The organism is Actinoplanes sp. M2I2 (genome assembly GCF_023544445.1).
Classification (GTDB): Bacteria; Actinomycetota; Actinomycetes; order Mycobacteriales; family Micromonosporaceae; genus Actinoplanes.
Genome location: NZ_JALPVJ010000020.1, coordinates 1 through 168,210, shown reverse-complemented (window position 1 = coordinate 168,210; position 168,210 = coordinate 1). Strand labels below are relative to the sequence as shown.

Genomic DNA, 168,210 nt, shown 5'->3' with positions numbered 1-168,210 from the left:
GCCGCCATCGGAGCCATACGCACCGCAGGAATCACCAACATCGCAGCCGCCAACCGCCACTACGCCCGTGACAGCAACCGCCCGCTGGCCCTACTCGGCATCATCTAACGACTTTGCCGGGGCCCTGGATGACCCACGGTCCGGCGCCGAGCCGCACAGAGCCGTCAATCCGTATCACCCACGACGACGCGGCCCGTCGACCATGAACGTCAATAATTCACTTCCGGCCCTCACCGCCCGTCTTGCCGATCGGAGTTTATGACATAAACTGTGCCGTCGGTCGACGTCGCGCATCACCCGGCGATGAGCTTCGCGAACACCGTGCCGCCGATTCCGGCACGCCTACGTCAGAGCGGTGTGATGTGAACAACTTCGAGCGGGACACGCGGTCACCACTCGCCGTCGAGGTGACCTCACGAGGTGACGGGACCCTGGGAGTCACCGTCGCCGGGGAGGTCGACATGGCCACCGCACCCCTTCTGCAGGGAACCGTCATAGACGCCATCGACCGGCACGCTCCCGCGCACGTGGTGCTCGACGCGGCCGGCATGCACTTTCTCGACGCGGCCGGCGTCACCGCGCTCATCACCATCTACCGGCACGCGGCTGCCCAGGACGCGGCTGTCCGCCTGATCAACGTACGGCCGCTGGTCGGCACCGTGCTGCACCTGGTCGATCTCGCCGATTTCCTGCGGGCCGAGCCGCGTGCGGCCGGCGCGATCCCGGAGCCGGGCCACCACTGATCAGGGGCGCGGGCCGGGGCCGGCCGTGGTGGCGACGTAGACGGTGTTGGTCGAGGTGCCACCGGTCAGCGGATTGGCGAAGGGCACCACGTGGGCGGCCACCGTCGCGAAGGACTGCCGCAGGACGGCCAGGAACGTGTCCTCGGGGGCGTCGTCGGACCACAGGCCGAAGGCGCCGCCGGGACGCAGTCGCCGGCCGAGCCGGGCCAGGCCGGCCGGGGTGTAGAGGTCGGCGTGGGCCGGGGCCAGCACGTTGACCGGGGAATGGTCGATGTCGACCAGGATCGCGTCGAAGCGGCGGCCGGGATCGGCCGGGTCGAAGCCGGCGCCGTCCCGCAACAGCGCGAAGAAATCACCCTCGAGCAGCGTGGTGCGGGGGTCGGCGGTGAGGCTGCGGGCCCCGGGGAGCAGATCCTGACGATGCCAGTCGATCACCGGGCCCAGCGCCTCGACCACGGTCATCGACCGGACCCGGTCGTCGGCCAGAGCCGCGCGGGCGGTGTAGCCGAGACCGAGACCGCCGACGACGACGTCCAGCGGGGCGCCGGGCAGGGTGGCCAGGGTGAGCCGGGCCAGTTCCTCCTCGGCCACCGTGAACAGGCTCGACATCAGGTACTCGTCGCCGAGCTTGACCTCGTACACCTCGGTCTCGGTGGTCGGGTCGAGCCGCCGCCGCAGGCTGATCTCCCCGATACCGGTGGGGGCCCAGGCCAGTTCGGCGAATCGTGGGTGCATCGGGTGTCCTCTCGGCGCGACGGGATCGCGCCGGCGGGAAGGGCCGGATGTTCTCGGACGCGACGAGTCCGACCATAGTCGCGCCGTCCGGTACCTCGACGGCGACGCGGCCGGTCCCTAGTATTTCCGCAGGGATCGGCCCACGTCTCGTGCGGCCGCCGGAAGGGGACCGTGAACATGGCTCAGCCGTCCGAGACCCAGCCGTCCGAGACCCAGCCGTCCGAGACCCAGCCGTCCGAGACCCAGCCGTTCGAAACCCAGCGAGACCTGCGCACCGATCGGCCGCACCCGGCCCGGGTCTACGACTACCTGCTCGGCGGCAAGGACAACTTCGCGGCTGACCGGGCCGCGGCCGAGAAGGGCCTGCAGGCCAACCCGGACAGCCGGATCCCCCCGCAACAGAACCGGCTGTTCCTGCGCCGGGCCGTCCGCTTCCTGGCCGAGCAGGGCATCGACCAGTTCCTCGACATCGGCACCGGCATACCGAGCGCGCCGAACGTGCACCACGTGGCCCAGAGCATCAACCCCCGCTCCCGGATCGTCTATGTGGACAACGACCCGATCGTGCTCGCACACGCCCGCGCGCTGCTGACCAGCCACCCGGACGGCCGTACCGACTATCTGGACGCCGACCTGCGCGACATCGACGCGATCCTCGACTCGGTGGCGTCGACCGACGCGCTCGACCTCGATCGCCCGGTGGGACTGCTGCTCATCGCGGTGCTGCATTTCGTCGGCGACGAGCACGACCCGTGGACGATCGTCGAGCGGCTCCTGGCCGCGCTGCCGGCGGGCAGCTATCTCGCGCTGTCCCACCTGACCGGCGACTTCCGCCCGGAGGCGTGGGAGCAGGTGGCCGAGGTCTACCGGCGCCAGGGCGTCACCATGAAGGTCCGGCCCCGGCCGCAGATCGAGCGGTTCTTCACCGGGCTCGACCTGGTCGACCCGGGCCTGCAGATCCTGCCCGCCTGGCGGCCCGACCTGGGCGACCCCACCGGTCAGCCGGCACCCTCGGACGACCAGGTTTCCGTCTACGGCGGGGTGGCCCGCAAGCCCTGACCCGTCAGCTCACGGTTTGCGGCCGACACCGCCGTACTGGTCGATCTCGCGCACCTCGGTGTCGGGCCGCCACCGGGTGACCGACACCAGACCCGGGTCGACGAGCTCGAGACCGTCGAAGAGCTGGGCCAGGCGGGCCGGGCTGCGCAGGTGGTACGGCAGGGCGGCCGACTCGTTCCAGATCCGGGCCGCGTCCACCACCTCGGGAGTGATGTCGGTGCCGTCGCACAGGACGAGATGACTGCCGGCCGGGACCGCGTCCATCGCCCGGCCCACCATGGTCTGCGCGACGGCGTCGTCCTCGACGTGACCGAGGACCCCCATGAACAGCACCGCCACCGGCTGCGAGAAGTCGAGCGTCCGGCCCGCCTCGCGCAGCACCAGCTCCATGTCGTGCATGTCGGCGTCGACGTAGCTCGTGGCGCCCTCGGGTCGGCTGGTGAGCAGCGCGCGGGCGTGCGTGAGGACCAGCGGGTCGTTGTCGACATAGACGATGCGGCTGTCGGGCGCCACGGACTGGGCCACCTGGTGGGTGTTGTCGGCCGTGGGCAAGCCGGTGCCGATGTCGAGGAACTGGCGGACGCCGGCCGCACCGGCCAGGTGGCGCACGGCGCGCCCATGGAAGTCGCGGCTGAGGCGGGCGTGCTCGGCCAGCTCGGGCTGGGCGGCGAGGATCTGGTCGGCGACCGCCCGGTCCACGGCGAAGTTGTCCTTGCCGCCGAGCAGGTAGTTCCAGATCCGCGCGGTCTGCGGGACGGAAGTGTCCACGTCCGGATACCGCTGTTCGTCGTTCGACACGCGCGTCCTCCCGGAAACCGATGAGGTCGTCAGCATAGGCCTTCCACTATGGACGCGCGGTCCCGAAGTGGGTTGCCCGGCCGAACAATGCGGCCAGCGCGGAATCCGACGCGGCCAGGGCGGCCCGGTCGAACGTGCTGCCCGCGGCGACCAGCTCGGCCGCCCCGGTGCGGTCGAGCAGCTCGGCCAGCCGGCTCTCGACCTGAGCGGGCGTGCCGGTGATCGCCGCCGCGACGGTCTGCTCCAGGTACTGCTGCTGGCGCGGGGTCCGGGCGGCGGCGCGGACCGCCTCCACCGGTTCCAGCGGCGGGAACACGCCGGCCGTACGGCTGCGGGCCATCGCCCAGGCCTCGGGCAGCAGCAGGTCGGCGGCCTCGGCGGCGGTGTCGGCGACCAGCACGTCGAGGCTGATCCCGACCCACGGCCCGGGCTGCCGCGGCGACGGCCGGAAGGCGCGCCGGTATTCGGCCAGCGCCGACAGCCCGGGTGCCGGGTCGCCGCCGACCCCGAGCAGCGGACCGCCCACGACGACCGGCAGCCCGAGCTCGGCCGCGACCCGCAGGCCGCTCCCGGTGGCCAGCGCGTACAGCGGGACCGCGCCCCGCGGCTGCGGGTGCACGCTGATCTCGGCCGTGCCGGTGAGGAAACCCAGCAACTCGGTCAGATCCGCGGTGAAGTCGGGCTCGGTCTGCCGCAACGCCCGGCGTACGGGGGCGGTGAAACCGGGCGAGCGCCCCACGCCCAGATCGACCCGGCCGGCCGCGAAAGCGGTCAGCGTGGCGAACTGCTCGGCGACGACGAGCGGCTGGTGGTGGGGCAGCATCACCCCGGCCGAGCCGATCCGGATGGTCGTCGTCGCGCCGGCGACGGCCGCGAGGAGCACCGCCGGGGCCGCGCCCGCGATCCCCGGAACCCCGTGGTGCTCGGCGACCCAGAACCGGTCGTAGCCCAGCCGTTCGGCGTTCGCCGCGCGGGTCACCGTGCTCCGGAGCGCCTCCCAGTCGGCCTCGCCGACGCGGGTACGGGAACGGTCGAGCAGAGACAATCGCGGTTCGGAGTCGATCACGAAGATTTCAGCATCGCCGGACCGGGCCTTGTTCCCCGGCCATGATCCGGGCCGGTACCCTTCGCCGGATCCCCGACCGGAAGGTGCCCCTTCGCCGTGCGCGCGTTGTTCGTGATCGTTCTCGCCGTGGTGGCCGGTTTCGCCGTCAGTCCGTTGCTCCGAGCCGACGCGGCCTGCCCACCCACCTCGGCGGCCGCATCGGCCCCGGGCGACTGGAGTGCCGAGCAACTGGCCCACGCGCGTCTCATCGTCACCATCGGCGCCCGGCGCCGGGTGCCGGTCGAGGGCCAGGTGATCGCGATCGCCACCGCCCTGCAGGAGTCCCGGCTGCGCAACCTGCGGAGCGGCGACCGGGACTCGATCGGCCTGTTCCAGCAGCGCCCGAGCCAGGGCTGGGGATCGCCCGAGCAGCTGTCCGACCCGGCGTACCAGACCGGCAAGTTCTACGACAAGCTGCTCACCGTCGACGGCTGGCAGCAGATGCGGATGACCGAGGCGGCCCAGGCCGTCCAGGTGTCGGCCTACCCGAGGGCGTACGCGAAGCACGTCCCCGCCGCCACCCGCCTCGTCGACACCCTGAGCCCGCCGGCCTCCTGCACGGCCGACGTCTGAGGCGCGATCAGGCCGCACCACTTGACGACAGGTTCCCACACCAGTAAACAAGCTTCATCATTCATCGTTGGATGTCGATGGAGGAACTCGTGGGAACTGTCGCCGCGGCCCTGGCCGCCCTGCTCGCCGTCCCGGCCCTCGCGGCGCCGCCCGCCTACTCGACCGCGGCGCCGCCCGCCTACTCGACCGCGGCGCCGCCCGCCCACTCGACCGCGGCGCCGCCCGCCTACTCGACCGCGGAGGCGGGCAATCCCTTCGTCGACGGCCGGTACGCCGACCCCGACGTGGCGATCTACAACGACCGGTACTGGGTCTTCCCGACCTCCTCGCGCAGCTACGCCGAGCAGACGTACCTGGACGCCTTCTCCTCGGCCGACCTCGTCAGCTGGACCAAGCACCCGAACGTGCTGACCACCGCGAACGTCTCCTGGGCGAAGGAGGCGGTCTGGGCGCCCGCGCCGATCCAGCGCAACGGCCGGTACTACCTGTACTTCGCGGCGAACGACATCCAGAGCGCCGCCGAGCTCGGTGGCATCGGCGTCGCGGTCGCGGACCGGCCCGAGGGTCCCTACGTGGACGCCATCGGCCGGCCGCTCATCGATCGTTTCTTCAACGGGGCACAGCCGATCGACCAGGACGTGTTCATCGACGACGACGGGCAGGCCTACATCTACTACGGCGGCCACGGGCACGCCAACGTCGCCCGGCTGAACAGCGACATGACGAGCCTCGGCACGTTCCCCGACGGCACCGTCCACAAGGAGATCACCCCGGCCGGCTACGTCGAGGGCCCGCAGATGCTCAAGCGCAACGGCACGTACTACCTGATGTGGTCCGAGGGCGGCTGGACCGGTCCCGATTACTCCGTCGCCTACGCCATGTCGGACTCCCCCATCGGGCCGTTCCGGCGTCTCGACAAGATCCTCGCGCAGGACGCCGCGGTGGCTCGGGGCGCGGGCCACAACGCGGTCCTGAACATCCCGGGCTCCGACACCTGGTACACGTTCTATCACCGCCGGCCGCTGGGCGAGACCGACGGCAACGCCCGGTTCCTGGCGTACGACCGGATGCAGTTCAACGCCGACGGCACCATCCAGCGGATCAAGATGCTGGTCAAGGACAACTTCGACGACAACAACGGGGTCGGCTGGAAGACGTACGGCGGGTCCTGGACAGCCACCGGCGGGCAGTACCGGGCCCAGCACTCCTACGGCGGCAAATCCCTGCTGACCGACAACCACACGAACGCGGTGTACGACGCCGACGTCACGGTCACCTCCACCGGGGGCGACGCCGGCCTGGTCTTCCGGGCCACCTCCCCCGCCGTCGGCACCGACAGCTACCGCGGCTACTACGCGGGCATCTCCCCGGCGGGCCAGGTCGTGCTGGGCAAGGCCGACAACAACTGGACCCGGCTGGGCGCCGCCTCCCTGTCCATCACCCCGGGGACGCGGTATCACCTGCGCGTCGAGGCGGTCGGCAGCTCCCTCAAGGTCTTCGTCGATGACCTGGCAAACCCGAGGATCACGGTCACGGACGGTACGTACGCCGCGGGCGCTTCGGGGGTGCGCGTCTACAACGCCGCAGCCGACTTCGACAACGTCGCGATCACCAACCGCTGAGACCCTCCGGAATTTGCCGTTTCCGCAAAGGTTGTTGGCCATCGTGCGAGGTGCGATGCACTGTCGGTCTCGACGCGGGGCATCCGGCACCGCGGCAGGAGGGGGCCGGCGTGACAACGCAGCAGGTAAGCGAGAAGTACGACGTGGTGATCGTGGGCGGCGGACCGGCCGGGCTGAGCGGGGCGGTGGCCCTGGCCCGCTCGCGGCGCAGCGTCCTGGTCATCGACGCCGGCGAGCCCCGCAACGCCACGGCGGGCCACGCCCACAACTACCTCGGGCGCGAGGGCGTGGCGCCGGCGCAGCTGCTGGCCGACGGACGCGCGGAGGCCATCGGCTACGGCGCCCACGTGCTCGACGGACGCGTCACCGCCCTGCGCCCGGCCCGGCCCCGGCAGCCGGGCACCGACTCGTCGCCGGAGGACGGGTTCCTCGTCGACGTGCAGGACGGCCCCACCGTCGCCGCGCGGCGGCTGCTGGTGACCACCGGCCTGTCCGACGAGCTGCCCTCGGTGCCCGGCCTGGCCGGGCGCTGGGGGCGCGACGTCCTGCACTGCCCGTACTGCCACGGCTGGGAGGTGCGCGACCAGGCGATCGGGGTCCTGGCCGGCGCGGCCGGCGGGCTGCACCAGGCGCAGATGTTCCGGCAGCTCAGCGACACGGTGACCCTGTTCACCCACACCGGCCCGAAGCCGGGCCCGGAGCAGGCCGAGCAACTGGCCGCCCGCGGCATCACCGTGGCCGAGGGGGAAGTGGTCGAGCTCGTCATCGACGACGACGACCGGTTGAGCGGAGTCCGGCTGAGTTCCGGCGAGACGGTTCCGCTGCAGGCGCTGGTCGTCGCCCCGTTCTTCGCGGCCAACGCCGCTCTGCTCAGCGACCTGGGGCTGCCGGTGGCCGAGATGCGGATGGGTGACGTCGTCGTCGCCACCCACGTGCCGGCCGACCCGAACGGCGCGACCGAGGTGCCCGGGGTCTGGGTCGCCGGCAACGTCGCCAACCCGATGGCCCAGGTCATCTCCTCGGCCGCCGCCGGTCTGATGGCCGGCGCGGTGATCAACGGCGACCTGATCGCCGAGGAGACCCGGACCGCCGTCGCGGCCCACCGGGCCACGCTCGGCGAACCCGTCCGAGGCTAGGGCTGGTTCGCCGACGGCGCCGGGGAGAGGAGACGTCGACGAAGATCGCTTGACCTTCATGGTTAACGGCTTTAACCTACAGCAAGCGCCGTTAACCAATTCTGTGGAGGTCGTCATGACCGAGTCGTTGAGCATCGCCGGCAACAACCTCGCCTATGAAGTGTCCGGGCGGGGCCCCCTCGTCGTCCTGGCGCACGGCATCGGCGACAGTCGGCACTCCTACCGTTTCCTCGCTCCGGCCCTGGCCGACGCCGGGTACCGGGTCGCCAACGTGGACCTCCGCGGCTGCGGCGACTCCGGCCTGGGCTGGGACGGCTACAGCCGCACCGACATCGCGGGCGACCTCGTCGCCGTCGTGCGCCACCTCGGCGGCCCCGCCGTGATCATCGGCCACTCGATCAGCGGCGGCGCGGCGACCATCGCGGCAGCCACCGCGCCCGACCTGATCAACGGCGTCATCGAGCTGGCGCCGTTCACCCGCGTACAGCCCTTCGACCTCGGCGGGCTGATGCGGGTGAAACGCTTCCGGACCGGTTACAGCCAGATGGCGCAGGTCATGGTCCTAGGAAGTCTGGCGAGCTGGAAGAAGTACCTCGACGTGGCGTATCCGGTCAAGCCGGCCGACTGGGACGCCGAACTGACGCGGATCGAAGCGAAGCTGAGTGAGCCCGGCCGGATGAAGGTCCTGCAGGCCATGTGCAAGACCAGCCCGAGCGACGCCGGCGCGCAGCTGGCCAAGGTCACCTGCCCGGTCCTGGTCGTCGAGGGCAGCCTCGACCCCGACTGGGCCGACCCCCGCGCCGAGGGTGACAAGATCATCGCTGACCTGCCCGCCGGTCTCGGTGAGCTCGCCGTCATCGAGGGCGCCGGCCATTACCTGCACGCCCAGACACCGGATCAGGTCCTCGCGCTGGCCCGGCCCTTCCTCGACAAGACGCTGGCCAATGCCTAGGGCCCGGCTCACCCCGCTGTCAGTCACCGAGGCCGGCGCCGCCCTGATCGACGAGATCGGCTTCGAGAACCTCAGCATGGGCCTGCTCGCCGAACGGCTCGGAGTCAAGACCCCCGCGCTCTACAAACACATCACCAGCCAGGCCGACCTGGTCCACCGCATCGCGGTCCGGGCCATGGCCCAGTTCGCTGACGCCATTCGCGACGCCATCCAGGGCCGGGCCGGCAGCGACGCCCTCGCCGCCGGCGCCCAGGCGATGCGGACCTACGTGCTCGAACACCCCGGCCAGTACGCGGCCGCCGATGCTGCTTCGTCCCGCCCGACCGGACCCGACGACCCGATCATCCCCGCCGTCGAACGGGTCGTCGCCTCCTGGGCGGCCATGCTGCGCGGCTACCACCTGGACTCCGGTCAGGAGATCCACGCTCTGCGGATGCTCCGCAGCGCCCTGCACGGGTTCTCGACCCAGGAAGCAGCTGGCGGGTTCCAGATCGACGCCTCCGTCGACGACAGCTTCACCTGGATGATCAGCTTTCTCGACCGCGGCCTGCAGAACATCACCGCCCAAACCTCCAGCAGCAGCAGCCTCGCGCGCTGACGGATCGTCGACGAAAAGCCCAGGCACCCCTTCGAGTCTGACCGACCAATCATTCTGGACCGGAACAGGACACATCGTGAACAGGACCCGCTTCCTCGCGGCTGCCGCCTTCCTGCTGGGCCCGGTGATCTACCTCGTCGCCGAAGCGATCGCCGCCGCGGCCTGGAAATCGCCTGACTACAGCTACGCCGACAACTGGATCAGCGACCTCGGATCCGCAACCGCCGGCGTCTTCCAAGGCCGACAGCTCGACTCACCCCTGCACGTGGTCATGAACACCGGATTCATCGTTCAGGGCATCCTCTTCGGGATCGCCACCGTCCTGCTGTCACGGACGCTCAACGGGCGGCCCCGAACCTTCACCGCCGTAACGGGCATCGTGACCATGATCGGCTACATCCTGGTCGGCACCTTCCACGGCTCCCTGCAAGCACAACAGAACGGCACGCTCCCCCTGCACTTCACCGGAGCAACGCTGGCCATCCTCGGCGGCAACGTGCTCGCCCTCGTCCTGGGCCTCCACTGGCGAAAAACCTCCCCGACACGACTGATCGGCCTCGTCAGCATCGTCCTCGGAACATTCGGCCTGATCTCCGTAACCGCCCTCTTCCTCACCTTCAACGCCGGCCTGCCCTCCGGCGCCATCGAACGCGGCTCGGTCTACACCATCGTCATCTGGCAACTCGCGGTCGCCGCCGCGCTGCTCCGCAGCCGGGCCGGCGCTCCTCGCGTTGCCACGACCAGCGCAACCACGAACACCGCACCCACAAGCAACTGACTCGCCGGCTTCGCGACCCCGACCGAGCCTCGAGGGCTCGGCCGGGACCGGCGCGGCAGGCCGGGGCGGAGCCAGAGGGGATAGGTCGGATACGTCCGGCTGCGCGGACGACGCCGCTGCCGGTGTGTGCGGGCACCGTCAGTTCGTGATCCACACCGCCGGTGAAGGCGTTGGTACGCTGCTCAGACTCGAGGGGCGTGCCAGGGGGCCGGTTTGCGCGACGACGACGAGGTGGAACTGTTCGGCCGCGCTCACGAGCATAGTCTGCTGCTGGAGATGCTGGAACGCGCCCGGTTGTCGAGCGGCTCGACCCTGGTGCTGCGCGGGGACGCCGGGATCGGCAAGTCGGCGCTCCTGCGCCTGGCCGGGGAGCAAGCCCGGGAACGGGGAATGTCCGTCCTCGCCGTGACCGCGGTCCCGACCGAGACGCGCCTGCCCTACACCGGCGTCGATCAGCTTCTGGGAAGCCTGCTGTCGAGCGGGCCGGCCGCGTGGCGAAGCCGGTGGGAGGCTGCTCTCGGCCGGGCGGGCGAACCCGACAGTCCGGCCGAGAGCTATCAATTGGCCCGGGCGGCCCTCACCGGCGTCACCACGTCCGCCGGTCCGGGACGGGTGCTGATCGTCGACGACGCGCAGTGGCTCGATCAGGAGAGCTGGGACATCCTCGCGTTCGTCGGTCGCCGCCTGGCCGATGACAAGGTCTGCCTGCTCCTGGGCATGCGGGACGGCGAGGAGTCCGCATCACGGCTGTCCGGCGCCGGCCTGCCCGAGCACCGGCTCGAGCCGCTGTCCGCCGAAGCAGCCCTCGCTCTGCTCCGGACGGTCGCGCCGGAATTGACGCCGGCCCTGACGCAACGCGTGCTCCGTGAGGCCGCCGGCAACCCCCTCGGCCTGTTCGAGCTCGGCTTCGCGGCCGGTCAGATGGGGGCCGGCGATCTCACGGTCCAGGACCTGCCGCTCACCGAACGTCTGGAACGCACGTACGCGCTCACCATCTCACGCCTGCCGATGGTGACCCGGTCCCTGATCCTGATCGCCGCCCTCGACGACGCGGTCGACCTGGGCGAGGTGCTCACCGTCGCGCACGGCCTCCATGGGCAGAACGTGACCGCGGAGGACCTCGCGCCGGCCGTCACCGCCGGGCTGCTCGTCGCCGACAAGGAGATGGTGCGATTCCGGCACCCGCTGATCCGGTGGTCCGTCGCCCGGTCGGCCTCGGCCCCGGTCCGGCTGGCCACGCACGCCGCCATCGCCGCGGTCCTGGACGGCCAGGAGGCCCGGCAGGTCTGGCATCTGGCCGCCGCGACCGTCGACACCGATGCCGGCGTGGCCGATCGCCTGGCCCGCCTGGCCGAGCGGGCCGACCAGGCCGGTTCGTCCGGCTCGGCCCAGCGGGCCTGGGAACGCTCGGCGCAGCTGTCACCGGACGGGCCGACGCGCGCGCGACGGCTCCTGCGGGCCGCGCACGCCGGGCTCAACTTCAGTCAGTTCGCCAAGGTGCGGAACACGCTCGAGAGCATCGACGAAGATCAGCTCGAGCCGGTCGAGCGGACCGAACTGGAGTGGCTGCGGCAGAATTCCATCGGCTTCCACTGGCCCTACGACCAGGCGCTCGCCCTGCTGACCGGTCTCGCGGTCGAGCTGCAGGCCCAGGGCCGCACGGAGCTCGCCCTGCACGGACTGGCCACGGTGAGCGCCGTCTGCTGGTGGGCCGATCTCGGCCGGCCCGTGCGGGAGCAGATCGTGCGGGTCGTCGAGGAGATGGGTCTGCCCGAATCGGACCCCCGCTTCATCAGCGTGATCGCCATGGTCTCCCCGATCGAGCACGGGCGGGTGTCGCTCGACCGCATCCGCCGGATGCTGCTGGCCCCCTCGCCGGACGTCGTCGCGGCGCAATACCTAGGCACGGCGGCCAGTGCCATCGGCGACCTGCGCTCGTCGCTCGCCTTCCTGAGGACCGGGATCGCGTCGATCCGGCGGCAGGGTCTGCTGGCCTTGCTGCCCCAGCTGCTGGGCTCCCAGGCCCTCGTCGCGGCCCTGCTCGGCGATGTGCACCTCACCCTGACCTCGGCCGAGGAGGTCCACCGGACGGCGCTCGAGACCAACCAGCCGACCTGGCAGATCGAGGGCCGGCTGCTGGTGGCGTTCGCCCAGGCGCTCAGCGGCGACGACAGCAGCGCCCTGGCGACGGCGGACGAGATCGAACGGCAGATGCTCGCCTTCGGCGCCCGCCTCATGGTGTGCCAGGTCGCGCTGGTCCGCGGGGTGGCCCACCTCGCCGCCGGGCGTCCCGCGGCGGCGCTCGACGAGCTCAGCACCCTGTTCGATCCGGCCGACCTGCACTATCACGAGTTCGCCCGGTTGTGGGCCGTGCCGCATCTGGCCGAGGCGGCCGCCCTCTCCGGAGGGTACGACCGGCTCCGCGCCGTCACCGCCGAGTGCGAGCCGATCGCGGCCAAGGCGGGCTGGCCCGTCCTGGAGGCGAGTCTCGCCTACGCCTCGGCGCTGCTGGCCCCGGACGACGAAGCCGACGCGGCCTTCGTCGCCGCGCTCCCCCGGATCTCCGCGGACTTCCCGTTCGAACGGGCCCGGCTGCAGCTGGCCTACGGCGCCTGGCTGCGCCGCCATCATCGGGTGACGGACTCCCGCGGGCAGCTCCGCGCGGCCCAGCAGGTCTTCCAGGCCCTGGGCACCGAGCCGTGGGCCGAACGGGCCCGCAAAGAGCTCCGGGCCTCGGGTGAGCACCCCCGCCGGACCCCGTCCGCGGCCCGGACGCTGACCCCGCAGGAGCTGCAGATCGCCCAGCTCGCGGCGTCCGGCCTGACCAACCCGGAGATCGCCGAGCAGCTGTTCCTGGCCGCGAGCACGGTCAGCACCCATCTGCACCGCGTCTACGCCAAGCTCGGAGTGACCGGCCGCAAACAACTCGCCCCCGTGCTGTCCGGCAGCTGACGGTGTTCGAATACACCACCTGATGTACGCGACACCGAAGACCGGGGTGCCACTGTAAGGACAGGTCCCGGCCGCGCCGCCAGTCGTCTTGTCCCTCCGGGTCCGGCGGAGCGTCAGCGCTCCGCCCGCCGACACGATCCGGAGAGGCTCATGACCAGCGCCCCGTCCGCGAGCAGACCTCCGACCGTCGTCCTCGTCCACGGCGCCTTCGCCGGCGCCGGCAGCTGGGCGCCGGTCCTCCGGCGGCTCCTCGCGGCCGGTGTACCGGTGCGGGCTGTCGTCAACCCGTTGCGCGGTCTCGCGGCCGACGCGGCCTACGTGGCCGCCGCCATCAGCCAGATCTCCGGTCCGGTGCTCGCCGTCGGCCACTGCTACGGCGGGGCCATCATCACCAACGCCGTCCCGTTCACCACGAACGTCGTCGGACTGGTCTATGTGGCCGCCTTCGCGCCGGACGAGGGCGAGTCGCTGACCGAGATCGTGGCGAGGTCGAACGACAGCCTCCTCACGACCGCGGTGCAACCCAGCCGGTATCCGAGCGGCCGGGACACCACGGCGACCGAGCTCATCATCGACCCGGCCCGCTTTCACGCCGTGTTCACCGCCGACCTGTCCCGGTCGGAGTCGGATGTCTACGCGGTGTCGCAGCGGCCCATAGCCGCGGCGGCGTTCGAGGAGAGCAGCGGACCGGCCGCGTGGCGGAGCCTGCCTGTCTGGGCCGTGGTCGGCACCGCCGACCACGTCGCCGGCAGCGACGTCGTCCGGCAGATGGCCCGGCGCGCCGGCGCCGCGATCACCGAGATCGACGGCTCCCACCTCGTGATGATCTCCCAGCCGGACGCGGTCACGGCCGTCGTCCTCCAAGCCCTCGAGGCCGTCACCAGCAGCCGGAGTTCCCCATGACTGACGATCACCACGAGCTGCGGCGCTCGCTGGCCGAGCAGGCGGCGTTGCGGCGGGTGGCGACGCTGATCGCTCACGGCGCCGCCCGTACGGACATCATCGAGGCGCTGCTGACCGAGGTCGGCCGGCTGATCCCGGTGACCGACGCGGCCCTGCTCCGATCGCCCGGCGAGGGGACGGTCACCGTGATCGGCCGATGGAACGAGCTGACCGGCCACCACCATGCCGAGCTCCGGCTCCCGTCCGGTTCCGGCGCACTCTCCCGGTCGATCCGGGAAACCAAGCGTCCGATCCGGATCAACGATGACGCGAACGCGTCCGGCCCGCCGGCCGATCTGGTCCGGGGCTGGGGCTGGGGACCGTCGGCCGGCGCCCCGGTGATCGTCGGCGCCCGGGTGTGGGGACTGGTCGTCGTCGGAACGACCGGCGGCGCGACACTTCCGCCCGATACCGAGGAACGCCTGACCGCGTTCACCGAGTTGCTGGCCGGTGCGATCGCCCACGCCCGGAGCCGCGAGGAGATCGACAGCATCGCCGCCGGGCTCGTCGCCGAGCAGGCCGCGCTGCGGCAGGTCGCCGAGCTGGTGGCCCACGACGCCCCGCCCGGCGACGTGCTGGAGTCGGTCGTCACCGAGGCGGCGAGTCTGGTCGGCGTCGCCTTCACGACGCTTCTGCGTTTCGACCCCGACGGGGCGACCGAGGTCGTCGCGGTCCACGACCCGCCGGCCGGCGTGGCGGTGGGCATGCGGGCGCCGGCCACGGGCGACGGCTCCACCCAGCGCGTCTGGCGGACCGGGCGGCCGGCCCGCACGGACCAGCTGAACGAGCTGTCGGGGGCGTGGGGACGGCTGGCCTCCAGCAATGGATTCCTGTCGAGCGCGGCCGCGCCGGTCGTGGCCGAGGACCGGTTGTGGGGAACCCTGGTCGCGGCCGGACGGCGGACCCTGCCGGCCCAGATCGAGGAGAAGCTCGCGCGCTTCGCGGAGCTGGCCGGCACCGCGATCGCCAGCTCCCAGGCGCGGGCCGACGCTCAGGCGCTGGCCGACGAACAATCGGCTCTGCTGCGCGTCGCGGAACAGGTCGCCCGGGGCGACGCCTCCGACGCGGTGTTCGCGGCCGTCGCCGCCGAGGCACGGCAGCTTCTGGACGGTCAGCCGGTCACCCTCGTCCGGTACGAGGAGGACGAGTCCCTGATCGTGGTCAGCCGGAGCGGTGGGCCGGCGCCACCCGGGACACGCATCCCCTACGAGCCCGGATCGCTGCCCGACCGGGTCCGGCGATCGGCGGTCGCGGTACGCGTGGACGACTACCGGACGGAGCCCAACGCCGCCCGGGCCCGCGAGTACGGTCTCGCGGCCGCGGTCGCCGCGCCCATCGAGGTGGAGAGCCGCGTCTGGGGAACGCTGACCGCGACGTCGGCCGACGGACCGGTGACCCGCGGCACCGAGGAGCGCCTCCAGCGGTTCGCCAATCTGGTCGCCACCGCGGTGAGCAACACGACGAGCCGCGCTCAGCTCATCGCCTCCCGGGCGCGAGTGCTGTCCACGGCCGACGAGACCCGCCGCCGGCTCCAGCGCGATGTCCACGACGGCGCCCAGCAACGTCTCGTCCACACCGTCATCACCCTCAAACTGGCCCGGCATTCCCTGGCTCACGGCGACCTGCCGACCACCTCCGACCACCTCGAGGAGGCGCTCAAGCACGCCCACCGGGCCACCGACGAACTACGGGAGATCATCAGCGGGATCCTCCCGGCCGCGTTGACCCGCAACGGCCTGCGCGGCGGCGTGGAGTCGCTGCTGGCCGACCAGTCGCTGCCCGTCGATGCCGTCGTCGACGTGCCGCGGATGGCCGTGGAGGTCGAGACCACCGCGTACTTCGTCATCGCCGAGGCGCTCACCAACGTCGTCAAGCACGCCCGGGCCGGTCGTGTCTGGGTCCGCGCCGGGCTGCGGGCCGACGCGTTGCGGATCGAGGTGGGGGACGACGGTGTGGGCGGCGCTCGCGCGGGCGCCGGCTCCGGGCTGACCGGCCTGTTCGACCGGGTCGAAGCGCGCGGCGGTCAGCTCCGGATCAGCAGCCCGCCGGGAAACGGCACGACGATCGAGGCGACGCTCCCCATCGGCCCTACACTGCACCTTCAGTACAGCAGCGGGGGCGGCGATGAGCACTGAGGACCGGATCCAGCTGGCCCGGGACGCCTATCGGCGAGCGGTCTACTCGGGAGACGCCGGCGCGCTCCCGGACGCCGAGAGAGCCCTCGACGCGGTCGAGGCCGATACAGCGCTGGCCCGGGGCAAGCTCCTGCACGCGCGGTTTCAGCACGCACCCGACGATGCCGTGACCGCGGAAGATCCCGCCGAGCTGCCCCTGTTCGAACGCGCCCTCGCGTTGTACCGGGCGCTGGGCGACACCCGCGGGGAGGCCGAGGCCCTGTTCTGGATCGGCTGTCTGCACCAGTTCATCCGGCGTGACAACGAGAGTGCAGTACCCCATCTGGACCGGGCCCACCGGCTGGCCGCCGAGGCCGGCGACAGGGGGACGCAGGCCGAGGCGTTGCGGCACCTGGGCATCGCCGCCCACGCCGCCGGCCGGCTCGACGAGGCTCGCGAGCAGCTGGAAGAGTCGTCCCGCCTGCGCCGGGAGATCGGTAATCTGCCGGGCGTCGCCTCCAACATGGTCGGGCTGGCCTACATCGCGGCCGCCCAGGGCCGCCGTACGGACGCGCTGGCGACGCTCGACGAGGCGCGGGCCATCGCCCGCGCCCATGGAGCCCACGCCATCGCCCGGAACATCGAGCAGGCGCGAACGGCGATCTGAGCACGCCGCCGCGGCGTCTCTTGCGGCCGGCGCCCGCACCTGGACGGTCGCCCGACCGGGTGAGCACTGCGCCCGGCACACGGACAAAGGCGACGTTCCTCCGTACGGTGATGATCTTGCCCCGCCCCGAGGAGTCACCGTGAGACGTCGTCACCTGGCGGTCGCCGTGGTCGCCGCGCTCAGCGCGATCGCCGGCCCGGTCCCCGTTGCCGGCCGGGCCGCCGCGACGACTCCCGACGCCTGGGGACAGGCCGCGGCCCACGCGACCGGCGACCGCTACAACCCGGGCGAGTCCCGGCTGACCCCGGCCGCCGCGGCCAAGCTCAGGCCGGGCTGGAACGTCCCGCTGACCACCGCGAAGTGCGCCGCCCCGGCCGCGTCCCTGGTCGGCGCGGGACGGCTGGTCACCGCCGCGTCGTACCGGATCAGTGGTCATGACGCGAGCACCGGCGCGCTGGTCTGGCGGACCCCGGCCACCAGCCGGAAGACCAGCATCACCCTGGCCGCCATCGTGGGCCCCCGGCTGGTGGTCCAGTCCCGGGACTGCCGCTCCGGCAAGACGTCCCTGGCCGCCCACGACGTCCGGACCGGCAAGATCCTCTACACCCGGCAGATCCCCGAGACCCTGTACGGCGTGCTCGTCGACAAGGGCATCGTCGTCGGGAGTGTCTGGGACGCGACCGTCAGCCGGTACGGGATCCGGGCGTACCGCGTCGCCGACGGCACACGGGTCTGGGCCCGGCAGGGGTCGTCGATCGCCGGCGAGACCATCGCCGCCGGCGGACGGATCCTGGTGGTCGGCGACGACCGGACCACTGCGGTCGACGTCACCACGGGCACGGCGGTGTGGCCGGCCGGCGCGGGCTGCTTCACCCCGATCGGCGCATCTCCCGACGGCGCGAGGTTCTACCTGCGATGCGGGCCGGACGAGCGTATCCGCACCGTCAGCGCGGCCACCGGAGCCGTCCTGCGGACCTTCCCGGGCCACGGCGGCACCTTCGGGTTCGCCACCGACGGCGAGCGCGTCTACCTGCACACCTACTCGAACGAGCTGATCGCCGTCGATGCCACCGACGGCCGCCGGCTCTGGACGGCCGCCTTCACCGGGAACGCCCCCGTCACGCTCTCGGTCGGCGGCGGCGTGTTGTACGGCTGGCGAGGCCACGGCCACCCGCTGGCGGCGCTCGACGCGCGTACCGGAAGCTCGATCGCCCTCCCCGCGAGCACCTCGGACCTCCGGGACGCGCCGATGGTGGCGAACGGCCGGCTGTACGGCACCACCCGGTCAGCGGTGACCACGTACGCCCCTGGTCCGGCCTGCTTGGCGACATCAGATGTTGGATGTATCGGAATGCCGGCGCTCGGGGCTGTCTGGAGCTCTGCCTCTCTCTAGCCCCATCCTCCGAAGCCACCGCCCTAGGCCATCAAGGGAACTGGTAGCTACACGTCGACCCGGACATGCAGGTCCGCGTCGTGCCAGAGCTCAGGCCAGAATGACGGTGAGATCCACCTGGAGATCTGTCGAGCAGCGCCTGCGGGACCTGTGGACCTCGTCGCAGACAGGCCCGGTCCCGAAAGCGCCCCGGTGGCGCTCACGGCAACCAGTACAGCCCCACCTCGGGGCCAAGCAGGTGCTCGTGCGGACCGTGTCCGGTCAACGAGGGCGCGAAGCACGTATGACCTGCGGCCTCGAGACGGGGGACGACGCGGTCCCAGACCTGCCCGGCGTGCCAGGCGTCGTGGACGAGAACGAACGTGGACATGGCGGATCTCCTCAGGGGCTGCGGGTGGGGTGGCCGACCACGGGGGGCCGACGCGCCGGCGGCGCTGCGCGGCGGCGTCAGCGCCCGGGGGTCAGGAGGTGTAGTAGCCGGCGGCGAGGTCCTCGAGCAGGGTGGGGCCGGTCGGCTTCCACCCGACGAGCTGCCGGGTCGCGTCGTTGGACGCGGGCTGGTCACCACCGAGCAGGGCGCCGAAGACGCCCAGCTGCTCCGGGTCGACGGCCGCGGCGCTCAGACCGGTCTGCTCGGCGATGACGTCGGCGACGTCGCGCATCGCCACGCCCTCCTCACCGACCGCGTGCAGGACGGAGCCGGCGGGTGCCTCCTCCAGGGCGAGGCGGAAGAGCCGACCGGCGTCGTTGATGTGGACGGCGGGCCAGCGGTTGGCGCCGTCGCCCACGTAGGCGGCCGTGCCGAGCTGGCGGTCCAGACCGACGAGCACCGCGATCAGCCCGTTGCGGTCGCCTTCGCCGTGCACGGAGCGCGGCATGCGCACCAGGCCCGAGCGGATGCCTCGCTCCGACAGCGCCAGGACCGCGGCCGCAGTCCGGGCCCGCGCACCGGCGGGACCCGCGGGGTCGAGCACGTCCTCCTCGGTGGCGACGTGGCCGAAGAGGATGGGAGTGCCGGAGGCCGCGATGAACGCCTTGCCCGTGCCCAGCAGGGCATCGCCGACCTTCGCGATGAGCTCGACCTCGTTGTCGACCGTCTCCTCGAACTCGGCGAAGTCGAGCGTGAAGGCCAGGTGCGCGACGGCGTCGGCCTCCCTCGCCTGGGCGACGATGAGGTCGTGGTCGGTCATGTCGCCGCGGACCGCGGTGCCGCCCAGCGCCCGGACCTTCTCGGCGGAGGCCTCGGACCGGGCGAGGCCGACGACCTCGTGCCCAGCGGCGACAAGCTCCTTCGTGAGGGCAGTGCCGATCCAGCCGGAGGCTCCAGTGATGAAGACGCGCACGGTGGTTCTCCGTTCAGGGGGTGAGCGTTCCGCACGGTCGTCCGTGGGTCCGCCTCGATGATGTGACTCGGTAACATCACCGTACACCCTGATGTGACCGAGTTGCATCATCTATGGTGGTGGTCATGGCGCGATGGGAACCCGACGCACGCGGCCGACTGCTGCGCACCGCCGTCGACCTCTTCTTCGAGCAGGGCTACGACGCCACCACGACCGCCCAGATCGCTGAACGTGCCGGTCTGACCAAGACGACGCTCTTCCGGCTCTTCCCCGACAAGCGCGAGATCCTGTTCCAGGGCCAGGGCACGCTCATCGACCTCGCCGTCGAAGCGGTCGCTCGAGCCGTGCCCGGCTCCCCGGCGATCGACGTCGTCGCCGCCGCAATCTCGGCGATGACGGACGCGCACGTCGCGGACCACAGCAGCAGCCAACGACTCGCCGGGCTCATCGCCGCCAGCCCGGAGCTCAGGGAGCGCGCTGCGTTCAAGCGGTCATCCATCGCCGGTGCCCTGCAAACCGCCCTTCTCGAACGGCTGGGCAGCGCTCGTCGCGCCGGCCTGCTGGCCGACGTCGGGGTGCGGGCCTACTACGACGGATTCGACAGGTGGATCGCCGCGGACGGCGATCGGTCCCTCACCGCGGTCGTGCTCGACGAACTGGCGGAGTGCGAAGCGGATCTGCGAGAGCTCGTACTGGGGACCAGAACACATCCGGTTCCCCAGCGCGCCTGACGTCGGCCAGCCGTCATCCTGGCGGGGACGCACGCCCTCGGCCGCGCCACCGTCGGTCAGGTGGGCGTACTCGGGTCGAAGAGGCCGGGCTACGGTGGGCCGGAGTCAGCACCCGCAATGATCAAGAGGGATCCAGACTTCGGTGCATCGCCCGCACGGCGCTCACCCGGAGGAAATCGAGCTTCTCCGCATCGGTTCCTCGATGCGACGTCGAGTAGATGACGACTTTGATGTCGGAGGCCGGGACGACGACGACGTCGCAGTCGAGCACGATGTCACCCACCAGCGGGTTGTGCACGGTCTTCACGATGCTCTGATGAGCGGCTGCCCGTCCCTCGTCCCACAGTGCGGCGAACCGAGGGCTGCGCGTTCGCAGGTCGGCGACGAACGCCCGGAACCGGGGATCGTCGCGGTAGTCGGCGGCGGAACGCCGCAGGTCGTAGACCAGTGCGCGCTCGAACGCGTCCGGGCCGCCATGGGCGGTCGCGACCCCGCTGATGCTGTCGTCAACGAACGCCTGGACGAGGAGGTTCTGGTTCGGGTCGGCCGCAACGGAAGGGGCCTGGAACAGTGCCTGCCACAGCGGCGTCGAGGCGAGCTGGGTCCAGTCGGCGGCGAACACTGCCAGCGGCAGGTCCGACATGCGGGTGAGCATCCGTTGCACTCCGGCCGGGATGTGATGCGAGACGGTTCCCGACGCTGGTGGAGTCAAGCCGGCGGCGCGGTGGAGCAGCGCCGTCTCGGTGCGGCTCAGCTGCAGGGCCCGGGCCAGCGCGGCAACTATCTGCTGGGAAGGGGTGCGGGCGCGTCCTTGCTCGAGCCGGGTTATGTAGTCGACGCTCACGCCGGCCAGCTGCGCGAGCTCCTCCCGCCGTAGCCCAGCCGTGCGACGCCGGCCGAAGGACTCCAGCCCGACATCGGCGGGCGTGAGGTGCTCGCGCCGACTGCGCAGCATCTCACCGAGAGAGAGCGGTGCGGAGGTCATTGCTCTCATTTTGCCCGTAGCGCACGAGTTCTGCCTGGTACGGGCCATCCCAGGCTGGGCCCGGATGGGTAGCACGGTCTTTACCTGGCTACGGATGCCGGCTGGCCCCAGGCTCGAAGCAGCACCGGGAAAGGAACCTCACCAATGACCGCAACGCCCAACGGCTACGTGACCGTGATCTGGCAGACCCGGGCGAATACCTCGACGCGCACCTCGGCGCCCCTCGCATGCAAGAACTCGTGCCGCAGATGCTCGAACTGATCGACGGTCCCATCGAGGACGGCATAACCCTGCTGCGCCCGTTCCGCCCCGCCCAATAGCGCCCCGGACCGCGCCACCATCGAAAGGAACCCATTCATATGACCACCACGCTCATCACCGGCGGCAACCGAAGCCTCGGCTACGAAATCGCACGCCGTCTCATCGAAGCCGGCCAGACCGTCTGGATCGGCGCCCGAGACGCCGAGCGGGGTCGGGCCGCCGCCGACCGGCTCGGCGCCCGATTCGTGCAGCTCGACGTGACCGACGACTCGTCGGTCGTCGCGGCCGCCGAGACGATCCGGGCCGAGGCCGGACACCTGGACATTCTGATAAACAACGCTGGAGTCCTCGGGGACGTCACGTCCCCTGAGGACATGACCGTCGAGCACATGCGGCCCGTCTACGAAACCAATGTCTTCGGCACCGTACGGGTCATCCGTGCGTTCCTGCCGCTGCTGCGGGCCGCCGGAGCACCGTCGGTCATCAACGTCACCAGCGGCGTCGGATCCTTCACGCTGATCCATGACCCGAACCGGGTCGAGTCCCAATACCCGCTGGCGGCCTACGGGTCGTCCAAGGTCGCGGTCACCATGCTCACCATGCAGTACGCCAAGACCATCCCGGACATCCGGTTCAACGCGGTCGACCCCGGACAATCAGCAACGGACTTCACCGGCGGAGTCGGCCACAGCGTGCAGGACGGAACGGACGCGGCCGTGCGGATCGCCACCCTCGGCGACAAGACGCCGACCGGTACGGCGACCGATCGAGACGGTGCCCTTCCCTGGTAGGCAGGACACCATCTCGAACAGGAGCTTCCGCTCGAACCTCAGATGTGTCACGTAGGAATGTCGCAGCGAATGTGGATCTCAACGAAATGAGCATCGACGATGTCCCCTGACCTGATCATCCACCCGTCCTCCGGGTACGAGCTCACCCGGGCGACGTGGCTGGCCGCCGAGAAGCCGCTGTTCAGCTCCTTCGACAACGTCCGGGTGCAGATCCTCGACCAGGTCCGCGAGGGTGACAAGGTGGCGACCCGCTGGGCCCTCACCGGCACCCAGAAGGCCGAGTTCTTCGGTGTCCCGTCGGCCGGCCGGACGGCCACGATGACCGGCACCACCTTCGACGTCGTCCGCGACGGGCGCATCGTCGAGCACTGGGCCGAGGTCGGAATCTCGCACTTCCTGCAGCAGCTGGCCGCCTGAGCGCCGGTCCCTCACGTACAGCTCGACTCCGGAGAGGGTCGAACGCAGCCGCCGGGACAGCCTCACCGCCACGGCCGCCTACCCGCCCGAACTCTTCCTGACGCGGCCGGTTGGAGCCGGCGAGGAAGCGATTTTCTTACGGCGCTCCCGGAGATGGTGGATCGGTATCGAGACCGCGGCGGCGAGGAAGACGAGCTGCATCAGGGTGCGCGGCACCAGAGCATCGCCCGTGGCGGTGGTCAGGCCCTGCTGTGCCGCGTAGACGTTCGCCGGGAACATGGCCACCAGCAGCAGGGCCAGGCCGGTGGCGGCCCACGGCGCCGTGCGGCGCAGCAGCAGCCCGGCGGCGCCGAGCAGCTCGAGCACACCGGTGATCGTGACGAGCAGGCCCGGGGACGGCAGGTCGGGCGGGACCATGCTGATCAGCTCGGCGCGCATGCCGACGAAATGGGCCACTCCCGTCACCAGGAACATGGCCGCCAACCCGCCGCGCACGGCGACCGGCCAGGGTTTCAGCCGTCGGACGCCGGCCTTTCCGGCCACGAGAATCGCCACGGTGGCCATGACGAGCACGATCAACGGTTCCATGAGTGTCTCCCCCATCGACATGGTGACGGCGATCTCCGAGAGACCTGCCGCCGACCAGCAATAACAACGTTATTGCTCGATAACAACGTTATAGCGGCGGCGTGAGACAGGTCAACGGGTTACTCGTGCGGTTGCGCCCCCGGCGAGGTCGCCCGCTCGTTCCTGATCTCGGCACCGCCGCGCTGACCAGCGAAGGCAGGGCAGCCGAGGCCGTGTCCACAATGCCCGGGTGCGCCGTGGTCGAGAAACCAGGCGCTCGAACCACCCACCTGCGGCCGAACACAGCGGGACGGTCCGCAATGGCCGGCGACGATATCGTCACTCCTCGTGGAACGAGCTCTTTCGATCTTGCTGTTCGTCCCCGTCGTCGTCGTGACGGTGCTGGCGTTCGCCGCGGTCATCCGGCGGCTGCTCGGCGTCCGGGTCGGCCTGGTCCGGGCCCTGCTGGCCGCCGTGCTGGCCATGCTCGTTACGGCGCCGATCCTGTCGGCGTTCGCGCCGCCCGATCCGGCCACGGTCGGCGGCGGCGAGGCCTTCCTGCTGGGTACGGCGTCGCTCGTCGTCGCCGCGCTGCTGGCCATGGCGGCGCTGGTCGTTCTCGAGGTGCTCCTGCCGACCGGTTCGCTGCCCGGCCCGGTCGAGGCCTGGCGGAGCATCCGGCGCCGGACCGAACGCGCCCGGCGCTACTCGACGATCGTCCGGATAGCGCTGCGGCACGGCCTCGGCCGGTTCCTGCGCGGCCGCCCGCAACCGGGCCCGACGTCGGCGGCGGCGCGGCGGCGGCTGGCCCGGTCGCTGCGGGCCACCCTCGACGAGGGCGGCGTGACCTTCGTCAAGATCGGTCAGCTGCTGTCCACCCGGCGCGACCTGCTGCCGGCCGAGTTCATCGACGAGCTGACCGCGTTGCAGGACAAGGCCGCCCCGGTGCCGTGGCCCGAGATCGACGCGCTGCTGACCGCCGAGCTGGGCCGGCCGGTCGACCAGGTCTTCGGCGAGATCGACCGGGAACCGCTGGCCGCCGCCTCGGTGGCCCAGGTGCACACGGCCCGGCTGCTCGACGGCACCGACGTCGTCGTCAAGGTGCAGCGGCCGGGGATCGCCCGGATCGTCGAGCGCGACCTGGACATCCTGCTCCGGCTGGGCGACATGCTCGAGGAGCGGACCGCCTGGGGCCGGGCCTTCGGCGTCCGCGGCCTGGCCACCGGGTTCGCCGCGGCCCTGCGCGAGGAACTCGACTTCACCGTCGAGCGCGACAACCTGCTGGCCATGGCCGCGGCCCTGGCCTCGTCGCCGGACCGGGGAGTACGGGTGCCGGCCCCGTACCCGGAGCTCAGCTCGGAACGGGTCCTGGTGATGGACCGTCTGCCCGGCACGCCGCTCGGCGCGGCCGCACCGGTCCTCGCCCGCCTCGACGGAGGGCGCCGGGCCGAGATCGCCTCCGGCCTGCTCGACAGCATGCTCGACCAGATCCTGGTCCACGGTCTCTTCCACGTCGACCTGCACCCGGGCAACCTGCTGCTGACCGGCGACGGGTCGCTGGGCCTGCTCGACCTGGGCTCGGTCGGCCGGATCGACGCGGTCACCCGGACCCTGATCGGACGGCTGCTGCTGGCGGTCAGCCGCGGCGACTCGGTGGCGGTGACCGACTCGCTGCTGCAGCTGCTCGACCGGCCCGAGGAGGTGGACGAACGGGAGCTGCAGCGCGTGGTCGGCGCGCTCCTCGTGCGGTACGCGGCACCGGGCAGCACGGTCGGCGTCGCGGCGGTCAGCGCGCTGCTGAAGACCTTCACCGCGCACGGTCTCGGGGTGCCGTCCTCGGTCGCGGCCGTGTTCCGGGCCGTCACCACGCTCGAGGGCACGCTCTCGCTGGTCCACTCCGATTTCGACCTGGTCGGCCAGGCCCGCGCGTCGGCCGGCCGCCGGATCACCGAAACGCTCACGCCGGCCAATCTGCGCGACGCTCTCGAGCAGGAGCTCAGCACCATCCTGCCGATGCTGCGCGGCCTCCCCCGCCGGATCGACCGGATCGGCGACGCGGTCGAGCACGGCCGGCTGCGGTTCAACGTCCGGCTGTTCGCCGACGACCAGGACCGGCGGCTGGTGACCGGCCTGCTCCACCAGGTGCTGCTCACGGTGATCGGGGCGACCGCGGGACTGATGGCCACGTTCCTGCTCGGCACCGGCGGCGGCCCGCGGGTCAGCGCCGGCGTCGCCCTGTTCCCGCTCCTGGGCTACGGCCTGCTGGTCGTTTCGGCCGTCCTCATCCTGCGCGTGCTCGTCACGGTCTTCCGCCCCGACTGACCGCCGGGCTTGACCCTGACGGTGGGTCAACCCTCCATGCTGACGCGCATGAGCCCAGCGACATCCGAACAAGTCAGCGAGCCGGCGATCACCGTACTCGGCCTCGAGAAATCCTTCGGGCCGGTGAAGGTGCTGCGCGGGGTGGACCTCGTCGTGGCCCGGGGCAGCATCGTGGCCCTGCTCGGCTCGAACGGGGCGGGGAAGACGACGGTGATCAGCATTCTGTCCACGCTGCTCAGACTCGACGCCGGCACGGCCCGGGTCAACGGCTTCGACGTGGCGACCCGGGCCGCCGACGTCCGCGAGTCGGTCAGCCTCACCGGTCAGTTCGCGGCCGTCGACGAGATCCTCACCGGACGCGAGAACCTGGTCCTGGTTGCCCGGCTGCGCCACCTCAGCAACGTCGGCACGATCGCGGACGACCTGCTGCGGCGGTTCGCGCTGACCGAGGCGGGCCGCCGCCGGGTCGGCACGTACTCCGGGGGCATGCGCCGCCGGCTCGACATCGCGATGAGCCTGATCGGGAACCCACCGGTCATCTTCCTCGACGAGCCGACCAGCGGGCTCGACCCGGAGGCGCGCCTCGAGGTGTGGCGGGCCGTCCGGGAACTCGTCGCCGGCGGCACGACCGTGCTGCTCACCACCCAGCACCTCGACGAGGCGGACCAGCTGGCCGACCGGGTCGCCATCCTGCACGAGGGCCGGATCGTCGTCAGCGGCACCCCGGAGGAGCTCAAGCAGCTCCTCCCGCCGGCCAAGGTCGAGTACGTCGAGAAGAAGCCCACGCTCGAGGACGTCTTCCTGACCCTGGTCGGACCGGCCGCGAACGGAGAACGGCGATGAACCGGCTTGCCGGCGACACAGCCGTCCTGCTGGGCCGTTCGCTGCGCCACGTCGTCCGCAGTCCCGACACCGTCATCACCACGGTGCTCACGCCGATCGCCATGCTGCTGTTGTTCGTCTACGTCCTCGGCGGCGCCATCCGGACCGGGGCCGGCTCGTACGTGAACTACCTGCTGCCCGGCATCCTGATCATCACCATCGCCTCCAGTATCTCGTACACCGCGTACCGGTTGTTCTCCGATCTGCAGGGCGGCATCTTCGACCGGTTCCGATCCATGCCGATCGCCCGCGCCGCCGTCCTGTGGGCGCACGTCCTGACCTCGCTGGTGGCCAACCTGATCTCGCTCGTGGTGGTCCTGCTGGTCGCCCTGATGATCGGCTTCCGGTCGGGAGCGGGCGGGTCGGCGTGGCTGGCCGCCGCCGGCATCCTGGTCCTGTTCACCCTGGCGCTGACCTGGCTCGCGGTGATCCCGGGGCTGACGGCGAGCTCCGTGGACGGCGCGAGCGCGTTCGCCTATCCGCTGATCTTCCTGCCGTTCGTCAGCTCGGCGTTCGTGCCCACCGCGTCGATGCCGGGGCCGGTGCGCGCCTTCGCCGAGAACCAGCCGGTGACCTCCATCGTGAACACGCTCCGGGCGCTGTTCGCCGGGCAGCCGGTCGGCCCGGACATCTGGACCGCCCTCGCCTGGTGCGCCGGCTTGCTGGTCGTGGCCATCGCTCTCGCCGCCGTCATCTATCGCCGCCGCATCAACTGAGCCAGGATCGGGCCATGCTCACCATCGGGCAACTCGCCGCGTACGCCGGTGTCACGGTGCGGGCGGTCCGGCACTACCACCAGATCGGGCTGTTGCCCGAGCCGGAGCGGGACGCCTCGGGCTACCGCCGGTACGGTGCGCCGGCCGTGGTCTCGCTGATCAAGATTCGTACCCTGGCCGACGCGGGCGTCCCGCTGGCCCGGATCGGCCCGATGCTCGAGGCCGGCCCCGACGCCCTCGCCGAGACCGTGCAGCGGATCGACACCCACCTGCTCGGCGAGATCTACCGGCTGCAGGACAGCCGCCGGCAGATCGCGCAGCTCACCGCCGGGGACAGTCTCGTGCTCCCCCCGGACGTGGTCGCCTATCTCGACCGGCTCCGCGAGATCGGGACGTCCGAGCGGATGATCGCGGGTGAGCGGGACGGGTGGATCCTGATGGTCGCCCGCTGGCCCGGCGAGGTCGTCGAGTGGCTGCCGGACAAGGTGGCGCAGCTCGACGACCCGCAGGTCGTCCGGCTCTATCAGGTGCTGTCGCGGCTGATGGACACCGCCCGGGCCGACGACCCGCTCCTGGCCGAGGCCGTCGACATCATGGTCGGGCTGGCGGAGCAGGCGGAGGCGGCCGGCGAGCTCGGCTACGACGAGGGGGCGAGCGACGACACGTTCTTCGCCCTGCTCGACGATCTCGCCGACGCCGCCGACAACCGGGCCGAGCGGATGCGCGAGATGTTGCGCGAGCGGGGCTGGGACGGCTGGACCCGGATGCAGCGGCTGTGAGCCGCCGCCCACGGGTCAGGGCTGGAAGCCGTAGCCCATGCCGGGTTCGGTCATCAGGTGCCGGGGGTGGCGACCGAGCGGGCGGCGAGGTCGATGCGGTGCCGGCCGATGGTCGCCACGGGCGGCGGCTCGCCGGCCGGCTGGGCGCGGCGGGTGACGGCCCGGATGCGGGCCAGGAGTTCGTCCACGCCGAACGGCTTGGTGACGTAGTCGTCGGCGCCGGCGTCGAGGGCGCCGACCTTGTCGCGGCTGTCGGCCCGGCCGGAGAGCACGATGATGGGGATGGCCGTCCAGCCGCGCAGGCCGCGGATGACGTCGGCGCCCTCCAGGTCGGGCAGGCCGAGGTCGAGGACGACCAGATCCGGGTGGTGGTGGGCGGCGGAGCGCAGAGCCGAGAGGCCGTCGGGCGCGGTGTCGACGTCGTAGTCGCGGGCGGCCAGGTTGATGCGCAGCGCCCGGACGATCTGCGGTTCGTCGTCGACGACGAGGACGCGGGTCATGTCCCGCTCACGGCGGGCAGGGCCAGGATCATGGTGAGGCCTCCTCCAGGGGTGTCCTCGGGGGTCAGGGTGCCGCCCATCGCCTCGGTGAGTCCCCGCGACAGGGCCAGCCCGAGGCCGACGCCGGTGTGGTTGTCCCGGTCGCCGAGCCGCTGGAACGGGAGGAACACGTCGTTCCAGCGGTCCTCGGGGATGCCGGGGCCATGGTCGATGACGCGCAGCTCGACGGTGTTCCCGAGCACGCTCGCGGTGATCACCGGATGGTGCTCGGGCGGGCTGTAGCGCAGGGCGTTGGCGGCCAGGTTGACGACGATCCGCTCGAGCAGCCCGGGGTCGGCGTGCACCAGCGGGATGTCGTCGGGGATGTGGACGGTGACGTCCCGGCCGCCGGGTCCGAGGTCGTCGAGGGCGCGGGGGACGATGTCCTCGACGCCCACGCTGATGCGGGTGACGCCGAGCGCGCCGGCCTGCAGCCGGCTCATGTCGAGCAGGTTGGCGACCAGCCGGTCGAGGCGGTCCAGGGACTCGTCGGCGGTGGCCAGCAGTTCGCCGCGGTCGTGGTCGTCGAAGTGGATCTCGTCGCTGCGCAGGCTGGCGACGGCGGCCTTGGCCGAGGCGAGCGGCGTACGCAGGTCGTGGCTGACCGCGGCGAGCAACGCGGTGCGCATCCGGTCGGTCTCGGCGAGGGGCTTGGCCGCGGCGGCCTCGGCGCTGAGACGTTCCTGGCGCAGGGCGACCGCGGCCTGCGCGGCGAACGCCTCGACGATGCGCCGGGCCGACGCCTCCAGCGGACGGCCGCGGAGCAGCATCTTCAGGTGGTCGTCGACCTTGACCTCGGCGTCGGCCTCACCGGCGACCGTGCACGCCCGGTCGCCGACGGTGGCGACGACGACGCCGTCCTCGAGCAGGGTCACCGACTGCAGGGCGAAGGTCTCCCGCAGACGGTCGAGCAGCGCGATGAGCGGGCGCTCGCCGCGCAGGACCCCGCCCGCGACGGTGGCCAGGGTCTGTGCGTCCGCCCCGGCCTGTGCGGCCTGCCGGGTCTTGCGGGCCGCGGTGTCCACCACCCAGCTCACCGCGAGCGCCACCACGACGAAGATCGCCAGGGCGAGCAGATTGTCGCCCTCGGCGATGGTGAACCGGCCGATCGGCGGGGTGAAGAAGTAGTTGAGCAGCAGCGATCCGGCCACGGCGGCGAGCAGGGCCGGCCACAGTCCGCCGAGCAGCGACACGCCGACCACGGCGGCCAGGAACAGCAGGATGTCGTTGGTCAGCGACAGCGACGGGCCCACGTGCAGCACCGCGGTCAGGGCGGGCAGGCCGGCCACGGTGGCCGCGAAGCCGGCGATCCGGCGGCGGCGGGACAGCGCGGCCGGCAGGCGCTGGGCCCGGCGCCCCTGCGCGGCGCGCTCGTGGGTGACCAGGTGGACGTCGATGGAGCCGGACATCGAGGTGGTGGTGACGCCGACCCCGGCCGAGAACAGCTGGGCCAGTTTGCCCCGGCTGCTGACGCCCAGCACGATCTGGGTGGCGTTGACGGCCCGGGCGAAGTCGAGCAGGGCTCTCGGCACGTCGGCCCCGACGACCTGGTGATAGGTGCCGCCCAGGCTTTCCACCAGGACGCGCTGGCGGGAGAGGGTGGCCGGGTCGGCGCCGGCCAGGCCGTCGTTGCGGGTGACGTGGACGGCCATCAGGTCGGCGCCCTTGTCGCGGGCGGCGATCCGGGCGGCGCGGCGGATCAGGGTGTCGCCCTCGCGGCCACCGGTCAGGGCCACGACCACCCGTTCCCGGGTCTCCCAGGTGGCGTTGATGCCGTGGTCGGCGCGGTACTTGTCGAGCTGGTCCTCGACCTGGTCGGCCAGCCAGAGCAGGGCCAGCTCGCGCAGCGCGGTCAGGTTGCCGGCGCGGAAGTAGTTGCCCAGGGCGGCGTCGATCTTCTCCGGCCGGTAGATGTTGCCGTGGGCCATCCGCCGGCGCAGCGCCTCCGGGGTCATGTCGACCAGTTCGACCTGCTCGGCGGCGCGGACGACGGCGTCCGGCACGGTCTCGCGCTGTTCCACGCCGGTGATCCGGGCCACGACGTCGTTGAGCGACTCCAGGTGCTGCACGTTGACGGTGGTCAGCACGTCGATGCCGGCGTCGAGCAACTCCTGGACGTCCTGCCACCGCTTGGCGTTGCGCGAGCCGGGCACGTTGGTGTGCGCGAACTCGTCCACGACGGCGATCTCGGGCTTGCGGGCCAGGACGGCGTCGAGGTCCATCTCGGTGAACTCGGCGCCGCGGTACCCGACCGTGCGCCGCGGCAGGATGTCCAGGTCGCCCAGCATGGCCTGGGTGTGTTTGCGGCCGTGGGTCTCGACGAAGGCGACGGCCACGTCGGTGCCGCGCTCGGCGCGGCGGTGCGCCTCCTCGAGCATCGTGTAGGTCTTGCCGACGCCGGGAGCGGCGCCGAGATAGATGCGTAGTTCTCCGCGAGCCATGGTCGGCGCCGCTCCTCCCGTCCGTCTCTACTTGCCGTCGAGGGCGAGGTTGAGCTCCAGGACGTTGACGCCGGGCTCGCCCAGGAAGCCCAGAGCCCGGCCGTCGGTGTGCTCCTCGACCAGCGACTCGACCTCGGCGCGGGACAGACCACGCTCGCGCGCGATCCGGGCCACCTGGAGCTCCGCGTACGCGGGGCTGATGTGCGGGTCGAGGCCGCTGGCGCTGGCGGTGACGGCGTCGGCGGGCACGACCGGGTGGGCCGGGGCGTCACCGCGGATCGCGGTGATGACGCCGCCCATCGCCCGGTAGTCCTCGCCGTTGCGGGCCGACTCCACGGCCACGCCCTCATAGGTGGCGACGAACGGCGTGCCGGTCTGGTTGACCGACACCACGCGGGTGACCGGGCCGGTGAAGCCGTCGCGGTGGAAGACGGCCAGGACGGCGCCGACCCCGTCGGCGGTGCAGTAGGGCCGGCTGCCGTCGACGCCCTCGAGCTCGCCGACGGCCAGGCTGCGCGCGCAGACCTCGGTGAGCAGGCTCGCCGAGGCGGCCTCGGGGTCGTCGGAGAGGGTGTCCACGACGCTTTCCGGGCCGAGGTTGCTGGCCGAGGTGGACGTCGGGTCGTAACCGTCACCCGCGGCCGACGGCCGGCTCTGGAAGTAGCGCGGCACGGGGTTGCCGTCCGCGTCGGTGAACGCCTGACCGATCAGCCGGCTGCCGACGGTGGTGTCGGCCACGGTGACCAGCGAGCCGCCGGTGCGGTTGTCGAGGCCCGGCAGCCGGCCGACCGCGACCATGAGCAGCGGGTAGGCGATGCCGAGCAGAACGGTGAAGACCAGCAGGGCGCGCAGCGCGGCGAGGTGCTGGGCGAGCCAGGTGGGAAGACGCATGGTGATCAGATCCCGGGGATGAACTGGATGAGCAGGTCGATGATCTTGATGCCGATGAACGGGGCGATGACGCCGCCCAGTCCGTAGACGAGCAGGTTGCGGCGCAGCAGCGCGCTCGCGCTGGACGGGGTGTACCGCACGCCGCGCAGCGCCAGCGGGATCAGCGCGATGATGACCAGCGCGTTGAAGATGACCGCGGACAGGATCGCCGAGCCCGGCGAGTGCAGCCGCATCACGTTCAGCGTGTCGAGGCCCGGGTACACGCCGGCGAACATGGCCGGGATGATGGCGAAGTACTTGGCGATGTCGTTGGTGATCGAGAAGGTGGTCAGCGCGCCCCGCGTGATCAGCAACTGCTTGCCGATCTCGACGATCTCGATGAGTTTGGTCGGGTCGGAGTCGAGGTCGACCATGTTGCCGGCCTCCTTGGCGGCCGACGTGCCGGTGTTCATTGCCACGCCGACGTCCGCCTGGGCCAGGGCCGGCGCGTCGTTGGTGCCGTCGCCGGTCATGGCGACCAGCCGCCCGCCCTCCTGCTCCTTCTTGATGTACGCGAGCTTGTCCTCCGGGGTGGCCTCGGCCAGGAAGTCGTCGACGCCGGCCTCGTCGGCGATCGCCTTCGCGGTCCGCGGGTTGTCGCCGGTGATCATGACGGTACGGATGCCCATCGTGCGCATCTCGTCGAACCGCTCCCGCATGCCCGACTTGACGACGTCCTTGAGGTGGATGACCCCGAGGGCCTGCGCCGGCTGCCCGGCGACGCGCTCGGCGACCACCAGGGGCGTGCCGCCGGTGCCGCTGACCATGTCGACGATCTCGCCGACCTGCTCGGTCGGGTGCCCGCCGTTCTCACGGACCCACTTCATCACGGCCGCGGCGGCGCCCTTGCGCACCTCGCGAGCGGGCTGATCGCCGTCGCCGGCCAGGTCGACGCCGCTCATCCGGGTCTGGGCGGTGAAGGGTACGAACGTCGCGTGGGTCATCAGGCCGGGCTCCCGCTCGCGCAGACCGAACTCGGTCTTGGCCAGCACGACCACCGACCGTCCCTCGGGCGTCTCGTCGGCCAGGCTGGACAGCTGCGCGGCGTCGGCCAGGGTCGCGGCGGTGACCCCGTCGACGGCGACGAACTCGGCCGCCTGCCGGTTGCCCAGGGTGATCGTGCCGGTCTTGTCGAGCAGCAACGTGTTGACGTCGCCGGCCGCCTCGACCGCCCGGCCCGACATGGCCAGCACGTTGCGCTGCACCAGCCGGTCCATGCCGGCGATGCCGATCGCCGACAGCAGCGCCCCGATGGTCGTCGGGATGAGACACACGATCAAGGACACCATGACGATGCCGGTGACCCCGTCGCCGTTGATGGCGGCGGTGTCCGGCGCGGCCGCCTGGAACGCCTTGGAGAAGATGGCCAGCGGCTGCAGGGTGACCACCGACAGCAGGAAGATGATGGTGAGCGCGGCGAGCAGGATGTTGAGCGCGATCTCGTTCGGCGTCTTCTGCCGGTTGGCCCCCTCGACCAGCGCGATCATCCGGTCGACGAAGCTCTCCCCCGGCTTCTGCGTGATCCGCACGACGATCCGGTCGGAGAGCACCTTGGTGCCGCCGGTGACCGCGGACCGGTCGCCGCCGGACTCCCGGATCACCGGCGCCGACTCACCGGTGATCGCCGACTCGTCGACGCTGGCGATGCCCTCGACGACGTCGCCGTCCCCGGGGATGATCTCGCCGGCCTCGACCACGACGGTGTCGCCCTGCTTGAGCTCGGGCGCCGGCACCTGCTCCTCGCGGCCGTCCGGGCCGAGCCGGCGGGCGACGGTGTCCTTCTTGGTCTGACGCAACGCGGCCGCCTGAGCCTTGCCGCGCCCCTCGGCCACGGCCTCGGCCAGGTTGGCGAAGACGACGGTCAGCCACAGCCAGACGGTGATGGACCAGGCCAGCACGCTCGGGTCGGTGATCGCCAGGATGGTGGTGAACAGCGCGCCGGCCTCGACGATGAGCATGACCGGGTTGTGCCACAGCGTGCGCGGGTCGAGCTTGGCCAGCGCGGCCGGCAGCGACCGCACCAGCTGGGCCGGGTCGAGCAGGCCGCCACCGAGCCGGCGGCCGGCGCCCGCGGCCGGCTTCTGACCGGTGGGAGGTTTCTCGAGAGTGGGGGTGGTGGTCATGAGAGGCCCTCCGCGATGGGTCCGAGAGCGAGAGCGGGCAGGAAGGTCAGCGCGACCAGCACGACGGTGACGCCGACGACCATCCCGACGAACAGGGGCTGGTGGGTGGGCAGGGTGCCCTCGGACTCGGGGGTGGCCTTCTGCCGGGCCAGCGAGCCGGCCAGCGCCAGGACCAGCACGATCGGCAGGAATCGGCCGAGCAGCATCGCCAGCCCCAGCGCGGTGTCCCACCAGGGCGTGTTCACCGTGATGCCACCGAACGCCGAGCCGTTGTTGTTGCCGGCGCTGGTGAAGGCGTACAGGACCTCCGACAGGCCGTGCGGCCCGACGTTCAGGGCCGTGGAGTTGTTGCCGGTGGCGAACGCCGCGGCCGTGCCGGCCAGCACGATCGTCGGGGTGACCAGGAAGTACAGGGAGGCGAGTTTCATCTCCCGGGCGCCGATCTTCTTGCCCAGGTACTCCGGCGTGCGCCCGACCATGAGCCCGGCGACGAAGACCGTGATGATCGCCAGGATGAGCAGCCCGTAGAGGCCGGCGCCGACGCCACCGGGGGCGACCTCGCCGAGCATCATGTTGATCATCGGCATCATGCCGCCGAAGGACGTGTACGAGTCGTGGAACGAGTTGACCGCGCCGGTCGAGGTCAGCGTCGTGACCGCGGCGTAGGCGGCGGAGTTGGGCACGCCGAAGCGGGTCTCCTTGCCTTCCATCGCGGCGCCGACCGCTTGCGGCACGGTTCCCGCGCCGTGCACCTCGAAGCCGATGGTGAGCGCGATGCTGGCGATGGCCAGCACAGCCATCACGGCGGCGATCGCGTAGCCCTGACGGTTCTGCCCGACCATCCGCCCGAACACGCGCGGCAGGCTGAACGGGATCAGCAGGATGAGGAACAGCTGAAGCCAGTTCGTCCAGCTGGTGGGGTTCTCGAACGGGTGCGCCGAGTTGACGTTGTAGAAACCGCCGCCGTTGGTGCCCAGCTCCTTGATGGCCTCCTGGGAGGCGACCGGGCCGCCGGTGACGTGCTGGGTGGCGCCGGTCAGGGTGGTGACGTCGGTGCCCCCGGACAGGTTCTGCACCATGCCCGCGACCATGAAGACGATCGTCGCCAGCACACAGATCGGCAGCAGGATCCGCAGGACGATCCGGGTCAGGTCGACCCAGAAGTTGCCCAGCGTCGCGCCGCCGCGGGCGGCGAACCCGCGGACCAGCGCGACCGCCACCGCGATGCCGACCGAGGCGGAGACGAAGTTCTGCACCGCCAGGCCGGCCATCTGCACCAGGTGGCCCATGGTCGACTCGCCCGAGTAGGCCTGCCAGTTCGTGTTGGTCACGAAGCTGACCGCGGTGTTCCAGGCGACGTGGGTGGTGACCGGGTCGAAGCCCAGCGACAACCACAGTTTGTCCTGCACACGCAGGAACAGGTAGAGGAACAGGATCGAGACCGCCGAGAACGCGAGCACGCTGCGGGCGTACACGCCCCAGGTCTGCTCGGCCGCCGGGTTCACCCCGACGAGCCGGTAGACGCCGCGCTCCGCGACGTTGCTGCGGGTACCGGTCACGACCCGGTACATGTAGTCACCGAACGGGCGGTACACCGCGACGAGCGCGACGAGCAGGGTGATGACGAACAGCCAGCCGGCCATCAGAACTTCTCCGGGAACAGCAGGGCGGCGACCATGAAGGCGCCGAGCAGGACGGCCACGATCAGGCCGATCAGGTTGACGGCGCTCACCAGCGTTCGACCGCCCGGATCAGCACGGCCAGCGCTGCGAACAGCGCCACCGTGATCACGACGAACAACAGATCAGCCACGAGAGGACTCCTAGACGAGGGGTACTTGACCTTCGACCGAAGTGAAGCGCGGAACCGGCGGCCCGACGCCGGTGTTGACGCGATGACTACGAGCCCCCCGGCTTTTTTGACGCGTTCTTGACGCCGCCGGCTGGGCGGCCCGCCGGGGACGGACTTGTCGACGGAGCTTTGACACGGGCCGGGGTGGGTAGCCTCGACGGGTGACTGTGACCCCGCTGTCCGCCGTCGTCCTGGACAATCGTTTCGCCCGTGAGCTGCCGGAGATGGCGATCGCCCGGCCGGCCGAGCCCGCACCGGACCCTCGGCTGCTCGTGCTCGACGAGGCGCTGGCCGCCGAGCTGGGCCTGGACGCCGCCTGGCTGCGCAGCCCCGAAGGCCTGGGACTGCTGGTCGGCACCACTGTCCCGGCCGGCGCCACCCCGGTGGCCCAGGCCTACTCCGGTCATCAGTTCGGCGGGTTCAGCCCGCGGCTCGGTGACGGGCGCGCGCTGCTGCTCGGCGAGCTGGTCGACGCCGACGGCCACGTCCGCGACCTGCACCTCAAGGGCTCCGGGCGCACGCCCTTCGCCCGGGGCGGCGACGGGCTGGCCGCGGTCGGCCCGATGCTGCGCGAGTACATCGTCAGCAACGCGATGCACGCCCTCGGCATCCCCACCACACGGTCGCTGGCTGTGGTGGCGACCGGACGCACGGTGTACCGCGAGACCGCCCTGCCCGGAGCGGTGCTGGCCCGGGTCGCCGCGAGCCATCTTCGCGTCGGCAGCTTCCAGTACGCCCGGGTCACGGGCGACGCCGACCTGCTGCGCCGCCTGGCCGACCACGCGATCGCCCGGCACCACCCGCAGGCCGCGCCGGCCGACCAGCCGTACCTGGCCCTGCTCGAGGCGGTGATCGCCGCCCAGGCGTCGCTGATCGCCCGGTGGATGCTCGTCGGTTTCGTGCACGGGGTGATGAACACCGACAACATGACGATCTCGGGCGAGACCATCGACTACGGGCCGTGCGCGTTCCTGGAGGCCTTCGACCCGGCGACGGTCTACAGCTCGATCGACCACGGCGGACGCTATGCCTACGGCAACCAGCCGGTGGTGGCCGAGTGGAACCTGGCCCGGCTGGCCGAGGCCATGCTGCCCCTGCTGCACGACGACGAGGACGAGGCCGTCGCGCTCGCCTCGCGGGCTCTGGGCGGGTTCCGCCCGCAATACCAGGCGGCCTGGTCGGCCGGCATGCGAGCCAAGCTCGGCCTGCCCGACGGCGCCGACCAGGCGGTCGTCGCGCCGCTGGTCGACGAGTTGCTCGCCCTGCTGCAAGCCGGCCACGTCGACCACACCTCGTTCTTCCGTACGCTCGCCGACGCCGGGCGCGGCGACCCGGGGCCCGTGCGCCGCCTGTTCGCCGACCCCGCGGCGATCGACGAGTGGGTGGCGCGCTGGCGGCCCCTGGAGCCCGACGCCGACGCGATGGACCGGGTCAACCCGCTCTACATCCCGCGCAACCACCTCGTCGAGGAGGCCCTGTCGGCCGCCACCGACGGCGACCTCGCCCCGCTCGAAGAGCTGCTGCGGGCCGTGACCGAGCCGTACGAGGAGCGGCCCGGCCTCGAGCGGTACGCCGCCGCGGCGCCACCCGACTTCGGCGCCTACCGGACCTTCTGCGGCACCTGAGCCGCCGGTTCCCGCGCGTTGTCACCACCCCGGGGCGGTCCCCCGCAGGCGGCACGACGAGGATGTACCCAGCGGCGCGGAGATCCGCCCGCTCACCCGCGGCCGGGGCGACGCCCGCCACGATCGGCGCCACCATCCAGCGGCTACGCTGTGTCATCGGCTGTGTCATCAGCTGTGGAGGGAACGAGTTACAGATGATCACCGTGCAGGAGTTCGCCCGTCGGCTCAGCACCCTCGGGGCCGAGACGTACACCGACAGCGACGTCGTCGATCTGGCCACGGACGCCGACGTACGCCTGAATTCCGACCTCGGGGTCGATGCCGGTCTGGCCCAGCGCCTGCTGGATCACCTCGCGCCCGCGTCGCCGGTCACCGGGCCGGAGATCGTGGCCACGGAGTGGCCACCGCCGACCTCCAGCCACCCGGCGGCGCCGCCCGTGGTGTTCTCCAGCCCCGGCGCCGTCGACAACAACGAGGACCCGCCGGGCCGGCCGCGCAGCGCCGGGCGGGGGCGCCCCGGTCGCCGGCCCGACTCCCGGCGGTCCGGGCGGTAGAACGGAAGCGGCTGCGGCGCCCGCCCTGCTATCGTCCGCGCGACTGCTTGTGAAGTGCAACCGCTCGGGAGGCTGACGGTGCCGGACACCACCTGCCACATGTCGATCTCGCTGGACGGTTTCGCCGCCGGGCCGGATCAGAGCCGGGACGAGCCGCTCGGCCTGCGGGGCCGCGAGGTGCACGGCTGGCACATCGGCGACCCGCGAGCCACCGAGGCCGACAAGGTCGCGGCCGGGTGGCTCATGCGCCCGCGCGGGGCGTATGTGATGGGCCGCAACATGTTCGGCCCGATCCGCGGGGAGTGGGACGAGGACTGGACCGGGTGGTGGGGTCCCGAGCCGCCGTACCACGCGCCGGTGTTCGTGCTGACCCATCACGCCCACGACCCGATCCCGATGGAGGGCGGCACGACCTTCCACTTCGTCACCGGCGGCTTCGACGCGGCCTACGCCGCGGCTCGCCAGGCCGCCGGGGACCAGGGCGTGGACATCGCCGGTGGGGCCTCGACCGTCCGGCAGGCGCTGGTCGCCGACGTGATCGACGAGCTCACCCTCGACATCGCACCGGTGCTGCTCGGCTCGGGTGAGCGCCTCTTCGACGGGGTCGCGTCCTTCGGCTTCGAACCGGTCGAGGTGCTGCACTCCCCGCTGGCCACCCACATCCGCTACCGCCGCGCCGGCTGACGCCGGCCGCCGGCGGTGGGCTCAGATGGTGGCGCCGGTCAGCCGGGCGCACAGCGCGAGCAGCGCGTCCTGCCGGGCCGGGTCCTTCTCGGCCGGGCCCGGTCGCCAGGCGCGCTCGGTGTCGTAGGAGTCCGGCGGCACGGCGTCCGCGGTCGCCAGCCGGGCCAGGCGCTCGCCCGCGTGGGCCGGACCCAGCGGCGCGCTGTCGCCGTTGCGCAGGGTCATCTGGGTCGCCACCCAGCCCGGGTCGTAGGCCAGACTGTCCACCCCCGGCCGGCGGCGGCCCACACCCAGGGCCAGCAGGATCAGATGCAACTTCGTGTTCTGGTACGCCTGCCAGCCGTTGAACGGCTGCCGGTCGTAATTCGGGTCGTCGACGTCCAGCACCCCGGTGCCGGCCAGCGCCGACGACACGAAGACCAGCCGCCGGGCATCGGGCAGCAGGGCCGTCACCAGGTACGCCGAGAGGGTGTTGACCTGGAACATGAGCTCGTTGCCGTCGACCGTGAGCTGCCGCTCCGTGTCGTGTTTGAGGCCGAGGCCGGCGTTGAGCACGACCGTGTCGTACGGGCCGAACTTCTGGGCCTCCGCCGCCATCTCCCGGGTCTCCGAAAGGGAGGCGAGGTCGGCGATCACCACGCCCGCCGCTCGGGGCGCCGCCGCGAGCGCGTCGGCGGCCCGCTGCTCGTTACGCGCGTGCAGCACCACCTCGTGGCCCTGCTCCCCCAGAGCGACCGCCGCGGCCAGCCCGATGCCCGTGGACGAGCCGGTGATCAGTACCTTGGCCATGGACCTGCCTCTCTCGAAATCCGGTCACACCCTAGCGCCTGTCTCGTGGTGGGCGGCCGAGCCCTCAGCGATCGGCGTCACTGCTCGCGATCACGACGACTGCGCGGAACCGTCCAGGGCCGCGAGCTGCTTGTCCAGGTGGGTGGCGTAGTCCTCGATGCCCGCGGCGACGTCGGTGGTGTCGCGGAAGACGTCGTACAGCCCGTAGTTCTCGAGAAGGGTGTAGCCGACGAATTTGTAGTTGGTGCTGACACTCAGCAACAGGTCGTCCACGCTCTTGCCCTCGAACAGCACGCTGTCGCCGTTGCTGAAGGTGCTCGCGGGCGCGGTCCAGGTGGCCGCGGTGAAAAAGCCCCGGCCGTGCATGTGGCCGCCCGTACCGTACTGACGGGCCGGGTCCGAGCGGGTGCGCCCGTCGTTGTCGAGCAGCTTCTTGCTGTGCAGGCCGGCGTTGAACACCTCGTCGACGTAACGCTTGTAGATCCACGGGGGCCCGAACCAGTTGATCGGGGTCTGCAGGATCACCAGCTTGGCCTCGAGGTGCCGCCGGACCTCGAGCTCCGGGTCGTAGGAGTCCTCGATCTTGGTGACGGTGACCTCGTGCCCGCGGTCGGCGAGATGGGAGACGGCCTTCTCGGCCATCGCTTTGTTGAGGGTGCCTTCCGACCAGTTGGGGTAGGTCAGATGCGCGTTCAGGAGATGGACTTTCATGGGGCTCGTGCCCTCCGTACCGAGGAAGATGCTCGCTGGCCCACCCCACTGTTCGCGCGCGCCGCGGTGTCAGGGAGTCCCGGGCTACAGGGTCACTGCCGGTACCCCTCTCCCGGGCCGGCGCCGCCGTACATTCGAGAGCATGGACAGCAAGAACGAGATCCGCGAGTTCCTGGTCTCGCGCCGCGGACGCCTCACGCCGCAGCAGGCCGGCCTGCCCGATTTCGGCGGCCGCCGCCGGGTGGCCGGGCTGCGCCGCGAGGAGGTCGCGCTGCTCGCCGGGATCAGCGTGGAGTACTACGTTCGTCTCGAGCGCGGCAACGCGACCGGGGTCTCCGAGGCGATCCTCGAGGGCATCGGCCGGGCCCTGCGGCTGGACGACGCGGAACTCGCCCACCTCTTCGACCTGGTCCGGGTGGCCAACGACGGGGCCCGCCCCCGCCGCCGGCGGGGTCCGGACCGCTCCGAGACGGTCCGGCCCATCGTGCGGCAGCTCCTCGACGGCATGCGCGACGTGCCGGCCTTCGTCCAGAACGGCCGCCTCGACATCGTCGCCACCAACCGTCTCGCGGCGGCCGTGCTGTCACCGGTGTACGAGCAGCCGCAACGACCGGCGAACTTCGCGCGGTTCGTGTTCCTCGACCCCCGGGCGGAGACGTTCTACCGGAACTGGGCGGAGGTCGCCGCGCAGATCGTCGCGCTGTTGCGCGCCGAGGCCGGACGAGCCCCGTACGACCGTCTCCTGACCGGCCTCGTCGGTGAGCTCTCCACCCGCAGCGAGGACTTCCGGCAGCTCTGGGCCGCCCACGACGTCCGCGACCATCGCGCCGACATCCGGAGCGTGCGCCACCCCGTCGTCGGCGATCTCGAGCTCGGCTGCGAGGGCATGGAGCTCACCAACGACCGCGGCCTCATCCTGGTCGCCTACGCGGCCGCCGACCAGCCTTCCGAGGACGGCTTGCGCCTGCTCGCGAGCTGGTCGGCCGCGGGCGCCGCGACCCCGCAGGTCAATCCTGCTCGGTGACGGCCTGGTCGGGGGTGGTGGCGTCGTCGTCGGTGCCCTCGTTGTTCTCCTGCTCGTCCTCGGAGCCCGCGGCCAGCGCGGGATCGTTGCGCACGAGGTCGGCAGCCTGGTCGTGGGAAAGGGCGTCATGGTCGGTCATGCCTGGTAGCTACCCCGCCCATAGCGATCGGAACCCGGGCCGCCGGCGCCACTCCTGATCAAGCCACCGGAACCCCGGGCGCCGGGAGGGTGGTGGACGCGCCGGGCCGCCACCAGTTCCAGCGGCCCAGCAGCGACATCGTGGCCGGGAGGAGCAGGCCCCGCACCACCGTGACGTCGAGCAGGACGGCCACGGCCATCCCGACGCCGATCTCCTTCACCGCGACCAGCTCGCCGAGGACGAAGCCGAGGAAGACCACGCCGATCGCCAGGGCGGCCGTGGTGACCACCGGGCCGGTGGCGGTGATCCCGGCCAGCACCGCACGGTCGCCGGCGGCGCGGTCGGTGACCGTACGGCGGTCCCACTCCTCCTTGATCCGGGCCAGCAGGAAGACCTCGTAGTCCATCGAGAGGCCGAAGGCGAAGACAAACAGCAGCAGCGGGGTGGTCAGGTCGAGCGCGCCCCACGGTTCGAAGCCCAGCACACTCGCGCCCCAGCCCCACTGGAAGATCGCGACCAGCACCCCCAGGGTGGCGGCCAGCGTCAGCAGGTTCAGGGCGATGGCCTTGACCGGTACGACGACGGACCGCGTGAGGGCGAACAGCAGCGCCCCGGTGGCCACGACGATGATGAGCAGGGCGAGAGGCAGGCGATCGGCCACCGAGCGTTTCGCGTCGAGGAGTTCCGCCGCGGGCCCGGCCACCAGCACGGGGGCGGGCGCGTCGAGGGCCCGCAGGCTCGCCACCAGACGCTGGGCCTGCTCACCGTCGGCGGCCCCGCTCGGCACCACGTCGGCGACGCTCACCCCGGGCGGCAGGTCGGTGCGGGCGTACAGGTCGGACACTCCCGGCAGGCGTCGTACGGTGTCGAACAGCTCCTGGACGACGGGGCCGGCCGGGTCGGCCTCGACCACGATGGTCACCGGCTGTTTCGGGGGGTCGGCGAACTCGTTCTGCACCACCTCGTACGTCTGCCGGGCCTCGCTGGACCGGGGCAGCGCGCGGACGTCGGAGTTGGCGAACTCCACGAAGAACAGCGGAGCGCTCAGCACCAGCAGTCCGGCGGTCGCCGTCAGCGCCACCAGGCCCGGCCGGCGTTGAGCGAACGCGGCCAGACGGGCCAGGACGCCCGGGCCTCGCTCCCGGGCCGGGCCCCGCCCCGGCCGGCGCCACCCGCCGGTCGCCGGGATGCGGCGGTGGGCGATCGCGATCAACGCCGGGACCAGGGTCAGGCCGGTCGCCGTGGTCAGGGCGACGACCAGCGCGCCGCCCATCGCCATCGCGGACAGCAGCGGGTCCCCGAAGGCGAACAGGCCCACCAGGGCGGCGGTGACCGCCGAGCCGGACACCAGCACCGCGCGACCGGCGGTGGCCACCGTCCGGGACAGGAGCTCGGCCAGCGGCGCGCGCGGGTCGGCGGTCCGCTCCTCCCGGAACCGGGCGATCATCAGAAGGCTGTAGTCGACCGCCAGCCCGATGCCGAGCAGGGTGACCACGTTGACCGCGTAGTCGCTGACCGGCAGGAAGCGGGCCAGCCCGGTCAGCGCCAGCAGCGTGGCGGTGACCGCGCCCAGGGCGGCCGCCAGCGGCAGCAGCCCGGCCACCAGACCGCCCAGCACCAGGATCAGCAGGATTCCCACACAGACCAGGGCGACGGACTCACCGACGGCCGCGTCCCGGACGGCCTGGTCGCCGAACTCCCGCTCGGCGATCAGCTCCCCGCCGATCAGGATCTCGGGGGCGTCGATGCGCCGCAGGGCCGCGCCGACCCGGTCGGCGACCCGCAGCGCCTCGTCGTCGCTCAGGCCCGGCTTGAGCTCGACCGTGACCAGCGAGCTGCGGTTGTCCCGGGAGATCGTCCGCGACCCCGTGGTGTAGGAGTCCTCGACCTCGGCCACCCCGGGCAGGTCGCGGATCTCGAAGGCGATCCGGGTGACGCTGGTGACCAGGTCGGTGGCTCCGACATCGCGTCCGGAGATGACGGCGACCAGTCGCTCGCCCTCGGGCGACAGCGCGTCCAGACGGTCCTGCGCGACGGTGGCCGGCGCTCCGGCGGGCAGGGTGTCGATCACCTGCGTACGGTCGTAGACGCTGCCACCGAACACGGCGCCGGCCAACGCGACCAGCACCCACCCGGCAACGACGATGAGACGCCGGACGTAAACCGTACGACCTAGCGCAGCGAGCATGACGGCCTCCCGACCGGCGCCGGAGAGACAGCCGCGGCACATGCAATCACCGCGGGCGACGTCACGCAACTCCCGGCCGGTGCCCGCTCACCCCGGTATCAGGCCGGCCGGATAACGGCCCAGAGCGCCGTCGAGCCGCCGCCCTCGTCGCTGGGCGGCGACGCAGTGCTCATCGAGGAGGTCGGCCATGGCAACCACCGTCCGGGTGCCGTGGCCATCGGCAACCGCCGACTCCCCCAGCGCCGGCGACACGGCGATGCCCTGATCGGCCCGCAGGGCCAGCACGTCGTCACGCCAGCCGGGCCAGAGCAGACCCTCGTAGAAGCGCGGGAGATCGCCGGACACGCACCAGGCCAGCCACTCGCTGTGCGACATCCGCATCCTCGTCCAGCTCACCGTGGCCGGGTCGAAATAGATCACCTCACCCGGTACGCCCGGCCGGCCCGCCCCCGGCCGCAGACCGTTGAGCAGGTACACGCCCCCGAGCACGTCGTGGGCCACGATGAGCCCCTGCGTCGGCGTCCAGGTGCGATCGAGGGGAACCGGGAAGCCGTTGACCTGCCCGATGCTGGGCAGGGCCAGAGCCGGGCACGGCGAACCACCGAAGATGCGGAGCCAGCCGTCGTACAGCAGGATCCCTCCGCTGTTCAGTGCGATGGCGCCCAGCGGCGATCGGGCCCCGACCTGAAGCTGGAGCAGGCTGGCCAGCGACGTCTCGTGGTCGGCGGGAAGGATCCGCGGCGCGGCGAAACTCCGCGACAGGGCGTCGGCCAGAGCCGGCCAGGTTCCGTCGTCCTCGACGAGCTCCAGATCATGCACCGGCGTACTCGTCCGGCGCAGCCCCGCGATCGCGGTCGCCTCGACCTCCGACGTGCGCCCGACAGCCGAAATCGCGTGTCCCATACCCGACCTGACGGCGCCCGGTACGGCAAAGTTCACTGTCCGTCGCGTGCTCGTACGGCTCAGCCGGAGATGACGCTGACCGCGATACCGATGGTCACGGTGTTGTAGATGAACGACAGGATCGAGTGCGAGAGGATCTGCCGGCGAATACCGGAGCCCTGCGTCTCCACGTCGGACACCGAGAAGGTGGTGCCCAGCGTGAACGAGAAGTAACTGAATTCGACGAACGTCGGCTCCTCCGCGCCGCGCCGCACGCTCTTGTGATCGAGCGAATTTCCGGGAACAATTCCCGGAAGGACATGAGCGCCGCCACAAAAGCATGTTCCATCGCCGGGGAATCGAATCCACATCGGCGTCACTAGCGATTAAGTAGGATTACACACCTACCCCTTTACGCTTTTTCCGAAGCTGCCGGAAATTGCTACGGGGATGAGTTCGATGACCACCGCGACCAGCGTGATAGACCGCCACACCGCCGCATCCGAGCGGACCGCCTTCGGCGAGAAGTCCCGGGCCTGCCGGGCCGAGAAGCAGATGCGGGAGATCCACCACAACAACGGCGGGGCGCTGCTGCACTTCCTGCGCAGCCTGGTCTCCTCGAGCGCCGCACACACCGCCGAGGATCTCGTCCAGGAAACCATGCTCCGCGCCTGGCGCAACCTCGACGCCGTACCCCTGGAACCGGAGTCCCAGCGGCGCTGGCTGTTCACCGTCGCCCGCCGCCTGGCCATCGACGCCTACCGCAAACGACAGTCGCGGCCCACCGAGGTCAGCCTCATCGACACCGAACCCGCCGCCCACGACGGCCAGGCCGCCGAGACGGTCATCGCCAAGCTCACCCTGCGACACGCCGTCGGCGAACTCAGCCCCGCCCACCGCTCGGTCCTGCAGGAGCTCTACGTCGAAGGCCACACCCTCGACGAGACCGCCACCCGCCTCGGCGTCCCCGTCGGCACCGTCAAGTCCCGGGCCCACTACGCCATGCGGCAACTGCGCAACGCCCTGCTGGGCAGCTGAGAACCGCCACACCCAGCCAAGGCGCGATCGGCCTACCCGGGCGTCTCGTCGTTCCCCTCGAGGTCGAACACCTCGGTCAGGCTCAGCCAGTTGTCCCGGGCCGCGGCCGACGCGCCCTCCCCATCGCCCGCCTCGCACAAGGTGATGATCCGGTCGTGCAACGCCACCGACGCACGACCGTTGAGCGACGAGAAACGCAGCCGCTCCAACCGCCGCAACACCGGCGTGTACTGCTCGATCACCGCACGCAACACAGGATTGGCCGACGCCCGCACCGCGACACCATGAAAATCGTCGTCCGAGGCGATCGCCGCATCGACGTCATCAGCCCGCAGAGCCGCCGCGAAACGGGCGTTGGCCTCCCGCATGGCGTCCAGCTCGACCACCGACAAGTGCGGCACAGCCTCCCGCACAGCCAGCTCGTGCATCGCGGCCGTCACGGTCTGGGCCGATCGCGCGACGCGGGCGTCCAGCGGGCTGACGATCGTGTAGCGGCCGGGTTTGGTCTGCACCAGCCCGGACTCCTCCAGGCGGGTCAGCGCCTCCCGGACGGGAGTGCGGCTCACGCCCAGCCACTGCGCCAGCTCGGCGTCGTTGAGCCTCTCCCCCGGCGCCAGGGTGCCGTCGACGATGGCATCCCGGATCGACCGGTAGGCGTTCTCCCGCAGGAGAGATCGGGAGATGACTCCTACACGCTCGGGGATCGGCATGCAACATATTACACACCGCATCGCGACCAGACGTCAAACGAGACAAGCCGCACCCGCCCGCGACCGGTGCGGCGAGCTCGACGTCTCACGGCCGGGTCAGCAGGTCCTTGTGGTTGGCGCGGAAGATCTCCTTGGCGAAGTGCCGGAACACGACCCGGCGGACCACGGCCGGCAGGTGCCGGGCGCGGTCCCGCCGGTGATTCTGGTCGAGCACGAAGCGCAGGCGATCGGCCCGGCGCAGGCGGTAGGCCGCCAGTGAGGCCGGAACATCGGCCCGGTGGCGCGCGCCGGCCAGCTTGTCGGCCAGCACGATCGCGTCCTCGACGGCCATCGCACTGCCCTGGGACATGCTCGGGGAGCAGGCATGCCCCGCGTCACCGATCAGGGCGACGTGCGGATGCGCGCCCTCGAAGGCATCCACTTCGAAGAACGGGGCGAAGTGCGCGTCGTCGGCGTACGCAAGCAGGTCGGACGCCGGCGACCCGAAGCCGGCGAACATCGCCCGCCAGTCCCCGGCCGGTCGCCGGGGATCGGCGCTGTCCATGGCGGCGGAGCAGTACGCCAGCCCGCGCCCGACCGGCACGGACAGGAAGGTCCGGCCCTTGTCGCCCAGCATCACCGTCCAGGTGTCCGCGGCCAGAGATGCCGAGGGGGCCAGGAACCGCCAGCACACCTGGCCCAGGAACCGCGGCTGGGCTTCCGGGAACGCCTGGTTCCGGACCGCCGAGTGCAGGCCGTCGGCCCCGATCACCACGTCGTAGCGGGTCGACGTGCCGTCGCCGAACGTCACTGTGCCGTCCTGGGTCACCTCCCGGACGCCGGTCGCGAACCTGACCTGCGACTCCCCGACGGCGTCCAGCAGCAGGCTGTGCAGATCCGTGCGGCGCATCGCGACACAGTGGCCGGCCTCACCCCAGATCGTGCTGACCGGGAACTCGGCCAGCAGACGGCCACGCTCATCCTTGAGCTGCTGCCGGAGAACCGGCTGGGAACGCTCGGCGAGCCGGCCGGACAGACCCAGGTCACGCAGCGCCCGCACCGCGTTGCCGGGCAGATAGAGGCCGGCCCCGGTGATTCTGGGGGCCGGATCCCGCTCGACCAGGTCGGCGTCGATGCCGCGCAGGCTCAGGGCCCGCTTGGCAGCCAGTCCGGCGATCCCGGCGCCGGCGATGAGAACTCTCAGTGCTGTCATCAGTCTCTCCCCTGCCGTGGCGTCCGCCCGGCTCAGGGAGATCGACGGACGCCCGGCCGGCGGGTTCGAGAGACCGGCGATGTTGTGGCGCAGCCCGCACCGCTGCACCGTCAACGTTTCGTCGGCGGACTGTGGGCGCCCGGATGGTGATCTGGGGTCATGACCGAAACCATGAACGACGTTCTGCCCGAGGCGAGCCTGCTCGACCGCGCGGCCATCGCCGACACCCTGCACCGCTACGCCGCGGGACTCGACCTCGGCGACGACGAACTCCTGGCCTCCTCGCTCACCGAGGACGCCGTGGTCGACCTCGGTCCGGCCATGCGCCGCATCGGCTACGACTTCCCGCCGCTGAGCCCGCGGGAGACGGCCGTCACCGTCCTGATCGGCGCGGTCGGCCCGCTGGACAGCAGCCACTCGATCACCAACATCCGGATCGCGCTCGACGGCGATGACGCCACCGTGTACGCGTACGCCCAGGCGCAGCACTACAAGCCGGGCGTGGGTTCGGATCCGGCGGTGACCCGGCACGCGCTGATGATGAACCGCTACACCGCCGAGATGGTGCGTGACGGTCGGCAATGGCGCATCCGGCACCTCGACATCAGCAACGCCTGGTTCGAAGGGGATGCCACCATGCTGCTCGGCGAGTGACGTGGCGCATTGTTCTTAAGCTGGTTGCCCCCCATGAGTTTGTCGCGCCTTGTCCTGCTCGGATCCACCGTGGCCGCCGCCACCGTCGCCGCGGGCGGGGTGTCGCTCACGGCCTTCGCCGGGACCGGGACGACCGCTGCCGCCGCCGAGTTCAGTGAGCCGGGTGACGTCGTCGGCAAGGTGACCGTCGGCTGTCAGGGATGGTTCACCGCGGCCGGCGACGGCGGGCCGCTGAAGGGTTGGTGGCACTACGGTCAGGGCAACGCGGCCGAGCCGGTCGTCGGCATCTGGGGGTTCGGCTTCAACGACGCCAACCACCCGTGGACCGTGGCCGCCTGCCTCGACGTGATCACCTGGTTCCAGGCTCAGGGCGTCTATGTCATGTTCGCGATCGTCGACGCGGGCGGCGGCCTCGTGGCCCTCCGGTCCACCCGCACCGGCAAGTACGTCTGCGCGGAACAGGCCGGGGCGGCGCCGCTGACCGCCGACCACGACACGGTCGGCGGCTGGGACGTCCTCAGCGCCGGTCAGTCCCGTACGGTCACCGGCCGCCGGGAGGGGGCGAGCATCAACGCGACACTGGCGATGGTGACGACGGCGAACAACCCGACCAGCGCCTGCAGAGCCGCGGGCACGTCGACGAAGAAGGCCGGCAGCGCGGTGACCACGGAGATGATCCGGGCGCCGGCCGCGACCCGGACAGCGCCGCGGCGGCCGGTGCGCCAGGCCATCACCACGGCGATCACCGTGATCACACCGAGCACCGCGTCGATCAGCAGGATGGCGTACGGCGGGCCGTCCTGGCCGTCCGGGGTCGGCTGGAACGGTGCGCTGACATCGAGCAGTCCGAGCAGGAAGGCGATGATCAGTCCGGCCTTGTTGAGCCTGGTGAGCTGCATGGGTGACACTCCCGAGTCGGACGAGCACCGCTGATCGGCGCCGGTGGGTCGAGTCTGCGGGCGGGTCGCCTCCCGCCGAATCGGTCCACCGACCTGCCGGGCCGGGACTCCTCCCGGCCCCACCCGGGAAGATAGTCCTGGGCCGGCGCCGGGTGCAGCCCTCATCATGGACGCATGACGCCGCCGGACGGTCCGATCACCGTGGTCCTCGTGGACGACCACCCGGTGGTCCGCGGCGGCCTGCGGGCGCTGATCGAGTCGTTCGAGGGCTTCGCGGTGGTGGGCGAGGCCGCCGACGGCGAGCAGGCCGTCCGCGAGGTGCTCCTGCACCGGCCGGATGCGGTGATCATGGATGTGATGATGCCGCGGGTGGACGGTGTGGAGGCCACCCGGCGCATCGTCCGGGCCTGCCCCACGGCGGCCGTCCTGGTGCTGTCCATGGCCGAGGACGACGACGTGGTGTTCAGCGCCATGCAGGCCGGCGCCCGCGGTTACCTGCTCAAGGGGGCCGCGCAGGAGGAGATCGACCGGGCCCTGAAGGCGGTCGTGGCCGGTGAGGCGATCTTCGGTCCCGGCGTGGCGGCCCGGGTCCTGGGCGTGTTCTCCCGCGGGACGGCCGACCGCACGGAGCCGTTCCCCGAGCTCACCCCGCGCGAGCGCGACGTGCTCGAACTGGTGGCGCAGGGCCGGCGGAACGCGGCCGTCGGGCAATCGCTCGGGCTCGCCCCCAAGACCGTGGCCAACCATCTGTCGTCGATCTTCGCCAAGCTGCAGGTCACCGATCGTTCGGCGGCCATCGTCCGGGCCCGCGACGGCGGCCTGGGCCGGGGCCGCCCGGCATGACCCGGGTGGTGTGGACCGGGTGGCTTCCGCTCGGTGCCGGTCTGGCCCTGCTCGCCGGCGCGGTCCTGGTCCTGTTCACGGTCCGGCGCCGGGTCTGGCCGGCCCACGCCGTCCCGGTACGGCAGCTGAGCCTGCTGCTGGCCGCCGGGCTGGCCGGTCTGCTGTCCGTCCTGCTGCGACTCACGACGGGCCCCGGCGCCGGGCCGGACCGGTTGTGGGCGCTGAGCCTCGTCGTGCTTCTCCCGCTGGCGCTCGTGCTCTACCCCGATGACCGGCCGCCCGCCGGGCTCGGCTGGACAGCGGTGGCCGTGGTGGGCCTGTCCGGTGGCCTGGCGCTCGTCTACCCGGAGATGTTCGCCCGGAGCGGGCTGAGCGAGCTGGTGGCGTACCTGCTGCTGCTGGCCGCGCAGTGGTGGCGCTACGAGCACACCGGCAGCCGCGAACGGCGGGCCCTGCAATGGCTGGCGCTCGGCACGGTTCCGGGGCCGCTGCTCGCCGTCATCGCGAGCTTCGCCATCCCGTACGAGCCCCTGGCCGTTCTCTGTCTCGTCGTCTGGATCGTTGCGCTCGGGTGCCTCGGCATCGGCCTGGCCGCGCCGGACGTGCGCGATGTCCGCTCCATCATGCTCAACGTCAGCGTCCACTCGATCACCGTGCTTCTCGTGGTCAGCGTTTTCGCGGCTGTGCTGGCGCTGACCGAGACGGTCGCCGGGAGACCGGTCACGCTGGCGCCGGGCACGCTCGGGCTCGTCGCGGCCGCGTGCGCCCTGGGATATGCGCCCTTCGCCCGGCTCTTCCGGCAGGTCATCGAGCTCCTGCTGTTCGGCGCCCGCAGCGATCCGATGCGGGCCGCGTCCCGCATCGGGGAACGGCTCGGCGACGACCCGGTGCCCGCCCTGCGCTCTCTGCGCGAGTCGCTGGCTCTGCCGTACGCGGCCCTGCTCGACGAGTGCGGCCGGCCGGTCGCGGTCAGCGGGCGCCCGCCGGAGTCGGTCGTGCGGTGTGACCTGGTCGCCGGGGACGACACGCTGGGTGCACTCGAGATCGGGCTGCGACCGGATCAGGCGCTGCGACCCGGCGACCACCAGGTCGTGGCCGTCCTGGCGCCGGCTCTCACCCAGCTCATGCAGGCGCGCCGGCTGCGCACCGAGCTGCAGGCGTCCCGCGCCGTCGTGGTCTCGGCGATCGAGGAGGAGCGCCGGCGGCTGCGCCGCGACCTGCACGACGGCATCGGCCCCCGGCTGACCGGGGTGGCCTACGCCGCCGACGCCGCCCGCAACCTCGTGCACCGGGATCCCGCGCGCGCCGCCGAGCTGCTCTCGGGCGTACGGGCCGAGGCCGGGGAGGCGATCGTCGAGGTGCGCCGGTTGGTCGAGGGCCTGCGGCCACCCAGCCTCGACCAGGTCGGGCTGGAACGGACCATCCGTCAGCAGGCCCAGCATCTGCTCGACTCGGACGGCCACCCGATGACCGTCGACGTGCGGGTCACGGCGCCGCTGCCCGGGTTGCCGGCCGCGGTGGAAGTGACGGCGTACCGCATCGTCGTCGAAGCGTTGACCAACGCCGCCCGGCACTCCCGCGGCCGGCAGGCGACGGTCACCCTGGGACTGCAGGAGTCGGCCCTCGCCGTCGAGGTCCGGGACGACGGGCCGGGCAACGGGCCGGGCACCGGGCCGTGGATCCCCGGGTGCGGGCTGACGTCGATGCGCGAGCGGGCGGAGATGCTCGGCGGCACCCTCACCGCCGACCCCGGCGACGCCGGCGGAGTGGTCAGTGCCCGGCTGCCGCTGACCGCCTGACCCCCGGCCCGAGAGCGGATGGAGCCACCGCGCCGCGGCTACACTCGCCAGGTGAGCTCCCCCGACCGTGGCGTCGCGATCCATTCCGCCAGCGGGTGGGACGAGATGTTCAAAGACCTGCACGGCGCGAGCCGGATCCGGACGGACGCCCCGGACAACCGGTTTACGGGCCGGCTGAGCTGGCACCGCTCCACCGGTTACAGCCTGGCGCACTGCTCGGACGGCGCCCAGCAGGTCGATCGGCAGCGCGGTCACATCCGCCGGGACCCCCGGGGCGCCTTCGAGCTCGTCGTCCCGCTCAGCGGGAGCGCGTGGGTACAGCAGGGATCCGCAGCCAGTGAGATCCAGCCCGGCCAGATGGCCCTGTGCGACGTCGACCAGCCGTACGCCTTCGCGCACCGGGCCGACTTCACGTCGATCGCGTTCATCATGCCGGAGGACGGCCTCGTCGGCGGGACCGGCTGGTCGCGCGAGCCCCGCGTCTTCGACGGCACGACCGGGCTCGGCCGCCTCATCCGGCAGGCCGTGACCACGGTGCAGGAGGAGAAGGACCACTTCTCCGATGCGATGTTCGCCGCCACGGGCGAGCGGCTGGTCGATCTGATCCGGCTGGCGTCCGAGGGCGAGACGTCGGCGGCGCCGCCCGAGCGCCGGGCCCTGGTCGAGGCCGACATCCGGCGGTACGTCCGGCGTCACGCGGGTGACCGGGATCTCGGGGTGGCGACCATCGCCCGCGAGCTGGGCTGGTCGGCCCGCTACGTGCAGCAGGTGTTGCAGGCGTCCGGCACGACACCCCGTGACCTCATCCGCGAGGAGCGGCTGCGTCTGGCCCGGGTCCGGCTGAGCAGCGTCGACTGGGCGCCGTACTCGATCGGGCAGATCGCCGGCTCGTGCGGTTTCGGCAGCCACGCCGCGTTCAGCACCGCCTTCCGCCAGGAGTTCACGATCACCCCCCGGGAAGCGCGCCAGGGCGTGCCCGGCAGCTGAGCCCGGCGTCCCGGCCACCGCGACGGGAAGTCCCGGTGGCCGAGCGCGAGCGCATCAGGCGTTCCAGCCGCCGTCGACGGTGATGTCGACTCCGGTGACGTAGGAGGCCTCCGGGCCGGCCAGGAAGGCCACGGCCGCCGCCACCTCGGCGGGCTTGGCGTACCGGTGGAGCGGGGCGAGACCGAGCAGCCGCCGGCCGAGATCGCTGTCCTCGGGAATGCCCATGTCCGTCTCGGCGAAGGCGGACACGACCGTGTTGACGGTGATCCTCCGCGGGGCGAGCTCGTGCGCCCACGACCGGCCGTAGATGCTCAGCGCCGCCTTGGTGGCGGCGTAGTCGCCGAAGCCGGCCATGAACGCCCGCTGCGCCGCGATGGTGCCCATGCTGATGACGCGGCCACCGTCGGGCATGTGGGCCACCGCCTCCGTGGTGGTCGCCACCACTCCGTGCACATTCACCGCCCAGAGCCGGTCGTTCTGTTCCGGCGTCAATGAGCCCATCGGACCGCCCAGGAAGATCCCGGCGCTGTTGACCAGAATGTCGATGCGGCCGAATTGCCCGACCACCTGCGCGACCAGATTCTTCACGTCGTTCCGGTTCCCCTGGTCGGCGCGGACAGCCATCGCGGAAACGCCGAGACCCTCCAATTCCCGGACGACTTCTTTCGCCCTGTCGGCGGACTTCTCGTACGCGATGGCGACGTCCGCTCCGGCCTCGGCCAGGCGCCGGGCCGACGCCGCCCCGAGCCCGCGGCTCCCCCCGGTGACCAGCGCGACCTTGCCCTGCAGATTCTCCACAGCCATGAAGTGCTCCTCCCACAATTGCCGGCTTGACGTCGCCAACAATGCCGCCGCGGCCCGGCCCGGCCTTTCGGGTGGACGCACAAGGTTTGTCCGTAGGCGCACCCGGGTGAGTGCGCCCTGGAGCAACAACTCTGCGCCGGCGCGAAAGCCGGACGGCCGGTGGCGAACGAGCATGGACACCACGGGGTGACCCGTTGCGGACAACAGTGATGCGGACGAAAGAACAGGGTGCAGCGATGACACGATCCGATACGGCGCCATCCGGTTTCCTCGCGCGATGGGGCACCGAGCAGACCGGAACAGCCCGGATGAGCGTCCGGAACAGCGAGCAGCTGCGCCGGCTGGTCGAGAGCGTGGAGCTCGATGCTTCTTTCGCCGGCGCGCTGTGCGAGGTCGACCTGCTGGCCGAGCGGCCGACCTCCGGGCTCCCGCTGATGGTGCAGTTCCTGGTCGGCCATCCCACCGTCTCCTACGTCATCGTTCACGACGACGGAGTCGCTCACATCGCACGCCTGAAGGACGACGACGCGGTCGAGGTGACGCTGCGCTACGAGCGTACGAGTGGGGTCCGGACGTTCGGCCCGGAGACGTCGACCGTGCCGGCCGCTCTGGTCGTCGAGATCGTGCAGGCCCTCTGTCGCACCGGGAAGGGCCCCGACTATGTGCGCTGGGAGGAGCTGCCGATGGATTGACCGGCGGGTCGTACCCTCAGATCTGCGGGTGACCGAACAGGCCGGGCAGCCCTCCGCTGTGCAGGAACACCACCCGATCGCCGTGCGTGAAGGTGCCTTCCAGCAGCGCCGCCATCGCCCGGCCGGTGTAGGTCGGGTCCAGGAAGACCCCTTCGTCGCGGGCCGTCGTCGTCAGCGCCGCCCGCACCGCCTCGGTGAGGGTGCTGTAGCCCGCGCCGACCTGCGAACCGTCGATACGCAACGCGGCCGGGTCGGCGTCGTCGCCGAGCAGCCCGGCGACAGTCGCACGAGGGTCGGGCACGGCGCCGCAGTCCACCCCGATCACCCGCGCCGGTCCCAGCTCACGGACCAGCCCGGCCATCGTCCCGCCGGACCCGAGGGCCACCACCACGTCGACGTCGCCGACGCCCGGCACCTGGGCACGGAGCTCCCGGCCGCACTCGACATAACCCTGGATCGAAACGGGTGAGGAGCCGCCGAAGGGGATGACGTAGGCCGAGCGCTTCTCCGCCTCGGCGGCCACCACGGCCTCGAGCGGGCTGTCGCCGGCCCAGACGATCTCCGCACCGGCCAGCTCGTCGAGCACCAGGTTCCCCCGCCGCTCAGGCACCGGCCGGCCTCCCAGCACCAGCACACACGCGAGCCCGAGCCGGGCCGCCGCGGCGGCGGTCAGCCGGGCGTGGTTGCTCTGCGGAGCCCCCGAGGTGACCACCGTGGCCGCTCCCGAAGCGAGGGCCTGGGCACAGGTGTATCGCAGCTTGCGGATCTTGTTGCCGCCACCGCCGAGCCCGAGCAGGTCGTCGCGCTTGAACCACAGCTGGGCCAGCCCCAGGCGGGCGGCGAGCCGGGGGGCCTCCTCCAGCGGGGTGGGCCAGGTGCCGAGGTCCACCGGATCGATCATGGGCGGGCGAGTCATGCGGTCCCCTGGTGAGAAGCGGTGGGCCTGGTCTGGATCACCGTAGACGGCGTCGTTCCCGAAGGCGCCATCGCTCTCGTCAGCAGGGTGTGCAGGCGGCGCTGTTCGGCGGGGGTGAGCCCGGCCAGGGGTGTACGGGTGGTGGCCGCGTCCACCAGCCGGTCGCGGGCCTCGCGACCCTGATCGGTCAGCTCGAGCACCTTGGTGCGCCGATCGCCGGGGGCCGCGGTGCGTTTCGCGTACGACAGCTGTTGCAACCGGTCGGCCAGGAACGTCACGGTCGACGGGTCGCAGCGCAGCCGGACGGCCATCTGCCGCATCGACGGGGCGGGGGCGGCCGGATCGAGCTGCCACAGCGCGTCGGCCAGCGCGTGAGTCAGTTTGAGCTCGGTCAGCACGTCCGCGATGGCGGCGTTGGTCGCGCCGTCCATGGCGTGCACCAGCCGCAGCAGCTGATAGGTCAACGACTCGCCGTCCATCCGCTCACCATACTTGGACACTCCAAAACTTGACGACTCCAACCTTCTGCTCCCACACTGTCGATACTTGGACACTCCAAGCAAGTGAACGGAGGCGGCAGACTGTGCGACACCTCAGGATGCGCGACCGGGTGCGCAGGCGGGTACTGACGACTGCGCTGAAGCGGTTCGACAATGGCGAGAACATCCGCCGGGCCGCCACCCTCGATCCGCACCAGGCCACGGCCGGCCAGGGAAATGGGCCGTATCACGTGCCCGGCTCCCCGATGCGGCGGGACATCCGGGAAGGCCGCCCCGGAGCCCCCCTCCTGCTCCGCCTCCGCGTCGTCGAAGCCGGCACGCTGTCCGCGCTGACCGGGGCAACCGTCGAGGTCTGGCACTGCGACGCCGACGGCATCTACTCCGGCTACCAGCGCTACGGCGCCGACAAGTTCCCGGCTCTGGTGTCCTTGAGCCTGCGGCGCTTCCGGCCCACCGACGCCGCGATGTTTCTGCGCGGACAGCAGGTCACCGACCCGGCCGGGTTCGTCGAGTTCCAGACCATCGTGCCGGGCTGGTACACCCCGCGCACCATCCACATCCACGTCCGGGTCAGCCTGGGCGCGACGTCCCTGCTCGGTACGGAACTGTATTTCCCCGACGACTTCACCGCGCGGATCCAGTCGGCGCCGCCGTATGCCGGACGCGGCCGGAGCCCGTTCGTGAATGCCCACGACATCGAGATCCGCCTGGCCAAGGGATCCCCCGGCAGCTGGCCGGTCATCCGGCCGGCCACGGAAGGCCACCGGGCCGACGTCACCCTCCAAGTCCGGCGCCGAGATGGGGTACAGCCATGAGCAGGAGAACCGCGGTCATCACCGGTGCGGCCGGGGGCCTGGGCCAGGCCATCGCTCGACGGCTCCTGGCCGACGGATTCGACATCGTTGCGGTGACGCGCAACGCGCGCAGCGCCGCGGCCACCAGGGAAACCCTCGTGGCCGGGGCGCACGGCCATGCGGTGCACGCCCTGCATGCCGACCTCGTCGATCGCGACGCCGTCCGGGCCCTCGCCGCACAGTTGCGCGACACCGTCGGGCAGGTCGACGTGCTCGTCAACAACGCCGGCGCCGCCTTCGCCGGCTACGGCGAGACCACCGACGGGATGGAGCTGACCCACGCCCTCAACCACCTGACGCCGTTCCACCTCACCCACCTGGCGCTGGACAACGGTCTTCTCGCGCCGGACGCGCGGATCATCAACATATCGAGTGGTCTCATGGCCCGGGGACGGCTCGACCGCGGCGAACCGGACGTCACCGGCATCTCCTGGCGGCATCGTTACTCGCAGATCACCGTGTACGGCACGGCCAAGCTCGCCAACCTGCTGGCCACCACAGCTCTGGCCGACCGGCTTCCCGGGGGCATGAGCGCCTACAGCGCCGATCCGGGCGTCATCAGAACGGGGTTCCACACCAAGGCCGGCGGCCTGGTCAAGCTGGCCTCCTCGCTCGGCGCCATCATGGCCCAGCCGCCCGCCAAGGCGGCCCACACCCCGGCCCTTCTCGCCATGGCCGGGACGTCACCCACGCCGAACGGTGGCTACTTCGCCAAGGGCGCGGCCACAACACCGCCGAAGACCGCCCTCGATGCCGACCTGGCCACTCTCGTCTACGAACGAACGGCCCGCGCGCTCGGCCTAGCCGCCCGCCCGGCGACCGCTCCGCGCCGGTAACCCCGGAACGCCCGGCGTCCACTCCGCGCGCCGCCGACCGAGGCCGGTGACCCGCGGAGCGGACGTCGGGCGGTGCCGTCAGCGGCCGTACGCCTCCAGCAGGCGCAGCCAGACCTCGCTGACCGTGGGGAAGGAGGGCACGGCGTGCCACAGCCGGTCCAGCGGGACTTCGCCGACGACCGCGATCGTCGCCGCGTGGAGCAGCTCCCCCACGTCCGGGCCGACCAGCGTGAAGCCGACGACGACCCGCCGATCCTCGTCGACCACCATCCGCGCCTGGCCCTGGAAGCCCTCGGCGTGCAGCACGGACCCCGACACCGCGCCCAGGTCGTGGTCGACCACCCGCGTCCGCAACCCGGCCGCCTGCGCCGCGGCCGCGGTCAGGCCCACCGACGCGACCTCCGGGTCGGTGAACACCACCTGCGGCACGGCGGACCCGTCGGCCGTCGCCGCGTGCCGGCCCCACCGGCCGTCCTCCACCTTTTCGCCCTTGGCCCGGGCCACGATCACGTCGCCCACCGCGCGCGCCTGGTACTTGCCCTGATGCGTCAGCAGCGCCCGCCGGTTCACGTCGCCCGCGGCGTACAGCCAGTCGTGCCCGCCGTCGACGACGCGCAACGTCTCGTCGACCGTCAGCCAGCCGCCCACCGGCAGACCGATGCTGTCCAGGCCGATGTCCCGGGTGTTCGGCGTACGGCCGATCGCGACCAGGACCTCGTCGGCCTCGACCTGCTCGCCGTCGGCCAGCGCGATCCGCACGGTCCCGGTGTCGTCGCGCCGCACCGAGGTGGTCCGGGCGTCCAGGCGTACCGAGACACCGGCTTTCCGCAACGACTCGGCGACCAGCTCCCCGGCGAACGGCTCGGCCTCAGCCAGCAGGCCGCGCCGGGCCAGCACCGTCACCTCGGACCCCAGAGCGGAATACGCGGTCGCCATCTCGGTCGCCACCACACCGCCGCCGATGATCGCCAGCCGGCCCGGGACCGACGGGGCCGCCGCCGCCTCACGGCTCGTCCACGGCGACGCCTCGCGCAGACCCGCGATGTCCGGGAGCAACGCGCTGCTGCCGGTGGCCACGACCACGGCGTGCCGGGCCGTCACCGTCACGGTCGCCCCGTCGTCACCGGTCACCTCGACGACCCGGTCGGCGGCGATCCGCCCCTGACCCCGGTGCAGGGCGATCCCGGCCGACTCGAGCCAGGACACCTGCCCGTCGTCCTTCCACTGCGACGCGAAGGAATCCCGCCGCGCCAGCACCGCCGCCACGTCCAGCCCGCCGGTCACCGCCTCCCGGGCGCCGGGCACCTGACGAGCCGCCCGCAACGCCGACGCGCTGCGCAGCAACGCCTTGGTCGGCATGCACGCCCAGTACGAGCACTCCCCGCCGACCAGTTCCCGCTCGACGACCGCGACCGTCAGGCCGCCCCGCACGACCCGGTCGGCCACGTTCTCTCCCACCGGACCGGCGCCGATCACCACAACGTCGTATGTCAGGTCGCTCATGTCAGTTGCCCTTCGCGCTACGGCCGAGACGGAACGCCGCGATGAGGAAGAAGATGGCGCCGGGGATGGCGTAGCCGGCCGCGTTGGTCAGCGCCGGGTTGTCCGCGCCGGCGGCGGCGATGAACGAACCACCGGCGAGCACGGAGATGCCACCACTGATGATCATCGGCCATTGGCCGCCCATCGTGCGGCGGGTGACGCCGACGATCAGCTGGACCAGACCGGCGACGATCGCCCAGGCGCCCCACACCCGCAGCATCGCCGGGATGCCCGACGCGGCCGCGGCCCCCAGCCCGATGGCCGCGAGCAGGCTGACGGCGATGTTCACGTACAGCAGGGTGGGCGACCCGGCGGACCGCGACGAGCGCAGGTCGTAGATCGCCGCCCCCACGTCGAACAGCGGATACAGCACGAACAGGACCACCGTGAGCGGGCCGATCTCCTTCGCGGTGGCGATCGTCACCAGCGCCCACACGATGGCGAACGCCGCTCGGACGAAGTACAACCGCCGCAGCGCGGACGCGGTCTGGGAGATGCCGGGCGAGACAGCAACAGTGGTCACGGTGAACCCTTCAGGAATTTGGTAGATGGAACGTTCTGTTGCTAGCCAGCATGGCGACCGGCCCTCGCTCTTGTCAATACCGAACGTTCTATCCGCTAGGGCGTGACCATGGAAAGCGACGACGCGAGCCGCTGGCCGCCGATGGTTCTCGGACACCGTGAGGGACCTTCTGACCCGCATCCGGGCCACCCGGGCCGACCCCGCCACCCAGCACTTCGTGATGATGCGCGACGGCGCCATGGCCGCCGGCTGCCTGTTCGACCCGGCCCTGGTCCGCGAGACCTTCCCGCACGGAGTCGACGATCTGCTGCGCGCCCACGCCGACCCGGGCCCCACCCACGCCTGGCCTTGACCCCAGACTTGGTATACGTGACGACGGGCTCAGGGCCGGCTGGTGGCATGGAGGGCGCCCAGCAGAATGAGCGCGTCGGCACTCCGGCTCCCGCTGTCGGCCTGATAGATCACCAGGATCTGACCCGGCGCTCCGCGTACGTCGAAGGACTGGGAGACGAGCGCGAGCGGCCCGACATCCGGGTGGAGGAGCTCGGTGGCCTCCTGGGTCTTGCCGTAGACGGCGTGCGACGACCACAACGCGGCAAAGGCGTCGCTCTCCTCACTCAGCGAACGCACCAGCTCCCGCAGCCGGGGATACTCCGGGTCGAGGCCGTGAGCATGGCGGAGCCCGGCCACGACCGACTCGGCGAAGCGCTCCCAGCGAACGAAGAACCGCCGGGCCGCCAAGTCCAGGAACGTCATCCGGGCCAGGTTGTCCACCGCCCCGAAGGGAGAGAACAACGCCTCGGCCAGAGCGTTGAGCCCGACGAAATCCTTGGCCGGGTTGAGGACGAACGCCGGGGCGCCCGCATGCTCCAGTCGGGCGTAATAGTCGCTGTTCATGCCGGCCAGCACGGCGACCTCCTCGCGCCGCAACCCGGTCACCCGCCGCCGGTCGTACGAGGGCAGGCCGACGTCACCGGGACGCAGCCGGGAACGGTGCGCCCGGAGGAACTCGCCCAGGTCGTTGCCGGTCATCACGTCAGGCTAGGCCGGGCCCGGCCTGGCCCGGATGCCTGGGTACGCCATGCCCAGGAAACAGGCGTCCTGGTGACGGCCGACCCTCGGCTCGCACGCTTGGCCCATGACAGACACCGCCCGAATCTTCCTGATCACCGGAGTCAGCAGCGGCCTCGGCCGTGCGGTCGCCGTCGCCGCCCTGGAGGCCGGCCACACGGTCATCGGCACTGTCCGCAAGGACGCCGACGCCAGTTCCTTCACCGCCCTGCACCCGGAGCGCGCCCACGCGCGCCTCCTCGACGTCACCGACGACGACGCCGTCTTCGCGATGGTGTACGAAGTCGAGAGGACCGTCGGCCCCATCGACACTCTGATCGCCAACGCCGGGTACGGCCTGGAAGGCACCTTTGAGGAGACCCCGCTGTCCGCCCTGCGCGCCCAGTTCGAGGTCAACGTCTTCGGCGCGGCCGCCGCCATCCAAGCCGTCCTGCCCTTCCTGCGCGAACGGCGCTGCGGCCACGTCCTGGCCGTCACCTCCATGGGCGGCCTCGCCGGCTTCCCGGGCGTCTCCGCCTACTGCGGCAGCAAGTACGCGCTGGAAGGCATCCTCGAGTCCCTGGCCCAGGAGGTCAGCGCTTTCGGGATCCACGTCACCGCGGTGGCGCCCGGGTCGTTCCGCACCGACTGGGCCGGCCGCTCGATGACCCGCGCCCCTCGCTCGATCGCCGACTACGACGCCTTGTTCGATCCCATCCGGGAGGCCCGCCGGAACGCCAGCGGCCGGCAACCCGGCGACCCCGCCCGCGCGGCGGCTGCCATCCTGCGCGTCATCGACCTGCCGGAACCACCGCGCCACCTCGTCCTGGGCTCCGACGCCCTGCGCGTCATCCGGGCCGGTCGCGACGCCGTCGACCACGACATCGCCGCCTGGGAAGCCCTCTCCCGCTCGACCGATTCCCGCTGAGGACCGGCCGCCGGCGGCATCCGCGTCCGGCGGCACGCAGCGTTACAGACCGAACGTTCTATTCGCTAGAATGGGCCGCATGACGCGCGGCGACCTCGAAGTCCGGCCCTCCGAAGCCCGGCCCTCCGAAGCCCGGCCCTCCGAAGCCCGGACCCGGCTCCTCAACACGGCAATCAAGATCTTCTACGCCGAGGGCATCCACTCCGTCGGCGTCGACCGGATCATTGCCGAGGCCAAGGTGACCCGGGCGACCTTCTACCGGCACTTCCCCGGCAAGGAGGACCTGATCGTGGCCTATCTGCGGGAGGTCCACCAGATGGATCGCAGCCGGGTCGAGGCGGCCATCACCGCCGACGCCTCGCCGGTCGAACCGCTGCTGGCCATCGCCGGCTCCATCGCCGAGAACATCCAGTCGCCCGGCTTCCGCGGATGCGCCTTCCTGAACGCCGCGGCCGAGTACCCCGAGACCGGCCACCCCGTCCACCGGGAGATCATCGCCCACCGGCAGTGGTTCCTGGACACGCTCACCACGCTGATGGCGCAGGTCCACGAGGGAACGGCCGGCCCCGCCGCGCGCCACTTCGTCATGCTGCGCGACGGCGCCATGGCCGCCGGGTGCCTCTTCGACCCCGCGCTGGTGTCCGACACCTTCCTCAGCGGCATCGAGGGACTCCTCCGGGTCAACACCGAGCGGCAGTCCGCGGAGTCCGCGCGACGCTAGATCTCCACCCGACCCGCCTCCCAGGCCGGGGGCCTTGCCCGCACCCTCTATATTGAGATCATCTTTATATGGAGGTACGAGCCCTATGCGTGAGCCCACGTTCTGGATCCTCACCGCCCTGGCCCCGGAGTCCCGCCACGGTTACGCGTTGATCCAGGAGGCCGAGAGGCTGTCCGGTGGCCGGGTCCGGCTGCAGGCCGGCACGCTCTATGCCGCGCTCGACCGGCTGGTCGACGAGGGCCTGGTCCAGCCCGACCGGGAGGAGATCGTCCGCGGGCGGGCCCGGCGCTACTACCGCCTCACCGACGACGGCGCGGCCGCCCTGGACGCCGAGGCCGCCCGGCTGCAGGCCAGTGTGGACGCGGCGAACGGCCAGCTCTCCGCCCGGCGGCGCTTCGGGCTCGGGCCGGCCACCGCGGGCCTGGTGATTTCCTGATGGCCGACCAGGCCCCGGGCCCGGATGGCCTCGAGCGGCAGCTCCGCCGGTTGCTCCTGGCCTATCCGCCCGGCCCGAGACGCGACGAGTTGCTCGACACGATCCTCGAGGGCGAGGAGGAGGGCACCCGGCGGCGGCCGGCGGCCCGGCAGGCGCTGAACCTGATGCGGCACGGCATGCGGGCCCGGCTCGGTCATCCGCGCAGCCGGGCCGTCGTGGTGATCGCCACCCTGGTGACCGTGCTGGCGGGAGTGTTCGGCGCCGCGGCCGCCGCCTCGCCGGGCTGGGCGCTGGCGCCGTCGCTGCCCCAGGGCGTCACGTCGGACGAGCTGAAACGTGAGGTGTTCCCCGGCCTGACCGTGTGGGGCGGCGGCGACGCGGCCCGCTGGGTGAGGACCGGCGACGGCGAAGGCTGGCAGTACGGGTTCGCCGACCACTGGGTGCGGCACACCGCCGAGACCCGGGATGTGGTGGCTTACGCGACACAGGTGCGCGACCGGTTGGCGGCGAACGGCTGGACGATCCGTGGCGGGGTGGAGTTCACCGGCCCCGAACCGGACGACGTTCCGCCGGCTTCGCGGTCCGCGACCTTCTGGGCGACCCGGGACGGCTTGACCCTCCACTTCGACGACACCGTCGTCGACAAGAAAGCCTCCTGGGACTCCGAGGGCAGTGTCACGTTCGCCCTTTCCCGATCGGCCCCGGCGGTGTTGTGGCTCATCGCCCTGGCCGGCGGCCTGGTCGCCGCCCTTCTGGGTTGGCTGATGACGGGATGGGTGGCCCGCAGGGTCGAGGGGCGCCGCCTGCTGCGAGCGATCACCGTCCTGTCGGCCACGATCGGCCTGACGTTGCTGCTGCCGCTGGCCGCTTTCGTCGCGCTCTATGCGACCGGCGGCGACGACACCCCGGGGCCGGCCGATGAGCTCTTCTTCCTGGGATTGAGAGGAATCCTGCACGGCCTGTGGCAGCCCGCCCTGGTCTTCGCGTGCGTGATGCTGCTGCTCGCGGCGACGCCTCGCCGGAGCGAGCGGTCCCAGCCGGCCCGCATCGCGGCGTTCGGCCTGGCCGCGGCGGCCCTGGTCGCGGCCGGGTTCGCCGACCGGGCGCCGCGCCTGGCCGACAGCGCTTCGGCCGCCGGCCGGGCCTGCGTGCTGGCCACCCCCGCCTGGAAAGCACCGAGCACCGACCGGCTCGCCTATGGGGCTCGGGTCTTCATCCGTCCGGAGACGACGGCGGAGCGACGCAACCTCATCGAGGCGGCGATCTTCCGCGTACCCGGCGCCTGGGGGTCGAGCTTCGCCTACGACCCGGCGTCCCTGGCGTATCGGGAGGCCTACTGCGACGGCGCGCCGCTCCCGGCCGGGGCCGGCCCGGAGCTCCCGTACTTCTGGGACGTGGACTTGAGCAGTCCCGGAGTGCTTCCCGGCCTCGCCGCCGAGGTCGGCGCCCTGCCCGGCGTTCTCGCAGTCGAGCCGGCCACGACCAAGAGGTAGAACGTTCGGTCTTGACGCGGGTTCGGCCGGCGCCTACCGTTGCTCGTGACAGAACGATCGTTCCACCGGCGAGGCCGCACGGCTCCTCGCTCGGTCAACCGCAAGGAGACGGCCATGCCCACCAAGATCACGCTGATCATCGACAACCCCGCGGACCCCGAGGCGTTCGAGGGGGTCTACGAGGACGTGAAGCGGGCCGCCGAAAAGTTCCCGAACCTGCAGCGGCTCGAGTCGGCCCGGGTGTGGCCCAAGGAGGACGGCACGCCGACCCCCGCGTACCGGACCCTCGACCTCTACTTCGCCAGCTACGAGGACGCCTCCGCGGCCGTAGCCACCCCGGCCGCCGGCGATCTCTTCGGCGGGCTGGTGGGCACCCAGGTGCCGTTCAAGGGCCTGTTCTCCGACATCGAGGCCTGACGGCTCGGCCGACCGACGAGAGGCCTCCGCCCGGGCGCCCCAGGACGGAGGCCTCTCGAACGCCCGGCCACCCGCGGCCGCTTCGAGCACGTCCTGTCGAGGCGGCCCGGCCCGGCCGCAGAGCGATCTAATCCCTGTCGAGCAGTGCCACCAGCGGAATCCGGCGGGTCGTCCGCGTCTGGTATTCGGCGAAGTTGGGCATCGCCGCCGTCACCCGGGCCCACGTCTGCTCGTAGTCGTCGCCGGTGATCTCCACGGCCCGGACAGCGCGGGTCTCGGTGCCCACCTCGATCGTCGTGTCGGGATGGGCTTTGAGGTTGTGGAACCAGTTCGGGTTCTGCGGCGCGCCGGCTCGTGAGGCCACGATCACCAGCCGGTCACCGTCCTCGAGACGGGCGAGCGGGGAGACCCGCTCGACCCCGGTCCGGGCGCCGGTGTGATGCAGCAGCAGGAGCGCGTCGCCGAACTGGCCGACGCCCTTGCCGCCCTTCGCCCGGAACTCGTCGATCACTTTCGCGTTCCAGTCGTTGTAGTCGGTCATGCCGCTGAGGCTACCGATGACCTTTCCCAGCCGCGGGGTGGCGCGTCGCCGGCCGCCGCGATCGACCACATCCGGGTCCGGACCCGCCGCGCGGCCTGAAGATCGGATCAGCCCGATCGGTCGAGAACCGGTTCGTGGCGGGTCTCGTACTCGGCGAAGTGCTCCTTGAGCAGGCGGTGAGTGAAGGTGTAGGTCCCGAACCGTTCCTCGACCAGCCCGTACCGGGTCGCCTCGAACAAGAATTGCATCGGGTCGCACGGCAGGCCGGCCGCACGCTGCAGCCACCGTCCCCAGAAGACCGTCAGGATCTGGTTGAACGCCGTCAGTACGCCGTTGGCGAGGCAGACGGTCACGGCCACGATGAGCGCCACCGTCGGCACCCACCACACGCCGGGGTACAGGCTGCCGAGAGGAGCCTCGCTCCATCCGGACTCCAGCCGCAGGAAGATCCGCGACATGCCGGCTGCGGGATGGTCCGGCATGACCGCCACGGCCCTGGCGCGATCGAAGAGGAAACCCGATGCGGCGATGGTGGCGGCGGCGAGCCCCGAAAGGCCGGCGGACAGCAGCATCGTGCGCGGCGGTGGCCGCATCATCTGACGCAGGACCGGCTTGAGGCCGGTCTCGACCGGGGATGGCAGGACGGCGGAAGCGGGACCATCGTGGAGTCCGGCGTACACGAAGGTGAAGGGGACGGCCAGAAGCAGCATGCCCATCACGGACAACAGCACCGGCTCCCAGTCGATGGAGAACGGGCTCCGCCACACCGCCGCCACTGAGATCAGCCCACAGACCATGGCCAGCGCGATCACCACGAGGAGCTTTCGGACCCACCGCCACAACAGCGCCGGGAAATGGCGGGCGGCATGCTGAACGGACCAGGTTTGTTCGGTGTCGTCGTCCCCATCGATGAAGCCGTAGGGCATCCGGAAACTCACGTACAGATCGATGGCGAGCACGGACGCCGCGATCAGCCCGCCGATGGCAGCGGCCCCGGCCGGCTTCAGCAGAGTCGCCAAGGCGCCTGCGACCACGCCGCCCACGACTGCCGCGTCGCCCACAGCGATCAGTGCCTGTACCCCGATCTCCGGCGACTTCTGTCGGCCGTACCACCGTGGCGGGGGATGGCTGGTGAAGCGCTGCCGTTCCCCGGTCAGCAGTTCGACGGCGATCCAGGAGAGCCCCTCGCGCAGACGGGTCGCCGCCGCCGCCGGCCGGCCCATGAACGTGCTGCTGTCCTTGGCGAGCGTCAGATGGTCGACGTATCGGTCCAGGATCCGCTGCCGCCAGCTGCCGCCGTGGACCGTGTCCTCGACCGGCGATTCCCGGTAGACAGCGGCCGCGGCGTTGAGGATGAAGAGGTTGGTCAGGGCCTCGAGCAGATCAGCGTTTCCCTGCGCGCTGCTGCGAAGCGCGGTGAGCCGGTTCGCCGCGAGCACCCCGAGCACAGAGGCCTTCGACAGCGCCGAGAGTTCGACGTGCCGCCACTGCTGCGTGGCCGGCAGCCGTTCGTACTCGGTGGTCCGGCAGGTGATCGCGATCGTGATCGGGCCGACGCGTTCCTGGAGTCGCTCGATCTCCTCCAGTCGCGACTGTCGCAGCTGGGCGCTGTCCAGCTCATCGAGTCCGTCCAGCAGCAGCACCACTCGAGACGCCTCGATCATGCCGGCGGCGATGTCTTTCGACATGCCGCCGGCGGAGATGTCCTTCGAGAGGCCGACCAGGTCGTCCAGGGCCCGGATGAGCCAGTCCTCGACGGTCATGTCGGCTTCCCAGTCCCTGAACCGGGCATAGACCGGCAGTCTCGTGGCCGGGGCGTCGGGTCCGGCGCTTCGAGCCGCCTCCGCCGTGCGGTACGCCAGGCGCTGCAACAGGTGACTCTTCCCGGTGCCGGTCTCCCCGGTGATCAGGAGACTGCCGCTGAGCGTGGTCAGGAACACCTTGTGCAGGGCTGAAGTCGTCGTCGTATAGCCGGGTTGTCGTGTCTCGAGCCGGCCGCGGGGCAGGGATTCGTGGACGACGACCTCCACGTCGACCGGTTGGGACAGATGGGTGACCTGGTGCCGCACGAGTTCCCGGATGCCGTCCGACAGCGGCTCGGCCCACCGGCCCGCCGACGGATCGGCGTATTCGGACGACGACGACCGTGACGACACGATCAGCCCGACGATCGAGACCACCAGGCCCGAGATCCCGATGAACAGCCCGAGGATGCTGGCCCACTGATCGGACTTCTCCCGGCCCTCGCGGATGAGGAACAGCAGAAACGCTCCGAGCGCGCTGGAGAAGACGGCACTGCCGAGAAGGAGATAGGACCATCCTGTACGCGAGATTCCCGTGCGCTGCCGACGCGGTGGCATCCGCGCACCCTACTGGCCCGGACCAGGCACATCCGTCACGCCGGGCGCGACCGTCGCCCGATGTCACCCGCGCGGTGTGCCGCCACGGCCCGGCTTCGGCTGACGACCGTGGTCAGACGAGGGGCCGGCCGGTCAGTTCGGGGTGGGCGGCCACGAACCGGGGCAGCTTCTCCTCGCGTACCGCCCGGAACAGGTCGAAGGCGGCCGGCTCGAGGACCTCACCGAGATAGTTGCCGGCGGCGTCGTGCCGGCCGTGGCCGGGGGTGCGCAGCATGGTGACCCGGTCGGGGTTGATGCCGCGCAGGGCGAAGACCAGGTCGAGCGGCTCGGCCGGCCCGGTGGTCACGGTCATCGCGTTCCCGGCCGCGCGCAGCAGGGCGTCCAGCCGTACCGGGTTGGCCGCCAGATTCTGCCGTTTCACCTCGGCCGCGATCGACGTGATGAACTGCTGCTGGTGCTGCTGACGGCCGTAGTCGCTGCCCTTGACCTTCTTGCGCTGGCGCAGATAGTCGATGGCCTCCTCGCCGCTCATCCGGCGGCAGCCGGCCCGGAACAACCGCTTGGTGTGGATCGAACGCACGTCGGCGTCGACGCAGACCTTCATGCCGCCGAGCGCCTTCACCACGTCGGAGAAGCCGTAGAAGTCGATGAGGATCGCGGCGTCGAGGCCCGGCAGCCCGGTGAGCTTCTGGACGGTCGCGGCCAGCAGGCGGCCTCCCTGGGCCCGATTCTGGTCCAGCCCCGCGCCGTACGCGAAGGAGCTGTTGAGCCGGTCGCGGCCGCCCTGGAAACCGGCGGCGGGCAGCGCCGGGATGTCGACGATGGTGTCGCGGGGCAACGAGAACAGGTACGCCCGGTCCTTGGTCTTCGGCACGTGCAGGATCATCACGGTGTCCGAGCGGATCATGCCGGTCTGCCCCTTGCGCCAGTCCACGCCGATCAGCAGCACGTTGAGGGCGCGGTCGAGGCTCCAGCCCTGCGGCGCGAGGTGATAGGACGCGGTCACGCCGAGCAGGTCGTCGCGCGCCACGGCGCCGGCGTAGCGGCCGGTGACCATCGTGCCGCCGGCCCAGACGCCCGCGCTGATCAGCATCAGCGCCAGGCCGGCCCGGAAGCTGTACCGAGCCCACCGGGGGTCGCGATAGAGCCCGAGCCGGATCTGCCGGACGAGCCGCTGGGTGCGCGCCGCCTTCGGGTCGGATGTCGCCGCGGACGCGTCGAGCGCGGCCGCCCGGCCGGTGCGGCTGGACACGTGCCAGCGCAGCCCGCCACCGGCCAGCGCGGTGACCGCGGACTGGATGGTGACCAGATAGATGAGCTGGCGGTAGCCGATCTGCAGCAGCGGCAGCGACCACAGCGGCCCGCCGGGTTCCTTGTCGAGGCGGAACGCGTACGCGGCGACGGCGAACTGGGCGAGGTGCAGGCCCAGCCAGAGCACCGCGGCCAGACCGGACGGCTGGAACAGCAGGGAATAGAGCAAGTAGACGTCGACGATGGGGCCGAGCAGCGGCTGCAGGATCTGGAAGGCCGCCACATAACCGAGCCCCCGGCGGCCGAAGCGGCCGGCCGGGCCGCGTTCGGTCAGGGCCTTCCGGTGCTTCCACATCGCCTGCATGGTCCCGTAACACCAGCGGTAGCGCTGTCGCCAGAGGGCCTGCCAGGTGCCCGGCGCCTCGGTCCAGGCGCAGGCCAGGTCGTCGTAGACGACCCGCCAGCCGGCCCGCACGATCGCCATCGTCAGGTCGGTGTCCTCGGCCAGGGTGTCGCTGCGGACCCCGCCGGCCGCCTCGAGCGCGGCGCGACGGAACCCGCCGAGCGCGCCCGGCACGGTCGTCATGCAGTCGGCCATCTCGAACACGCGCCGGTCGAGATTGAAGGCCACCACGTATTCCAGGTGCTGCCAGCGACCGATCACGCCACGCCGGTTGGCCACCTTGGCGTTGCCGGCCACCGCACCCACCGCCGGGTCGGCGAACGAGCGGACCAGCATGTCGATCGTGTCCGGCTCGACGATCGTGTCGCCGTCGATCATCACCAGCAGGTCGTGCCGGGCCTCGGCGATCCCGGTGCGCAGCGCGGCCGCCTTGCCGGCGTTGGGCCGGCGCAACACTCGGACGCCGGGCTCGCCGAGGGCCTCGACCAGGTCGGCCGTGCCGTCGGTGGAGCCGTCGTCGACCACCAGGATCTCCAGGTCGGCCCGGTGGTTGGCCAGCAGCGACCGGACCGTCGCGACGATGTTGGCCGCCTCGTTGAACGCGGGCACGATGACCGAGACCGGCGCCTCGTACGGCCCGAGCGGGTTCTTCCGCCGCCGCCGGGCGTGCCACCACGCACAGCTCACCTGGATGAGCATCCGGGTGCCGGCCAGCGCGGTGGCGAAGACCATCAACCAGAACAGTCCCGTACGGGTCCAGCCCGCCCCGCGCTGCGCGACCGCGAACCCGCCACCCTGGGCCTTGGCCCGCCACGGGGCCGCGGTCGCGGGCGGCGTGCCGGGCAGCGCGGCGGAGATGGTCACGGCGCGGTGCCCCTGCGCGGCCAGCCTCGGCAGGACGACGTCGAGCGCCTCGACGGTGTTCGAGCGGTCCCCACCGCCGTCGTGCATCAGCACGACGGCGCCCGCGGAGCCGCCCGGCACGGCCAGCCCGGCGATGGTCTTCACGCTGGGCCGGCGCCAGTCGGTGGTGTCGCGGTCGGCCAGCACCGTCGTGTACCCGTCCCGGCCCGCCGCGGTGATCAGGGCGAGCGCCGCCCGGTCGACCTTGGCCGGGGAGGCCAGATAGGGCGGCCGGAACAGCCGGACGTCCTGGCCGGTGGCGTGCGCGACGGCGTTGCGGGTCAGTTCGAACTCGAGGCGCCGGCGCGGCTCCGACATGGTCGTGAGGTCGCGGTGGGTGAACGAGTGCAGGCCGAGCTGGTGGCCCTCGGCGACGATCCGGCGTACCAGCTCCGGATGTTCGTTGACCTGCGCGCCGACCACGAAGAAGGTGGCGGTCGCCCCGTGCCGGCGCAGCGCGTCGAGGATGCGCGGCGTCCAGACCGGGTCGGGCCCGTCGTCGAAGGTCAGCGCGACCGTGCGCGACGGCAGCCGCTCGGCCACCACCCGGCCGTCCGCCACATGGATGACCGGACCGGAGACGGCCGATCCGCGTTCCACGATCTCGGTCTGGCCCGGCGGGACGGTGCCTCCACCGGTCTCCTGCGCGAAATCGTCGAGGAACAGCGTGGCGACCAGGGCGGCGACGGCCAGCACGAAGATCGCCCAGTGCGCCCGCGGGCGCCCGGCGTCGCGGTGCCGGGGCACGGGGTCAGCCGCTCCCCGACATCGCCAGGACGACGCCGGCGACGATGAGCACGAGCCAACCGGCCAGCGCCACCCCCACCGTGACGCCGACGGCGGTGACGGCCCGCCGGCGCCGGCCGTGCCAGTCCACGAATACCGGTTTCTGCGGCAGCCGCAGACGCCGGGTGTCCTTCAGGTCGTTCATGATCCCCCATGGTCGCGGCGATCATAACCATCCGTATCAGCCGATGGCCGAGCCGCCCGCCGGGGCGGTGACCTGCTCCTGCTGGACAACCGGGCTCCGGGACGCGTTGACTGCGTCCATGGCGAAGATCGACCTCCGCGTCCGCATCCTCGGTCGCGTCCTGCGCCGCAACTCGATCGTCGGGCAGAGCACCGAGCAGATCCTGCGCAACCAGCGGGCCAAGGTCAGCCACAACCCGGTGACCGACCTGCTGCTCGGCGCCGTCGCCCCGGGCGTGACCCTCACCGACTCGTACGCCGCGGGTGAGGCCGGCCGGCTCCGCATCCGCAGCTACCGGCCCGCCGCGCCGGGTCGAGGCCCACTGCCCCTGATCGTGAACTTCCACGGCGGCGGCTGGGTCGTCGGCTCCCTCGACACGGCCGACTGGCTGTGCAGCAACGTCGCCGCCGCGGCCGGCGCGGTCGTGGTGTCGGTCGACTACCGGCTCGCCCCGACCCACCGCTTCCCGGCCGCCGCCGAGGACTGCTACGCCGCCCTGGTCGACCTGGCCGCCCGGGCCGGGGAGTTCGGCGCCGACCCGGCCCGGCTCGCCGTCATGGGTGACAGCGCCGGCGGCAACCTGGCCGCGGTCACCACCCTGATGGCCCGGGACCGCTCGGGCCCGGCCATCGCGTTCCAGGCCCTGATCTATCCGGCCACGGACCTCACCGGCTCCAGCCCCTCGGTCGACGAGAACGCCGACGCCCCGATCCTGACCAAGGGCGACGTCATCGCCTACCGCGACCACTACCTGGGCGGCGCCGACCCCGAGCAGCCGTACGCATCACCGCTGTTCGCCGCGGACCACCGGGGCCTGCCCCGCGCCCTGATCCAGGTGGCCGAGCACGACCCGATCCGGGACGACGGTCTGCGCTACGCCCGGGCCCTGGAGACGGCCGGCGTGCCCGTGCGCACCACCACGTACGCCGGCATGCCGCACGGGTTTCTGGCCTTTCCGAAGCTCTGCCGCAGCGCGCCCCAGGCGCTGGCCGAACTCGGCGCGGAGCTGCGGTCGGCCCTGGCTCCCGCACCGGACTGACGAGCCGGATCGGGGCCGGCGAGGACAGGACGTGCCATCACCGGAAGCGACGCGGGCAGGGCGGCGAACGACCGGCGTACCGTCATGAAGATCTCCATAGTCGACGAAATCCGTGATTCCGGACGCCGCGCCCGGTGAGGCGCGAGGCGCCGCGCGGGCCGACCACCGTGGACGCTCCTGGGGACGCGGGCGGTTTTCGTCGCGGTCTAGGATGGCGAAATCGCATCGACGGACAACGGAGACGGTGATGGGCAGCGACCAGGGCAGAGATCAGCGCAGCGGACCAGATCTCGACCCCACCCGACCGCATCCGGCGCGACGGTACAACTACTGGCTCGGCGGTAAGGACAACTTCCAGGCCGACCGGGACGCCGGGGACGCCATCGCCGGCGTGTTCCCGCACATCCGCACCGCCGCCCGGGAGAACCGCGCGTTCATGCAGCGGGCGGTGCGCCACCTCGCCGGCGAGGCCGGCATCCGGCAGTTCCTCGACATCGGCACCGGGCTGCCCACCGCGGACAACGTGCACGACGTGGCCCAGGGCATCGCGCCCGAGTCGCGGATCGTCTACGTCGACAACGACCCGCTCGTGCTCAGCCACGCCCGGGCGTTGCTGACCAGTTCGGACGAGGGCGCCACGGCCTACATCGACGCCGACGTGCGCGACCCGGAAAAGATCCTCGCCGACCCGGCGGTGCGCAGCACCCTGGACTGGACCCGGCCCATCGCGCTGCAGCTGGTGGCGATCATGCACTTCGTCGAGGACCACGAGGATCCCTACGGCATCGTGAACAGGCTGGTCGCCGCCCTGCCGGCCGGCAGCTACCTGATGCTGTCGCACGCGACGTTCGACCCGCTCGACCCCGAGACGATCGCCGCCATGAACGCGATCAACGAGAACATCAAGCCCCGCTTCTCCCCGCGAACGCTCGCCGAGGTCACCACGTTCTTCGACGACCTGGAGCTGCTGGAGCCGGGCATCGTCTCGGTGTCCGACTGGCGCCCCGGGCCCGGCCCCCGGCCGACCGCCGCCGAGGCCACCGGCTACGGCGCCGTCGCCCGGATCCCGTAGGGGCGACACCCACGCGCGGTCGTCATGACCGGGAGAGGTCCACGGCGATCGGGGCGAGATCGGTGGTGATCCGGGCCCGACCGGCGTGCTTGCCGGCGGCTTCCGCGAGAGTCCGGGCCGGCAGCAGGAGGCCGAACTCCTCGTCGCCGTACCGGGCCAGCAGGCCACCGTCGCGGAGGTTCGCGCGCCAGGCCGTCGCCGCGGCGGCGAGCAGCTCGTCGCCGGCCTGGTGGCCGTGGAGGTCGTTGTAGGCCTTGCTCGCGAGCCACGCGGCGAGGCCGGCGATGAACGTGTACCAGGTCGAGGATTGTTGCGGCCGATACCGGCGGACGGCGTGGACCACGACGGCGACGGACACCGTACCGATCAGGCCGTAGACGACGGCCTGCCCGACCGCACCCGGAGGCAGCACAGCCCGTAGCCGGCGGTCGCGGCTGCTCCCACGGTCAGGCAGGCTCCCCAGTGCGGCATCCGACGGGACCTGCCGATCGGCACGTTCTCCCATCGGCACCTGGGGCCCGCTCTTGAGCGATCGCGGCCGACCGGCTCGGCCTGGCGCCAGGTGAGCGCGCTAGACGCGCGATGCGGCGGTGTGTTCGACCTCGCGGGCGAGGGCTCGCAGGGTGGCGGCGAAGCCGAGCCGGCCGGCGATCGACAACAGCGGACCGGCGAACCGGGTGAGCCGGCGCGGGGAGACGGTGACGTCCTCGAACCAGACCACGCGGCTGCGCGAGCCCGGCAACGGCGTCACCGAGAACCAGGCCCGCCCGTGCACGACCCGGCCCGTCTTCATCACTTCACACCTGCCGGCCCGATCGCCCGGGGAGTCACCTTCCGGGGCCGTCCAGGAGGTCACGGTCATCGGATCGTCGAAGGCCAACCGGCCCAGACCCGTACGGCCGACGAACCGGGCGCCGACGCCGTCGGGACGCTCGGTCAGGGTCCGCACCTCGGTCAGGGGCGCCCACCGGCCGTGCCGCGGCCAGTCCACCAGCGCCGCCCACACCTCGGTAGCGGCCGCGCCGACCTCCTGGACGACAGTGAACTGAGCCATGACCAACTCCCCGGACGGCGGCGGGCGGAAGTGCCCTCCACCGGCAACGATAGATCGCTCGCGGCGGGTCGCCGGGGATCAGACCGGAACCGGCGCCCGGTGGCCGGCCTCGACGCGCTGGCCGTAGTAGGTGCCGCCGAGGACCAGCGCGATCCCGGCGACGGCCACCGCGGTCAGGTGTTCGCCGGCGATGCCGACCCCGATCAGCACCGCCCACACCGGTTCGGTGCCCAGCAGCAGGCTCGCGCGGGCCGCCGACGTCCGGCGGATCGCCCACAGCTGCACCAGGAACGCGAACACGCTGCAGCCGAGCGCCAGATACAGCACGCCGAGCCACTGCCCCGGCCCGAAGGCCCGCACCGCCGAGGGCAGGGCGGGCGCCGCGGCCAGCGCGAACAGGACCGCGCCGACCACCATCTGCAGCCAGGTGAGCGTCACCGTGTCGTACCGCCGGCCGTCGGTCAGGCGGCCGGACAGCGTGACGTGGACCGTGCGGACGACGGCCGCGGCGAGCATCAGCGCGTCGCCCGCGGTCGGTGCGCGCAGGCCCGGGCCGGCGACGAGCAGGACCACCCCGGCGACCGCCACCGCCGCGGCGCCGAAGAACCGGGGCGGCAGCCACCGCCGGCGCACGGCCCCCTCGAGCACGGGCGTGAGCAGGATCGTCAGGCTGATCAGGACCCCGGCGTTGGTCGCGCTGGTCAGCGACACCCCGTACGTCTCCAGCACCAGCACCGTCGCCTGGGTGAGGCCGAGCAGCGCCCCGACCCGGAGCTCGGGCCGGCCGGGCCGTCGCACGATCATCGCCGGCGCCAGCGCGATCGCCGAGATCACGAAGCGCAGCGCCAGCACGGCCAGCACCCCACCGGCCAGGACGAGGGTCTGGGCGGCCAGATAGCTGCTCCCCCACACCATCGCCACGGCCAGCAACAACAGATCGCTGCGACGTATCGACATGGTCGCAGCCTGGAGCCGGACTATCGTGAAGACAAGGTGCCAACCCCTCAACCAATGGTGTAGTGAAGCCTTATGGATCTGCACCACCTGCGCCTGCTCAGGGAACTCGGCGACCGGGGCAGCGTCGCCGCCGTCGCCCGGGCGATGCACATCACGCCGTCGGCGGTCTCCCAGCAGCTGCGGTCGCTGCAACGGTCGGCTCGGGTGCCGCTGACCGAGCGCCGCGGCCGCCGTCTCGTGCTGACCGAGGCGGGCCGGGCCCTCGCCGTCGCGGCGATCGAGGTCTCCACCGCGCTCGACCGGGCCGGCCGGGCTGTGCAGGCCTACCTCGACGACCCGGCCGCACCCGTCACGGTGGCCGCCTTCCACAGCGCCGGGCTGACCTGGTTCGGCCCGTTGCTCAGCCGGGCCGGACTGCCGCCGGTGCGGTGCTCGGACGAGGACGTGGCCCAGGCCGGCTTCCCGGCGCTGGCCGCCGACTACGACCTGGTGCTGGCGCACCGGCTGGCGCACAGCCCGCCCTGGCCGGCCGACCGGCTCACGGTCGTGCCGCTGCTCCACGAGCCGCTGTACGTCGCGATGCCCGCGGGCCACCGGCTGGCCTCGAAGTCCTCGCTGACCGCGGCCGACGTCAGCACCGAGCCCTGGGTCTGCGTGCGCGAGGGGTTCCCGCTGGAGGGTGTGCTGACGGCGATCGCGGCGGCCGCCGGCCGGCCGCTGGACATCGTCCACCGGGTCAACGAGTTCACCGTCGTGGCCGCGATCGTGGCGGCCGGCGGCGGGCTCGCGCTCCTGCCCGGCCACACCGGCCGGCCCGGTCCCGGCGTCGTGCTGCGGCCGCTGGCCGACCTGCCGGCCGAGCGGCACATCGACGTTCTCGCCCGCCCCGAGAGCCTGCACCGGGTCGCGGTGCGCACGGTCCTGGACGCGCTGCGCGAGCTGGCGGCCGAGCCTCCTCCCTGACCGGCGGTGCGGGTCAGGCCACGACCAGGCTCAGGGCGCCGACCGACTTGGACTTCTTGGCTTCGTACATGGCCTGGTCGGCCCGGTTGATCAGGTCGTCGGTGGTGTCGGCCGGGCGGCGCCGGGCCACGCCGACGCTGACGCCGATGAGCACCTGCTCGCCGGCCGCGGTGAACGGGCGCCGGGTCAGGCCGGCGATGCGGTCGGCGACCACGCCGACCGCGTCCGGGCCCCGGCAGATCAGGACGAACTCGTCGCCCCCGAAACGGCTGACCAGATCGCTGTCGCGGACGCAGGTGCTCAGACGGTCGGCCACCGCGATCAGCAGTTCGTCACCGGCGGCGTGGCCCAGGCGGTCGTTCACGGGCTTGAAGCCGTCGAGGTCGCAGAACAGCACGGCCAGGTCGGCCCCTTCCTCGAGCGACGTGGCCAGGTGGTCCAGGCAGGCGCCCCGGTTGGCCAGGCCGGTCAGCCCGTCCCGGGTGGCCAGCCGGTGCAGGGCCCGTTCGGCGGCCCGGCGCTGGGCGGCGAGCCGGGCGACGCGCACCATGACCAGCGGCACCAGCGCGGCCGAGGACAGCGCGATGAGGATGCCGTCCGTGGGCAGGCCCAGCACGGCGCGGCCGCCGCCGACCAGCGGGGTGAGCGCCAGCATCACCCCGAGGAAGGTCAGCCGGGCGCCGCTCAGGTCGTCTTTCGGCGCGCGGCCGGGCGAGGTCACCAGGGCCACCGACGGGTGAACCGCGGCGCCGCCGAGAACGGCGTACGCGGCCAGAAAGACCAGGTTGGTCCAGTCGGGACGGACGCCGTGGGCGTCGACCGTCAGCGCGGCGGCCACCGTGCCCGCGAGAGTCAGCGCCACACCGGCCGTGAAGAGCCGGACCGACGCCGTACGCCCGGCCGGGGAGACCAGGGAGACCCGCAGCATCGCGCCGAGCGTGCCGGTGATCATGAGGATGGTGACGAAGAGGGAGACCTGCCGGCCCACGGGGACGTCCTGCCGGGTGAGCGCGGGCAGGAGGACAGCGTCCCAGAGCACCCCGCCGAGCGCCACGGCGGTGATCACCGAGTCGATGACACCGCCGACGTCGCCGCGGCCCTGGAGCCGCACCACAGCGATCGACGCGCCCAGAACGAGGACACCGCCGGCCGCGTAGAACAGGTCGGCGATGCCGCCGTCCCCGGTGATCCGGCCGCCGACGGTGGTCACCAGGATCCAGGCGATGTTGCCGAGGTCGTAGAACGTCAGCGAGGCCAGCATCAGCCACCACGGCACCCGGGCCCCGGCCGGTGCGCGGCGCAGACCCAGCACCACGGCCGGGACGGCGGCCCCCAGGGTCACCGCCAGGAACGGCCATTGCCGCAATTCGTAGGGCCACGCCAGGTACGTCGCGACCAGGATCCCGGTGAACGCGGCGTAGCAGCGCAGCAACATGGGCCTCGCATCGGCCGCCCCGGGCCATCCCTGAGGGCTTCGCCCGCCCGTTCTCTCCCCGGGCCGGCGATCCGGTTCGCTTCGGCCGAGCCGATGCGACCTCCAGGGGCCTTGCGGGGGATACTCCCGGATTCGTGCCACCTCGCCCACCTTTAACCGGGCCTTATGGCCATCTGATCAACGTGTCTCTCGTGAACTTCACGAAAGGGAGCCACGTGAGCGTCGATCTCCTGCCGGGACTGTCGGTAGTCGTGCCCGTCTTCAACGAGGAGGATGTGCTGCCGCTGTTCGCCGAGCGGCTGCGTCCCGTCCTCGACGGTCTGGGTGAGTCGTACGAGGTGCTGACCGTCGACGACGGCAGCCGGGACGCCACGGCGGCCGTGCTGGAACGGATGCGCCGCGACTGGCCGCAGCTGCGGGTCGTGCGGCTGCGGCGCAACGCCGGGCACCAGAACGCGCTCACCGCCGGCCTGCAGCGTGCCCGGGGCCGGTACGTGGTCAGCATCGACGTCGACCTCCAGGACCCGCCCGAGGTCATCGCCGACATGCTGGTCCTGGCCGAGACCGAGCAGCTCGACGTCGTGCACGGCGTGCGGACCGATCGCAGCACCGACAGCCCGTTCAAGCGCTGGACGGCCGGCCTGTACTACCGGCTGATCCGGCGGGTGGTCGGCGCCTCGGTGCCGGACAACGCCGGGGACTTCCGCCTGCTGAGCCGGACCGCGGTGGACGCGCTGACCGAGCTGCCGGAGCACCTGCCGGTCTACCGGCTGCTCGTCCCCTGGCTGGGCCTGCCGAGCGGCGAGGTGCCGTACGCCCGTGAGAGGCGCGCCGCCGGCCGCTCCAAGTACCCGCTGGCCAAGATGATCCGGCTGGCCCTGGACAGCATCACCGGGTTCTCGGCCGCGCCGCTGCGGGTCGCGACCTGGCTGGGCTCGGCCGGCATCGTCCTGTGCCTCGTGCTGGGCGTGGCGGTCTCGGCGGCGTACCTATGGGGCACCGTCGTGCCCGGATGGACGTCGATGTTCGTGGCGCTCGTGTTCCTCGGCGCGCTGCAACTGCTGTGCCTGGGACTGCTCGGCGAGTACGTGGCCCGCATCTTCACCTCGCTCCAGGGCCGCCCGGCCTACGTGGTGACCTTCGACTCCGCGGTGACCGCCCGCCGCCCGGCCGGGGCCTCGTCATGACGGCACCCGCCGTGATCGCGCCCGCCCGGACCGCCGAGCCCGATCCCGGCCGCATCGCCGGGCCGGTCTTCGTGGCGCCGGTCCGTCGTCCGTGGCGCTCGGCGTTGCTGGTGGCCCTCGCGGTGTGGTCGTCCTCGCTGGTCGTCCATGTGCTGGTGGGCGCGCTCGCCTGGCTGGCCGACCGGGGAGACGCTTCCGCACCCGGTCTGTCGTCGATCGCCCTGGGCTGGAACGGGTGGGACGCCGCCCACTACGTGACGATCGCCGAGGCCGGGTATCACGTCGGCCCGGGCTACCCGGCGTTCTTCCCGCTGTACCCGATGCTGATCCACGCCGCCGACCCGGTGCTCCCGGGCGGCGGGCTGGTCGCCGCGCTGGTGATCGCCAACGCGGCGGCGTACGGCGTCCTGGCCGTGCTGTACCGGCTGGCCGACCACGAGTTCGGGCCGCGGGTGGCCCGCCGGGCGGCCTGGTACCTGGCCGCCTTCCCGATGGCCTTCTTCCTGTTCATCGGCTACAACGAGTCGCTGTTCCTGCTGCTGGCGATCGGCGCTCTGTACGCCGGGCGCCGCGGGCACTGGTGGCTGGCCGGGACGCTGGGCGCGCTGTCGTCGGCCACCCGGCTGTTCGGGCTCCTGCTGATCGTGCCGCTGGCCGTCGAGTACCTGCGCCAGGTCGGCTGGCGGCCGAGCCGGATCCGCCCGGACGTGCTCGGGCCGGCCCTGGTGCCGCTGGGCGTCGCCGGATACAGCCTCTACTGCCTGGTCGAGCTGGGCAGCCCGATCCAGTTCAGCATCGCCCAGGACCAGTGGGGACGGCGGTACACGTTTCCCGGCGAGGCCTGGCTGATCTCGGTCCGGCAGATCGCCGGGCACGGGCCGCTCGACAAGCCCACCATCGGCGCGATCCTGGACGCCGGCACGATCCTGATCGCGGTGGTGTTGCTCGTTCTGTGCGTGAAGGGCCCGTTCAAGTTCCGGCGCGATCAGGTCTACCTCGTGGTGCAGGCCGGGATCACCCTGCTCATGCTGATGTCGACCGAGGTCGGTGGCCGGTCGATGCAGTCGGCCGCGCGCTACGCGATGGAGGCGGTGGCGGTCTTCCTGGTGCTGGCCCGGATGGGCGCCAGCGAGACGGTCGACCGCGCGGTGCTGATGGTCGGCGTCGCCCTGCAGTCGGTCTTCCTGGTGATCTTCATGGCCGGCACGTTCCTCGTCGCCTGACCGACGGCCGCGGGGGTCATGACTCGGCCGCGGCCCGGTCGAGCGCTTCGACGAAGGCCTCGGCCGACTGCGCTCCGGAGATCCCATCGCTGGCGGCCCACGACACCCACTTGTCAAAGAAGGGGGTTCGACCGGCGCCGGGGCCGGTCGCGGAAGCCCCGGCTGACCAGCGCCTCGCCCAGCGCCTTGAGGCTGTAGAAGGTGCGGGAGCGCACAGTGCCCTCCGGCACCTCATGGAGGTCGGCGACCTCGCTCACCGAGAGATCGAGGTAGTAGATCTCGAGCAACGTCCGCCGCCGCCGTTCGGGCAGGGCGGCCAGGGCGTCACGGACCAGGGCGGCGTCCTGCAGACGTTCGATCACGTCGTCCGCGACGGCGCGCTCGTCCAGGTCCTCATCGGACAGTTCGAGGGGCCGTGCCTGGTTCGCGCGGGTCTGATCGATGACCAGGCGCCGGGCGACGGTGAAGACCCACGCTCGGCTCCACCGGCCGTCGGCGTCCCGGGCCTGCGGGTTGAGCCAGGCCCGCAGCAGGACCTCCTGCACGAGATCCTCCGCCCGATGCCGGTCGCCGCCGGTCAGCCGGGTCAGGTAGCTCAGCAGGACCGGACCGTGCTCCCGCTGGAGGTGCTGCAGCGCCTCGGCCGGGTCGGCGGGGCCGACCGGCTCGACAACCGTCGCGGCGCTCGCCGGGGGTGGTACGAGCGCCGCGACGGCGGCATCGGGGCGAGCCAGGATCGCGCCTGGGGCAACGAGGGAGGGCAAGAGAACTCCATGCATCGATTCGCGGCATCGGCGAGACTGGGATGCAGGAAGCGTAGGAACGCGCCGGGAAAGTCCGGTTGGATCACAGCGCCAGATCGGTGGCGGGAATGTGCAACGACAGCAGACCCTGATGCCCTCGGCCGGGGCGAGGGGCCGAGCCCGCCGCCCGGCCCACCGGTCCCGGTCAGCGCAGGCGGATCGACTTCGTGTCGAAGTCGGCCAGGTTGGCGACGCCTTCGTCGCCGAACTGCCGCCGCTGACCCTTGCAGCCCTTCTTGTCCCAGACGAAGAACCGGCCGTCGGCGCTGATCGACTTCACCGAGAGCGCGACGTCCTGACATTCGCCACCCTTGACGCCCTGGGTGGCCGCGGTGTCGCTGAAGTCGGGCTGGGAGAACAGGAACGCCGACTTGGCCGGCGCGACGTCGTCCGCCTGCTGCCCGTTGCCCTGGTTGCCCTGCTCGGCCGGCTGCTCGCCGCCGGCCAGCTTCTCGCCCGTCGGGGAGACCGCGAACCAGGTGCCGCCCACGCCCTGGCCCTTGGTCTGACCCGCCTTGGCGTCCTGGGCGAAGCGATAGACCGGCCAACCGCCCACTGTGGCCTGAATCCGGCCGTCGTCGCGCCGGATGAACGTCACAGCCGACTTCTTGAGGCCGGCCAGGAACGCCCGGCCGTCCTCGTCGACCGTGACCGGCGGCCAGGTCTTCGCGCAGTCGTCATTGCAGGTGCTGCGGGACGGGTCGGCCGAATCCTTGTCGAAGCGGTAAAGCGTCAGACCGGCGCCGTTCGTGACACCGCGCCCCAGGTCGCCGACCTTGCCGGCGGTGAGCTGGACCCAGCGCTCGGACACCGTGATCTGGTCGCCGACCGGCGCGCCGCCGTTCATCAGCGCCCAGTCACCGGTGCCGGCAGCCGCTTCGTTGGTCTTCGCGGTGCCGGTCACCAGCTCGAAAGAGTTGCTCGCGCCCGAAGCCGGGGCGGAAGCCGGAGCCGACGGAGCCGGCGCAGCGGCCGGAGCATCGCTCGCCGGCTCGGTGTCACCACAGGCGGCGAGCAGGGCCACCGCCATCACCAGGGCGGCCGACGGCCGCCAAAACATCCTTCTCATGATCTCCCGATCCGTCAGACGTTCACGATTCGGTCGCGGAAACGAAGAATCCGGCGCTTCGTTCACGGCGGGACGCGGAAAGTGGTTTCCCTCACCGGGATCCGGTTCGTCGGCCACACCGAGAACGCGACCGGCGGATGAGCCGTAGTCCCCGGTGTGGCGGTGGGATCACCGTCTTTTCCCGTACGAGAGGACAGCTCATGCCTGGCCAGATGATCCTGGACCCGGAAGAGGTCAAGGCCTTCGCCCAGTACCTCCTGCAGCAGCGGGAGAACCTGCAGAGCGCCCTGCAGGAGGCGGACACCCGGATGGCCGAGACGGTCGAGGCCTCCTACAACACCCCCGGCTCGGAGTCGAAGTTCAAGCCGTTCTGGGAGGAGTACATCACCGGCACCAAGCAGGCGATCGACGGTATCGAGGGCGTCAGCCAGTTCCTCGACCAGACCCTGCAGAAGTTCGTCGAGACCGACGACGCGACCGCCGGAGCCATCGGCTGATCTCGCTCGTTCCGCGTGGCCGGGCCGTTCGTGGGGGGACCACGTGCGGCCCGGCCACGAGTCGTACGCCGGCAGTGAGAGGAGAACGGCATGGCCAGGATTCGCATCCCCGGTGACGAGCTCACCGAAGTCATCACGGTCCTCGCCCGGATCCGGGACCGCCTCGAGCGGGTGGCCAACCTGGAGTCCGTCGGCACCGAGGACGACGTCGGCGATCGGGCGCTGGTCGGCGGTGTCCGCTCGTTCGACGGCGCCTGGCGGGACGGTCACGAACGCGTGCGGGAGAACACCGACACCTTCCGCGAGATGGTCGAAGGCATCCTGGAGAACTTCCGCAAGGCGGACGAGGAAACCGTCGCGGCCCTCGAGCCCGAGTGAATGAGGTCGAGCAACAGATGAAGCAACGCACAGCGGGGGCTTACCGTTTCACGATTTCCTATCCGACCTCGTGGTGGAGTGTGGACCTGCATCCCCGGGTCCGCGACGCGGAGGTTCGCCGGCGGCTCCTGGCCGGGATGACCGACGGCGACCGGGTGGAGCACGCCGATCTCATCCGCGACACCGTCCGCTCGGCCAAGAAGTGGGCCGCCGCCTGCTACGAACAGGGCGCCCTGCAGTTCTACGGTTTCTTCGATGTCGTCGAGCAGGTGCCGCTGACGGCCATCACCATGGTTCTGCGTCACGACGTTCCCGACGATGTCGAGCTGGACCTGTCCGACTTGATGATCGCCTTCGCTCTCCGCAACGCCGGACTGCCTCTGGGCAAGGGAACCGCGGCCAACCGCACCGAGATCGTGGATCTGGCGAAGGCCGGCCCGGCCGGCCGGAGCACCTCCATCGAGGAGATCGAGCTCGAGGACCTGCCACCCGGACGGATCTCGGTGATGAACACTCTCGTTCCGCTGCCGGGCACCAGGGAGCTCCTCATCATCACCAGCCTGACCCCCAACGTGCAGTACACCGACCAGTTCCTCCCGTTGTTCGAGCGGATCGCCGACAGCCTGGTGCTGGAGAAGGTGACCGTCGATGCCTAGGCCGGACGCCGCCGACTGGGCGGTCCTCGACCTCTCCGACGACCCGACACCCGGGGACGCGGACATCCTCGAGCGGCTGGCGACCGAGTACACCGCCGTCGCCGACGACGCGGAGGACGCGGCGTCGCTCATCAGCCGGCTCCAGTCGGCCGACCTGGGCGAGGGCAAGGCCCTCGACAAGCTGCGCGACAGCCTCGACGAGCTGCCCGGCCAGATCGGCCAGCTGCGCGACTCGTACCGGGGCGCGGCCGACGCGATCGCGCAGTACGCGCCCCGCCTGCGGACCCATCAGGACACGGCCGACCGGGCCCGCCAAATGGCCGAGGACGCGCAGAGCCGGCTGGCCGCCGCGAGCGCCGAACTCGGGGGCCTCGAGAGTTCACTCGCCGCCGCCCAGGCCGCCGCGGCGGAGGCCGATGCCGGGGCCGACGAGCAAGCGAGGGCGTCCACGCGCGACTCGGTCGATCAGCTGTCCGGCGCCCGGGCCGGCGCTCAGGCCCGCAACGACGAGGCCGCCACCGAGCTCAGCGTGGCCCAGCGACTCGCGGCGGACGCGCAGGACATGCGCGAAGCCGACGCGCGGACGGCCGTCGGCTCCCTGGGCGAGGCGGAGGACAACGCCGTCAAGCAGAAGAGCTTCTTCGAGCGGATCGCCGACGCCCTCGGCATGGTGCTGGGCGTCATCGGGCTGGTGCTCGGCGTCGCCGGCATGATCCTCACCGGGCCGATCGGGCTGATCGCCACCGTCGTGAGTCTCGCCGTCGGCATCGCCAGTCTGGCCGTGACCGCCGCCAAGATATCCATCGTCGGGCTCGGCAAGTTCGGCATCGCCGAGCTCATCCTGGGCAGCCTCGGGGTGGTCATCGGCCTGGGCGGGCTGGGGCTCGCCATCGCCGGCAGCGTCAAGGCGCTGGGCGGCATCTCGACGCAGGTCATCAACAACTTCAACCGGACCGTTCCGAAGGTCATCGACAACGTCCCGCTCGTGCCGGTCAAGCCCCCGGCGCCGGTCAAGCCGCCGGCGTCGCCGGGCACCCGGGCGCCTGACCCGACACCGCCGGCGCCACCCGCGGCACCTGCGGCGCCGAAGCCCACCACCACGACGACACCCGACCCCGCGGCCGGTCCCGGGCCGGCGCCCGCCACACCCGCTCCCCCAGCACCCCGCCCCACCACCACGCCAGACCCCGCCGCACCGGCTCCGGCCCCAGCCCCGGCCACACCCGCTCCCCCAGCACCCCGCCCCACCACCACGCCAGACCCAGCCACGCCGGCCCCGGCCCAGGCCCCACCCGCGCCCCCGGCACCCCGTCCCACCACGACACCAGACCCAGCCGCACCGGGCCCGGCGGGCCCGGGACCCGCAAACCCCGCAACACCCAGCCCCGCAACGCCCGGCCCGGCGAGTCCGGCAGCACCCGGACCGGTCCAGGGCCCGGCCAACCAGACCCTCCTGCAAGCGGCCGGCAACACCACCCTGATCAACCCCCTGACCACCCTGACGACGGCTCCGGTCGAATTCTTCGGCGGTCTGTTCGGCGTCGGCAGCGGCCTGGTCGGCATCGGCTTCGGCATCGACGGCTTCGTCGAGGCGGCCCAGGAGAACAAGGAGGCTCCGGCCCAGGGCTGAGCCCGGGCCGGCCGGACAACACAAAGGGGCTCCCCACCTCGGTGGGGAGCCCCTTCGTCGTGCGAGCCCTTCCTACAGGCCGGTCTCCGGGATCTGGACCGTGAACAACCGTCCGCTGCCGTCGCTGAGGAAGGCCCGGCCCGCCTTGTCCCCGCCGAGCCGGCTGCGCGCCACCTTGCCGCCGATCAGCTCGCCGTCGCCGGGTGCCTGCGGGCTGATCAGCAGGCCCTGGCGGTTGCGCCGCAGCTCCGGGATCCAGCCGGAGAAGCCGGACAGCAGCCGGTCGGTCTGGCCGGCCGCGATCAGCCCGCGCCGCCTCTCGGCCCCGGTGCGCGCCACCTCGGTGAACAGCGCGTCGGAGGCCGACTTGGCCAGGTTGTCGGCGTCGTCGACGACGATCACGACCGGCTCCTCGGTGGCCCGCAGGATCTCCGACAGCTGGTCCTTGGGTACGTCGTCACCGGCGAACACCTCCAGCACCCCGGCCCGGCCGGCCAGGTCGCGCAGCGGTGACCGGCGGGGCGCGGCCACGACCAGACGGATGTCACCGTCCAGCAGGGACAGGGCCATGGTGAGCAGCGCGGTGCTGCGTCCCGACCGCGGCGGCCCACCGATCACGAAGGTCGGGTTGACCCCCAGGTCGGGTCCCATCGCGACCAGCTCGTCCCCGCCGACGCCGGCGAGGGCCCACATCGGGCCGGGTCGCGGCGACGGGACGAACTTGGCCGCCTCCGACAGCGTGAGCCGGTCGGGGAGCTGGTCGACCCGGAACGGCCGGGTCCCGGCGGGCAGGTCGGCGTCGCGGGCCACGCACTCCGCCGCGATCGCCTCCAGCGCCGCCGCCTGCGCCTGGCCGCTCGCTTCGCCGGGGAGCAGGGCGATCTGCGCCTCCGCCTTGTCGTCGGCGCGGATGACCCGCCCGGGCGCGATGTCGTCGGGCACCGACCGCTGCGGGACGCCGATCATCATGTACTCGGATTTGTCGTTCAGCCGCAGCACCAGCTTGTCCTCGGTGGTGGCCGACAACCGGCTGGAGAACAGCGACCGGTCCCCGGCGATGACGAGGTGCACGCCGACGCTCGCGCCCTCGCGCAGCAGCGTCAGCACACCGGTGAGCAGCGCGCCTCCGTCGTACTCGGTCAGCGTCTTGTCGAAGACCTCCCAGCGGTCGAAGAGCACCACGATGTGCGGCGGACGCTGCTCCGGCGGCCGCGCCCGGCGTAGTTCGGGCAGGTCGGCCGCTCCGCCCGCGGCCAGCAGCTGCTGGCGCCGGGCGACCTCGCCGACGAGCCGGGCGACCAGCCGGGCCATCCGGTCGGGCTGCGTGCGCTGGACCACCGCGCCGGTGTGCGGGAGGCTTTCCAGGGCCAGCAGCGCGCCGTTCCCGCAGTCGATGCCGTAGAGGTGCACGTCGCTGCTGCGGTAGGTGCGGGCGATGGCGCCGGCGATGGTGCGCAGGGTCTGCGACCGGCCCGACCGTGGCGAGCCGATGACGTGCAGGTGCCCGAAGGTGGTCGGGTCCAGAGCCAGCGGCCGGCGGGCCTGCTCGGCGGGCAGGTCGACCAAGCCGTATCCCACGGGCGGAAGGTCGTAGCCGGACGACATCGGCGACGGCAGGTCGGCCAGGCCCACGTTCTCCGAGAGGGCCGGCAGCCACGGGCTGTGCTGCTCGGGGATGCCGAGATCGGCGGTGGCGGCCCGGATCGCCTCGACCAGGTCGGCCAGGTCGGTGACGATCTCCGTGGCCGCCGCGGGGGGCGCCGCCGGGCGGGGGCGCGGGGGCACCGGCTCACCGAGGGTCTGCCAGAACACGGGCCGGATCCACGGCTCGTCGGCGATCGCCGGGCCGGCGCCCGGCCGGCGGCCACCGACCCGGGCGGCCTGGAAGGGGATGAGCGTGTTCTGCCCCAGCCGCACGTACGCGCGGCCGGGGGCGCTCTTGGCGATCGACGCCGCCTCGGGCGAGTTGATCACGTCGGTGCTCTCGCTCTTGTCCGTCATCCGCAGGGCGATGCGCAGGTTGGTGTTGGCCCGGATCTCGGGTGAGACCACGCCGCCCGGGCGCTGGGTGGCCAGGATCAGGTGGATCCCCAGCGACCGGCCGCGCTGGGCGATGTTGACCAGGCCCTTGACGAAGTCGGGCAGTTCGCGGGCGAGCGAGGCGAACTCGTCGATCACGATCAGCAGGCGCGGCAACGCTGCCAGGCCGGGCCGGCGGGCCATGAGGTCGAGATAGTCCTCGATGTCCTTGGCGCCGGCCGCGGCCAGGATGTGCTCACGGCGTCGCAGTTCGGCGCCGAGCGAGACCAGCGCCCGTTCCACGAGGTGAGTGTCCAGGTCGGTGACCATGCCGACCGTGTGCGGCAGCGCCACGCATTCCTTGAAGGCCGAGCCACCCTTGTAGTCGACCAGGACGAAGGTCATGGCGTCCGGCCGGTTGCCGGCGGCCAGCGAGGCCACGAGGGTCTGCAGCAGCTCGGACTTGCCGGCGCCGGTGGTGCCGGCGACCAGGCCGTGCGGGCCGTCGCGACGGATGTCCAGCAAGAACGCGCCGTCCAGCGAGACGCCCATGACGGCCGACGTGGTCCGCCCGCCGGCCCGCCAGCGGGCGGAGACGGCCTCCGGGGTGGGTCCGTCCATCGAGATCACGTCGAGCAGCCGTACGGAACCGGGTAGGACCGAGTCCTCGGTGTCGCCGCTTCCCGGGTCGCGCAACGCGCCCAGCTCCCGGCCGATGGCCCGGCTCCAGTCCGGCGTGACCGCGTCGACCCGTACGCCGGTGAGGGTCTTCTCTCCGGACCGGCCCACCTTGACCCGGCCGTCGCGCTGCTCGGCCACGACGGCCAGGCACTCCTCGGGCAGCAGCCGCTCCTCGGCGTCCAGGCAGATCGCGTGCACCCCGACGGCCGGCCCCTCCCGCAGGATCTGCACCACGCCGGGCAGCGACCGCAGCCGCCGGGCGCCGTCGAAGACGACCAGGACCGTCTCGCGGTATCTCTGAGCCCCGGCCGCGACGCGGGCCTGGATCAGGGCGGTCAGCTCGGCGACGCGGGTGGCCACCGTGCCGGTGTCGGTGCCGATGGTCACCGTGGTGTCCTGACCCGGCTCCGGGCGTACGTGGGGCAGGAAGCGCACCCACGACCAGGCCGCCTCGCCGCTCGCCCCGGTCAGCACATAGAGCTTGAGCTCACGCGGGCTGTGCAGCACCGCCGCCTGCGCGATCACCGACCGGGTCACCGCGGCGGCGGCCGGCCCGGTGCCGGCGATGCCGAGCACGCGCATCCGGATCAGGTCGACCGTGACCGGCACGTCGTAGGCGTCCTCGGTGATCCGGCGCTTGTGCACATCGACGGTCGGGTCCTCGAGCAGCACGGCGGAGGGCTGGTCGGCCACGCCCACCCGGAAGGTGAGGAAGTCGGCGTCGGTGCGGCGGCGCTCCCACAGGCGCCGGCGCGGACCGACCGCGGTCAGCAGCAGCTCGGCCGGGTCGGGGAAGGCGTCCCGGCGCATCCGCCGCTCGTCCACGACGGCCTCGTGCGCCTCCTCGGTGATCCGTGTCCTGGTCTCCTCGTACCGCTTGACCCGCTCCTTGTGGCTCACCTTCCCGCTGCGCTTGGTGCTCAGGTAGTTGCCGAGGATCACCAGCGGGGAGAGCAGACCGAACAGCAGCGCGGAGAGGCGGTTGAAGATGAACACGGCGGCCACCGCGAACACCAGCGGTGCGATCGCCGCGATGTAGGGCAGCGGGCGTTTGTCCGGCTCACCGGGCGGCGAGGGCAGCTTGAACTCGGTCGGCGGCGTCGGGGGGATCAGCCGGGGCGGCCGGTTGTAGTCCAGCCCGGCGCCGTCCTCCGACGGTTGCAGGGCAGCGTCCGGTGGCTCCGGCCGCGCCGTCTCGAGCAGCGCGCCGCCGATCTCGAGCGAGGCGCCGATCCGCCACTCGGTCGACTCGGTCAGCTCGGCCCGGTCCAGGCGCACCGGTGACGGCGGGCCGGGCGGCGGCGTGAGCAGGCACCGCCCGCCGGGCTCCACGCGCAGGCGCAGCGCCCGGCCGCCCGGCGGAAACCGTCCGATCAGGACACCGCCGGGCGCGGCGCTCACGTGGTAGTCGCCGATGTCGAGCCGCCGCACGGCACCCGCGCCGACGCCGGACACCGTACGGATCTCGATCACCCCGCGCGGCTCGGTGCTCGGCGCGGTGGTGCCGGGGGCGGTCCCGACCAGGACGGCGTCGCACAGCGGGGAGTCGTACAGAGTCGAGTCGGGCGGTACCAGTCCTCCGCCCACATAGAGGGCGGGCACGGCCAGGGCACCGGCGATCGCCCCGGCTCGGGTGTCCGGGTCGGCCTCCAGGTGGAGATCCCGGGTTTCGCCGTCGTCGTCGACGACGGTGAGGAACAGTCGCACGGTGCACATCTCCAGATTCGGGAACTCGCGGCCGTCTACCTCTACGGCCGGTGCCCGGATTTCGTTCTCCGGACCGAGAACGCGACGACCGCCGGGTCCGTAGGAACGTACGAGGACGCGCGCCGGGCCCGTCCGTCCGGCCGCGAGGAGTTCTGAATGTCCGCACCCGTCGTCATCGCCGTGGTGCTCGCCGTGTTGCTGCTGATCGCCTCGGTCCTGCTGGTCCTCGAGCTGCTCCGGAAACCGGCCGACCGGTCGCGGGTGGCCGCGCCGCCGGTGGTGACCGGCCCGGCGGCGACCGACGAGGTCGATCGCGCGCTGCGGGTCCTGGTCACCGCCTGCGATCGCGCGGGACGAGACTTCCCCGACGTGTACGCCGTCGAGGTCGCCGCGGACCGGGTCGTGTTGCGCCTGACCACGTTCGAGCCCGAGGCGCCGGAACCCTGGGTCAGCCGGGGGGACGGCACCGAGTGGACGCTCGGGCGGGCCGGCCGGCAGACCGGAGCGCAGGTGGCCGCCGAGTCACACCCGTACCCCCTGGTCGTTTCCCTGGGTCTGCGCGAGGACCGCCGGGTCCTGGTCAATCTGGCCCGCGCGGCCGGACCGGTCTCGCTGACCGGGCAACCGGAGTCGGTCGGGCCCGTCGTCCGGCAGATGCTGACCGAGTTGCTCACCGGCCCGGTCGGCCGGGACGCCGAGGTCGTCCTGACCGGCCGCACCGCGACCGAGCTGGCCGGCCAGCTCGCCGGCGCCCGTCCGGGCCGGCTGCGGACCGCGCCGACGCTGGCCGAGGCCCGGCACAGCGGCCTGGAGCAACCCGCCGGCCGAGCCGCCGCCACCTCGGTGTTCCAGCAGCTGGACGACGGCCGCGCCGCGGCGGAACCGGACCAGCCCCGGCGCCTCGTCGTCATCGACGCGGAACAGTTCCGGGCCGAGTCGGCCGGACGGCCCGCGACCGGCGGGGCCGTGCTCGTGCTCGGCGAGGTCGATCACGCGGCGTGGCGGTTCGAGGTACGCCCGGACGGCAGCGTCGACACCGGCGCGCTTGGCCTGACCGTCCACACCGTCCGGCTGGGCTGACCACCACCACCGGGCTGACCCCCAACGTTCGACAGGAGAGTACGCAGTGAACCGCAAGCAGGTGTTGATCGCCGTGGTGAGCGTGCTCGGCGTGGCTTTGGCGACGGTGCTGACCGGCATCGTCACCGGCTTTCTGCCCACCGCCCGCGCCGAGGACCCGCCCCGGGCGGCGCCGGCCGCCGCAGCCGCCGCGGCCCAGGCCGCCGGCCCGGAACAGGCCCGGTACGTCGGCCGCAGCCAGGACGGCGCCTTCACCGTCGCTGTCCACGTCTGGCAGAACAGCGCCATCGCGCACGTGACCGACGGGGTGAGTCGGGAGGCCTGGGTGAAGGGCACCGCGGGCGGCGACCGGCTGTTGCTCGCAGGGGCCGGTGGCGAGGTGCTGGAGGCCCGGCTGACCGACGGCACAGCGGCCGGCTCGGCCGAGTTCAACGGTGGGAAGGTCGCCTTCTCGCTCCCGCAGGTCTCCGCCCCGGCCGGGGTCTACCGGGCCACCGGTGGGAACGACGGCCGCCCGGTCCGGGTCGATGTCATCGTGCTCCCGGACCGGCGGGCGAGCGGGATCGAATGGGTCGACGGCCGGCCGAGCACCGTGCAGGCGGCCGACCTGACCGGTCAGACCGTCCGGGTCGGCGACGACGAGCTGCGGCTGGAGGCGATCCGGCCGGGCGACGTCTGAGCCACCGCGCGCGGTGCTTTTCCCTCGGTCGCGAGCACCGCGCGCAGCTCGTGCAACGCCTTGCTGCTGCGCGACTTCACCGTACCGGCCGGGATGCTCAGCTGGGCTGCCGTCTCTTCGACGCTCAGGTCGAGCAGGTAACGGTGCACCAGGACATTGCGGTGATCCGGCTTGAGAGTCAGCAGGGCGTCGCGCACGACATGCCGGTCGAGGGTGCCTTCGGTGCCGTCCGGCGCCGGCCTGGTCAGCAGCTCCTCGTCGTTGTCCGGGGCGGCCGGACGGGCCAGCCGGGACCGGTAGCTGTCGATGGCCAGCCGGCGGACGACGGTGAACAGCCACGGCCGCAGCTCCTCCGGCGTGGAGTGCAACCGGTCCGCGTTCCGCCACACACGCAGCAACGTCTCCTGCACGATGTCCTCGGCCGCGTGCGGATCGCCCGGCGTGAGCGTCCGGGCGAAGCGCAACAGCGCCGGGCCGTGCATGCGGAACACCTCACCGGCGAAGGCGTGCCCGCTCATCGGGCCTCTCCCCGGCGCCGGCCACGGGGCCCGGAACCGTTCCGCCACCCGCCGTGACCGTGACAGCGCCTTTCAGTGGGAATTCGGCGCGCGGATTCCCGTGCGCACGAACAGCGGCGCCCCGCTGATTCCATGGTGGCCACAGATACTGCTCCCTACCGTCGAGGACGGTCGAAAACTACTGGCCTGGAGCGCTGTGGCTGTTGTATGACAGCGACAGTTGTCCGGCGCCGATGGCGCGCGCGTCCAATAACAGGGGAAAGCAATGCCGAATACACAGGAAGCGACGGATTAATTGGATTCCACGGCCACGCGATGATGCGTATGTCACGCCGGATTCCCAAACTGAAGAAGCGTTAAGCGGCGACGCTGCCGGTGCGTGACCGCTCGGGCTTTCGTTCCCCAGTCTTGGTTCGAGAGCGAACTACGACGCCCGGCCGACCGTCTCGGTTGTCGCGGAGTAGCCATTCACACCTGAGCCGCCGGACGGTTGAGTCGAGCGGCGGCGCGGACGGGACCCGCTATTCGCACCGGCGTCGGCGGACGTATCCATCGGCGAGCCCTTTGCTGACGACGCGACCGGAAACCGGGTCACGACGCCCGCCGGCGGCGTCACCCGCGGGCGGCGATAGCGTCGGCGAGGGCCTGGGCCAGCCATTTCTCGTATTCCTCGGGCGACCAGCCTCGATCACCCACGAGCAGTTCGTAGACCTCGGGCGCGATCAAGGTCCAGACGATGTCGCGGGCCCGGTCCGGATCGATGCCGGTTCGCAGGCCGCCGGTGGCCGCGAGGTGGCGTACGACGGCGCCGGCGCCGATCATGCGCTCCTGGTTGGTGGTCTCGCGGAACCGCGCCAGGTCGGGGTCTCCCCCACGCGCGCCGGCCAGCAACTTGGCCAGCAGCGGGCCGGTCCGTTCGGCGATCCGGCGCGCGGCGTGGGCGTACCGGGCGAGTTTGTCCTCGGGGCCGGTAGCGGCGAACACCGCCTGGATCTCGGGCCGGTCGATCATCGCGACGGGCTCGTCGTCGCCGGCCAGCGTGACGTCGTACACGGCTTTGATCAGGGCGGTCTTGGTGCCGAACGTCTTGTAGAGCGTCTCGGCGGAAACTCCGGCGCGCCCGGCCACGTCGCGCATGGTGACCGCCGCCGGACCTCGCTCGACCAGCAACTCCCGGGCCGCGTCGAGCATGCGACGGCGGTTCAGGTGCGCCTGCTCGGCCCGGCGGCTGTTGTCGTATGCGCGACGCGTCATTGAATACCGTTCACTAGTATCGAATACTTCTCCACTGTATCCGATTGTTCAGTGGAGGCATCATGCACACCATCGACACCGACTCCTGCATCCGCTCCATGACGGTCATGGCCTCGGGCGACCTCGCCGAGCTGGCTCGATGCGTACACCCGCAGGCGACCAACCGGGAGGCCAAGGACGAGCCGCCGGCCTGCCGGGGACGAGGCCCGGCCGCGTTCGAAGCCACCGCCCACTGGCTGCGCGCCGCGTTCGCGGATCTCAGGTTCGACATCCACGACGCGGTCGCCGACGGCGAGTTGGTCGTCGTGCACTGCACGATGTCGGGACGCCAGGTCGGGCCGTTCGTGTCCTACGACGAGCGCGGCCAGGTCGCCCAGGCGTTCCCGCCGACCGGGCGCCCGTTCGCCATCACGCAGACGCATTGGTTCCGGATGAAGGACGGCCTGGTCGTGGAGCACTGGGCCAATCGCGACGATCTCGGCCTGGCCGCCCAGCTCGGCTGGGTCCCGCCCACCCCGGCGTTCCTGTGGCGGATGGCCCGGGCCCGGCGCCAGGCCCGCCGCGAGGCGACGAAGCCGCCGGTGTCGTAGCGCGCGCCACGGCCTCGACGCCTCGACCGTCCGCCACGAAGCCACCGTGACCATCGCGGTCGTCAGCCAGTGGCTTCGAGCGTCAGGAAACGCTGCCCAGAGCGCTCGGACGCGCCGTGACGAGGGCGCCGAGCGCCAGGGCCGCCCAGACCGCGGTGGCGACGACGGCCGCGACCGTCACGCTCCACGCCTCGATCAGGACGGCGGCGCCCATGATGCCGAGCGCGGGCGCCACTGTGAGCAGGGCGTTCTGCGTGCCCAGGACGCGACCGCGCAGGCCGTCGGGGATCCGTTCGAGGGACAGGACGCCGATCAGGCCGCCGACCAGGCCGCTGCCCAAGCCGACGAGCACGCCGCCGATCAGGATCACCGGGGTCGAGTGCAGGGTGGCGATGACGGCGAAGCCGGCGCCCGTGCCGATCAGGCCGGTGTGCAGCCAGGCCGCCCGGTGACTGCCGCGCTTGGCGAAGACGGTGTAGATGGCGCTGCCGATCAGCAGTCCGACCGCGATGGCGCTGAGCACCAGGCCGAGCAGCGACGCCTGGCCCGTAGCGGTGAAGTGCACCGGCAGGATCAGGCCCTGGAAGGCGGCCAGCACCAGCCCGGCGACCAGGCTGATCGTGGTCAGCAGGAGCAGGATCGGGCTGCCGAGCAGCGTCGACCAGCCCTCGCGGAGCTGCCGGGCCACGACCCGGGGACGGGCCGGGCCGGCGGGGGCGGCCACCGCCCCGACACGACGCGGGATCAGCAGGGTGACCAGGGCCGCGGCGAACGACGTGCCGGCGGTCACCCACAGCACACCGGCGCCTTCGAGGACGCCGATCAGCACGCCGGCGATGGCCGGGCCGATCACGATGACCGCTGCGCTGATCGTCTCGCGCAGGCCGATCAGGCGCTCCGCGGACAGGCCGCTCTCCCGCACGACCGCGGGCAGCAGCGCCTCCCGCGCGGTCAGGCCGGGGATGTCGCCCAGCGAGCCGATCACACCGAACAGCACGAACAGCCCGACGTTCAGATCGGTGAACAGGTCCAGCAACGGCAGCGCGGCGACCGAGGCGGCCGAGATCAGGTCGGTCGCCACCGACGAGGAGCGGCGGTTGACCCGGTCGATCACGACGCCCATCAGCAGGCCGGCGAGCAGCGCGGGCACGGCGGTCGCGGCGGCCACCGCGCCCGCGCCGAGCGTGCTGCCGGTGGTCTGCAGCACGACCAGCGGCAGGGCGATCGCGGCGATCGAATTGCCGAGCAGGGAGAGCACGTACGAGCCGAGATAGGCCACGGGGACGAATCGCATGACTCGAGGAAAAACTATGACGTTACGAGAAGGTCAAGGAGCGGCGCGGCGGAGGACGTCGAGCTGAGCGGAGGTGAACGCCTCGGCGCTGTACTGGTCGAGGAGGTCCGCCACCGTACGGTCGAAGAGCTCCGGCACGTCGGGCAGCAGGTCACGCAGCTCTCGGGCGATCCGCTCCCGCTCGGCCTCCGGGGTGGCGTCGGTGACCGCGACGAGATCCCGGCTGAGCTGCGCGAGGCGGTGCGCGCCGGCCGGCGTCCAGGCCTTCGCCACATGCTCGTGCAGCCGCGTCCGAGTTGCCTCGTCCGCCGTGGCGATCAGCAGCGTGAGGTCGGCCTCGATCCGCCGCAGGTCACCGGCGCCCAGCGCGGCGCGGGCCTCCTCGGCCGCCTCGCCGTACGGGTCCGTCCCGCCGAAGCCGGCCGACGCCTCGGGCAGCACGGACGCGCGGGCGGCCACCACGACGTCGAGCTGCCGGGTCAGCTCCCCGATCTGCCGCCGGATGGCGTGCTCCAGGCCGGCCAGCTCCGCCGCTACGCCGCCGTCGACCGGGTCGAGCAGAGGCGGGATCCGGTCGAGCGGCAGGCCGAGCGCGACCAGGTGGCGTATGCGGAGGAGCTTGGTGAGATCGAGGACGGTGTACTCGCGGTAGCCGTTCGAGCGGCGCTCCGGCTCGGGCAGCAGACCGATCTGGTGGTAATGCCGCACGGTCCGCGACGTCACGCGGGCGAGGGCGGCGAGCCGGCCGATGCGCATGACCGACCCTAACGGACGCCGAGGTCGTCAGCTTCCCGGCTGCGTTGCGCGCGACCCTCCCCGATCAGCCGAGGCGCCGGCACTCTCCCGCACGTCCGGGGCAGGCGCGAGGCGAACACCCCCGTCGACACCGTCGGCCACGCCCCGTGACGTGCGACGGCGGCGGAAGCCCCCGAGGAAGACGAGGAGGGCGACGACGTTCGCCGCGGCCCCGGCGAAGGGGATGAGCACCGCGCTTCCGATGTCGAGCATCACGGCGCCCAGCACGGGGCCCAGAGCGATGCCACCGAACATGGCTGTCGTGTACCAGCTCAGCGCGATGGGCGCGGTGGGCGGGTCGATCGAGGACAGGCGATGCTGGATCGGAAGGGAGGCGCCGAACGATGCGACTCCCCAGACGGCGAAGATCACCGCTGTGACGAAGAACGACTGCGCACCCAGCACCATGCCGGACAGGACCACCGCTGTCCCGGCGAGGAAGGCGACCCCGATCGTACGGCTGCCGAATCGATCCGTGAGGCGTCCCGACACCAGCGTGCCCAGCACGCCGGTGACGCCGAAGACGAACAGCAGGACGGCCAGCAGCGTTCCCGACCCGTCGGTCACATCCTCGGTGACAGCCGACGAGAAGGTGTAGAGCACGTTGAAGCCGATGAACACGAAGACCGTCGCCAGCAGGGTCAGCATCACCCGTACGTCCTTGAGCGGGGTCAGGCGTTCCGCGAACCTCGTCGGCGGGCTGATCGGGATGCCCCGCAGGAAGATCGCCTGAGCGAGGGAGAGCACCAGCGCGAGTCCGGCCACCAGCAACATCGGGAGCCGCCATCCGCCCACGTCTCCCAGCACCGTCCCGAGCGGCGCTCCGACTGCCGTGGCCGCGGTGAAGCCCAGGGCGACGAAGGCGATGGCTCGGCCCCGGTTCTCCGGCGGGGCAATGGCAGCGGCGGCCGCCGTGGCCGCCGGGACGATGGCTCCGCCGCCGATTCCCGCGATGATCCGGCCCGCGATGAAGAGCCCGATGTTCGGCGCGACCCCCGAGAGCACGGTGCCGACGCCGATGAACAGGAGGCCGAGAGACATGAGAGTCGTCCGGGACATCCGGGCGGCCGAGATGGAGATCACCGGCGCGGCGACCGCGGCGACGAGGGAGAGATAGGTGATCGAGTAGGACACGTCGCTTTCCCCGACACCCAGATCCTGGGCGATCTCGGGTAGCAGGCCGGCGATCACAAAGGCTTGGGTGCCGACGAGGAACAGGCCGGTGGTGAGGAGGGTGAGCCGTGGATAGAGCTTCGGCCGGGCTGAACGGGGCTGTTCGGACATGCCCTCACCCTCAGCCGCAAGGACGGGGCACGACCCCGGGTAAATCCCGGGAGGTCCCCCGTGTCATCTCCCCGGTGCGGCGGGGCGAGCGGGCCGCAGCTACCCGGCCGATCGGGGAAGCGCATCCCGAAGGGCCCGCCGGGAGGTGATGCCGAGTTTGGCGAAGATCTTCGACATGTGCCATTCCGCGGTGCGGGGACTGATGAACAGACGGGTTCCGATCTCGGGGTTCGTGTAACCGTCGCGTGCCAGCGTGGCCACCTGCAGTTCCTGCAAGGTGAGATTTTGCGCCGGATTGCTCGCCGGTCCGCGCGCGACGCCGTCCGCGGCCTCCAGCTCACGGGCCGCTCGTTCGGCGAAGCCTTCGACGCCCATCGCCGTGAACAGGGCGTGGGCGGTCTGCAGGTGCTCGCGGGCCGACCGCCGCCGGTCCTCGCGGCGCAACCACTCCCCGTAGAGCAGGTGGGCGCGCGCGAGATCGACTTTCATCCGGGTACGCCCGAGCCGGTCGATCGCCTCCGCGAACAGCGTCTCGGCCTCCGTACCCGAGCTGAGCAGCGCCCGGGACCGGGCTTCCACGCCCAGGGCCCAGTCGGTGCCGCTGGCCCGCGTGATCTCGCTGAGCCGCCGCAGGGCCTCGACGGCGGCGGGACGAGATCCGCCACGTACCCCCGCCTCGACCGCTTCCGGCAGAGCCCAGTTGACCGCCGCGAGGTCCGCCGGATGGTCGCCGGTGACGCGCAGCGCCGCGTCCAGCGCTTCCGCATGACGTCCGGTGCCGTTGCCCAGCACGGCACTCGTCACCGGTACCACGGCGAGACCGTTTCCCTGTCCTCGGAACCGTTCGCCGGCGGCCGCCGTGTCGATCAGACGACGAGCATGGACGTAGCGCCCTTGGAGCGCGGCATAGTGACACTCGGGATAGGGACTGAACTCTGTCCGCATCGCGTCGGTAGCGGCTCCGGCCTCGGCGAGCAGGGACTCGGCCTCGGCGAGCTCACCGGTCACGACGTGCAGGTAGATCCGCACCATGAGCGCGATCGGCAGCATACTGAGCACCCCCGATTCACGGACGAAGCGAAGCTCGCGTTCGGCCAGCTCGTGCCAGCTCTCGTCGTCCCAGAGGTCGATCGCGGCCCAGACGGCCAGATCGATCCAGCGGAGATCCTGCTCCAGGTCCGGCTGGATGTCGCGGTGGGCCCGGAGCGCTTGCTTGAGGATCGGGGCCGCGGCCACATAACCGTCGATCAGGTACGTCGCCAGGCCTTCCAGCAGGAGCCCCAGCCCGGGCGGACGATCCGCTGCCCGGACGGCGTCGAGGGCGGCCATCGCCACTTCGCGTTGTACGTCGTCCGCCCCGAGCCGCCCGGTGAAAAGACCGGCGAAAAGGGCGGCCGACAACGTCTCCAGATGGGTCTTGCGGGCCGGCGGAGAGTCCAGCCGTTCGAGGGTTCTCGCGGCTTTCAACAGCAACTGGGGGGCGTCCCGGGCACGGCCCCAGGCGAACGCGATCTGGCCCCGGAGCACCTCCGCGCGCGCGTGGTCGAGCTCGCTCAACGGGCCCAGCTCGGCCGCGCGGAGCAGACTCAGCGCCTCCTCGGGGGCACCCGCCAGATTCTTTGCCCGCGCCGCCGCCAACGCCCGCTGAGCCCGGCGTGCCGGATCAGGCGTCAACGCGCTGGCCTGGTCCAGGAACGCGGCGGCCGCGGCCAGACCACCTCGCGCCTGGGCACGGTCCGCAGATCTCTCCAAGTCGGCGGCGACGTCCTCTTCGGGAGCCGTCGCGGCCTGCGCCCGGTGCCAGGCGCGCCGGTCGGGGTCGTCGGAGGCGTCAGTCACCTCCGCCAGAGTCCGATGCACTGTTCGCCGCTCGTCCGCGCCGGCCTCGCGATAGACGACCGACCGCAGAAGCGGATGAGCGAATCGCACCCGCGCGCCGATCTCCACCAGGCCGTCGGCGACAGCGGGCGCCGCGGCATCCACACCGATCCCCAGCCGGGCTGCGGCACGCCACAACAGAGGCACCTGCCCGACCGGCTCGGCCGAGGCCAGCAGAAGCAGCAGCCGGGTGTCCGCGGGCAACTGCCCCAGCCGCCGCTGATAACTCTGCTCGATCCGGCCGACCACCGCACCCGCCCCCGGCGTACGGAACCCGCCCGCCAGCTCGGCCTGGCTGAGCCCTCGGGGGAGCTCCAGCAGCGCCAGCGGCATCCCCCGGCTCTCGGCAACGATCTGATCCCGTACCTGCTGGTCGATCCGTCCCGGGATCGCGGCCGTCAGCAACGCCAGCGCGTCCTTGTCGTCCAGACCATCGACCTGCAGCGCCGGCAGCCCCTCCAGCTCCACCTGGCTCGTCTCGTCCCGAATGCCGAACACCAACGCGACCGGCTCGGCCTGCAACCGCCGGGCCACGAAGGCCAGCGTCCCGACGGATGCCCGGTCCAACCACTGAGCATCGTCGACCACACACAGCAACGGCCGGGTCTCGGCCGCGGCAGCCATCAGGCTCAGCACCGCCAGACCGACCAGGAAACGATCCGGCGCGACACCCGGCGCCAGACCGAGGGCGACCTGCAAGGCATCCCGCTGCGGACCCGGCAACTGACCCACCAGCGACACCATCGGAGCACAGATCATCTGCAGACCGGCATAAGCCAGCTCCCGCTCGGGCTCAGCCCCCGAGGCGCGCGTCACGACACAGCCTGAAGCGCTCTCTTCCAGGTAGGCCAGCAGACGGGTCTTGCCCACACCGATCGGGCCTCGGACGACCAGGGTCGCCCCCTGACCCGTCCGCACCGTGTCCAGCACGGACTCAAGCACTCGACACTCACGATCGCGACCCAGAAGCTGAACTGCGTCGCCCCCGCCACCCCCGGCAACCTGCATGATTCACTACATCCCACGGGAGGGTCTTCCGGCAAGACGTCGTTACCGACGTACAGGCAGCCCACAGCTGTCTACTAGGCCGGCAGAACGAGGCCCGGCCGATGCTCGTGTCTACTCCCGGGCCGGACAGACCATGAGCCGCGGCGGCGCCGGTATCTGGGCCGCCGGGGAGCAGTCGAACTGCTCGTCGATCAGCGCCCGCACGTCGGGGGCCGACTTGGGCAGATTGAACCAGTTGGTCTGCACGATCAGATATCGGGCGTCGCGGTTCTCGGTCAGGCAGCGCAGGTTGTCGGCGTAGCTGGGCCGGGTCCGGATCCGCGGCAGCACGGCCCCGCGCTGCAACCACAGCGGCGACGGATACCGGCAACTCGTCGGGTTGCCCACGGCGTGGTTGACGGTGCCGTACGTGAGGTACAGCACCGGAGTGTCCGGGCCGAGCCGCCGGCCCAGCTCGACCTGGGCGGCGTCGGGCGACCGGCCGTTGCGGGCGTTGTAGTTGTAGGTGCTGAAGGCGTACGGGGCACCCTGCAGCACGGGCGGCACCAGGGTGAAGCAGATCGCGACCACGCCGACGGGCCACGGCAGAGACAGCTTCACCCGGCCGGCGAGGAACCACGCGGCACAGGCCAGGGCGAGACCGGCGAGCTCGTACGCCCAGATCACCGGCCGGTCGTGCGCCAGCCGCCAGGGGATGGGCTGACGCACCAGCACGAGGCTGACGACGGTGACGACGACCGCGGAGGCCACGAGCGGCACCCGGAACCCCGGGCAGAGGGCGAAGGCCGCGCCGCACACCCCCGCGGCGAGCACGACGCTGGACGCGAAGTGGTACATGTAGAACTCGCCCTGCCCGTACGCGGGAGCCAGCGTCATGGCGAAACCGGCCACCGCGACCGCGAGGCCCACCCATTGCCGGCGGCCGGTCTCGCGCCGGACCAGAGCCACCGCGGCGGCCGGCGCCAGCACCAGGATCGGGCTGAGCACCGCCGCGTCGCCGATCGCGACGCGCAGCCGGTGCAGGTCCTCGCGGTAGATGCCCTGCGGTTTGCTGTGCACGAGGTTGGCCAGATCCTGCAGCCAGATCCATTCCCAGGGCTGGAACTGCCGGACCAGCACATACCAGACAGCGACCCAGATCACCGTGGACAGCGCCGCCCAGGCGGCGCGGCGCCGGTCGAGAACCGCGATGACGAGCAGGGCCACCAGGGCGACGGGGAACGTGGAAGCCTTGACCGCCACGACGAGCATCGCGGCCGCACCGGCGAGCAGCGCGCCCAGCCACAGCCGCCGGGGTGCGCACGCGGCGCCGACCGCCAGCGCGGCGGCGACCGCGGCGACCCAGTCGGGCGAGAGGAAGTGCCAGGGCGGCGCGACGATCAGGGCCAGGCCGGTCGCGCCCGCAGCCCCGGCCGCCAACGGCAGTCCGGCCACGCGCCGGACACCCACGAACAGCAGCGCGACCACGGCGACGACCACGACGTACGTCTCGAGCCGCATCACCAGGTGGGTCGCGTCCGACGAGGATTCCCCGACGAACGGAAGGCGGCCCTTGTCGAGCCCGGCCATCAGCAGTTTGTAGGCGAGTGGCCGCGAGACGAAGATGTCCCAGAAGTTGACCCCGCCCTGGCCCGACGTCTCGAGGCCGCCGAGAGCGTATCGCACGTCGCCGTTCAGATTCGACAGACTGGCCACCACGATCGCCGCCAGCGCGGCGAGCGCGGCCGTCACCGCACCGACCGTCCGCGCCGTTCCCCCGTGCACCCTGTTCATCCAACGCTTTCGGTCGTGTTGTCACGCCGTGCACCAGTTGCGTCGCAGACCCGGAGAACCGGTCATGAAGCATGGATCGGGCGAGAATCTCCTTCAGGTTTGTCGACCGCTTCAGACTAGGGCCGAAGCGGGCCGGCGACTACCCGTCTGTGAACTCGACGGCCGACGGCCCGGGCTCACAGCAACGCGCGGACCGCCGTCGCCCGCCATGTCGGGCAGCCGGGCGGAGCGCCCGGTCGGCCGGGTTGGCCACATTGTGGTCGACCTGTCCGCCCCTGCGCTGCCGCGCCCATCGATGCTGACCAACCGATGGAGCCGCCGCAAGGATTCCGCAAGCGAGGTGTGCGAGCTTGGCGTGAGTGGTCCGAAGACGGTACGGCGGGCCGCCGAGGCAGCTCCGCTGTTGTCTCGACATCCATGACATGGGGAGAGTTATGCGACTCGCAAGAAAGCTGGCGTCATTGGCTATCGCCACATTGGCGATCACCGCCGGATCGCTGGTGGCGACCACCGTTCCGGCCAGTGCTGCGGGTACATGCCGCACCGTGTACAGCACTGCGGCTTGGAGAGTTCAGCCCTGCGTCTACGGGTACTACTACTCCGCTGCGCACGGCTACGCCTTGACGGGAGCTAACGCGAAGGTCGAACGCAAGCCTGCCGGCTGTGCGACCTACCGCGTCTACTTGGTGGACGCGAACAATGTCCAACGATTCAGCACAAGCGCCCGGCCGTGCGTGGTCGGACTGTCCAAGCCCGTGGAAGTCTGGAACGGCGAGTTCGGCGGCGGTAACGTCATGGCGCGTTTCATCGCCTACAACAGCAGTGGCGCCACGATTCTGACCCTCGATACGCCGTATATCCACACGACATACTAAGAGAACTATCGATGTATGTGAGCGGTCGAGTACTTGGTCAAGAAAGCTGACGAAATCGTGCGGAAGAGCTGACCGGGTCAGTGGCGGACGCCCAGACGGTCCACCAGCGTCTGGGCGTCCGGGTGGCCGAGCTCGTCGAGGATGTCGTAGGCCTCGGTCCAGGCGGCGTGGGCGGCGCCCGGGTCGCCGGCATCGCGGTGACTGTCGCCGAGGTGGATCCAGGACTCCGACTCGGCGTACCGGTCGCCGAGCTCGCGGAACAGGGCGATCGCCTGTCCGAAGCACTCGGCCGCCTCCGCCGACCGGCCGAGCTGATGATGGACGAACCCGATGCTGTCCCAGGTGTCGGCCTGCCCCGCCCGTTCGTTCATCTCCTGCTGCAGGCCCAGCGCCTCCCGGCACGACTCGAGCGCCTCGGCGTGCTCGCCGAGCTGCGCCCGGTACCAGCCGATCTGGTTGAGCACATTGGCCAGCCCGGCGCGGTGGCCGGTGTGCTCGTGGTGCGACCGGGCCCGGCCCGCGTGGGCGAGCGCCCTGCGGTACTCGTGCCGCCGGCCCCACAACCCGGCCAGCAGATATTCCACCGCGCCCTGGCCGCGGCGGTTGCCGTCGGCGACGTAGAGCTCGAGCGCCCGGGTGAAATGGGCGTCGGCCTCGGCATACCGGCCGAGCTGCAGGCTGACATGGGCGACACCGCAGTGCGACCCGGCGAGGGCGACCGGGTCGTCCGTTCCCTCGGCCGCGGTGAGCGCGGCCCGCCAGACCGCCGACCGTTCCAGCCACTGCCCGCGCCGGTGCAGGCAGTGGTCGAGCAGCCAGGCCAGCTGGTAGGCGTACCGGCCGTGACCGGCCACGGCGGTGTGCACGACCGCGACCAGGACGGCGCTCTCGGCGTCGAGCCAGGCGGTGGCCTCGGCGGCGCCGCTGATCGGCTCGGGTCGCACGTGCGCGGCGGGCGGGCCCAGCGGCACGTCGAGAGCGGGCCGCAGCGGCTGCAGGAGCCGGTCGACCCGCTGCGCGGTGTACGCGTAGTGGTCGAGCATCCGCACGGTGACGGCGTCGCGCTCGGCGGGGGCGTCGCTGTCGCGGTGCAGGCGGGCGGCGTAGGCGCGCAGCAGATCGTGGAAGGCGTACCGGCCGGGGTGGGGTTCGGCCAGCATGCCGGCCCGCACCAGCTCGGCGAGCACCCGCCGGGCGGCGATCACCTCGAGCGCCCCGAGACCGGCCGCCGCCTCGGCCGAGAGGTCCGGGCCGGGATGGCGGCTGAGCTGCCGGAAGAGCCGCTGGGCCGAGGCGCTGATCGCGACGTACGACGTGGCGAAGACACCGCGGAGGCGGCCGGACGGGTCGCCGAGCTCGAAGGTCTCCAGCGGATCGCCGGGGCGCCGCAGCTCGGCGGCCAGGCTGCGCAGCGGGAAGCCGGTCCGCGCGGCCCGGGCGGCGGTGATCGCCAGCGCGAGCGGGAGCCGGGCGCACGACTCGATGATGCGGTCGACGGCGTGCACCTCGGCGTCGACGCGGGCCGCCCCGATGCGGCGCCGCAGCAACTCGCGGGCCTCGCCGTCGGGCAGCAGGCCCAGGTCGACCGGCTCGGCGGCGTGGCTGATGACCAGGTCGGTGAGCTGGTCACGGCTGGTGACGACGACCATCGTGCCGGGCGCGGCGGGCAGCAGGGGACGAACCTGCCCGGCGTCGCGGGCGTTGTCGAGCACCACCAGCAGTCGCCGGCCGGCCGTGACACCGCGCAGCAGCGCCGACTGGGCGTCCAGTCCGGCGGGCCGGTCGCCGGCGCGGACGCCGAGCGTCTCGAGCAGGCCGGCCAGCGCCTCGGCGGCCGCCACGGGGCCCGACTCGTCGTAGCCGCGCAGGTTGACGTACAGCTGGCCGTCCGGGAAGTGCCGGACGGCCGTGTGGGCCCAGTGCACGGCCAGGGTCGTCTTGCCGACGCCCGGGGTTCCGGAGACCACCGCGATCGTCGCCGACGCGCCGGCGGCGGCCCCGGCGAGCACGGCATCGAGGCGGGCGAGCGCTGCGGTGCGCCCGGCGAAACCGGCCACGTCGGTGGGCAGCTGGGCCGGGGCCGCGGACGCCGGCGAGAGGACCGCGACGGGCCGCTGTCCCGCACCGCGCAGGATCGCCCGGTGCAGGTCCTGCAGCTCACGGCTCGGGTCCACGCCGAGCTCCCCGGCCAGCCGCTGACGGATGTCGTCGTAGTGGTGGAGCGCGTCGGCCGGCCGGTGGGCCGCGGCCAGGGCCCGCATCCGGATCGCGGCCAGCGGCTCGACCAGCGGATGCTCGCCGGCCAGCCGCTCCGCCGTCGCGAGGGCCGCTTCCGGCCGGTCGAGACGCAGCTCGGCCTGCGCGAGGGCGACCACGGCGCTGATCAGGTGCCGGTCCATCTCGCTGCGGACCTGTTCGACCCACTCGCCGCCGAGGCCGCCGAGCGGGGTGCCGCGCCACAGGGCGACGGCCCGCCGCAGCAGCGCCACCCGCTGGTCGTCGTGACCGGCGGCGCGGGCCCGCTCGGCCAGATCGCGGAAGACGTGCAGGTCGACCCGGCCGGCGTCGAGGGTCAGCCGGTAGGAACCCGACTCGAAGACGATCGTCCCGGCGCCGGCGCCGGTGAGCACCCGCCGCAGCCGGGTGATGTGGGCGTGCAGGGACTGGCGCGCTCCGGCCGGGGGCTCGTGACCCCAGACCCGGTCGATCAGGGTGGGCAACGACACCGGCCGCCCGGCGTCGACCCCGAGCCCGGCCAGCACCGCGCGCTGCCGGGGCTGGCCGGCGTCGAAACGCGTCTGCCCGGCCCGCACCTCGACCGCGCCCAGCAGTCGCAGTTCGGTCACCGAGGCCCTCCCGTTCTACCCCCGCGCGCGGCCATCCATCGAAGCACAAGGATTTCACAAGCGTCCCGGCCAGCGACCGGGCCCACGGTGGCTGTGCCCTTCCCACCGCCAGAAAGGCCCGTCCTGCCCATGAAGACCCTTCCGCGTCAGCTCGCCGCCGCGCTCACCACCGGCGTCGTCACACTCACCGCCATCACCCTGACCGGCGTGCCCGCTCAGGCCGCCTTCGACTCCGAGCGGGGTGGCCCGATCACCCGGGCCGAAGTGATCGAACGAGCCAGGTACTGGGTGATCAACCAGCCCGGCGGGTACGAGGACGCACCGGCGCCCGGCCCCGGCGGCGACACCAGGCGCTACCGCCTGGACTGCTCGGGCTACGTCAACATGGTGTGGCACACCAGCTGGGACCCGCAGTACAACACCGCCGCCCTGCCCAACCACACCACCGCCATCGCGAAGGCCGATCTGAAGCCGGGCGACATCCTGAACTACCCGGCCGCGCACACCGTCATCTTCGAGTCGTGGGCCAACAAGGCGCACACCCGCATCAACTACTACTCGTTCGGTTCCACGCCGGTGAAGAGGAGGGCCAACGTGTCCCTCTACTCCGGACTGATCGACAGCCACGCCGCCGGCAACTACGACGCCCTGCGCTATCCCAAGATCGTCGACGCGCCCGCGGAGCCGGTCAAGCCGCAGCTGGCCGACGTCACCGGGGACGGCTACACCGACCTGCTCACGATCTCGGCCGGCGGCGTCCTGAGCCTGTACGCCAACAACATCGAGCGCGACGGCACGCCGTACGGCACCGCGAAGCCGGCCGGGCAGGGCTGGAACACCCTTGCGAAGGTCATCCCGGCCGACGTCACCGGGGACGGCTACCGCGACCTGATCGGGGTCACGGCGAGCGGGCAGATGACGCTCTACGCCAACAACATCGAACGGGACAACGGCACGCCGTACGGGTCGTCGGTGCCGATCGGTCAGGGCTGGAACGCGTACGAGCAGATCATCCCGGCCGATGTGACCGGTGACGGCTACACCGACCTGATCGGCAAGAAGTCCGACGGCACCCTGCACCTCTACGGCAACAACCTCGCGCGCGACGGCAAGGCGTACGACAAGTCGGTGCCGATCGGTCAGGGCTGGAACGCGTACGAGCGGATCATCCCGGCCGACGTCACCGGCGACGGCTACACCGACCTGGTCGCGGTCACGGCCGGCGGCGTGATGACCCTCTTCGCCAACAACATCGAGCGCGACGGCAAACCGTACGACAAGTCGACCTCTCTCGGCCAGGGCTGGAACACCACGGAGAAGATCATCCCGGCCGACGTCACCGGCGACGGCTACACCGACCTGATCGGCCAGAAGTCCGACGGCACCCTGCACCTCTACGGCAACAACCTGGCCCGCGACGGCAAGGCGTACGACAAGTCGGTCCCGATCGGCCAGGGCTGGAACGGCTACACCGAGATTCTCTGATCCGGCCCGGACCGGTCGGCGACAGACAGCCGAGGCCGCCCGACCGGGGGCGGCCCGGCATCTGACGACGCGAACCGCCGGATCAGGCCTGGATGACGCGGACCCCCGCCTGCTCGATCAGGGTCACTTCCTCGGGCGGGGCGCCGGCGTCGGTCACGACGACCTGGATCGCCTCGACGGCGCAGATCCGGGCGAAGGCGTGCCGGCCCAGCTTGGACCCGTCGGCGACGACGATCACCTGGGCGGCCTGCTCGGCCAGGAGCCGGTTGATGTCGGCCTCGCCCTCGTGATGACAGGTGGCCCCGTGCCCGGCGTCGAGCCCGCTGACGCCGAGCACCGCGGTGTCGATGGTGATGCGCCGGAAGATGTCGGTGGCCAGCGGCCCGATCAGCTCGAAGGACTGGGTGCGGGCCACCCCGCCGGTGGAGACGACCTTGACGTGCGGGCGGACCACCAGCTCGTTGGCGATGTTGAGCGCGTTGGTCACCACGGTGAAGCCCGGGCCGCCCGACGGGCCGTCCAGGTCGGCCTGGGTGGCCAGCGCCCGGGCCACCTCGGTCGTGGTCGTGCCGCCGTTGAGCCCGACGGTGGCGCCCGGCTCGATCAGGGCCGCCGCGGCGGCGGCGATGCGCTGCTTCTCGCCCGCGTTGCGCGCGACCTTGTATCGCAGCGGCAGTTCGTAGGCGACGGTGTGGGCGACGACGCCCCCTCGGGTGCGGGTGACCATCTGCTGCTGGGCGAGCTCGTCGAAGTCGCGCCGGATCGTCGCGGCGGACACGTCCAGCTCCTGCGCGGCGTCCTCGATGCTCAGCCGTTTCCGGTCGGACACCAGCTCCAGCAGGGTGCTCCAGCGCTCGTGCTTGCTCACGCGGCCAGCATCTCAGCTCTCGCGTCAGATGCAAATCAGTGATCTAATCTGCAACATCAGGGTCTTTTTCTTGCGACAAGTTGCAGGAGGCATCATGGCCGGGTCCCACACCGAACGCGAGATCGCCAGTCAGCCGGACTGCTGGCGTCGTGTGACCTCCGACGCCGGCGCGGCCGGGCTGCCGCAACCCGGGGAACGGGTCGCGGTGGCCGGTTGCGGCACGTCGTGGTTCATGGCCCAGGCGTACGCGTCCCTGCGCGAGACGACCGGCCAGGGCCCGACCGACGCGTACGCGGCCTCGGAGTTCCCGGCCACCCGCGACCACGACCGGGTGCTCGTGCTGAGCCGCTCCGGCACCACGACCGAAGTCCTCGACCTGCTGGCCCGGCTGCGCGGCCGGACGCCGACCACCGTCGTCACGGCCGACGGGACCAGCCCCGTCACGCGGGCCGCCGACAGCGTGATCGTGCTCGGGTACGCCGATGAGGCCTCCGTCGTCCAGACCCGGTTCGCCACCACCCAGCTCATCCTGCTCCGCGCCGCCCTGGGCCTGGACACCGCGGCCGCCGTGGCCGACGCGGAGCGGGCGCTGACCGAGCCGCTCGGCGACGAGGTGGTGGCGGCCGAGCAGGTCACCTTCCTGGGCAGCGGCTGGACGTACGGGCTGGCCCAGGAGGCGGCGCTGAAGATGCGCGAGGCGGCCGGCGCGTGGACCGAGGCGTACCCGGCGATGGAGTACCGGCACGGGCCGATCAGCATCGCCGCGCCCGGCCGGGTGGTGTGGATGTTCGGCCCGGCCCCGGCCGGCCTGGCCGAGCAGGTCCGCGCGACCGGGGCCACGTTCGTCACCAGCGACCTCGACCCGCTGGCCGATCTGATCCGGGCACAACGGCTCGCGGTGGCCGTGGCGCTCCGGCGCGGACTGGATCCGGACCAGCCACGTCACCTGACCCGCTCGGTCATCCTGCCGGACTGACCGTGATCGTCACCGTCACGCTCAACGCGGCGCTCGACATCACGTACGGGGTGACCCGTCTCGACCTGGGCGACACCAACCGGGTCGGTCAGGTGCACGAGCACCCGGGCGGCAAGGGCCTCAACGTGGCCCGCGTGCTGCACGCGCTGGGCGAACCGGTCCTGGGGTGCGGGCTGCTCGGCGGCCGCACCGGTGACATCGTCCGGAGTCGGTTGCGGCGCACCGGGATCAACGTCGCCTTCACTCCCATCGGTGGCGAGTCGCGGCGGACGGTGACCCTGGCCGAGGGCGGCCGCACGACCCTGCTCAACGAGCCGGGGCCCCAGATCACCGCGGCCGAGTGGCGAAGGTTCCGCAGCGACTTCGAGGACCTGCTGGACCGTACGGGGGCGAGCGTCGCCGTGCTGTCCGGGAGCCTGCCGCCCGGCGTGCCGCCCGACGCGTACCGGATCCTGGCCGACGCCTGCCACAGCGGCGGAACCCGGGTCATCCTGGACGCCGACGGCGAAGCTCTCGGTCACGGGCTGGCCGGGCGGCCCGACATCGTCAAACCCAACGCCGGTGAGCTGGCCCGGCTCGGGCGCACGGCGGCCGAGGTCCGCGCGGCCGGTCCGGGCGCCGTCGTGCTGTCCCGCGGCGCGGACGACCTGCTGGCGCTGACCCCCGACGGCGACTGGACCGCCACCCCACCGCGGATCAGCGGCAACCCGACCGGCGCCGGCGACGCCCTGGTGGCCGCCCTGGCCCGCGGGCTGGCGCACGGCTGGAGCTGGCCGGCCCGGCTGCGGCACGGCGTCGCGCTGTCCGCCGCGGCGGTGCGGTCCGAGGTCGCCGGCGCGTTCGAGCCCGACACGTACCGCTCGCTGCTCCCCCACATCCGGCTGCGACCCCTGTGAAGGACTGTCATGCCCCTGGTGCGCATCGCTGACATCGTCACGCCCGCGGCCGCCGATCGCCGTCCGGTCGGCGCCTTCAACGTCGTGCAGCTCGAACACGCCGAGGCCATCGTCGCCGGCGCGGAACAGGCCGGGGCCCCGGTCGTCCTGCAGATCAGCGAGAACTGCGCCCGCTACCACGGCGCGCTGGCCCCGATCGGCGCGGCCGCCCTGGCCGTGGCGCGGGCGGCCGCCGTGCCGGTCGCCGTCCACCTCGACCACGCCACCACGGCCGAGCTGGTCCGCGAGGCGGTCGAGCTGGGTTTCGGCTCGGTCATGTACGACGCGTCCGCCCTCGGCCACGACGACAACGTGGCCGCCACCCGTCAGGTCGCCGGCTGGTGCCACGACCGCGGCGTCTGGGTGGAGGCCGAGCTGGGCGAGATCGGCGGCAAGGACGGCGTGCACGCGCCGGGCGCCCGCACCCGCCCCGACGAGGCAGCCGCCTATGTGGAGTCCACCGCCGTGGACGCGCTGGCCGTGGCGGTCGGCAGCTCCCACGCCATGCTGACCCGCGACGCCGTCCTCGACCTGGAGCTCATCGCCGACCTGCACGCCGTGGTCCCGGTTCCGCTGGTGCTGCACGGTTCGTCGGGTGTCCCCGATGCCACGCTCACCGCGGCGGCCCGGCGGGGCATGACCAAAATCAACCTGGCGACACACCTGAACCGGGTCTTCACCGAGGCAGTGCGCGACCATCTGACCCGCGAGCGACACACAGCCGACCCGCGAAAGTACGGGGCGACCGGCCGGACGGCGCTGGGCCGCGAGGTGACCCGGCTGCTGACCGACGTGCTGGTCTGAGCTTGCCGTTCAACCTCGAACGCGGGTAGGAGCGTAGGCGAGCCCGGCTCCCGTCCGCATCGTCGGTCGCGCGATGCCGGCCCAGGATTAGGGCGTTGTCCGCAGGCTGAGCGGATGGAGGTTACGGTCGCGCGGACCGTACGTGCTTCCGTGAGCGCCTTCGGTGAACCGTCGCGATCATGATGGCGAGTGCCACGACTCCGGGGACGCAATGAACAGCAAGGACACCGGCCAGACTCGGACCGCCCCAGTCCTTGGCGTAGCTGGCTGGGTCAGACGGATCGATGACGAACGGTTCGACCGCTGCTCGTACGACGAAGTAGAGGCCGATGACGAAGCCGATGATCCACAGAGCCTTCTTCACGCCCAGAGTTCCCCATCTATGTCGCCGATTGATGCACCGACCGTACGGGTTTGCTGCAACTTCCAGGCAGGGCGGGCCGAGGCGCGCAGGATCGGTTCGACCTCACGAGATGAGCGGTCAAGGGCGCGGTGCCGTCTCCTCAGGGGTGACCGGCGCACGGCCGCCGGCCTTGCGCAACAGTGTCACCGGATCCCAGCCGAGCGTGCTGACAGCCGATTGCCAGTCGGTACCGAAGAGCAGCCCCTGCAGATGGTGCGCGGCCGGTGCCGTCAGCCATGGCTGCATTCCCAGGGCGTCGGCGACGTCGAGACCGTGGACGGCCAGCTCGACCACGCGGGTGGTGAGGAAGTCCGTCAGCAGCATGGCGTCGCCGTGCCGGGTCTGCACGATCCGGCCGGCGCGTTCGGAGCGGCAGACGGTGTTCACAGTCGTCGCCGTCTCCGCCAGGTACTGCACGACCGTGGCGCCGTCGAGCCCGGCCGCGCGGCCGCGTGCCGTTTCGACCCGGCGCCGTCACAACCGCGAGACTGCCGCCCGGAGGAAGTCGTCGCGCCGTTGCGCCGCCTGCGGGTTGTAGGAGCCGGTGGGTGTGTTGAGCGCGGCCACCGCGTCCCAGTAGGCGACGGCGCCGGCCCTCGTGCCGGTGGCCCGCTCCCAGCCGTCGAGCACGTGGGCCGGGGCGTCCGGGCTGTAGATCATTGCGACCTGCTTGCGCAGCTCGCCGAGGTCCACGCCGGGATCGCCGACGCCGGCGGTTTTCCAGTCGATCAGCGCGTGCACCCGGTCGCCGCCGGCCATCGTGTTGCCGGGCCACACATCGCCGTGGACCAGGACGGCCGGACCGGTGGGCGGCGTGATCGCCTGGACCCGCTCGTCGGCACGGCGGAGCAGATCGGTGGTCGGCATCGCCCCGATCCGGCGCTCCCGGGCGAAGTCGTCCACCGCGATGGGCCGCGCCCGCATCGGCAGCCCCGGTCGCGGTCCCAGGCCGACCGCGTGCACCCGGGCGATCGCGGCCCCGGCGCTGCGCAGAAAGGCGGCCGACGGCGCGGCGGGCCAGCTGCTCGATCCGGGGACGACCGACTCCAGGCCGGCCGGCACCCCTGATCCGGTCGCCCAGTCGCGCCGCCAGCCACGCCGGCAGCGACCTCTCATCTTTCCCGCACCGCACGACTCTGCACCGGCCCCGGGTACCGGTCAACCGAGCTTTGCCGGGGCGGGTGCTGCATCCCGGTGGCGGTCAGGTCCCGCTGTCCCGCCAGGCCGTGTGCAGCTCGGCGAACCGGCCCCGATTGTTGATGAGCTCGCCGGGCGGGCCGTCTTCGACGATGCGCCCACCGGCCATCATCAGGACCCGGTCCGCGATGGACACCGTGGACAGACGGTGTGCGACGACCAGGGCGGTTCGTCCCCGCAGCACGGTCCTCATCGCCTGCCGGACCAGTCTCTCGCCGGGGAGGTCCAGGGAAGGGGTGGCCTCATCGAGAATCACCACGGCCGGGTCGGCCGGCAGGACGCGGGCCAGCGCCACCAACTGCCGCTGTCCGGCGGAGATCCGGTGCCCACCGGCCTGGATCCGGGTGTCGTACCCGTCGGGCAGCCGGCTGATGAACTCGTGCGCACCGACGGTTCGAGCCGCCTGCTCGACCTCCGCGCGGCCGGCGCCGGGCCGGCCCAGCGCGATGTTCTCGGCGATGGTGCCGGAGAACAGGAAGGCCTCCTGCGTGACCATCACCACGGCGCGCCGCAGATCGGCCGTGGCGAGGTGGCGCAGGTCGACGCCGTCGAGGAGAACCCGGCCGTGGGTGGGGTCGTGGAAGCGGGCCAGCAGCTTGGCGAGGGTGGTCTTGCCCGCGCCGGTGGCGCCGACGACGGCTACGGTCTGTCCGGAGACCAGGGTCAGGTCGAATCGTGGCAGGACTTCGACGCCGGTGGGGTACGCGAAGGCGACCTGCTCGAAGACGACGGTCCGGCCCGGATGCCGGGCGGTGCCGGCCGGCAGCGGCCGGGGCCGGTCTGGTTCACCGACGGTGGACCGCTGGGCCAGCAGAGCCGCGATCTTCTCCAGGGACGCGAGGGCCGACTGGTAGGCGTCCAGGACGCCGCCCAGTTTCAGGGGGTCGTCGTACAGGCGGCGCAGGTAGAGCACGACGGCGGCGAACACGCCCAGCTCCAGGCCGTCGGCGGCGACCCGGAAGGCGCCCCACGTGACCAGTACGGCGATGCCGAGGTTGGCCACCAGCCGCGACGAGGTCACATACCGCGCCATCACCAGCTCGGCGTCACCGTTGACGCGGGCGTGCCGCTGGTCGAGCCGGACGAAGGACCGGTCGTTGGACGTCTCCAGCCGGAACGACTGCACGGCACGGATGCCGGCGAACGTCTCCGCGTACTTCGCCGTGACGGCGGCCGTCGCGCTCGACCGCTCGCTGTAGACCCGGTACGCCCGGCGCCGGAACGCGCGGACGGTCAGGTACAGGGGCCCGCCGACCGCGATGGCCGCCAACCCCAGCGGCCAGTCCAGGTAGAGCAGGATGGCGGAGATGTACACGGTGGTCAGGAACGCTCCGACGATGTCCTGCAGGCCGTTGGCGAGCAGGTTGCGCAACGCCTGAACGTCGCTGGTGGCTCGGGAGGTCAACCGGCCCGAGGTGTACCGCTCGTGGAAGTCGACGCTCAGAGCCTGCGCATGGGTGAAGATCCGGACGGTCAGATCGGCGATCACGTCTTGGCCGACCCGGGCCGAGGCGCGGACGAAGGAGTACTGCAGCCCTCCTGAGGCCACCGCGAACAGCAGGTACCCGAGGCAGACCGCCAGGAGCGGGCCACGGTCGTGCACCCGAAGGGCTGGAACCGCCCGATCGATCGCGAAGGCGACCAGCAGGGGGCCGCTTTGCGAGATCGCACGCTGGAGGAACAACAGCAGACCGGTCGCCACCACCCGGCGGCGGTGCGGCCGCACGAGAGAGGCCAGCAGAGCACGTGACGCGTTCCCGCGTACGGGTGGCAGCTCCGTCACGAGGCCGGTGCTCCCTCGCCGGCCCCGCCCCGCCGCGGCGGGGGCTCGATCCCCGACATGAGCCGGGCGTATTCGGAGTCGGTGCTGAGCAGCTGCTGGTGAGTGCCCACAGCGACGACACGTCCGTCGCGGAGCAGGGCGACCCGGTCGGCCAGACGGGCCGTCGACGGCCGGTGGGCCACGATCAGCGCCGTCGTGGTGGCGAGCACGTGGCGCAACGCGTTCTCCACCGCGGCCTCGGTGTGGATGTCCAGCGCCGAGAGGGGATCGTCGAGAACCAGCAGACGCGGGCGGCCGGCGACAGCCCGGGCCAGGGCGAGCCGCTGGCGTTCCCCACCGGAGAGGGTCGAACCCCGCTCGCCGAGCTGCGTTCGCGCCCCCGAGGGCAGCCGGCCGACGAAACCGTCGGCCTGCGCGATTCGCAAGGCTCGGGCCCCGTCCGCCTCGGTGGCGGCCTCCCCACCCATCAGGATGTTCTCCAGGACCGACCCGGAGAAGAGCGTGGGGTCCTCGAAGGCGACGGCAACCATGGATCGCAGCCGCGACCGCGTCAGGCCGGCGATGTCCTGGCCGTCGAGCGTGATGCGTCCTCCCGTCGGCTCGTACAACCGGGGCACCAGGCCGGCGAGGGTGGTCTTGCCGCTGCCCGTGGCGCCGACCAGGGCCATCGTCTCGCCGGCTTCGATCCTCAGATCGACGCCCCGCAGCACCTCCGGATCGCCCGGCGACGTACCCGGATAGCGAAAGCGCACGTTCTCGAAAGCGAGCGCCGCCGGACCCGATGGTGGCCCGGGATCGGCGGCGGGTGGGCGCTCCTGGGTCGGCCGGGGCTCGTCCATGATCTCGTGGTAGCGGTCGGCCGCGGTCGCCGCGTGGTTGCTCATCGCCAGCAGCGCTCCGGTCGATTCCACCACCGGGAGCAGGACCAGCGCGGTCGTCAGGAAGGCCAGCAACGTCCCGGCGGACAGCGTCCCGTCGGCAACCTGCACCACACCCGACGCCAGCGTCGCCCCGACCGCGAGCTCCGGAAGCAGGACGAACATCCCGGACAGGATCGCGACCAGACGTGCCTTCCTCAGCTCGACGCCGCGGGTTTCGGACACCAGTTTCCGGAAGGCACTGATCTGACTGTCGTGCCGGCCGAAGCCCTTGATCACCCGGATGCCCAGAATCGACTCGCCGATCAGCGTCGTCAGGTCCCCGCTCAGGTCCTGTGCGCGGCGCGAGGCCGGCGCATGCCGTGTCTGGAACCACGAGGACAGCAGGATCAGCGGCACGACCGGCGCCAGCAGTAGCAGCCCCAGCATCCATTGCTGCGCCAGCAGGACGGCGCACGCGGCTACGAACGTCACGGCGTTGACCGCCAGGAACGGGAGCGGAAACGACAGCCAGCCCCGCACCAGGCCGAGATCCGCGATGCCCCGGGAGAGGAGCTGGCCCGACGACCAGCGATCGTGGAAGGCGATCGGCAGCCGCTGAAGTCGCCGGTACAGCGCTTCCCGCATCGACGCCTCGACCTGGGCGAGCGGCCGCGCGGTCAGCCGGCGGCGGAGACCGAAGATCCCCGCCTCGACGGCGCCCAGCAACGCCAGGACCGCTCCACCGAGCCAGATACCGGACGGATCACCGTCGGTGAGGGGACCATCCACCAGCCACTTCAGGACCAGCGGCATGACCAGTGCCGCACACGAGGCGAGGATGGCCAGGACGCCGGCCAGGACCAGCCGGACCCGGACCGGCCGCACGTGCGGCCACAACCGCAGGAGCGACCGTGCAGCAGAACGTCGGCCGGCCACGCCGCAGACCGTACGTCGACGGGCTGAGCGACGGCCACCGACTTTCGCTCAGCTGATCGAACCCGGAAAACCCCGCCAGGCGGTCACCGGCTCAGGAGCCGGTCGGCGTTGGTCGCGTACACCTGGGTCAGGACCTCCGGCGGCAGACCGATCGCGGAGATGTCCCAGCGGCCCTGCGGCGGCACGGGCGAGCCGGGGGCGTAGGCGAAGCACTCGTCCTCGGTCTCCAGGAAGCGCCAGTAGACCTCGTACGCCTCCCGCGTGGCCGGGAAGGCGTCCGAGCCGAACAGCACCCGGTCCGGGTGGTCGAGGATCAGCCGGCGGGTGGCCCGCGGGCGGCGACCCAGCTCGGCCAGCCGCCCGCCCAGGTCGATGTGGAAGTTGGGATACCGCCGGAGCATGCCGTCGACCCACCCGAGGTCCTCGGCCGCGCAGCCGACGTGCGCGCCGATGAACGTGGTGCCCGGCGCGCCGGCCACGACGCCTTCCAGGGCCCGCATCAGCCGGTCGAACGAGGGGTGGCCGGGCGCGCCGAACCACCAGTCCGGGTGCTGCGCCAGCTCCTCGAGACGCTCGTTGCGCACGTCCAGCGGCGCGAAGAACGCCAGCGGGTCGGCCGTGTGGATGAGCACCGGCAGCCCGAGCTCGCCGGCCGCGGCGAAGACGTCGGCCAGCCGGGGGTCGTCGGGCAGGACCCGCACGCCGTCGGCGTCGGTGACGCCCAGGCCGAGGTCCTTCCACACCTTGACACCGCGGGCGCCGGCGTCCCGGGCCCGCCCGAGCTGGGCGATCAGCGCGCCGGTCGGGTCGGGGCGGTGCAGCGCCGTCCAGTCGAGGTGGCAGAACGTCACGAAGCGGCCGGGGTACGCCCGGTCGTAGCGGGCGAGGTTGGCGTCCAGCTCGGCGTCCCAGCGTCCGTCGAGGTTGACCACGGTGGCCACACCGACCGCGTCCAGGAGATCCAGGAGCGCGGGCACGTCGGGGATGAGCCAGTCGCCGTCGCCGAGCCACCGGCCCAGATGGTTGTGGACGTCGACAGCCGGCACCGACGCGCGGGCGACGTGGGTCTGCGGGCGCCGGACCGACGGGACGGGTGTGTAGGCGCGCAGCGGCAGGTCGTCGAGGTTCATGCGCGGGCCTCGGCGAGGGTGGGCTGTGCCGCCGTGCCGCCGGCCGCGCGCGTGGACAGTGCCCCGCAGGCGGCCGCGAGCCGCAGGCTGCCGGCCAGATCGAGACCGCCGAGACGTCCGGCCAGGAAGCCCGCGTTGAAGCTGTCCCCCGCGCCGACCGTGTCGACCGGGGTGACGGGGTGGGCGGCCACGGTGACCGGGCCGTCGCCGGTCCACGCGAGGGCGCCGGCGGCTCCGCGTTTCACCACGACCAGCCCGGCCGACGCGGCCAGCTTCTCCGCGGCCGCGCCGACGTCGTCCGTGCCGGTCAGGGCGAGGGCCTCGGCCTCGTTGGGCAGGAAGACGTCGGTCCGGGCGATCGCGGCGGTCACCGGGGAGTCCCAGGCGCCGGACGGGTCGTCGTTGGTGTCCAGCGACGTGGTGGCTCCGGCCGCCCGCAGCCCGGCGAACCAGGCCGGCAGGGCGGCGGCGAGGCGGGGTTGCAGGAAGTACGAGCTGACGTGCACGTGCCGGGCCGCCGCGACCAGGCCGGGGTCGAGATCGTCCGGGCGGTGGAACGGCAGGCAGCCGGGTGCGGTCAGCATGGCCCGGTCGCCGCCGCTCGCGAGCACCACGGTCAGCGCGGTCGGCCGGTCGGGGTCGATGACGCAGCCCGTGACGTCGACACCGCGTTCGCGCAGCGCGTCGAGGCAGAAGCGGCCGGCCGGGTCGTCGCCGACCCGGCCCGCGAAGGCGGTGCGCAGGCCGAGCCGGGCGGCGCCGCACGCGGTGATCGCCGCCGAGCCGCCGAGGGTGAGGGCCCCGGCGTCGACGAGCCGTTCCCGGTGTCCCCAGGGCGGATCGGCCGGGGCGCCGGAGACCACGACGTCGGGGTTGGCGTCACCGACGACCAGCAGATCCCAGGTGGCGCTCATCCGCGCAGCGCCTCGGGCAGCAGGTCGCCGTGCGCGGCGGTGAGCGCGTCGCACAGCTCGTGGATGGCGTCGACGGTCAGGGTGGCGGCCGTGTTCGGGTCGACCAGGGCGGCGTGGCGGACCGACCGGGGGTCTCCGGTCACGGCGGCCGCGACGGTCAGCTCGCCGACGCTGACGTACGGGCGGTTGACCGCGGCCAGCTGCGGTGGCAGGGCGCCCATCGGCTGCGGCCGGACCCCGGCGCCGTCGACGTCCGCGGGGACCTCGACCGCGAACCCCTCGGGCAGGTTGTCGATCAGCCCGGCGTTGGCCACGTTCACCACGATGCGCCGTGGGGTGCCGGTCACCAGGCTGTGGATGACCTGCGGGGCGTACTCGGTGCTGTCGTCGTCCACCTCGTCGGTGCCGCCCTGGGCCAGGATCCGCAGGTACTCCCCCACCGGGATGCGCAGTCGTTCGATCTCCCGGTCGGAATGCAGATACCAGGGCACGTACTCGGCGGAGTGCTCGCTGGTCTCGGTCGGGTAGAAGCCGAGCCGGCGGTACATGTCGACCCGGACGCGGCGGCGCAATTGCCCGTCGGCGGCGATCGCGGCGTCCAGGGCCGGATGGAGGTCTCCCCGTGGAGCTGCCAGCGCAGGATCCACGCCTGGTGGTTGACGCCCGCGCTGTCGAACTCGACCTCCTCGAACGGCACCTTGACGAGATCGCAGAGCCCGCGCACCGTCCAGTACACCGAGTGGCACAGGCCGAGGACCTTCAGCGCCGGCGCCACCTGGGACAGGTAGGTGACGTTCATGGCCATCGGGTTGGTGTAGTTGAGCAACCAGGCGTCCGGGCACAGCTCGGCCATGTCGGCGGCGATGCCGGCCAGCACCGGGAACGTGCGCAGGCCGCGGAAGATGCCGCCGACGCCGATGGTGTCGCCGATGGTCTGGCGCAGCCCGAACCGGGCCGGGACGTCGAAGTCGGTGCGGGTGGCCGGATAGCCGCCGACCGCGATGGCGTTGATGACGAAGTCGGCGCCGTCCAGGGCGGCGCGGCGGTCGAGCGTGGCCACGATGGCCGGCCGGGCGCCGCGGGCGTCGGCGATCCGCTCGGCGTGGGCCCGGGCGGTGGCCAGGCGGTCGGGGTCGATGTCGTGCAGGACGAGGCGGGCGCCGGTCAGTTCGGGAAAGCCGAGGATGTCGGTGAGCAGCTGGCGGGTGAACACGACGCTGCCCGCGCCGAGGAACACGATGGTCGTCATGGCCGTCTTCCGGTCGGGTCCGCCCGGCCCCTCGCGGGGCCGGGCGGGATCAGCTAATGGCGGCGGGTCACGGTGCCGAGGGTGAGCCAGCCGGTACGGGTGTCCTGGCTGGTGTTGGCGAAGCGCAACGGCAGGCCGCCGCGCATCGGGTTGGGCACCCGCAGCACGATGTCGTACTTGCCCTCGCGCAGGCCGCCGGTGTCGATCCGGGCCGAGAGCCGCGCGGGGTCCTGGCCGGGCTGGATGCCGGCGACCGTCCACGGTGTCTTCCAGCGCCGCACGACGCGGCCGGTGCGGTCGAGGGCGGCCAGTTCGGCCGGCCAGTCGTAGTAGAAGGGCGCGGTGCCCCGGTTGGCGATGCGGACCGAGACCCGGTCGCGGCCGACGGCGGCCTGGGTCACGGTCAGCTCGTAACCCAGCGACCGGGCCGCGGTGAGCGCGCGGTCGTACTCCGCTCCCGTGTAGCCGGCACCGGCGAACGCGGCCTGGTTGATCAGCCAGGAGGCGTGGGTCCCGGCCACCGACTGGTCGTAGTCCTCGTACTGGGGACAGCTGACCGGCTGGTCGAACAGGCAGGTCTGGATCTCCGGGCGCAGTTCGCCGCCGACCGGCTCGCGCTGCCATTTGCCGGTGACGCCCTCGTCGATGAGGCGCCGCACGAAGTGCCAGGACTGGTTGGGCAGGGTCTCGAAGGCGAACGAGTCGTCGTGGTAGCCGATGTTCAGGTCCCTGTTCTGCGGGCTGGGATAGCGGGCCAGCAGCCGGGTGGTGTCGAACGCGGCGTCGTAGCGGTTGAGGATGCGAGTGAGGTTCTCGGTGCTCGGCATCCAGTTCTCGGGCTGGGTGGTGCCGTCGTAGGGCCAGGTGTGCCACTCGCCCCAGAAACCGATCAGGCCGAGCGTGAGGAAGCCGATCCGGGGGTCGCCGTCGTAGCGGCGGCCGAGCGCGGTGATGAAGTTCTCGAGGGCGCTGATCAGGCGAGGGTCGTTCCAGTCGGGGGCGACGCTGACGCCGTTGTTGCCGAAGTCCGGGTACGGGCGGGTGACCAGCCCCTGGTCGAGCAGGTACTGCGGGATGCCGGTGGGCCGGCCCGGATAGTCCAGGTAGACGCGGAACGCGCTCTGGTGCCCGCGGGCCGCGATCGCGTCGAGCTGCTGGTCGACGGCGTCCCAGCGGAACTGCTGGGGGCCGGTCATGATGTCGCTCAGCGGCAGATAGAACCACTCCATGCTGTGCGGGAAGGTCTGGTAGTCGCCGGCGAACGGCAGGAAACCCTTGAGCGGGTTGTCGGCCGGCGCGGCGGTGTAGGACAACGACTTCCAGGACGGGCCGGGACCGGCCACGGCGGGACTGCCCATGGCCAGGACCAGGGCGAGGGCGAGGACGAGCGCTCTGCGCATGGTGGGATTCCTCAGCTGACGGTGACGCGGTCGAGGTCGGGGGCCCAGCCGCCGGGATTGGCCACCGTGATCGTGGTCGTGCCGGCGGGCAGGGTGAGGGTGACGGCGGTGGTGCCGACGGTGTCCCAGCTGCCGGTGGCCGGGAAGGTGACGCTCTGCCCGTTGACGGTGGCGGTGCGGGTCTCGGCGGTCAGGTAGTGGAAGGTGACGGTCCGGGGGCCGCCGCCGGTGACGCCGGTGAAGGTGAGGGTGGCGCCGTTGCCGAGCCAGCCGACCTTCTGACCGCCGGAGCAGGCGGCGCAGGCGGACACGGCGGCGCCTCCGGTGCGGGTGCCGGCTTCGGCCTCGTAACCGGCCGGGCCGCCGCCGGTGCCGGTGCCGACGGTGACCGGGCCCAGGCCGAGCCAGCCGTCGGCCTGCTGGGTGGCGTTGGCGAACCGCAGCTTCTTGGCGCCGGCGCTGACGGCTTCGAGCGGGTTCTTGACCCGCAGCACCCACTGGTACGAGCCGTTGGCCAGCCCGGACAGGTCGGCGGTGTGCTGGAAGTACTGGCGGTAGCCGAAGTCGCGGTAGTCGGCGCCGGCGTTCCAGTCCGGGAAGGTCCGGATCGTCAGCGGCTGCACCTTGCGCAGGTCCCATGAGGTGTCCCAGGTACGCACGACGCTGCCACTGCTGTTCTTCAGGCCCAGCGTGACCGTCCACGGGTAGGAGAACGGGGCCACGCCGGTGTTGGCGATCCGGACGCCGACGTTGGTGGCGCCGCTCGCGGTGTCGCGGTAGTAGGCGTTGTCGACGCTGAGGTTGTAGCCCATGGAGCGGACCGCGGCGCCGACGTTGGCGTCACCCGCCGCGTACCCGCCGCTCTGCTCGTTGATCAGCCAGGTCGCGTGGGACAGCTCGATGCAGGCCTTGAGGTTGTCGACCGCCCCGGAGCCGTCGGGCCAGCTCTGGAAGGCGCTCGACTGGATCTCCGGGCGCAGTTCGCCCCCGATCGAGCTGGTGATCCACTTGTTCTCGGTGCCGGTGGCCAGGTTGCGTTGCAGGTGGGCGTAGGACGCGCCGCCCATCGACTGGGGCAGGGTGACGCCCTGCAACGGCGAGCCTTCGCGGAAGCAGAACGAGTCGTCGTGGTAGCCGATGTCGCGGCTGTTCGCGGCGCCGCCGGCCGCGTCCGGGTACCGGATCTCGACCTTGGTCCGGTTGAACGCCGTGTCGAAGGCGGCCACGAGCTGGGCGCCGTTGGCGTCGCTGGGCATGTAGTTCGGCCGGCCGTCGGCGGTGTCGGTGTCGTACGGCCAGGTGTGCCACTCACCCCAGAGCCCGACCAGGCCCAGGTGGATGAACCCGAGCCGGGGATCGCCGTCGTAGCGGGCGCCGAAGGCGGCGATGAAGTTCTTCATCGCGGTGAGCAGGAACGGGCTGTCGTAGTCGGGGTGGGTGACGTTCCAGTACGTGTCGGCGCGGGTCGCGACGTTGCCGTTGAAGCAGGGCGGGATGGCGTTGGCCGGGTGGCTGCCGGTGCCTCCGGGATAGGTCAGGTAGATGCGGATCGCGGCCTGGTTCCCGTACGTGGCCGTCTCGGCCAGCATGCTGTCCACGATCGACCAGTTGTAGCTGCCGCAGCTCGAGGCGTTGGTCATGATCTCCGACAGACCGAAGTAGCCCCAGGTCAGCGCGTGCGGGTAGCCGACGTTCTGGTTGCCGCCGGGTGAGTAGAACTTCGCGAAGCCCTTGAGCGGGTTGTCGATCGGGCCGGGGGCGGCGGCCAGCGGATGGGCGGTCAGAGCGGGGTCGGGGGCCGGGGACGCCGCCGGCCGGGGCGGGGGTCCGGCCGGAGCGGCCTGAGCCACGGTCATCGGGGTGAGGGCGAGGAGGACGCCGAGGACGACGGCGCCGAGGGATCTTCTCATTGTCGGTCTCCGAGGGGAGTTTGTTGCCCGGGGATTACGAAGAGGTATTGACAAAATATCGAAGGTCTACATCATTATTCGACATCGGGTCAGCTGGCAAGAGCCAACTCGGAGACGAATCAGAGGCGAGGATGAGCTCGACGAAAAGGCGCGACGACCGTCGCGCGGCGTGGTGGTTCCTGGCGCCGGTGCTGGCCGGGTTCACCGTGTTCTACGGCTACCCGGCCATCCGCGGCGCCTGGTACTCGGTCACCGACTACTCCATGCTCAACACACCCACGTTCGTGGGCGCGGCCAACTACGACAAGCTGGTGCACGACAGCCAGTTCTGGCGGTCGTTGCTGGTCACGCTCTGGTACGTGGTCCTCAACATCGGGTCGCAGACCGTGCTGGCCCTGATCGTGGCCGCGCTCATGCACCGGCTGACCCGCTCGGTCGTGCTGCGGGCCACGCTGCTGCTGCCCTGGCTGGTCCCGAACGTCACGGTCGGTCTGCTGTGGATGTGGCTGCTCGACACCAACTTGGGGTTCGTCAACCACCTGCTGACGTCGATCGGGGTGGGCCCGGTCGGCTTCCTCACCGACGCGGCGCTGGCCATGCCGTCCATCGCCGCCATCAACACCTGGGCCTACACCGGCTACACGGCGCTGCTGCTCTACGCCGGGATGCTGCAGATCCCGCAGTACCTGTACGAGGGCGCCTCGATCGACGGGGCCGGCGAATGGCGGATGTTCCGCGCCATCACCCTGCCGCTGCTGCGACCCGTTCTGGCCCTGGTCCTGGTGGTCTCGCTGATCGGCTCGTTCCAGATCTTCGACACCATCGCCGTCACCACCCAGGGCGACCCGGCCGGAGCCACCCGGGTCCTCTACTACTTCATCTACCAGCAGGCCTTCTCGTACTTCCAGATGGGCTACGCGTCGGCCGCCGCGGTCTTCCTGGCGCTCATCCTCGGCGTGCTCACCGCGATCCAGATGCGCCTGCTGCGGGCGTCCCGCTCGGACCTGGCCTGAGGACGGAACCCATGCGCAAATTCTTCGGCTGGGCGGTCATGGCCGTGATCGTCGTGGCCACCCTCTTCCCGTTCTGGTGGATGATCCGGACGGCCCTCACCCCGGCCGGCGACCTGCTCAGCGACAACGCCGGGCTGCTGCCCCGCGACCCCACCCTGGTCAACTTCGCCCGGGTGCTCGGCCTGACCAGCGAGGCCGAGGCCCGGGCGGCCGGCGGCTCCGGCGCCCACATCGACTTCGCCCGCTACATCCTCAACTCGGTCATCTACTGCACGCTGATCGCGGCGTTCCAGACCCTGTTCTGCGCCATGGCCGGGTACGCCTTCGCCCGGCTGCGGTTCCCCGGACGCGACCTGATCTTCGCGATCCTGATCAGCGCCCTGATGGTCCCGCCGATCTTCACGCTGCTGCCCAACTTCGTGCTGGTCAAGGATCTCGGCCTGATCAACACGATGGCCGGCATGGTCGCACCGAGCATCCTGATGACCCCGTTCGCGGTGTTCTTCCTGCGCCAGTTCTTCCTGTCGCTGCCGCGCGACGTCGAGGAGGCCGCCATCCTCGACGGCAACGGCCCCTGGGGCATCTTCTGGCGGATCTCGCTGCCGATGAGCCGGGGCCCGCTGCTCACCATCGGCATCACCACCACCGTCTGGGCCTGGAAGGACTTCCTGTGGCCGCTGCTGGTCGGCCGGGGCGAGGAGAACCGCCTGGTCACCGTCGCCCTCGGCGTGTTCCTCCAGCAGTCACCCAACACCCAGCCGGACTGGACCGGCCTGATGGCCGCGTCGACGTTGTCGGTCATCCCGGTCGCGCTCCTGCTGGTCTTCGTGGGCAAGCGCCTCGTCCAGTCCCTGAACTTCACCGGCAGCAAATAACCCCTCCCGAAGAAATGAGAGTCAGATGACCCGCAGAACACGAGCCGCGGCCGCCCTGCTGTCGCTCGCCGTCCTCACCGGACTGACCGCCTGCTCGTCCGGCGACGGCGACAAGAGCGGCGGCGACGCCGTCACCCTCGACTACTGGCTCTGGGACGACAACCAGAAGGCGTCCTACCAGGCCTGCGCCGACGCGTTCACCGCGGCCAACCCGAGCATCAAGGTGCAGATCACCCAGTCCGCGTGGGACCAGTACTGGCAGAACCTCACCACCCAGCTCGCCTCGGGCGACGCGCCGGACGTCTGGACCAACCAGGGCTCGTACTACCCGCAGTTCGTCACCTCCGGCCAGATCCTCGACATCCAGCCGTACGTCAGTGCCGACAAGGTCGACCTCGCCCAGTACCAGGCCGGGCTGGCCGACCTGTTCACCAAGGACGGCAAGCGCTACGGCCTGCCCAAGGACTGGGACACGATGGCCCTGGTCTACAACGTCGACCACCTCACCAAGCAGGGCGTCAAGGCCGCCGACCTGGCCGACCTGAGCTGGAACCCGGCCGACGGCGGCACCTTCGAGAACCTCATCGCCAAGGCCACCGTGGACGCCAACGGCAAGAACGGGCTCGACCCGGCCTTCGACAAGAGCAAGGTCAAGGTGTACGGGTACCTGCCCGAGTGGGCCGACGGCTCGCAGGGCCAGAACGGCTGGGGCAACCTGGCCGCCAGCAACGGCTTCACCTACCTCGACAAGAACCCGTGGGGCACGCAGTACAAGTACGACGACCCGGCCCTCGCGGCCACCATCGACTGGTACAAGTCGCTGATCGCCAAGGGCTACAGCCCCGCGCTCGACAAGAACTCCACGCTCAGCCGCGACACCCTGATGGGCGCGGGCAAGGGCGCGATCAGCTACGCCGGATCCTGGACGATCAACACGTACCTCGGCGCCGACGCCAAGGCGAAGTTCGCGTTCGCCCCGGTCCCGGCCGGCCCGCAGGGCCGCAAGACGGCGATCAACGGCCTGTCCGACGCGATCTGGGCCGGCACGGAGCACAAGGACGAGGCCTGGAAGTGGGTCAAGTTCCTGGGCTCGGCCGACTGCCAGAACATCGTCGGCGGCAACGGCGTCGTCTTCCCCGCCATCAAGCAGGCCGGCGAGAAGGCTCTGGCCGCGCACAAGGCCAAGAACCGTGACGTGCAGGTCTTCGTCGACGAGGCCCAGGCGCCGAACGGCACCTTCTTCCTGCCCATCACCGAGCACGGCAACGAGGTCAGCCAGACCGTGCAGGACGCCATCCAGTCGGCGGTGCTCGGCCAGAGCGACTCGGCCACCGCCCTCAAGAAGGCCAACGACCAGGTCAACGCCCTCTTCAAGTAAGCCCTCCCACCGCACCTCACCAAGGAGAACCATGGCATCGCTCATCGAGCTCGGCGGCCGCGTCCTCGCCATCGAGCACGAGGGATCCGGCCGCCCCGAGGCAGCCGACGGAGGCCTGATCCTGCCGCCGGGGCGCGTCGCGCTGCTGCACGGACTGGGCGATGCCCTGTTCTACCGGCACGGGCAGAACTCGTGGAGCCCGTGCGGATGGCGCCGGCTGTCCGGCCCGCCGCTGCGCATCGCCGATCCGCGGCGGCGGGTCACCGCCGACGACGACCTCTGGGACGACCCGGCCCGGCACCACTCCTCCGCGGTGGCCGCGCTCGACGCCGGCGACGGCAACGTCCTGCTGCTGGGCGCGCTCGGCCTCGGTTCGCCGCGCCTGCAGGCCGACCGGGACACCCTGGCCGGCTGGTACGAGCACGGCGCCGCGCCCTGGTTCGCCGCCTACGGCCCCGAGGGCGAGGTGTTCGCGGCCTACACCCGGCAGCTGGCGCAGCGCTTCGGCAGCCGGGACCGTCGCGCCGGCAACGTCTGGTGCTCCTGGTACGCGTACTACGAAGGCATCACCGAACAGCAGCTCGGCGAGGATCTGAAGGACCTGACCGGTCTGCCGTTCGAGGTCGCGCAGATCGACGACGGCTGGGAACAGATGGTCGGCGACTGGCAGCCCAACGACAAGTTCCCGTCCGGCATGGCCGCCCTGGCCGACCGGATCCGGGACGCCGGCCTGGTCCCCGGGTTGTGGCTGGCCCCGTTCATCGCCCTGCCCGGCTCGCGGTTCGCCCGGGAGCACCCCGACCTGCTGTTACGCGACGCGAACGGCGCTCCCGTCATCGCCGGGCACAACTGGGGAACCGGCTACCACGCCCTCGACCTGTCCCGCCCGGCCGCCCTCGAGCACGTCCGCGAGCTCGTCCACCGGGTCGTCCACGAATGGGGGTTCACCTACCTCAAGCTCGACTTCATCAACGCGGGCGCCGTCCCGGGCATCCGGGCCGGCGACGCCGAACGCGAGCAGACCTACCGCGAGGCCCTGACGCAGATCCGCCAGGTCGCCGGCGACGACGTCTACCTGCTCGGCAGCGGCGCCATCCTGCTGCCCTCGCTCGGGTTGCTCGACGGCCTGCGCAGCGGCCCCGACGTCGCACCGATGTGGCAGAACTACGCCAGCGACGACCCGTCCGACGCGATGGCCCGCAACGCCGTGGTCAACGCCCTGCACCGGCTCTGGCACCAGCCGCTGACCGAGGTCGACCCGGACGTCGTCTACTTCCGCAGCCGGCTCAACCTGCTCACCGACCAGCAGCTCGGCTGGCTGCGCGACCTGGCCGACATCTGCCGGTTCCGCGCCGTGTCCGACCCGCCGAGCTGGCTCACCCCGACCGAGCTCGACGCCCTGACCACGTACCTGACGGCCCGGCCGACCATCCGGCAGCTCGACCGGTACCGGTTCAGCATCGACGGCCGGGAAGCCGACTTCACCCCGGCGATCTCGCCGGCCGCCCAGGCCTACCCGATCTCCTGAGCGGGCCGGCCTCCGCGTACCGGATTTCGTGAGCGGGCCGGCCTCCGCGTACCGGATTTCGTGAGCGGGCCGGTCCCTCCCGGGGACCGGCTTGCCATCGCCCCAGTAATTTGTAAAGCTCAAAGCATATTAGGCGGCCCGGGCCGCGTAGCAGAGGGAACAAACGTGACCGAGGTGACGACGACCGGGGCGGACCTGCCGCGTCTGCGCGAGCTCAACAGCCTGAGCATCGTGCGTGCTCTGCGCGACCATCCGCCGTCCACCGTCACCGAGTTGTCCCAGCGCACCGGCCTGTCCCGGCCCGCCGTGGACGTGATCGCGCAGGGACTGGTCACCGACGGCTGGGCCAGCGTCCTCGAGCCCGGCGCCAGCAGCGCTGTCGGCCGCCCGGCCCGCCGCTACCAGTTCCGCGCCGGCGCCGGCCACGTGCTCGGCGTCGACGTGGGCGTGCACAAGATATTGGCCCTGCTGGCCGACCTCGACGGCAACATCGTGCACAGCGTCCGCCACGCCGTCGACGCCGAGGCCGGCCCGGCCGCCCGCCTGGCCGAGCTCGACGAGGTCGTCACCGCATGCCTGGAGCAGGCCGGCAAGACACCCTCCGACATCTGGGCGGTCACCGTCGCCGTCACCGGCGCGGTCGACCCGGCCGGACGGACCAGCTTCTTCACCCCGCTGCCGGGCTGGAAGAGCGTCGACCTCACCGCACATCTGGCCACCCACTTCTCCTGCCCGATCGTCATCGAGAACGACTGCAAGCTGGCCGCCCTCGGCGAGCAGTGGAAGGGCGCGGCCACCGACGCCGACGACATCGTCTATCTGCTGGCCGGCCTGCGCACCGGCGCCGGCCTGATCATCGACGGCGTGCTGCGCCGCGGCTTCGGCGGCGCGGCCGGCGAGATCGGCGCCCTCAAACAGGTCCGCTGGCTCAACGCCCCCGAACACCTGCAGAACTGTCCCGGCGTGCCCAGCACCATAGGCCCGGACGACGCCGCCGCCTGGGTCTTCAACGCCGCCCGCGAAGGCCACAAGGCCGCCCGGACGGCGGTCAACCGCTACGTCAAGGACCTCGCGGTCGGCGCGGCCGCGCTGGTGCTCACGCTCGACCCTCAGGTCGTCGTGTTCGGCGGCGGCTTCTCCCGCTCGGCCGACCTCGTCCTCGACCCGCTGCGCCGGGAACTGCAGCGGCTCTGCCTGCGCACCCCCGAGGTCCGGGCCTCGACGCTGGGCGCGGACTCGGTGGCCTTGGGCGCCCTGAAGCTGTCGCTCAACGAGGTGGACCAGCGCCTGTTCGGAGGCGGGCTCTCAGCGCCGGTCGCACCCCGCCGCTGACCTGGCTCAGCTGTCGGAGCACTTCTTGACCTTTGCGGTGATCACCGAGCCGGCGGCGACCTTGGAGCCCGCCGTCAGCTTGTCGCTCAACCGCCCGGCTGAGGATTCCGCGTCGCTGGCGGCATTCATGGCCGCGATCGATCCGGTCCTACGGATGGCGGAGGAAAGCGATGGGTTCGTCTGGCGATACGCCGACGGGCCCGGCCGCACCGTCACTGTCAGGCCTGACGGAGCCGACACGATGGTGGTGAACCTGTCGGTCTGGACGTCTTATGAGGCGTTGCATGCTTTCACCTACCGCAGCACCCATGGAGCCTTCATCCGGCAACGAGGAAACTGGTTCGTCCCGACTCCGCAACCATCGACAGCCCTGTGGTGGGTCACTGCGGGAACACGCCCGACTTCGGACGGGGCCCTCCGGCGTTTGACGGCTCTGCGCCGTGACGGCCCATCACCCCGAGCCTTCAGCGTCCGACGACGCTACCAGCCGGACGGCACACCGCTGCGACCATCGCGCCGCTTATCGCGCCGTCTTTCGTCCGAAGCCGGCGCAGGCGACCAGGTGCGGACCGGTCGTGAGACCTCAGGCGACGCCACGCGCGCGGACAGCGGCAGAAGAGTACGTTCGCCTCAGCCGCCGGAGCACTCTGATCTGCGCACCCGAGGCCTGATCTGCGCACCCGAGGCCGAAGCCGTCCGCTCAGCTTCTACTCAGTCGCCATGGTGACGATGAGCGATATGAGGCAGACAATTCCAGCGCCCCGGTGGACAGTGTGGACGGCATGGCTGGTTCCGATTCTGGTAGTGCCTTCAGCGGTGTGGCGTGCTGCTACGGCGTTCGACTATGGCACCAGTCCCGGCGAGGGGGCCTGGTACCCGCTACTTTTGTCGGCGTTGTCCCTTGGGTTGGCGACGCTCACCCTCGGGCTGGTTCACCGCTGGGGCGAACGGTTCCCGGCCTGGGTGCCGGCGGTCGGAGGCAGGTCTTTGCCGGTGCGGGCGGTGTACCGAGCGGCGGCCATCGGCGCCCTTCTGCTTATCGCACTGAGCGCATACTTCCTTCTCAACCAAGCCTTCGGATTCGTCAAGAGCGGGCCGGTGTGGATCGGCGAGAATGCACCACAGCGCCCAGTCCCCGGTTCGGACGTGATGGCACTGTACGCACCGCTGCTGTTGTGGGGTCCGCTCCTGCTGGCCATCGCGACGAACTATCGGCGTCGAGTCGTTAACGACGGGTAGCCGCCGTTGGGACAGGCCACCCGTTTCACTGGTCATTTCGACCACGGAACCGCACTCTACAATCGGTGGTCGCGGCACACAGCCAGGCCACACGTCTGCTCGGTTCCACCCCGAAGGACTCCCTCACCTTCGTGTTCGTGACGATCGACAACCGGTGCCGCGAGGTCGACGACGAAGGCCTGATCGACAACGACGAAGGCAAGCTCGACAAGAACTACCGGTAGAAACCCGCGAGAGGGATCGAGCCGCTCACTCCGGCATCATCAGCGCCGCGACCCACGCTGCCGGGGCATCACGCCCGGCGCTGCCAGTACAGCCTTTCCGCCCGGTCCGGGTCGTCGACGATCCGGCACCGGGCGTCGATCCACATCGTGGAGCGGTCTGTCGGCGTGTAGGCGGGCCAGCGCGGCACGCGGGACGCGCCAGGGCGGCCGGTGTGGGCGAAGCCGGCCCACAGCGCGCTCATGTTCCGGGCGGTCGCCCGCTGCCCCGGCAACGCGTCGTCGCCGAGGGTGGCGAACTTGAGCGGGATGTCGGACGCGTGCGGCGAGCCGAGGGGGAAGTCGGTGCCCGGCACCACCGTCGGGTCGGGGTAGGCCAGCTGGTACATGTACACCGGAGCCGCGTGCTGGGCCGCCTTGGCCTCGGCTATTTTGATCGCGTCGCGCCAGATGGGCGAGGTCGTGATGGCGAAGTAGAGGTGGGCCGGGGTCGCGCCGGGACGCGAGGCGCGGAAGGTGCCGATGATCCGTTCGAGTTCGGCGCCCGGGTAGGTGCCGCTCAGCCGGCTGCGCAGGCCGGCCGCGTCGATGCGGAAGACGTCGGGCGGCCCGAAGAGGCTGAAGAACACCGTCTCGTCCCGGCAGGTGCCGACCATCAGCGGCTTGCCGGCCGAGAACGGCGCGGCGCCGTCGGCGAACGGGTGCCGCGGAATGACCTGGCCGTCGACGAAGGCGCCGAAGCCCGGCAGCACGGGGTCGGGCTCGCCCCAGGGCGCGACGCCGTTCGCGGCCTCGGACTGCTGGACCTCGAGCAGCCGGGCGGCCGGGATGTCGTACAGCTGGGGAATGTCCTTTCTGGTCAGACCTAGGAGCTCGAGGGTGCGCCCGGCGCGGGCAGTGGCGCCGTCGCGGGTCGGGAAGCGCAGGGGTGCGGCGCTCTCGATGGAAGCCTTGTGGAACAGTCGCGCGGCTTTCGGCATGGTGTAGACGGCGGCGGTCTTGGCGCCGCCGCCGCTCTCGCCCCAGACCATGATGTTGTCCGGGTCGCCGCCGAAGTTCTCGATGTTCTCGCCGGTCCAGCGCAGGGCGGCGAGGATGTCGAGCATCCCCTGGTTGGCGGCGTGGTCGCCGGGCGCGAGGTCGCCCAGGAACAGGTAGCCCAGCAGGCCGAGCCGGTGGTTGGACTCCACGACCACCACGTCGTGGCGCTGCGCCAGGTGGGTGCCGTCCTGCCCGGTGGCCGAGCCGGAGCCGATCATGTAGCCGCCGCCGTGGTTGTAGAACATCACCGGCCGTCGCTTGCGGTCGGCGGCGGGGGTCCAGATGTTGAGGTAGAGGCAGTCCTCCGACGGCGCCGGCATCCGGCCGTTGCCGGTCGGGCCCATCTCCGCGCCCACCGCCTGGAAGGCCGGGTGCGGAAAGTCCACGGTGTCGCGCACGCCGGACCACCGCGCGGGCGGTTTCGGCGCCCGGAACCGCAGGCGGCCCAGCGGCGGCGTCGCGTACGGCACGCCGAGGAACTTGACGATGCCGTCCTCGCGCCGTCCGCGCACCCGGCCGTACCGGGTCGCGGCCTCGTCGCGCCCGTGGCCGCCGTGGGCCTGGGCCGGCGCCGGGAGGCTCATCCCGGCGGCCACGGCAAGGGACCCGCCGAGCAGCGTCCTGCGGTTCATCCCCGAGTTGTCCATGGGTCTCCTTGGAAAGGTGCGGGGTGGGGGGGGGGGGGGGCGCGCCCCCCCCCCCCCCCCCCGGGGGGGGGGGGGGGGGGGTTGGGGGGGGGGGGGGGGGGGGGGCCCCCCCCCCCCCCCCCCCCCCCCGACCGGTCACGGCTTGCTGGGTGCGCTGAAGGTGTGCGATCCGGAGGGCACGGTGAAGACGGCGTAGGCCCCGTCGATGCGCTGGAACGTGGCCCGGCCGGACGGGTGGACGTCCCGCCGGCTGTTCGCCGGGACCCACACCTCGGCCGTCGTGGTGGCCGGGACGGTGACCGACAGGGTGAACCGGCCGTCCTTGCGGGTCCAGCTGCTGCCCGCGGTACCCTGCCGGGTCTCGTAGGTGGCGGCCGCCCGGGTCAGGTCGCCCACCGGCTTGGGCTTGAAGACCAGTCCCTCGGCGGTCACGCCGAGGCCGGCGAGGCCGGCGTGGAACCACTCCTCGATCTGGGCGAGGATCATGTGGTTCTTGGAGTCGCCGCGGTTCCAGCGCTCACCGATGGTGGTCATGCCGCCGGGGTTGGCCGGGGTGGAGGCCAGGAAGTACCCGTAGCTGGGCTGGTCGTTCTGCTGGAGCGTCTCCCAGAGGACGTCGTCGCGGTCGCCGTTCATCAGGGCCCGGACGATCGGGCCCATCCCGATGGTGCCACCGCTCAGATGCGGGCCGGTTCCGTTCGGGTGGTACGCGTACACCAGCTCGACCAGCGCGTTCAGGACCTTGCCACGCTCGTCCTCGGGGGCCAGGCCGGCGTCGAGGGCGAGCGCCTGCGCGGTCTGGGTGGCCCCGTCCGTGCCGGCGTTGCCGGTCGCCGTGTAGCGGCCCAGCGCCTCGTTGTAGAAGGCCGCGTTGAACGCCGTCCTGATGTCGGCGGCCAGCGACGCGTACTTCGCCGCGTCGGCGGTGTGGCCGGTGACGGTGGCCGCGCGGGCCATGGCCTGAGCCGTCAGGTAGTAACCCCAGGTGCCGGTGATGCGGCCGGAGGTGGGCTCGTCACCGACCCAGTCACCGAGCGCCGCGTCCACGATGAACCCCTGGGCCTTCTGCCGCTGGATGTAGTCGACGAAGCGCACCATCCGGTCGTAGTAGGCGTTCATCAGTGCCGTGTCGCCGTACAGGTCGTCGAGGATGGCCGGGACCAGGACGATGGCATTACCCCAGTTGATCTCGTCGCCGAAGCGGCCCGAGTAGCCCCAGTCGTACACCGGGGTCTTGAGGGCGACGTTGCCGGCCATCGGCGTGTCGGCCAGGGACTGTCCCTCGACCAGGTGCCGCATGGTCGTGCGCAGGTAGGCGTTCAGCTCGAAGTTCCGCTGGATCGCGCCCATCGGCATCGTGTAGTCCGCCGGGTACGACAGCTTCTCCCGGCCGGGACAGTCGGTGAAGACACTCATGATGTTGCTCGCGAACGAGTAGCGCGACATCGTGTGGACCCGGTTCACCCGGGCGTTCGACGACGTGAAGGTCCCGGCGACCGGGGTGCCGGCCTGCAGGCGTACGCCGGTGATCAGGTCCTTGGCCGGCGCGAAGCCGGACGGCAGGCCGGTGACCTGGACCCACTGCATGCCGAAGTAGTTGAAGTCGGGGTGCCACTTCTCGCCGCCGCGGACGCCGGCGGTGGTGTAGGTGTTGAACAGGTCCACGCCCCGCGACCCGCCGCCGCCCATCAGCGACGCCTGGTTGACCGTGCCGTCCGGGTTGAGCGACTCGGCGGGCGCCATCTTGACCGTGGTGCCGGCCGGCAGCCGCGAAGCGTCCAGCCGGGGCCAGCCGACGATGTTCTGGCCGAAGTCGAACACCCACGTGCCCGCGACCGGGTTGGTGACCGAGACCGGCCGGAACTCCTCCTGCACGGTGACCGGCTCGGCGGCGCGGGCGACCAGGTTCGTGGCCAGGTTGGGCGGCGGGGCGATGCCGGCGCTGATCCAGCCGGTCGGCGTGCCGTCCCGGCGGGTCGCCGACGGGCCGAGGTCGGCGCCGGGGAGGTTCCAGCCGGGCTGCTCACGGCGGGCGTCGTAGTCGGAGCCGGAGTACCAGGCGTCGGTGACCAGCGGCCCGAGCGCCGCCCGCCACGACCGGTCGGTGACGATCGTGTCCTTGCTGCCGTCGCGATAGGTGATCTCGAGCCGGCCGATGAACCTCGGCGTGACGGCGGCGCCGGCGCTGGCATCGCTGGCGGCGATGTTGTTACCCGAGCCGGTCACCTTGGCGCCGGCCTCGTGCGCGCCGGTCAGCGCCGGGCTGAACGCGATGGTCCCGGCGGAGAGGGCGGTGATGACCCGTGACTCGAGGCGGTCCCCTCCCCCACCGGTGTCGACGTTGACCGTGCCGCCGACGTGGTAGCCGGCGGTGTCGCCGACCGTGATGCTCGTATCCCCGGCGGACGCGGCCGCGGTCAGCGTCCCGTTGCCCTTGAGCTGGCTCTGCCACCACGAGTACGGCGAGGTGCGCCCGACCGCCGGGTTGGTGACACTGCGGCGGACGTAGGCCGGGCCGTTGCCGAGCTCGACGCCGAGGGTGTTGGCGCCCGAGCGCACCGCCCGGGTCAGGTCGTAGGTCCGGTACTCGCTGGACAGCTGATAGTTCGCGTTGCCCGGCGCCAGCACCTCGTCGGTGATCTCGCGGCCGTTGAGGGTCGCGTGGTGCAGGCCCACCCCGGAGAGGTGGAGCCGCGCGTCGGCGACCTTCTTCCGGGTGGCGAACGGACGGGCGAACAAAGGCATCGGCTGGTTCTCGGCCCGGTCGGGATAGTCGATCCAGCGGGCGTCGCCCCAGTCGCCGGGGTTCAGCAGGCCCATCGACCACGTCGACGGCTTCGACCAGTCGGACGCGTTGCGGTTGGCATCCCAGACGCGGACCCGCCACGCGACGGTGTCCCGGCTGGAGAGCTGCCGCCCGAACGTGGCCTGCTGCCGGCCGCCGTCGACGCGACCGCTGCGCCACAACAGACGGCCGGCCTTCAGCTCGCCCTCGGTGGCGGCGGCTTGGATCTCGTACGCGGTCTGGCGGTCACCGGGACAGACACGTACGCCGGGACGGCAGCGGATCTGGTCCAGCTGCCAGGCGAGCGTGGGGCGGGGGTTGTCGAGGCCGAGCGGGGAGTCGTAGCGGCCGTCGACACTGAGCTTGACGACCCGGACGTCGCCGGAGGAGGGCGGGCCGGCGACGGCCGGGGCGGCCACGCCGAGCGTCATCAGCAGGGCGGTGGCGAGGATTGCCGGTCTTCTGATCGGGGCCATCAGATTTCCTTGTCTGTCGGTGGACGGGACAGTGGGGTCAGGGGCATCGGGTCAGGGGGTGCCGAGAGCGTCGAGCCGGCCGGTCCGGGCGACGCGGGCGAACGCGTGGGCGCTCGGCTTGGGCAGCCGGGCGAAGTCGTCGTCGTGGTCGACGGCGATCAGGCCGAAGCGGGGCCGGTAGCCCTCGCTCCACTCGAAGTTGTCGAAGGCCGACCAGTGCAGATATCCCCGCACGTCGACCCCCTCGGATCGGGCCTGGGCCAGGGCAGCGAGGTGAACGCGGAGGTACTCGACCCGCTCGGTATCGTCGCCGGTCGCGATGCCGTTCTCCGTGACGTAGAGCGGCAGGCCGGTGCGGGCCGCGTGGTGCAGCATCAGGCGCAGGCCGTCGGGATGGACCGCCCAGCCCATCTGGGTCAGCTGCGTACCGGGCGGCGGAGCGGCGAAATACGTCGGTGAGGCCGGGTCGACCCACTGCTTGCGGTAGTACTGCAGGCCGAGCCAGTCGCCGGCGTCCGGGCCGGTGAGGTTGTCGAGGTAGCGGTCGACGATCTCGTACTGCATCAGCTCGTACAGGCCGCGGCAGGCGTCGTCGTCGCGGGCCGGAGCGAGCAGGGGCACCTGCACAGCCAGACCCGTACGGCTGTCCGCTTCCGCCCGCACAGCCCGCACGCAACCGAAGTGGGCGTCGAGCAACGCCTCGCCGGCCCGCCGCCACAGCACCGGGTTGGTGTACCCGGGCGGGTGGTAGCCCTCGAGATAGCCGTGCAGGGCGATCATCTGAGGTTCGTTGATGGTGCACACGTACGGCATGAGATCGCCCAGGCCGGCGGCGACGCGGCCGGCGTAACGGGCGAAGGTGTCCGCGGCGTCCGGGGCCAGCCAGCCGCCGCGGGCGGCGAACCAGCGCGGCAGCGTGAAGTGGTGCAGGGTGACGAAGGCGGTCATCCCCGCGTCGCGCAGCGCGGTCAGCACCCGGCGGTAGTGGCCCAGGGCCGCGCGGCTGAACTCGCCCGGCGCCGGCTCGATGCGCGACCACTCCACCGACAGCCGGTGCGCGTTGTGGCCGAGCGAGGACAACAGGGCGAAGTCCTCGACGTAGCGGTGGTAGTGATCGATGCCGTCGCCGGAGGACTCCCGCGCCGCGGTGGACGGGTTGTGCTCGAAGTCCCACCAGTCGTTGTTGGTGTTGCCGCCTTCGACCTGGTGGGCGGCGGTGGCACTGCCCCACAGGAAGTCGCCGGGGAAGTCGTTCACGAGGGGTCCTCTCGACACCAGCCGTGCGGCCTCCGCGCTGGGGGGCGCGGAGGCCGGGCGGTGGTTAGGCGCCCTTCTTGTATTCGGCGTCCATCTGCTGGAGGACGTCGGCCGGCGTGGCCTGGTTGCTGAAGACCTCCTGCAGGCCGCTGAGCATGGTCTGCTGCACCTTCGCGTTGGGCCACAGCTGGTCCATGAACGGCACGGTGCGGTTGTCCTTGACGAAGGTGGTGAGCTCGGCGAGGCCGGGGTCCACAGTGGTGCCGGCGCTCGACAGCGTCGGAAGGCTGCCCTGCTTCTCGTTGAACAGCTTCATGCCCTCGGGCGACATGATGAAGGTGATGAACTTGAGCGCGAGGTCTTTGTTCTTGGCCTTGGCGTTCACGCCGTAGCCGGCGCCCGCGGCGGCGGGCATGAGGAACGTGGCCGGGTCGTCGGTCGCGGGCAGCGCCGTCATCGTGAACTTCCCGTTCGGGTTCTTGCCCTTGAGTAGGCCGATGATCCAGTTGCCCTGGACGATGCCGAGGGTCTTGCCGGTGGCGGCGAGCGTCTGGCTGGCCTCGTAGCTGGTGCCCAGCGGGTTCTTCTGGAAGCATCCGGCCTTCTGCATGTCCTGGTACTTGCCCATGGCCGCGGTCCACTGCGAGTCGGAGAACGTGGCCTGGCCGCTCTGCAGCTTGGCGTCGAACTCCTTGTCGGCGCCGAACACCGTGGTGGCGGCCAGCGCGTACAGCACCAGCTGGGTCACCCAGTTGTCCTGGATGCCGAGGGCGAACGCCGGGGTGCCCTTGGCCGCCGCGTCACCGCAGAACGTGAGCAGCTCCGTCCAGGTCTTGGGAGCGGTCAGACCGGACTTCTTCAGGGCGTCGTCGTTGTAGACCGCGCCGATGCCGTTGAGCCCGAACAGCGCGTTGTACGTCTTGCCCTCGTACTGCGCGACCTGCTTGAACGAGTCCGGCAGCTGAGCCGCCCACGGCTGGTCCGACAGATCCAGCAGGTAACCGGGCTTGGACAGCACGTACGTGGCGCCCGGGTTGCCGTTGCCCGGCCACACCGTCATCACGTCCGGCGCGGTGCCCGAGGACAGCTGCGTCCGGATCTGGGCCTGGTACTGGTCGGCGCCGCTGGTCGTGAAGGTGACCTTCACTCCGGGGTTCGCGGCCTCGAACGCCTTGATGACCTCTTCGATGGAACCCTGGTCGACCGAGGCGAGGGTGAGCGTGGTGCCGCCGCCACCGTCCGATCCGGAGTTGGCGTTGGTGCCACTGCTGCAGGCCGCGGCCAGGGTGACCGCCGTCAGGGCGGAGACGAGGGCCGCATATCTACGTGTCTTCATGATCGCTCCTGCGTTGGAGATCGATAACTGGTGGCGGTGAACGTGTACCGGCCGGAGATCAGCCGGACGGTGGCCCCGCCGGCGGACGGCGTGGCCGTGACGGGAGCGTCGTCGTGACGGACGCTTCCCGGGTCGGAGGTGGGAATCTCGAGGACGGCGGTGCAGCCGGGCGGCACCGCGACCACGACGGTGAGCTGGTCGCCGTCGAGGTCCCAGCCGCAGGAGACCAGGCCGCGGGCGGTCTCCTGCTCGGCACGGGCCCAGGTGAGCGTCCCGCCGGGGGTGGGCCGCAGCAGCAACTCCCGGTAGCCGATCGAACCCGGCGCCTGATCGATGCCTGCGACCCGGCCGTACAGCCAGTCGCCGACGCTGCCCAGGCTGTAGTGGTTGAAGGAGTTCATCGCGGCGGACTGGAAGCCGCCGTGCTCGGTCCAGCCGTCCCAGCGCTCCCAGATCGTGGTGGCGCCGTGCCGGATGGAGTAGTTCCAGGACGGGAACTCGTCCTGGTGCAGCAGGGCGTAGGCCAGGTCGGCCCGGCCGTGGTCGGTCAGCACCGGGCACAGCAGGGACACCCCGACGAAGCCGGTGGTGAGCCGGTTGCCGCGCCGCTCGAGGTCGGCGGCCAGGTGCCCCACGGCTGCACCGACGAGGTCGGCCGGCATCAGGTCAAAGCCCAGAGCCAGCAGGTACGCGGTCTGGGTTCCGCCTTCGACGCTGCCGTCGTCCTTGACGTACGCCTCGACGAAGGCATCGCGGATCCGCGTCTTCAGCGCGCGGTAGTGCGCAGCGCGATCACCGAGACCGAGCACGTCCGCGGCGTCGGCGACGATCTGCGTGCTGTGGGCGAAGTAGGCGGTGGACAACAGATCCCGCGGGGTCTCGGCGTCGACCTGCAGCCAGTCGCCGTACGAATTGCCGGTGCGGTGCCGCCAGAGCAGGTCGGGGTTGTGCCGGTGGATGTGCTCGACCCAGGCCGCCATCGCGTCGAAGCTGCGCTCGAGCGTCCGCCGGTCGCCGTACGTGCGCCAGAGCAGCCACGGGATGATGACACCAGCATCGCCCCAGGCCGGGGCCCCCTCGCGGTCGAGGACCAGGATCGGCGCGACATCCCGGAAGGCGCCGTCAGCGTCCTGGCCGTCCACCACGTCGCGCATCCAGCGAGCGAAGAAGGCCGACACGTCGGCGTTGCGGGTGGCCGTGGGCCCGAACACCTGAGCGTCGGCCAGCCAGCCCAGCCGCTCGTCGCGCTGCGGGCAGTCGGTGGGCACGCCCAGGAAGTTGCCGCGCTGGCCCCACACGATGTTGGCGTACAGCTGGTCGACCGTGGCGTCGGAACACTCGAAGCGTCCCGTGAAGGGGGTGTCGTTGTGCACGACGCGGGCCACGACATCGTCCTCGGTGAGCTCGCCGGGATGTCCGGTCACCTCGGCGTAGCGGAAGCCGTGGAAGGTGAACTGGGGCTCGAACGTCTCGGTCGGGCTCCCCGCGGCGACGTACGTGTCGGTGGCCTGTGCCCGGCGCAGGTTGGCCAGGTAGAGGTGGCCGTCGTCGTCGAGGACCTCGGCGTGCCGCAGCACGACCCGGTGGCCGGCCGCCGCGCCGCGAACGGTCAGGGCGACCCGGCCGACGAGGTTCTGCCCGAAGTCGACGAGCCAGCGGCCGGGGTCGCGTTGCCACACCCTGGTCGCGCGGACGTCCTCGGTGATGCGGATCGGGTGGTCGGGCTCGGCGACCAGGGGGCCGGGCTCGGTGTCGAGGACGGTGGCCGGCCGGAACGAGGCGCCGCCCTCGGCGGTGTCCCAACCGGGCAGCTCGCGGCGGCCGTCGACGAACTGACCCATCAGCAGGTCGGCCGCGCGGATCGCGCCGTCGCGCTCGGCCCAGCCGTCGCCGGTGGCGATGACCTGCCGGGACCCGTCGGCGAAGTCGAGCACCAGCTGGGCCAGGTAGGCCGGTGCGAGGCCGTAGTGCCGGGCGGGGCGGCTCGGGTCGAAGCCGACGTGTCCGCTCCACCAGCCGTCGGCCACGACTGCGGCGACGACATTGGCGCCGGCCCGCACCTGATCGGTGACGTCGTAGGTCTGGTATTGCAGCCGCCGGTGGTACTCGGTCCAGCCCGGGGCCAGCTCGAGGTCGCCGACCCGCTCGCCGTTGAGCCGCGGCTCGTAGACGCCGCGGGCCGTGGCGTACAGCCGTGCCCGCACGGGCCGCCGGGTCAGCTCGAACGCCCGGCGCAGGTACAGCGGCGCCGCGGCCGGCTCGGGGAACGATCGCTCCTCGTCGGTGGGCGGATCGACCATCGGCAGGGCCACCGGGTCGCGGCCGATCCACTGCGCGGTCCAGTCGCCGGCGTGCAGCAGGCCGGTCTCGAACCAGCTATGGGCGGTTGACGCGGCGCCGGTCTCGTCCCACACCTGGACGCGCCAGTGATAGTGGGTGGCCGACTGCAGGGCTGGGCCGTCCCATGCGATCAGCAGCGTCTCGTCGCTCTCCCGGCGGCCGCTGTCCCACAGCAGCCGGCCGGGATCGTCCAGGTCCGCCCGGCTTGCGGCGGCGGTGATCCGGTACGCGGTCTGGGCCGCGCCGCGGCGGTCGGCCCGCAGTTTCCAGGACAGGCGGGGACGGAGCTCACCCAGACCGAGCGGTTCGCTGAGTTGTTCGGTCGTCAGGCCGTACGGTGTCATCCTTTGAGCCCTCCGGCGAAGCCGTTGATGATGGAGCGCTGCAGCGCCAGATAGACCGCCAGGACCGGGATGATGCTGATCAGCAGGGCGGCGAAGATGAGATTCCAGTCGGAGACGAACTGCCCGACGAAGCCGGCCACGGCCACCGGCACGGTCTGCTGGTCGCTGCCGCTCAGGTAGAGCAGCGGGGTGAAGAAGTCGTTCCAGACCGCGACGGCGTTGAGCACCAGCGCGGTGACGGTGATGGGCTTCAGCATGGGCAGCACGACGTAGCGGAAGGTGGCCAGCTGGCTCGCTCCGTCGATCGACGCGGCGTCCTCGAAGTCGCGGGGCAGCGCCCGCAGGAATCCCACGTACAGGAAGGTCGTGAACGGCACCTGTAGACCGGCGTAGAACAGCACCAGCGACCACACCGAACCGAGCAGCCCCAGATCGCGGACCGTCTGATAGAGCGGCAGCGAGGCGAGCTGGAACGGCAGGATCAAGCCGAGCATGATGAGCAGGAACGTGCCCCGCGACCAGCGGGCAGTCGAGCGGGCCAGCGGATAGGCCGCGAGCGCGGAGACCGCCAGCACGATGAAGACGCTGACGACGGTCACCAGCACGCTGTTGATCAGGGCGCCGCCGAGCCCGGCCTCGCGCCACGCCCCGGTGAAGTTGCCAAGGGTCGGTGACGTGGTCGGCCTGATCGGCGACGAGGTGTCGGAGGGTTGCCGGACGGCCAGGTTGACCAGCACGTAGACCGGGAAGGCGAAGACGATGCCGACCGCGATCATGAGCATCTCGAGCGCGAGGGTGCGCTTGGTGTACCGGTTCACGAGGCCGCCTTCTCGTTGCGACTCAGCACGCTGTATTGGCCGGCGGACACGATCGCCACGATGATCGTCAGCACGACGGCCAGGGCGATGCTGTAGCCGAACTCGCCGAGGGTGAAGGCGTCCTTGTAGATGAGGGTGGAGATGGTGTCGGTCGCGTGGCCGGGGCCGCCGCCGGTCAGCGCGTACACCTGGTCGAAGAGCTTGATGCCGCCGATGATCGAGAGCATCAGGTTGATGGTGATGGCCGGGGCGAGCAGCGGCCGGACGATCGACCAGAACCGCCGCAGCGCGCCGGTGCCGTCGATGGCCGCGGCCTCGTAGATCTCGCGCGGGATCGACTGCAGACCGGCCAGGAAGATGACCATCGAGTAACCGGCGAACTGCCAGACCACGACCAGCACGATCATCCACAACGCCAGGTCCGGGTCGCCCAGCCAGTCCTGGCGCCACGAGTCCAGGCCGACCGCGCCCAGGAGGCTGTTCACGGCCCCGTCCGGGCCCAGCAGGTTGCGCCACAGATAAGCCGTCACGATCGGCGTGATGACTGCCGGCGCGAACAACAGCACGCGCAGGAAGTTCCGCGTCTTGATCAGCGAGTTGACGCCGAGCGCCAGGAGCAGGCCGATGCCGTTCTGGATCACCGTGATGGCGACCGCGATGAGCAGCGTGTGCCAGACGGCCTGCAGCGCGTCGCCGTCGTCGAGCATGTCGGTGAAATTGCGCAGGCCGATGACGGCGAAGTCCGGGTCGAGCCCGTCCCAGTCGGTGAAGGCGTAGTACACACCGCGCGCGCTCGGCACCAGCACGACGAAGGTGAACAGCAGCAACGCCGGCAGGATGAACCACCACGGCGGAGTGATCCGCCGCCGGCGCGTACGAGGTGCGGAGGCAGTACGGCCGGGCGGCCGGACCTGGAGATCAGCTGTCACAGGAGCCCACTTACTTTGAATCGTTTCATCGATCTCGCGGGGATCGGGGCCTGCACGAAGACGGGGAGTGGTGGAGCCCGGCGCCCAAGGCATCCGGACCGGCGTGGGTAACGTTCTCCAAATGTTTCGCCGACACTACGAGCCGGTACCAGGCTCGTCAAGAGGCTCGAGAATCTCGCCGGCTTCGATGTGCGCCGAAGGTTGACCACCTCGGGCGCCGAGGCGCAAGATCTCCCTGAGAAGACCCATGTCCGCAGGTGGGTAACGTTTTCCGTGCAAGGAGCCTGAGTGCCGCGACAGTCGCACCCCGATCGACGCGTGACCATCGTCGACGTGGCCCGGCATGCCGGCGTGTCCACCACAGCGGTGTCCAAGGTGCTCCGCAACGCCTACGGCGCCAGCCCGCAGATGCAGACCAGGGTTCGTACGGCCATCGAGGAACTGGGCTATCGGCCGTCAGCCGCCGCCCGGGGCATGCGCGGTCAGACGTACACCATCGGCGTGTTGCTGCCCGAGATCCGCAACCCGTTCTTCGCCGACGTCCTCGACGGCGTGACCGACCGTCTGAACGGCAGCGACTACCAGCTCCTGATGGCGCAGTGCTGCAACGACGAGGCCGGCGAGGCCCGGCTGACCGATGCCATGATCGACCGCAGCATGGACGGCCTCATCCTGATCGCGCCGATCTCGTCGCGCCGGCGCCTGCAGACCGTCGCCCGCACGGTGCCGACGGTCGTGGTCGGCCGCCACGGCAACTCCCCCGACTACGACACCGTCACGGACGACGACTTCGCCGGCGCCGGCCTGGTCGTCGCCCATCTGGCCGAGCTCGGGCACCGTCACATCGCGCACATCGAGCACTTGGAGAGAGATCCGGTACGACTGGTGGAGATGCCCAACGCTCAACGCGCCGACGGCTATCGCCACGCCATGAACGCCCACGGCCTGGCCGACGGCATCGACGTGGTGTCGACGACCTACACCCAGGAGGGCGGCTACCTCGGCGCCCGGCAGTTGCTGGCCCGCGACGTACGACCCACGGCCATCTTCGCCGGCGCCGACATCGTGGCCATGGGCGTACTCGACGCCCTGACCGAAGCCGGTCTCTCGGCCCCGCGGGACATCTCCCTGGCCGGGTACGACAACACCACCTTCGCCGCCTTCGGACCCATCTCGCTGACGACCGTCGACCAGGCCGGCCGCCAGATGGGTGTCAACGCCGCCCGGCTGTTGCTCGACCGCATCGCCGACCGCGCCCGGCCCACCGCCCAGGTGAAACTCTCCCCCGCCCTCGTCGCCCGGCGCACGACCGCAGCCCCGGCCGGGCGCTGACCGCTCATCCACCTTGGAGCCCCCGGCATGCCCATCACGACCAAGGACAGGACCATCGACGGCCCGTACGGCACCGTTGCCGTACGCGTCTACACGCCGGACACCAGCGCCCGCGCCGGCCTCGTCTGGGCCCACGGCGGCGCCTTCTACGGCGGGGACCTCGACATGCCGGAAAGCGACTGGGTCGCCCGCCGGCTCGCCGAGCGCGGTATCGCGGTCGTCGCCGTGGATTATGCGCTCGCTCCCGTCCCAGCCTGGAGCGGAGAAGCGCCGATCGACCGCGGCCGACGCAGCCACTACCCGGTCGCTTCCGAGGAGGTCACCGCGGCGTTCCTCTGGGCGACGACCTCGGACGTCCAAGCCCCGGCCTGGGCCATCGGCGGCGCCAGCGCCGGCGCGGCGCTCACCGCGGGAGTGACCCTGCGGCTCCGGGACAGTGGCCGGCCACTCCCGTACGCCGTCGTGCTGGTCTACCCCGTCGTCCACGCCGAGCTGCCACCGATGACCGCCGAGCTCGCCGCCAAGGTCGGGACCCTGCCGGACGCGGATGCGATCGGCGCCGAGGCGGTCAGCCGGATGAACCTCCACTATGTGCGGGATCCCGCTGCCCTCGCCGAGCCGTACGCCTTTCCGGGCGGGCACGACCTGCAGGGCCTGCCGCCCACGTTCATCCTCAACTCCGACATCGACTCCCTGCGGGCCTCCGGACAGCAGTACGGCGCCGAACTCGCCACCGCCGGAGTCGACATCGTCATGGTTCGCGAGGTCGGCGTGCGGCACGGGCACCTCAATGAGCCGGACAACCCGGGAGCGAGCCGCAGCATCGACCGGATCGCGGATTGGCTGTTGTCGACGACCCCGATCGGTGCTGCCCCTGAGCGGCGACCCGGATCGCTGCAGTCGGCTCCGCCGGAGGACTGAGGGCACCGCGGTCCGCTGCCGTCAGCCGGCCGGGACGTCGACGGTCGCGGTGACGGCGCCGTCCAGGCCGGCGATCCGGCCGGCGGCGTCACCGTCGAGGCGACCGATGATCACGATGCCGGAATGGTACGACTGATCGCCGTAGTAGAGGACGAAATCGCTGCCGGGCGCGTAGTACCCGACATCGCCGACCTCGGGGGCGGCGCCGTCCGGCTGACCGGCCGTGGACAGCGGCGCCGGCAGCGGGCCGGTCTTCTCCACCGATCCGTGATCGGTCAGGTCGATGGTCAGCGGCAGCTGGTCGACGAGGTCGTGGCCGGCGGCGCTGTCGAAGATCGTGGCCGTGAAGCGCTGATCGCCGATGACGATGCGAATTTTCATCTGCTCCCCTGGTATCGCGGTCGGTGCATCGCCGGACGACACGGGTGAACCCACCCGGGTTTCACCGGATCGACCGTTGCCACCACACCCGGCAACGGTCAGCCCGACGACCGTCAGCAACGCAGCGCCGACGGCCGCGCGTGAGACTGACATGGCCTCTCCCTCTGTCGCGGTGGCCGAGGCCACGGGGCTTACGGGAATCGTCCACCTGGTCGTCGGACATCTGGAAGACGCCCAGGCCGAGCCGGGGCATGTCGACACCGTTGTTGAGACGGACGTATTCCATGACGATTCCTGTCCTCAGGGGTGTTTCAGCACGGTCAGAACGGGCTGAGGCCGTTCAGACTGCGGGGGAAGCCGGCGTTCCGGCGCGCTCGTCGTCATCGGCCACGGGCCCGTGGTACTGCCCGTCGGACACGTGCTCCATCCAGCTGACGTTCTGCTCGTCACGCACGCCGGTCAGGGCCAGGTGGGTCATGGCGCTGTCCGGCGCCGCGCCGTGCCAGTGCTTGATTCCCGGCGGGCACCACACGACATCGCCGGCCCGGATCTGCCGCACCGGTCCGCCCCATTGCTGGGTGCGGCCGACGCCCTCGGTCACGACCAACCGCTGCCCCGCGGGATGCGTGTGCCAGGCCGACCGCGCCCCGGGCTGGAACGTCACGTAAGCCCCCGAGTACGGAGCCGTCGCATCGGCGGGGAACAGTGTGTCGACGCGTACGTCGCCGGTGAAGGTCTCCGGCGGCCCCGCCGTGGACGTCTGATCCTGGCTACGGGTAATCATCTGCTTCTTCCTCCGGTCGTTCTTGTCCGCGGTGGCCGTGGGAGCGCCGGCCAAGTCAGGTGCGGCAGCGTGTTCTTCTTGTGCCCCCATGGCCACTTCACGTCGACAGGTTTCTGGTGAAGAACTCGTCGAGCCGGTCGAAGGGGATGAGCTCCTTGCGGTCGTACAGGTCGACATGGTCGGCCCCGGGGACGATCACCAGGTCGACGGTGTCGGGGGCCTTGGCCCGGACGTCCTCGGAGTAGTAGCGGGAGTGCGCGGCGGCGCCGGCGACGAGCAGGGTCTTGCGGGGTGCCGCGCGTAGGCGCCGTTCTCGGCGTCGATCCAGCGCTGCCGGCTGAGGTGGTCCACGACCTTCCGGCGTTGCTCACGGGTGTAGTAGTCCTGGTGGCCGCGGGACATGCTGCGCGACATGTCGTACATCGAGGCCGTGGCGACCGCCTTGATCCGGCTGTCGGCGGCCGCCGCGGTGAGCGCCATCCCGCTCAGACCGCAGATGGCTCGCGCGCCGATCCGCTCGCGGTCGATGAACGTGAACCTGACCTTTCGCGGGGTAGGGAGGATTCAGAGGCCGACGGTCTGGCCGCCGTCGACGACGAGGGCGTGGCCGACGGCGAACGCGCCGAGGTCGGAGCACAACCACAGCACCGCGGAGGCGATCTCCTCGGGCCGGCCCATCCGGCCGACGGGTTCCTGGGCGATCACCCGTTGCCGGCCCTCTTCGGTGCCGCCGGAGAAGCGGTCCATCATCGGGGTCTCGATGATGCCGGGGCAGACCGCGTTGATCCGCACCCCCGCCGCCGCGTAGTCCAGGGCAGCGGCTTTGGTCAGCCCGATGACCGCGTGCTTGGAGGCGGCGTAGGCGCTCTGCCCGGCGATGCCGATCACGCCCGCGCCGGAGGAGGTGTTGACGATCGCGCCCCCGCCGGTGGCGAGCAGGGCCGGAATCTGGTGCTTCATGCCGTAGAAGACGCCCCGCAGGTTGATGTCGATGATGCGGTCCCACTGGTCGTCGCTGATCTCGTGCAGCGGGGCGACCGGTTGTTCGATGCCGGCGTTGTTGAACGCGAAGTCCAGCCGCCCGAACTGGCGGACCGTGGCGGCCACCGCGGCTGCGACGTCGTCGCTCCGGGTCACGTCGCACAGCAACGGCAGCGCCTGACCGCCTTGGTCCTCGATGAGGCGGGCCGTCTCGTGCACGTCCTTCTCGGCGTTGCCGGACACCGCGACGGCGGCGCCCTGCGCGGCGAAGGCCAGCGCCGTGGCACGGCCGATGCCGCTGCCCGCGCCGGTGATGAAAGCTACCCGGCCGGTGAAATCGCCGGTCATGGTTGTCCTCTCCGTTGTCGAAGCGGCAGCCCGGCTACGGGCGCAGCAGGGTCTTGACGGCGCGGCGCTCGTCCATCGCCTGATAGCCCTCGGCCGCCCGGTCGAGGGGCAGGTCGAGGTCGAAGACCCGGCCCGGGTCGATGGTGCGGTCCCCGATCAGCTCCATCAGGTCGGGCAGGAACCGGCGCACCGGGGCCGGGCCGCCGTGCAGGTGCACCAGCGCGCCGAACAACCCCAGGCCGGGCAGGGCCACATCGTGGGTGACGCCAACGAAGCCGACGTGCCCGCCGTGACGGGCCGAGTTGATGGCCTGCATCATCGACTCCTGGGTACCGACGGCCTCCACGACCGAGTGAGCGCCGAGGCCCCCGGTCATCTCCCTGATCCGTTCGATGCCCTCCTCGCCGCGTTCGGTGACGATGTCGGTGGCGCCGAACTCGCGGGCCAGCTTCTGCCGCGACTCGTGCCGGCTCATCGCGATGACCCGCTCGGCGCCGAGTTGCCGGGCGGCGAGCACAGCGAGCAGGCCGACAGCGCCGTCACCGACGACCGCGACCGTCTTGCCCGGGCCGGCCTCGGCGGCGACCGCGGCGAACCAGCCGGTGCCCAGCACGTCCGAGGCGGCCAGATAGCCGGGGATCAGATCGGCCGGCGGCACCTCGGGCGTGGCGACCAGCGTGCCGTCGGCGAGGGGGATCCTCGCGTACTGGGCCTGGGTGCCGATGGTGCCCATCAGGACCCGGTGCACACAGCCGGACTGGTAGCCGGCCCGGCAGATCTCACACGTGTTGTCGGAGGCCCAGAACGAGCCGACGACGAACTGCCCGGGCTTGAGGGTGGTGACCTCGCTGCCGACCTCCTCGACGACGCCGACGTATTCGTGACCCATCGGCGTCGCGGCTTCGAGCTTCTCGATGCCCCGGTACGGCCACAGGTCGGATCCGCACACGCAGGCCGCCGACACCTTGATGATCGCGTCGGTGGGCTGCTCGATCCGCGGGTCGGGGCGGTCCTCGACGCGGACGTCCCCCGGGGCGTGCATGACAACACCACGCATGACGTTTCTCCTCACTGGTCGTTCTCGCAGTTCCAGAGAACCGCACCGGCCGAGGATGGAGAAGTTTCTGGTGATGGGTGTACCGACAGGGCACCCATCACCAGCCCGTCAGCTCGCGATCGCGTCCAGCCAGGAGTTGTAGCGCAGGCGCAGCGCCCGCTCCGTGCTGCCCACCACGGCGCTGATGGTGAGCACGGCGGCGAACCAGCCCGGCACGTCGACGGGCGACTCGAAGACACCGAAACGCTCGGCCAGCGGCGGGAATCGGGAGACCGCCTCGGCGGTCTGCGCGAGGGCGAAAACGAACGGGACGCCGACCAGGACGACGGCGATCGCGCCGATCCATCGGCTGAGCGCCGGGCGCTCGCGATCGAGGCGTGCGCGGCGGCCCTCGGCGGAGCGCGGGTCCGGTACGAGCTGCTGTTCGGCTCCGTTGTCGGTGACGAAGTGACACCGCCGGACGCCGAAGGCCGACGTCGCCACCTCGATCGCACCGCCCTCGACCGGGAAGACGGCGGGGAGCCGGACCCGGGCCTGGAACCGGCCGTCGCGGTAGAGGTGGGCCTCGGTGTCGCCGTTGTCGTTGCTCCTCAGGTGGTTCACGTCGATGGCATAAGCCGCCGGCCGGCCGGCGCGGCTGTCCGCCGGAAGGGAGAACAGTGACCGGGACAGCGTCTGCCACCAGCGAAAACGCTTCAGGGCACGCCCGTCACCGGGCTTGATGCGCTGGACGGCCCGACGCCGTCGCCAATCGTCGAACATCAGCGGCCCCGTCCTGCGCGTTCCGGAGGGGACATCTCCCGGCGAGCCGCCCGCTCGCGAAGCCCGACGAAGGTGAGCACGCAGACGTTCACGGCGGCGAGAACGATCAGCGCGGGACCGCCGCCCGCCCCTTCGCCACGCTCGACGACGAGAGAGCCACCTCCGGCGAGGAGCACATTGACGGTCGTCGTGACCACGTTGTTGGCGACGTGGAAGGCGATCGCGGCTTCGAGACCGCGGGTGATCCAGCCCATCAGGGCCGTACAAGCCGAGAGGAACACGTAGTAGCCGAGGAGCCAGGGATCGCTCGCCCCGTGCACGACGGCGAACAGGAGGCTCGAGACCACGAGCCCGGCGATGAAGGCCGGCCGCACCGCCCGGAACCACGACGCGGCGGCCGGGAGAACCGCGCCCCGGAACATGATCTCCTCACCGGCCGACTGCACCGGAGTGGAGAGGACCACCACGGCCAGCAACGCCACGGTCGTGCCGCTGACCCCGAAGCCGACCCAGCCCGCGGCGTCGGGCGCGACGGCCGCCACGACCGCGGTGCCGGCCCCGACGAGCACCACCGAGCCCGCGAAGAAGACCGCCAGGCGCCGGAGGTCGAAGCGTCGCGGCGAGCTGAAGACCGTGCGCCACGGCACCTTCGCGAACCGCGAGACGAGCACCACGGCCAGCAACGCCGTCAGGCCGGTGCTGAGATTGGCCGCGAGCAGCTTGAGCGGGGTGAGCGTCGACTCGAGCGGGTCGCCGCCCTCGGCCAGACCAGCCAGCAGGTAGAGCCCCAGCTGCAGCAGGAGCAACGTCACCGGCAGCGCGGCGATGACGATCAGCGACTTCCACCAGGCCATCCGGAGGTGCGTACCGAAGGGACGCGTGTCGTCGAGCGAGAGGGAGGCCGGCCGGGGGTCGGGCGCGGCTCCCGGCGCGACCACGCCGGCAGGAGGACGAGGGTTCATGGGGCCAGTCGAAACCATGTGGTCACGACACGGTCAAGCCCCGGCTGAACCACGGGTCCGCACAACCGTCGGCACAGGTGTGTCGTCCGAAGCGGCAACGCCCAGGGTCGATTCCGCGGCCGACCGGCCGTGTCACATCAGGACCGACAAGAGGAGGAACCTCATGACCGTAGTGCCCATCCGCACCGTCGGCGACGAGGTGCTGCGTCAGCCGGCCGAGCCCGTCGGCACGTTCGATCGGGAGCTCGGCAAGCTCGTCCGCGACCTCAGCCAGACTCTGGCCCGGTCGCGGGGCGCCGGCCTGGCCGCTCCGCAGATCGGCGTGAGCCTGCGTGTCTTCGCCGTCAACCCGGACCTTCCGGGTAACAGTCACCGTCTCGACCACCTGGTCAATCCCGTCCTGGAGTTCCCCGACGAAGAGGAACAGGACGGTCCGGAGGGCTGCCTGTCCATTCCCGGCATCTACCTCGACACCAAGCGCCGCATGAACGTCGAGGCCAAGGGTTACACCAAGACCGGTGACCCGGTGCAGGTCGTCGGCACCGGTCTGCTGGCCCGTTGCCTCCAGCACGAGACCGACCACCTCGACGGGGTCCTCTTCATCGACCACCAGGACGAGGTACGCCGGGAGCGACTGCTGTCCACGCTGCGGGAGGCCGCCTGGTTCGACGCCCCGGTCAAGATCAGCCCGCACTGACGCGGCCCGCCCGCGCTCCTCGAACCCTCAGCGGCAGGCGGGCGGCGGAAAGCGCCCCAGGGCGCCGTCGAGCCGTCGCCCGTGCCGCTGGGCGGCGTCGAACTGGAGGGCGAGAACCTCGGCCATGGAGGCGACGGTCCGGGTCACGTCGCCTCCCGCGGCCGCGGTCTCCCCGGTCCAGAGGGACGGCGAGACGACGATGCCCTGGTCGGCCCGGAGCGCCATCACGTCGTCGCGCCATCTCGGCCAGAGCAGACCGTCGTAGAAGTGCGGGAGATCGCCGGAGACACACCAGGCCAGCCACTCGCTGTGGGACATCCTCATCCGCGTCCAGTTCAGCGTCGAGGGGTCGAAGTAGATCACTTCCCCCGGCACGCCGGGCCGGCCGGCGCCCGGCCGCAGACCGTTGAGGAGGAAGATGCCGCCCAGCACGTCATGCGCGACGATCAGCCCCTCCGTCGGCGTCCACATCCGGTCCATGGGCACCGGGAAGTTGTTGATCTGCCCGATGCTGGGAAGACCCTCCTCCGGGCACGGCGAACCGCCGAAGATGCGGAGCCAGCCGTCGTACAGCAGGATGCCCCCGCTGTTCAGGGCTATGGCACCCAGCGGCGAGGTGGCGGTGACCTGGAGTTGACGCAGGCTGGCCAGCGCCTTCTCATGGTCGGCGGGCAGAATCCGCGGCGCGGCGAAACTCCGCGAGAGAACATCCGTCAACGCCAGCCACGATGCTTGATCGTCCTCGACGACGTCCGGATTGATTCCGCCATCCGCAGGCGCGTGTCCCATATCCGACACGACGGAGCGCGGACCAGCAAGTTCAGCGTGTGCCGTAGGCCCGTACGGCCCTGGGCGCCTCGAGGCGGGTGAGACGCTCCTCGATCTCGGCCACCAGGGGAAGATGCCGGTGGCTGAGCAGCTCGAGGGCCTGTCGCCAGGCTGCGCGAGCCTGGGCCGGGTCGCCCAGGGCCAGTGCGGTGTCGCCCTGGTGGGTCAGCGCTTCGGTCTGGTTCATCCGCCACCCCATCTGCCGGTAGATCTCGTTCGCCTGTTTCCAGGCGGTCAGCGCGGCCGACAGGTCCCCGTCGGCCTCGAGGCTCAGCGCCAGCGCCTCGTGGGACAGCCCGAGCCCTTCCGGGTCTCCCAGCGCTTCGGCGATCGACAACGCACGGTGGGCCAGCGTCATGCCGGTGTCCGGCCGGCCGAGGTGAACCTGCGCGTCGGCCAGGCAGTACAGGACGATGACCTGGGCCGGCCGATCGTCCAGGGACTCGAACAGGCGCAGAGCGTGCTCGTAATTGTCGACGGCGTCGAGATGATCGGCCTGCGCGGCCCGCAGCTGGCCGAGGTTGCGATACACCAGCGCCTGCTCCTCCGGGTTGCCCAGCCTGGTGAACAGGTCGAGCGAGAGACGCAGCAGCCGTGCCGCGGAGTCGGGATCGCCCAGGGAGAGTTCGGCGCCGGCCAGACTCCGGGACATGTGGGCGCGGCCGAGGTCGTCCCCGGCGACGGTGGCCGCCTGCAGACAGGCCCGGGCGATCGCCGCCCAGTCGTGCCACCAGCCTTCGCGATGGCTGAAACGCTGCAGGGTCAGGGCCAACCGCCAGGCCGACCCGGGATGGCCGTCCTCGAGCCGGCGCTGGACCAGGGCCTTGAGGACGTGCCGCTCCTGGTTGAACCAGTCGACGGCCTCCGCCGCGTCGCCCAGGTGGGCGATGACGGTGTCCCCCGGCGCCTCGGGCCGGTTCAGCACGACGGTGGGGCCCAGAAGGAGGTCCGCGTTGTAGGCGCTCAGCCGGTAGTGGTGCACGAGCCGGTCGAACGCGTCCGCCCGGGCCTGGTCGTCGTCGTGCAGACCGACCAGTTCCTGCGCGTACGCGCGGATCAGATCATGTGTGGTGTACCGGCCCACCGTGTGCTCGGCCACCAAACCCGTCCGTACGAGCTCACCGACCAGCACCCGGGCCTCACCCAACGGCACACCAGCCAGGCTCGCCATCGCCGCGACAGCGATATCCGGGCCCGGATGCAACGACAACAACCGGAACAACCTGGCCGCCCGGGCACCGAGCATCCGGTACGACCACGAGAAGATCGCCCGGATGTCGTTGCCCATGTCGTCATGGGAAAACCCGTCCAGGCTGCCCTGCGCGTCACGGAGTTCCCCGGCGATGTCGGCCAGCCGGTGATCCGGATGCGTCAACGCCCGGGCCGCGACCACCGCCAGCGCCAACGGCAACCGCCCGCACCGCGCCACGATCTCGGCCACCGCCGCCGGGTCCGCCCCCGTACGAGCCGGCCCGATCCGCGACACCAGGAAGTCCCGGGCGTCCTCGGCCGACAACACATCCAGCGTCATCAGATGCGCGCCGTGCGCGGTCGCCAGCCCGGTCAACCGTTTACGACTGGTCACCAGCACCAGGCACCCCGGCGCCCCCGGCAACAACGGACGGACCTGCTCCACGCTGTGCGCGTTGTCCAGCACCACCAGAACCCGCCGACCGGCCAGCACACTGCGATACAGACCCGACCGGGCGTGATGACTCGCCGGGATGTCGGCATCCGGCACTCCCAGCGCGTTCAGGAAACCCTGCAGCGCCTCCGCCGGATGCAGCACGGACTGTTCGGGGTCGAAACCCTGCAGATCGACGTACAGCTGCCCGTCCGGATAGGCATCGGCCAGCTGATGAGCCAGATGAATGGCCAGACTGGTCTTGCCGATACCCGGAATCCCGTCGATGGCCAGCACCGGCATCGACACCTGCGTCAGCACGTGACCGTTGACCAGACCCAACGTCCGGCGCTGCGCCTCGTCACGACCCGTGAAATACGGCAGATCAGCCGGCAATTGCGCCGGGAGCACGGTGGAGACAGCCGAGGCTCGGCTGATGGTCATCCCGCCCGGCGTCCGCGAGGCTGACGGCTCAGCCGCGTTCTGCCCCAGGACGAGGTGATACGCCTCGCGGAGCTCCTCACCCGGATCCACACCCAGTTCCTCGGCCAACCGGCGGCGAATGTCGTGATAGAGGGTGATCGCCTCGGCCTGCTGCCCGTCGGCCGACAAGGTCAGCAAGAGCTGAGCCTGCAGAGCCTCGTCCAGCGGACGGTGTTCGGCCATCCGCCGCAGCACGGGAAGAATCGATCGGGACCGCTCCAGGCGCAACGCCAGGGCGGCCGCCTCCCGGGCCAGGTCGGCACACTCGTGGTCGACAACGCTGAAGGTCAGGTTGTCGTTGGCGCCGAGTTCGGCCACGCCGCCGCACGGTCCGCGCCACAGGGCAAGAGCCTGCTCGAAGGCCGACATCGCCTCCGGCAACCGCCCGGCCGAGGCGTCCGCCCTGGCCTGTTCGGCCAGCTCCCGCAACCGCAGCAGGTCGAGGTTGTCCGCGTCGACCCGCATCCGATAGCCGGCCGCATCACCGAGCAACCACCGCCCGGCCGACCGGGCCGCCAGGCCCGGCTCGAACAACCGCCGCAACGCACCCACATAACGGTGCACGACGTTCACCGCACTCTGCGGCGGCCGCTGATCCCACAACACCTCGACGATGTCCGCGAGACCGACCGGCTGCCCCGCGTTGGCCAGCAACAAGGCCAGGATCAGACGCTGCTGCCGGGCACCGAGGTCCACTTCCGTTCCCTGCCGCCGGACGTGCACCGGTCCGAGCACGCCGAAACACCACGATGTCTCGTCGCCGTTGGTCGAAGGCACGGAACTATCCCCCCTACGTGCACTAGGAACTGTGTTGACTGCGAGCTCGTCAACACTCCTTGCTTACGTGCGGCACTGTCTCTGCTCCTGAACGGTGTTTGCTGAATGACGGTAGGTAACTCCTGAACGTTCCTTAAAGATCGTTTTGGGGTGCCTTTCGCTACGACGGGTGCGAACGGCCACAGTTCAACGGTCGTCGGTCATTCGCGGCTGCGTGCTCGGAGGCGACCCGGCAGGACGCGGAAGCTCAAACCAGGAGCCTGCCGGGCGCGCCCTGCGGTGGTCAGCGGGTGGTGGCTCGGGCCGCCTCGACGATCAGGTCGGCGACCGCGTCGGGTTCGGACACCGTGACCGCGTGCGAAGCGTCGATCTCGACCGTGCGGGACTTGGCCCGCTTGGCCATGAACCGCATCGAGTCCGCCGGAATCGCCAGATCCTGCCGGGTGATCAGGAACCACGACCGGATCGACTTCCACGCCGTCCTGGTCGCCTTCTCGTCCAGCGCCGCACTCGTGATCGGCCGCTGTGTCGCCGCCATGAGCGCCGCCTCCCGCCGCGGCACATCCGCGGCGAACACCCGCCGGAACTGATCCTGCTTGATGTACAGATCCGTCCCCGCCCCCGCGCCGGGCACCGTCACCGGCACCTCGTTCAGGGCCTCGCCCAACTGCCCGCCCGGGAACTTCGCCGCCAGCGCGGACGTGCTCTCCCCCTTGTCGGGGGCGAAGCTGGCGATGTACACCAGCGCCTTGACGTCCTTGTCCCCATCGGCGGCCTCACTCATCACCGACCCGCCATAGGAATGCCCAGCCAGCACGATCGGCCCCTTCACCCCGGCCAGCACACTGCGCAGGTACTGGGCATCCGAGTGCAGCCCCCGCAGCGGGTTCGCCGCGGCCACCACCGGATAGCCGTCACCGAGCAGCTCGGTGACCACACCGTTCCAGCTCGACGAATCCGCGAACGCACCGTGCACCAGCACCACCGTCGGCTTGGCCGAGGGCCGCGACTGCGCCGTCGCACCGGCCGACCCGGCCACCAGCGCGGCCACCGCCACACCCGCGGTCATCACCGTCCGCACAGCGACCCGACGACCGGGCACACGCGACAATTGAACCTTCATGAGAACTTGTCCTTTCGAGAACTGAGTGGATCCGTCAATCACTTCGCGGCGCCGGGCCCGGCAGGTCGACCATCGGGCCAGGGTCGATTCAGACGGCCGCGGCGGCCCGGAGGATGAACTCGGCCACCACCTGCGGCTGCGAAACGGCCAGAGCGTGCGACGCGCCGGGCACCTCGACCGCTTCGCGGGCGTTGGCCCGTCCGGCCATGAACCGGAACGTCTCCAGCGGGATCGCCCGGTCCTGCTCGGGCGAGATGAACCACGACGGGATCGTCTTCCACGCCGGCTCACCCGACGCCTCGTTGAGCGCCACCGAGTTGAACGGCCGCTGCGTAGCCGCATCCAGCGCGGCCTGTCCGGCCGGCACGTCAGCACAGAAATGCTCGTGGTAGTGCTCGGCGGCGACATAGACGTCGGCGGTGCCATCGCTCAGCGGCACCTCGTACAGGTGCTCCCCCAGCGTCGCCCCCGGGAACATCCCGAGCAGATCAGGAGTGGTCTCACCCTTGTCCGGGGCCAGCGCGGCCACATAAACCAGCGCCTTGACGTTGTCGTTGCCGACCGCGGCATTCGACGCGACAGCCCCACCATAGGAATGGCCCACCAGGACCACCGGTCCCTCGATGGTGGCCAGCAGATCAGACACCGAAGCGGCATCGCCCGACAGACTCCGCAACGGATTGCCGGCGGCGACAGTGCGATGACCGGCAGCCTGCAACCGGCTGATCACACCATTCCAGCTCGCCGACTCCGCAAAGGCGCCATGCACCAGAACAACCGTGGGCTTCATGAAGAACTCCTCCGAGACGAACGAGACGAACGACGCGCCCTGAACAGCGGGCCGTTGTGAGAACCACCCTCCGCTCGCGGCCCGTCCCCCGAATCAGTCATTCGCCTGCCCGCCCCCGTACCGGTGCGACGATCCGCATTGCCGGGATCGCGCCTTTTGCAGGGCAATGGCGGGCTGACGCCCATCTCCGCCGATGTGATGGCGCCCACGCGAACAGCCGACCTCCGCACGGCTCGGTTAAGTCATGCGACAGATGCCGGCGTCGACCACCATCGGAGCGCGGTGAACAGTCCGCTCCGCCCTGCGTACAAGAAGACGACGTCTGTGCAACCTGGATGGAGAACTCATGATGGTCCGTTCCCACCGCCGGCCGGTGCTCCCCCTGCCCGATAGCGACGAAGGCGGCGCCGCGCCGGCAGGTGAGCGATGAAGGAGCTGACCGCGTTCTACGGCATCCTGGCCGGGATCAACTTCACTCTGCTCGGCCTGTGGTGGGTGACCGTGCAGGAACGACCGCATCTGCGCAGCACCGGCGCGGGCAGCGGGCGGGCGGCGTACATCATCTCTCTTCAGTTCCTCGTGCCCGGCGCGGCGGCGCTGGTGAGTCAGGTGGCCCCGGAGGCGACGGCGGTCTGGCGGACCGCCTTCGTGATCGCCGGCGTCGCCGGGGCGGTGGGGATCCTGTCGTCCGCCCCGGGGATCGCGAGGTCGGGCGGCCGGACGGCGGCCCGGTTGCTGGTCCGGGTCGCCACCCCGGTGTACGGGCTCATCGTCGTGGTGGCTGTGCTCCCTCAGCTCGGACGCGCGCCGGGCGCCGGGCTCACCGGACCCCAGTGGGAGGGCATCCTGTTCTGCCTGCTCGTGCTCGTGGGCGCGCAGACGGCGTGGACCGCGGCCATGGCGCCCTCGGAGTAACCGCGACACCCTTGACGACGCCCGCGGAGGTCCGGACGCTGCCGCGTCCGGACCGCACGCCGCACCCGGCGCACCGGCCCGGGACGATGGTCAGGAGTACGTGAACAGCCGGTACTCGGCGACCGGCCGCAGACCGAGACGCTCGTACACCGGCCGGCCCATCGCAGTGGCCTGCAACGAAGCCAGGGGAAGACCGCGACGGCGCCCCTCGGCGACAGCGGCCGCGGTGAGGGCCGCGCCGATGCCACGGCGACGATACGACTCCTGCGTCGCCACCACGTAGATCCCGGCCACGCCGTCGTTGTCGAGCAGAGCCGACGTCGCGACGACGCGCCCGTCCACGCGCCCGGCGAAGCGGATCAGGTGCTGCGGAGCCTCCCGATGCCCCGCCTCCATGAGCACCGCCGCACTCCGCTGATCCGGCTCCACACCCAGGGGGGTTGCGTAAGCGTCCACCCAGGCCTCCAGCGAGCCGGACGCCGGGACCTGTTCGATCGTCAAGCCGGGCGGGACGTCGACGTCGGTCACCTCGTCGATGGGCGCCGCCATCACCGGCAACCTTCCGACCTCGACCGCACCGGCGCCGAGCAGATCGCCGGCCAGACCGGGATAGCTGTCCGGACCGACCCACCAGATCCAGGGCAGCGCGCCGAAGCTCTCGGACGGGGCGAGCGCTTCGGGAAACCGTCCGGCGGTGACCCGCAGAATGCCGTTCAACTGCCCGTGCCGTACGCCGCTGCGGTACAGGGACACCTTGCCGTCAGCCCGATTGTCGCTGTCGTAGCCGAGCCAGTAACGCCTGCAGTTCCGAAGTTGTGACGCCATACTCGGCGCCAGGTCGAGAGAAGTCATACCCGCTACGACGGCCGGGGCGGCTGTTGTCTCAACCGGCGGCCCGGCTTCCTGAATTCGTTGAACCAGCCGGGCCGGAGTACGTCGTGTCGCAGTGTGCGCCGTTGTCGGCGGCCGACCGATACCCGTCCCGCGGAGGACCCATGCCGAGGAAATTCCTGACCACGCTGTACGTCCTGGTCTCCGGGGCGCTGATTCTCGGAGGCGCAGCGATCGTCAACACCGGCGCAAGTTCGGCCTCGCCGCGTGCCGGCGCCGGTCCGGTCTGGCGAGACTGCCCTGAGCACCCGGCCGACCCGCGGGTGCGATGCGCGTCGCTCACCCTTCCCGTCGACTGGGCCCGGCCGGACGGCCCCACCTTCGAGCTCGCCCTGGCCAAACGGTCGGCCGCGAACCCCGCCGACCGGATCGGCACCCTGATGTTCCACCCGGGCGGGCCAGGCCGGTCCGGTGTGGACGCTGTGTTCGACGAACGCTACTTCAACCCCGAGGTGCTTCGCCGCTTCGACGTCGTCGGTTTCGACCCGCGGGGTGTCGGCCGCAGCAATCCCGTCCTCTGCTCGGCCGACCTGCTGGCGCGACGGCCGCACCCGGTGCCGGCGACCAGGGCCGCCTACGACAGCCTCGTGTCGTACAACCGGGCGCTGTATGAGGACTGCCGGAAGCACACCGGGCCGCTGGCCGGACATCTCGACTCGGTGAGCGTCGCCCACGACGTGGACGCCGTCCGGGCCGCGCTGGGGGAAGAGACGATCAGCTTCTACGGTGTCTCCTACGGCACGCTGACGGGCCAGGCCTACGCCGAGAACTACCCGCACCGGGTTCGCGCGATGGTGCTCGACAGCCCGATGGACCACAGCCAGTCCGCGCGGTCGTTCTTCGTCACCCACGCCGCAGCCGCCGAGGACCTGTTCCAGCAGTTCGCGTCCTGGTGCGGCCGGACGACGACGTGCGCTCTGCACGGCCGTGATGTGCCGGCGCTGTTCGCCTCGCTGAGCGACCGGGCGGACCGGGGCGACCTCGGCAGCTACACCCGCTACGGCCTCACCACGGAGTTCCAGTTCACGTCCTGGCTTCCCGCCGCCTGGCCCGGACTCGCCGAACGGCTCGCCGCCCTCGACAGCGGGCCGGCGCCGGCGCCCGGGCGAGCAGCCACCACGGCCGAGGTCCGGCCCCTCCCCGACCTGGCGTTCTGTCAGGATTGGAACCTCGGCATCCGGGGTTTCGCGGACTTCTCCCGCCTGATCGAGCGCGCCGAAGGGGTCGCTCCTCACCTGCGGGTCGGCGCGGCCGGTGCGGAGTCGTTCAGCTTCTGTGTCGGCCATCCCGGGAAGGTCGGCAACCCGCAGCATCGCCTGGACGCCGCCCTGCGCCGTCCCGCCCTGGTCGTCGCCGCCCAGCACGACCCGGCCACCCCGCGGCACTGGGCGGCCACCGTGACCGAGCAGATCGGCCACGCGCGGCTGTTCACCTACCAGGGGTGGGGCCACGGGGTCTACCGCCAGCACCTGCCGTGCCCCAACGGGGTGGTCGACCGCTACCTGATCGAGGGGCGGCTTCCGGCGCGGGGCGCGACCTGCGCCGCGGTGGACCCGCGCCCCTGATCCGGGCGCTGACGGAACCGGCGTCGCGGCCGGCTGCCGGGTGGGAAGCACCGGCAGCCGGCCGAGCCGCGGCTCCTACGGTTCGATCACGAGCCGGGTGATCCGGTCGCCGTCGAGGGTGAACCGGTAGTGCAGATCGACCGATCCGCCCGGGAAGGTGCCTTCCAGATGCTGAATCACGTCCCACCCCGTCCCGCCGTCCCGGGAGGCGCCGGCGAACGCGGTGGTGAACGTGTACTCGCCGGCCGACTTGGTCAGCCAGCCCCGGATCTGGTCGTGGCCGTGGTAGGTCTGCCCCTCGTCGGTCACCACGGCGTCGACGGCGAACGACCCGAGCGCCGTCGTCGTGTCGTGCTTCTCGTGCGCGGGCAGATACGTGGTGATGGCGGCCGGCAGCTCGTCCCAGGAGAGGTCGGCTCGGCTTGATGTGGTGTCCATACCTCAACGGTGCGGTCTCCCCCAGGGAGAGGGTCAAGGCGACCGAGACGATGGGCGGGCGTGGCCGAACCTGAGCGCCCTCCCCGCCGGCGAGCAGGCCGGCGGACCTGACCGCCTCAGTTCTTGTCGGTCAGCAGCCGCGCCAGCTCAGCCGGATGCTCCAGGTGCGGCAGATGGCTGCCGGGCAGCACCGTGATGACGGTCGTCGGCAGCGTCGCCGTCATCCAGTCGACATAGGGGGCCGGCGGTTGCGCGGCGGTGACCCAGCGATAGCCGATGCCCCGTTCGCCGATCCCGCGCAGTTCCGCCTCGCGGTCGGCCCGGATCTGCTGGTCGGTGCCGCGCAGGATCTCGGCCCAGTAGCCCAGCAGGAGGTCGGGCCGGGGATCGGTGGCGGTCTCGGCGATCTGCCGCGCCTCACCCTGCAGCGCATCGATGCCCATGCCGGCCAGCATGCGGTCCCACACCGCCCGCCAGCCCGGACCGCGAAGCTCCGGCTCGGCCGCACGGACGATGCCGCCGAAGGGGCCGGGCAGCAGGATCTGGTCCAGGTTGACGACCTCGTGGGCCGGGTAGCGGGCGGCGTAGACAGTGGCGATCACCGCGCCCACGGAGTGGCCCACCACAGTGGGCGGCTCGGGCAGGGCAGCCGCCGTGATCTGGCTGTGCAGGACCTCGACGATCTCTTCCAGACCGTACGAGGCCCGCACCGGGGCGTCGCCGTGGCCCGGCAGGTCCAGCGCGAGGACCGTACGGTCGGGGTCCACGACCGCCAGCTCCCGGCGCAGCGGCTCCCAGTGCCGCCGGTCGAAGGTGAGTCCATGAAGAAGAACGAGGGGAGACGACATACCCCACAGGCGTAACCGGGCCTGGAACAAGTCGTTCGTGGCCTCGATCACACCTGCCAGCGCGCCGGTCCGCCGTCGGCCGGCTCGTACCGGAACGAGCTGCCGGTGCGCACCGAGGCGCGCAGGTGGGCCGCGGCGACGGGGGTGAGCGACTCGAGCCGGGTGAGCACCGCCCGGATGGCCCGCGTCGCGTTGACCCGCGCGCGTTCCGCCTCGGCGTTGTGCCGGCGGTCCCGGCCGCCGAGCCCGGCGGCCCGCCGCAGCTCACTCACCAGCGCCTGCCGCTCGGTGGCGAGCTTCGTGGCCCGCCCGACGTCCCCGGCGCGGTCGGCGGCATCCAGCTGCCCGGCCAGGTCCGCGAGCCGTTTGCGGTACGCGGCGCGGGCCGTGGCGTCGAGCAGGGGGTCCGGCGGGGAGGTCACCAGCCCGGCGCCGCCCGCCACGAGATCCAGGGCGGCGATCTCCCGGCCGGGATGGGCCAGCAGGGTGCGCAGATGCCGCAGCCCTCGCACATCGCGCAGTCGGGCCTGCTCGGGGCCCGCGTCGATCAGCCAGTCGTCGCCGTCGCGCCGGAGTCGCCACACCTCGGCGCCCCGGCCGCCGTCCGGACCGGGCCGTCCCCCGGCCGCCGGAAGGCCGAGCTCCTCGGCGATCGCCGTGGCCCGGCCCTGGTCGCCCCGGGCCGCGAGGGTGGCCGCCAGCCACGGCAGAGCACCGAGCCGCTCCTCCTGGGCCACCGCCCGATCGAAATGGGCGCCGGCCACGTCGGTGCGGCCCAGCCGGGAGGCGAGCCGGCCGAGATAGTCGTCGACCGGACCGGTGATCGTGTTCGCCCCGCCCCAGACGACCAGCCGGCCGGCGTAGGGCAGCAGAGCGTCGTAGAGAGCCTGAGCGGCCGCCGGAGACGCACCGAGCGACGCCACCAGGGCCAGATCGGCCACGGCGCCGATCCAGCGCGGACCGGCCCCGGCCAGCACCGCCGGCAACAGCCGGTTCACCTCGAGCAACGCCGGCGCGACCTGACCCGACTCGGCCAGGGCCCGGGCCGCGGTCACCTCGAAAAAGTGTCCGGGCAGCCGCCGGGCGAGCGCCCGCAACGGCTCGACCTGAGGTGCCGCGTCACCGCGCAGCAGGGCCAGCCGGCCGAGGAGCGACGCGGTCAGCCGTTCGGTGTCGGCCAGCCCGACCCGTCGCCCGAACTCGGCCACCTCGGCGGCCAGCGTCTCGGCGAGTTCCAGGCGGCCCCGGACCAGCGCCAGGACGGCCTGCCGGGACAGGGTGACGACCGCCGCTTGCGGATCGCCGTCGCGCTCCCCCGCCCGTGCGTAGGCCACAAGGGCGGCTTCCGCCGCGTCCAGGTCGCCGAGCTCGGCCAGCGCGACGAACCGCCAGAACAGCCCGCGCCGCTCGAGTCCCGCGGCCCCGGCCCGGCGGGCCAGGTCGACGATCTGGGACGCGGTGGACAGCCGTTCATCGGCCGCCGCCGGATCCCACAACGCGTGCAGGCGCCCGTCGAGCACCTCGGCCACAGTGCCGGGGTCCTCGGTGGTCCGGGCCAGGCGGACCGCCTCGTCGACCAGTTCCCGCCGCCTGCTCGCGGCCGACGGGTCGCCCAGCAGCTCACCGGCCAGCCGCACCAGGACGCGGGCGCGGGTGGCCGGCGGGAGCGGCCGGGACGCGACCTCCTCCAGCAGCCGGATCAGGGCCATGTCGAGGGTGAGGAACTCGCCCCGGGAGGGCGAGGCGAGGGCGAGTTCCACCACGGCGTCCGCGCCGGAGCCGGGCGGCACGGCGGCCGCGAGATCGAGAGCCGGACCGGGCCAGCCGGCGGTGAGCAACCACACCGCGTGCACGGTTTCGGCCGGCCGTCCGGGCAGCAGGGCCGCCAGTTCCGTCTCGGTCAGCGGGGTGAGATAAAGGTGGCGGCCGGATTCCCGGGCCTGAGTCGCCGTGATCAGCACGGCCGCGCCACCGAGGACCAGCCGATCGACATCCACCGTCCCGGCGGTTGGCGGTTCTTCCACGATCACCAGCCGGGGGCCCGTCGCGTCCGCCGCGGTGCCCCGGGCCACCGGCAGCCCGCGTTCCCGGGCCAGCTCCGCCGCGACGCCGGCCAGCACCGTCTTACCGGATCCGGCCGGACCCACGACAGTCAGGCAGGCGCCCGCGTCGACGACCGCCTGGTCCAGCCACCGTTGCAGGACGGCCAGCTCTCGACGGCGTCCGATCATGCGTCGAGCGTAGGCGGCACCGCCGAGCCCACCCCGGTTCGCCCGGCCGGGAGGACGGGTCGCGGCGGTCAGGCCGGGGTCACCCGGAACACCGGCCAGCCGATCTCGGTACGCCATCGCCCGGCTTCCGCGCCGTCCCGGGGACCGACCAGGTACGTCTCGTTGACCGGACCGTCGATGCCGAGCGCGTGCGAGACCACCCACGCGCCCAGGCGCCCGTAGGTGATGTCGATGTCGTCGTGCGGGCCGGCGTGAACGGTCACGGCGAGATCGGCCGCCGGCAGGTGGAGGACCTCGATCCGGCCGGCGGCGCCCGGCCGGAGCACCGGCCGGAAGACGGTCATGGCGCCGACGCCTTCGGTGAACAGCTCGTTGGTGTAGAGCCCGCCGGGCGCTCCGGTCCGCTCGGCGGCGGGGAAGGCGGCGTCCAGCTCGTCCATCGCTGTGTCGAACCAGCTGAGCGCGTCCTCGGCCCGGACGACCGGCGCGCTGATGGCCGCGACCGACCGGGCGGGCACCGACCGCAGCTCGACCTCGAGCTCGGCCGCGTCCGGGCGCAGCAGCTGACGCAGCGACACGACCGCGGCCCGGGTGCGGTCCAGCTCGGCCTCCAGCCGGTGCAGGTGACCGGTGATGAAGGCGGCCCGCTTCTCCGGGTCATCGGTGGCGAGGATCGACCTGACCTCGGCCAGGGGCATGTCGAGCTGCCGCAGCCGGTGGATGACCTGCGCCGTCCCGATCTGGCCGGGCTCGTAGTACCGGTAGTTCGTGAACGGGTCCACCGTCGCCGGCTCCAGCAGCCCGGCCTCGTGATAGCGGCGCAGGGTCCGCACGCTCAGATGGCTGAGCGTGGCGAACTCGCCGATGGTCAAGCCGTCTCGCATCGTGTCAGTGTCCGTCCTCCGGCCTCCCGTCGCGGGGAGGCCGGCATCACGCCCGATCGCCCGGCCCGGAGTACGGGCGGCGGCCGGCGGCGGTCAGGAGTGCGCGGATCGGATCAGGTCGGCCGCCTTCTCACCGATCATGATCGTTGCGGGGTTGGTGTTGACGCTGACGATGCGGGGCATGACCGACGCGTCGGCCACGCGGAGCCCGTCTACGCCGTGCACTCGCAGGTCGGGGCCGACCACCGCGTCGGCCTCACTGCCCATCGCGCAGGTGCCGACCGGGTGGTAGTAGGTGCCGGTGCCCCAGCGCAGGTATTCGCGGAGCCCGGCGTACTGCCGGACGTTCGCGCCGGGCAGGACCTCGCGGCCGCGCCAGCCGTCGAACGGCGCGGCGGCGGCGATCGGCCGCGCCATCTCCAGGCCGTGGATCAGGCGCTTGGCGTCGCTCTCCTCCGCGAGGTAGTTCGGGTCGATCAGCGGCGGGACCGTCGGATCGGCCGAGGCCAGGCGTACCGTTCCCCGGGAGTCGGGCACTGCCGCGACGCCGAAGGTGAAGCTGTTCGGCGGGGCCTGCAGCGCAGGCCGGTGGAACGGCACGTGGATGAACATCAGTTGCAGGTCCGGGCCCGGCAGGCCGGGATCGCTGCGCCACAGCATCGACGTCTCGGCGTGGTTGGTCAGGGCCGCCGGGATCGGCCGGTCCGCCTCGAAGACCAGGCTGGCCAGCGGATGGTCGTGCAGGTTCCGGCCGACTCCCGGCAGGTGCTGCGCCACCGGGATGTCCAGACAGCCGAGATCCGTGGCGTCACCGATCCCCGAATACATCAGCAGCCGGGGCGAGTCGACCGCGCCGGCGCTGACCACGACCTCGTAGTCCGCGTACGCGGAGACGAGCTCGCCGTCGCGCGCGAAGGTCACGCCGACGCAGCGTCCCCGCTGGATGATCAGCTGGTGCGCGCGGGCGCCGGTCAGCACCGTGAGGTTCGGCCGCCGGCCGGCCACCGGGTGCAGATAGGCGGCCGCGGTGCTCTGCCGGAGTCCTCCGGTGATGGACAGGTCGTGCCAGCCCACGCCCTCGGGGCTCGCGCCGTTGAAGTCGTCGGTCCGCGGATATCCGGCCGCGACGGCCGCGTCCACGAAGACCTGGGACACCGGGTTGGGGTCGGCCGCGATCGCCGGCCGCATCGGGCCGTTGTCGCCGCGGAAGGCCGGATCACCGCCCACGACCGTCTCCATCCGCCGGAAGTACGGCAGGACGGAGGCGTAGTCCCAGCCGTCGGCGCCCTGCTTGGCCCAGCCGTCGAAGTCGGCCGGGTGGCCGCGGAGGTAGACCATGGCGTTGATGCTGCTGGAGCCGCCGAGGGTGTGCCCGCGGGGCCAGGCGTGCTCGGCGTTTCCGGTGCCGGTCTGCGGGACGGTGACATAGGAGTAGTCGACGGCGCTGCCCCACAGAGCGGGCCACGCCGGCGGGGCCGCGATCTCCGGGAGGGTGTCGGCCGGGCCGGATTCGAGCAACAGCACCCGTACGCGCGGGTCCTCGGACAGTCGGGCGGCGACGACGGCGCCGGCCGACCCCGCACCGACCACGATGAAGTCATAGCTATCTGGCATGCGACCCACGGTGTCCCGGCCCGGCCGCACCCGGTTGACCTTTTCCGCCTGGGGCTTTGACCAGCGGCGACTGAACTTCCGCCGGTCGGGCACGTCGAGTCTGACGTGACTTCTTCAGCTGTTGAGGCGTGGCGGCAGTCCGGGGTCCGGACCGGCGCCGGCCGCGTCGCCGATCCCGCGGACGGGCCGATCGGCACGGTGTCCGGCGCGACCCTCGGCCCGCTGATCGCCTTCCGGGTCAGCGGAAAGCCACAGACCCTGCGCCGTACGCCACCGGCCGCGCGAGGGCAGCGAGCCGCTCGCCTCAAGCTCTGCCTGCAGCTCGACGGGGCCGCGACCGTCAGCCAGAACGGTCACCAGGTGCGCATCGCGCCCGGCCTGATGGCGCTCTACGACGCCGGCCGCCCCTACGAGCTGCGGCTGGAGGGACGATGGTCGTGCATCGTGCTGGCCTTCCCGCGCGAGGCGCTGTCGTTGCCGGACAACGTCGTTCGCCAGGCGATGCGGCATCCGCACCCGTTCGGTACGGGTCCGGGCGCCGTCCTGGCCGACTTCACCGCCGCCGCCCTGAAACAGCGGACGTCGATCGGCACCTCCGCCGGACGCCTGGGCGAGGCCGCCTGTCACCTCATCGCCGGCGCGCTCGACCGGAGCGAACCGGCCGGCGACGAAGCGGTGGCGGACCTCCAGCGTCTTCAAGTTCTCCGGTACGCCCGTGAGCACCTGTCGGAGCCCGGCCTGACCCACGACGGGATCGCCGCCGTCCACCTGATGGCCCCCCGCAGCCTGCACCGGCTGTTCGAGCACGAACCGCACACGGTCACCGAGTACATCCGGCTGCGGCGTCTGGAGTCGGCGTACCGGGACCTGACCGACCCGCTCCTCGGCCACCTCAGCATCGCCCGGATCGCCGCGCGCTGGTGTTTCACCAGCCAGGCCTACTTCACCCGGACCTTCCAGGGCCACTACGGCGTCACGCCGTCAGCCGTTCGTCGCGCCGCCGGAATATCTTGACAATCTTTCGTTTACATTGTGCAATATATTGCATGTCAGGTGACCACGGGGAGCTCACCCGATGCCACAGCCCGAGCCGGCTCCAAAGCCCTTGCCAGAGCCGATACCGATGACGGGCCCGCTGTTCGGACGCGAGGCGGAGCTGGCCAGTATCGGCCGTTTCCTGGGCGTGGTGCGGCAGAGCGGTGACGTCCGGATGGTCCGCGGCGAGCCCGGCATCGGCAAGTCGGCGTTGCTGACGGCCGCGGCCGGGCTGGCCGACGCCGACGGGATGCGGGTGCTGCGCGCGGCCGGTTCGCAGTTCGAGGCCGACGTCAGCTATTCGCTGCTGAATCAGCTGTTCCTGCCCCTGTACCCCGAGATCGAGCGGCTGCCGCTGGCCCTGCGCGACGCCCTGACCGTCGCCCTCGGCTTCGGGGAAGGTCCCGTCCCGGGCGCGCTGCTGGTCGGCAACGCCGCCCTGTTGCTGCTGACCACCATCGCCCACCAGGCGCCCGTCCTGCTGATCGTCGACGACGTGCAGTGGGCCGACCGGCCCAGCGCCGTGGTGCTCGGCTTCGTCGCCCGGCGGGTGAAAGGGTCACCGGTGGGCGTCATCGCCGCCTCGCGCACCGGGACGGAAAGCTTCCTCGACCGCCGGGGTCTGACCGAGGCGGCGGTTCAGCCGCTGACCCCGGACGCCGCCGCCCGGCTGGTGCAGGCGCGCTTTCCCGACATGGCGCCCCGCGCCCGGCAACGCGTGCTCGACCTCGCCCAGGGCAATCCCCTGGCCCTGGTCGAGCTGCCGGCCACGCTCGCCGGCAGCCCCAGGCCCCGGGCCGGGCAGTCGGGCGTGGTGCCCCTGAGCGACCATCTCCAGACGGTGTTCGCCAACCGGATCGCCGGCCTGCCCGACGCCACCCGGCTGCTGCTTCTGCTGGCCACCTTCGAGGGCAGCGGCGACGTACGCGTCCTGCGCGGCCTGACCGGCCTCGCCGACCTGGCCCCGGCCGAGCGGGCCGAACTGGTGCGCGTGGACGACGTCACCGGGCTCGTCACCTTCCGCCACCCGCTCATCCAGTCGGCGATCGTCGCGGTGTCCACCCACGAGGAACGGCGCAACGCCCACCTCCTCATCGCCGCCGCGCTGCCCACCGACCCCGAACGCCGCGCCTGGCACCTGGCCGCCGCCACGGCCGGCCCCGACGAGTCGGTGGCGGAGCAACTCGAGGACGCCTCCCACCGGGTGCTGCGACGAGGAGACGCCATCGCCGCCATCGCCGCCCTGGTCCGCGCGGCCGAGCTGAGCGCCACCGCGGAGAACCGCACCCGGCGGCTGGCCGAGGCGGCGTACATCGGCGCGGAGGCCGGAGGCACCGCCGATGCGACCACCCTGCTGGCCGACGCCCGGGTGACCAGCCTGAACCCGGCCGGCTCGCTGCACGCGGCCAACGCGGCTGCGCTGCTCATGATCAATGGCGACGGCCACGTGCACACGGCCCACCGCCTGCTCGCCGGGGCGATCGAGATCGGCGACCACGACTGGCGGGCCGACGACCCGGCACTCGACGAAGCGCTGCACACCCTGCTCATGCTCTCCTGGTACGCCGGCGACGCCGAACACTGGGCCGTGTTCCACCGGGCCCTGGCCCGGCTCACACCGGCGCCGACCGACATCCTCTCGGTGCTGAGCAGAACCTTCGCCGACCCGGTCCGCACCGGCGCGGCCGCCCGGCCCGAGCTGGACGCGCTGCTCTCCACCCTGGCCGAGGAGGAGGACCTGACCCGGGTCATGCGGATCGGCACCGCTTCGACCTACGCGGACCGGCTCGGCGACAACCGCGAGCATTCCTGGCGCCTGGTCCGTCAGGGACGCGACGGAGGCGCGCCGCGCCGGCAACTCTCCGCGCTCATGCATCTCTGCCTCGACGACTACCTCACCGGTCGCTGGGACGAGGCCGAAGAGCTGGCCCAGGAAGGCCTGAAGGTCTGCACCGTCAGCGGACTTCCGTTCCTGTCGTGGTATTTCCTCTACGACAAAGCCATCATCGCGGCGGGCCGGGGCCGGACCGACGAAGCCGTCAAGCTGGCCGACGAGATCACCCACTGGGCTTTGCCGCGGGGTGTCGCCGGCGCGGCGGCCATAGCCCACCATCCCCGCACGCTCGCCGCCGCGGCGGACGGCGACTTCGAAGCCGCCTACCAGCACGCCACGGCCATCAGTCCGGCCGGTGTCCTCGCGCCGTACGTGCCGATCTGCACCTGGGTGATGTTCGACCTGGTCGAAGCCGCGCTGCGCACCGGGCGCACAGCCGAGGCCCGCGCGCACGCGGCGGCCATGCGAACGGCTCGGGTCGCCACGTTGTCCTCCCGCATGAAGCTCATCCAGCACGGGGTCGACGCGCTGGTGCTCGACAGCGAGGACGCCGAGACCCGGCTCGAAGAGTCGTTGCGGGATCCCGCCGCCGAACGGTGGCTCTTCGAGTCCTCCCGGATCCCAGGGCCCCGGCAAAGTCGTTAGATGATGCCGAGTAGGGCCAGCGGGCGGTTGCTGTCACGGGCGTAGTGGCGGTTGGCGGCTGCGATGTTGGTGATTCCTGCGGTGCGTATGGCTCCGATGGCGGC

Annotated in this window: 151 protein-coding genes and 3 pseudogenes; 71 read left to right on the top strand and 83 right to left on the bottom strand. The window is 71.6% G+C overall.

Annotation, left to right across the window (positions count from 1 at the left end; all coding sequences use genetic code 11):
• The first annotated feature begins 362 nt into the window (after nucleotides 1-362).
• Nucleotides 363-743, top strand: a complete 381-nt coding sequence (locus HJC40_RS45750; RefSeq protein WP_308200981.1) for an STAS domain-containing protein — start codon at nucleotides 363-365, stop codon at nucleotides 741-743.
• Here the strand turns inward: HJC40_RS45750 and HJC40_RS34725 are convergent, their stop codons facing one another.
• The gene (locus HJC40_RS34725; RefSeq protein WP_250007656.1) at nucleotides 744-1,478 is read right to left on the bottom strand and encodes a spermidine synthase; all 735 of its coding nucleotides are present in this window, start codon (nucleotides 1,476-1,478) and stop codon (nucleotides 744-746) included.
• A 177-nt stretch (nucleotides 1,479-1,655) separates the two neighbouring features.
• Between HJC40_RS34725 and HJC40_RS34720 the strand changes: the two genes are divergently transcribed.
• A complete protein-coding gene (locus HJC40_RS34720) occupies nucleotides 1,656-2,537 on the top strand; it encodes an SAM-dependent methyltransferase (RefSeq protein ID WP_250007655.1) in 882 nt (293 codons plus the stop codon).
• Between the two features lie 9 nt (nucleotides 2,538-2,546).
• On the opposite strand, the gene HJC40_RS34715 is transcribed toward HJC40_RS34720, so the two are convergent.
• The gene (locus HJC40_RS34715) at nucleotides 2,547-3,371 is read right to left on the bottom strand and encodes an SAM-dependent methyltransferase (RefSeq protein WP_250007654.1); all 825 of its coding nucleotides are present in this window, start codon (nucleotides 3,369-3,371) and stop codon (nucleotides 2,547-2,549) included.
• A gap of 10 nt (nucleotides 3,372-3,381) precedes the next feature.
• A complete protein-coding gene (locus HJC40_RS34710; protein ID WP_250007653.1) occupies nucleotides 3,382-4,401 on the bottom strand; it encodes an MsnO8 family LLM class oxidoreductase in 1,020 nt (339 codons plus the stop codon).
• 96 nt (nucleotides 4,402-4,497) lie between these two features.
• On the opposite strand from HJC40_RS34710, the gene HJC40_RS34705 reads away from it, so the two are divergent.
• From HJC40_RS34705 to HJC40_RS34655, 11 genes are all read left to right on the top strand, one after another.
• Entirely contained in the window at nucleotides 4,498-5,013 is a 516-nt protein-coding gene (locus HJC40_RS34705) for a peptidase M23 (RefSeq protein WP_250007652.1), read from the top strand.
• A gap of 89 nt (nucleotides 5,014-5,102) precedes the next feature.
• Nucleotides 5,103-6,635 (top strand): glycoside hydrolase family 43 protein, encoded by a 1,533-nt coding sequence (locus tag HJC40_RS34700; RefSeq protein WP_250007650.1) that lies wholly within the window; start codon nucleotides 5,103-5,105, stop codon nucleotides 6,633-6,635.
• A gap of 110 nt (nucleotides 6,636-6,745) precedes the next feature.
• The gene (locus HJC40_RS34695) at nucleotides 6,746-7,771 is read left to right on the top strand and encodes an NAD(P)/FAD-dependent oxidoreductase (protein ID WP_250007649.1); all 1,026 of its coding nucleotides are present in this window, start codon (nucleotides 6,746-6,748) and stop codon (nucleotides 7,769-7,771) included.
• Between the two features lie 115 nt (nucleotides 7,772-7,886).
• Complete coding sequence (locus HJC40_RS34690; RefSeq protein WP_250007648.1) at nucleotides 7,887-8,723, top strand: alpha/beta fold hydrolase; 837 nt, start codon at nucleotides 7,887-7,889, stop codon at nucleotides 8,721-8,723.
• Nucleotides 8,716-9,321, top strand: a complete 606-nt coding sequence (locus HJC40_RS34685; RefSeq protein WP_250007647.1) for a TetR/AcrR family transcriptional regulator — start codon at nucleotides 8,716-8,718, stop codon at nucleotides 9,319-9,321. Before HJC40_RS34690 ends, HJC40_RS34685 begins: the two co-directional genes overlap by 8 nt.
• 76 nt (nucleotides 9,322-9,397) lie before the next feature.
• Nucleotides 9,398-10,099, top strand: coding sequence for a DUF998 domain-containing protein (locus tag HJC40_RS34680; protein ID WP_250007646.1), 702 nt, complete (start codon nucleotides 9,398-9,400; stop codon nucleotides 10,097-10,099).
• 213 nt (nucleotides 10,100-10,312) lie between these two features.
• Nucleotides 10,313-13,051, top strand: a complete 2,739-nt coding sequence (locus HJC40_RS34675; protein ID WP_250007645.1) for an AAA family ATPase — start codon at nucleotides 10,313-10,315, stop codon at nucleotides 13,049-13,051.
• A gap of 150 nt (nucleotides 13,052-13,201) precedes the next feature.
• Nucleotides 13,202-13,954, top strand: a complete 753-nt coding sequence (locus HJC40_RS34670) for an alpha/beta fold hydrolase (RefSeq protein ID WP_250007644.1) — start codon at nucleotides 13,202-13,204, stop codon at nucleotides 13,952-13,954.
• Nucleotides 13,951-16,128 carry a GAF domain-containing sensor histidine kinase gene (locus HJC40_RS34665; protein ID WP_250007642.1) on the top strand — a complete coding sequence of 726 codons (2,178 nt, stop codon included), beginning with the start codon at nucleotides 13,951-13,953 and terminating at the stop codon, nucleotides 16,126-16,128. The genes HJC40_RS34670 and HJC40_RS34665 overlap by 4 nt, the downstream gene beginning before the upstream one ends.
• Nucleotides 16,118-16,774: a tetratricopeptide repeat protein gene (locus tag HJC40_RS34660; RefSeq protein ID WP_250007641.1), complete on the top strand. Its 657-nt coding sequence runs from the start codon at nucleotides 16,118-16,120 to the stop codon at nucleotides 16,772-16,774. Before HJC40_RS34665 ends, HJC40_RS34660 begins: the two co-directional genes overlap by 11 nt.
• 139 nt (nucleotides 16,775-16,913) lie before the next feature.
• The gene (locus HJC40_RS34655) at nucleotides 16,914-18,167 is read left to right on the top strand and encodes a PQQ-binding-like beta-propeller repeat protein (RefSeq protein ID WP_250007640.1); all 1,254 of its coding nucleotides are present in this window, start codon (nucleotides 16,914-16,916) and stop codon (nucleotides 18,165-18,167) included.
• Between the two features lie 199 nt (nucleotides 18,168-18,366).
• Here the strand turns inward: HJC40_RS34655 and HJC40_RS34650 are convergent, their stop codons facing one another.
• Nucleotides 18,367-18,537: a hypothetical protein gene (locus tag HJC40_RS34650; protein WP_250007639.1), complete on the bottom strand. Its 171-nt coding sequence runs from the start codon at nucleotides 18,535-18,537 to the stop codon at nucleotides 18,367-18,369.
• A gap of 91 nt (nucleotides 18,538-18,628) precedes the next feature.
• On the bottom strand, nucleotides 18,629-19,510 hold the full coding sequence (locus HJC40_RS34645) for an NAD-dependent epimerase/dehydratase family protein (protein ID WP_250007638.1): 882 nt from the start codon (nucleotides 19,508-19,510) through the stop codon (nucleotides 18,629-18,631).
• Nucleotides 19,511-19,635: 125 nt separating this feature from the next.
• Here HJC40_RS34645 and HJC40_RS34640 point away from each other — a divergent pair, with 125 nt between their 5' ends.
• Nucleotides 19,636-20,241 carry a TetR/AcrR family transcriptional regulator gene (locus tag HJC40_RS34640; RefSeq protein ID WP_250007661.1) on the top strand — a complete coding sequence of 202 codons (606 nt, stop codon included), beginning with the start codon at nucleotides 19,636-19,638 and terminating at the stop codon, nucleotides 20,239-20,241.
• Between the two features lie 121 nt (nucleotides 20,242-20,362).
• Here HJC40_RS34640 and HJC40_RS34635 read toward each other — a convergent pair whose 3' ends face one another.
• On the bottom strand, nucleotides 20,363-21,226 hold the full coding sequence (locus HJC40_RS34635) for a helix-turn-helix transcriptional regulator (protein WP_250007637.1): 864 nt from the start codon (nucleotides 21,224-21,226) through the stop codon (nucleotides 20,363-20,365).
• Between the two features lie 164 nt (nucleotides 21,227-21,390).
• Complete coding sequence (locus HJC40_RS34630) at nucleotides 21,391-21,585, bottom strand: hypothetical protein (protein WP_250007636.1); 195 nt, start codon at nucleotides 21,583-21,585, stop codon at nucleotides 21,391-21,393.
• Here HJC40_RS34630 and HJC40_RS34625 point away from each other — a divergent pair, their 5' ends adjacent.
• Together HJC40_RS34625 and HJC40_RS34620 are read left to right on the top strand one after the other, a co-directional pair.
• On the top strand, nucleotides 21,586-22,278 hold the full coding sequence (locus HJC40_RS34625; RefSeq protein ID WP_250007635.1) for an SDR family NAD(P)-dependent oxidoreductase: 693 nt from the start codon (nucleotides 21,586-21,588) through the stop codon (nucleotides 22,276-22,278). It abuts the gene before it with no gap.
• Between the two features lie 99 nt (nucleotides 22,279-22,377).
• Nucleotides 22,378-22,695 (top strand): ester cyclase, encoded by a 318-nt coding sequence (locus HJC40_RS34620; RefSeq protein WP_250007634.1) that lies wholly within the window; start codon nucleotides 22,378-22,380, stop codon nucleotides 22,693-22,695.
• 78 nt (nucleotides 22,696-22,773) lie between these two features.
• On the opposite strand, the gene HJC40_RS34615 is transcribed toward HJC40_RS34620, so the two are convergent.
• Nucleotides 22,774-23,283 carry a DoxX family protein gene (locus HJC40_RS34615; protein WP_284044130.1) on the bottom strand — a complete coding sequence of 170 codons (510 nt, stop codon included), beginning with the start codon at nucleotides 23,281-23,283 and terminating at the stop codon, nucleotides 22,774-22,776.
• A gap of 327 nt (nucleotides 23,284-23,610) precedes the next feature.
• Between HJC40_RS34615 and HJC40_RS34610 the strand changes: the two genes are divergently transcribed.
• The 4 genes from HJC40_RS34610 to HJC40_RS34595 are packed head-to-tail and all read left to right on the top strand — an operon-like array spanning nucleotide 23,611 to nucleotide 27,961.
• On the top strand, nucleotides 23,611-25,584 hold the full coding sequence (locus tag HJC40_RS34610) for an AarF/ABC1/UbiB kinase family protein (RefSeq protein WP_250007633.1): 1,974 nt from the start codon (nucleotides 23,611-23,613) through the stop codon (nucleotides 25,582-25,584).
• 48 nt (nucleotides 25,585-25,632) lie between these two features.
• A complete protein-coding gene (locus HJC40_RS34605) occupies nucleotides 25,633-26,427 on the top strand; it encodes an ABC transporter ATP-binding protein (RefSeq protein ID WP_250007632.1) in 795 nt (264 codons plus the stop codon).
• Nucleotides 26,424-27,182, top strand: a complete 759-nt coding sequence (locus HJC40_RS34600) for an ABC transporter permease (protein ID WP_250007631.1) — start codon at nucleotides 26,424-26,426, stop codon at nucleotides 27,180-27,182. Before HJC40_RS34605 ends, HJC40_RS34600 begins: the two co-directional genes overlap by 4 nt.
• Nucleotides 27,183-27,196: 14 nt before the next feature.
• Nucleotides 27,197-27,961: a MerR family transcriptional regulator gene (locus tag HJC40_RS34595; protein ID WP_250007630.1), complete on the top strand. Its 765-nt coding sequence runs from the start codon at nucleotides 27,197-27,199 to the stop codon at nucleotides 27,959-27,961.
• A 71-nt stretch (nucleotides 27,962-28,032) separates the two neighbouring features.
• On the opposite strand, the pseudogene HJC40_RS34590 reads toward HJC40_RS34595, so the two are convergent.
• From HJC40_RS34590 to kdpF, 6 genes and pseudogenes are all read right to left on the bottom strand, one after another.
• A pseudogene (locus tag HJC40_RS34590) lies at nucleotides 28,033-28,461 on the bottom strand (response regulator transcription factor); the annotation flags it as partial.
• Nucleotides 28,458-30,941 (bottom strand): DUF4118 domain-containing protein, encoded by a 2,484-nt coding sequence (locus HJC40_RS34585; protein WP_250007629.1) that lies wholly within the window; start codon nucleotides 30,939-30,941, stop codon nucleotides 28,458-28,460. The gene HJC40_RS34585 and the pseudogene HJC40_RS34590, both read right to left, overlap by 4 nt.
• A gap of 27 nt (nucleotides 30,942-30,968) precedes the next feature.
• Complete coding sequence (locus HJC40_RS34580; RefSeq protein ID WP_250007628.1) at nucleotides 30,969-31,832, bottom strand: potassium-transporting ATPase subunit C; 864 nt, start codon at nucleotides 31,830-31,832, stop codon at nucleotides 30,969-30,971.
• Nucleotides 31,833-31,837: 5 nt separating this feature from the next.
• On the bottom strand, nucleotides 31,838-33,994 hold the full coding sequence (kdpB, locus tag HJC40_RS34575) for a potassium-transporting ATPase subunit KdpB (protein WP_250007626.1): 2,157 nt from the start codon (nucleotides 33,992-33,994) through the stop codon (nucleotides 31,838-31,840).
• Nucleotides 33,991-35,637, bottom strand: a complete 1,647-nt coding sequence (gene kdpA / locus HJC40_RS34570) for a potassium-transporting ATPase subunit KdpA (RefSeq protein ID WP_250007625.1) — start codon at nucleotides 35,635-35,637, stop codon at nucleotides 33,991-33,993. The genes kdpB and kdpA overlap by 4 nt, the downstream gene beginning before the upstream one ends.
• The gene (kdpF, locus tag HJC40_RS46370) at nucleotides 35,637-35,726 is read right to left on the bottom strand and encodes a K(+)-transporting ATPase subunit F (protein ID WP_041840852.1); all 90 of its coding nucleotides are present in this window, start codon (nucleotides 35,724-35,726) and stop codon (nucleotides 35,637-35,639) included. Before kdpF ends, kdpA begins: the two co-directional genes overlap by 1 nt.
• Nucleotides 35,727-36,006: 280 nt before the next feature.
• Between kdpF and HJC40_RS34560 the strand changes: the two genes are divergently transcribed.
• From HJC40_RS34560 to HJC40_RS34550, 3 genes are all read left to right on the top strand, one after another.
• A complete protein-coding gene (locus HJC40_RS34560; protein WP_250007624.1) occupies nucleotides 36,007-37,470 on the top strand; it encodes a protein adenylyltransferase SelO in 1,464 nt (487 codons plus the stop codon).
• Between the two features lie 194 nt (nucleotides 37,471-37,664).
• Nucleotides 37,665-38,024 carry a hypothetical protein gene (locus tag HJC40_RS34555; protein WP_250007623.1) on the top strand — a complete coding sequence of 120 codons (360 nt, stop codon included), beginning with the start codon at nucleotides 37,665-37,667 and terminating at the stop codon, nucleotides 38,022-38,024.
• Between the two features lie 78 nt (nucleotides 38,025-38,102).
• A complete protein-coding gene (locus HJC40_RS34550; protein ID WP_250007622.1) occupies nucleotides 38,103-38,708 on the top strand; it encodes a dihydrofolate reductase family protein in 606 nt (201 codons plus the stop codon).
• 21 nt (nucleotides 38,709-38,729) lie between these two features.
• On the opposite strand, the gene HJC40_RS34545 is transcribed toward HJC40_RS34550, so the two are convergent.
• On the bottom strand, nucleotides 38,730-39,497 hold the full coding sequence (locus HJC40_RS34545) for an SDR family NAD(P)-dependent oxidoreductase (protein ID WP_250007621.1): 768 nt from the start codon (nucleotides 39,495-39,497) through the stop codon (nucleotides 38,730-38,732).
• A 90-nt stretch (nucleotides 39,498-39,587) separates the two neighbouring features.
• The gene (locus HJC40_RS34540; protein ID WP_250007620.1) at nucleotides 39,588-40,208 is read right to left on the bottom strand and encodes an NAD(P)H-dependent oxidoreductase; all 621 of its coding nucleotides are present in this window, start codon (nucleotides 40,206-40,208) and stop codon (nucleotides 39,588-39,590) included.
• A gap of 142 nt (nucleotides 40,209-40,350) precedes the next feature.
• Here HJC40_RS34540 and HJC40_RS34535 point away from each other — a divergent pair, with 142 nt between their 5' ends.
• Nucleotides 40,351-41,232, top strand: a complete 882-nt coding sequence (locus tag HJC40_RS34535) for a helix-turn-helix domain-containing protein (protein WP_250007618.1) — start codon at nucleotides 40,351-40,353, stop codon at nucleotides 41,230-41,232.
• On the opposite strand, the gene HJC40_RS34530 is transcribed toward HJC40_RS34535, so the two are convergent.
• The 4 genes from HJC40_RS34530 to HJC40_RS34510 all read right to left on the bottom strand — a co-directional run bounded on the left by HJC40_RS34530 (nucleotide 41,216) and on the right by HJC40_RS34510 (nucleotide 44,716).
• Entirely contained in the window at nucleotides 41,216-41,371 is a 156-nt protein-coding gene (locus HJC40_RS34530) for a hypothetical protein (protein ID WP_250007617.1), read from the bottom strand. The two genes, HJC40_RS34535 and HJC40_RS34530, sit on opposite strands and share 17 nt — an antisense overlap.
• A gap of 58 nt (nucleotides 41,372-41,429) precedes the next feature.
• The gene (locus tag HJC40_RS45740) at nucleotides 41,430-43,559 is read right to left on the bottom strand and encodes an MMPL family transporter (RefSeq protein ID WP_284044129.1); all 2,130 of its coding nucleotides are present in this window, start codon (nucleotides 43,557-43,559) and stop codon (nucleotides 41,430-41,432) included.
• Between the two features lie 87 nt (nucleotides 43,560-43,646).
• Nucleotides 43,647-44,462, bottom strand: a complete 816-nt coding sequence (locus HJC40_RS34515) for a DUF2625 family protein (protein WP_250007616.1) — start codon at nucleotides 44,460-44,462, stop codon at nucleotides 43,647-43,649.
• Between the two features lie 59 nt (nucleotides 44,463-44,521).
• Nucleotides 44,522-44,716, bottom strand: a complete 195-nt coding sequence (locus HJC40_RS34510; protein WP_250007615.1) for a DUF1345 domain-containing protein — start codon at nucleotides 44,714-44,716, stop codon at nucleotides 44,522-44,524.
• A gap of 184 nt (nucleotides 44,717-44,900) precedes the next feature.
• On the opposite strand from HJC40_RS34510, the gene HJC40_RS34505 reads away from it, so the two are divergent.
• Complete coding sequence (locus HJC40_RS34505) at nucleotides 44,901-45,479, top strand: sigma-70 family RNA polymerase sigma factor (protein WP_250007614.1); 579 nt, start codon at nucleotides 44,901-44,903, stop codon at nucleotides 45,477-45,479.
• Between the two features lie 32 nt (nucleotides 45,480-45,511).
• On the opposite strand, the gene HJC40_RS34500 is transcribed toward HJC40_RS34505, so the two are convergent.
• Complete coding sequence (locus HJC40_RS34500; RefSeq protein WP_250007613.1) at nucleotides 45,512-46,189, bottom strand: GntR family transcriptional regulator; 678 nt, start codon at nucleotides 46,187-46,189, stop codon at nucleotides 45,512-45,514.
• A gap of 85 nt (nucleotides 46,190-46,274) precedes the next feature.
• Nucleotides 46,275-47,381: an FAD-dependent monooxygenase gene (locus tag HJC40_RS34495; RefSeq protein WP_250007611.1), complete on the bottom strand. Its 1,107-nt coding sequence runs from the start codon at nucleotides 47,379-47,381 to the stop codon at nucleotides 46,275-46,277.
• A gap of 159 nt (nucleotides 47,382-47,540) precedes the next feature.
• On the opposite strand from HJC40_RS34495, the gene HJC40_RS34490 reads away from it, so the two are divergent.
• The 5 genes from HJC40_RS34490 to HJC40_RS34470 all read left to right on the top strand — a co-directional run bounded on the left by HJC40_RS34490 (nucleotide 47,541) and on the right by HJC40_RS34470 (nucleotide 52,563).
• Complete coding sequence (locus HJC40_RS34490; protein WP_250007610.1) at nucleotides 47,541-48,035, top strand: nuclear transport factor 2 family protein; 495 nt, start codon at nucleotides 47,541-47,543, stop codon at nucleotides 48,033-48,035.
• Nucleotides 48,036-48,068: 33 nt separating this feature from the next.
• On the top strand, nucleotides 48,069-48,968 hold the full coding sequence (locus tag HJC40_RS34485) for a hypothetical protein (protein ID WP_250007609.1): 900 nt from the start codon (nucleotides 48,069-48,071) through the stop codon (nucleotides 48,966-48,968).
• Nucleotides 48,969-49,108: 140 nt separating this feature from the next.
• Complete coding sequence (locus HJC40_RS34480) at nucleotides 49,109-49,777, top strand: response regulator transcription factor (RefSeq protein ID WP_250007608.1); 669 nt, start codon at nucleotides 49,109-49,111, stop codon at nucleotides 49,775-49,777.
• Nucleotides 49,774-51,576 (top strand): sensor histidine kinase, encoded by a 1,803-nt coding sequence (locus tag HJC40_RS34475; RefSeq protein WP_250007607.1) that lies wholly within the window; start codon nucleotides 49,774-49,776, stop codon nucleotides 51,574-51,576. Before HJC40_RS34480 ends, HJC40_RS34475 begins: the two co-directional genes overlap by 4 nt.
• A 51-nt stretch (nucleotides 51,577-51,627) precedes the next feature.
• A complete protein-coding gene (locus tag HJC40_RS34470; protein WP_250007606.1) occupies nucleotides 51,628-52,563 on the top strand; it encodes a helix-turn-helix domain-containing protein in 936 nt (311 codons plus the stop codon).
• 54 nt (nucleotides 52,564-52,617) lie between these two features.
• Here HJC40_RS34470 and HJC40_RS34465 read toward each other — a convergent pair whose 3' ends face one another.
• The gene (locus HJC40_RS34465; RefSeq protein WP_250007605.1) at nucleotides 52,618-53,367 is read right to left on the bottom strand and encodes an SDR family NAD(P)-dependent oxidoreductase; all 750 of its coding nucleotides are present in this window, start codon (nucleotides 53,365-53,367) and stop codon (nucleotides 52,618-52,620) included.
• Between the two features lie 236 nt (nucleotides 53,368-53,603).
• Here HJC40_RS34465 and HJC40_RS34460 point away from each other — a divergent pair, with 236 nt between their 5' ends.
• Nucleotides 53,604-54,059 carry an Imm1 family immunity protein gene (locus HJC40_RS34460; protein WP_250007604.1) on the top strand — a complete coding sequence of 152 codons (456 nt, stop codon included), beginning with the start codon at nucleotides 53,604-53,606 and terminating at the stop codon, nucleotides 54,057-54,059.
• 16 nt (nucleotides 54,060-54,075) lie between these two features.
• On the opposite strand, the gene HJC40_RS34455 is transcribed toward HJC40_RS34460, so the two are convergent.
• Nucleotides 54,076-54,975 (bottom strand): pyridoxal-phosphate dependent enzyme, encoded by a 900-nt coding sequence (locus tag HJC40_RS34455; RefSeq protein WP_250007603.1) that lies wholly within the window; start codon nucleotides 54,973-54,975, stop codon nucleotides 54,076-54,078.
• Nucleotides 54,972-55,475, bottom strand: coding sequence for a MarR family transcriptional regulator (locus HJC40_RS34450; protein WP_250007602.1), 504 nt, complete (start codon nucleotides 55,473-55,475; stop codon nucleotides 54,972-54,974). Before HJC40_RS34450 ends, HJC40_RS34455 begins: the two co-directional genes overlap by 4 nt.
• A gap of 110 nt (nucleotides 55,476-55,585) precedes the next feature.
• Between HJC40_RS34450 and HJC40_RS34445 the strand changes: the two genes are divergently transcribed.
• Together HJC40_RS34445 and HJC40_RS34440 are read left to right on the top strand one after the other, a co-directional pair.
• Nucleotides 55,586-56,290, top strand: coding sequence for a hypothetical protein (locus HJC40_RS34445; protein ID WP_250007601.1), 705 nt, complete (start codon nucleotides 55,586-55,588; stop codon nucleotides 56,288-56,290).
• Nucleotides 56,287-57,165 (top strand): SDR family NAD(P)-dependent oxidoreductase, encoded by an 879-nt coding sequence (locus tag HJC40_RS34440; RefSeq protein ID WP_250007600.1) that lies wholly within the window; start codon nucleotides 56,287-56,289, stop codon nucleotides 57,163-57,165. The genes HJC40_RS34445 and HJC40_RS34440 overlap by 4 nt, the downstream gene beginning before the upstream one ends.
• Nucleotides 57,166-57,243: 78 nt before the next feature.
• Here the strand turns inward: HJC40_RS34440 and HJC40_RS34435 are convergent, their stop codons facing one another.
• On the bottom strand, nucleotides 57,244-58,668 hold the full coding sequence (locus HJC40_RS34435; RefSeq protein WP_250007599.1) for an NAD(P)/FAD-dependent oxidoreductase: 1,425 nt from the start codon (nucleotides 58,666-58,668) through the stop codon (nucleotides 57,244-57,246).
• A 1-nt stretch (nucleotide 58,669) separates the two neighbouring features.
• Nucleotides 58,670-59,230, bottom strand: coding sequence for a hypothetical protein (locus HJC40_RS34430; protein WP_250007598.1), 561 nt, complete (start codon nucleotides 59,228-59,230; stop codon nucleotides 58,670-58,672).
• A gap of 157 nt (nucleotides 59,231-59,387) precedes the next feature.
• Here HJC40_RS34430 and HJC40_RS34425 point away from each other — a divergent pair, with 157 nt between their 5' ends.
• Nucleotides 59,388-59,582 carry a hypothetical protein gene (locus HJC40_RS34425; RefSeq protein WP_250007597.1) on the top strand — a complete coding sequence of 65 codons (195 nt, stop codon included), beginning with the start codon at nucleotides 59,388-59,390 and terminating at the stop codon, nucleotides 59,580-59,582.
• Nucleotides 59,583-59,611: 29 nt separating this feature from the next.
• Here the strand turns inward: HJC40_RS34425 and HJC40_RS34420 are convergent, their stop codons facing one another.
• Complete coding sequence (locus tag HJC40_RS34420; RefSeq protein WP_250007596.1) at nucleotides 59,612-60,262, bottom strand: helix-turn-helix domain-containing protein; 651 nt, start codon at nucleotides 60,260-60,262, stop codon at nucleotides 59,612-59,614.
• A gap of 106 nt (nucleotides 60,263-60,368) precedes the next feature.
• On the opposite strand from HJC40_RS34420, the gene HJC40_RS34415 reads away from it, so the two are divergent.
• The 5 genes from HJC40_RS34415 to HJC40_RS34395 all read left to right on the top strand — a co-directional run bounded on the left by HJC40_RS34415 (nucleotide 60,369) and on the right by HJC40_RS34395 (nucleotide 64,275).
• Nucleotides 60,369-61,208: an oxidoreductase gene (locus HJC40_RS34415; RefSeq protein ID WP_250007594.1), complete on the top strand. Its 840-nt coding sequence runs from the start codon at nucleotides 60,369-60,371 to the stop codon at nucleotides 61,206-61,208.
• Nucleotides 61,209-61,287: 79 nt separating this feature from the next.
• A complete protein-coding gene (locus HJC40_RS34410; RefSeq protein ID WP_250007593.1) occupies nucleotides 61,288-61,929 on the top strand; it encodes a TetR/AcrR family transcriptional regulator in 642 nt (213 codons plus the stop codon).
• 85 nt (nucleotides 61,930-62,014) lie between these two features.
• Nucleotides 62,015-62,365 (top strand): PadR family transcriptional regulator, encoded by a 351-nt coding sequence (locus tag HJC40_RS34405; protein ID WP_250007592.1) that lies wholly within the window; start codon nucleotides 62,015-62,017, stop codon nucleotides 62,363-62,365.
• Nucleotides 62,365-63,858: a hypothetical protein gene (locus HJC40_RS34400; protein ID WP_250007591.1), complete on the top strand. Its 1,494-nt coding sequence runs from the start codon at nucleotides 62,365-62,367 to the stop codon at nucleotides 63,856-63,858. The genes HJC40_RS34405 and HJC40_RS34400 overlap by 1 nt, the downstream gene beginning before the upstream one ends.
• A 114-nt stretch (nucleotides 63,859-63,972) precedes the next feature.
• A complete protein-coding gene (locus HJC40_RS34395; protein ID WP_250007590.1) occupies nucleotides 63,973-64,275 on the top strand; it encodes a hypothetical protein in 303 nt (100 codons plus the stop codon).
• A 127-nt stretch (nucleotides 64,276-64,402) separates the two neighbouring features.
• On the opposite strand, the gene HJC40_RS34390 is transcribed toward HJC40_RS34395, so the two are convergent.
• From HJC40_RS34390 to HJC40_RS34375, 4 genes are all read right to left on the bottom strand, one after another.
• Nucleotides 64,403-64,816 (bottom strand): nitroreductase family deazaflavin-dependent oxidoreductase, encoded by a 414-nt coding sequence (locus HJC40_RS34390; protein WP_250007589.1) that lies wholly within the window; start codon nucleotides 64,814-64,816, stop codon nucleotides 64,403-64,405.
• 107 nt (nucleotides 64,817-64,923) lie between these two features.
• Nucleotides 64,924-67,176, bottom strand: a complete 2,253-nt coding sequence (locus HJC40_RS34385; protein WP_250007588.1) for an NACHT domain-containing protein — start codon at nucleotides 67,174-67,176, stop codon at nucleotides 64,924-64,926.
• 112 nt (nucleotides 67,177-67,288) lie between these two features.
• A complete protein-coding gene (locus HJC40_RS34380) occupies nucleotides 67,289-70,480 on the bottom strand; it encodes a polysaccharide deacetylase family protein (protein ID WP_250007586.1) in 3,192 nt (1,063 codons plus the stop codon).
• A 4-nt stretch (nucleotides 70,481-70,484) separates the two neighbouring features.
• Nucleotides 70,485-70,664 carry a hypothetical protein gene (locus HJC40_RS34375; protein ID WP_250007585.1) on the bottom strand — a complete coding sequence of 60 codons (180 nt, stop codon included), beginning with the start codon at nucleotides 70,662-70,664 and terminating at the stop codon, nucleotides 70,485-70,487.
• 118 nt (nucleotides 70,665-70,782) lie between these two features.
• Here HJC40_RS34375 and HJC40_RS34370 point away from each other — a divergent pair, with 118 nt between their 5' ends.
• Nucleotides 70,783-71,742 (top strand): alpha/beta hydrolase, encoded by a 960-nt coding sequence (locus HJC40_RS34370; protein WP_250007584.1) that lies wholly within the window; start codon nucleotides 70,783-70,785, stop codon nucleotides 71,740-71,742.
• A gap of 247 nt (nucleotides 71,743-71,989) precedes the next feature.
• The gene (locus HJC40_RS34365; RefSeq protein ID WP_250007583.1) at nucleotides 71,990-72,814 is read left to right on the top strand and encodes an SAM-dependent methyltransferase; all 825 of its coding nucleotides are present in this window, start codon (nucleotides 71,990-71,992) and stop codon (nucleotides 72,812-72,814) included.
• 22 nt (nucleotides 72,815-72,836) lie between these two features.
• Here HJC40_RS34365 and HJC40_RS45735 read toward each other — a convergent pair whose 3' ends face one another.
• The 3 genes from HJC40_RS45735 to HJC40_RS34350 all read right to left on the bottom strand — a co-directional run bounded on the left by HJC40_RS45735 (nucleotide 72,837) and on the right by HJC40_RS34350 (nucleotide 74,825).
• A complete protein-coding gene (locus tag HJC40_RS45735) occupies nucleotides 72,837-73,226 on the bottom strand; it encodes a diguanylate cyclase domain-containing protein (RefSeq protein WP_308200980.1) in 390 nt (129 codons plus the stop codon).
• Between the two features lie 159 nt (nucleotides 73,227-73,385).
• On the bottom strand, nucleotides 73,386-73,868 hold the full coding sequence (locus tag HJC40_RS34355) for an SRPBCC family protein (protein ID WP_250007582.1): 483 nt from the start codon (nucleotides 73,866-73,868) through the stop codon (nucleotides 73,386-73,388).
• 78 nt (nucleotides 73,869-73,946) lie between these two features.
• A complete protein-coding gene (locus HJC40_RS34350) occupies nucleotides 73,947-74,825 on the bottom strand; it encodes a DMT family transporter (protein ID WP_250007581.1) in 879 nt (292 codons plus the stop codon).
• A 72-nt stretch (nucleotides 74,826-74,897) separates the two neighbouring features.
• On the opposite strand from HJC40_RS34350, the gene HJC40_RS34345 reads away from it, so the two are divergent.
• A complete protein-coding gene (locus tag HJC40_RS34345; RefSeq protein ID WP_250007580.1) occupies nucleotides 74,898-75,788 on the top strand; it encodes a LysR family transcriptional regulator in 891 nt (296 codons plus the stop codon).
• 13 nt (nucleotides 75,789-75,801) lie between these two features.
• Here the strand turns inward: HJC40_RS34345 and HJC40_RS45730 are convergent, their stop codons facing one another.
• A complete protein-coding gene (locus HJC40_RS45730) occupies nucleotides 75,802-77,223 on the bottom strand; it encodes a GGDEF domain-containing protein (protein WP_284044128.1) in 1,422 nt (473 codons plus the stop codon).
• Nucleotides 77,224-77,438: 215 nt separating this feature from the next.
• Here HJC40_RS45730 and HJC40_RS34335 point away from each other — a divergent pair, with 215 nt between their 5' ends.
• Together HJC40_RS34335 and HJC40_RS34330 are read left to right on the top strand one after the other, a co-directional pair.
• Nucleotides 77,439-78,410: a glycosyltransferase family 2 protein gene (locus tag HJC40_RS34335; RefSeq protein WP_250007578.1), complete on the top strand. Its 972-nt coding sequence runs from the start codon at nucleotides 77,439-77,441 to the stop codon at nucleotides 78,408-78,410.
• Complete coding sequence (locus HJC40_RS34330; RefSeq protein WP_250007577.1) at nucleotides 78,407-79,633, top strand: mannosyltransferase family protein; 1,227 nt, start codon at nucleotides 78,407-78,409, stop codon at nucleotides 79,631-79,633. The genes HJC40_RS34335 and HJC40_RS34330 overlap by 4 nt, the downstream gene beginning before the upstream one ends.
• A 113-nt stretch (nucleotides 79,634-79,746) precedes the next feature.
• Here HJC40_RS34330 and HJC40_RS34325 read toward each other — a convergent pair whose 3' ends face one another.
• On the bottom strand, nucleotides 79,747-80,397 hold the full coding sequence (locus tag HJC40_RS34325; RefSeq protein WP_250007576.1) for a sigma-70 family RNA polymerase sigma factor: 651 nt from the start codon (nucleotides 80,395-80,397) through the stop codon (nucleotides 79,747-79,749).
• 184 nt (nucleotides 80,398-80,581) lie between these two features.
• Nucleotides 80,582-81,505 (bottom strand): hypothetical protein, encoded by a 924-nt coding sequence (locus HJC40_RS34320; protein WP_250007575.1) that lies wholly within the window; start codon nucleotides 81,503-81,505, stop codon nucleotides 80,582-80,584.
• A 200-nt stretch (nucleotides 81,506-81,705) separates the two neighbouring features.
• Here HJC40_RS34320 and HJC40_RS34315 point away from each other — a divergent pair, with 200 nt between their 5' ends.
• The 4 genes from HJC40_RS34315 (at nucleotide 81,706) to HJC40_RS34300 (ending at nucleotide 84,666) form a co-directional block, all read left to right on the top strand.
• The gene (locus HJC40_RS34315) at nucleotides 81,706-82,002 is read left to right on the top strand and encodes a WXG100 family type VII secretion target (RefSeq protein ID WP_250007574.1); all 297 of its coding nucleotides are present in this window, start codon (nucleotides 81,706-81,708) and stop codon (nucleotides 82,000-82,002) included.
• Nucleotides 82,003-82,092: 90 nt separating this feature from the next.
• Complete coding sequence (locus HJC40_RS34310) at nucleotides 82,093-82,380, top strand: hypothetical protein (protein WP_250007573.1); 288 nt, start codon at nucleotides 82,093-82,095, stop codon at nucleotides 82,378-82,380.
• A 17-nt stretch (nucleotides 82,381-82,397) separates the two neighbouring features.
• A complete protein-coding gene (locus HJC40_RS34305) occupies nucleotides 82,398-83,036 on the top strand; it encodes a hypothetical protein (protein ID WP_250007571.1) in 639 nt (212 codons plus the stop codon).
• Nucleotides 83,029-84,666 carry a hypothetical protein gene (locus tag HJC40_RS34300; protein ID WP_250007570.1) on the top strand — a complete coding sequence of 546 codons (1,638 nt, stop codon included), beginning with the start codon at nucleotides 83,029-83,031 and terminating at the stop codon, nucleotides 84,664-84,666. The genes HJC40_RS34305 and HJC40_RS34300 overlap by 8 nt, the downstream gene beginning before the upstream one ends.
• A 72-nt stretch (nucleotides 84,667-84,738) precedes the next feature.
• Here the strand turns inward: HJC40_RS34300 and HJC40_RS34295 are convergent, their stop codons facing one another.
• A complete protein-coding gene (locus tag HJC40_RS34295) occupies nucleotides 84,739-89,073 on the bottom strand; it encodes an FtsK/SpoIIIE domain-containing protein (RefSeq protein WP_250007569.1) in 4,335 nt (1,444 codons plus the stop codon).
• Between the two features lie 156 nt (nucleotides 89,074-89,229).
• Here HJC40_RS34295 and HJC40_RS34290 point away from each other — a divergent pair, with 156 nt between their 5' ends.
• The gene (locus tag HJC40_RS34290) at nucleotides 89,230-90,153 is read left to right on the top strand and encodes a hypothetical protein (RefSeq protein ID WP_250007568.1); all 924 of its coding nucleotides are present in this window, start codon (nucleotides 89,230-89,232) and stop codon (nucleotides 90,151-90,153) included.
• A 46-nt stretch (nucleotides 90,154-90,199) separates the two neighbouring features.
• The gene (locus HJC40_RS34285) at nucleotides 90,200-90,832 is read left to right on the top strand and encodes a hypothetical protein (RefSeq protein ID WP_250007567.1); all 633 of its coding nucleotides are present in this window, start codon (nucleotides 90,200-90,202) and stop codon (nucleotides 90,830-90,832) included.
• Here the strand turns inward: HJC40_RS34285 and HJC40_RS34280 are convergent.
• Together HJC40_RS34280 and HJC40_RS34275 are read right to left on the bottom strand one after the other, a co-directional pair.
• Entirely contained in the window at nucleotides 90,769-91,350 is a 582-nt protein-coding gene (locus HJC40_RS34280) for a sigma-70 family RNA polymerase sigma factor (protein WP_250007566.1), read from the bottom strand. The genes HJC40_RS34285 and HJC40_RS34280 overlap by 64 nt on opposite strands.
• Before the next feature lie 612 nt (nucleotides 91,351-91,962).
• Entirely contained in the window at nucleotides 91,963-92,604 is a 642-nt protein-coding gene (locus HJC40_RS34275) for a TetR/AcrR family transcriptional regulator (RefSeq protein WP_250007564.1), read from the bottom strand.
• 62 nt (nucleotides 92,605-92,666) lie between these two features.
• Between HJC40_RS34275 and HJC40_RS34270 the strand changes: the two genes are divergently transcribed.
• Complete coding sequence (locus HJC40_RS34270) at nucleotides 92,667-93,194, top strand: ester cyclase (protein ID WP_250007563.1); 528 nt, start codon at nucleotides 92,667-92,669, stop codon at nucleotides 93,192-93,194.
• A gap of 82 nt (nucleotides 93,195-93,276) precedes the next feature.
• Here HJC40_RS34270 and HJC40_RS34265 read toward each other — a convergent pair whose 3' ends face one another.
• From HJC40_RS34265 to HJC40_RS34245, 5 genes are all read right to left on the bottom strand, one after another.
• Nucleotides 93,277-94,488 (bottom strand): MFS transporter, encoded by a 1,212-nt coding sequence (locus tag HJC40_RS34265; protein ID WP_250007562.1) that lies wholly within the window; start codon nucleotides 94,486-94,488, stop codon nucleotides 93,277-93,279.
• A 33-nt stretch (nucleotides 94,489-94,521) separates the two neighbouring features.
• Complete coding sequence (locus HJC40_RS34260; RefSeq protein WP_250007561.1) at nucleotides 94,522-95,244, bottom strand: MerR family transcriptional regulator; 723 nt, start codon at nucleotides 95,242-95,244, stop codon at nucleotides 94,522-94,524.
• A 27-nt stretch (nucleotides 95,245-95,271) separates the two neighbouring features.
• The gene (locus tag HJC40_RS34255) at nucleotides 95,272-96,567 is read right to left on the bottom strand and encodes an MFS transporter (protein ID WP_250007560.1); all 1,296 of its coding nucleotides are present in this window, start codon (nucleotides 96,565-96,567) and stop codon (nucleotides 95,272-95,274) included.
• A gap of 99 nt (nucleotides 96,568-96,666) precedes the next feature.
• Nucleotides 96,667-99,453: a LuxR family transcriptional regulator gene (locus HJC40_RS34250; protein WP_250007559.1), complete on the bottom strand. Its 2,787-nt coding sequence runs from the start codon at nucleotides 99,451-99,453 to the stop codon at nucleotides 96,667-96,669.
• 111 nt (nucleotides 99,454-99,564) lie between these two features.
• The gene (locus HJC40_RS34245) at nucleotides 99,565-101,184 is read right to left on the bottom strand and encodes a hypothetical protein (protein WP_250007557.1); all 1,620 of its coding nucleotides are present in this window, start codon (nucleotides 101,182-101,184) and stop codon (nucleotides 99,565-99,567) included.
• Between the two features lie 476 nt (nucleotides 101,185-101,660).
• Here HJC40_RS34245 and HJC40_RS34240 point away from each other — a divergent pair, with 476 nt between their 5' ends.
• Entirely contained in the window at nucleotides 101,661-102,101 is a 441-nt protein-coding gene (locus HJC40_RS34240; protein WP_250007556.1) for a hypothetical protein, read from the top strand.
• A 77-nt stretch (nucleotides 102,102-102,178) separates the two neighbouring features.
• Here the strand turns inward: HJC40_RS34240 and HJC40_RS34235 are convergent, their stop codons facing one another.
• The gene (locus HJC40_RS34235) at nucleotides 102,179-104,947 is read right to left on the bottom strand and encodes a BTAD domain-containing putative transcriptional regulator (RefSeq protein WP_250007555.1); all 2,769 of its coding nucleotides are present in this window, start codon (nucleotides 104,945-104,947) and stop codon (nucleotides 102,179-102,181) included.
• A 129-nt stretch (nucleotides 104,948-105,076) separates the two neighbouring features.
• Here HJC40_RS34235 and HJC40_RS34230 point away from each other — a divergent pair, with 129 nt between their 5' ends.
• The gene (locus HJC40_RS34230; protein WP_250007554.1) at nucleotides 105,077-106,432 is read left to right on the top strand and encodes a VCBS repeat-containing protein; all 1,356 of its coding nucleotides are present in this window, start codon (nucleotides 105,077-105,079) and stop codon (nucleotides 106,430-106,432) included.
• A gap of 82 nt (nucleotides 106,433-106,514) precedes the next feature.
• On the opposite strand, the gene HJC40_RS34225 is transcribed toward HJC40_RS34230, so the two are convergent.
• Nucleotides 106,515-107,300 (bottom strand): DeoR/GlpR family DNA-binding transcription regulator, encoded by a 786-nt coding sequence (locus HJC40_RS34225; RefSeq protein WP_250007553.1) that lies wholly within the window; start codon nucleotides 107,298-107,300, stop codon nucleotides 106,515-106,517.
• 94 nt (nucleotides 107,301-107,394) lie between these two features.
• Here HJC40_RS34225 and HJC40_RS34220 point away from each other — a divergent pair, with 94 nt between their 5' ends.
• The 3 genes from HJC40_RS34220 to HJC40_RS34210 are packed head-to-tail and all read left to right on the top strand — an operon-like array spanning nucleotide 107,395 to nucleotide 110,015.
• Complete coding sequence (locus HJC40_RS34220; protein ID WP_250007552.1) at nucleotides 107,395-108,276, top strand: SIS domain-containing protein; 882 nt, start codon at nucleotides 107,395-107,397, stop codon at nucleotides 108,274-108,276.
• 2 nt (nucleotides 108,277-108,278) lie between these two features.
• Entirely contained in the window at nucleotides 108,279-109,172 is an 894-nt protein-coding gene (locus tag HJC40_RS34215; protein WP_250007551.1) for a 1-phosphofructokinase family hexose kinase, read from the top strand.
• Nucleotides 109,173-109,181: 9 nt separating this feature from the next.
• Entirely contained in the window at nucleotides 109,182-110,015 is an 834-nt protein-coding gene (locus tag HJC40_RS34210) for a class II fructose-bisphosphate aldolase (RefSeq protein ID WP_250007549.1), read from the top strand.
• Nucleotides 110,016-110,496: 481 nt separating this feature from the next.
• On the opposite strand, the pseudogene HJC40_RS34205 reads toward HJC40_RS34210, so the two are convergent.
• From HJC40_RS34205 to HJC40_RS45725, 10 genes and pseudogenes are all read right to left on the bottom strand, one after another.
• Nucleotides 110,497-110,874 (bottom strand): annotated as a pseudogene (locus tag HJC40_RS34205) (maleylpyruvate isomerase N-terminal domain-containing protein); the annotation flags it as partial.
• 18 nt (nucleotides 110,875-110,892) lie between these two features.
• On the bottom strand, nucleotides 110,893-111,534 hold the full coding sequence (locus HJC40_RS34200) for a phosphotransferase family protein (protein ID WP_250007547.1): 642 nt from the start codon (nucleotides 111,532-111,534) through the stop codon (nucleotides 110,893-110,895).
• 85 nt (nucleotides 111,535-111,619) lie between these two features.
• On the bottom strand, nucleotides 111,620-113,398 hold the full coding sequence (locus HJC40_RS34195) for an ABC transporter ATP-binding protein (RefSeq protein ID WP_250007546.1): 1,779 nt from the start codon (nucleotides 113,396-113,398) through the stop codon (nucleotides 111,620-111,622).
• On the bottom strand, nucleotides 113,395-115,194 hold the full coding sequence (locus HJC40_RS34190; protein ID WP_250007545.1) for an ABC transporter ATP-binding protein: 1,800 nt from the start codon (nucleotides 115,192-115,194) through the stop codon (nucleotides 113,395-113,397). Before HJC40_RS34190 ends, HJC40_RS34195 begins: the two co-directional genes overlap by 4 nt.
• 83 nt (nucleotides 115,195-115,277) lie before the next feature.
• A complete protein-coding gene (locus HJC40_RS34185; protein WP_250007544.1) occupies nucleotides 115,278-116,324 on the bottom strand; it encodes an amidohydrolase family protein in 1,047 nt (348 codons plus the stop codon).
• The gene (locus HJC40_RS34180; RefSeq protein ID WP_250007542.1) at nucleotides 116,321-117,238 is read right to left on the bottom strand and encodes a carbohydrate kinase family protein; all 918 of its coding nucleotides are present in this window, start codon (nucleotides 117,236-117,238) and stop codon (nucleotides 116,321-116,323) included. The genes HJC40_RS34185 and HJC40_RS34180 overlap by 4 nt, the downstream gene beginning before the upstream one ends.
• Nucleotides 117,235-117,885: a hypothetical protein gene (locus HJC40_RS34175; RefSeq protein WP_250007541.1), complete on the bottom strand. Its 651-nt coding sequence runs from the start codon at nucleotides 117,883-117,885 to the stop codon at nucleotides 117,235-117,237. The genes HJC40_RS34180 and HJC40_RS34175 overlap by 4 nt, the downstream gene beginning before the upstream one ends.
• Before the next feature lie 113 nt (nucleotides 117,886-117,998).
• Nucleotides 117,999-118,487: pseudogene (locus HJC40_RS34170) on the bottom strand (alpha-glucosidase/alpha-galactosidase); the annotation flags it as partial.
• Between the two features lie 53 nt (nucleotides 118,488-118,540).
• Complete coding sequence (locus tag HJC40_RS34165; RefSeq protein ID WP_250007540.1) at nucleotides 118,541-119,887, bottom strand: DUF4832 domain-containing protein; 1,347 nt, start codon at nucleotides 119,885-119,887, stop codon at nucleotides 118,541-118,543.
• 11 nt (nucleotides 119,888-119,898) lie between these two features.
• Nucleotides 119,899-121,797, bottom strand: a complete 1,899-nt coding sequence (locus tag HJC40_RS45725) for a DUF4832 domain-containing protein (protein ID WP_284044125.1) — start codon at nucleotides 121,795-121,797, stop codon at nucleotides 119,899-119,901.
• Between the two features lie 131 nt (nucleotides 121,798-121,928).
• On the opposite strand from HJC40_RS45725, the gene HJC40_RS34155 reads away from it, so the two are divergent.
• The 5 genes from HJC40_RS34155 (at nucleotide 121,929) to HJC40_RS34135 (ending at nucleotide 127,923) form a co-directional block, all read left to right on the top strand.
• Nucleotides 121,929-122,810: a carbohydrate ABC transporter permease gene (locus HJC40_RS34155; protein WP_250007539.1), complete on the top strand. Its 882-nt coding sequence runs from the start codon at nucleotides 121,929-121,931 to the stop codon at nucleotides 122,808-122,810.
• A gap of 11 nt (nucleotides 122,811-122,821) precedes the next feature.
• Nucleotides 122,822-123,685 (top strand): carbohydrate ABC transporter permease, encoded by an 864-nt coding sequence (locus tag HJC40_RS34150; protein ID WP_250007538.1) that lies wholly within the window; start codon nucleotides 122,822-122,824, stop codon nucleotides 123,683-123,685.
• A gap of 25 nt (nucleotides 123,686-123,710) precedes the next feature.
• On the top strand, nucleotides 123,711-125,063 hold the full coding sequence (locus HJC40_RS34145; protein WP_250007537.1) for a sugar ABC transporter substrate-binding protein: 1,353 nt from the start codon (nucleotides 123,711-123,713) through the stop codon (nucleotides 125,061-125,063).
• A gap of 31 nt (nucleotides 125,064-125,094) precedes the next feature.
• Nucleotides 125,095-126,591 carry a glycoside hydrolase family 36 protein gene (locus HJC40_RS34140; protein ID WP_250007535.1) on the top strand — a complete coding sequence of 499 codons (1,497 nt, stop codon included), beginning with the start codon at nucleotides 125,095-125,097 and terminating at the stop codon, nucleotides 126,589-126,591.
• A gap of 165 nt (nucleotides 126,592-126,756) precedes the next feature.
• The gene (locus HJC40_RS34135) at nucleotides 126,757-127,923 is read left to right on the top strand and encodes an ROK family transcriptional regulator (protein WP_250007534.1); all 1,167 of its coding nucleotides are present in this window, start codon (nucleotides 126,757-126,759) and stop codon (nucleotides 127,921-127,923) included.
• 6 nt (nucleotides 127,924-127,929) lie between these two features.
• Here the strand turns inward: HJC40_RS34135 and HJC40_RS45720 are convergent, their stop codons facing one another.
• A complete protein-coding gene (locus HJC40_RS45720) occupies nucleotides 127,930-128,052 on the bottom strand; it encodes a hypothetical protein (RefSeq protein ID WP_284044124.1) in 123 nt (40 codons plus the stop codon).
• Between HJC40_RS45720 and HJC40_RS46730 the strand changes: the two genes are divergently transcribed.
• The 3 genes from HJC40_RS46730 to HJC40_RS34125 all read left to right on the top strand — a co-directional run bounded on the left by HJC40_RS46730 (nucleotide 128,051) and on the right by HJC40_RS34125 (nucleotide 129,386).
• Nucleotides 128,051-128,650: a DUF3291 domain-containing protein gene (locus tag HJC40_RS46730; protein WP_374273441.1), complete on the top strand. Its 600-nt coding sequence runs from the start codon at nucleotides 128,051-128,053 to the stop codon at nucleotides 128,648-128,650. The two genes, HJC40_RS45720 and HJC40_RS46730, sit on opposite strands and share 2 nt — an antisense overlap.
• Nucleotides 128,644-129,162, top strand: a complete 519-nt coding sequence (locus tag HJC40_RS34130; RefSeq protein WP_250007533.1) for a hypothetical protein — start codon at nucleotides 128,644-128,646, stop codon at nucleotides 129,160-129,162. The genes HJC40_RS46730 and HJC40_RS34130 overlap by 7 nt, the downstream gene beginning before the upstream one ends.
• A gap of 65 nt (nucleotides 129,163-129,227) precedes the next feature.
• Nucleotides 129,228-129,386, top strand: a complete 159-nt coding sequence (locus HJC40_RS34125) for a hypothetical protein (RefSeq protein WP_250007532.1) — start codon at nucleotides 129,228-129,230, stop codon at nucleotides 129,384-129,386.
• 68 nt (nucleotides 129,387-129,454) lie between these two features.
• Here HJC40_RS34125 and HJC40_RS34120 read toward each other — a convergent pair whose 3' ends face one another.
• From HJC40_RS34120 to HJC40_RS34085, 7 genes are all read right to left on the bottom strand, one after another.
• Nucleotides 129,455-131,071 (bottom strand): carboxylesterase/lipase family protein, encoded by a 1,617-nt coding sequence (locus tag HJC40_RS34120; protein WP_250007531.1) that lies wholly within the window; start codon nucleotides 131,069-131,071, stop codon nucleotides 129,455-129,457.
• A gap of 135 nt (nucleotides 131,072-131,206) precedes the next feature.
• Nucleotides 131,207-134,332: an alpha-L-rhamnosidase gene (locus HJC40_RS34115; RefSeq protein ID WP_250007530.1), complete on the bottom strand. Its 3,126-nt coding sequence runs from the start codon at nucleotides 134,330-134,332 to the stop codon at nucleotides 131,207-131,209.
• A gap of 51 nt (nucleotides 134,333-134,383) precedes the next feature.
• Nucleotides 134,384-135,589 (bottom strand): glycoside hydrolase family 1 protein, encoded by a 1,206-nt coding sequence (locus HJC40_RS34110; protein WP_250007529.1) that lies wholly within the window; start codon nucleotides 135,587-135,589, stop codon nucleotides 134,384-134,386.
• A 64-nt stretch (nucleotides 135,590-135,653) separates the two neighbouring features.
• On the bottom strand, nucleotides 135,654-136,925 hold the full coding sequence (locus tag HJC40_RS34105) for an extracellular solute-binding protein (RefSeq protein ID WP_250007528.1): 1,272 nt from the start codon (nucleotides 136,923-136,925) through the stop codon (nucleotides 135,654-135,656).
• Nucleotides 136,922-139,609: an alpha-L-rhamnosidase gene (locus tag HJC40_RS34100; protein WP_284044123.1), complete on the bottom strand. Its 2,688-nt coding sequence runs from the start codon at nucleotides 139,607-139,609 to the stop codon at nucleotides 136,922-136,924. Before HJC40_RS34100 ends, HJC40_RS34105 begins: the two co-directional genes overlap by 4 nt.
• A complete protein-coding gene (locus HJC40_RS34090) occupies nucleotides 139,606-140,427 on the bottom strand; it encodes a carbohydrate ABC transporter permease (RefSeq protein WP_250007526.1) in 822 nt (273 codons plus the stop codon). The genes HJC40_RS34100 and HJC40_RS34090 overlap by 4 nt, the downstream gene beginning before the upstream one ends.
• Nucleotides 140,424-141,356: a carbohydrate ABC transporter permease gene (locus tag HJC40_RS34085; protein WP_250007525.1), complete on the bottom strand. Its 933-nt coding sequence runs from the start codon at nucleotides 141,354-141,356 to the stop codon at nucleotides 140,424-140,426. Before HJC40_RS34085 ends, HJC40_RS34090 begins: the two co-directional genes overlap by 4 nt.
• Nucleotides 141,357-141,644: 288 nt before the next feature.
• Between HJC40_RS34085 and HJC40_RS34080 the strand changes: the two genes are divergently transcribed.
• Both HJC40_RS34080 and HJC40_RS34075 read left to right on the top strand, forming a co-directional pair.
• Complete coding sequence (locus tag HJC40_RS34080; RefSeq protein WP_250007524.1) at nucleotides 141,645-142,688, top strand: LacI family DNA-binding transcriptional regulator; 1,044 nt, start codon at nucleotides 141,645-141,647, stop codon at nucleotides 142,686-142,688.
• Nucleotides 142,689-142,715: 27 nt separating this feature from the next.
• Nucleotides 142,716-143,609 carry an alpha/beta hydrolase gene (locus HJC40_RS34075; protein WP_250007523.1) on the top strand — a complete coding sequence of 298 codons (894 nt, stop codon included), beginning with the start codon at nucleotides 142,716-142,718 and terminating at the stop codon, nucleotides 143,607-143,609.
• Nucleotides 143,610-143,630: 21 nt separating this feature from the next.
• Here the strand turns inward: HJC40_RS34075 and HJC40_RS34070 are convergent, their stop codons facing one another.
• The 7 genes from HJC40_RS34070 to HJC40_RS34040 all read right to left on the bottom strand — a co-directional run bounded on the left by HJC40_RS34070 (nucleotide 143,631) and on the right by HJC40_RS34040 (nucleotide 148,884).
• Nucleotides 143,631-143,990 (bottom strand): cyclophilin-like fold protein, encoded by a 360-nt coding sequence (locus tag HJC40_RS34070; protein WP_250007522.1) that lies wholly within the window; start codon nucleotides 143,988-143,990, stop codon nucleotides 143,631-143,633.
• 340 nt (nucleotides 143,991-144,330) lie between these two features.
• Entirely contained in the window at nucleotides 144,331-144,774 is a 444-nt protein-coding gene (locus HJC40_RS34065) for a cupin domain-containing protein (RefSeq protein WP_250007521.1), read from the bottom strand.
• A 195-nt stretch (nucleotides 144,775-144,969) separates the two neighbouring features.
• Nucleotides 144,970-145,254: a hypothetical protein gene (locus HJC40_RS34060; protein ID WP_250007520.1), complete on the bottom strand. Its 285-nt coding sequence runs from the start codon at nucleotides 145,252-145,254 to the stop codon at nucleotides 144,970-144,972.
• An 84-nt stretch (nucleotides 145,255-145,338) separates the two neighbouring features.
• Complete coding sequence (locus tag HJC40_RS34055; RefSeq protein ID WP_250007519.1) at nucleotides 145,339-146,103, bottom strand: glucose 1-dehydrogenase; 765 nt, start codon at nucleotides 146,101-146,103, stop codon at nucleotides 145,339-145,341.
• 34 nt (nucleotides 146,104-146,137) lie between these two features.
• Nucleotides 146,138-147,160, bottom strand: coding sequence for a zinc-dependent alcohol dehydrogenase family protein (locus HJC40_RS34050; RefSeq protein ID WP_250007517.1), 1,023 nt, complete (start codon nucleotides 147,158-147,160; stop codon nucleotides 146,138-146,140).
• Between the two features lie 108 nt (nucleotides 147,161-147,268).
• Nucleotides 147,269-147,922, bottom strand: coding sequence for a hypothetical protein (locus HJC40_RS34045; RefSeq protein WP_250007516.1), 654 nt, complete (start codon nucleotides 147,920-147,922; stop codon nucleotides 147,269-147,271).
• On the bottom strand, nucleotides 147,922-148,884 hold the full coding sequence (locus HJC40_RS34040) for a CPBP family intramembrane glutamic endopeptidase (RefSeq protein WP_250007515.1): 963 nt from the start codon (nucleotides 148,882-148,884) through the stop codon (nucleotides 147,922-147,924). The genes HJC40_RS34045 and HJC40_RS34040 overlap by 1 nt, the downstream gene beginning before the upstream one ends.
• A 163-nt stretch (nucleotides 148,885-149,047) precedes the next feature.
• Between HJC40_RS34040 and def the strand changes: the two genes are divergently transcribed.
• Complete coding sequence (gene def / locus HJC40_RS34035; RefSeq protein WP_250007514.1) at nucleotides 149,048-149,581, top strand: peptide deformylase; 534 nt, start codon at nucleotides 149,048-149,050, stop codon at nucleotides 149,579-149,581.
• Nucleotides 149,582-149,608: 27 nt separating this feature from the next.
• Here the strand turns inward: def and HJC40_RS34030 are convergent, their stop codons facing one another.
• The 4 genes from HJC40_RS34030 to HJC40_RS34015 form a co-directional block, all read right to left on the bottom strand.
• Complete coding sequence (locus HJC40_RS34030; RefSeq protein WP_284044122.1) at nucleotides 149,609-150,370, bottom strand: DUF2625 family protein; 762 nt, start codon at nucleotides 150,368-150,370, stop codon at nucleotides 149,609-149,611.
• A gap of 31 nt (nucleotides 150,371-150,401) precedes the next feature.
• Nucleotides 150,402-153,293, bottom strand: coding sequence for a BTAD domain-containing putative transcriptional regulator (locus tag HJC40_RS34025; protein ID WP_250007512.1), 2,892 nt, complete (start codon nucleotides 153,291-153,293; stop codon nucleotides 150,402-150,404).
• A gap of 283 nt (nucleotides 153,294-153,576) precedes the next feature.
• Nucleotides 153,577-154,416 (bottom strand): alpha/beta fold hydrolase, encoded by an 840-nt coding sequence (locus tag HJC40_RS34020; protein WP_250007510.1) that lies wholly within the window; start codon nucleotides 154,414-154,416, stop codon nucleotides 153,577-153,579.
• Nucleotides 154,417-154,504: 88 nt separating this feature from the next.
• On the bottom strand, nucleotides 154,505-155,206 hold the full coding sequence (locus HJC40_RS34015; RefSeq protein ID WP_250007509.1) for an alpha/beta fold hydrolase: 702 nt from the start codon (nucleotides 155,204-155,206) through the stop codon (nucleotides 154,505-154,507).
• Between the two features lie 426 nt (nucleotides 155,207-155,632).
• On the opposite strand from HJC40_RS34015, the gene HJC40_RS34010 reads away from it, so the two are divergent.
• On the top strand, nucleotides 155,633-156,121 hold the full coding sequence (locus tag HJC40_RS34010; RefSeq protein ID WP_250007508.1) for a hypothetical protein: 489 nt from the start codon (nucleotides 155,633-155,635) through the stop codon (nucleotides 156,119-156,121).
• Between the two features lie 90 nt (nucleotides 156,122-156,211).
• Here HJC40_RS34010 and HJC40_RS34005 read toward each other — a convergent pair whose 3' ends face one another.
• Nucleotides 156,212-156,973 (bottom strand): GNAT family N-acetyltransferase, encoded by a 762-nt coding sequence (locus HJC40_RS34005; RefSeq protein ID WP_250007507.1) that lies wholly within the window; start codon nucleotides 156,971-156,973, stop codon nucleotides 156,212-156,214.
• Nucleotides 156,974-157,116: 143 nt separating this feature from the next.
• Between HJC40_RS34005 and HJC40_RS34000 the strand changes: the two genes are divergently transcribed.
• Nucleotides 157,117-158,577, top strand: a complete 1,461-nt coding sequence (locus HJC40_RS34000) for an alpha/beta hydrolase (protein WP_250007506.1) — start codon at nucleotides 157,117-157,119, stop codon at nucleotides 158,575-158,577.
• 75 nt (nucleotides 158,578-158,652) lie between these two features.
• Here the strand turns inward: HJC40_RS34000 and HJC40_RS33995 are convergent, their stop codons facing one another.
• The 5 genes from HJC40_RS33995 to HJC40_RS33975 form a co-directional block, all read right to left on the bottom strand.
• On the bottom strand, nucleotides 158,653-159,015 hold the full coding sequence (locus tag HJC40_RS33995) for a nuclear transport factor 2 family protein (protein ID WP_250007505.1): 363 nt from the start codon (nucleotides 159,013-159,015) through the stop codon (nucleotides 158,653-158,655).
• A 116-nt stretch (nucleotides 159,016-159,131) separates the two neighbouring features.
• On the bottom strand, nucleotides 159,132-159,863 hold the full coding sequence (locus tag HJC40_RS33990; protein ID WP_250007503.1) for an alpha/beta fold hydrolase: 732 nt from the start codon (nucleotides 159,861-159,863) through the stop codon (nucleotides 159,132-159,134).
• 47 nt (nucleotides 159,864-159,910) lie between these two features.
• Nucleotides 159,911-162,094, bottom strand: coding sequence for an ATP-binding protein (locus HJC40_RS33985; RefSeq protein WP_250007502.1), 2,184 nt, complete (start codon nucleotides 162,092-162,094; stop codon nucleotides 159,911-159,913).
• A 68-nt stretch (nucleotides 162,095-162,162) separates the two neighbouring features.
• Nucleotides 162,163-162,978 (bottom strand): MerR family transcriptional regulator, encoded by an 816-nt coding sequence (locus HJC40_RS33980; protein WP_250007501.1) that lies wholly within the window; start codon nucleotides 162,976-162,978, stop codon nucleotides 162,163-162,165.
• A 93-nt stretch (nucleotides 162,979-163,071) separates the two neighbouring features.
• Complete coding sequence (locus HJC40_RS33975) at nucleotides 163,072-164,592, bottom strand: GMC family oxidoreductase (RefSeq protein ID WP_250007500.1); 1,521 nt, start codon at nucleotides 164,590-164,592, stop codon at nucleotides 163,072-163,074.
• Between the two features lie 105 nt (nucleotides 164,593-164,697).
• On the opposite strand from HJC40_RS33975, the gene HJC40_RS46365 reads away from it, so the two are divergent.
• Complete coding sequence (locus tag HJC40_RS46365) at nucleotides 164,698-165,606, top strand: helix-turn-helix domain-containing protein (protein WP_250007499.1); 909 nt, start codon at nucleotides 164,698-164,700, stop codon at nucleotides 165,604-165,606.
• A gap of 109 nt (nucleotides 165,607-165,715) precedes the next feature.
• Nucleotides 165,716-168,106 carry an AAA family ATPase gene (locus HJC40_RS33965; RefSeq protein WP_250007497.1) on the top strand — a complete coding sequence of 797 codons (2,391 nt, stop codon included), beginning with the start codon at nucleotides 165,716-165,718 and terminating at the stop codon, nucleotides 168,104-168,106.
• The last annotated feature ends 104 nt before the right edge of the window (nucleotides 168,107-168,210 follow it).

What these genes read in the sequence shown, in the direction of transcription:
- HJC40_RS34105 (WP_250007528.1), bottom strand. Translation starts at nt 136,925, where the DNA reads ATGAAGACACGTAGATATGCGGCCCTCGTCTCCGCCCTGACGGCGGTC.
- HJC40_RS34030 (WP_284044122.1), bottom strand. Translation starts at nt 150,370, where the DNA reads ATGGGACACGCGCCTGCGGATGGCGGAATCAATCCGGACGTCGTCGAG.
- HJC40_RS34255 (WP_250007560.1), bottom strand. Translation starts at nt 96,567, where the DNA reads ATGTCCGAACAGCCCCGTTCAGCCCGGCCGAAGCTCTATCCACGGCTC.
- HJC40_RS34630 (WP_250007636.1), bottom strand. Translation starts at nt 21,585, where the DNA reads ATGAATGGGTTCCTTTCGATGGTGGCGCGGTCCGGGGCGCTATTGGGC.
- HJC40_RS34100 (WP_284044123.1), bottom strand. Translation starts at nt 139,609, where the DNA reads ATGACACCGTACGGCCTGACGACCGAACAACTCAGCGAACCGCTCGGT.
- HJC40_RS34315 (WP_250007574.1), top strand. Translation starts at nt 81,706, where the DNA reads ATGCCTGGCCAGATGATCCTGGACCCGGAAGAGGTCAAGGCCTTCGCC.
- HJC40_RS34075 (WP_250007523.1), top strand. Translation starts at nt 142,716, where the DNA reads ATGCCCATCACGACCAAGGACAGGACCATCGACGGCCCGTACGGCACC.
- HJC40_RS34415 (WP_250007594.1), top strand. Translation starts at nt 60,369, where the DNA reads ATGACAGACACCGCCCGAATCTTCCTGATCACCGGAGTCAGCAGCGGC.
- HJC40_RS34040 (WP_250007515.1), bottom strand. Translation starts at nt 148,884, where the DNA reads ATGAACCCTCGTCCTCCTGCCGGCGTGGTCGCGCCGGGAGCCGCGCCC.
- HJC40_RS34005 (WP_250007507.1), bottom strand. Translation starts at nt 156,973, where the DNA reads ATGACTTCTCTCGACCTGGCGCCGAGTATGGCGTCACAACTTCGGAAC.
- HJC40_RS34440 (WP_250007600.1), top strand. Translation starts at nt 56,287, where the DNA reads ATGAGCAGGAGAACCGCGGTCATCACCGGTGCGGCCGGGGGCCTGGGC.
- HJC40_RS46730 (WP_374273441.1), top strand. Translation starts at nt 128,051, where the DNA reads ATGGCCGCGATCGATCCGGTCCTACGGATGGCGGAGGAAAGCGATGGG.
- HJC40_RS34420 (WP_250007596.1), bottom strand. Translation starts at nt 60,262, where the DNA reads ATGACCGGCAACGACCTGGGCGAGTTCCTCCGGGCGCACCGTTCCCGG.
- HJC40_RS34660 (WP_250007641.1), top strand. Translation starts at nt 16,118, where the DNA reads ATGAGCACTGAGGACCGGATCCAGCTGGCCCGGGACGCCTATCGGCGA.
- HJC40_RS34010 (WP_250007508.1), top strand. Translation starts at nt 155,633, where the DNA reads ATGAAGGAGCTGACCGCGTTCTACGGCATCCTGGCCGGGATCAACTTC.
- HJC40_RS34145 (WP_250007537.1), top strand. Translation starts at nt 123,711, where the DNA reads ATGACCCGCAGAACACGAGCCGCGGCCGCCCTGCTGTCGCTCGCCGTC.
- HJC40_RS34495 (WP_250007611.1), bottom strand. Translation starts at nt 47,381, where the DNA reads ATGACAGCACTGAGAGTTCTCATCGCCGGCGCCGGGATCGCCGGACTG.
- HJC40_RS34050 (WP_250007517.1), bottom strand. Translation starts at nt 147,160, where the DNA reads ATGCGTGGTGTTGTCATGCACGCCCCGGGGGACGTCCGCGTCGAGGAC.
- HJC40_RS34460 (WP_250007604.1), top strand. Translation starts at nt 53,604, where the DNA reads ATGACACGATCCGATACGGCGCCATCCGGTTTCCTCGCGCGATGGGGC.
- HJC40_RS33985 (WP_250007502.1), bottom strand. Translation starts at nt 162,094, where the DNA reads ATGATCGGACGCCGTCGAGAGCTGGCCGTCCTGCAACGGTGGCTGGAC.
- HJC40_RS34280 (WP_250007566.1), bottom strand. Translation starts at nt 91,350, where the DNA reads ATGAGCGGGCACGCCTTCGCCGGTGAGGTGTTCCGCATGCACGGCCCG.
- HJC40_RS34045 (WP_250007516.1), bottom strand. Translation starts at nt 147,922, where the DNA reads ATGTTCGACGATTGGCGACGGCGTCGGGCCGTCCAGCGCATCAAGCCC.
- HJC40_RS34615 (WP_284044130.1), bottom strand. Translation starts at nt 23,283, where the DNA reads ATGGAACCGTTGATCGTGCTCGTCATGGCCACCGTGGCGATTCTCGTG.
- HJC40_RS34120 (WP_250007531.1), bottom strand. Translation starts at nt 131,071, where the DNA reads ATGGACAACTCGGGGATGAACCGCAGGACGCTGCTCGGCGGGTCCCTT.
- HJC40_RS34650 (WP_250007639.1), bottom strand. Translation starts at nt 18,537, where the DNA reads ATGTCCACGTTCGTTCTCGTCCACGACGCCTGGCACGCCGGGCAGGTC.
- HJC40_RS34350 (WP_250007581.1), bottom strand. Translation starts at nt 74,825, where the DNA reads ATGTCGATACGTCGCAGCGATCTGTTGTTGCTGGCCGTGGCGATGGTG.
- HJC40_RS34275 (WP_250007564.1), bottom strand. Translation starts at nt 92,604, where the DNA reads ATGACGCGTCGCGCATACGACAACAGCCGCCGGGCCGAGCAGGCGCAC.
- HJC40_RS34505 (WP_250007614.1), top strand. Translation starts at nt 44,901, where the DNA reads ATGACCACCGCGACCAGCGTGATAGACCGCCACACCGCCGCATCCGAG.
- HJC40_RS34410 (WP_250007593.1), top strand. Translation starts at nt 61,288, where the DNA reads ATGACGCGCGGCGACCTCGAAGTCCGGCCCTCCGAAGCCCGGCCCTCC.
- HJC40_RS34475 (WP_250007607.1), top strand. Translation starts at nt 49,774, where the DNA reads ATGACCCGGGTGGTGTGGACCGGGTGGCTTCCGCTCGGTGCCGGTCTG.
- HJC40_RS33965 (WP_250007497.1), top strand. Translation starts at nt 165,716, where the DNA reads ATGACGGGCCCGCTGTTCGGACGCGAGGCGGAGCTGGCCAGTATCGGC.
- HJC40_RS34725 (WP_250007656.1), bottom strand. Translation starts at nt 1,478, where the DNA reads ATGCACCCACGATTCGCCGAACTGGCCTGGGCCCCCACCGGTATCGGG.
- HJC40_RS34640 (WP_250007661.1), top strand. Translation starts at nt 19,636, where the DNA reads ATGGCGCGATGGGAACCCGACGCACGCGGCCGACTGCTGCGCACCGCC.
- HJC40_RS34250 (WP_250007559.1), bottom strand. Translation starts at nt 99,453, where the DNA reads ATGCAGGTTGCCGGGGGTGGCGGGGGCGACGCAGTTCAGCTTCTGGGT.
- HJC40_RS34585 (WP_250007629.1), bottom strand. Translation starts at nt 30,941, where the DNA reads ATGGCTCGCGGAGAACTACGCATCTATCTCGGCGCCGCTCCCGGCGTC.
- HJC40_RS34330 (WP_250007577.1), top strand. Translation starts at nt 78,407, where the DNA reads ATGACGGCACCCGCCGTGATCGCGCCCGCCCGGACCGCCGAGCCCGAT.
- HJC40_RS34480 (WP_250007608.1), top strand. Translation starts at nt 49,109, where the DNA reads ATGACGCCGCCGGACGGTCCGATCACCGTGGTCCTCGTGGACGACCAC.
- HJC40_RS34620 (WP_250007634.1), top strand. Translation starts at nt 22,378, where the DNA reads ATGTCCCCTGACCTGATCATCCACCCGTCCTCCGGGTACGAGCTCACC.
- HJC40_RS33995 (WP_250007505.1), bottom strand. Translation starts at nt 159,015, where the DNA reads ATGGACACCACATCAAGCCGAGCCGACCTCTCCTGGGACGAGCTGCCG.
- HJC40_RS34020 (WP_250007510.1), bottom strand. Translation starts at nt 154,416, where the DNA reads ATGAAGGTTCAATTGTCGCGTGTGCCCGGTCGTCGGGTCGCTGTGCGG.
- HJC40_RS34390 (WP_250007589.1), bottom strand. Translation starts at nt 64,816, where the DNA reads ATGACCGACTACAACGACTGGAACGCGAAAGTGATCGACGAGTTCCGG.
- HJC40_RS34715 (WP_250007654.1), bottom strand. Translation starts at nt 3,371, where the DNA reads ATGCTGACGACCTCATCGGTTTCCGGGAGGACGCGCGTGTCGAACGAC.
- HJC40_RS34140 (WP_250007535.1), top strand. Translation starts at nt 125,095, where the DNA reads ATGGCATCGCTCATCGAGCTCGGCGGCCGCGTCCTCGCCATCGAGCAC.
- HJC40_RS34130 (WP_250007533.1), top strand. Translation starts at nt 128,644, where the DNA reads ATGGTGACGATGAGCGATATGAGGCAGACAATTCCAGCGCCCCGGTGG.
- HJC40_RS34540 (WP_250007620.1), bottom strand. Translation starts at nt 40,208, where the DNA reads ATGAAAGTCCATCTCCTGAACGCGCATCTGACCTACCCCAACTGGTCG.
- HJC40_RS34055 (WP_250007519.1), bottom strand. Translation starts at nt 146,103, where the DNA reads ATGACCGGCGATTTCACCGGCCGGGTAGCTTTCATCACCGGCGCGGGC.
- HJC40_RS34500 (WP_250007613.1), bottom strand. Translation starts at nt 46,189, where the DNA reads ATGCCGATCCCCGAGCGTGTAGGAGTCATCTCCCGATCTCTCCTGCGG.
- HJC40_RS34490 (WP_250007610.1), top strand. Translation starts at nt 47,541, where the DNA reads ATGACCGAAACCATGAACGACGTTCTGCCCGAGGCGAGCCTGCTCGAC.
- def (WP_250007514.1), top strand. Translation starts at nt 149,048, where the DNA reads ATGACCGTAGTGCCCATCCGCACCGTCGGCGACGAGGTGCTGCGTCAG.
- HJC40_RS34265 (WP_250007562.1), bottom strand. Translation starts at nt 94,488, where the DNA reads ATGCGATTCGTCCCCGTGGCCTATCTCGGCTCGTACGTGCTCTCCCTG.
- HJC40_RS34230 (WP_250007554.1), top strand. Translation starts at nt 105,077, where the DNA reads ATGAAGACCCTTCCGCGTCAGCTCGCCGCCGCGCTCACCACCGGCGTC.
- HJC40_RS34465 (WP_250007605.1), bottom strand. Translation starts at nt 53,367, where the DNA reads ATGGCTGTGGAGAATCTGCAGGGCAAGGTCGCGCTGGTCACCGGGGGG.
- HJC40_RS34180 (WP_250007542.1), bottom strand. Translation starts at nt 117,238, where the DNA reads ATGAGCGCCACCTGGGATCTGCTGGTCGTCGGTGACGCCAACCCCGAC.
- HJC40_RS34600 (WP_250007631.1), top strand. Translation starts at nt 26,424, where the DNA reads ATGAACCGGCTTGCCGGCGACACAGCCGTCCTGCTGGGCCGTTCGCTG.
- HJC40_RS45740 (WP_284044129.1), bottom strand. Translation starts at nt 43,559, where the DNA reads ATGCTCGCTGCGCTAGGTCGTACGGTTTACGTCCGGCGTCTCATCGTC.
- HJC40_RS34685 (WP_250007647.1), top strand. Translation starts at nt 8,716, where the DNA reads ATGCCTAGGGCCCGGCTCACCCCGCTGTCAGTCACCGAGGCCGGCGCC.
- HJC40_RS34165 (WP_250007540.1), bottom strand. Translation starts at nt 119,887, where the DNA reads ATGCGCAGAGCGCTCGTCCTCGCCCTCGCCCTGGTCCTGGCCATGGGC.
- HJC40_RS34015 (WP_250007509.1), bottom strand. Translation starts at nt 155,206, where the DNA reads ATGAAGCCCACGGTTGTTCTGGTGCATGGCGCCTTTGCGGAGTCGGCG.
- HJC40_RS34300 (WP_250007570.1), top strand. Translation starts at nt 83,029, where the DNA reads ATGCCTAGGCCGGACGCCGCCGACTGGGCGGTCCTCGACCTCTCCGAC.
- HJC40_RS34665 (WP_250007642.1), top strand. Translation starts at nt 13,951, where the DNA reads ATGACTGACGATCACCACGAGCTGCGGCGCTCGCTGGCCGAGCAGGCG.
- HJC40_RS34375 (WP_250007585.1), bottom strand. Translation starts at nt 70,664, where the DNA reads ATGAACGACCTGAAGGACACCCGGCGTCTGCGGCTGCCGCAGAAACCG.
- HJC40_RS34270 (WP_250007563.1), top strand. Translation starts at nt 92,667, where the DNA reads ATGCACACCATCGACACCGACTCCTGCATCCGCTCCATGACGGTCATG.
- HJC40_RS34535 (WP_250007618.1), top strand. Translation starts at nt 40,351, where the DNA reads ATGGACAGCAAGAACGAGATCCGCGAGTTCCTGGTCTCGCGCCGCGGA.
- HJC40_RS45730 (WP_284044128.1), bottom strand. Translation starts at nt 77,223, where the DNA reads ATGTTGCTGCGCTGCTACGCCGCGTTCACCGGGATCCTGGTCGCGACG.
- HJC40_RS34200 (WP_250007547.1), bottom strand. Translation starts at nt 111,534, where the DNA reads ATGAGAGGTCGCTGCCGGCGTGGCTGGCGGCGCGACTGGGCGACCGGA.
- HJC40_RS34385 (WP_250007588.1), bottom strand. Translation starts at nt 67,176, where the DNA reads ATGCCACCGCGTCGGCAGCGCACGGGAATCTCGCGTACAGGATGGTCC.
- kdpA (WP_250007625.1), bottom strand. Translation starts at nt 35,637, where the DNA reads ATGGCCGGCTGGCTGTTCGTCATCACCCTGCTCGTCGCGCTCGTCGCG.
- HJC40_RS33980 (WP_250007501.1), bottom strand. Translation starts at nt 162,978, where the DNA reads ATGCGAGACGGCTTGACCATCGGCGAGTTCGCCACGCTCAGCCATCTG.
- HJC40_RS34370 (WP_250007584.1), top strand. Translation starts at nt 70,783, where the DNA reads ATGGCGAAGATCGACCTCCGCGTCCGCATCCTCGGTCGCGTCCTGCGC.
- HJC40_RS34405 (WP_250007592.1), top strand. Translation starts at nt 62,015, where the DNA reads ATGCGTGAGCCCACGTTCTGGATCCTCACCGCCCTGGCCCCGGAGTCC.
- HJC40_RS34060 (WP_250007520.1), bottom strand. Translation starts at nt 145,254, where the DNA reads ATGGCGCTCACCGCGGCGGCCGCCGACAGCCGGATCAAGGCGGTCGCC.
- HJC40_RS34210 (WP_250007549.1), top strand. Translation starts at nt 109,182, where the DNA reads ATGCCCCTGGTGCGCATCGCTGACATCGTCACGCCCGCGGCCGCCGAT.
- HJC40_RS34320 (WP_250007575.1), bottom strand. Translation starts at nt 81,505, where the DNA reads ATGAGAAGGATGTTTTGGCGGCCGTCGGCCGCCCTGGTGATGGCGGTG.
- kdpB (WP_250007626.1), bottom strand. Translation starts at nt 33,994, where the DNA reads ATGACCACCACCCCCACTCTCGAGAAACCTCCCACCGGTCAGAAGCCG.
- HJC40_RS34000 (WP_250007506.1), top strand. Translation starts at nt 157,117, where the DNA reads ATGCCGAGGAAATTCCTGACCACGCTGTACGTCCTGGTCTCCGGGGCG.
- HJC40_RS34485 (WP_250007609.1), top strand. Translation starts at nt 48,069, where the DNA reads ATGAGTTTGTCGCGCCTTGTCCTGCTCGGATCCACCGTGGCCGCCGCC.
- HJC40_RS34605 (WP_250007632.1), top strand. Translation starts at nt 25,633, where the DNA reads ATGAGCCCAGCGACATCCGAACAAGTCAGCGAGCCGGCGATCACCGTA.
- HJC40_RS34455 (WP_250007603.1), bottom strand. Translation starts at nt 54,975, where the DNA reads ATGACTCGCCCGCCCATGATCGATCCGGTGGACCTCGGCACCTGGCCC.
- HJC40_RS34435 (WP_250007599.1), bottom strand. Translation starts at nt 58,668, where the DNA reads ATGAGCGACCTGACATACGACGTTGTGGTGATCGGCGCCGGTCCGGTG.
- HJC40_RS33975 (WP_250007500.1), bottom strand. Translation starts at nt 164,592, where the DNA reads ATGCCAGATAGCTATGACTTCATCGTGGTCGGTGCGGGGTCGGCCGGC.
- HJC40_RS34155 (WP_250007539.1), top strand. Translation starts at nt 121,929, where the DNA reads ATGAGCTCGACGAAAAGGCGCGACGACCGTCGCGCGGCGTGGTGGTTC.
- HJC40_RS45725 (WP_284044125.1), bottom strand. Translation starts at nt 121,797, where the DNA reads ATGAGAAGATCCCTCGGCGCCGTCGTCCTCGGCGTCCTCCTCGCCCTC.
- HJC40_RS34395 (WP_250007590.1), top strand. Translation starts at nt 63,973, where the DNA reads ATGCCCACCAAGATCACGCTGATCATCGACAACCCCGCGGACCCCGAG.
- HJC40_RS34515 (WP_250007616.1), bottom strand. Translation starts at nt 44,462, where the DNA reads ATGGGACACGCGATTTCGGCTGTCGGGCGCACGTCGGAGGTCGAGGCG.
- HJC40_RS34310 (WP_250007573.1), top strand. Translation starts at nt 82,093, where the DNA reads ATGGCCAGGATTCGCATCCCCGGTGACGAGCTCACCGAAGTCATCACG.
- HJC40_RS34115 (WP_250007530.1), bottom strand. Translation starts at nt 134,332, where the DNA reads ATGGCCCCGATCAGAAGACCGGCAATCCTCGCCACCGCCCTGCTGATG.
- HJC40_RS34305 (WP_250007571.1), top strand. Translation starts at nt 82,398, where the DNA reads ATGAAGCAACGCACAGCGGGGGCTTACCGTTTCACGATTTCCTATCCG.
- HJC40_RS34625 (WP_250007635.1), top strand. Translation starts at nt 21,586, where the DNA reads ATGACCACCACGCTCATCACCGGCGGCAACCGAAGCCTCGGCTACGAA.
- HJC40_RS34670 (WP_250007644.1), top strand. Translation starts at nt 13,202, where the DNA reads ATGACCAGCGCCCCGTCCGCGAGCAGACCTCCGACCGTCGTCCTCGTC.
- HJC40_RS34595 (WP_250007630.1), top strand. Translation starts at nt 27,197, where the DNA reads ATGCTCACCATCGGGCAACTCGCCGCGTACGCCGGTGTCACGGTGCGG.
- HJC40_RS34555 (WP_250007623.1), top strand. Translation starts at nt 37,665, where the DNA reads ATGATCACCGTGCAGGAGTTCGCCCGTCGGCTCAGCACCCTCGGGGCC.
- HJC40_RS34530 (WP_250007617.1), bottom strand. Translation starts at nt 41,371, where the DNA reads ATGACCGACCATGACGCCCTTTCCCACGACCAGGCTGCCGACCTCGTG.
- HJC40_RS34355 (WP_250007582.1), bottom strand. Translation starts at nt 73,868, where the DNA reads ATGGCTCAGTTCACTGTCGTCCAGGAGGTCGGCGCGGCCGCTACCGAG.
- HJC40_RS34240 (WP_250007556.1), top strand. Translation starts at nt 101,661, where the DNA reads ATGCGACTCGCAAGAAAGCTGGCGTCATTGGCTATCGCCACATTGGCG.
- HJC40_RS34290 (WP_250007568.1), top strand. Translation starts at nt 89,230, where the DNA reads ATGTCCGCACCCGTCGTCATCGCCGTGGTGCTCGCCGTGTTGCTGCTG.
- HJC40_RS34580 (WP_250007628.1), bottom strand. Translation starts at nt 31,832, where the DNA reads ATGCGTCTTCCCACCTGGCTCGCCCAGCACCTCGCCGCGCTGCGCGCC.
- HJC40_RS34260 (WP_250007561.1), bottom strand. Translation starts at nt 95,244, where the DNA reads ATGCGCATCGGCCGGCTCGCCGCCCTCGCCCGCGTGACGTCGCGGACC.
- HJC40_RS34365 (WP_250007583.1), top strand. Translation starts at nt 71,990, where the DNA reads ATGGGCAGCGACCAGGGCAGAGATCAGCGCAGCGGACCAGATCTCGAC.
- HJC40_RS34185 (WP_250007544.1), bottom strand. Translation starts at nt 116,324, where the DNA reads ATGAACCTCGACGACCTGCCGCTGCGCGCCTACACACCCGTCCCGTCG.
- HJC40_RS34690 (WP_250007648.1), top strand. Translation starts at nt 7,887, where the DNA reads ATGACCGAGTCGTTGAGCATCGCCGGCAACAACCTCGCCTATGAAGTG.
- HJC40_RS34065 (WP_250007521.1), bottom strand. Translation starts at nt 144,774, where the DNA reads ATGATTACCCGTAGCCAGGATCAGACGTCCACGGCGGGGCCGCCGGAG.
- HJC40_RS34345 (WP_250007580.1), top strand. Translation starts at nt 74,898, where the DNA reads ATGGATCTGCACCACCTGCGCCTGCTCAGGGAACTCGGCGACCGGGGC.
- HJC40_RS33990 (WP_250007503.1), bottom strand. Translation starts at nt 159,863, where the DNA reads ATGTCGTCTCCCCTCGTTCTTCTTCATGGACTCACCTTCGACCGGCGG.
- HJC40_RS34150 (WP_250007538.1), top strand. Translation starts at nt 122,822, where the DNA reads ATGCGCAAATTCTTCGGCTGGGCGGTCATGGCCGTGATCGTCGTGGCC.
- HJC40_RS34220 (WP_250007552.1), top strand. Translation starts at nt 107,395, where the DNA reads ATGGCCGGGTCCCACACCGAACGCGAGATCGCCAGTCAGCCGGACTGC.
- HJC40_RS34400 (WP_250007591.1), top strand. Translation starts at nt 62,365, where the DNA reads ATGGCCGACCAGGCCCCGGGCCCGGATGGCCTCGAGCGGCAGCTCCGC.
- HJC40_RS34070 (WP_250007522.1), bottom strand. Translation starts at nt 143,990, where the DNA reads ATGAAAATTCGCATCGTCATCGGCGATCAGCGCTTCACGGCCACGATC.
- HJC40_RS45720 (WP_284044124.1), bottom strand. Translation starts at nt 128,052, where the DNA reads ATGAATGCCGCCAGCGACGCGGAATCCTCAGCCGGGCGGTTGAGCGAC.
- HJC40_RS34635 (WP_250007637.1), bottom strand. Translation starts at nt 21,226, where the DNA reads ATGACCTCCGCACCGCTCTCTCTCGGTGAGATGCTGCGCAGTCGGCGC.
- HJC40_RS34720 (WP_250007655.1), top strand. Translation starts at nt 1,656, where the DNA reads ATGGCTCAGCCGTCCGAGACCCAGCCGTCCGAGACCCAGCCGTCCGAG.
- HJC40_RS34545 (WP_250007621.1), bottom strand. Translation starts at nt 39,497, where the DNA reads ATGGCCAAGGTACTGATCACCGGCTCGTCCACGGGCATCGGGCTGGCC.